This is a genomic window from Ructibacterium sp. SJQ-7, assembly GCF_054696575.1.
This window is the reverse complement of record NZ_CP195193.1, coordinates 2,249,186-2,479,871: the sequence shown is the minus strand read 5'-3', so window position 1 is coordinate 2,479,871 and position 230,686 is coordinate 2,249,186. Positions and strand designations below refer to the sequence as shown.

Annotated in this window: 177 protein-coding genes, 1 tRNA gene, 5 pseudogenes and 1 CRISPR repeat array (2 of these 184 cut by a window edge); of the genes and pseudogenes, 44 read left to right on the top strand and 139 right to left on the bottom strand. The window is 37.3% G+C overall.

The features are described 5' to 3' along the window. The 3 genes in view from ACSAMO_RS10705 to ACSAMO_RS10695 are tightly spaced (at most 22 nt apart) and all read left to right on the top strand, a layout consistent with a single transcriptional unit that may run on beyond the window. Positions 1–2,625 carry the 3' portion of a PD-(D/E)XK nuclease family protein gene (locus tag ACSAMO_RS10705; protein ID WP_499209298.1) on the top strand. 876 nt of this gene lie to the left of the window's left edge, so only the last 2,625 of its 3,501 coding nucleotides appear in the window; its start codon lies beyond the left edge, outside the window; it ends in the stop codon at positions 2,623–2,625. Next, positions 2,618–6,319, top strand: a complete 3,702-nt coding sequence (gene addA / locus ACSAMO_RS10700) for a helicase-exonuclease AddAB subunit AddA (RefSeq protein ID WP_499209297.1) — start codon at positions 2,618–2,620, stop codon at positions 6,317–6,319. The genes ACSAMO_RS10705 and addA overlap by 8 nt, the downstream gene beginning before the upstream one ends. 22 nt (positions 6,320–6,341) lie before the next feature. Next, the gene (locus tag ACSAMO_RS10695; protein WP_499209296.1) at positions 6,342–6,701 is read left to right on the top strand and encodes a hypothetical protein; all 360 of its coding nucleotides are present in this window, start codon (positions 6,342–6,344) and stop codon (positions 6,699–6,701) included. 55 nt (positions 6,702–6,756) lie between these two features. On the opposite strand, the gene ACSAMO_RS10690 is transcribed toward ACSAMO_RS10695, so the two are convergent. From ACSAMO_RS10690 to ACSAMO_RS10675, 4 genes are all read right to left on the bottom strand, one after another. Then, positions 6,757–7,128: a RidA family protein gene (locus ACSAMO_RS10690; protein WP_022229952.1), complete on the bottom strand. Its 372-nt coding sequence runs from the start codon at positions 7,126–7,128 to the stop codon at positions 6,757–6,759. A 28-nt stretch (positions 7,129–7,156) separates the two neighbouring features. Further along, positions 7,157–8,077 carry a hypothetical protein gene (locus ACSAMO_RS10685; protein WP_499209295.1) on the bottom strand — a complete coding sequence of 307 codons (921 nt, stop codon included), beginning with the start codon at positions 8,075–8,077 and terminating at the stop codon, positions 7,157–7,159. A gap of 119 nt (positions 8,078–8,196) precedes the next feature. Next, positions 8,197–9,843 carry a glycosyltransferase family protein gene (locus ACSAMO_RS10680; RefSeq protein WP_499209294.1) on the bottom strand — a complete coding sequence of 549 codons (1,647 nt, stop codon included), beginning with the start codon at positions 9,841–9,843 and terminating at the stop codon, positions 8,197–8,199. A gap of 18 nt (positions 9,844–9,861) precedes the next feature. Next, the gene (locus tag ACSAMO_RS10675) at positions 9,862–12,969 is read right to left on the bottom strand and encodes an SNF2-related protein (protein WP_499209293.1); all 3,108 of its coding nucleotides are present in this window, start codon (positions 12,967–12,969) and stop codon (positions 9,862–9,864) included. A gap of 168 nt (positions 12,970–13,137) precedes the next feature. Here ACSAMO_RS10675 and ACSAMO_RS10670 point away from each other — a divergent pair, with 168 nt between their 5' ends. Continuing rightward, positions 13,138–13,959 carry a Cof-type HAD-IIB family hydrolase gene (locus ACSAMO_RS10670; RefSeq protein ID WP_499209292.1) on the top strand — a complete coding sequence of 274 codons (822 nt, stop codon included), beginning with the start codon at positions 13,138–13,140 and terminating at the stop codon, positions 13,957–13,959. Between the two features lie 471 nt (positions 13,960–14,430). On the opposite strand, the gene ACSAMO_RS10665 is transcribed toward ACSAMO_RS10670, so the two are convergent. From ACSAMO_RS10665 to ACSAMO_RS10650, 4 genes are all read right to left on the bottom strand, one after another. Beyond that, complete coding sequence (locus tag ACSAMO_RS10665; protein WP_147514214.1) at positions 14,431–15,129, bottom strand: pseudouridine synthase; 699 nt, start codon at positions 15,127–15,129, stop codon at positions 14,431–14,433. A 62-nt stretch (positions 15,130–15,191) separates the two neighbouring features. Beyond that, positions 15,192–15,977, bottom strand: a complete 786-nt coding sequence (locus tag ACSAMO_RS10660) for a basic amino acid ABC transporter substrate-binding protein (protein WP_022229034.1) — start codon at positions 15,975–15,977, stop codon at positions 15,192–15,194. Between the two features lie 60 nt (positions 15,978–16,037). Then, complete coding sequence (locus tag ACSAMO_RS10655) at positions 16,038–16,763, bottom strand: amino acid ABC transporter ATP-binding protein (RefSeq protein WP_022229033.1); 726 nt, start codon at positions 16,761–16,763, stop codon at positions 16,038–16,040. Further along, the gene (locus ACSAMO_RS10650; RefSeq protein ID WP_022229032.1) at positions 16,760–17,449 is read right to left on the bottom strand and encodes an amino acid ABC transporter permease; all 690 of its coding nucleotides are present in this window, start codon (positions 17,447–17,449) and stop codon (positions 16,760–16,762) included. Before ACSAMO_RS10650 ends, ACSAMO_RS10655 begins: the two co-directional genes overlap by 4 nt. A 177-nt stretch (positions 17,450–17,626) precedes the next feature. Between ACSAMO_RS10650 and pduB the strand changes: the two genes are divergently transcribed. Then, positions 17,627–18,337, top strand: coding sequence for a microcompartment protein PduB (gene pduB / locus ACSAMO_RS10645; protein WP_499209291.1), 711 nt, complete (start codon positions 17,627–17,629; stop codon positions 18,335–18,337). A gap of 53 nt (positions 18,338–18,390) precedes the next feature. Here the strand turns inward: pduB and ACSAMO_RS10640 are convergent, their stop codons facing one another. The 8 genes and pseudogenes from ACSAMO_RS10640 to glgB all read right to left on the bottom strand — a co-directional run bounded on the left by ACSAMO_RS10640 (position 18,391) and on the right by glgB (position 32,015). Next, positions 18,391–19,989, bottom strand: coding sequence for a potassium/proton antiporter (locus ACSAMO_RS10640; protein WP_499209290.1), 1,599 nt, complete (start codon positions 19,987–19,989; stop codon positions 18,391–18,393). A 63-nt stretch (positions 19,990–20,052) separates the two neighbouring features. After that, positions 20,053–20,871: a Cof-type HAD-IIB family hydrolase gene (locus ACSAMO_RS10635; protein ID WP_022229029.1), complete on the bottom strand. Its 819-nt coding sequence runs from the start codon at positions 20,869–20,871 to the stop codon at positions 20,053–20,055. Next, entirely contained in the window at positions 20,871–22,805 is a 1,935-nt protein-coding gene (locus tag ACSAMO_RS10630; RefSeq protein WP_147514218.1) for a glycoside hydrolase family 13 protein, read from the bottom strand. Before ACSAMO_RS10630 ends, ACSAMO_RS10635 begins: the two co-directional genes overlap by 1 nt. 51 nt (positions 22,806–22,856) lie before the next feature. After that, the gene (locus ACSAMO_RS10625; protein ID WP_373367874.1) at positions 22,857–25,346 is read right to left on the bottom strand and encodes a glycogen/starch/alpha-glucan phosphorylase; all 2,490 of its coding nucleotides are present in this window, start codon (positions 25,344–25,346) and stop codon (positions 22,857–22,859) included. A gap of 624 nt (positions 25,347–25,970) precedes the next feature. Continuing rightward, a pseudogene (gene glgA, locus ACSAMO_RS10620) lies at positions 25,971–27,404 on the bottom strand (glycogen synthase GlgA); the annotation flags it as partial. Between the two features lie 145 nt (positions 27,405–27,549). After that, positions 27,550–28,668 carry a glucose-1-phosphate adenylyltransferase subunit GlgD gene (gene glgD / locus ACSAMO_RS10615; protein WP_412293796.1) on the bottom strand — a complete coding sequence of 373 codons (1,119 nt, stop codon included), beginning with the start codon at positions 28,666–28,668 and terminating at the stop codon, positions 27,550–27,552. Positions 28,669–28,685: 17 nt separating this feature from the next. Then, a complete protein-coding gene (locus tag ACSAMO_RS10610; protein WP_412293798.1) occupies positions 28,686–29,891 on the bottom strand; it encodes a glucose-1-phosphate adenylyltransferase in 1,206 nt (401 codons plus the stop codon). Positions 29,892–29,939: 48 nt separating this feature from the next. Continuing rightward, complete coding sequence (gene glgB / locus ACSAMO_RS10605) at positions 29,940–32,015, bottom strand: 1,4-alpha-glucan branching protein GlgB (RefSeq protein ID WP_499209289.1); 2,076 nt, start codon at positions 32,013–32,015, stop codon at positions 29,940–29,942. A 480-nt stretch (positions 32,016–32,495) separates the two neighbouring features. Here glgB and rny point away from each other — a divergent pair, with 480 nt between their 5' ends. From rny to ACSAMO_RS10590, 3 genes are all read left to right on the top strand, one after another. Further along, positions 32,496–34,073, top strand: a complete 1,578-nt coding sequence (gene rny, locus ACSAMO_RS10600) for a ribonuclease Y (RefSeq protein ID WP_308456358.1) — start codon at positions 32,496–32,498, stop codon at positions 34,071–34,073. Positions 34,074–34,315: 242 nt separating this feature from the next. Beyond that, a complete protein-coding gene (locus ACSAMO_RS10595; RefSeq protein WP_308456357.1) occupies positions 34,316–35,110 on the top strand; it encodes a TIGR00282 family metallophosphoesterase in 795 nt (264 codons plus the stop codon). A 148-nt stretch (positions 35,111–35,258) separates the two neighbouring features. Beyond that, positions 35,259–36,611 carry a L,D-transpeptidase family protein gene (locus ACSAMO_RS10590; RefSeq protein WP_499209288.1) on the top strand — a complete coding sequence of 451 codons (1,353 nt, stop codon included), beginning with the start codon at positions 35,259–35,261 and terminating at the stop codon, positions 36,609–36,611. A gap of 37 nt (positions 36,612–36,648) precedes the next feature. Here ACSAMO_RS10590 and ACSAMO_RS10585 read toward each other — a convergent pair whose 3' ends face one another. The 14 genes from ACSAMO_RS10585 to ACSAMO_RS10520 all read right to left on the bottom strand — a co-directional run bounded on the left by ACSAMO_RS10585 (position 36,649) and on the right by ACSAMO_RS10520 (position 54,023). Beyond that, on the bottom strand, positions 36,649–37,530 hold the full coding sequence (locus tag ACSAMO_RS10585; RefSeq protein ID WP_337599316.1) for an alpha/beta hydrolase fold domain-containing protein: 882 nt from the start codon (positions 37,528–37,530) through the stop codon (positions 36,649–36,651). Positions 37,531–38,148: 618 nt separating this feature from the next. After that, positions 38,149–38,646, bottom strand: coding sequence for a GNAT family N-acetyltransferase (locus tag ACSAMO_RS10580; protein WP_117968607.1), 498 nt, complete (start codon positions 38,644–38,646; stop codon positions 38,149–38,151). A gap of 15 nt (positions 38,647–38,661) precedes the next feature. After that, a complete protein-coding gene (gene argF / locus ACSAMO_RS10575) occupies positions 38,662–39,579 on the bottom strand; it encodes an ornithine carbamoyltransferase (protein WP_117968608.1) in 918 nt (305 codons plus the stop codon). Position 39,580: 1 nt separating this feature from the next. After that, the gene (locus ACSAMO_RS10570) at positions 39,581–40,774 is read right to left on the bottom strand and encodes an aspartate aminotransferase family protein (RefSeq protein WP_118446574.1); all 1,194 of its coding nucleotides are present in this window, start codon (positions 40,772–40,774) and stop codon (positions 39,581–39,583) included. A 162-nt stretch (positions 40,775–40,936) separates the two neighbouring features. Further along, positions 40,937–41,254, bottom strand: a complete 318-nt coding sequence (gene trxA / locus ACSAMO_RS10565) for a thioredoxin (RefSeq protein ID WP_412275152.1) — start codon at positions 41,252–41,254, stop codon at positions 40,937–40,939. 26 nt (positions 41,255–41,280) lie between these two features. After that, positions 41,281–41,898 carry a hypothetical protein gene (locus tag ACSAMO_RS10560; RefSeq protein ID WP_412275150.1) on the bottom strand — a complete coding sequence of 206 codons (618 nt, stop codon included), beginning with the start codon at positions 41,896–41,898 and terminating at the stop codon, positions 41,281–41,283. Further along, positions 41,895–42,539 carry a YigZ family protein gene (locus ACSAMO_RS10555; RefSeq protein WP_499209287.1) on the bottom strand — a complete coding sequence of 215 codons (645 nt, stop codon included), beginning with the start codon at positions 42,537–42,539 and terminating at the stop codon, positions 41,895–41,897. The genes ACSAMO_RS10560 and ACSAMO_RS10555 overlap by 4 nt, the downstream gene beginning before the upstream one ends. Position 42,540: 1 nt before the next feature. After that, entirely contained in the window at positions 42,541–43,800 is a 1,260-nt protein-coding gene (hflX, locus tag ACSAMO_RS10550; RefSeq protein ID WP_117968613.1) for a GTPase HflX, read from the bottom strand. Between the two features lie 436 nt (positions 43,801–44,236). Then, positions 44,237–44,821 (bottom strand): TetR/AcrR family transcriptional regulator, encoded by a 585-nt coding sequence (locus tag ACSAMO_RS10545; protein WP_147514227.1) that lies wholly within the window; start codon positions 44,819–44,821, stop codon positions 44,237–44,239. Next, a complete protein-coding gene (locus tag ACSAMO_RS10540; RefSeq protein ID WP_499209286.1) occupies positions 44,790–48,212 on the bottom strand; it encodes a hypothetical protein in 3,423 nt (1,140 codons plus the stop codon). The genes ACSAMO_RS10545 and ACSAMO_RS10540 overlap by 32 nt, the downstream gene beginning before the upstream one ends. Further along, positions 48,187–50,715: an efflux RND transporter permease subunit gene (locus ACSAMO_RS10535; protein ID WP_499209285.1), complete on the bottom strand. Its 2,529-nt coding sequence runs from the start codon at positions 50,713–50,715 to the stop codon at positions 48,187–48,189. Before ACSAMO_RS10535 ends, ACSAMO_RS10540 begins: the two co-directional genes overlap by 26 nt. 215 nt (positions 50,716–50,930) lie before the next feature. Further along, positions 50,931–52,094, bottom strand: a complete 1,164-nt coding sequence (locus ACSAMO_RS10530; protein WP_337869249.1) for an amidohydrolase — start codon at positions 52,092–52,094, stop codon at positions 50,931–50,933. 19 nt (positions 52,095–52,113) lie between these two features. After that, positions 52,114–53,049, bottom strand: a complete 936-nt coding sequence (gene trxB, locus ACSAMO_RS10525; RefSeq protein WP_412332230.1) for a thioredoxin-disulfide reductase — start codon at positions 53,047–53,049, stop codon at positions 52,114–52,116. Then, a complete protein-coding gene (locus tag ACSAMO_RS10520) occupies positions 53,049–54,023 on the bottom strand; it encodes a glycosyltransferase family 2 protein (protein WP_308456350.1) in 975 nt (324 codons plus the stop codon). The genes trxB and ACSAMO_RS10520 overlap by 1 nt, the downstream gene beginning before the upstream one ends. A gap of 183 nt (positions 54,024–54,206) precedes the next feature. Here ACSAMO_RS10520 and ACSAMO_RS10515 point away from each other — a divergent pair, with 183 nt between their 5' ends. From ACSAMO_RS10515 to ACSAMO_RS10495, 5 genes are all read left to right on the top strand, one after another. Further along, positions 54,207–54,893, top strand: a complete 687-nt coding sequence (locus ACSAMO_RS10515) for a DUF975 family protein (RefSeq protein WP_412332228.1) — start codon at positions 54,207–54,209, stop codon at positions 54,891–54,893. Positions 54,894–54,904: 11 nt separating this feature from the next. Next, positions 54,905–55,339 (top strand): GNAT family N-acetyltransferase, encoded by a 435-nt coding sequence (locus ACSAMO_RS10510; protein ID WP_022228996.1) that lies wholly within the window; start codon positions 54,905–54,907, stop codon positions 55,337–55,339. A gap of 155 nt (positions 55,340–55,494) precedes the next feature. Continuing rightward, complete coding sequence (locus ACSAMO_RS10505; protein ID WP_022228995.1) at positions 55,495–56,148, top strand: bifunctional 4-hydroxy-2-oxoglutarate aldolase/2-dehydro-3-deoxy-phosphogluconate aldolase; 654 nt, start codon at positions 55,495–55,497, stop codon at positions 56,146–56,148. 25 nt (positions 56,149–56,173) lie between these two features. After that, positions 56,174–57,205: a sugar kinase gene (locus ACSAMO_RS10500; RefSeq protein WP_022228994.1), complete on the top strand. Its 1,032-nt coding sequence runs from the start codon at positions 56,174–56,176 to the stop codon at positions 57,203–57,205. A gap of 231 nt (positions 57,206–57,436) precedes the next feature. Beyond that, on the top strand, positions 57,437–57,568 hold the full coding sequence (locus ACSAMO_RS10495; protein WP_308456349.1) for a hypothetical protein: 132 nt from the start codon (positions 57,437–57,439) through the stop codon (positions 57,566–57,568). A gap of 94 nt (positions 57,569–57,662) precedes the next feature. On the opposite strand, the gene ACSAMO_RS10490 is transcribed toward ACSAMO_RS10495, so the two are convergent. From ACSAMO_RS10490 to ACSAMO_RS10465, 6 genes are all read right to left on the bottom strand, one after another. Next, entirely contained in the window at positions 57,663–58,532 is an 870-nt protein-coding gene (locus ACSAMO_RS10490; protein WP_499209284.1) for an SPL family radical SAM protein, read from the bottom strand. Positions 58,533–58,650: 118 nt separating this feature from the next. Continuing rightward, positions 58,651–59,289, bottom strand: coding sequence for a phosphate signaling complex protein PhoU (gene phoU / locus ACSAMO_RS10485; protein WP_117968906.1), 639 nt, complete (start codon positions 59,287–59,289; stop codon positions 58,651–58,653). Further along, positions 59,289–60,035, bottom strand: coding sequence for a phosphate ABC transporter ATP-binding protein PstB (pstB, locus tag ACSAMO_RS10480; RefSeq protein WP_022228991.1), 747 nt, complete (start codon positions 60,033–60,035; stop codon positions 59,289–59,291). Before pstB ends, phoU begins: the two co-directional genes overlap by 1 nt. Before the next feature lie 27 nt (positions 60,036–60,062). Further along, a complete protein-coding gene (pstA, locus tag ACSAMO_RS10475) occupies positions 60,063–60,884 on the bottom strand; it encodes a phosphate ABC transporter permease PstA (RefSeq protein ID WP_499209283.1) in 822 nt (273 codons plus the stop codon). A 126-nt stretch (positions 60,885–61,010) separates the two neighbouring features. Next, positions 61,011–61,868, bottom strand: a complete 858-nt coding sequence (gene pstC / locus ACSAMO_RS10470) for a phosphate ABC transporter permease subunit PstC (RefSeq protein WP_499209282.1) — start codon at positions 61,866–61,868, stop codon at positions 61,011–61,013. After that, positions 61,865–62,776 (bottom strand): substrate-binding domain-containing protein, encoded by a 912-nt coding sequence (locus ACSAMO_RS10465; RefSeq protein WP_499209281.1) that lies wholly within the window; start codon positions 62,774–62,776, stop codon positions 61,865–61,867. Before ACSAMO_RS10465 ends, pstC begins: the two co-directional genes overlap by 4 nt. Positions 62,777–62,991: 215 nt before the next feature. Between ACSAMO_RS10465 and ACSAMO_RS10460 the strand changes: the two genes are divergently transcribed. Next, positions 62,992–63,399, top strand: coding sequence for a dipicolinate synthase subunit DpsA (locus ACSAMO_RS10460; RefSeq protein ID WP_337599607.1), 408 nt, complete (start codon positions 62,992–62,994; stop codon positions 63,397–63,399). Between the two features lie 83 nt (positions 63,400–63,482). Here the strand turns inward: ACSAMO_RS10460 and ACSAMO_RS10455 are convergent, their stop codons facing one another. The 12 genes from ACSAMO_RS10455 to ACSAMO_RS10400 form a co-directional block, all read right to left on the bottom strand. Next, complete coding sequence (locus tag ACSAMO_RS10455; RefSeq protein WP_412614921.1) at positions 63,483–65,069, bottom strand: recombinase family protein; 1,587 nt, start codon at positions 65,067–65,069, stop codon at positions 63,483–63,485. Between the two features lie 22 nt (positions 65,070–65,091). Then, positions 65,092–65,214, bottom strand: a complete 123-nt coding sequence (locus tag ACSAMO_RS10450; protein WP_308457218.1) for a hypothetical protein — start codon at positions 65,212–65,214, stop codon at positions 65,092–65,094. Between the two features lie 99 nt (positions 65,215–65,313). Then, the gene (locus ACSAMO_RS10445) at positions 65,314–66,144 is read right to left on the bottom strand and encodes a YARHG domain-containing protein (protein WP_499209280.1); all 831 of its coding nucleotides are present in this window, start codon (positions 66,142–66,144) and stop codon (positions 65,314–65,316) included. Between the two features lie 22 nt (positions 66,145–66,166). Beyond that, complete coding sequence (locus tag ACSAMO_RS10440; RefSeq protein WP_499209279.1) at positions 66,167–66,793, bottom strand: DUF975 family protein; 627 nt, start codon at positions 66,791–66,793, stop codon at positions 66,167–66,169. Between the two features lie 19 nt (positions 66,794–66,812). Then, complete coding sequence (locus tag ACSAMO_RS10435) at positions 66,813–67,454, bottom strand: hypothetical protein (protein WP_499209278.1); 642 nt, start codon at positions 67,452–67,454, stop codon at positions 66,813–66,815. Positions 67,455–67,475: 21 nt separating this feature from the next. After that, complete coding sequence (locus ACSAMO_RS10430; protein WP_482489260.1) at positions 67,476–68,417, bottom strand: TFIIB-type zinc ribbon-containing protein; 942 nt, start codon at positions 68,415–68,417, stop codon at positions 67,476–67,478. A gap of 12 nt (positions 68,418–68,429) precedes the next feature. Continuing rightward, the gene (locus ACSAMO_RS10425; protein ID WP_499209277.1) at positions 68,430–69,035 is read right to left on the bottom strand and encodes a hypothetical protein; all 606 of its coding nucleotides are present in this window, start codon (positions 69,033–69,035) and stop codon (positions 68,430–68,432) included. A 9-nt stretch (positions 69,036–69,044) separates the two neighbouring features. Then, a complete protein-coding gene (locus tag ACSAMO_RS10420) occupies positions 69,045–69,947 on the bottom strand; it encodes an IS3 family transposase (RefSeq protein ID WP_176813171.1) in 903 nt (300 codons plus the stop codon). Further along, on the bottom strand, positions 69,881–70,249 hold the full coding sequence (locus ACSAMO_RS10415) for a helix-turn-helix domain-containing protein (protein WP_176813169.1): 369 nt from the start codon (positions 70,247–70,249) through the stop codon (positions 69,881–69,883). Before ACSAMO_RS10415 ends, ACSAMO_RS10420 begins: the two co-directional genes overlap by 67 nt. A gap of 24 nt (positions 70,250–70,273) precedes the next feature. Beyond that, the gene (locus tag ACSAMO_RS10410; protein WP_499209276.1) at positions 70,274–70,945 is read right to left on the bottom strand and encodes a hypothetical protein; all 672 of its coding nucleotides are present in this window, start codon (positions 70,943–70,945) and stop codon (positions 70,274–70,276) included. A gap of 16 nt (positions 70,946–70,961) precedes the next feature. Beyond that, positions 70,962–72,140, bottom strand: a complete 1,179-nt coding sequence (locus ACSAMO_RS10405; RefSeq protein ID WP_482489263.1) for an SPFH domain-containing protein — start codon at positions 72,138–72,140, stop codon at positions 70,962–70,964. A 19-nt stretch (positions 72,141–72,159) separates the two neighbouring features. After that, positions 72,160–72,606 (bottom strand): helix-turn-helix domain-containing protein, encoded by a 447-nt coding sequence (locus ACSAMO_RS10400; protein WP_117968796.1) that lies wholly within the window; start codon positions 72,604–72,606, stop codon positions 72,160–72,162. Between the two features lie 245 nt (positions 72,607–72,851). Here ACSAMO_RS10400 and ACSAMO_RS10395 point away from each other — a divergent pair, with 245 nt between their 5' ends. After that, positions 72,852–74,012, top strand: a complete 1,161-nt coding sequence (locus tag ACSAMO_RS10395; RefSeq protein ID WP_499209275.1) for a protein kinase domain-containing protein — start codon at positions 72,852–72,854, stop codon at positions 74,010–74,012. Between the two features lie 79 nt (positions 74,013–74,091). Here ACSAMO_RS10395 and ACSAMO_RS10390 read toward each other — a convergent pair. From ACSAMO_RS10390 to ACSAMO_RS10330, 13 genes are all read right to left on the bottom strand, one after another. Beyond that, positions 74,092–75,512, bottom strand: a protein-coding gene (locus ACSAMO_RS10390) for an IS3 family transposase (protein ID WP_303693311.1) whose coding sequence is annotated in 2 segments (ribosomal slippage) — positions 74,092–74,990 and positions 74,990–75,512 — 1,422 coding nt in all. Because the reading frame shifts where the segments join, the coding sequence is not laid out codon by codon here. Positions 75,513–75,588: 76 nt separating this feature from the next. Further along, the gene (locus ACSAMO_RS10385) at positions 75,589–77,055 is read right to left on the bottom strand and encodes a DUF2828 family protein (protein WP_499209274.1); all 1,467 of its coding nucleotides are present in this window, start codon (positions 77,053–77,055) and stop codon (positions 75,589–75,591) included. 206 nt (positions 77,056–77,261) lie between these two features. Next, a tRNA-Ala gene (locus tag ACSAMO_RS10380) sits at positions 77,262–77,333 on the bottom strand. Positions 77,334–77,522: 189 nt separating this feature from the next. Beyond that, complete coding sequence (locus ACSAMO_RS10375) at positions 77,523–78,425, bottom strand: WYL domain-containing protein (protein WP_499209273.1); 903 nt, start codon at positions 78,423–78,425, stop codon at positions 77,523–77,525. Continuing rightward, the gene (locus ACSAMO_RS10370; RefSeq protein ID WP_499209272.1) at positions 78,425–79,651 is read right to left on the bottom strand and encodes a WYL domain-containing protein; all 1,227 of its coding nucleotides are present in this window, start codon (positions 79,649–79,651) and stop codon (positions 78,425–78,427) included. The genes ACSAMO_RS10375 and ACSAMO_RS10370 overlap by 1 nt, the downstream gene beginning before the upstream one ends. A gap of 10 nt (positions 79,652–79,661) precedes the next feature. Further along, the gene (locus tag ACSAMO_RS10365; protein WP_499209271.1) at positions 79,662–80,432 is read right to left on the bottom strand and encodes a nucleotidyltransferase domain-containing protein; all 771 of its coding nucleotides are present in this window, start codon (positions 80,430–80,432) and stop codon (positions 79,662–79,664) included. 193 nt (positions 80,433–80,625) lie between these two features. Then, the gene (locus ACSAMO_RS10360; RefSeq protein WP_337600093.1) at positions 80,626–81,288 is read right to left on the bottom strand and encodes a M48 family metallopeptidase; all 663 of its coding nucleotides are present in this window, start codon (positions 81,286–81,288) and stop codon (positions 80,626–80,628) included. A gap of 104 nt (positions 81,289–81,392) precedes the next feature. Then, positions 81,393–83,027, bottom strand: coding sequence for a class I adenylate-forming enzyme family protein (locus tag ACSAMO_RS10355; protein WP_147514247.1), 1,635 nt, complete (start codon positions 83,025–83,027; stop codon positions 81,393–81,395). Positions 83,028–83,045: 18 nt separating this feature from the next. Continuing rightward, on the bottom strand, positions 83,046–84,629 hold the full coding sequence (locus ACSAMO_RS10350) for a sodium:solute symporter family protein (RefSeq protein WP_499209270.1): 1,584 nt from the start codon (positions 84,627–84,629) through the stop codon (positions 83,046–83,048). A 252-nt stretch (positions 84,630–84,881) separates the two neighbouring features. Continuing rightward, positions 84,882–85,172: a hypothetical protein gene (locus ACSAMO_RS10345; RefSeq protein ID WP_022229774.1), complete on the bottom strand. Its 291-nt coding sequence runs from the start codon at positions 85,170–85,172 to the stop codon at positions 84,882–84,884. Positions 85,173–85,370: 198 nt separating this feature from the next. Then, positions 85,371–87,530 (bottom strand): ATP-binding protein, encoded by a 2,160-nt coding sequence (locus tag ACSAMO_RS10340; RefSeq protein ID WP_022229773.1) that lies wholly within the window; start codon positions 87,528–87,530, stop codon positions 85,371–85,373. Further along, complete coding sequence (locus ACSAMO_RS10335) at positions 87,523–88,341, bottom strand: substrate-binding periplasmic protein (RefSeq protein WP_022229772.1); 819 nt, start codon at positions 88,339–88,341, stop codon at positions 87,523–87,525. Before ACSAMO_RS10335 ends, ACSAMO_RS10340 begins: the two co-directional genes overlap by 8 nt. 85 nt (positions 88,342–88,426) lie before the next feature. Further along, complete coding sequence (locus tag ACSAMO_RS10330) at positions 88,427–88,885, bottom strand: hypothetical protein (RefSeq protein WP_022229771.1); 459 nt, start codon at positions 88,883–88,885, stop codon at positions 88,427–88,429. Positions 88,886–89,062: 177 nt separating this feature from the next. On the opposite strand from ACSAMO_RS10330, the gene ACSAMO_RS10325 reads away from it, so the two are divergent. Further along, the gene (locus ACSAMO_RS10325; RefSeq protein ID WP_022229770.1) at positions 89,063–89,566 is read left to right on the top strand and encodes a phosphatase PAP2 family protein; all 504 of its coding nucleotides are present in this window, start codon (positions 89,063–89,065) and stop codon (positions 89,564–89,566) included. On the opposite strand, the gene ACSAMO_RS10320 is transcribed toward ACSAMO_RS10325, so the two are convergent. The 7 genes from ACSAMO_RS10320 to ACSAMO_RS10290 form a co-directional block, all read right to left on the bottom strand. Beyond that, the gene (locus tag ACSAMO_RS10320; protein ID WP_499209269.1) at positions 89,561–90,823 is read right to left on the bottom strand and encodes a glycoside hydrolase family 27 protein; all 1,263 of its coding nucleotides are present in this window, start codon (positions 90,821–90,823) and stop codon (positions 89,561–89,563) included. The two genes, ACSAMO_RS10325 and ACSAMO_RS10320, sit on opposite strands and share 6 nt — an antisense overlap. Before the next feature lie 116 nt (positions 90,824–90,939). Then, on the bottom strand, positions 90,940–91,407 hold the full coding sequence (locus ACSAMO_RS10315; RefSeq protein WP_499209268.1) for a CFI-box-CTERM domain-containing protein: 468 nt from the start codon (positions 91,405–91,407) through the stop codon (positions 90,940–90,942). A gap of 147 nt (positions 91,408–91,554) precedes the next feature. After that, a complete protein-coding gene (locus tag ACSAMO_RS10310; protein WP_499209267.1) occupies positions 91,555–92,793 on the bottom strand; it encodes an IS256 family transposase in 1,239 nt (412 codons plus the stop codon). A 27-nt stretch (positions 92,794–92,820) separates the two neighbouring features. Then, positions 92,821–94,725 (bottom strand): hypothetical protein, encoded by a 1,905-nt coding sequence (locus tag ACSAMO_RS10305; RefSeq protein WP_499209266.1) that lies wholly within the window; start codon positions 94,723–94,725, stop codon positions 92,821–92,823. Between the two features lie 17 nt (positions 94,726–94,742). Continuing rightward, positions 94,743–96,002: a dynamin family protein gene (locus ACSAMO_RS10300; protein WP_499209265.1), complete on the bottom strand. Its 1,260-nt coding sequence runs from the start codon at positions 96,000–96,002 to the stop codon at positions 94,743–94,745. Between the two features lie 13 nt (positions 96,003–96,015). Then, positions 96,016–98,289: a dynamin family protein gene (locus ACSAMO_RS10295; RefSeq protein WP_499209264.1), complete on the bottom strand. Its 2,274-nt coding sequence runs from the start codon at positions 98,287–98,289 to the stop codon at positions 96,016–96,018. A gap of 13 nt (positions 98,290–98,302) precedes the next feature. Next, positions 98,303–99,964: a dynamin family protein gene (locus tag ACSAMO_RS10290; RefSeq protein WP_499209263.1), complete on the bottom strand. Its 1,662-nt coding sequence runs from the start codon at positions 99,962–99,964 to the stop codon at positions 98,303–98,305. 345 nt (positions 99,965–100,309) lie between these two features. Between ACSAMO_RS10290 and ACSAMO_RS10285 the strand changes: the two genes are divergently transcribed. From ACSAMO_RS10285 to ACSAMO_RS10275, 3 genes are read left to right on the top strand one after another with little or no spacing between them, the layout of a single operon-like run. After that, entirely contained in the window at positions 100,310–101,131 is an 822-nt protein-coding gene (locus tag ACSAMO_RS10285) for a helix-turn-helix domain-containing protein (protein ID WP_337599435.1), read from the top strand. 14 nt (positions 101,132–101,145) lie between these two features. After that, on the top strand, positions 101,146–103,104 hold the full coding sequence (locus ACSAMO_RS10280) for a beta-galactosidase (protein WP_499209262.1): 1,959 nt from the start codon (positions 101,146–101,148) through the stop codon (positions 103,102–103,104). A 12-nt stretch (positions 103,105–103,116) separates the two neighbouring features. Further along, positions 103,117–104,946 carry a hypothetical protein gene (locus ACSAMO_RS10275; protein ID WP_499209261.1) on the top strand — a complete coding sequence of 610 codons (1,830 nt, stop codon included), beginning with the start codon at positions 103,117–103,119 and terminating at the stop codon, positions 104,944–104,946. 31 nt (positions 104,947–104,977) lie between these two features. On the opposite strand, the gene ACSAMO_RS10270 is transcribed toward ACSAMO_RS10275, so the two are convergent. From ACSAMO_RS10270 to ACSAMO_RS10210, 13 genes are all read right to left on the bottom strand, one after another. Further along, a complete protein-coding gene (locus ACSAMO_RS10270) occupies positions 104,978–106,321 on the bottom strand; it encodes an MATE family efflux transporter (protein ID WP_337599439.1) in 1,344 nt (447 codons plus the stop codon). A gap of 2 nt (positions 106,322–106,323) precedes the next feature. After that, positions 106,324–106,758, bottom strand: a complete 435-nt coding sequence (locus ACSAMO_RS10265) for a MarR family winged helix-turn-helix transcriptional regulator (RefSeq protein ID WP_337599440.1) — start codon at positions 106,756–106,758, stop codon at positions 106,324–106,326. A 145-nt stretch (positions 106,759–106,903) separates the two neighbouring features. Continuing rightward, complete coding sequence (locus tag ACSAMO_RS10260; protein ID WP_176813171.1) at positions 106,904–107,806, bottom strand: IS3 family transposase; 903 nt, start codon at positions 107,804–107,806, stop codon at positions 106,904–106,906. Then, positions 107,740–108,108: a helix-turn-helix domain-containing protein gene (locus ACSAMO_RS10255; RefSeq protein WP_176813169.1), complete on the bottom strand. Its 369-nt coding sequence runs from the start codon at positions 108,106–108,108 to the stop codon at positions 107,740–107,742. Before ACSAMO_RS10255 ends, ACSAMO_RS10260 begins: the two co-directional genes overlap by 67 nt. A 759-nt stretch (positions 108,109–108,867) precedes the next feature. After that, positions 108,868–109,959 carry a type III-A CRISPR-associated RAMP protein Csm5 gene (csm5, locus tag ACSAMO_RS10250; RefSeq protein WP_482490620.1) on the bottom strand — a complete coding sequence of 364 codons (1,092 nt, stop codon included), beginning with the start codon at positions 109,957–109,959 and terminating at the stop codon, positions 108,868–108,870. Between the two features lie 10 nt (positions 109,960–109,969). Next, entirely contained in the window at positions 109,970–110,896 is a 927-nt protein-coding gene (gene csm4 / locus ACSAMO_RS10245; protein ID WP_499209260.1) for a type III-A CRISPR-associated RAMP protein Csm4, read from the bottom strand. A 3-nt stretch (positions 110,897–110,899) separates the two neighbouring features. After that, the gene (gene csm3 / locus ACSAMO_RS10240; protein WP_499209259.1) at positions 110,900–111,574 is read right to left on the bottom strand and encodes a type III-A CRISPR-associated RAMP protein Csm3; all 675 of its coding nucleotides are present in this window, start codon (positions 111,572–111,574) and stop codon (positions 110,900–110,902) included. 2 nt (positions 111,575–111,576) lie between these two features. Continuing rightward, positions 111,577–111,948 (bottom strand): type III-A CRISPR-associated protein Csm2, encoded by a 372-nt coding sequence (gene csm2, locus ACSAMO_RS10235; protein ID WP_412293840.1) that lies wholly within the window; start codon positions 111,946–111,948, stop codon positions 111,577–111,579. 6 nt (positions 111,949–111,954) lie between these two features. Then, the gene (gene cas10 / locus ACSAMO_RS10230) at positions 111,955–114,225 is read right to left on the bottom strand and encodes a type III-A CRISPR-associated protein Cas10/Csm1 (RefSeq protein ID WP_499209258.1); all 2,271 of its coding nucleotides are present in this window, start codon (positions 114,223–114,225) and stop codon (positions 111,955–111,957) included. Further along, the gene (cas6, locus tag ACSAMO_RS10225; RefSeq protein WP_499209257.1) at positions 114,212–114,967 is read right to left on the bottom strand and encodes a CRISPR system precrRNA processing endoribonuclease RAMP protein Cas6; all 756 of its coding nucleotides are present in this window, start codon (positions 114,965–114,967) and stop codon (positions 114,212–114,214) included. Before cas6 ends, cas10 begins: the two co-directional genes overlap by 14 nt. A gap of 157 nt (positions 114,968–115,124) precedes the next feature. Continuing rightward, a CRISPR array of direct repeats spans positions 115,125–115,847; the repeat unit is 36 nt; unit sequence GTTTCCGTCCCTTACAGGGATTATTCGTTTTTTAAT. A gap of 212 nt (positions 115,848–116,059) precedes the next feature. Further along, the gene (locus ACSAMO_RS10220) at positions 116,060–116,989 is read right to left on the bottom strand and encodes a WYL domain-containing protein (RefSeq protein WP_499209256.1); all 930 of its coding nucleotides are present in this window, start codon (positions 116,987–116,989) and stop codon (positions 116,060–116,062) included. 159 nt (positions 116,990–117,148) lie between these two features. Next, on the bottom strand, positions 117,149–118,480 hold the full coding sequence (gene csm6, locus ACSAMO_RS10215) for a type III-A CRISPR-associated CARF protein Csm6 (protein WP_499209255.1): 1,332 nt from the start codon (positions 118,478–118,480) through the stop codon (positions 117,149–117,151). A 479-nt stretch (positions 118,481–118,959) separates the two neighbouring features. Next, positions 118,960–119,121: a hypothetical protein gene (locus ACSAMO_RS10210; RefSeq protein WP_499209254.1), complete on the bottom strand. Its 162-nt coding sequence runs from the start codon at positions 119,119–119,121 to the stop codon at positions 118,960–118,962. Between the two features lie 226 nt (positions 119,122–119,347). On the opposite strand from ACSAMO_RS10210, the gene ACSAMO_RS10205 reads away from it, so the two are divergent. From ACSAMO_RS10205 to ACSAMO_RS10195, 3 genes are all read left to right on the top strand, one after another. Further along, a complete protein-coding gene (locus tag ACSAMO_RS10205; RefSeq protein WP_412275080.1) occupies positions 119,348–121,732 on the top strand; it encodes a phosphoketolase family protein in 2,385 nt (794 codons plus the stop codon). 238 nt (positions 121,733–121,970) lie between these two features. Beyond that, positions 121,971–123,986: a diguanylate cyclase gene (locus tag ACSAMO_RS10200; protein WP_499209253.1), complete on the top strand. Its 2,016-nt coding sequence runs from the start codon at positions 121,971–121,973 to the stop codon at positions 123,984–123,986. A 19-nt stretch (positions 123,987–124,005) separates the two neighbouring features. Further along, on the top strand, positions 124,006–124,353 hold the full coding sequence (locus tag ACSAMO_RS10195; RefSeq protein WP_499209252.1) for an Hpt domain-containing protein: 348 nt from the start codon (positions 124,006–124,008) through the stop codon (positions 124,351–124,353). A gap of 55 nt (positions 124,354–124,408) precedes the next feature. Here the strand turns inward: ACSAMO_RS10195 and ACSAMO_RS10190 are convergent, their stop codons facing one another. The 12 genes from ACSAMO_RS10190 to ACSAMO_RS10135 all read right to left on the bottom strand — a co-directional run bounded on the left by ACSAMO_RS10190 (position 124,409) and on the right by ACSAMO_RS10135 (position 132,986). Then, on the bottom strand, positions 124,409–124,990 hold the full coding sequence (locus ACSAMO_RS10190) for a dipicolinate synthase subunit B (protein WP_022229762.1): 582 nt from the start codon (positions 124,988–124,990) through the stop codon (positions 124,409–124,411). A 3-nt stretch (positions 124,991–124,993) separates the two neighbouring features. Next, positions 124,994–125,443 (bottom strand): NAD(P)-dependent oxidoreductase, encoded by a 450-nt coding sequence (locus tag ACSAMO_RS10185; protein ID WP_499210100.1) that lies wholly within the window; start codon positions 125,441–125,443, stop codon positions 124,994–124,996. A 421-nt stretch (positions 125,444–125,864) separates the two neighbouring features. Then, positions 125,865–126,080 (bottom strand): DUF3791 domain-containing protein, encoded by a 216-nt coding sequence (locus tag ACSAMO_RS10180; RefSeq protein ID WP_118446002.1) that lies wholly within the window; start codon positions 126,078–126,080, stop codon positions 125,865–125,867. After that, the gene (locus tag ACSAMO_RS10175; protein WP_118446001.1) at positions 126,077–126,547 is read right to left on the bottom strand and encodes a DUF3990 domain-containing protein; all 471 of its coding nucleotides are present in this window, start codon (positions 126,545–126,547) and stop codon (positions 126,077–126,079) included. Before ACSAMO_RS10175 ends, ACSAMO_RS10180 begins: the two co-directional genes overlap by 4 nt. Continuing rightward, positions 126,544–126,783, bottom strand: a complete 240-nt coding sequence (locus ACSAMO_RS10170; protein ID WP_499209251.1) for a DUF3791 domain-containing protein — start codon at positions 126,781–126,783, stop codon at positions 126,544–126,546. Before ACSAMO_RS10170 ends, ACSAMO_RS10175 begins: the two co-directional genes overlap by 4 nt. Before the next feature lie 139 nt (positions 126,784–126,922). Next, positions 126,923–127,726 carry an ATP-dependent sacrificial sulfur transferase LarE gene (gene larE / locus ACSAMO_RS10165; protein ID WP_499209250.1) on the bottom strand — a complete coding sequence of 268 codons (804 nt, stop codon included), beginning with the start codon at positions 127,724–127,726 and terminating at the stop codon, positions 126,923–126,925. Continuing rightward, a complete protein-coding gene (larC, locus tag ACSAMO_RS10160; RefSeq protein WP_499209249.1) occupies positions 127,719–128,924 on the bottom strand; it encodes a nickel pincer cofactor biosynthesis protein LarC in 1,206 nt (401 codons plus the stop codon). The genes larE and larC overlap by 8 nt, the downstream gene beginning before the upstream one ends. Then, positions 128,921–129,679, bottom strand: a complete 759-nt coding sequence (gene larB, locus ACSAMO_RS10155; protein ID WP_499209248.1) for a nickel pincer cofactor biosynthesis protein LarB — start codon at positions 129,677–129,679, stop codon at positions 128,921–128,923. The genes larC and larB overlap by 4 nt, the downstream gene beginning before the upstream one ends. Positions 129,680–129,834: 155 nt before the next feature. Then, positions 129,835–130,665, bottom strand: coding sequence for an SDR family oxidoreductase (locus ACSAMO_RS10150; RefSeq protein ID WP_499209247.1), 831 nt, complete (start codon positions 130,663–130,665; stop codon positions 129,835–129,837). A gap of 1 nt (position 130,666) precedes the next feature. Then, the gene (locus ACSAMO_RS10145) at positions 130,667–131,389 is read right to left on the bottom strand and encodes a carboxymuconolactone decarboxylase family protein (RefSeq protein ID WP_499210099.1); all 723 of its coding nucleotides are present in this window, start codon (positions 131,387–131,389) and stop codon (positions 130,667–130,669) included. A gap of 55 nt (positions 131,390–131,444) precedes the next feature. After that, positions 131,445–131,963: a flavodoxin gene (locus ACSAMO_RS10140; RefSeq protein ID WP_118445995.1), complete on the bottom strand. Its 519-nt coding sequence runs from the start codon at positions 131,961–131,963 to the stop codon at positions 131,445–131,447. Between the two features lie 285 nt (positions 131,964–132,248). Next, entirely contained in the window at positions 132,249–132,986 is a 738-nt protein-coding gene (locus ACSAMO_RS10135; RefSeq protein WP_499209246.1) for a LysR family transcriptional regulator, read from the bottom strand. Between the two features lie 204 nt (positions 132,987–133,190). On the opposite strand from ACSAMO_RS10135, the gene ACSAMO_RS10130 reads away from it, so the two are divergent. From ACSAMO_RS10130 to ACSAMO_RS10120, 3 genes are read left to right on the top strand one after another with little or no spacing between them, the layout of a single operon-like run. Beyond that, positions 133,191–134,831 carry a rhamnogalacturonan lyase family protein gene (locus ACSAMO_RS10130; protein WP_499209245.1) on the top strand — a complete coding sequence of 547 codons (1,641 nt, stop codon included), beginning with the start codon at positions 133,191–133,193 and terminating at the stop codon, positions 134,829–134,831. After that, positions 134,774–138,187, top strand: coding sequence for a bacterial Ig-like domain-containing protein (locus ACSAMO_RS10125; RefSeq protein ID WP_499209244.1), 3,414 nt, complete (start codon positions 134,774–134,776; stop codon positions 138,185–138,187). The genes ACSAMO_RS10130 and ACSAMO_RS10125 overlap by 58 nt, the downstream gene beginning before the upstream one ends. Before the next feature lie 27 nt (positions 138,188–138,214). Next, positions 138,215–139,315: an MBG domain-containing protein gene (locus ACSAMO_RS10120; RefSeq protein WP_118445990.1), complete on the top strand. Its 1,101-nt coding sequence runs from the start codon at positions 138,215–138,217 to the stop codon at positions 139,313–139,315. Between the two features lie 172 nt (positions 139,316–139,487). Here ACSAMO_RS10120 and ACSAMO_RS10115 read toward each other — a convergent pair whose 3' ends face one another. The 14 genes from ACSAMO_RS10115 to ACSAMO_RS10050 form a co-directional block, all read right to left on the bottom strand. Further along, on the bottom strand, positions 139,488–140,432 hold the full coding sequence (locus ACSAMO_RS10115; protein WP_117966549.1) for an ROK family protein: 945 nt from the start codon (positions 140,430–140,432) through the stop codon (positions 139,488–139,490). A gap of 37 nt (positions 140,433–140,469) precedes the next feature. Continuing rightward, positions 140,470–141,420 (bottom strand): type I phosphomannose isomerase catalytic subunit, encoded by a 951-nt coding sequence (locus ACSAMO_RS10110; protein WP_022230329.1) that lies wholly within the window; start codon positions 141,418–141,420, stop codon positions 140,470–140,472. A gap of 305 nt (positions 141,421–141,725) precedes the next feature. After that, the gene (locus ACSAMO_RS10105) at positions 141,726–148,157 is read right to left on the bottom strand and encodes an InlB B-repeat-containing protein (protein ID WP_499209243.1); all 6,432 of its coding nucleotides are present in this window, start codon (positions 148,155–148,157) and stop codon (positions 141,726–141,728) included. A 205-nt stretch (positions 148,158–148,362) separates the two neighbouring features. Beyond that, positions 148,363–151,215 carry an alpha-mannosidase gene (locus tag ACSAMO_RS10100; RefSeq protein ID WP_499209242.1) on the bottom strand — a complete coding sequence of 951 codons (2,853 nt, stop codon included), beginning with the start codon at positions 151,213–151,215 and terminating at the stop codon, positions 148,363–148,365. Further along, on the bottom strand, positions 151,216–152,205 hold the full coding sequence (locus ACSAMO_RS10095) for an HAD family hydrolase (protein ID WP_117966535.1): 990 nt from the start codon (positions 152,203–152,205) through the stop codon (positions 151,216–151,218). Then, positions 152,205–154,622: a glycoside hydrolase family 94 protein gene (locus tag ACSAMO_RS10090; RefSeq protein WP_412275058.1), complete on the bottom strand. Its 2,418-nt coding sequence runs from the start codon at positions 154,620–154,622 to the stop codon at positions 152,205–152,207. The genes ACSAMO_RS10095 and ACSAMO_RS10090 overlap by 1 nt, the downstream gene beginning before the upstream one ends. An 11-nt stretch (positions 154,623–154,633) precedes the next feature. Continuing rightward, positions 154,634–155,737, bottom strand: coding sequence for a glycoside hydrolase family 88 protein (locus tag ACSAMO_RS10085; protein ID WP_412275055.1), 1,104 nt, complete (start codon positions 155,735–155,737; stop codon positions 154,634–154,636). A gap of 196 nt (positions 155,738–155,933) precedes the next feature. Then, positions 155,934–158,948: a hypothetical protein gene (locus tag ACSAMO_RS10080; protein WP_118446236.1), complete on the bottom strand. Its 3,015-nt coding sequence runs from the start codon at positions 158,946–158,948 to the stop codon at positions 155,934–155,936. 13 nt (positions 158,949–158,961) lie between these two features. Then, complete coding sequence (locus ACSAMO_RS10075; RefSeq protein WP_499209241.1) at positions 158,962–164,622, bottom strand: S-layer homology domain-containing protein; 5,661 nt, start codon at positions 164,620–164,622, stop codon at positions 158,962–158,964. A 14-nt stretch (positions 164,623–164,636) separates the two neighbouring features. After that, positions 164,637–167,186, bottom strand: a complete 2,550-nt coding sequence (locus ACSAMO_RS10070; protein ID WP_499209240.1) for a cellulase family glycosylhydrolase — start codon at positions 167,184–167,186, stop codon at positions 164,637–164,639. 30 nt (positions 167,187–167,216) lie between these two features. After that, on the bottom strand, positions 167,217–168,170 hold the full coding sequence (locus ACSAMO_RS10065; RefSeq protein ID WP_022229584.1) for a carbohydrate ABC transporter permease: 954 nt from the start codon (positions 168,168–168,170) through the stop codon (positions 167,217–167,219). Positions 168,171–168,184: 14 nt separating this feature from the next. Then, a complete protein-coding gene (locus ACSAMO_RS10060; protein WP_117966605.1) occupies positions 168,185–169,060 on the bottom strand; it encodes an ABC transporter permease in 876 nt (291 codons plus the stop codon). Positions 169,061–169,247: 187 nt separating this feature from the next. After that, positions 169,248–171,464 carry a CIA30 family protein gene (locus ACSAMO_RS10055; RefSeq protein WP_118446233.1) on the bottom strand — a complete coding sequence of 739 codons (2,217 nt, stop codon included), beginning with the start codon at positions 171,462–171,464 and terminating at the stop codon, positions 169,248–169,250. A gap of 78 nt (positions 171,465–171,542) precedes the next feature. Then, positions 171,543–173,030, bottom strand: a complete 1,488-nt coding sequence (locus ACSAMO_RS10050) for an ABC transporter substrate-binding protein (RefSeq protein WP_308456438.1) — start codon at positions 173,028–173,030, stop codon at positions 171,543–171,545. A 248-nt stretch (positions 173,031–173,278) separates the two neighbouring features. Between ACSAMO_RS10050 and ACSAMO_RS10045 the strand changes: the two genes are divergently transcribed. Next, entirely contained in the window at positions 173,279–174,853 is a 1,575-nt protein-coding gene (locus ACSAMO_RS10045) for a response regulator (protein WP_117966498.1), read from the top strand. A 393-nt stretch (positions 174,854–175,246) separates the two neighbouring features. Here ACSAMO_RS10045 and ACSAMO_RS10040 read toward each other — a convergent pair whose 3' ends face one another. Beyond that, positions 175,247–176,404, bottom strand: a complete 1,158-nt coding sequence (locus ACSAMO_RS10040; protein WP_418756009.1) for an extracellular solute-binding protein — start codon at positions 176,402–176,404, stop codon at positions 175,247–175,249. Positions 176,405–176,696: 292 nt separating this feature from the next. Here ACSAMO_RS10040 and ACSAMO_RS10035 point away from each other — a divergent pair, with 292 nt between their 5' ends. After that, positions 176,697–178,463: a cache domain-containing sensor histidine kinase gene (locus tag ACSAMO_RS10035; protein ID WP_118446594.1), complete on the top strand. Its 1,767-nt coding sequence runs from the start codon at positions 176,697–176,699 to the stop codon at positions 178,461–178,463. Between the two features lie 202 nt (positions 178,464–178,665). On the opposite strand, the gene ACSAMO_RS10030 is transcribed toward ACSAMO_RS10035, so the two are convergent. The 6 genes from ACSAMO_RS10030 to ACSAMO_RS10005 all read right to left on the bottom strand — a co-directional run bounded on the left by ACSAMO_RS10030 (position 178,666) and on the right by ACSAMO_RS10005 (position 189,441). Beyond that, a complete protein-coding gene (locus tag ACSAMO_RS10030) occupies positions 178,666–180,018 on the bottom strand; it encodes an FAD-dependent oxidoreductase (RefSeq protein WP_499209239.1) in 1,353 nt (450 codons plus the stop codon). Further along, the gene (locus tag ACSAMO_RS10025; protein ID WP_418755657.1) at positions 180,011–182,155 is read right to left on the bottom strand and encodes a polysaccharide lyase 8 family protein; all 2,145 of its coding nucleotides are present in this window, start codon (positions 182,153–182,155) and stop codon (positions 180,011–180,013) included. The genes ACSAMO_RS10030 and ACSAMO_RS10025 overlap by 8 nt, the downstream gene beginning before the upstream one ends. A 213-nt stretch (positions 182,156–182,368) precedes the next feature. Further along, entirely contained in the window at positions 182,369–183,169 is an 801-nt protein-coding gene (locus tag ACSAMO_RS10020; RefSeq protein ID WP_022229469.1) for an alpha/beta hydrolase, read from the bottom strand. A gap of 74 nt (positions 183,170–183,243) precedes the next feature. Continuing rightward, positions 183,244–188,058 (bottom strand): sialate O-acetylesterase, encoded by a 4,815-nt coding sequence (locus tag ACSAMO_RS10015; protein WP_499209238.1) that lies wholly within the window; start codon positions 188,056–188,058, stop codon positions 183,244–183,246. A 315-nt stretch (positions 188,059–188,373) separates the two neighbouring features. Beyond that, positions 188,374–189,159, bottom strand: coding sequence for a Cof-type HAD-IIB family hydrolase (locus ACSAMO_RS10010; RefSeq protein WP_117968591.1), 786 nt, complete (start codon positions 189,157–189,159; stop codon positions 188,374–188,376). Between the two features lie 66 nt (positions 189,160–189,225). Further along, positions 189,226–189,441, bottom strand: a complete 216-nt coding sequence (locus ACSAMO_RS10005) for an ROK family protein (RefSeq protein WP_118446598.1) — start codon at positions 189,439–189,441, stop codon at positions 189,226–189,228. 20 nt (positions 189,442–189,461) lie between these two features. On the opposite strand from ACSAMO_RS10005, the gene ACSAMO_RS10000 reads away from it, so the two are divergent. The 5 genes and pseudogenes from ACSAMO_RS10000 (at position 189,462) to ACSAMO_RS09980 (ending at position 194,260) form a co-directional block, all read left to right on the top strand. Beyond that, complete coding sequence (locus ACSAMO_RS10000) at positions 189,462–189,920, top strand: glycine radical domain-containing protein (RefSeq protein WP_118446599.1); 459 nt, start codon at positions 189,462–189,464, stop codon at positions 189,918–189,920. A 19-nt stretch (positions 189,921–189,939) separates the two neighbouring features. Beyond that, positions 189,940–190,893 (top strand): aldo/keto reductase, encoded by a 954-nt coding sequence (locus ACSAMO_RS09995; RefSeq protein ID WP_118446600.1) that lies wholly within the window; start codon positions 189,940–189,942, stop codon positions 190,891–190,893. A gap of 78 nt (positions 190,894–190,971) precedes the next feature. After that, positions 190,972–191,709: pseudogene (locus ACSAMO_RS09990) on the top strand (glycyl-radical enzyme activating protein); the annotation flags it as partial. A gap of 265 nt (positions 191,710–191,974) precedes the next feature. Continuing rightward, positions 191,975–192,619 carry a hypothetical protein gene (locus ACSAMO_RS09985; RefSeq protein ID WP_118446944.1) on the top strand — a complete coding sequence of 215 codons (645 nt, stop codon included), beginning with the start codon at positions 191,975–191,977 and terminating at the stop codon, positions 192,617–192,619. Positions 192,620–192,847: 228 nt separating this feature from the next. Continuing rightward, a complete protein-coding gene (locus tag ACSAMO_RS09980) occupies positions 192,848–194,260 on the top strand; it encodes an IS3 family transposase (protein ID WP_118446733.1) in 1,413 nt (470 codons plus the stop codon). Positions 194,261–194,354: 94 nt separating this feature from the next. Here ACSAMO_RS09980 and ACSAMO_RS09975 read toward each other — a convergent pair whose 3' ends face one another. After that, the gene (locus ACSAMO_RS09975; RefSeq protein ID WP_118446943.1) at positions 194,355–194,924 is read right to left on the bottom strand and encodes a recombinase family protein; all 570 of its coding nucleotides are present in this window, start codon (positions 194,922–194,924) and stop codon (positions 194,355–194,357) included. Positions 194,925–195,019: 95 nt separating this feature from the next. Between ACSAMO_RS09975 and ACSAMO_RS09970 the strand changes: the two genes are divergently transcribed. Beyond that, positions 195,020–195,160 (top strand): hypothetical protein, encoded by a 141-nt coding sequence (locus ACSAMO_RS09970; protein WP_499209237.1) that lies wholly within the window; start codon positions 195,020–195,022, stop codon positions 195,158–195,160. Positions 195,161–195,295: 135 nt separating this feature from the next. On the opposite strand, the gene ACSAMO_RS09965 is transcribed toward ACSAMO_RS09970, so the two are convergent. From ACSAMO_RS09965 to ACSAMO_RS09950, 4 genes are all read right to left on the bottom strand, one after another. Next, a complete protein-coding gene (locus ACSAMO_RS09965; RefSeq protein ID WP_499209236.1) occupies positions 195,296–196,216 on the bottom strand; it encodes a class II glutamine amidotransferase in 921 nt (306 codons plus the stop codon). Further along, the gene (locus ACSAMO_RS09960) at positions 196,216–197,319 is read right to left on the bottom strand and encodes an amidoligase family protein (protein ID WP_499209235.1); all 1,104 of its coding nucleotides are present in this window, start codon (positions 197,317–197,319) and stop codon (positions 196,216–196,218) included. The genes ACSAMO_RS09965 and ACSAMO_RS09960 overlap by 1 nt, the downstream gene beginning before the upstream one ends. 14 nt (positions 197,320–197,333) lie before the next feature. Next, positions 197,334–197,627: a DUF960 domain-containing protein gene (locus ACSAMO_RS09955; protein WP_499209234.1), complete on the bottom strand. Its 294-nt coding sequence runs from the start codon at positions 197,625–197,627 to the stop codon at positions 197,334–197,336. Positions 197,628–197,921: 294 nt separating this feature from the next. Then, positions 197,922–198,110 carry a helix-turn-helix domain-containing protein gene (locus ACSAMO_RS09950; protein WP_022229289.1) on the bottom strand — a complete coding sequence of 63 codons (189 nt, stop codon included), beginning with the start codon at positions 198,108–198,110 and terminating at the stop codon, positions 197,922–197,924. Positions 198,111–198,382: 272 nt separating this feature from the next. Here ACSAMO_RS09950 and ACSAMO_RS09945 point away from each other — a divergent pair, with 272 nt between their 5' ends. Next, positions 198,383–199,447 (top strand): hypothetical protein, encoded by a 1,065-nt coding sequence (locus tag ACSAMO_RS09945; RefSeq protein WP_117968569.1) that lies wholly within the window; start codon positions 198,383–198,385, stop codon positions 199,445–199,447. Positions 199,448–199,559: 112 nt separating this feature from the next. Here ACSAMO_RS09945 and ACSAMO_RS09940 read toward each other — a convergent pair whose 3' ends face one another. The 3 genes from ACSAMO_RS09940 to ACSAMO_RS09930 all read right to left on the bottom strand — a co-directional run bounded on the left by ACSAMO_RS09940 (position 199,560) and on the right by ACSAMO_RS09930 (position 203,057). Continuing rightward, positions 199,560–199,868 (bottom strand): hypothetical protein, encoded by a 309-nt coding sequence (locus ACSAMO_RS09940; RefSeq protein WP_118446974.1) that lies wholly within the window; start codon positions 199,866–199,868, stop codon positions 199,560–199,562. A gap of 9 nt (positions 199,869–199,877) precedes the next feature. After that, positions 199,878–200,486 carry a protein adenylyltransferase Fic gene (fic, locus tag ACSAMO_RS09935; RefSeq protein WP_117968571.1) on the bottom strand — a complete coding sequence of 203 codons (609 nt, stop codon included), beginning with the start codon at positions 200,484–200,486 and terminating at the stop codon, positions 199,878–199,880. A gap of 114 nt (positions 200,487–200,600) precedes the next feature. After that, positions 200,601–203,057: a hypothetical protein gene (locus tag ACSAMO_RS09930; protein WP_499209233.1), complete on the bottom strand. Its 2,457-nt coding sequence runs from the start codon at positions 203,055–203,057 to the stop codon at positions 200,601–200,603. A 328-nt stretch (positions 203,058–203,385) separates the two neighbouring features. On the opposite strand from ACSAMO_RS09930, the gene ACSAMO_RS09925 reads away from it, so the two are divergent. The 5 genes from ACSAMO_RS09925 (at position 203,386) to ACSAMO_RS09905 (ending at position 208,302) form a co-directional block, all read left to right on the top strand. Beyond that, positions 203,386–205,053 carry a hypothetical protein gene (locus tag ACSAMO_RS09925; RefSeq protein WP_499209232.1) on the top strand — a complete coding sequence of 556 codons (1,668 nt, stop codon included), beginning with the start codon at positions 203,386–203,388 and terminating at the stop codon, positions 205,051–205,053. Next, positions 205,050–205,847 (top strand): hypothetical protein, encoded by a 798-nt coding sequence (locus tag ACSAMO_RS09920; RefSeq protein WP_499209231.1) that lies wholly within the window; start codon positions 205,050–205,052, stop codon positions 205,845–205,847. Before ACSAMO_RS09925 ends, ACSAMO_RS09920 begins: the two co-directional genes overlap by 4 nt. 67 nt (positions 205,848–205,914) lie before the next feature. Beyond that, on the top strand, positions 205,915–206,571 hold the full coding sequence (locus ACSAMO_RS09915) for a hypothetical protein (protein WP_499209230.1): 657 nt from the start codon (positions 205,915–205,917) through the stop codon (positions 206,569–206,571). A 47-nt stretch (positions 206,572–206,618) separates the two neighbouring features. Further along, positions 206,619–206,750 (top strand): hypothetical protein, encoded by a 132-nt coding sequence (locus tag ACSAMO_RS09910; RefSeq protein WP_022230532.1) that lies wholly within the window; start codon positions 206,619–206,621, stop codon positions 206,748–206,750. Positions 206,751–206,781: 31 nt separating this feature from the next. After that, on the top strand, positions 206,782–208,302 hold the full coding sequence (locus tag ACSAMO_RS09905; protein ID WP_499209229.1) for a recombinase family protein: 1,521 nt from the start codon (positions 206,782–206,784) through the stop codon (positions 208,300–208,302). Positions 208,303–208,344: 42 nt separating this feature from the next. Here the strand turns inward: ACSAMO_RS09905 and ACSAMO_RS09900 are convergent, their stop codons facing one another. Next, positions 208,345–210,822 carry an excinuclease ABC subunit UvrA gene (locus ACSAMO_RS09900; protein WP_499209228.1) on the bottom strand — a complete coding sequence of 826 codons (2,478 nt, stop codon included), beginning with the start codon at positions 210,820–210,822 and terminating at the stop codon, positions 208,345–208,347. Positions 210,823–211,012: 190 nt separating this feature from the next. Here ACSAMO_RS09900 and ACSAMO_RS09895 point away from each other — a divergent pair, with 190 nt between their 5' ends. Further along, positions 211,013–212,050: a HipA domain-containing protein gene (locus ACSAMO_RS09895; protein ID WP_499209227.1), complete on the top strand. Its 1,038-nt coding sequence runs from the start codon at positions 211,013–211,015 to the stop codon at positions 212,048–212,050. 36 nt (positions 212,051–212,086) lie between these two features. Here ACSAMO_RS09895 and ACSAMO_RS09890 read toward each other — a convergent pair. Together ACSAMO_RS09890 and ACSAMO_RS09885 are read right to left on the bottom strand one after the other, a co-directional pair. Continuing rightward, positions 212,087–212,238 (bottom strand): annotated as a pseudogene (locus ACSAMO_RS09890) (IS3 family transposase); the annotation flags it as partial. Positions 212,239–212,246: 8 nt separating this feature from the next. Continuing rightward, positions 212,247–213,119, bottom strand: a pseudogene (locus tag ACSAMO_RS09885) (IS30 family transposase); the annotation flags it as partial. Positions 213,120–213,280: 161 nt separating this feature from the next. On the opposite strand from ACSAMO_RS09885, the gene ACSAMO_RS09880 reads away from it, so the two are divergent. Continuing rightward, positions 213,281–214,192, top strand: coding sequence for a Fic family protein (locus ACSAMO_RS09880; RefSeq protein ID WP_499209226.1), 912 nt, complete (start codon positions 213,281–213,283; stop codon positions 214,190–214,192). After that, positions 214,170–214,617, top strand: a pseudogene (locus ACSAMO_RS09875) (transposase); the annotation flags it as partial. The gene ACSAMO_RS09880 and the pseudogene ACSAMO_RS09875, both read left to right, overlap by 23 nt. Positions 214,618–214,901: 284 nt before the next feature. On the opposite strand, the gene ACSAMO_RS09870 reads toward ACSAMO_RS09875, so the two are convergent. The 14 genes from ACSAMO_RS09870 to ACSAMO_RS09805 all read right to left on the bottom strand — a co-directional run bounded on the left by ACSAMO_RS09870 (position 214,902) and on the right by ACSAMO_RS09805 (position 229,342). Next, a complete protein-coding gene (locus ACSAMO_RS09870; protein WP_499209225.1) occupies positions 214,902–217,301 on the bottom strand; it encodes an InlB B-repeat-containing protein in 2,400 nt (799 codons plus the stop codon). A 17-nt stretch (positions 217,302–217,318) separates the two neighbouring features. Continuing rightward, positions 217,319–218,281 (bottom strand): stalk domain-containing protein, encoded by a 963-nt coding sequence (locus tag ACSAMO_RS09865; RefSeq protein WP_499209224.1) that lies wholly within the window; start codon positions 218,279–218,281, stop codon positions 217,319–217,321. 48 nt (positions 218,282–218,329) lie between these two features. Beyond that, positions 218,330–219,166, bottom strand: coding sequence for a PepSY domain-containing protein (locus ACSAMO_RS09860; RefSeq protein ID WP_499209223.1), 837 nt, complete (start codon positions 219,164–219,166; stop codon positions 218,330–218,332). Between the two features lie 21 nt (positions 219,167–219,187). After that, on the bottom strand, positions 219,188–219,394 hold the full coding sequence (locus ACSAMO_RS09855) for a PepSY domain-containing protein (RefSeq protein ID WP_499209222.1): 207 nt from the start codon (positions 219,392–219,394) through the stop codon (positions 219,188–219,190). Positions 219,395–219,536: 142 nt separating this feature from the next. Next, positions 219,537–221,084, bottom strand: a complete 1,548-nt coding sequence (locus tag ACSAMO_RS09850) for a lectin like domain-containing protein (RefSeq protein WP_499209221.1) — start codon at positions 221,082–221,084, stop codon at positions 219,537–219,539. 29 nt (positions 221,085–221,113) lie between these two features. Then, a complete protein-coding gene (locus ACSAMO_RS09845; RefSeq protein WP_499209220.1) occupies positions 221,114–221,641 on the bottom strand; it encodes a hypothetical protein in 528 nt (175 codons plus the stop codon). 111 nt (positions 221,642–221,752) lie between these two features. Beyond that, complete coding sequence (rd, locus tag ACSAMO_RS09840; protein WP_499209219.1) at positions 221,753–221,914, bottom strand: rubredoxin; 162 nt, start codon at positions 221,912–221,914, stop codon at positions 221,753–221,755. Between the two features lie 163 nt (positions 221,915–222,077). Further along, positions 222,078–226,445, bottom strand: a complete 4,368-nt coding sequence (locus ACSAMO_RS09835; RefSeq protein WP_499209218.1) for an S-layer homology domain-containing protein — start codon at positions 226,443–226,445, stop codon at positions 222,078–222,080. 195 nt (positions 226,446–226,640) lie between these two features. After that, positions 226,641–227,033 carry a hypothetical protein gene (locus ACSAMO_RS09830; protein ID WP_499209217.1) on the bottom strand — a complete coding sequence of 131 codons (393 nt, stop codon included), beginning with the start codon at positions 227,031–227,033 and terminating at the stop codon, positions 226,641–226,643. A gap of 94 nt (positions 227,034–227,127) precedes the next feature. Then, positions 227,128–227,748 carry a hypothetical protein gene (locus ACSAMO_RS09825; protein ID WP_499209216.1) on the bottom strand — a complete coding sequence of 207 codons (621 nt, stop codon included), beginning with the start codon at positions 227,746–227,748 and terminating at the stop codon, positions 227,128–227,130. A 215-nt stretch (positions 227,749–227,963) separates the two neighbouring features. Next, positions 227,964–228,137: a hypothetical protein gene (locus tag ACSAMO_RS09820; RefSeq protein WP_499209215.1), complete on the bottom strand. Its 174-nt coding sequence runs from the start codon at positions 228,135–228,137 to the stop codon at positions 227,964–227,966. Positions 228,138–228,237: 100 nt separating this feature from the next. Then, the gene (locus ACSAMO_RS09815; RefSeq protein ID WP_499209214.1) at positions 228,238–228,888 is read right to left on the bottom strand and encodes a manganese catalase family protein; all 651 of its coding nucleotides are present in this window, start codon (positions 228,886–228,888) and stop codon (positions 228,238–228,240) included. Then, on the bottom strand, positions 228,888–229,148 hold the full coding sequence (locus tag ACSAMO_RS09810; RefSeq protein ID WP_117968139.1) for a spore coat protein CotJB: 261 nt from the start codon (positions 229,146–229,148) through the stop codon (positions 228,888–228,890). Before ACSAMO_RS09810 ends, ACSAMO_RS09815 begins: the two co-directional genes overlap by 1 nt. Next, positions 229,148–229,342 carry a spore coat associated protein CotJA gene (locus ACSAMO_RS09805; protein WP_022228918.1) on the bottom strand — a complete coding sequence of 65 codons (195 nt, stop codon included), beginning with the start codon at positions 229,340–229,342 and terminating at the stop codon, positions 229,148–229,150. The genes ACSAMO_RS09810 and ACSAMO_RS09805 overlap by 1 nt, the downstream gene beginning before the upstream one ends. Before the next feature lie 133 nt (positions 229,343–229,475). Between ACSAMO_RS09805 and ACSAMO_RS09800 the strand changes: the two genes are divergently transcribed. Next, positions 229,476–229,988, top strand: coding sequence for a cysteine hydrolase family protein (locus ACSAMO_RS09800; RefSeq protein WP_482490573.1), 513 nt, complete (start codon positions 229,476–229,478; stop codon positions 229,986–229,988). Positions 229,989–230,102: 114 nt separating this feature from the next. Continuing rightward, positions 230,103–230,686 carry the 5' portion of an alpha-N-arabinofuranosidase gene (locus tag ACSAMO_RS09795; protein WP_147514363.1) on the top strand. It continues 886 nt past the right edge of the window, so 584 of the gene's 1,470 nt are visible here — the first part of the coding sequence; its start codon is at positions 230,103–230,105; the stop codon falls past the right edge of the window.

Here is a 230,686-nt window from a genome sequence, read left to right as displayed (position 1 = left end):
TATTGGACAGAGGACTTTGTATATCCCGACAAGCCTAAAAATACGGCACTTTTTCAAAGTCGTGACACCTACGGTGAAATCGAACGAATTGCCTGCAAAATCGTTGACCTTGTCCGCGATGACGGCTATCGTTTTAAAGATATTGCACTGTTATGCGGTGATGAAAATGATTACAGACATCTTATAGAGGCTGTTTTCTCCGAATACGAAATACCGTATTTCACCGACAGAACAATCATTTTGAGTGACCACCCTATCGCAATGCAGATTTTATCTTTATTCGGTATTCTTGAAGACGATTGGAGCTATGATTCTGTTTTTCGTTATCTTCGTGCCGGTTTTATTTACAGAAAAGAACAACACGGAAAGTTAAAATTTTTCAAGTCGATTAATCAAGAAGAAATAGATATACTTGAAAACTTCGTGTTGAAGCACGGCATAAGAGGCGGTTCAAAGTGGCTCGGTGAAAAAGAGTGGCTTGGCGAAAACAATATCGTAGACACTGCTTTTCAAACAGAGTCTGAAGAAGATGCAAATGAAGTTATAGAAAAACTCCGTCACGAAATAGCCGCACCGATTGCGTCATTCAAAGAAAAAACAAAAGGCAGAAAAACGGCCGTAGAATTTGCAACGGCATTGTTTGAATACCTTGAGGACATCAACCTGTATAGCGGATTAAAATCCGACATCACAAAATTCCAAAAAGACGGCAAACTGAACGAATCCGAACAATTTACAAAAATATGGAACCTTATTCTTGATATATTAAATCAAGTCACAATCGCACTTGACGGCGACAAAATTAACATTTCGGAATTTGCGGAATATATAACGGTAGGTCTGTCGCAATGCGAAATACGCACTATTCCATCGGGTATTGACCAAGTGTATGTAGGAAGTGTGGAAAGGAGCAGTCATACAAGCGTTAAGGTAATGTTTATTGTCGGCGCAAAAAGCGGTACTTTTCCTACGGGTATTGCATCCGAGGGTTTTCTTTCAAACCGCGACAGATGCACTTTGCAGGAAGAATACGGCGTAACTCTTGCACCCGATACTAAAAAGAAACTTGACGAACAGTATTTTAAGGTTTACAGAGCATTATGCGCGGTAAGCGAAAAATTGTATTTCAGCTATTCAATTCAAAATGAAGAAGGCAAGTCACAATCACCGTCGCATATGATAAATGACATAATGCGTAAATTTCCTAAAATGACCGTATCGGATAACCTTTTAAACGACCCATTGAAAGACGGAATTTACATTTCCACCCCGCAAGCAACAATACACAGAATGCTTATCAATATGTCCGACAGATTTAACGGCAGTAAAAATCAGTTATGGGAAATCGTATACGATTGGTACAAACACCAAACAAAATGGAAACCTATGCTTTCGCTTATGAAACGTGCCGATTATTACAGTGAACGCGGTGTAATGCTTGACAGCGATATATCAAATATGATGTATGACGGCAAAATCACATACAGTGCAACGCGTATCAACACCTATGCCGCTTGTCCGTTCCAATACTTTTTAAGATACGGACTTAACGCACAAGAGCGTGACGTGTGGGAAGTCAATTCTTCAAATATCGGAACATATGCTCACGAAGTTATCAGACAATTCTGCGATACCGTTGAGGACGGTGCAAATACAAACGAAGATAAAATAGACCGTTGGCGTAATTTGAGTGACGAAAAACGTGACGATATTATAGGCGGTATTATAAATGAATCGTGCAGCAATCTGCTGTCGTCAGACGTTCGCGACAAAGAACGTACTGCGAATATTTTCACCCGTATGGGCAAAACAATTTCAAATGCCGCAATACTTGTTCAAAAAACACTTTCTGCCGGCAACTTTGCAGAGAATGGCATGGAATACGAATTTGAAGAAGATATTTCCGATGCAGTCGCATTAAAAGGCAAAATCGACCGTATCGACATATGCCGTGACGGCGACAAATCATATTTGCGTATTATAGACTACAAAACAGGTAAAACGGTTTTCGATATAAAAAATATTTACAACGGCTATAATATGCAGATGGTTATATATGCCATTGCCGCAAAAATTAAACATGCCGACACTGATGTGGCAGGTATTTATTACACAGGTGTGCGTGATGAAATAAAGGAGCTTAACTCATCAACTACAGAGGACAATATAGTTGAGTCCAACAAAAGCGCACTAAAACTTGACGGTGTAACATTCACTGACGAAGACGAACAACTTCAAACAAAACTGCTTTACAATATGGATAACAAATTCCTTGAAAGCGGTCAAGTTTCATTCACAAACATAAAAACAGGTACAAAAACAGGTTTTAAAGAAGTTCACACCACAGATGAAATTAACGGTCTAATGAAATATGTGGCTGATACAATTATTGAAATGGACAGCAATATCAGAAACGGCAAAATAAGCCTTAGTCCGTACACCACATCAAATACAAGCGTGTGTGACTATTGTTCCTACTCCCCTGTCTGCAAATTTGATAAGGATAACTGTACACCGCGTATTGCGGATTCATCGGTCAAAAAAGAAGATATTTGGGAGATATTAAAAACAAAAGGTGCGGCGTTAAAAAACAACAAATCGAAAGGAGTTGACGAAGATGCCTAATTGGACAAAAGAACAAGAAAAAGCGATATATGAGCCGTCAGGCAAGAAAAACATACTTGTTTCCGCCGCCGCAGGCTCTGGTAAAACGGCGGTACTTGTCGAACGTATCGTAAATCTTATAACCAACTCCGAAAACCCTTTTCCGATAGACAGTATATTGGTAGCAACGTTTACGGAGGCGGCGGCTACCGAAATGAAAGAAAGAATTATAAACAGAATTAACAAATCATATCGTGAGGCACTTGAAAACGGTGATATTGCACAAAGCAAATATTTAAAAGAACAAATGCACCTTACAGCAGGTGCGGATATTAACACAATCGACGCATTTTGTTTACGTGTGGTCAAAAACAATTTTCACGTTTTAGGTATTGATCCGAATTTCAGCATTATGGACACCAACGAGGACAAAATGCTCATTGACGATACATTAACCGATTTATTCGCGGCACTTTACGAAACAGAAAACGAAGAAAACAAAAATCGTTTTCAACACCTTGTAACAACTTACGCATCAAACCGCGATGATGAGGGATTGAAAAAAGTTATACGCAAACTTTACAACTTTATACAGTCATTCCCCGATCCGATAAAATGGCTTTACGACAAAGCGGCTATGTATGACAATAATATGTCGCAAAGTGTATGGTTTAAGGAAATATTTTTATCAGTCCACAAAGAGAACATTTTAAAACATCACGGCGAATTTTGGGACAAGCTGATAAAAGAAATGATTGGGATTGTAAAGAAAGTATATCCCGATACAGATACTTCCGTACCGCCGGTTTGTATTCCTGAATGTGAGCAATATTGGGGAAAGATGTGGGAGTACATATGTATATGCGCCGACAGTGTAAAAGCATTAAAATCAGCTGAATCATTTGACGAAGTCGGCTCTGCATACGATACTTACATCGCCAAAACAAAGCTTGGAACAGCCGTAAGAGCATACAAAAAAGCTGAATCGCCGATTGAAGAGTGGCAGTATTACTCGAACAAATATAACTCTATGCGTGAAGATTTACTTAGCAGTACATCTTACTTGCCTAACGGCACTGCCGAGCAATTTAACAAGTATGTTCACTCGGAAGAATTGAAACAAACGATTGACGATATTGTTTGGATAACGGTTTTGTTCTCGGAACTTTATGAGAATGCAAAAGCAAAAAAGAACGTCAAAACATTCTCCGATATTGAACATCTTGCCTATCGTCTTTTCAGCGAAAATGAAAATATAAGAAACGAATATTCGCTGAAATATAACGAAATACTTATAGATGAATATCAAGATACAAACGGCTTGCAGGATTCGATTTTCACGCTTATTTCAAGAGATAATAAAAATATGTTTATGGTCGGCGACTTAAAGCAAAGTATATATCGTTTCCGCGGTGGTGACCCGACTATTTTCAAGAAAAAATACAGCCTTGACAGTGATGAAATCGAAATTATACACCTTTCACAGAACTTCAGAAGTCGTATGCAGGTTATCGACAGTATAAATGACGTGTTCAGATTTAATATGTCGCAGGATGTCGGTGACGTTGATTACAACGACATCGCCGCTTTGCAGCGTGAAGAAAGCCGCGAATGTTATATAAACACCGCCGAAAATGCCCGGAATGACTACAAATCCGAATTTTACTGTATCGGAAAATTGAAGGATTCAAAAGAATCTTCTTCCGATTATCTTGAGGCAGTTACCGTGGCAAACAGAATAAAAGAGCTTGTTGACAGTCATTTCAAGGTTTATGACGGCAACGGAAAATATCGTGATTTGAAGTACAGCGATATAGTCGTTCTTATGCGTTCGACAAAAGTAAACGGCGAACTTTTGCAGGAAATATTAGAATCAAACAACATACCGTCATTTTTGCAAAAGGAAGAATATTTTGAAAAACGTGAGATAAAGCTTATGCTTACACTTATTTCACTTATCAACAATCACATTCAGGATATTCCGCTTGTAAGCGTTATGCGTTCACCGATAGGTAATTTTACCGAAAACGAACTTTCAAAAATCAGACTTGAAAACAGAGCCTCATCTTTTTACAATGCCGTAAAATATTATAAATCGTCTTGCGATGATTTGACGAAAGAAGAACAGAAACTTTCAAAAAAATGCAAGAGCTTTCTAAAAGACCTTGACCGTTGGCGCGGATATGTTAAGATGAAGTCAATCGCCGCGTTGATTTGGACGTTGTATGAAGAAACGGGTTTTTACGACTTTATGGGTGCTCTCGAAGGCGGTGACGAGGCACAGGCAAATTTAAAACTTTTATATGAACGTGCAAGAAAGTATGAGGAATCGGGCTTTAAGGGTATATTCAACTTCATTCGATATATCGAAAGAATTGAAAAGAGAAACGAAGATTTAAGCGGTGCTCAGCTTATCAATGAAAACCACAATGTTGTACGAATTATGACAATACACAAAAGCAAAGGTCTTGAATTTCCTGTCGTATTTATTATGCGCACAACTAAAAATATGCTTGCCGCAAAACCTACGGAGGAACACAGAATACAACTTCACAAAGATTTGGGGATCGGCATTGATTATATAAATTATGAAAATTTATATTTAAAAAAGCTGATGTTTACAAAATATATAAAGCGACAAAATCAATCCGAAACTCTTTCGGAAGAATTGCGTCTTTTGTATGTCGCAATGACTCGTGCAAAAGAAAAATTAATTATTGTTTCGTCCGACAAATACAAAGATGAAAATGAGTTTAATCAAAAAATCCAAGAAGCAGTATATAATGCAAAGACAATGCCAAAGTACATCATCGCATCAAAAGCAAAAAAATATTCCGATTGGCTGATTCCGTCAATAGGCATATCGTTAAATCACTGGAATTTCATACCAAGATTTCTTGCCAAAACCACTGTATCGGACGTCATCAAAGAAAAACAAGAAACGATAAAGGTCAAAAACATTGATGAAATGCGTGAAAAAGTGCAAAAGCTCCTTGAATTTCATTATGAACGTCCGCAATCCGGCAACATTCCGACAAAAACATCCGTAACGGCAATAAAAGAAATGACGGAAGAAGAACTTACACGAAAAAGCGACATTGAATACGAGCCGATTTATATGATGCAAAAACCTGACTTTATGCGTACAGAAAAACTCGGTACACAAATCGGTACGGCGCACCATCAGCTTATGGCATTTTTCGATATTGAAAAGATTAAGACGCTTACCGAAAACAATTACGCCGACTTTGTCGCATCCGAGCTTGTCCGCGTCACAAATGACGGTCAGATTGACAGCAATGTTGTTTCGGATAAAAATATAGCCGATATGATATGCAAAAATGTCACAAGCTTTTGGAAAAGCGATATGGGTAAAGAAGTTTTAAGTGCCAAAAAAGTATATCGTGAAAGTCCTTTTGAAATATCAATTCCGGCATATGAATACGACAACACTTTACCGGACGAGTACAGAAACGAACAGATTATTTTACAAGGTATTATTGACTTATACTTTGAGGATAAAAACGGTGATATAATCCTTGTCGATTACAAAACCGACAAATGTACTTCCAAAGCAGAACAACTTGCAGTTGCAAAAAAATATGAAAAGCAATTAATTCTTTATGCACGTGCCATGGAAAAAATCTTAAAAAAATCTGTAAAAGATAAATATTTGTATTTATTTTCTCCGCAAAGTGTGGTAAAATTAGATTAGTAAATTTTTTTGAGGTGATATAATGTCAAACTACGGCAATTTGAATATAAACAGAAATAAGAACAGAAAAGGTAAAAAAATTATTATCGCCTTGATTTGTATTGCGGTTTTAATACTTGCATTTATATTTTATATAGGTATTACAGTCGGAAGCAACAACGACAAATCCAACCAAATAGCCGACGCAATTCAAGAAAATACGGAATTAAAGTTAAAGGTAAACGAACTTAACGACCAGATTGCACAACTGCAGGAAGAAATAGATTCACTTCACGCAGAACTTGAGGCTATGCCGACGATTGAACCGATACTGCCGTCAGGCTCACCTGCTCCGTCAGTATCTCCTACTTCACCTATTTCACCGAGAATCGGTGTTCAATAAAAATTAATACAAAAGGTCTGTGGCTTTACCACAGACCTTTTAATTTGTTGTTTTATTATAATTCTACAATAGTTTCAACTTCAAGAAGTACGTCCTTCGGAAGTCTTGCGACTTCCACGCATGAACGAGCCGGATAAGGCTCTGTAAAATATTTAGCGTATACTTCGTTAATCTTTGCAAAGTCATTCATATCCTTAATAAATACTGTTGTCTTTACAACATTTTCAATACTTCCGCCGGCAGCCTCAATAAGGTTCTTGACATTTGTAAGTGCCTGTTCTGCCTGTGCCTCAACGCCCTCAGGAATATCGCCTGTTGCAGGGTTAATCGGAATTTGTCCCGATGTGAACAGCATATTTCCGACAGTTATTGCCTGTGAATAAGGTCCGATTGCAGCCGGAGCATTGTTTGTCTTTGTTTCTTTCATTTGTACCATTCCTCTCGTTTTATAAAATTTATATGGTAATTAAATAGCATACAACAGTGAAGAATACGAAATATCCAAGCATCATTGCATACAATACCTGACTTGGTGATTTAGAAATCCATTCTGTGCGCAGTGCCTCATAGGTAAGCACAGCCACGCTGACCGCGCCGCACAAAATCAATATCATAAGCGTTACAGGTGACAACATACTGAGAATTACGCCGATTGCACATATTACCGTAAACGGTATCCACGTTGACGCAAGACGTATTGAAAATTCCCAATATGCCGTTTTAAGACGCATTACAAATCTATTGATAAGCCAAAATATTCCCGAATACAAGAAAAATAAAATCACTCCGCTTATCGCACCGGATACCATACAAAGTATGATTTGCAATACAAGACTGTAACCTGCACCGCCGTTAAAATTCATAAGTGACGTCAATATTTTAAGCGGTCCTACTCCGCCGCCTCTTAATATAAAGAACATACACAGCCACAATACAACGCCTTGAAGTGCCGAAATAGTCATTATTGCCGCTTTTCCGAGATGTGGCGGATTGGAAATTGTGTCAATCGGTGATTTTATAAATCTCACGATATATCTTCCCAACTCACCGAAAAATCCTTTCGGATTGATATTTGACGTTCTTGTTGCTTTAGCTTTCCTTGCCGCTTTTCTCGCCTTATGCTTTATCTTTGCTCTTTCAAACTTACTTTCCGTTCCGGCATAGCCTGTTTTGTAAGAAGTTTCGGTTTTATACGGATTACTGTAATTAGCCTGTGTTTTCTCTTGTTTTTTATCCGATTTTTTGTCTTCTGTTTTTGTTTCGTTTTTTCTTTCGGCAGATGATTGCTGTTTCCCCGCTCTGTGTGCAACACTCTGCGGACAATCGCAAACTTCGCCTTTTTCAAGTTCTCTGCCGCAATATATACAGCTTCTCATATATACACCCTTTCATAATTTAAGTATATATAAATTATAAACCTGTAATAAATGGTTGTCAATGTGCCAAGTGTAAACAAAATGTTAATTATTTCAGAATACTTTTGACGGCGCCCGTCTTATTTATACAGTCGTGCCTCAAATGTTTTAATATCCGCCTGATGTTCGTCACGGACACGGTGGAATAATTTTATCGTTATACCGTCTATAACGGTTTCACATTCGGGAACTTCCTCATATGCCGTTGCAATATCCGCATAATTCATAAAACTGTTTACAGCCTCCTCAACAACCGTCTGACTGCCCTCTGCCAAGTGCGTCTGTGCAGGAGATGCGACAAGGACATAATTTACGGTATACAACGGTGTCAAATCCCTGTCACGCGAATCTACCTGTGGCAATGACACGATATAATTATCACGTATCGACTTTACTCCGAGTGACGGTTCTGCATTTATAAGTATATCCTCATTAAGCGTAAACGATGACGCAAGTACGCCGAGCGTATCACCGTCATAAACGGTTGTGTCGAGTTTTTTCTTTAACGCAAGAATTTCGTCCGTATCGTCTCTTGATACAGGCAGCATCGAAAAATTCGGTATCAATGCCATATGCTTAATTTCCTGTATATTATGCGGTTGTGTGCGTGGAATATATACATTCACCGAATGTACCAACGCCAAAAGCGATATTCCGACCAAAGCCCATTCTTTTGTTATATGTCTTATTGATATAAGTGTAAGCATTATAAGTGACGGAATGTATAAAAGCAAATGTTGTTGTCCGTGTGTCTGAGTTGAAAGGAACATAAACAGGCACACTATCATCTGTACCCACATAAACAGCGTTCTTGTTTCTTTCTTTTTAACCGCCATAACCACTGACGAAACAGCAAGCACTCCAACGAATATTATACCGAAATATCTTGTTATAAGTTTCAAATCAGTTCCCACCGAAAACTTATATCCCGAATAAAGATTGCCGTAATCTTTCATCAATTTATACACAAGGAAATCTCTGAAAAATACAACGAGTATCAATCCGACAACTGCGATTGTTACAATCGGTTTGTACCATTTTTTCTTAAACAGTACGCAATCCGCAAGCATTGCGGTTATAAACGATACCGTGAAAAACGCGTACCATCTTCTCCAAAGCATAAGTGCGACAAGCAGTACGCCGATTACCGCATACCGCCATATCGCGTCATCATCTTTGTCTTTTACAAAATACAAATTAAAGCATACAAGACACCCTAAAAGTCCTCCTATATCAACAAATCCGTTAAATGTCAAAAACACCATAGACGGACATATCATAAGCGAAATCACCGCTGCAATTTTAGGTGCTTTACTGACTTTTTTCGCCAACACATACACCATTGCAAATGACGTCACTAAATATAAATTGACAAGTCCCAAAATATACGCAAGCCGTGACTCACCGAAAATTTTTACAATCAACGCCGACGGAAGTCCCGCTATATAGTTATAATCCTGCTCAGCAACGGAATTATAGACATTATGCCAAAAACCGCCTTCACTAAACGCTCCCGACGCAATTTTTCTTGCAATATCCCAATACGTCGAATCGTCCCAAAAATATATATAATTATTTTTTGTAATATAAATAATCGCCAAAATATTAAGCACCGCCCATACAACCGCAAAATAAATCAAAGTTTTATGATGTGGTCTTGCCGATTGTTTGCGTTGTGCAATTTCTTCAAGGTCATACTTATCGTTTAAAATCGCCCTGAATTTCACCTGACTCAGCCCTCCTGTTTAGCTAAATAATGAAAGTATTTCTTCGTTAGAAAGACTTTTAAATGTGTCCGTATTAACGCGGACTATATCGTCTGCAAGATTTTTCTTGTTTTCCTGCAATTTAAGTATTTTTTCTTCTATTGTACCCTTTGCGGCAAGACGTATAACCTGTACCGCTTTTGTTTGTCCTATTCTGTATGCACGGTCGGAAGCCTGTTCCATAACCGCAGGATTCCACCATGGGTCATAGTGAATTACGGTATCCGCACCCGTCAGGTTAAGACCTACACCGCCTGCTTTAAGCGATATAAGGAACACGTTGTTTTCACCGCCGTTAAATCTGTCGGAAAGCTCCGCTCTCTCGTAAGACGGAGTTTTTCCGTCAAGGTAGAACGAATCTATCCCCACATTTTTCAGACTCTCTCTTATAATTGAAAGCATTGACGTAAACTGTGAAAATACAAGTATTCTGTGTCCCGACTCAACCGCATTCGTGACAAGTTCCATAAGCAAATCAAGTTTACCGCTGTCCTTATCATAGTTTTCGTCAAACAATGTAGGGTGACAACAAATCTGTCTTAGTCGCATAAGCAGTGTCAAAATACGCATTTTACCTTGACCGCCCTCGCCAAGCAACGCAAGCGTCTGATTTTTCGCAAGTGCAAGATACGATGTGTACATTTTCTTTTGTTCACCCGTAAGCTCCGCATACATTGTGTTCTCGATTTTTTCCGGTAACTCGTTTAAAACATCGTTTTTCATACGTCTTAGCATAAACGGCTTTATCCTCGCTCTGAAACTGTCCGCCGTCATTTTGTCACCGTCTTTTACAAGCGGCATTTCATATCTGTTTCTGAATTCGTGTGCCGAATACAAATATCCCGGCATTACAAAATCAAATATTGACCACAATTCAAGCAACGAATTTTCTATCGGTGTACCGGTAAGGGCAAATTTATGCTCCGCATTTATTTTCTTGACGCTTCTTGCATTCATAGTTTTCGGATTTTTAATATGCTGTGCCTCGTCTATAAAGCAATACGAAAATTCAAATTCTTTATAATGTGCAATATCGCGTCTTAAAAGCGGATATGACGTGATTACAAATTCATACTCGCCGATAGTCTGTATAAGTTTTTCTCTGTCCTCTTTTGCACCGTCAACTATTATGGTTTTGGCATTCGGTGTAAATTTATTTATTTCGCTGAGCCAGTTATAAGTAAGTGCACTCGGTGCAACGATAAGCGTCGGTTTTTCGGGTTTTATTCCGTGAATATACGCAATAACCTGCAGCGTTTTACCAAGACCCATATCGTCCGCCAATATACCGCCGAAGCCAAGATAAGAAAGCTGGCTGAGCCATGCCATTCCGTCTTTTTGATAGCCACGCAAAATGTCGCTGACTTCACTCGGAATTACAGGCTCTATATTTTTTATTTCCTCAATATATTTTTTAAATTCTTCATTCTTTTCAACAGATGAAAGAGAATTTAAGTAAAGTGCATGATACTTTGGAATTACTTTTTTACCGTTTTTAATATCTTCAAAAGAAAAATCAAGTTGATCAAGCAAATTGAAAATATCCTTTTGCTTACTGTTTTCAAGGTCGATAAAACTGCCGTTTGATAATCTGTAAAATCTTTTTTTCAGTTTAACCGCACTTAAAATTCCGCTGATCTGTTCATATGACAGATTACTTTCAAAGTCAGCCTCAAGCAAATCAACACCGCTGTTATATGTTACAGACGCACTTATATCCACTCGGTCCATAATCTTCAAGCCGGCAAATCTGTCGGAATAATAGAGCTTTGCTTTTTCTTTAAGTACAGGAATTTCGTCCGATAGGAATAAATATATTTCTCTGTCCGATTTCAACATGAATGTACCATCTTGTAAATTGAACATCTTAAATGACGAAAGCAAATCGTTTTCAATCTCATAGTCACGCACAACGATTTTGCCGTTACCGTTTACATCGTTCGGCAAACGTAATCCTATACTTCCGTAATTCGCCTTAACAACGGCAGTTATACCGCCTTGTGCCGCGTCAAAATACACTTCAAATGTCGGTTTCGCATCGACAATCATATCTTCGATACCGCGTGTTATAACGCCGTGCTTACTGCGTATATCGGGTAAAACGTGAGTGGCAAACAAAATTGTATTGTCACCTTTAAAACTGATTTGCGTTCTGCCCTCCGTCGCAAGTGCATGGTATATCGGCATAAAATACTCACGCCATTCTTCGCTTGTGTGGTATATCGTGTTCTCGTAAAAGAACCACTCACCGTCATGCGTCAGTGCAAAACCTCTGTCACTGACAGACATATCAACTTCGCCGTCACCTGCGTCAACATCAATTATTATATCTGGATTGTCTTCTTCTATTCTTACATTGCCCAAAGAAAGCCCATCAAATACAACAGCAAAATCAACATATTGCAGCAGAGGGAATATTCTCTTTGCCGCAAGTGAGCCGAAAGCAGTTTGATATGCCGCTTTCATATACATCTGAACATCTGCCGCACGATTTTCGTATGTTTCCGCAAGTATTGCTATTATCTCGTCTTGATGTTTCGGAAATTCCGTTACTGCGGGATTATATGACGTGTATCTGTCAAATTTAAACTCCTTGCCTTTCAAATAACATTCCAAAAAATTTTCAATACCGTGTACTTTATTACCGCCGATTTCAACAGACATTGCATACGATACACCGTTTGTATTGTGCTTATTTATGTGCAGTGTAAACTTTGCATATAGTGGCTGTTTTTCGTATTTTCTTGATGCAAATTCACCGCAAAGCGTTTTTGCAATCTTATCGTTTTCATCAACATAATCCGCACCCTCGTCAAGTTCCTTTTGACGTTGCTTTAATGTTGAAACAATATGTTTACAAACAGAATTCATCGTTTCAAAATAAGGACAGGTACAAAAACAATCCTCTACACCTTTTTCAGACAATCTTACCTGCACATTGTAGAGTTCTTCCCCGTCAACTACGGCTGTTATTAAATTATCCTCACGTTTTCTTAAATGAACTCTGCCCTCTTTAAAGTATTCCAAGCCACGCTTGTAAATAGTCGCCGAGCAGGATTTTTTTATCATTGAATCTGTTATTTTCATACCTTACAGCCTTCCCGTTTTGAATATTGTACACCCATTCTGTATCTTATAATTATAGCACATTTTAACTTATGATACAATATTATTTTTATATAAAATACAAATGGATTAAATTCATATAATATGCTAAAATTATGCGTGTAGAAAAAAAACGAAAGGACGAACAGTATGGGAAAATTTGACGGAATACTTTTATGTACCGACCTTGACGATACACTTCTTACAACCGATAAACGTGTATCGGACGAAAACAGTAAAGCTATTGAATATTTCAAGTCAGAGGGCGGACTTTTCACATTTGCAACGGGACGTGTGCCGCAAGGCGCAAAGTTAATGCTAAACTACGTTCACCCAAATGCACCTATGGTTTGCTTTAACGGTGCGGCAATATATGATTTTAATGACGAAAAACTTTTATGGGCAAGCACACTTGATGAAGGTGCTTTGAAATGCGTTGAATATATGGATAAAATGTTTGACTTTGTGGGAATTGAAGTTTGTACTTCGGATAAAATTTATTTCTGTAAAGTTAATCAAAAAGTAAGAGAACATCAGGTTCTTGAAGATTTACCCGATAATTTTCTTGATTATCACGATATAAAGGAAGATTGGGTAAAAGTATTGTTTATGGTTGAAGAAAATGAAATTCAGCAGATAAGAGATGCGATTGCAAATTCACCGTTTGTTAATGATTATGAATTTGTGCAGTCCAGTCCTTGGTACTATGAGCTTTTGCCTAAAAACGCAAGTAAGGGTGAGGGGCTTATGCACCTTGCCGATTTGATGAATGTTGACAGAAGTAATACAATCGGTATCGGCGATAACGAAAACGACCTTGCACTTGTTAGAATGGCAAATATCGGTGTTGCGGTCAGTAACGCCGTTGATGAAGTAAAAGAAGTCGCTGATTTTATAACGGTTGATAATAATTCCAGTGCCGTTGCGGCTGTGATTTATGCACTTGATAACGGAAAAATTAAATTTGAATAACGTAATAAGGGCGGTCATCGACCGCCCTTATATTTTGTGGTTGCCACCCCTCAGTCAACTTCGTTGACAGCTCCCCTCTATGGGAGCCATACGGAAAGCCTCTCCTTGAGGAGAGGTGGCACGAAGTGACGGAGTGGTGGCTTTTTAGGGACGTCCCCTACTCTCATTATCCATTATAGGCTCCCCTCAATGGGAGCCTTACGGAAAGCCTCTCCTTGAGGAGAGGTGGCACGAAGTGACGGAGTGGTGGCTTTTTAGGAGCATCCCCTACTCTCATTATAGGCTCCCCTCAATGGGAGCTGGCGGCATTGCCGCCTGAGGGGTGGCTTTGCGGGACGTCGCGAGCGCCGTTATCTGCTCTCTTTATCTATTATCTTAGTCTACCAAAATGGGCGATCAATGATCGCCCCTACGGATGTGAACGGCTGTTATAACTTTCCTTAACGTCACCCTACGAATTATTGTTTGAAGCTATTTCTTATACAGCATATCAAGTTCATCTTTTGTCAATTCACGGACTTCGCCTTTTTCGAGTGATTTATCAAGTTTCAAATTGCCGATTGCGACACGTTTCAGATACGTCACCGTTTTACCGACTCGTTCGCACATACGTTTTACCTGATGAAATTTACCCTCTGCAATTTCGATATAAACCTCATTCGGATTTTCCGTTATTTCAAGCTTTGCGCTTTTTGCGGTAAACTCTTTAAATTCCATACCGCCTGCGAATATTTCAACATCTTTTTCTTCCATAGGTTTATCAAGCACCGCGAAATATCTTTTATACACATCTTTTTTCGGTGATGTCATTTCATGAGCGAATTGACCGTCATTTGTGAGGATCAAAAGGCCCTCAGTATCTATATCAAGTCTGCCTACGGGATATACCTCAAAATGTGCGTATTCCTCCGGAACAAATTCGGTTACAACGGGATACTTCTTATCATAAACAGCACTTACGCAGCCTTGCGGTTTATTTAGCATTAAATACACAAATTCACGATAAATCAATCTTTCGCCGTCAACCTCAACAATACTGTTTTCATCAGTCTGTTCCTCCGGCTTTTTACACACTTCACCGTCTATAAACACAAGACCTTGTTTTATTAGTTTTTTCACATCTTTTCTGCTTGCATATCCGCAGCCGGAAATATATTTATCTATACGCATATATAACTCCTTAAGCAAAAAGGACGGCATAATAAAGCCGTCCTTCAATTTTCAATTATCAATTACTGATTGTTTTCAGCAAGCTTTTCGTCGTATTCCATTGCAAGCTGTTCAATTTCGCCTGAAGCTTTCATTTCTGAAAGTGTTTCGTTAATCTTGTCAAGAAGTTCTGTGTTACCCTTCTTAACTGCGATTGCATATTCTTCTGTTTCAAATGCCTGTGGGTCTTCAACAATCTTTAGACCGTTCTTTTCAGCAAGAGCCTTACCTGTTGCAGAGTCGATAACTACTGCGTCAAGCTTACCATTCTTAACGTCTTGAACTATATCAATACCTCTGTTTGCTCTTGTAACCTTGTCTTCTGCAAGCTGTAAATCGTTTGTTACGATATTGTCGCCTGTGTAACCAAGAACAACGCCGACTGTCTTATCATTCTTCAAATCTTCTGCACTTGTAATATCTGTGTTGTCAGGTGCAACAACGATAACCTGTGATGCAACATAGTATGGATCAGAGAAATCAACACTTTGCTTTCTTTCGTCTGTAGCAGTCATACCTGCAACAACCATATCAACCTTACCTGTGCTTACAGATGCAACAAGTCCGTCAAATTCCATATCTTCAATTTGAAGTTCCTTACCTACATTTTCGGCAATCTTATTTGCAATAGCAACGTCAATACCGTCAAATTCTCCTACAAGACCTTGTGATGTTGTGTATTCAAACGGTGGGAATGCTGCGTTTGTACCCATAATCAACTTATCACTGCTTCCGCAACCTGCAAGTGCTGCCACTGCCATAACTGATGCAGCTGCCAAAGCTACTACTTTCATTAAACCCTTTTTCATTTTTTGTATCCTCCTAAAAAATCACTTATTTTTATATTTAACACATTCTGTGTTAGATAACTACTTTAAAACTTTGCTCAAAAATTCTTTTGTTCTTTCGTTTTTCGGATTGCTGAACACTTCGTCAGGAGTGCCTTCTTCAAGCACATATCCGCCGTCCATAAACAAAACTCTTGACGCAACTTCGCGTGCAAATCCCATTTCGTGAGTTACAACAACCATTGTCATACCACCGTCCGCAAGGTCTTTCATAACAGAAAGAACTTCACCGACCATTTCAGGGTCAAGTGCCGATGTAGGTTCATCGAACAACATTATATCCGGCTGCATTGCAAGTGCACGTGCTATTGCAATTCTCTGCTGTTGACCGCCCGAAAGCTGTGCGGGATATGAGTCCTCTTTGTCCGCAAGACCTACTTTATTCAAAAGCTCACGTGCAAGCTTTTCAGCCTCTGCTTTCGGCATTTTCTTAACCTTAATTGGTGCAAGAGTTATATTGTCAAGCACTGTAAGGTGTGGAAACAGATTAAACTGCTGAAATACCATACCCATTTTTTCACGAATTTTATTTACATTTGTTTTCGGAGCGGTAATGCTTTCGCCCTCAATGAGAATTTCACCCTCTGTCGGTACTTCAAGCAAATTAAGACATCTCAAAAATGTTGATTTACCCGAACCCGAAGGACCTATAACAACAACCTTTTCGCCTTGTTTTATGTGCTGGTCAATTCCCTTTAATACTTCTAAATCTCCAAAATGCTTTTTTAAACCGGTAACCTTTATCATCTCTTATCCGCCTTTCTCATACCTTTTTCAACTTTAGAAAGCAACGTACTTATAATCTTTATAACAACATAATATATAACTGCTATTGACAAAAGCGGTATAAGGTAATCATATGTAAGGCTCTGTACCTTTCTTGCCGCTCCGACAAGGTCGATATTCGCAATCATACCGATTACGGCTGTTTCTTTTATCAATACAACAAATTCATTACCAAGCGCCGGCAGAATATTTTTCATAGCCTGCGGCATAACAATGCTTGCCATAGTCTGTTTATGCGTCATACCAAGCGAACGTCCCGCCTCAGTCTGACCGATATTTACGGACAATATACCGCCTCTGACGATTTCCGCAATATACGCACCGCTGTTTATACCGAATGCAATAAATCCGACTACCCACTTATCAATATGCACATTTGCAAAAATAACAAAATAAATTATAAGCAGCTGCACCATTGTCGGCGTACCGCGGATAATATCAATATAAATTCCCGAAACGGCTCTTAAAATCTTACTTTTTGACAGACGCATAAGTGCCATCAGAATACCGATTACCAAACCCAACAATACCGAGAAAAGAGATATTAAAAGCGTATATCCCAATCCACTAACAAACCACTGCCAACGTCCGTCTACCACAAATGTAGAGTTCAAGCGGTTTAACAAATCAACAACCCAAGCAGGCATATCTTCAACTCCTAATGTATTTTTATTTCAATACTCTATATAATATCAAAAATTGCCCTAAATATCAATACTTATTTGAAATTTTCTACATTTTGATGTATAACAATTCATTTTAGGATTGCAAAAAGGTTAAAATAATGATATAATATATATAAGACTGGTTTAGGGAGGGATATTATGAATAACGATATGTTCGGAAAATGCGGTATGACACAGTTTGTCGGTGTCGGCGTTTGCGATACAATCGGTCTTTATATCGCCAATATTGATGACGATTTAAGAACACAAATGAATATCCCGAAAAAGTTCCACGCGGTCGGTCTTATCGGTTCCCGTACAGGTGCGGGAGCACAAATTCAAGCCGTTGACGATGCGGTTAAAGCTACTTCGACAGAGGTTATCTCTATCGAAATTCCGCGTGATACAAAAGGCTGGGGCGGTCACGGAAACTTTATCATAATCGGCGGTGAAACACCTGCCGATGTTAAGAGAGCCGTTGAATTAGCGCTTGAATACATAGACATAAATGCCGGCGAAATATACATAAGTGAAGCAGGTCACATGGAATTCCAGTACAGTGCAAGGTGCGGTGAGGCTATCAACAAGGCATTTGATGTGCCGATAGGCAGACCGTTCGGCTTTGTATGTGCGTCACCTGCTCCGATTGGTATGGTAATCGCAGATATTGCGTTAAAATCTGCCGGTGTCGAATTGATAAAAACACTTCGTCCGGACAGCGGTACAAGCCATTCAAATGAAGTGATTATAATTTTCACAGGTGAAGCGTCAGCGGTTAAAACCGCCGTCACAGACGCACGTTCCGCAGGAATGCAACTTCTGCGTTCACTCGGCTCTGAACCTTTGCCTGTAACAAAACCATATATTTAAGCTAACAAAAAAAATCACATCATATGATGTGATTTTTTGAATATTATGTTTTTTTATTTTGAAACCAGCACAAGCTCATCATTTTTTTCTATTATCGTACTTCCGACAGGAATAACGACATCATCACCGCGTTTTATCATAATCACAAGATAGCCGTCGGGAAATTCAATTTCAGCCATACTTTTTCCACGCCAATTTTTTCTGTCATTCGCCGAAATCTCCCTAAAACGAACATCACCGTTTATTCCGTGTGACGGTGCACCGAGAATTATCGTATCACCCTCATATATTACCGTTTCACCGTTCGGAATAATCGTTTCGTCATTTCTGTAAATCGCCGCAAAAAGCATTTGCGGCGGAAGTGAAATATCCTTTACCGCACGGTCAATCCATCTGTTACCGCTGTCAATATTCAAGCGAATAAAATTAATTTCCGTTTCGTCCGAATAGTCGTTAAACGTTTTCAGTACAGAACCGGTCTTGTCAATCATATTCGTTTTACTTGCGACAACCGGGAGAAGCGACCCTTGCAGCGTAATTGAAAACAATACAACGCAAAATGCAATATGGAAAATGTCCTGCTCCATTGTCACACCGCCTACCATAGCCATTATTGCGAACACGATTGACGCCGCACCTCTGAGACCTGCCCACGACACAACAAGATATTGTGAAATTTTTGTTTTAAACGGTGCAAGCACAGTCGCAACCGCCAACGGTCTTGCAACGAACGTGATAAACAGTGCTATAAATATTGACGGCAACAAAACAGTTAATATTTTTGACGGGAACGACAAAAGTCCCAAAAGGAAAAATATAAGCATTTGCATAAGTCCGGTCATTCCGTCAAAAAAATGTACAAGTGATTTTTTATTATGTATGTTCTGATTTCCCAAAACGATACCTACTATGTACGCACTGAGATAACCGTTTCCGCCGACCAATGTCGGCAATGCGTACGCAAGCACCGCCACTCCAAGCACAAACGCCGCGTCAAAACCCGATGTATTAAAAGTGAAATGTTTCATAAACCATACTGCACCGAGTGCAATAAGAAAGCCAATCAAAACGCCGAAAACAATTTGTGCGGCGATACTGTAAACCATCTGTCCGACACTGTTTTCACCCTTCATAAACGACAGAACTATAACGGTCAGCATATATGCAAACGGGTCATTACTTCCGCTTTCCATTTCAAGCATTGACGCAGTGTTATACTTCAAGTTAAGATTTTTTGAACGCAGTACCGAAAACACAGACGCCGCGTCAGTAGAACTCATAACCGCACCGATAAGCATACTTTCGAGCAATTTTATTTTTAAAACAAAAAAACAAAACACTGTTGTAAGAGCCGCCGTGAAAATAACTCCCACGCTCGACAACAACAGTGCCTTTACTGCCACAGGTTTAGCCTCGCTTAATTTAGTGCCGAAACCTCCGTAAAACATAATAAATACAAGCGCAACAGAACAAATCTGTTCTGCAAAGCTATAATTTTCAAAAGGAATTTTAAGTATTCCGTCCGAACCGAACACCATACCAAGTGCAATAAACGCAATAAGTACAGGCATTCCGATTTTGTTTGATAACTTATTTGCAAGTACGCAAATTATAATAACAGCCGCCGAAAGCAACAGTGATATGTTAAACATAAATACCTCCTTAAATACTTTTTATAGAGTTATGTTAACATAAAACTGCCGATATTTCAAGCCTTAATTCTGTGTTTTTACAATTTTTTCAAGTCTGTTTATGATATATGCGATAGCACCGCCGTTGTTAGACGGTGCTAAATTGTCCGCAATTTTTTTCACGCTTTCTTCTGCGTTCTCAACTGCATACGAAATTCCCGCTACTTCCAACATTGAAATATCATTCATATTGTCACCGACAGCTATAATTTTGTTCTGCTCAATACCGATTTTTTTCGCCATATCAAGCATTCCCTTACCCTTTGAAACTCCGTTCGCAACAACGTCAAGATACTTGTCACCGCTTCTGACCGCATAGCCGTTATCATATTCGGTTCTGTATATCGGCTCGTACTTGTCAAGCAATTCTCTTTCACCAATCAAAAGCACCTTTATCCAAGGTCTTTGCCAAATTTCATCGGGTAAACTATAAACAACCTCATAGCTGCGTGTCAAAAATCGCTTTGTTTCCTCACATTCTCTGTAAACGTACACAATTTCATCACTGTACACTTCCAAACCTATTTGCGGAAAATCATCATATACACGCTTTATTGCCTGTTTTCTGTTTTCCTCAATAAATCGTTCAAATACCGCACAATCTTTTTCATAGTCATATATCTTCGCACCGTTATGTAATACCGCCGGTGCATTTATGTGCAAATTCGGCATATATGCACGAACTGCCTCAACCATTCTTCCCGTTGCGACAGTAAACCGTCCGCCGTTTTTTATGAAATAATCTATCGCTTGTCTGTTTTCTTCAGATATGGTGTGATTGTCATCAAGCAACGTTGCGTCCATATCCGAAACAAGCAAATAATCCGAAAATTTACCTTGCATTATTTTTCCACCTTGTAAACCTTTATCCATAATCTCGGTATATCAATAAAATGAATACCGTCAGACGATTCAAGCAAGCTGTTATCGTCACTCGTTTGACATTTTAGTTTTCTCATACCGTATCTCGCAACATCTACACGTGCTCTTTCTTCTCTTGTACCCAGATTGGCAACAATAAGATATTTTTCATCATGATAACAACGTACAAAACCGTACACGTGTCCGACTTTATGAACACATTCAAAATCGCCGATTGAGAATGCCTTTGAACTGTTTCTCAATTTAATCATATTCTTATAGCGTTGTCTGATTCTTCCGTCCTTGTCAACTTCGTCAACATTATCCCATGGATATGTCTGACGGCAGAACGGATCGCCATATCCCTGCATACCGATTTCGTCACCGTAATATATACAAGGCACACCAGGAAGCATCATCTGCAGTCCGACTACTAAAGTTGCTTTTTCCTTAGCAAGTTCAAGTGCATAGCCGTCAAGTTTAAAGCTCGCCTGAAAATCTTTTGATATTTCGTGTCTTGACGGTGCATCACCCATACGGGTCATTATTCTTTCGACATCGTGACTTGTTATTATATTCAAAAGCGAATAATAAGCAGGTGCAGGGTAATTTTCTTTAATGCTCATAAGACGTGCGTCAAATTCTTCAACGTCAATTCTTCCGCTTACCGCGTCAATCAACGCTCTGCGCATTGGGTAATTCATAACGGAGTCAAGCTCCTTACCCAAGAAATATTCACGTCTTTCACCGTAAGCGGACTTATTTGACGCGTCTTCCCAAACTTCACCTATAATAACTGCATCTTTATCGGCTTTCTTTACGTTTTCTCTAAGTTCTTTAACGAAAAATCCCGGTAATTCATCGACAACATCAAGTCGCCAACCGGACGCACCGTTCTTTATCCATCTTTTAACGATTGCATCTTTGTCCGAAAGCAAATACTTACGACATTCTTCACTGTGTTCTTCAATCTGCGGAAGTGTCGTCATTCCCCACCATGATTCATACACATCAGGCCAATCCATAAATCTAAACCAAGTGTAATACGGTGATTCTTTCGACTGATAAGCGCCTACGCTGTCATATTCGCCGTATTTATTAAAATAACGGCTGTTACTTCCCGTATGGTTAAATACACCGTCAAGAATTATGCGTATTCCCATTTCTTTTGCTTTTGAGCAAAGCTCTTTAAATGTTTCCTCATCACCAAACATCGGATCGATTGTTTCATAATCGCCCGTATCATATTTATGGTTTGAGTATGCTTTGAATATCGGATTTAAGTAAATTACCGATATTCCCAAATCTTTTAAATACGGCAATTTTTTAATTACACCTTTCAAATTACCGCCGAAAAAGTCATTTGCTTTATACTCACCGCCAAATTGTTCGGCTTTATAAAACGGTTGTTCGCCCCAATTACGCTTTATTATATCTGTACGATTTCCTAAAAATTCTCCGTTTTCGTTGCCGTTGCAAAATCTGTCTACAAAAATTTGATACGCAATACCAGTTTTAAACCAATCCGGAGTTTTGTAATCTTCGTTATAAACAGTTATCTGATACGAATTACTCGGTGAATTAAAACACATTTCACCAATTCCGCCGAGTTGTTTTGAATTGTTGCCGTAATAAACCATACCTCTTTCGGTTTCAAGTTCAAAATAATACCAAACAAGTCCTGCTTTTTCAGGCATTTTCACGTTCACCGAATATATGCAGTGGTCACCGACATCAAAAATATACGGCATATCCTTTCGGACTTCGCCCTTGCCATCCTCCATATAGACAAGACGAACCGCCGACGGAATACCTGCGCCCGACACAGCCAAACGCAATCTGACTTCACCGCCGCAAGTCACCGCTCCGAAAGGAAATCTATAAAATTTTTTTCTGGAATTATGCTCTATATCCATATTTACCCCTTTATCGTAAAAGAAGTGACCTAAGTCACTTCTTTATTTTTATTATTTAATTGGTGTCAAGTGCCAAATGTTCTTATTGTAATCTTCAATAGTTCTGTCACTTGAGAAGAATCCTGCACTTGCAGTATTCAAGATTGCCTTTTCAATCCACTTATCTCTGTCTTGATAATCAGCAGACATCTTTTCTTGAGTCTTCATATATTCTTCAAAATCTCTGATTACCATATATGTGTCAGGGAATCCGTAGTCACCGAACAACAATGTTTGATACAAATCTCTGAACATTTGGTTGCTGCCCGGAACGATTGAACCGTCAACAAGCTGTTCAAGTGCGTGTCTTAGGCTTGCGTTTGATGAGTAGATATTCTTAACTTCATCAGTTCCCGCATACTTAACTCTTGCGGCAACTTCGTCAGCCTTTAGACCGAAGATATATATATTGTCTTCACCGACCTGTTCAAGCATTTCAACGTTTGCGCCGTCAAGTGTACCGATTGTAAGTGCACCGTTAAGCATAAACTTCATGTTACCTGTACCCGAAGCTTCCTTACCAGCTGTTGAAATTTGTTCTGAAATATCAGCCGCAATGATAAGTTTTTCAGCGATTGATACGCTGTAATTTTCAAGGAATACAACTTTAATCTTATCCTTAACTCTCGGATCGTTGTTAATCATATCTCCGACTGAGTTAATAAGCTTGATAATAAGCTTTGCTCTTTTATAACCCGGAGCAGCCTTTGCACCGAATATATATGTCTTTGGATAGTAATTTTCAGCATATACGTTATCTTCAAGAATTCTGTTGTATTCTGCAAGAATATGAAGTACGTTCATCATCTGACGCTTATATTCGTGCAATCTCTTACACTGTACGTCAAAGATAGAATCAGGATTTACAACTATATCGTTGTGTTCCTTAATATATTGTGCAAGTCTAACCTTGTTATTACGCTTAATTTCAGCAAATTGCTTCTTGAATGCAGGATCTTTAGCATATTTCTTTAGCTTTGAAAGTTCTGAAGCGTCCTTGATCCAATTCTTACCTATCTTTGAAGAAATAAGCTCAGTAAGTTCCGGGTTACAGTTAGCAATCCATCTTCTGAATGTAATACCGTTTGTGATTGCATAGAAGTGGTCGTTATTCATATTATAGTAATCAGCAAAAATATCCTGCTTTAGAATATCTGTATGCAACTTTGAAACACCGTTTACTGCGAAACAGCTTGCAAGACACATATTAGCCATAAATATCTGATTATCAGAAATAATTGCCATATACTTATGCTTAGCCGAATCGTTAGGATAAACTTCGTTAAGTCTGATCATAAGACGTCTGTTCATTTCTTCAACGATCATATATACACGCGGAAGAATCTTTCTGAACATATCAAGCGGCCACTTTTCAAGAGCCTCGCTCATTACTGTATGGTTTGTGTATGCGAATACATGAGTTACGATGTCCCATGCCTCATCCCAACCAAGACCTTTTTCGTCCATCAACAAACGCATCATTTCAGGAATAGCCATTGTAGGGTGTGTATCATTGATATGAATAACGACCTTATCAGGCAATTTTGACCAATCTTGACCGTTTCTGTTTTCAAATTCTTTCAAAATCCACTGCAATGTTGCAGAAACAAGGAAATATTGTTGCTTTAATCTAAGTTCCTTACCCTCTGTATGATTATCTTCCGGATAAAGTACCTTTGAAATAACTTCTGCAAGTTCCTTTTCTTCAACGGCACGAACATAGTTACCGCTGTTAAATTCCTGCATATTCATATGGTCAGGAGATTTTGAACTCCACAATCTTAATTTATTTACAATTTTTGAATCATAACCGCAAAGAGGTACATCATAAGGCATAGCCAAAATTGTATGTGAGTTGTTGTAACGGCAAGTAAATTTACCGTCTACCCAATCAGTATAAACTTCACCGCCAAATTTAACTTCAACAGTTTCTTCAGGTCTTGCGATTTCCCACGCATTACCGTTATCAAGCCATGAATCAGGAAGTTCTGTCTGATAACCGTCAACAATCTTTTGTCTGAATAAGCCGTATTCGTAACGGATTGTACAACCGTATGCAGGCAAATCCAATGTTGTAAGTGAGTCGATAAAGCAAGCTGCAAGACGTCCCAAACCGCCGTTACCAAGACCTGCGTCATTTTCAAGTTCGGCAATTTCAGGAAGTGAGTAACCCAAATCATTTAAAACGTGCTGATATTCTTCAGTCTGCATAAGGTTTAAAATGTTTGTGCAAAGAAGTCTGCCCATAAGGAACTCAAATGATAAATAATAAAGTTTTTTTGCACCCATCTTCTTTACAGTCTGATGAGATACGGCCCACTTTTCCATAATTCTGTCACGAACAGTAAGTGCGCATGCAGTATAAACCATATGAGGAGTTGCATCCTCCATAACTTTACCGAAATGTCTGTTTACCTTACCTACAATTTCCTTCTTCAATGCTTCTTCCGACGCCGTCAATTTTGTTGTTGCTGTTGTTTTTGTGTTTTTATTTTGTGCCATACTTTTAGCTTGTGCCATATTTATTTTACACCCCTTTAAAATTCTTCTTATTTCTTGCGAAGATTTCTTATCATTGGTTTATTTTACAGTCTTCTTTTGTGTCGTTTTCTTTGATGCCGTTGTCTTCGCCTTTGCACCTTCCTTAACCGTTTCGGCTTTAGTCGTTGTCTTTGCCGTCGACTTAGCCGATTCAGCCTTTTTAGGCTCTGCTTTAGTTGTTTCGGCTTTTACAGGTTTTGCAGACTCTGTTTTTTCTGTTTTTGCCGTCTTTGCAGGCTCTGCCTTTTCAGCTTTTACAGGTTCAGCCTTTGCAGGTTCTTCTTTTACCGCTTTCTTTGCAGTTGACTTAGCCGTTGTTTTTCTAGTTGTTGTTTTCTTAGCCGCTGTTTTTCTTGTTGTTGTTTTCTTCGTTGTTGTCTTTTTTGCCGCAGGGGCTTTTTTCTCCTCAAAAGGATTTTTAACTTCAACTATTTCAGGCTCTTTTGCACCGTCTGCCGCAGCCTTTGCAGCCACCTCGGCATCTGCCCTTATACTGTCCTCAAAAGTTTCCTTTTTTTCTTGTTTCTTTGTAGTTTTTGCGGCTGTCTTTCTGGCAGGCTTTTTCTTTTCAGGTAAATCATATATACCTGTAAGTTCTTGATACAAGTGAATATATTTATCAGCCGATACATTCCATGAGTAATCTACTGCCATACCGTTATCAACGATTTTCTTCCACTCGTCTTTTCTGTCATAGTAAATCTGCATTGCATACCAAATAATATTTATCATTTCGTCTGCATTGTAGTTTGCGAACGAGAAACCGGTTCCCTCGCCTGTATATTCATTATATGGAATAACAGTGTCTTTAAGTCCGCCTGTTTCACGAACAATCGGAACAGTACCGTATCTCATACTGATAAGTTGTGACAAACCGCAAGGCTCAAATCTTGACGGCATTAAAAATGCGTCACTTGCCGCATAAATTTTACGTGCCATATCATTTGAAAAGTAAATTTGTGCCGAGAATCTGTCAGGATACTTCCAAGCATAATGTCTGAAAAGATTTTCATATTTTTCGTCGCCTGTACCAAGTACAACTACTTGACAGCCACCGTTGCAAAGTTCCTCAATCTTGTAAGCTACAAGGTCAAAACCTTTTTGGTCTGTAAGACGTGATACAATACCAATCATCATCTTATCGGCATTCACTTCAAGACCTAATTCTTCCTGCAACTTTTTCTTGTTCTCAGCCTTTTTCTTGTGAACTGTTTTTGCTGTATAGTTTTGATAAATAGACTGATCTGTATTCGGATCCCAGTCAATATAAGAAATACCGTTTACTATACCCAAAAGGTCGTTCTGTCTTGCACGAAGAAGATTGTGAAGTCCCTCTCCGTATTCTTCTGTTGTGATTTCGTTTGCGTAAGTTGAACTTACCGTAGAAACCTTGTTTGCATAAACCATACCGCCCTTTAACAAGTTTGCATCCTTGTAGAATTCAAGCTTGTCGGAAGTGAAGTAATAATCGCTTATACCCATTGCGTCCTTAATCTTGTTGAAATCCCATCTTCCCTGGAACTTCAAGTTATGAATTGTCATAACAGTCTTGATACCCTGATAGAACGGATTATCCTGGAACGTATCAAGGAATACAGGTATCGGTCCTGTCTGCCAGTCGTTACAGTTAATAACGTCCGGTCTGAAATCTATTGTCGGCAAAATTGACAATACAGCCTTTGAAAAGAATATAAACTTTTCACAATCAAGGTGTATAAAGTCATAAGGCTTATCGCCGTTAAAGTAAAACTCGTTGTCTATAAAATAAAACTTACATCCGTTATACTCCAACTCGAAAACACCGACATACTGTTTTCTCCAAGCCATATCGATATAGATATGGTCAATATATTTCATCTTGTCCTTATATTCTTGCGGTATACAGTTGTACAGCGGTAAAATTACTCTTGCGTCAACGCCTTTTTCGTTAAGCGTTGCAGGCAAAGAACCCGCTACATCACCAAGACCTCCTGTTTTAACAAAAGGTGCCGCCTCCGAAGTAGCAAATAAAACTTTCATAACAAATTATTCCTTTCTATATGATTAAATCTTATCTCTATAAGAATTATTTGTCAATAAATATTCTTAAATTCCGTAAAACTTCAACAGAACTGCTCAAATTTTGAACAGTTCTATTATATATTTGTCATTAAAATCTTTATTATTAAATCTTCGTTCCTTTTGATATTGCAAGAGGATAGCTCTCTTGTCCTATAAGTTTTCTTCCTTTTGTTATATTAACTTCCTTATCAAATACAACATGACTAAGTTCAACGTCCTCTTCAATCACAGAATCCTGCATGATGATTGAATTTTTAATGACCGCACCCTTTGCGACTTTTACACCTCTTGAAAGTACACTGTTAATTACAGTACCCTCAATTACACAACCGTCTGAAATAAAGCTGTTCTGTACAGATGCGTCACTTCCGTATTTAGTCGGTGACTGGTCTTTTGTCTTTGTGTAGATAGGGTTTTTAGGATTAAACAATTCACGTCTTATATCCGAATTCAAGAAATTCATATTATTTCTGTAATATGCTTTAAGCGAATCAATCTTATCAGTATAACCCGTATACTCATATCCGTAAATTCTAAGGCCTGTCATTTTCTTGACAAGTGCGTCCTTTACGAAATCTCTGTCGCCTCTTGCACTGCATTCGTCAACAATACTTTCAAGCAAAGCCTTTTCCATAACGTAAACGTCCATACTTGCCATACTCGACTTTGGATAATACGGCTGAACCTCAATATCTGTAATACGATTTTCCTCGTCAAGCTCAAGCGTTGTAAATCTTGAAATTTCTCTTTCAGGCATACCTTTCATATCTTTATAAAGAATTGTAACGTCTGCCTGACTTTCGATATGATTTTTTACAACTTCTTCAAAGTCAATATTGTATATGCTGTTACCGAGCGACAATACTACATACGTCTGCTGACTTCTGTGAATAAAATCGCTTATACCTGCAAGTATATCTATATTACCCTTTATTGAACCGTATGATACCTTTTCCAGATTTGGAGGAAGTATATTAAGTCCCCAATTCTTTCTGTCAAGGTCCCAAGGCTTACCCGATTTAATGTGATCCATCAAAGATGAGTAATTCGCTTCTGTCGCAACACCGATATTTGTTATACCCGAGTTTGCCATACACGAAAGCACGAAATCTATTATTCTGTATCTTCCTGCGATAGGAAGTGCTGAATTTGCTCTTATATCTGTAATCGGAGGTATTCTGTCATTACTTGTCAGAATAATACCCATAGTATCTCTTCTCATTGGCTCTGTCCCCTTTCCTATGCTTCTACCATACTGCCCTTGCAAATATCTTCTTCAACGCCGACTTCGGCACCGCTTTCGATAAGAACAAGATCATTGGTACACAATTTTGATGCGTATTTGTTATCGTCCGAAGAATTAACTCCGACTTTCGCACCGTCACCTATAACAGCGTCTGCACCTATAACAGCTTTTTCAATTACAACATTCTTTCCGATTTTCGCACCCGGCATAATTACCGAATCACTGACAACGCTGCCTTCTCCGAGTTCAACGCCGCCGAAAATAACCGAATGCTTTATTTCGCCGTCAATAAAGCAGCCCTCTGTTACGGTTGAATTTGTTATTTTAGCATTTTGTCCGACATAATGAGGGGCAAGTGCCATATTTCTTGAATAGATACTCCAACTTCTGTCGTTTAGATCAAACTTAGGAGGTTGGTCAACAAGATCCATATTTGCCTCCCACAAGCTATGGATTGTGCCGACATCTTTCCAATAGCCCTCAAATCTGAATGATACCATCTTTTCGCCGTTTTCAAGCATTGCAGGAATTATATTCTTACCAAAGTCATTTGCAGAACTTGGGTCACGTTCGTCAGCCTCCAAATACTTTTTAAGCACTTCATATGTAAATATGTAAATACCCATTGACGCAAGATTGCTCTTAGGTTCTGCCGGTTTTTCTTCAAAGTCTGTGATAGTACCCTCTTCGTCAACGTTCATTATACCGAATCTGCTTGCCTCCTCCCAAGGTACAGGCATTACGGCAATAGTTACAGCCGCACCCGATTCCTTGTGTGCCTTCAGCATTTCGCCATAGTGCATTTTATAGATATGGTCGCCTGAAAGTATAAGAACGTTTTCAGGTTTAAAGCTTTCAAGAAAACTTAAGTTTTGATAAATGGCATTTGCCGTACCTTTATACCATTCACCCGCTTTTGCACTTTGGTATGGAGGAAGTACATAAACACCGCCATGACTTCTGTCCAAATCCCAAGGGTTTCCGTTACCGATATATCTATTTAGTTCCAACGGTTGGTACTGTGTAAGAACACCTACCGTATTAATTCCTGAATGTACACAATTTGAAAGCGGAAAATCTATGATTCTGTACTTTCCGCCGAAAGGCACTGCCGGCTTAGCAACATTTTTTGTCAACGCACCAAGTCTTGAGCCTTGACCGCCTGCAAGTATCATTGCAACGCAATCCTTTGATACCATAAAATCATCTCCCTATAATTTTTCTGATTAGATTTTTATTAAAACCGACTATTTAGCCGATTTATTTGTCCTTGTTGATGTTTTCTTCGCAGCGGTCTTTGTCGCGGTTGTTTTTTTAACCGCCGCTTTTTTCGCCGTTGCACTTTCGGTTTTATCTGTTGGTTTTTTAGCAGTTTTTGATGCAGTCGTTTTCTTTTTGCTTGCCGCAGTTTTGTCCGCCGGCTTTTTCTTTAGGAACATAACCGAATTGCCGTCGATAGCAACTTCAATAGTGTACATCATATCTGAAAACTGCATATTCTTTGTCTTGTATACTTTCTTTGTAATACGTTTGTTTCCGCCGTACTTGACAGCACTCGAATGGAATACTACTTCATATTCGCCCGCAAGCGGAACACCGATTTTATATATCGGTCTTTCGACAGGTGTGAAGTTTGCAACCACTACAACATTATCAGCTGCGTGTCTGCCGCGTCTTATATAGGAAAGAACACTGTTTTCACTGTCAGCCTCATTAACCCATCTGAAGCCGTCCCAACTTGTATCAAGTTCCCATAAAGCCTTGTTTTCCATATAGAAATGGTTAAGGTCTTTTACATACTGATGCAATCTCTTATGCTTATTTATTTCAAGTACGTTCCATTCAAGTTGGTCGTCATAACGCCACTCAAGCATTTGACCGAATTCACCGCCCATAAACAACATTTTCTTTCCCGGCATTGTCATATAATAGCCGAGTAATGTTCTGTATGCCGCAAATTTTTCGTCATACTCACCGAACATCTTGTTAAGCATAGAACCCTTGCCGTGTACCACTTCATCATGTGACAAAGGCAAAATATAATTTTCGGAATAAGCATACATCATCATAAATGTAAGCAAACTGTGATTGTCCTTACGGAAATACGGATCCATACCCATATAACGAAGTGTATCGTTCATCCAGCCCATATTCCACTTGTAATTAAAACCAAGTCCGTCATTTTCAGGCGGTGCGGTTACAAGCGGCCAAGCCGTAGATTCTTCCGCAACCATCATAAAGTTAGGGAATTCCGTCCCCATAATCTTGTTAAGCTTTTTAAGAAAATCAACTGCCTCAAGATTACCGTTTCCGCCGTATTCGTTCGGAACCCACTCACCGTCATTTCTCGAATAATCACGGTAAAGCATTGAAGATACCGCATCAACTCTTATTCCGTCAATGTGATACTGTTCTGCCCAAAAATACGCTGATGAAATAAGGAATGAAATAACTTCGCTCTTTGAATAGTCAAAAACCATTGTTCCCCAATCCTTATGCTCACCCAATCGCGGATCGGCATATTCATAAACAGGAGTTCCGTCAAACATTCTCAGTCCGTGTGCGTCACGCGGAAAATGAGCAGGTACCCAGTCCATTATAATTCCGATATGATTTTTGTGACACTTATCTATAAGATATTTCAAATCTTCACTTTCGCCGTATCTTGTCGTAGCTGAGAAAAATCCCGTTACCTGATACCCCCAGGAGCCGTCGAACGGATATTCGGTGATAGGCATAAGCTCTATATGCGTGTAACCCATCTTCTTAACATAAGGAACAAGCTCGTCCGCCAGTTCACGATACGTATAAAAACTTCCGTCATCATGTATTTTCCATGAGCCGATGTGGATTTCGTATATATTCATAGGCTCCGTCAAAGTGCTGTTTTTACCGCGTGCACTTATCCAAGCCTTATCGCCCCATTTGTAATTATTTGAAATATCCTTTGTTACGGACGCAGTACCCGGTCTCAGTTCACTCTTTACAGCATACGGATCGGCTTTGTAATAAGTTTCTCCGTTCTCAGCCTCAATAGCATACTTATACAGCATTCCTTCTTCTATATCTGTAAAAAAGCCATACCAAACTCCGCTTGTTTCTATTCTTTCAAGCATTTTGTCATAGCCGTTCCAATCGTTGAAATCGCCCACGACTCTAACACTTACGGCTTTAGGTGCCCAAACGGCAAATCTCCAACCGTCAACGCCGTCTATTTTGACTTTATGTGATCCAAGCATTTCATATGACTTAAAATTGTCACCGGAATTAAATAAGTACGTTTGAAAACGACTTATATTCGCCCAGGTCTTTTCTTCTGTCATATATTTCCCTCCCTTTTCAGTAAATTAAAATATACATATTTCCTTACTGATTTATCTTGTTGCAACTATTATATCACACTTATTTTTGTTAGTAAAGACCATAAGTGAATAAATTTTTTAAATTTTTTTGTGCTATTTTACATAAAATTTACGTTTACGACGTTTTTACGCAATTTCCAGTCTTATTTTACAGAAAAAAATACTTTCATATTAATAATACACCTTGACAGAATGCACAAAATAGTATAAAATATAATTGCTTAATATTCTTTAAAAATAAAATTTTTCTGTATACTATACTTTTATATGTAATCCCAATACTTAAAATGGAGCCGTCTTAAGGTAGACTGCTCTTGTATGATTACAAATCACTATGGTACTTTACCTGCATCTGTTTCATAGAGGTTTATGAAGTATTCAGTTGTATAGGACGCAGTCATTTTAAGAAGTCCCCCATTATTAAGCGTTGGTAAACTTTTTATGGGGGTGTTACTGATTAATACAGTATTATTAATTGTAATGATAATCGTTGCAATCGTATTATGTGTTATAGGCGTCATTGTTGGTTTCAACTTAGGCGTTGCACACAGAAAGAAAATTGCAGAGGCTGAATTCGGCAGTGCCGAAGAAAAAGCCAAGTCTATTGTTAAGGATGCCGAAAAGGCTGCCGATGCCAAAAAGCGTGAACTGTTGCTTGAGGCTAAAGAAGAAAATCAAAAACTTCGTGCAGACTTTGACGCAGAGGTTAAGGAACGCAGAAATGAACTTAATCGTCAGGAACGCAGAATTAACCAAAAAGAAGAAAACTTAGACAAGAAAACAGATAATTTAGAGAAAAAAGAACAGACTTTAAGTCAAAAACTAAAGTCACTTGAATCTAAAGAAAAAGAAATAGCAGAAATCAAAGAACAACAAATGGCTCTTATTGAAAAGATTTCAGGTCTTACCGCCGAAGAGGCTAAGACTATCTTATTAAAAGATGTTGAAAATCAAACAAAGCATGAGGCAGCCATGATGGTTAAAGAAATTGAGCAAGAGGCAAAGGAGAACGCGGAAAAGAAAGCAAAGAACATAGTTTCTTTGGCTATTCAAAAAGTTGCCGCCGATCACGTTGCCGAAACCACCGTTTCTGTTGTTAATCTTCCAAGTGATGAAATGAAAGGCCGTATAATCGGTCGTGAAGGACGAAACATCAGAACCATTGAAACTCTTACAGGCGTTGATTTAATCATCGACGATACTCCTGAGGCAGTTATTGTTTCAAGTTTCGATCCTATCAGACGTGAAGTTGCACGTCTTGCACTTGAGAAGCTTATCGTGGACGGACGTATTCATCCGGCACGCATTGAGGAAACAGTTGAAAAATCTCGTAAAGAGGTTGAATCAATCATCAAGCAAGAGGGCGAAAGTGCTACATTTGAAACAGGTGTACACGGTCTTCACCCTGAGCTTATCAAATTGCTTGGTAAACTTAAATTCAGAACAAGTTACGGTCAGAACGTCCTAAAGCATAGCATTGAGGTTTCGCATCTTGCGGGCGTTATGGCAGGTGAACTGGGCGTCGATGTCGCACTTGCAAAACGTGCAGGTTTACTTCACGACATCGGTAAAGCAGTTGACCATGAAGTCGAAGGCTCTCACGTTACTATCGGCGCAGATATTGCAAAGAAGTATCGTGAAAACAAGGATGTTGTACACGCTATTATGGCTCACCACGGTGACGTCGAGGCGCAGACAATCGTTGCCTCTTTAGTACAGGCAGCCGATGCAATATCCGCAGCACGTCCGGGAGCAAGACGTGAAAATCTTGAAACCTACATCAAGCGTTTACAAAACCTTGAAGAAATTGCAAACAGTTTCGACAGCGTTGAAAAGTCATTTGCTATTCAAGCCGGTCGTGAAATCAGAATTATGGTCAAACCTGAAAAGGTCAACGATGAAGGTATGATTCTTGTAGCAAAAGAAATTGTTAAACGTATTGAAAGCGAGCTTGAATATCCGGGTCAGATTAAAGTTAGTATGATTCGTGAAACAAGAGCGGTTGATTACGCTAAATAAGCTTGCATTACTTTGAAAAATTTGGGGTTATTACAGAGCGTAAATATTTATGACTTTGATACTTTGCGATAAAGGCACTGTATAAGCCGTTTATGTTTAGCTTCTACCCGTTCTGTAATACTCCTTTTTTTATTTATTTTGAACGAAAATTTATTTTAATTTTAGATATATTATACAGTTTTACACGTCCTGTCCGCCCACGATAAGACAGTGTTATAAATAAATCTGCGGGCAGAAAGGCTATGGATTTTATTATGAAAATTCTATGTATCGGAGATATTGTCAGCCGTATAGGACGCGATATGCTCTTTAAATATGTTGACGATATGAAATATCAGAAAGGTATTGACTTAGTTATCGCAAACGGTGAAAATGCCACCCACGGCAGAGGTCTTGCCCGCAACGCATATGACGAGCTTATTCGTGCAGGAATTGACGTTATCACTATGGGTAATCACACTTGGGACGCCAAAGAAGTTGTTGATATTATGCGTAACGAGGGAAACGTAATCCGTCCGGCGAATTACAATAAAAAGTGTCCGGGTGAGGGAAGTATCGTTTTTACCGCAAAAAACGGTGTTAAAGTCGGAGTCGTAAATCTTATCGGCAGAACGTATCTTGACCCCGCCGACTCCCCTTTCGACGCTGCCGAACGCGAGGTTGCAAAATTAAAGAAATCAACCAATATTATAATAGTAGATTTTCATGCAGAGGCAACAAGCGAAAAACTTGCTATGGCATATTTCCTTGACGGCAAAGTTTCAGCCGTATTCGGAACGCACACACACGTTCAAACAGCCGATGAAGTCATTCTTCCGAAAGGTACAGGAAATATAACCGACCTCGGAATGACAGGTCCTCAAATATCGATACTCGGCAGAGAGAATAATGCAATAATAAAAAAATTTATTACAGGTATGCCTCAAAAGTTTGAAATTGCGAACGGAAAAGGACAATTTTGCGGTTGTATTTTTGACATTGACGAACAAAGCGGTTTGTGTACGGACATTGAAAGAATTTTTATTCGTGAAAAATAAGTCAAGTAAAAAAAGCACATCATTTTAGTTAAAATTTGATGTGTTTTTTTAGTGATTAATCCGAATTTATGTTTAGCTTTTATTGTTTATTGACTTTGATAATTCGGTGTGATATGATTATTTTATAATAGTTTAAGGGGAGATAAATATGAAAAAATTTTTAGGAATGTTTCTTGCCGTATCAATCGTTTTGAGCGGAATAGGTGCATTCGCCGAAACAGCGTCACCTGCACCTACAGAAACACCGCAAGTAACAGAAGAACCTACCGTTTCACCGGAAACAACATTTGAGCCGACAGAAACAGCAACACCGACCGCAGAGCCGACAGTTAAGCCGACTTCAACGCCGACAATACCGGTGAACGAATTATCAACACAATTTGTTCTTAATATTGACATAACATCACATAAGTACATAATACCTAATGACGTAACTATCGAACTTTACAGCAGTTCCGATGAATTACTCGGCTCAATTACCGAAAATGTATCTCAAGATACTTCTTCGCTAAATCTTATATTCAACGTTCCGCAATATCGTATGGGCGAAAAATTCAAGGTAAAGCTTGTTTCGGGACTTCGTTCATTGAAATATTACGATAAAAAGATTGAGCCTGACGGCATTCTTGAAGTTCAGACGTACGGATATTTGAACGAAAACGGCGAATATGTACAAAATAACGGTTGTGCAATGAACGGTAATCCGAATTACGATAAAGAACTTTGTATGTATGTAAGCGGTAACTTTCTTCAAGATGTTTCACCTCGTGCAAGAATAGTTGACGGTATCGCAATGATGCCTGTTCGCGCAATCGGTGAGGCAATGGGATTAAAGGTTACATACGACCCTAAATATGACAGCGTAGTTTGCAGCGTCGGTTCAGACCAAGTTATTTTTAACGCAAACAGTGCATATACAACGATTTTCGGAAACGATACATACGCGCCTCACGCAACGGTTTATATCGAGGGTTCTCTATTTGTTCCTGTAAGAACGCTTGCCGAATCGTTTAATTCAAGTCTTGATGTTCTTGATTTCGACGACCACCTTGATATTATCATTGGTGAATCTCCTATGGTTAAAGAATATCGCAACAGAACACCTGTAAACAAGAACGGTATTACAAGCCGTACAAATTATCTTGTATGGGTTTCAAAGCACGAATATAAAGTAAGAGTATATCAAGGCTCACAATATAATTGGGAACTTCAAAAAGAATTTCCTTGTGCATTAGGTGCATGGAATACGCCTACCATCACAGGTCAATTTGAATATATTGAACGTACAGAATGGGATTATCCAAGCTACTATGTAGGCCCTGTACTTCGTTTCTATAACGGTTATGCACTTCATTCAACATTGCTTTACTATAACGGTACAGAATATGACGGACGTGTCGGAGTAAATATTTCTCACGGTTGTGTACGTCTTCACCCAAGCGATATTAACTGGATTGCAAATACAATTCCGTTCTATACAAGAATTTATATTACAGAATAATATCAAAAAAGCAAGCTGATTTCAGCTTGCTTTTTTATTAGCCGTTCACATAAAATTCTCCGACCATTTCAATCGCTTTAAATGCCTCAAGATAAAACGGTGTTGCCAAAATCCAGTCGTGTACCATTTTTTCACCCTCATAAAATTCCAACTCCGTACCGTATGCCGCCATCAACTTTGTTTTTAACTTTCTGCAATCGGGATTTAAAATTTCATGAGTTCCTGTCAACAAAAATATTTTACCGAGATTATCCATTCTTCCGAATATAGGTGAAAGCACAGCATTTTTAGCGTCACCATTTCCAATATATCTCTCCGCCGCGTGGTACAGGCAATCCATCGTCAAAAGCGGATCGCGTTCCGCCGCCTCCCCTATTTTCGGATTGCTCATAGTCAAGTCAACCCATGGTGACATTAAAACTGTCTTTTTCGGAAACGGTATTATTTTTTCATCACGCAATATCTGCAAAACTGCCAATGCCAATCCACCGCCTGCACTGTCACCGAACAAATAAAATTCATCACCGTAATTTTTAATTGTAATCTCTCTGTATGCTTTCATTACGATTTCGTGTGTTTTTTCATATGTATGCTCAGGTGCAAGCGGATAGTCTATAAAAGTCACTTTCAATCCGTACATCTTCACAAGTTCTTCAATAATTCTTCTGTGAGATGCTGTCGCCTCTGCGACATATCCTCCGCCATGCAAAAATATAACATGTCCCCCGTTTGTTTTTTTGCTGCTTACTGTTATAACATTAAAGCCGTCCACATTCCATTCATCTGTTATAAACCCTTTAAATTTATCTGCTCTCAATTCACCGTTGTTTCTTTCGGGATTGTCGAAATTCTTTTTTATGTTCTCCGACATTTTCATCGTTTCTGCACCGTTTAATATTAAGTCCGCCAATAATTTCATATAATATCTCCATAAGTGTTTTTGTTTAGTATACATTTTATAAGTGATTTTGTCAAGAGAATGTTTAGTGTCCCCGCAAAATCAAGGCGACCAATGGTCGCCCCTACGAATTTATTTTTTATCGCCACCACTCCGTCACTTCGTGACACCTCTCCTCAAGGAGAGGCTTTTCGGCTTCCATTGTGGGGTGCTGTCGGTAATGCCAACTGTGGTGTGGCTATGCTATTTTTATTATCGCCACCACTCCGTCACTTCGTGACACCTCTCCTCAAGGAGAGGCTCTTTGGCTCCCATTGCGGGGTGCTGTCGGTAATGCCAACTGTGGTGTGGCTATGCTATTTTTATTATCGCCACCACTCCGTCACTTCGTGACACCTCTCCTCAAGGAGAGGCTTTTCGGCTCCCATCGAGGGGAGATGTCAACACAGTTGACTGAGGTGTGGCTTTTACCGGAGGTCGTGTGCGCCGTCCCATACTACTTGGACAACCAACGGTCGCCCCTACGAATTTCAATAATTATCGACTACCTATTTGTAGGGGCGGTCATCGGCCGCCCACAAGGTTTATTTATATTTACTGCATATCAAAAGGGACACTAAATTTTAGTGTCCCTTTTACCTAACAATCTTTCTTTTGATATTCCTTAATCAGCAATGCACGAACATAACCTCGCGACTTATCTGTCGAATCAATATAAAATCCTCTGCCGTAATAAAAACGAATAAGCGATGTAATCTTTGAGCCTGTATGCAACTGAATTTGAGTTACACCCTTTTTAACCATAATTTTATCAACAAGATTCATTATTGATTTACCGATACCGTTATTTTGACTTGTAACCTTTACCGCAAAACGCGACAAATATGCCGTTTTATCCGGAAATACCTCTACTCTCACACTGCCGACAGGTTCGCCGTCCGACAATGCAAGCAATACAACTTTTGTATCTATATCTTTTTTCACATCATTATACGATTCTTCAAGTGCCGCAAGATTTTCAACGCCTGACATCTGCTGATATTTAACAAATGCCTCACGCGTGATATTCATAATTGCGGGTATATCGTCATAATTAGCCAAACGCACTTGAAATAATGACTGATAATCACTTTCCATTACTATAACCTCCGATTATCCCATCAATGTTGCCATAACTGCCTTTTGAGCGTGAAGTCTGTTTTCAGCCTCGTCAAAAATAACAGATTGAGGTCCGTCTATAACTTCTTCTGTAACTTCAAAACCGCGATATGCAGGCAAGCAGTGCATAAATACAGCGTCATCTGCGGCATTCTTGAACAATTCACCGTTTACTTGATATGGCATAAATATCTTTTGTCTTTCTGCCTTTTCAGCCTCTTGTCCCATTGATACCCATGTATCTGTATAAACTACATCTGCATTTTTAATTGCCTCAACCGGGTCTGTTGTCAAAATCAATTCTTTCCCCGACTTCTTGAAGTCGTCCTTTGCGTTTGCAACCACTTCCGCATCACACTGATAATTTTCAGGTGTTGCGATTGCACAGTCCATACCTGCCTTTGCACAGCCGTACATAAGCGAATGAGCCATATTATTACCGTCACCGATATATGCAAGTTTCAAGCCCTCAAGCTTACCCTTATGCTCATATGTTGTCATAAGGTCTGCAAGCACTTGACATGGGTGAAGCAAGTCTGTAAGTGCGTTGATTACAGGAATATTTGCATATTCTGCAAGGTCCAAAACATCTTGATGTGCGTAAGTACGAATCATAATACCGTCAAGCATTCTTTCCAAAACCTTTGCAGTATCGTAAATTGATTCGCCGCGTCCAAGCTGAATGTCGTTTGACGATAAGAACAACGGATAACCGCCAAGTTGAGTCATACCCACTTCAAATGATACTCTTGTTCTTGTTGATGATTTTGTGAATATCATACCAAGTGTTTTACCCTTTAAAATATGATGTTCAATTCCGCTTTTCTGTTCCTTTTTTAATTTTAAACCAAGCTCCAAAAGTCCTTTTACTTCTTCTGAAGTTAAATCGTGTAAACTGATTAAATCTTTCATTTTATAATTCCTCCAATATACTGCTTAATGTATTAATAAACAAGTCGATGTCTGTTTCTTTTATAATTAACGGCGGTGCAATTCTGATTGTGTTGCCGCCGCAAAGGCTTGTAAGCATTTTATTTTCAAACAACTTATTAAATACAGTCTTAGCTATGCTGTCCTCCAACTGAATACCAATCAAAAGACCTGCATTTCTGACATCTGTAATTTTATCCGAATATTTATTTTGAAGTTCTGTAAGTTTTTCTTTAAAATACTTACCCATCTTACCTGCATTTTCAACAAGATGTTCCTTTTCAAAAATATCAAACACAGCCAATCCTGCCGCCGTTGCGAACGGATTACCGCCGAATGTTGTTCCGTGGTCACCCGGTTCAAATGCAGACGCAACCTTTTTGCCCGCACATACCGCGCCAATCGGAATACCGCCGCCAAGTGCCTTTGCCGAAGTGAAAATATCCGGTTCAACGCCGTACATTTGATGTGCAAAAAGATAACCTGTTCTGCCCATACCGGTCTGTACTTCGTCAAAAATAAGAATAATATCTTTCTCGTCGCATAGCTTTCTAAGCTTTTCAACGTATTCCTTATCCATCGGATGAACTCCGCTTTCACCTTGAATAAGTTCAATCATAATTGCCGCAGTTTTATCAGTAACCGCGTCCTCAATCGCTTTAAAATTATTAGGCTCAACCTGCTTGAAACCCGGTGTCAACGGTCTGTACGGCTTTTGATATTTTTCCTGGCCTGTAGCCGCAACGGTTGCAAGAGTTCTGCCGTGGAATGACTTATCAAGCGTGATTATCTCATACTTATCCAAACCTTTTTTATAATAATAAATCTTTGCAAGTTTGAATGCACCCTCATTGGCCTCTGCACCGCTGTTTGCGAAAAACGCTTTTTCTGCACAAGTATTTTCAACAAGCTTTTGTGCAAGCTTTGCTTGATTTTCTATATAATAAAGACTTGATGTATGCACTACTTTATCAAGTTGATTTTTAAGTGCGTTTATAAAATCTTTGTGTCCGTGACCCAACGCATTTACGGCAATTCCGCCGAGAAAATCGTAATATGTATTACCCTTGTCGTCAAACAGTTTCATTCCCTCGCCCTTTTCAAAGCATACAGGAAGTCTGTCGCCGAAAGTATTCAAATAATATTTTTTATCTAATTGTATAACTTCATCAAGCATTACTAACCCTCCAAAATTTCAAATACGTTTATGATTATACTCCTTTTTGAATAAAAATGCAAGTCTTTTTGACAAAAAAGTTTAAATCATATAAAAACAGTGCATAAATATTCATTGCGTATGAATATTTATGCACTGTACTGAATAATTAATCAGTTTTAATCATATAAATTCATCTATTGCGTCCTCGTAATCGTCAAGAGAATGTGCGCCGACAATCTTCTTAACAGGTTTGCCGTCTATAAATAAAATTACAGTCGGTATTGAAACAATAGCATTTTGAGCGGCAAGCTCGCCTTGATTGTCAACATTAACCTTGCACACCTTAACTTTACCGTTGTATTCCTCTGCAATTTGTGAGATTATAGGCGCAACCATTTTGCAAGGTCCGCACCAAGAAGCCCAAAAGTCAACAAGCACAGGCATATTTGACTTTATAACTTCACCATCATAGTTTTCCTTTGTCAATTCGATTTCCATTTGTATTTCCTCCTCTATGAACTGTGTTATTTATATGACGGGATTGTTGTAAACACTCTGTTTACAGCACCGGATTCATACACGCTCTTTTCGGAAAATCCCGTTTCGGTGTGTGTATATTGCTTTATTGTTGTTCCCGCACCGGTGAAAACATATACATTTATATTTTTCGTACCGTTGTCGGTTTCGGCAACATCGTAATAAACACTTCCGTTACTTACATTTTGGTCAAACAATGTATAATATCCGCCGTTACCGTCCGATACTTCAAGCACCCACTTTTGACTGTCGTCCCAAATAAATTCATCACCGTCTTTTTGTGCGGAAGTGTATAATGTAAGTGCACCGTTATCGGTTGTGTTGCTCGATGATTCAACTGTACTCCACGTTGAATCAACTGCTGACTCATTCGATTTATTTATTATTCTTACATCCTCTTTCGGTTCAGGCACATCTTCCGAAGGCTTACTCTCAGGTTTAGCACTTTCCGAAGGCTCATTGCTCTCTTTCGGCATATCGAGAATATTTTTAGGCAGTGCCGATACGATACTGCTTTGTTTTGCTCTCTGACCTGCCACATATCCGCCACCGACAAGTATAACGGCAGCCAATATACAGCATATCGCTTTAATTACTTTCTTCATCCCTCTTCCTCCTTAACATCAACATATTTTTTATCAATCTTTTCACAAACCGCTCCTGCATTCGTCATATTGATTATTTCCGCAATAACTTTATCGGTCGTATCAATCGGACACGATATGATAAAAGTAACCTCATCTTCGTAAATAGTGTCCTCAAGCAAATATCCTTTAGTCATAATCTCATGTTGCATTTTTCCGAGCAGAGAATAATCAACTTTTACAGAAACTATATCGCAAAGCTTTCTTATAACTATTTTCGACTCAATCAGGCCCTGTTTTGCCGATGCTCCGTAAGTATGTACAAGTCCGCCCGTTCCGAGAAGTGTACCGCCGAAATAACGCGTAACCACCACAACCACATCAACTATCCCGGATTTACGGATTGCGTCAAGAACGGGCATTCCTGCCGTCCCCGACGGTTCGCCGTCATCACTGTAACGAAAAATATTATTTTCGTCAATCACATATGCGTAAACATTATGCGTTGCATCTGAATACTTTGAACGCATTTCATTCAAAAACGCAAGTGCGTCATCTTCATTGTCAACAGGTTTTACATTTGCAATAAATTTTGATTTTTTCTCTATAAGCAGTGACTGCGACTGCTTTTTTACCGTTTTGTATACGTCTTTTTTTGACATTTTACAAAATATACTCCCTTATTTTATCATACATTTGAGCGTCTACCATAAGCTCCATTACAGTGCCGTTTTCGCCGTATTCTTCTGATATTACTTTTTGATTTTCATGAAGTTCATTCACAAGCGAACCTGCACTGTACGGTATGCAAGCCTTAACTTTCTGCTTTTTACCGGGTGCGGTGTCGGCTATCGCTTCAATCAATTTATCAATATTTGTTCTGTGCTTGGCACTTATATATACGCACTTGTCACTCTTTAAATTCGTTATCGGATAATCTTCAAGTCTGTCACACTTATTAAACACCGCCACAACCGGCTTACCGACCGCACCGATATCAGACAAAACTTGTTCCACGACTGTGATTTGATTGTCCATTTCTTCCCCCGACGCATCAATAACGTGTAAAAGCACATCTGCCACAACCGCTTCTTCAAGTGTTGATTTAAAAGCCTCAATAAGATGGTGCGGAAGTTTTCTTATAAAACCAACAGTATCAACAAGTAATATTTTTCTGTTATCGTCAAGTGTTATCGCTCTTGATGTAGGGTCAAGCGTTGCGAAAAGTTTATCTTCCGCAAACACCTGTGCGTCTGTAAGCGTGTTTAAAAGCGTTGATTTGCCTGCATTCGTGTAACCCACAAGTGCCGCAGTTATAACACCGTCTTTCTTGCGTCTGTCCCGAATAAGTCCGCGATGTTTTTTCAGTTCCTTGATTTCTTCTTCAAGTGCCGAAATTCTTCGTCTTATATGACGTCTGTCACTTTCAAGACGCGTTTCACCCGGACCTCTTGTGCCTATTCCCGCCCCTGTACGGCTCATTTCCACACCGAAACCGCGAAGTCGCGGCAAGCGGTATTTAAGCTGTGCAAGTTCAACTTGAAGTTTACCCTCGCCGCTTTTTGCACGCATTGCGAAAATATCAAGTATAAGCATAGAACGGTCAAGCACTTTTATTTCAAGAAAATCACTTATATTTCTCATTTGTACAGGCGAAAGCTCATCATCAAACACAACCATATCGGCATTAAGCGTTTCTATGGCAATTTTGAGTTCATCAAGTTTACCCTCGCCCATATACGTTGCACTTTCCAAATCAGCCTTGTTTTGAATCATTTCACCCACAACAATACCGCCTGCCGTTTTTACCAATTCGCCAAGCTCATGTATTGATTCTTCAGTTGTATCCCAAAGTGCGTCACGCATACCGCGATGTACACCCGCTAAAATTACACGTTCCTGTTTTTGCTCGTTATACTCCATATTTACCTCGCTTTTTGTTTCTATATATTCAGTATAACAAAAAAATCGTTTTTAGTATACCCTTTTGGTGAAAAATTCAAAAAATTTTAATATTATAAATAAAAAATATCGGTATGATTTTTTCCATACCGATATTTTAAGTTATATCGTGTGTTTTATATTTGCCACCCCTCAGTCGGCTACGCCGACAGCTCCCCTCTATGGGAGCCGAAAGTCTCTCCTTGAGGAGAGGTGGCACATAGTGCCGGAGTGGTGGTTTTAATTTTATATTCACTCGGGCGACCAATGATCGCCCCTACGGATTTATTGTATACGCAAACAGACGATTTATGCTTTTTCATATTTGCCACCCCTCAGTCGGCTACGCCGACAGCCCCTCTATGGGAGCCTAACGCCTCTCCTTGAGGAGAGGTGGCACATAGTGCCGGAGTGGTGGCTATCTTTTCACATATTTTTGAATGCAAATTTTAATTGATTCGCTCATAATTTCGGTACACTTTTTAAGTGACATACCAATACTGCCTGCCGCCCAATCCTCAATAACCGAAACATAACCGCCGATAAACAATCTCAAATTCATTTCAAACGATTCTTTATCGCTGATATACGAAGCTTCTGACGCATCACTCATACACTTTTCAATAACTATATCGCGAAGTCTTTTAAGGAACTTATCCGCACCGTCTGTATTCAAGAGCATTTTATACATTTCCTCGTCGTCCTCAATAAATTCACGAACGTGATTCATAATATCATACGGATCTTCAAGAACACTCTTAATTGCGTTTTTATTTATCGAACCGAACAGTTCATTTATAACGTCCGTCTGGATTTTTTCGCGAACATCGTCAGCTGTTTTGAAATGTGCGTAAAATGTACTTCTGTTAAGATCAGCCGTATTGACAATATCGGTAACGGTTATCTTCTTATTCTTTTGCATAAGTTCGACATACGCATGGACAATCGCTTTTTCAGAACGTGTAAAATTCCTATACGTTTTCTTTTTCTTTACTTCTTCCATGTTTTTTTATCCTCCTAAGCACAATGAACACAGCCATCAGCAAAACAGCCGTTCCCCCACAAATCGCAATCGGTACAATCGGCGATATTTTCTTATAAAGCAATACATATTTACAAGGTTTTGCCGTTTCAAAAACCGCATAACTGCCGTCAATCGTACAATCAACCATACTCCATTTACCGTCAATCTGTACTGCAATCTTTGCAGCCTTTTTCTTATCATCACGAATATGTACTTTTATAACATCATAAGCATCTTTACTTAATGTAAATGAGTATGCCTTACCGTTTTTGTAGCCGTCAAAAACGTGGTCAACATCTTCCTCTTTGAGCGACAATGTTGTATTATCCGCAAATACGCTTTCGGCAAGCATTAACGGCGGTTCTTCGCCTGATGAAATAGTCGTTGTCGCCTTGTTGTATTCTGCCAAAAATGTAGTGTGACGTATGATAGGACTTTTCACGTCCTTATCCCACATCGGAACTTCACTGCCGTCAGCGGTAAGCTTCGGTATATCGCTGTCATTTAATACAGTACCGTAATCAACTGTCATTGACTTCAATTCTTTATCTTTATCCTTGAATATAACATTGAAATGAAATCTTGAAAGTTCTGTTGACTTTGACTGCAAAATCGCACCTATACTCTCGGCGTCATTTTGAGCCAAGCTCTTTATTTGCGGAAGGAATTTATCTCCGTCCGCCATATAGAAATTACCGTTATCCAAAAGCGGCATACGGCTCGGGAAACTGCCGTCAGACGTTGTCATATCGTCAGGCTTGACAGCCTCTGCTCTGCCCTCAAGGTTCATTCCGCTTATACCTGAAAGTCCCTCATCAATAAAATAACAACCCGTAACGTCACCGTCAACAAATCCCACTATCGCACCGGCATCATCTTTTTTACCGTCCAATCTCGGAAGCGAATATGACGTATTAATATTTTTAGCCGAGCCGGCAATACCGCCGATATGGTCGTTACCGTCAACATCATTTATCGCAATACAATTATCTATATTTCCGCTTGTATATCCTGCCGTACCACCGCTGTAACTGCCGTCATTTACAGTAATTTCGCCTGTTGTAAGCGAATTTTTTATATCGCCTATATCACTCTTACCGCAAATACCGCCCGCATATTTCGATTCTGCGGTTACATTACCGAAACTTATACAAGAATCAATTACAGCTTTCAAAACAGAATCGGAATTTACTTTAGTGCCGTCAGGCAAAGTAAAGTTTTCGCCGGAACGAACTATCGACTCAAAGCCGACACATCCGACTACACCGCCTGTCGATTCGGTTCCGTCTACGGTACCGTTATTTATACAATATTTCACAAGTGCCGTATCGGCATTTTCATCACCGATAAGTCTTGGCAATGAAATATCCGTACTTTTCAAATCACTTATTGCAGTTTTTTCATCATCTGTTTCCGCCGCTTTAGCCGTTGTGAACAACATATCCTTTAGCATACCGACAACAGACGGTTCAACGTCATAACTGCTGTCAAGCTCACCGTCAGGTGTTACGTTGTAGCCCGGATCAATATCGTCCTCAGATTTTACACTTTCCGAAGAAGTATCATTATTGCTGTCGCTTCCACCGCTGTTACCTCCGCTACTGTCACTACCGCCATTGCTTGGCGTTGCCGTAGGTCTTATCATAGGACCTAATGTAGGCAACGGCTTTAATGTAGGAAGTGTTGAACCCAACTTATCAAGTACGTCTTTAAATGATTTAATTGTATCTTTTAAGCCTTTCAATTCCTTGCTCATATTCAAAACAAGGTTGTCAAGATCCTCCATTGTATCACTGACCGAATCACCGACATCACCCGATACATATTTAAGCTGTCTTAAAAGTTTCTTCAATTCTTCATTTGTATCGTCAAGATTATCAATTACATCATCAATATCTTTTTCCATCTTGTCAAGACGATTTGAAAGTTTGTCTTTTGAATCGTCAACATCATCTTTGCCCTTATCAAGCGAATCGTTCAAATTGTCGATAAGGTCTGACAATTCATCACCCTTGCCGTCAAATTCGTCAAGGAAATCATCAAGCGATTCAAGAGAAGTATTAAGCGAATTACTTACATCTCTGATTGACTGCTTTGATTCGTCTGTAAACGAAGATATATCTCCTCTTGCTTGGTCAAGCGTATCTTTCAGCGAACCTGTCACATTACTGTCAGACGCCGAATTTACCGCATTTGTTATACTGTCCATCATATTGACGGCTGAATCCGTAAGAACGTCAAGCCTTGAACGTGTATTATTTTTTGCGTCACCCAAGCCTAAAAGCGACATAAGTCCCGACACATCATTTGAACCTGTCAACAGTTTCAAACCGTATTCAATCAACTTTGTTCTTGCACTTGAAACATCGTTTTGGAATGTATCTATATCTTTTTCTATTGCCGCTTTTGCACTCTGATAAGACAAGTCAATATCTGTATACGGTTCAAATCGACCGACTACACCGCCGACACTTCTTCTTCCCTGAACAGCGGCATTATTGATACATTCTCTTACTTCACCGCTTTGTGTACCGACTATACCGCCGATATTGTCGCCGAAGCTTTCGCCGCCGACAGCGCCGTTATTTGTACAAATAACAACCGCACCCTCGTTATTACCGCAGATACCGCCGGCGTTTACCGTATTTTCGTTTGCATCCGGGCATACCTTTCCGTCATTTCGACTTAGCTTTATTCTGCCCTCATTGTAACCGACTATACCGCCTGTTTCACTGTCACCAACAACTGTAGCCGAATTTGCGGAAGAATCAACAACACCGGTCATTGCATTGTAGCCGACAAGTCCTCCGACCTGTTTCTGACCTTTGATATTTCCGCCGTATGAACAGTTTACGATTTTACCCTCGTTATAGCCGACAAGTCCGCCTGCACCTTTTGAGCCTTTATCAAAATTTTGAGTATTTATATCAGTCTTACTCAAAATCGAGGTGGCTTTTTGTCTAAAAACCGATTCCGTATCGGTTCCGACTGTAACCTTTATATCTCCTGTTACGTTCAAATCTCTGATCTGACCTTCTTTTGTCACTGAACAGAAAAGTCCTTTATTTGAACCCTCAAATGAAAGCTTGACATTCTTTATACTGTGACCGCCTCCCTCGAAAGTTCCGCAGAATACCTCCGCACTTTTTATTTCCACACCGTTTAAATCAATATCATTTTGTAATACGAACTTCTTATTTTTTGAATACTCGTCATATACGCACTTTTCAAAAAATTCTTTAAGGTCGTTCACTGTCGATATTGCAACAGTGTCGTCTGCCTGTACAATGCACATAGGTAATATGTTTAGCATTATAACAAGTGCAGTCAGAAAAGATATGATTTTATTGTTCTTCTTCGTTGTTCTCATTATCCTCATCCTCCTGCTTTTCATCTATTTTTATATTATCTTCCTTACTCTCTGTAAGCAACAAATCCTGTTGATTTCCAAGTTCGACTTTCGCGTCTATATCACCCTTTACCAAGCCGTAGAATACACCGTCCATAAAGCCTGAAACGTGACCTCTGACACGACCGTTGACGAACATAATTCCGGACATTTCTCTCTTCGCCGCTTTGTCGTCATCTGTTGCCTTTTTACCGAATGCGGTCTTTTCAATAAACTTATCGCACAACAGTACAATTTGCGGAAGTACCATCATTACTATAACTATTGATATTAACGTTCCGCGTCCAAGTGCCGTACCGAGTGCCGATATAATAGCATTTGTCGAAATCATACCTATTAAAAATCCCGCAAGTGTAAGGATTGAACCTGATGTAAGAATTGTCGGGAACGATTGGTTAAGTGCGGTTGACGCCGCCTGTTTATTATCCATTGTTTCCTTTAATTCAAGGTATCTGTTCGTAAATACGATAGCATAGTCAATCGTAGCACCCATCTGAATTGAACTTACAACCAAGTATGCAAGGAAGTACAATCTCTGCCCTGTAAGGAACGGAATTGAGAAGTTAATCCACACACTTCCCTGTATCGCAAGTACCAAAAGCACCGGAACACCTGCCGAACGGAATGTGAACATCAATATCAAAAGCAATGCCAAGATTGTTATAAGATTAATCTTATTATTGTCTCCGCCGAACGAATCACCCAAGTCACGGCTGTTTACGCTGTCGCTGACAAGCAAACATTCGTCATAATACTTTTCAACGTCACTTCTGACGTCTTTAAGCATTTGATATGCCTCGTCACTTTCAATGTCACATTTATATGTAAAGATTATTCTTGAATAATTATCGCTTTCAAGCTGGTCTTTCGCGTCTGTCAGCTTGTCGTAAAGGTCGTTAATATCATTCGTTTGATCTTCGTCAAGATTGATTACACCCAAATCCATCTTCTCGTGTACATACATAAACAAGTCGATTATAGGCACTTCGTAATCATTTACATCACCGAATATTGCACTGTATTCATCGTGTTCCGCGCCGTATGCCTGGAACAAAAGGCAACACAAATCATAATCAATATTCATAAGCTTTGAAGTTTCTCTTGCGTTGATTTTTTCGGTAAGTATGTGGTCGTCGTCAAGCTCCGTATTTGCAAGCCCCAAAGCCGAATTTATGCTCGGATTTTCCTCGACAAGCGATATAACTTTCGCCTCTCTGTCATAGTCACCGGACGGAACAATTACAGCAAGCTGATGGTCCGTACCGAAAATTTCGTCAACCTTTCGTTTTGCGATTGAGTTTTCGGTCGGCTTTTTAAGCTGTTCGGCTGTGGCGTCAAAAGCATAGTTACTCATTGACGAAAGCACCGCACCGACTGCTATAATCGCAATAAATATGTAAGGTACAATGTTCTTTAATTTAATAACAACCTTACACCATTTCTCGATACTCGGCACAAAAGAACGGTGAGTTGTTTTATCAATCTTATCCGAAAATGCCAAAAGCAAGCCGGGCATAATAAAGAACACCGTAACAAGACTGCATATGATACCTTTACAAAGTACCAAACCCATATCCATACCGATTCTAAGCTGCATTACCATAAGTGCGGCAAGACCTGCAAGTGTTGTAAGACTTGATGAACTGATTTCAAGGATAGCCTTTGAAAGTGCGGTTACTATCGCGTCATACGCATTCTTTGTCTGCTTTTCCTCCGCAAATCTGTGCGAAAGGATAATCGCATAGTCAATCGCCAGAGCCAACTGCAACACCACCGCAACCGACTTTGTAATAAACGAAATTTCACCGAGCAGATAGTTCGTACCCATATTCAAAAGTGCCGCCACGCCGAATACTATAAGGAATATCGGCACTTCCATAAAGCTCTGTGACGTGAACAGCAAAACCGCTATAATTATCACAAGTGCTATACCCAAAATAACGGTCATTTCTTTTTCAAGCTGTTTAGAACTGTCGTCTATACTGTCGGAATAAGCATAGAAGTCATATCCGTCAAGCTGTGCTTTCAAATCATTGACAATTTCAAGTTCCCTGTCCAAATCGTCACGCACGCTAAGCGTAACCGTAAACAATGCCGCAGAATCTTTATAGTGGTCGTCGTCATTTTCAAACTCAACCTCTTTTACTCCGTCAACCTTTTCGAGTTTATCTTTCAGCTTTTCCGCTGTTTCGGTCGTTATGGTCGTAACCATTATTTTTTCCGTATCGTATGTAATAAACTCATCGTCCATTAAAGTAAGTCCGCGTCTTGTTTCCGTTTCTTCGGGAAGATATGAACTTATGTCGTTGTTTACCTGCACTTTCGGTATTGATATTACGCACAATACAAGTGCAAGTGCAAATATTAAATAGAATGCACGTCTTTTATCAACAATAAAAGTTGCTATTTTTACCATTAAATTATTGTCTTTTCGACTATCATTTTTCACATCATTTTTCTTCATATATTTACATCTCCGAAAACATTAATCTCATCAATACATATTATAAATTCCGTCACTTTGTACGTCAACAGTCAATTTTCATATCGGTGTTTATTTTCCGACACTTACAAATAACTTTGTGTCTATTTCTACAAATTTTGTCACTTTGCCCAAAACAAATTAATTCAAAACCATGTTTTTGTATAAAAGAAAAAGGACGTTTTATCGTCCCATTCTTACTTTATGTCTGTTACACATTTTCCGTCTATAAACGTCATAACACATTCAGACTCAAATCTTGTCGGCAAATCGGTAAACACTGCAATATCGGCATCTTTACCGACTTCAAGCGTACCTACTCTGTCGTCAATCCAACAGTTTTTTGCCGCTGTGGAGGTTATCGCTTTCAGTGCTTTTTCTTCGTCCATACCGTGCTTAACCGCCATAACCGCACAAAGCGACAGATTTTCAATCGTAATTTCGGGGTGGTCTGTTATTATCGCAACGTCAATACCTCTGTCCGAAAGATTTTTATATGTATCAAAGGTTAAGTTTTTAAGCTCCGGTTTACTTCTGTCCGAAAGTGTCGGACCAAGCATTACAGGTAATTTTTCACGTTCCAAAATCGGTGCTATTCTGTCACCGTCCGAGCAATGCTCAAGCGTAACGCAAATATCAAATTCTTTGCCCAATCTGATTGCACTGCAAATATCGTCTGCCCTGTGTGCGTGAATTTTAACAGGTATCTGTTTTTTGAGTACAGGTATCATTGCGTCAAGCTTTATGTCGAATTCAGGCTTGTCGTGTTCTTCGCTGTTTTCATTATATGCGTCAAGCTGATTCATATAATCTCTTGATTTTATAAGCAATTCGCGTATCAATGCCATTGTTCCCATACGCGTAACAGGTGCCTCGTCCTTTTCATTGTACACGCATTTTGGGTTTTCACCAAGTGCAAATTTCATTGCAACAGGTGTTTTAATAATCATATCATCTACGCATATTCCGTACGTCTTAACCGCCGCAAACTGTCCGCCCACAGGGTTTGCACTGCCGGGTCCTGTTACAACGGTTGTAACACCTGCGTTATATGCGTCTTTAAACCCACGGTCAAACGGATTTATTCCGTCAATCGCACGAAGGTGCGGCATTATCGGGTCGCTGTCCTCGTTACCGTCATCACCCTCAAATCCAAGCGAATCTTCAAACATTCCGACATGACAATGTGCGTCAATCAGTCCGGGCATAACGATTTTACCCTCTGCGTCAATAATCTTATCCGCCTCAAATGCTTTATCTTCACCTACATACTGTATTTTTTCATCAAACAATATACAGCCGTTCTTGTACTTTTCGCCTGTCATTGTTACTATTTCGGCATTTTTTATAAGTGTCTTCATAGTTTTATCCTTTTACCTTTTATATGCTTTTAATTCCAAGTTCATTCACATAATTAACCGCACTTGTCGCGGCGATTGCACCGTCTGCCGCCGCTGTTATAACCTGTCTTAACGGTGATACTCTTACGTCACCTGCCGCAAATATACCTGTTATGTTAGTCGCAAGGTACATATCCGTCTTGACAAATCCGTGCTGACAACATTCAACCCCGCAATCTTTTGCAAGATCGGACGACGGCTTTACACCTATTGCGACGATAGCGCCCGATACGTTCAAAATACTCTTTTCGCCTGTTACCGTGTTTCTAATATCAACACCCTCAAGCATATTTGAGCCTACGAATTTATCAACTACGGTATCTGTAAGCACGGTTATTTTGCCGTTTCTTTTTACGTTTTCAACCATTGTAGCCGCCGCTCTGAACTTCTTGCTTCTGTTTAGGACATAGACTTTACGGCAAAATCCCGCAAGATACAATGCGTCCTCCATAGCCGTATTTCCGCCGCCTACAACGCACACGTCCTTATCCTTAAAAAACGCACCGTCACAAGTCGCACAATACGAAACACCTGCACCGGCAAACTGTTCTTCACCGTCCGCACCGAGCGTTTTTGGTACTGCACCTGTTGCAAAAATTATTGACTTTACCATATAAGTATTTCTTCTTGTGTGAATAACCTTTATGCCGTATTCGGCATTTTCGATTGACTTAACATTTTCCGAAACAAATGTTGCGCCAAATTTTCTTGCGTGTTCTTCGATTGCTTTTGAAAGTTCTTCACCTGTCGGATTGTTTGCAAATCCCGGATAATTGTCTATTTCATATGTTTTTATTGCTTGACCGCCGTATGCGATTTTTTCGATTACAAGCGTTTTCATACCGCCTCTTGCGGCATATATGGCAGCTGACATTCCGGCAGGACCTCCGCCGATTATTGCAACATCATATATCATTATTTATCGTCCTCTTTCTCTTTTTCATTTACATATGCTTCAATAATATATCTTGGACGGCGTTTAACTTCTTTATACAATTTACCGATATACTCGCCTATAAGTCCGACAGACAAAAGCTGTACACCGCCTATAAACCATATCGAAACCATAAGTGACGCCCAGCCTGCACCTGTGTGACCTATAATTTTCTGCACAAGTGCGTATATCGCCATAATGAACGCAAACACGCACACAATCGCACCGAATGCCGAAATCATTCTGATTGGGCTTATGCTGAATGAAGTTATACCGTCAAACGCAAATGAAAGCATTTTCTTTAACGGATATTTTGACTCGCCCGCAAAGCGTTCGTTTCTGTCGTAATACACATTCGTTGAGCGATAGCCGACAAGCGGAACCATTCCTCTTAGGAACAGATTTCTCTCAGGGAATTGTGCCAATCCGTCAAGCGCACGTTTGCTCATCAATCTGTAATCCGCGTGATTGAATACAATATTAACGCCCATAAACTGCATTAATTTATAAAATCCTACCGCCGTTGTGCGTTTAAAGAATGTATCGGTATCACGTTTGTTTCTTACACCGTAAACAACGTCATATCCGTCAATGAAGTTTCTCACCATATCAGGTATTACGTGTATATCGTCCTGCAAGTCCGCATCAATGGATATTGCACAGTCGCAGTCATCTTTAACTGTCATAAGACCGCCGAAAAGTGCATTTTGATGTCCAGCATTCTTGGCAAGCTTTATTCCCGATATTTCTGTATGAGCCTTAGTCAGTTCATCTATTATGCTCCATGTTTTATCTTTAGAACCGTCATCTACAAAAACGATTCTGCTGTTGTCATTTATAAGTCCGTCATTTTTCATTTCACCGAATAATTCAAGCATTTGCTTGGATGTTTCGTGCAAAACAGCTTCTTCATTATAGCACGGTACCACTACATACAAATTGACACTCTTACTCATCGCTATATCTCCTTTGTAAATTACAATAATATATATACGCCTTTATTATATAACATTTTCTTTGTATAAACAAGTATATTTTATTAAGTTTACTTTACATTATGAATTTCCTACTACAAAAATTATTTTGCATATGATATACTTTATGCGATATATCTTAAATATAAAGGAGGTCTTGGCAATATGTATAAAACTACTTTTGCAGAACTAAAAACAAGAGCTAAAGACGTTTTAAAGTCAAACTACTGGTATTCATTCGGAGTATGTATATTGGTTTCACTTATCACATCACTCGGAACTTCGGTTGCTACAGTGACTAATATGGTTAATTCGGACGCCGGTTCGGCAGGTACATCAATATCAGCCGTACTTCAAATATTAATCACTCTTTTTGTCACATTCCCTCTAAGCGTGGGATCGTGCAGATTTTTTATAAAGGCAACTGTCAACGCACCTAATGTATACGATTTGTTTTTCCCTTATAAAAACAATCTCGGCAACGTAATCGGTATTAATGTGTTTGTTGCGATTTATACATTTTTGTGGTCGCTGTTGTTCATCATACCGGGAATTATCAAATCATTCCAATACTCAATGATTCCTTATATTCTTGCCGAAAATCCGGCTATGGACAGACGCAGAGCATTTGAAGTTACAAAATCGCTTACCGACGGAAACAAAGGCAGAATATTTTTATTCTCACTTTCGTTTATCGGTTGGATAATTCTAAGCTGTATTACATTCGGTATAGGATTTTTGTTCCTTGAGCCGTATATATCGGCATCATTTACTCAGCTTTACTTTGATTTAAAAGCTGAGGCAATCGCAAAAGGCACTGTAACGCCTGAAGAATTTACTTATAATATTTAGGACTTGATAATATGGAAAATATAGAACGAATGAAACCTTCTCAAACGTATGAAGTAATGGATTTATGGCTGCGAACAACAATTCATTCAAATTCATTTGTTGAAGAAAACTTTTGGGAAACACATTACGATTTTGTAAAAGAAAAATACATAAACGGCAAAGAAAATTTTGTTTACATCATTGACGGCAAGATTGTCGCTTTTACCGGTGTGACGGAGGATAACAGAATAACTGGGCTTTTCGTCGATCCAGAATATCAAAACAAAGGTATCGGAACGGCACTTATAAATTTCCTGAAATCGGAGTACAATATGCTCCACATACCTATTTACGCAAGAAACAGAAAGGCTCTTGCATTCGCAACCCGTACCGGCTTTATCATTGACGGTGCACTTCGCCACGAACATAACGGAGAAGTGATGTACACTATGCTGTGGAATATGTAAGAAAAATCGACTCAAAGTCAAAAAGTCTAAATCAATTTGCACTGTATCGGCAAAATTATCCGTTACAGTGTATTTTTTTATGTTGAGATATTGCAAATCGTAAAGGTTTGTGATAAAATTATATACAGTAAAATATTTTAGGAGGTTTTTTTCCAATGTTAAAAGAAGATGTGCTTAAAAAGCTAACTGACTGCGGTCTTGTTGCAGTTGTAAGAGCTAACAATGCTGAAGAAGCAATTAAAATTTCAGACGCTTGCCTTGCAGGCGGTTGTACAGGTATCGAACTTACATTTACAGTTCCGGGTGCCGACAAGGTTATTGCTGCTTTGGCTGAAAAATATTCAAACGGCGAAATGATGCTTGGTGCAGGTACTGTTCTTGATCCTGAAACAGCAAGAATGGCTATCTTGGCAGGTGCAAACTTTATCGTAAGCCCTGCTTTCAATGCAGAAACAGCTAAGCTTTGTAACCGTTACAGAGTACCTTATATGCCTGGTTGTGCTACAATTACAGAAGTTATCACAGCTATGGAGGCAGGTGCTGACATCGTTAAGATATTCCCTGCAGATCTATACGGTCCTAAGATTATAAAGGATATTAAGGGTCCTCTTCCTCAGGCTCAAATGATGCCTACAGGCGGCGTTGACAAGGATAACGTTGCTGATTGGATTAAGGCAGGCGTTGTTGCAGTAGGTGCAGGTTCATCACTTACAAAGGGTGCTAAGACAGGCGACTACAACGCAATTACCGAAACAGCTAAAGAATTTATTGCAAATATCAAGGCTGCAAGAGCAGAACTTAACAAGTAATTTATAATTAAAGGAGATTTATATAATGGCAAAAGTTGTTACAATGGGTGAAATCATGCTTAGACTTTCAACCCCTGGAAATCAAAAATATATTCAAGCTACACAGTTTGACATAAACTACGGCGGCGGCGAAGCAAACGTTGCAGTTTCACTTGCAAACTACGGTCACGACGCTGAATTTGTTACAAAAGTTCCTGAAAACCCAATCGGCGCTTGCGCAGTTGCGGCACTAAGAAAATACGGTGTTGAAACAAAGCACATTGCTAAGGGCGGCGACAGACTTGGTATCTACTTCCTTGAAACAGGTGCGTCAATGAGACCTTCAAACGTTACATATGACAGAGCTAACTCATCAATCGCAACAGCAAGCATTTCTGATTTCGATTTTGACGAAATCTTTGAAGGTGCTGACTGGTTCCACTTCACAGGTATTACACCTGCTGTTTCAGACGCTGCCGCTGAACTTACAGAGGCTGCTTGTAAAGCTGCTAAGGCTCACGGTGTAACAGTTTCTTGTGACCTTAACTTCAGAAAGAAGCTTTGGACAAGCGAAAAGGCTCAAAAGGTTATGTCAAACCTTATGCAATATGTTGATGTTTGTATCGGTAACGAAGAAGATGCAGATAAAGTTCTTGGTTTCAAGCCTGAAAACACAGACGTAACAAGCGGTGAACTTAACCTTGCAGGTTACGAAAGCATTTTCAAGCAGATGGTTGCTAAGTTCGGATTTAAGTATGTTATTTCATCACTTAGAGTTTCTAAGTCAGCTTCTGATAACGGTTGGTCAGCTTGCATTTACTCAAGTGAAGATGATGAATTCTATCATTCAAGAGAATACAGAATTCGTCCAATCGTTGACCGTGTAGGCGGCGGCGATAGCTTTGCCGGCGGTACAATCTGCGGTTTTGTTGACGGTAAGAACTTCAAGGACGCTCTTGAATTCGGTGTTGCGGCATCAGCTCTTAAGCACACAATCCCTGGTGACTTTAACCTTGTTACAAGAGAAGAAGTTGAAACTCTTGCAGGCGGCGACGGCTCAGGTCGTGTACAAAGATAAGTTTTTAAGTATACAAAAAACGGCATTCGATAATGCCGTTTTTTTGTGCGCTCATTTACATTTGTATTTCGTTTTGTATACTTTGTGGAATTTTGTATTTCTTTGTTATATAATATCACTGTCGGATCATTCCGATATAGGTAAGACCTCTTAACGGTGTTTTCACCGGCGGTTATACTCTCTTTTATATTCACAGGCTGTTATGCTGAGTTTATGAAAGGAGGAATGCTTATGAAAAGTAAGCATATTGCTACATATGGCGAAGAAATTGCTCACAGCAATTTTAGAAATTATCATATTTTTGATAATTTTCTCTATAAAAGCACAATAACCGCCCTCCTACCAAGATTGCGGTTATTGTAATAACTAATTTCAGGGTATAACCGTTTGAGGTCTTACCTTTTTTCTATATTTATTATATATCTATTCATTCATTTTGTCAACACTGCAAACAACTTTATATCAAGCTGATTTGTTCGCCACCATATTTATCTTCATACTTATTCAAATACTCAAAGCATTCATTCACATCACACATAATACCGTTTTTAATACATTCGCTTTTATAAATCATATTAAGTTGTCTGCTGTTCGGAGATGAAAGCTGATAGCTGTTTCCGTACATTCTGATATATTTTTCTTTCAGTCCCGGAAAATGTTCATCGAGTTTTTTATAGAAATACTCTCTATTACCGTCACGCAACGTAACACCCATATCAAAATTAATAATCCCCTTCACTTTTGCTCTGACACAATAATCAAGTATTCCCCTAATATTTTCTTCGGTATCATTTATAAAAGGCAATATCGGGCAAAGCCACACAACAGTCGGTATACCGTTATCATGCAATATTTCAAGTGCACGAAATCTCTCATATGTAGTTTCAACATTCGGCTCAACAATGCGGCACAAATCCTCATCATATGTGGTAAGCGTCATCTGTACGACACATTTTGATTTTTCATTTATCTTCTTTAACAAATCAAGATCACGAAGAACTTTTGTCGATTTAGTAATCATTGTCACACCGAAACCATACCTTTCAATCACTTCAAGACACTTTCGCATATTACCGAGTTTTTCTTCTATTGGCATATACGGATCAGACATTGCACCTGTTCCAATCATACACTTGTTTCTCTTTCTTCTGAGTGTATTTTCCAACAATCCCACCGCATTAGCCTTAACTTCAATATCTTCAAATTTATGATTCATCTGATAACACAAACTTCTTGAATCACAATAAATACACCCATGCAAACAACCTCTGTATATATTCATTCCGTTTTTCGCCGATAAAATCCCTTTAACATTTACTTCGTGCATACATTCCACTCCTTAGCATTATTATATCACTTTTAATATTTCCGCACAAGAAAAAAAGTCGGTTACCCGACTTTATATATAAACTGTAATCGGCGAGAATGGGAAAACCGAAAACAGATTATAGTCTTTTATGTTCGCCTGTAATAGAGAACTGCACCCATTCGGCGATATTAACCGCATGGTCGCCGATTCTTTCAAAATACTTTGCAACCATAAGCATATCAAGTACTTCAGACGTTCCCTCATCTTTTTTAATAATATCCACAAGGTCATTGACAATTTCTTCAAACAATGCGTCAACAACATCGTCATTATGAGAAACTTCTTCTGCGACAAGCAAATCCTTTTTAATAAACGCCTCAACGCTCTTATTGACCATATCAATAGTTGCCGCCGCCATACGTTGAATATGCTTTGATTTTTTCAACATCTTCTTTTTCGCGGTTGACGCAATTTCTGCTATATCCTCAGCCTGATCACCGATACGTTCCATATCGGTTATCATTTTAAGTGCGGCCGAAATAAGTCTTAAATCACTTGCAACAGGCTGTTGAGTCAAAAGTAATTTCAAACAAAGACTTTCAATCTCTCGTTCTTTATTATCTATCGATTTTTCATAGTCATATGCCTTATTTATCGAATGTTCGTCACCGTCAAGTGCCTTTACCGCATTTGCGATTGCACTTTCAATAAGTCCGCCCATTGTAGTAAGTTCTTCATTGAGAAGTGCCAACTGTCTTTCAAATTCATCTCTCATTATCCAAACCTCCCTGTTATGTAATCTTCGGTTCTTTTATCTTTTGGTTTTGAGAAAATCTTTTGTGTATCGTCAAATTCCACTGCCTCACCAAGCAAGAAAAATGCTGTTTTATCCGAAACTCTTGCGGCTTGCTGCATATTGTGCGTAACCATAATTATAGTGTACTTATCCTTAAGCTCCCACACCAAGTCCTCAATTTTAGATGTGGATATAGGGTCAAGTGCCGAAGTCGGTTCATCCATAAGCAATACTTCCGGTTCTACCGCAAGTGCTCTTGCAATACAAAGTCTTTGTTGCTGACCTCCCGACATACCAAGTGCACTTTTCTTTAATCTATCCTTTGTTTCGTCCCATATAGCCGCCTGTTTTAACGAACGCTCAACTATTTCGTCAAGCTTGCTTTTCGCCTTAATTCCGTGCGTTCTCGGACCGTATGCGATATTATCATATATACTCATAGGAAACGGATTAGGCTTTTGAAACACCATACCTACACGTCTGCGAAGTTCATTCACTTCAATATCGCCGTAAACATTTTTACCGTCAAGCAAAACCGTTCCGTCAATCTTACAACCCTCTACAAGGTCATTCATTCTGTTTAGCGTTTTTAAAAACGTAGACTTACCACACCCCGACGGGCCTATAAATGCCGTAACTTTATTTTCGGGAATCTGCATATCTATCCCTTTTAAAGCGTGGAAATCACCGTAATGCAAATGTAAATTCTTTATATCAAATTTCACTTTAAAATTCCATTCCTTTCTATATCATCAATTCTTTGCCGCAAACTTCTTTGCAACAAGTGATGACATAAAGTTAATTATCAACACAAATATCAACAGTACAACCGCCGTTGCATATGCTTGATTTGTGTACAAGCCCTCGCTTGACAGTACATACATATGTATTGCAAGTGTACGTCCCGATGACAGAAGTCCTTTTGAAACCTCCGCAACAGTACCTGCCGTATAAATAAGCGCCGCCGTTTCACCGACAATTCTACCTATTGCAAGGATAACGCCTGACAATATACCCGGCATTGCCGCCGGAAGAACAATTTTAAACACAGTTCTAAGCTTGCCTGCGCCGACTCCGAAACTTGCTTCACGATATGAATCGGATACTGCAAGAAGTGCCTCTTCTGTTGTTCTCATAATAAGCGGAAGTACCATTATTGCCAACGTTGCCGCACCGGCAAGTATTGAATATCCCCACTTTAAATATGTTACAAAGAACAACATTCCGAACAAACCATATACGATTGACGGTATTCCCGAAAGCGTTTCAGCGGTAAGCCTTATAATACCTACAACCTTGTTGCCCTTTTTCGCATATTCGACAAGGTATATAGCAGTACATATTCCGAGCGGTACTGCAACTATAAGCGAACAGAGCGTCATTTCAATCGTGTTGATTATTGCCGGTAACATTGATACGTTTTCGGTTGTGTAATGTAAGCTGAACAGTTTGGGGCTTAGATTAGGCACACCTTTTATCAATATGTACGCAATTAAAAACAGTAATACGCCGAACGTCAAACAGCTTGCAAGGATTACTGTTCCCTTTAATATTTTTGAGCCTAAATGTTTCATTGTTCTACTTCTTAACTCCTCTCCAAATTCAAAGCGTCAGCAAAATTGTTCACAGTGCTGCTTTGCAGTTCGTGGTGCTGTACGAGTGTACCGCTCCGAACAAAAAGTGGTGCTGCGGGCAATTTTTCAAGCTTTGTTCCTTCCTTTTATTATTGAAAATGATATGTTGATAAGAAGTATAAACACAAACAACACAACCCCCGTTGCAATAAGCACTTCACGGTGTAAATCTGCCGCATAACCCATTTCGATTACGATATTTGAAGTCAAAGTTCTGACACCTTTTAAAATGCTTGACGGCATTCTCGCCTGATTACCGGCAACCATAATTACCGCCATTGTTTCACCAATCGCACGGCCTATACCAAGAATAACTCCTGCAAGTATTCCCGATTTTGCCGCAGGTAATATAACTGTAAATATACTTCTTTCCTTTGTTGCACCGAGTGCCAACGCACCCTCATAATAGCTTTCGGGTACACTTCTTATCGCACTTTCCGATACACCGATAATTGTCGGCAAAATCATTATTCCAAGCAAAATTGAGGCTGTAAGCATACTGTTTCCGTTTCCGCCGAAAACCGTTTTCACAAACGGAACAAGTACCACAAGTCCGAAAAAGCCGTAAACTATCGAAGGAATACCTGCTAAAAGCTCCGTAGCAGGTTTGAGGATTTTATATAAGGGTTTTGGACAATATCTCGACATAAATATTGATGTCAGGATACCTACCGGTACACCAATAACGATTGCACCGGCGGTCACATATATACTTCCCAAAATCATCGGGAAGATTCCGAATGACGCAGGACTATCTGTCGGAGCCCAGTTAGTACCCGCAAGGAATTTGAAAAGTCCTACCTTACCCATTGCAGGTATTCCGTTTGCAAAAAGGAATACGCATATCAGCAATACGGCAAGTATTGAAGTAAGGGCAGCGGTGAAAAATACGCCGCCCATTATCTTCTCTTTGTATTTTCTCATGCTATTTCACTCCACATTGTCTTTGTACCTGTAAAGATGTCCTTTATATCCTCTGTTGACATATCGTCTGTCGGATTTTGAGGGTTTACGATTACCGCAATACCGTCAAGTGCAATCGGTGTTGCTGTCAATGTAGCACTTTCACTGTCTTTTAATTCTCTTGACGCCATACCGATGTCGCAAGTACCCTCCATTGCACCTGTCATACCGGCAGTTGAGTCACTTGTCTGAAGTTCGATTTCTGCATTTGTATTGACTTTTAGATAAGCCTCTTTAAGTTTTTCCATTACAGGTGATACCGAAGATGAACCTGCTACAACGATTTTGCCTGTCGGCTTTGAACCTGCATACGGTTGAGCATCATCGTTGATTTTAATATATCCGTCTGAAACTATTTCCTGTCCCTCACTTGATAGGATATAGTCGATAAAGTCTTGTGCAACATCTGAAATATCAGATTTTGTTGCTATATTAAAAGGTCTTGCAACCTTGTATGTACCGTTCTTTACGTTTTCGGCTGTTGCCTCTACTCCGTCAACTTTGACTGCCTTGACGCTTGAAGAAAGTGAGCCAAGCGATACATAACCGATACCGTATTCGTCACCGGCAACGTTTGTAAGCATAACGTCAGTCTTGTTTGCGATTACTGCCTCATTTGTTGTCTTGTCAGTCTTTGTGCCGTCTGCACCTTTTTCCTCTATTCCCATAAGCTCTATGAATGCGCCTCTTGTACCACTGCCGTTTTCTCTTGATACAACTGTGATGTCACTGTCTGCTTTAAAATCAGATGACGATGATGTTGTCGAAGTTGATGACTGCGGTGATTGTGTTGTTTCTCCGCAACCTGCAAGGGCTGTCATAGCCATAACGCCTACTAATATTCCTGCCAATAAATTTCTCTTTTTCATTTTTCTTATCTCCTTTTTACTTTATGACTTTATTATAGACCTCTTATGTAAAATCCACTATCTGAATATACTTAAATAAATGTAAAATAAAAAGTCGGTTTGTAAAATCCAACTTAAATGTGTAAGATAATTTTTAAATAGCACGCGTTAATAACAAAACAACTTCAACTTACATATTATATACAGCAGAGAAAACTATATAAGGAGGATACACTATGTTTGAAAATGTTTCTGTTATAGGCGGTGATTTAAGACAACTTACTGTTGCAAAGCTTTTGAAAGCTGAAGGGTATCACGTTTTTCTATACGGCTTTGATAAAGATATACAACTTGAAACACTTGAATGTGAAACGGATAAAGATTTGGTTTTGAGTGCAGATATAGTAATTTTGCCTGTACCCGTAACCTTTGACGGCAATACAATTAACTCGCCTTACGCAAAAGAACCGATGATTATTGATGATTTTCTGAGTGAAATAAACCCGTCCGCTTTGGTGTTCGGCGGACAAATACAACCTAATTTGCAAAAAGCACTCGAAGATAACCATATCGCATATCGCGACTACCTTAAACGCGAAGAACTTTCAATAAAAAATGCCGTCCCTACGGCATTGGTGATATAGGTATTGATTTTGGGGATATAAAAACAGGTCATATATTCAATTAACTCATTAATATTATTATCAATAAACATCATCTACCCTCCTCAAAAAGAAACAATCTCACAACTTTCAATAACTGTCGTGTACTTTTCCATATAACCGTGAGTTGAGTATTTAATTTTAAAAGCGAAATCTATGTATTTCAGTTTCACAAGCATATAATCATCATACACAATAATTTTATCGACAATCTCTCCATACACATTTTCGGAGCAAATCGCATTTATTATGAATTTCCGCAACTCATCTATATTGTTCTGTCTTCTCTGTATAGCGGTTTGGTTGTTCTGTTGTTTCTGCAAAATAGCATTGATTTTCTCAATCTCTTTATCATACTTATCTTTAAGAGCAGTCATTTCGTCTTTATTTATGTCACCGCTATAATAACTGTCAAGCATACGCATTTTTTTATTTTGTATATCCTGTATCTTAAGCATCAGATTTTGCGTATTATCCTCCGGCATATCAACCGAGTTATTAATCTCATTCAATATATCGTCAGCAATATTATTAATATCCACATCAAGTTGTTCGGTTATAAACTTCATACAAGTCAAAAGCGACTTGTTATTTACGGTACGCATATTGCAGCCAACCTGATTATTATTTTTATCAAGCTTTTTATTACCGTGCGCCGTTCTCTCATGACAAGCCCACATTATGTAGATACCGCTTTTCTTTTTTGATTTGCGTATCACAAACCTTGAACCACATTCGGAACAAATTATCTTACCACTGCACCAATATCTGTTGGAATACTTTTTCTTAGTGCTTTTATCCACACTTCGCCTTTGCAGTTCAGCCTGTGCCATATTCCACATTTTACGGCTGATTATCCCCGCATGATGATTTTCAATATATATTTTGTCCTCACTTTCATTTATGACCTTATGATGTGTAAGATAATCTTTCGTGACATACTTTTTTTGCAGTAAATCACCTACATACTTTTCATTACGCAATATATTTAAAATCATTGTACTGCTCCAAAAATCTTTACTTGATTTAGGCGGTTTTATACCTTCTTCGTAAAGTTCCCGTGCAACAATATGCGTACCTTTACCCTCATTTACGTACTTATGAAAAATCAATTTGACAACTTCCGCCTCACTTTCATTAATCGACAATACACCGTCATTAATATCAAACCCGACAATACTGTTATTTCCGAACACAACACCGTTTTCCATAGCACGTCTTTGTCCCCATTTCACACGTTCTGAAATTTTTCGGCTTTCTTCCTGTGCAACAGATGCCATAATCGCCAAACGAAACTCACCGTCATTTTGACGTGTATCAATATTATCGTTGATGAAAAATACACCTACATCATATTCCTTTAACATACGGGTGTAATTCAACGTGTCAACAGTATTTCTTGCAAAACGGCTGACTTCCTTTGTTAAAATCAAGTCTATTTTTCCGTTTTTACAGTCGTCAATCATACGGTTAAAACCTTTTCGTTTCTTGGTTTGAGTGCCTGTGATACCCTCGTCAAAATATACCTTGACAAACTCCCAATCGTCCTTTGATTTAATGTAGCTTTCAAAATACTCACGCTGATTTGTAAGTGAATTTATTTGGTCCTCCTTGTCAGTCGAAACACGCGCATATGCCGCCACTTTAAGCACCGCCGATACCTCCCCGCTGTCGCTATTTCATAAGCAATCTCTTGTACTGTTGCTCCGTTATCATTTTTCTTGAATACATCTCCTTTACAATTCCACGTCTGTAACTTGCTTTCAGTTCATAATTGATTTTAATTTTCCCTTTCACTTAAACCACCCCATTTATACAGTATATAAATAAGGATAAGCTGTATTGCCATCGCATACAAAAAAGAGCCAACCTTTACGGTTGACTCTACGGTGTTATTTATCTCCAGCCTTTTCTTGATTCATAAGCGGTTATGGTTTCTTTGTTCTTTCTTTCATAGTCGTTGAACATACTTTCACAATCTGACATTGATGTACCTCTTGAAGAATACCACGGTTTTGAACTAAAGAACTGTGCATATTTTTCGGTAGTGAATGTATAGCCGTAATGTGCGTACATTGCATTTAAAAGTGTTCTGACTTCGTCTTGACTAAGCTTATCAAGAATTGTGTCCGATATATAATATTCGTCCAAATTGTAATCATCGGTATCTATAATACCAATCTCGCCTATATCGCTGTTTTGACTGGTTGTATTAGATGTTTGTGCCGTACTGTTTTGAGGTGCGTTATTTTGTGCACCGCCGTCAATTTCGTCCGTAACATCATCCCAATTAACAGTCACTCCGGCATACTCATATGCTTTTCCGAGAAATGCCAATATGTTAGTCAACTCTTGATCAATATCGTTTAATGATAAAGAGTTGACTTCAAACGAATCGTCATCATTTACCACAAACTGAATTTTCGCCTCAACTTTTTTATCATTATACATGCAATTTCCCGTACATTGCACAACATCCATATTATCTTCACTTAAAAAGTATTTCCAAGTGTTTGTATGTAAAAAACTATCAATCGCCACACCTACCGGGACTTCATCAGAAAACGAATAAATATATCCGCCTTTCACCGCTATTATTTTGTTTGTTTCATCCATATTATTTGAGTCAATAAAAGATGATGACTTTGGTTCATCTTGTTCTGTTGCACAACCGCCTATTGAAAGTGCCATACAACCTACTAAAATTAATGTAATTATTTTTTTCATAATAAATTCCCCTTTCCGAAAATCAGAACATTTCATTCTTACCCTTGATAAAGTCATAAAATTCCGCATACGTTGTTTTCATAATCGGCAACGAATAAAAACCTGCAAAACCAAGTGTAACTGTATTTAATATATACCAACCGATGAATGACAAATCAAGTTTAAACCAAGCCATTTTATTGCCTTTCATCAATTTAATACTTTCAGCCATAACTTTTATAAACGACATTCCCGGTTTGTCCTTTGCTATGTAGAAAACAGGTCTGAACCAATATATCGGGAATATTATCGGAACAATTAAAAATATAGCAAATACATAGCACATAATACTTCTTATTATCGTAATTAAAAGCACCTTAATCGGCATTTTGGTAATGCCGTCAAAAACCGATTGAAAATCCGGCGTTTCTTCTCTTGCCACATTTAAAGTATACCATTCACTTCCCACAGGCAAAAATATCAAAAGCAACGTTGCAACACCCGATATGATATAGCCTCCTATTGACCCATTCTGCGTACTCAAAGATCCACACATAACAGCAATCACTCTCAACAACCATAACAGCGCCTCTATAAGTGCCGGTGTGTTACCGCATTGTTTTACCAAACTCTTTGCACGCAATTTCATTGCACTGATATCAAAATTCATTATTTTTTCTCCCCTTCCGCTAACACATTACATTTCTTTTTTCAATAAATAAATTCAATTTAGAAACAAGTTTTTTCGCCTCGACAACTTCATTGGATTCAACATATCTGCCGATTTCCTCAATAGTACCCTCAATCTTGTCCTCAAGCTCCATACTGTTTACACTGCTTTTTCGATTACCGTATTTAATATTGTCAACTGCCTTTTTTAATTCAGTTTTTAAACTGTCGTCATTGACGCTTACCAAAATCAAATTTATATGACGTTGACTTTCGGTATAGAAACTATATTCTCCGCTTGTCTGATTTTTTTCTATACTGCCAAACGCACCGTACAATATAAGTTGAGCAATACCCATCAAGCACAAAAGAACAACACTCATTGTAAGCATTGGCGTCATTCTGATAACCATCTTAAACAATATAAACTGAATAATTAGATATACTCCGTAAACAATGATATAAGGCACTCTTAAAAATTCCAAATTGTTTTTAAATTTCAAAACTCCCCAAGGAATTATCTGCAATACAATCGCAATGTCCAAAAATATGTACCCTATAATAAACGCCGGTGTTTTTATAGTACGCGTAAACAATGTCAATGTAGATAAAATAAGCATTATAAATACTATACCGGAAGATATAATCAAATTTTTCTTCATATTATTAACATCCTTCCTTACTTAAACTTTTATACCGTTTATAATTAATCGTTGTATATCGGCAAGTAGGTCAGCCATTACAGACATTTCTTCCGACCAAATCGAAAATTTGTGTTTACCAAGTCTTAAAAGACCATTTTCAGCACTGATTGATGACAACAACAGCTCTAACCAACTCATATACACCTTTCCGTAATCCGAGCTTATATATAATCCGTTATCGCAAATTGCTATACCTCTTTTACCTCTCCGTATAGACATTTCAATAATCATATAAGTTTCTACACCCTCTGGTATACCAAGCCCTTTTTTATATTTTATACCATGCTCCAAAGCCATAACATTTGACGGTACTTTAATCATCCAAGGTTTGACAAGCTTTCTGCGTTCGCACATATTTTTAGCCGCTTGCTTGCATATTTCTCTGTTTATTGCCTCATTAAATGATTCTTTTATTATAGGCGCATTTCCAATTATCAGTCTTGCCTCCGAAAATTCCGAATCTCCTATTGCAATTCTACATAAATACTCACCGGTTTTAAAATGATCCACAGGTTTCATATATATATGACTTTGCTCGCCTTTTTTAAATGTAGATTTCACAGAATCTCTTGATACGATTTTTTGTTCGGTATACGAGTAGAAATCAATTTTAACCTCTTCTGTTACTGTTTCAGGTATTTCATCATAAAATATTACAATATTCAATTTTCTTTTTTCACCCGTTTGAACAGCAACGCATCTGGAACGATTTTTATAATCGCTGTTTGTTAAATATGTGTCAATCCATGTGATTTTATATGTTCTGCCCGAACCTCTTTGTTGTCTGTTCCCACTGTTTGACGGAGGAGTTGGTCTTTTCTCTCCCTTTACTTCACTTCCGCAGTATTCGCAAATTGTATCATCATAAATTGACACGCCCTCTAACGGTGCTCCGCAGTGTGGGCAAACTCTTTCACTCATTTAAAATCACCCCTATTTGAAAATCTTACTTTTTATAAATGCTTTTTTTGAATTTTTCATAAGTTTGTCAACGTAGTCCGCATTTATGTCCAGCTTATAATCATTAATGCTCAAGTCACCCGTATAAACATAAGAAATATTTAGCTTACCGTTATCCGGCAAAAACATAATCGGTCTGTTTCCGAAATCAACAATATCGCCTTGTGCATTAAATTTCACAGTCATTGATTGATCACAATATAATGCATTATTACTTGCCGCCTCACGAAAACCGATTAGATACATCATTTTTGAAACAACACGCAATGCAACAATAATTTTTTCACCATTTGCATTGTTGGTTGTAAAATATCCGCCGTCAACTTTATCATAATTTTTACCTGCAAGTTCAACATATAATTGAGGATTTAACACAGCGATTTGCTTTGTCCCCTCTTCTTTTTGTTTTTCTTTTTGTTTTTCTTCTTGCTCTTTCTTTTGCTTTTCTTCCTCCGCCTTTTTCTTTTCCGCCTCGGCTTTTTCGACTTTCTCTTTCTCTAATCGCTCTTTCTCCGCCTTTTCTTTTTCGGCTTTCTCTTTCTCTAATCGTTCCTGAAGTGAACCCCAAAATTTAGACAAAATTAAATATTAACTTGCTTGTGAATGAGTTCGGTATTGTACCGGACTCATTCCTTTTAGCTTTAAAGAAATTCTTTCATTGTTGTAATAATCAATATATCTTTTTAATTCATCTATGAAAGCTTTGACACTTTCAAATTTTTCACCATAAAACATTTCAACTTTCAATCTTCCGAAGAAGTTTTCCATCGCACCGTTGTCCATACAATTTCCTTTTCTAGACATACTTTGTACAATATTGTGTTCTGACAGTAAACGTTGATATTCCGAATGTTGGTATTGCCAACCTTGGTCAGAATGGAATAATGGTTTCGCATTAGCGGGCAGCTTTTTGAATAAACCATCAAGCATTTCTCTAATTTGCTGCAAATTTGGACTTAATGAAATTGAGTATGACACAATTTCTCGATTATACAAATCCATTACAGGTGACAAATATACTTTATCATTACACACTTTAAATTCAGTTACATCAGTTGCTAGTTTTTCAAAAGGTTTTGTAGCTGTAAATTCTCTTTTAAGTAAGTTGTCGGCTATTTTGCCGATTTCTCCTTTGTATGAACGATATTTACTGTTTTTGCGTTGTTTTCCTTTGAGATTAAGTTCTTTCATCAGTTTCAACACAGTTTTATGGTTAATTGTATATCCTTTTTGTCTTAATACAATTAAGATTCTGCGGTAGCCGTATCTGCCTTTATTAGCTAAAAATATATATAGTATTTCTTGTTTCTCTTTCTTGTATTTATCTTTGATTGGATGTTGTATATAGTAATAAAAGGTACTACGGGCTAAACCTGATAATTGCAGCAAGTCTTTTAACGGATATTTTTGCCTTAATTCATTGACTATTGCTGCTTTTTCTCTTCTTTTAACATTCTTTTCCGAACTAAGGCACTGAGTTTTTTTAAGTATTCATTCTCCATTCTTAATCGCTGATTTTCGGCAATTAAATCTTCTTCAATTTTCTTATCAAGTTTGGGTGGACGACCTTTTGCTATTCCATCTACTTTACTGGCTCTACCTCGTCTTTCTTTCATCAGACCTTCGGCTCCTTCTTCCAAGAATATGCGTTCCCATTTCGATATTACATCATGTTTAACATCGTATTTTCTCTCTGTTTCCATTATACCCAAATGGTTTTCTCGCATATCCATTATAACAGATAGTTTGAATTCTGGCGAGTGTTTTCTATATTTTTGCCCTTTCTTTGCCATAAAAATATGCACCTCCAAAAGTGTCTAACTTTTGGGGTGCATATCATCCTTTTCAGCCTTTTCTTTTTCGGCTTTCTCTTTTTCTAATCGTTCCTTTTCAGCTTTTTCTTTTTCAATTCGTTCTTGTTCTTCCGCTTTTCTTTTTTCAGCCTGCTCATCAAACTTTTTGAAAAACTTTTCTTTTCGTTCTTTATATTCATCACCGAGTTTTATAAGCTCTTTCTTCTGTTCAATCGGTGCATAGTCAACCGCTCTTTGAAAATACATATCATTTACCGTATACGGACGGCACTCCTCCGTAAATTCCGTACACTTGTAATCAATCGGCTTTGATACTTCCCACCATATACGCCAATCTGTTTCAAATTCCGTAGACAAGTCAATAAGTAAATCCTGTGCTTTCAAATAATATGTAGGTTGATTTTCCGTATCTGCATATTCCTTTTTATTAAAACTTGTATCGTAATAAAATTCAACCTCTTCCAAAGCACTGTCAACCTTACTTTTCGGTTCATTCTTCGGTGTTTCACTTTTTACTTCCGGTTGTTCTGTCGGTTTTACCTTTTGTACTTCCGGTTGAATTTCTTCATATTTCGGCACTTCTATTTTAGTACCGCATTTTAAACAAAAACAAAAATCTCTTGATTTATCAAGCGGAAACTGAAAACCGCAATTTGGACAAATTACATTTTCCATTATATCATTTCATCTCCTACTGTACCTTTTCACCGCATTCAAGGCAGAATTTTGCTCCCGGTTGAATTACAGCGCCACATTTTAAACAAGTCTTTTCAAGTTTTTCACCGCACACAAAACAGAACTTTGCCTCTTCGGGCAATTCGGCATTGCACGATGGGCAGATTTTTTTACCTTTCGGAACTATCTTCTGACCGCAACCTAAACAGAATTTTGCTCCCTCCGGCAACTTTGCACCGCAGTTTTCACAAACAATACCGTTATCCTCATGCGGTTGTTCTGGTTTTTCCTGCTCATTATTTTGAGGTTTTATATTGTCGTTGATTGCCTCATTCATTGCTCCGCCTACTGCATTTCCGACGTTCAAACCCATTCCGAGTCCCATCCCGGCACCCATCACGGCTGACGAAGTACCCTCGTTTGACGCAGCTCTGTCAAGAACGTTGAACATTCTTTCCTGCTGATAATTGTATCCGAGTATATCCATTTTTGCTCTTTCGGACTTCGCCTTACGAAGTTCCAAATACGCGGGGTCGTTTTCGGGAACGGATATTTCATTTACGTTGAAATTGACAAGTTCCAATCCGTATTCCGTAAATTCCGCTCTCAAATCATCGGCTATTGTGTTTGATATTTCTTTCAAATATGATTGTATTTCAAGAATTGAAATTTCTTTCTGCACAAACATTTTGGCAACATAATCTCTTATGTTTGTAAGCAAAATCCCCTTAAAACAATCGGATAAAGTTTTCTGATTAAATTCACGAGTCGTTCCTACTAATTTAATCAGCAGCTTTTTACTCTCCGCAACCTGTATTGCAAATTGTCCGAACATTCTTACAGGTATCATAATACGATATTTTGCGTCTTCAATTTGAAGTGGCGTCGGTGTACCCCAACGAATATTCATTGATACGGTTTTATTTATAAAATATACTTCACAATGGAACGGCGATTCACCGTTAAACGGTAAATTAACCAATCTGCGAATGAGCGGTATATTCTGCGAATGTAATGTATATCTTCCCGGTCCGAACGTATCAAGCGCTTGTCCGTCTTTAAAAAATATTGCCTCTTGTGACTCATGTACAATCAGTTGTGATAGTGTATTAAAATCCTCACCCGGAAATTTCCACACAAACACGTCGTTTCCGCAATCTTTACCGTCACATTTAATTACTTTAAAAATGTCCATATAATTTCACCCCATATAATTACTTCTCATTAATAATTGACAGTTCCTTGTATTTTTCAAGCAATTCTTCACACTTTAAAATGCTGTGTTTTTTCTCCAAGCAAAACATAATAATGCTGTCGCGTGCAATTTTTGAATAAAGCACACCTACGCCCGCTAATTTCAAAAGTTCATTACTTTCATCTATATCCAGTCCAAGTCCGAAACAAATCTGCAAGGCTTTATTTCGCGTCGGTGACTTACGTTTCCCCTCACCCAATTTATATAAATATGACGAACTCATATGTGCCTTTCTTGCAACATCCGCAATTTTAGTCTTTTTTTCTTCCACAAGTTCATTAATATATTCTGCTAAAGATACATTTGGAAGTAACTCATTGTCATCTAAAAAAACATCTATATCTGTTGTTTGTTTTAATATTTCAGTTAATTCCTCTGTTTTCAATTCTGACATTTTTTTTGCCACACTTTTCACACTCCTACCAGATTATATTATTCTATATTTTATCAAAATGCGACACAAATGTATCGGACTGTCAGTGTTAATCTTAAAGTTTGACACTCCCCGTATCAATTTGATAATTTCATTATAATCTCTTACAATCGCTTTTGCAGTTCCTGGCAGGGTTAATTTGTTTGTGTGTTTTGTACAAATATCTTGTTGATATATGAAGAAATTAATGGTATACTTAGTATATAGGGGGAATATTTATGATAAAATACAGAATTATATATCCGTTAAACGACAATCTTACTACATTCAGAGTAAAATGTACAGAAGATGACAAATTATACATTAAGAAAATACTTGACAGACCACAATTTGAAATATACAAAATAATTCAAGAAAAGGATTATGACGGTGTACCTAAAATCAAAGAATTGTTTTACAGTCCCGAAAACGATAAATACATATTATATGAAGAATGTGTACAGGGCTACACGATAGATGAGCTGTTTAAAAAAGGCACTCAATTCAGCAAAAAGTTTGTTATCAAAATGGCAACCGCACTATGCAATATCTTAAAACCGATTCACAACGACAACTTAATTCACAGAGATATTTCTCCGAATAACGTGATGTATTCGCAAATAGAGGACAAATTTTATCTTATTGACTTCGGCAATTCGAGATTGAACAAAATCAACACACCGAAAGATACTGTTTTTGCCGGTACGCCGATTTTTATGGCACCCGAACAAGGCGGTGTCGGAACTCAATCCGACAATCGAACGGATATTTACGCAATCGGTATGCTTATGAAATTTATGCTTACCAAAAATACCACCGATAAAAAATCAAAAATTCGCGGAAGGCTTGGCAAAATAATAAAGAAATGCACGCAAAGTGAAATAGCATCAAGATACAAAAATGTTGATAAACTAAAATTTAAACTTTCAATGATTAAAGTTGATGATTTTCTGTTCCCTTTCAAAATATATCTGTACATACTGATTGGTGTAATATTTATCCTTCCAACTATAATTACTGTTTTCTTTGACCTTAACAATATGATACATATGTATACAGATATAAGACGTTACAATCTGGTTAATCCGATACAAGAATCTACCGGCTATGTCCGTAGCAACCGTGAGCAAGAGCATATATGCGACCTTATCGCCGACCGAAATATTGACGGGGCAAGAAAAATACTTGATTCTCACACAGAGAAAAGCTCTACCGATATTGTGCTTTATTCACAAATTTACGAGATTGAAGGTGATTATGACAAAGCCGCCACCGTCATTCTTGATTATCTGAAAGATAACGATTCCGGCACTGCCGTCAGAATGTATGACCGACTAAAACATTTAAAACCACACTGTTCATCTGATATTTCCGAACAAATCACACCATACGAAAATTAAGGCGAGACAGCAAAATGATGTGACCCCCAAAAGTTAGACTTTTTATAGCGTAGTAGTTTTAACGACTGCTACGCTATTTTTATGCAGCCAAGGTGTTGAGCCGATACTCAACCGGACTCATCCACCCAAGTTTTTCTTTTATTCTTTTCTCGTTGTAATATTTTATATATCTTTCAATAGCATCTTTAAGCTCTTCAAAGCTGTAATATGTAGTTCCATAATACATTTCCTGCTTTAATATTCCAAAGAAATTTTCCATCACAGAGTTATCATAACAATTTCCTTTCCGAGACATACTTTGAAATATTTTGTTTTCTTTAAGAACAGAGGAATATGCACCCATTTGATATGCCCAACCTCTGTCTGAATGGAATGTTCTTCTGTATGGGCAATCAGATGTTATTTCTATTGCTTGTTTCTGTGCCGATAAAACACTTGCCGCTGATGGAGTTTTGCTTATACCATAGCTTAACACTTCACCATTAAACATATCAAGAAATGGGTCTAAATACAATTTCTTAATTACCATTCGGCCTTTGTTGTCAATCTCATAATACTTAAATTCGGTCGTGTCAGTAGTTATCTTTTGATGCGGTACAGATGTATTAAATCGCCTGTTAATTCTGTTTGGTGCTATTTTACCAACATTGCCTTTGTACGAATTATATCTGCGACTTTTTCGAGTAAATGATGTGACCTGGAAACATAATTTTTGCATGATTCTTTGAACTTTCTTTTTATTCACAAAAATCTTTCTGTTTCGTAATTCTCTATATACCCGTCTGTAACCGTAATCCTTGTTTTCTATATGGATTTTAGTGATTTCATCCTCCAACTGTTTATCAGGATTTTCTCTGTCAAATCGTTTTTGCCAATACATATATGTTGCCTTTGGAAAACCGACTACTGCGAGAATGTCTTTTAATTTGAACTGTCCTCGGAGACTGTGGACAATTCTCGCTGTTTTTTCAGAAGAGTTTCCTCCTCTAAACGCAGTCTCCTCAATTCTTTTAAATATGCATTTTCTATTCTAAGTTTAAGTAGTTCGTCTTCAAGTTCTTTGACATGCTCGGCACTTGTATCCACGGGTTTTTCTCCGTCATATTTAGAAGGCTTTTTACATTCTCTTATATCCAATGTTTTCTTACGACCTTTCTTTTTAGGTCTCAAAGCATCAGGTCCGGCAATTCTGAAATCATTGACCCATTTTACAATCAATGATGGATTACTAATTCCTTGTGATAGTGCTAATTCCTGATATGAGACCTCACTTGATAGATACAATTCTACCATAGAAAGCTTAAATTGAAAAGTATATTTCTTATTTTGTCTCGAACGCATTAACCCTTCTTCACCAAATTCTCTGTATGCGTGTACCCATTCTTCAATTCTCCTCTTTGCAGGAATGTTATATTTACTTGCTAAATATCTATACCCACCTTCAGCATTTAGATATGCCTGCACAACCTCCATTTTAAATTCAAAACTATATTTTGCCATGAAAAAACCGACCTCCCAATAGTTAGATTTTTGGTCTAACTTTTGGGGGTCGGTTCAAAAACTATCTCGCCTTTTTTTATGCCTTAATATCAGCATATCTCTCTTGATTAAGCACATCAAGCATATACTCATACGGAGTACACTTATCTTCCGTAACCATTGAAAAAATTCTCGGATTGCAACCGGAAACAAGCGTCACACCTTGCTCATTCATTTCTACAGGTGATTGCATATTGCGGCTTGCAACATTCCAAAACACCACCTTAGGCAAAGTATATCCGTTCTGTTCAAACTTTTCCTTTGCGTATTCAAAATTTGTAACATCAGAATTTTCCGCACAATAATCAAATTCCATATCCGATATTATATACAATTTTGACGGCATATCTTCAGGCAATGTTTTATTTTTCACCGCCGTACTTAAAACAAGGTCGAACACCGCTTGAATATCAGTATTGGCACATTCCGCAAAAGTTTCGCTATACTTCACTTTTTCATAAATATCCTTACCCTTAATTTCAATAAGCTGCGGATTACACGAAAAAGTAATAAAGTGATTTTTAAAATCACCGCTGTTTCTTTCCGCAAAATATATTGCGAGTGAAAACGCTACCGAAATCGGTTTCGGAGTTGCACTGCACCAATACATTGAACCCGACGTATCAGCTACAACAACAGCATTCTCATCATTTGTGTAATCAGCTTGATTATCCCACGTCACATCAAGACTTTTTCTTTCCTCATCACTTATTTCTGTATCTTCATTGATAATAGGAGCAATAATATCGTATGGCGTAAGAGTTTCCGTATTGATTTTCGCATTTCCAGATTGTACATCTTGCAAAAACTCGCTATACCTGTCTTTATCGTTTCGTATAAATGCCTTTCGATATTTCATCAATGCTTTGGACGGTTGATATGAATAATCGAATGTATAGTCTTTTTCTCTAAGATTATTTTCGATTATTTTAATATAGTTTCTCAAACGTGAAAGCATTTTTCGATACTCACAGTTATCCATTTCGAGTGCTTTGGCTATTTTTCGGGCATTGTATTTAGTCGCTTTATTTGACGCATTTACTGACGGCAACCACTTTGCCAAAAGCGATATATTCTTACCTTCTGCCATTAAATCAATGTCTTGTTCAAGCTGTTCTTTTATAAATTTTATAACATATTCTTTGCAATCGGTATACAGCAGTACAAGCAAATCGTCAAACCGTCCGTATTCGCCGACATATTTTATATTTTTAATAAGCGACTGCTTGTTATATAATGCAAGGAATTTAAGTATTATACGAAACACACGTCTTTCGCCAATTCCGCCGCGAACATCTCTTGCATAAAACAAAATTTTCATTGCCATATCGGGATTTTCGTTATATGCTCTGATAAATCGCTTTACAATTTCTGTTTCATCGGCACTTCTTAACGCACCGATTGTTGAAAACAAATCAAGGCAATATGATTTTGTTCCCTTGTATGTAACCGCTCCGTTTTCGGTATATGTTTTGTTAGATTTCTCTTTTAATAATTCAAGCATTGAAAATCCCTCCTGATAATTAAAATAAAAAAACAAGGCACATTTTGAATATATGAATCGCTCAAAAAATCATTGCTGTATGTGCCTTTATGCCAAGGTGCTTTTTGTTAAATAGAGTTCCGACTTTCATCGTAGCTCATTCTGCATCTAAAAAAATTGCTGTTAGCACCTTTAATTGTTCATGTAGATACAAGGTGCTCTTCTAATAAACAATGCGGGAGTCGAACCCGCTAACCCCCTGTCTGCAAAACAGGTGTTCTCCTGTAGAACTAATCGTTAGGTTTTCGTTTGCTGTAAGCACCTTTAGAAACAAGGTGCTTTTTAGTAAACAGTGCGGAAATCAAACCCGCTAAACCTGTCAGCAAAAACAGTTAATCTTCTGTAGAACCGATTGCTGTTAGCACCTTTATTGATTTTAATTATACACATATGAGTTGTTCTTTTCACGGAAAAAAAGTTGCGAAATACTATTTGTTTAAATTATTTTGCATTCTAAGTCTTTGTTTTATCTGCTCAATAAACGATTCCGGCTCCGTGACTTTCATTACAGGTCCGAACGCCAAAACTCTTATTAAAAGCTCCGTTTCATCATCTTTATCATAATACAAAGTAATCTTATACCTGTCGTTTGAAACTTTTTCTGTTTTCTTTTCAAGATGAGAAAAATGCAGCATTGTTCTTTCAAGTGCATTTCTTTCATCGATGAGTTCAATTACCAATTTTTCCTTTTTTACTTTATACGAAACTGTCTTTTCAAATTTTTCGTCAAGCCTGCAATCTTCAATTCGTGCAATATTAATCGTCCACAAAGTATGTCTTTCATATGCCTGTAATCTGAATTTGTCGTCCTGCGGTGAATATTCTATGTTGTACGGTATCACCGATTTATTATGCACTTTACCTGTTCTGCCTCTGAATTTAACGACTGCTTTACGTTTTTCACGCAAGGCTTTTAAAACAGTTTTAAAATTCCTTATATATCGTTCGTCATTATACGGATCACCGTCATTATACCTGTCAAAATACACAAACATATCCTGACTGTATAACGGCTCTGCATTCTCCAAACCTTTTATGTCCACATCAAACAACTTCACTCTCGAATCGTTCAAAACCGCTCTGAGCCATCTTTTTTCCATATCGGTCAACGGCATCTGCGGTTTGTTTTTTATCGGAGTTTTCAAATCGGACGTTAACAGTCCCCACTTCTCATTTTTTATTTTTTGCGGCAGACTAAGTATACTTTCACCGAATGCACTTTTGCCGACAATGCTGATTATATCATTTTCATTTAACTCACCACGCACTGCTGTATCCAGAATTTTTGCCACTGCATTAAAATATTCTCCGTAAATTTCACTGAATATCATTACCGCACCTCGTATATCCTCTTCATCATTTCAAAATCTTCTTTTATTTGCTTTTCAACACGTTCATTACTGCACTTTATTTCAACTATTCTGCCTGTAAATGTTTTTATCCACGGTACCATTTCCGATGCGTCATATACTTCCGTCATAAACTTGTAATCACCGTTTGCAAGTTTTTGGATAGTTCCGTTTCTTTTTTCTCTTTCAAGCCGTTTTAAAATATATTCCTCTCCCTTTGCTATGCGGACAGTCATTTCAAGTTTTTCGATGTAGTTTTCTTTTCCGAACGACACTCCCCATAATTTTTGCACAGCAGTATCGGCTCTCATCATCATTTCATTTTTATTTGTACATTCATTTGACTTACAAACCTCTTTTATTCTGTCAAGCCTGTAAAATGCAAAGCGTTTAAAAATATAATTCCACATCAAAACATACCGTCTGCCGTAATATGTACTGACATAAATTTTAAGCGGTAAAACTTTATATGTTTTTATTTTTTGCATATTGTTTGAAAATAATTTTATTTCCGCATTACAGTTGCCGTTCATTATATCAAGCAAATCATACAGCACTTCACTTTCAAGTGCGTTGAATATATAGTGATGTTTAAATCTGAACGAATTTTCTTCATTGTCAAATTTGTCAAGCAAATACGAGCCGATAACTCCGATAGGATTAACCTCCGTAAAAAATGACAACGCATCTCTCCACTTATCCAAATCAACATCACATTCGTTTAAACTGTATATTCTTTTTCTGCCCTGCTTTTCACTTTTTATAAGCCCCAATTTTTCATATTCGTTTAACTTTTTTCTTATGGTTGACTCGTCACATTCCTTGACACTCTCAAACATTGAGAAATATTCATTCGCTATTTCATCGGCAATTTCACTTGACGAAAGACTTTTGTTTTTCAAAATATCGAGTATGTAAAAATGCAGCATTATATCCTTATCGGTAAAGCTTTTCGCCTTAAATGCCTTGTATAGCGGATTATGCAAAACAGTTCTGCTGTCAAGTGACAAAAAGGTACTTTTACCGTCCGACTCATTTGTGAAACACATATATTCCCCAAGCCAACTTTCAATTCTTCGACGTTCATTATCATAACTCCTGCTGCTTTTTTTGTCATAATCTTTACGTCTTTTAAATCCGTACACATAAAATTGACTCATATAATCACGAATATTTTCAAAATTCTTTATAAGCTCACTGTATGCCATATTTCCACCCCTACTGCTCTAATATTTCTAAAAATATTTTATTTAAAATCTCCCAATCGTTATATTTATTTTCAATTATATCGGCTTTCTTTTCTATTTCCGCAAGTTCTTTTTCGATATAGTCGTTTATAACATCAATTCTTTTTCCTTTTCCGAGTTCGGAAGTTTGTTTTTTTATTTCAAGCAAGCGATTTATTTCCGGTTTCAATTCATCGTCAAGGCACTCATTCATCAATTCCGAAAATAACATAGGCGGTGCGGTTTTCTTATCCAAAATCCACTTACATGCAAGAATAGGTCTTATAACATAAAAATATTTTTTTAATTTCACTTCATCGGTTTTCAAATATTCTCTGTAATTCCCTTTTGCCATACTCAAATAGTGATACACACCTGTTTTTTCAAGAAAATACTGACTTACAATTCCCGAAATCTTTTCCCATTGCGGTGTTGTCTTGTATACTATCGGCGACATACTCCATTCAATCAAAGTCGGGTTGGACTTGTACAACAGCCTAAGCGCTTTTTGTATATCCCAGCCGTTTATGTCAAGAACATCATCAAGTCGCCACTCTATAACATCACGATTTTTATTCAATTTCAAATAATCCTCTTTATTGCGTACATATATAAATCTCACATCATAATCACTGTCCGGTGACGCAAATCCCCACGCACGACTTCCCGATTCAACACAATAAATTATCTTCACATTTTCTTTTTCTTCAATTTCCTTTAATTGTTCTTCTATCACATTTTGCATTTTGCTTGATATATCCATACTTTTCACCCCACTTAAACTTTTACTTGATTAAATTATATCACAACCTAAGTCCAATATATAGGATAATAAGTTGCGAAAACAAAAAAATGCCGAAAAAGTTCGGCATTTTTTACTTTTTTGAGGTCCTCATATATAAAACAAACGGTCAAAGGAAAACGTTGCATTTTTAAAAAATTTTTTGTAAAAAATTTTATATCCAGTTATCTTGCTGTATTCTTACCGATAAATTTCTTAAATACACTCTTGCAGATTTATAATTCGGATAATATTTACCGACCAAGTTCCAAAAATTCTTACCGTGATTTTTTTCTTTTATATGTGCGATTTCGTGCACGACAACGTAATCTATCACATCAATATCCGCCATAACAAGTTTCCAAGTGAAGTTGATACTGTTCTTTCCGCTGCACGAACCCCATCTTGTATTTGCGGACGTTATACCGAATTTGGTTGAATACAAGCCCATAATCTGCTCATATTTGTGCAGTCGTTCGGCTATTATTTCTTTTGCTTTTTGTTTATAAAACTTCTCTAAAACGGTATAAACGTATCTTTCGTCACTGCTCGGATGTACAAAAAATTTATCATCACACATACCCTCTTTACTTTCGGAAACAACAATTTCGTATTCTTTACCCAAGTACAAAATCTTACTTCCGTTGCCGAGTAACACACTTTTTCGACTGCGCATTAATTCAAGTTTTTCGTTTATCCACTTTTCTTTTTCACAGATAAACCGTTCAATATCCGCTTTGCGTACACGCTTGTTACAACGCACTTCCACTCTTGCGTCTTTAGTTATGTATATCGCAAGTGTTTTTCGATTTGTATATTTAATTTCATAATTCACCATTATAACTCACATCTTTTTCACATATTATTTACAGACAGTATAATACAAACTCAAAAATTTTGCAACAAAAAAGGTGTCATAGCGACACCTTCCTTTAATTAATCTTAATTTTCAATTTGTTTTGCGACAACGCTTTCACCGCAATAAATTTCACGAAGTTTCGGTTTCTCTATTTTACCCGTAGGATTTCTCGGAACGTCTGCAAAAATAAACTTATGCGGTCTTTTATATCTCGGTAATTCCTTGCAGAAATCTTCGATTTCTGCCTCCGTACAGACGTGGTCAGGCTTTAATTCAATAATTGCCGCCGCAATCTCGCCCAATCTCGTATCAGGCAAACCGATAACGGCTACGTCCTTAATTGCATCATGTTTTCTTAAAAAGTCCTCAATCTGTACCGGATACAAGTTTTCACCGCCCGAAATGATAACGTCTTTCGCTCTGTCAACAAGATAAATAAATCCGTCCTCGTCCTCTTTCGCAACATCACCTGTCAAAAGCCAACCGTCCTTTAACACTTCATCGGTAGCCTTTTTATCATTATAATAGCAACGCATTACGCCCGGACCTTTTACGCAAAGTTCGCCGACTTCGCCTTGCTTAACGGTATTGCCGTCTTTATCGACAATCTTAACTTCCCAACCGTAACCGGCTTTACCGATTGCACCGACTTTATGTATATTCTCAACACCAAGATGTACACAACCGGGTCCGATTGATTCGCTAAGACCGTAGTTTGTATCATACTGATGATTAGGAAAATACTTCTTCCATCTCTTGATAAGACTCGGCGGAACAGGTTGCGCACCTATGTGCATTAATCGCCATTGGTCAAGTTTGTATTTGTCAAGTTTTACTTCACCGCTTTCAATCGCATCAAGTATATCCTGTGCCCACGGCACTAAAAGCCATACTATTGTACATTCTTCTTCCGACACCGCCTGTAAAATCCATTCGGGCTTTATACCCTTTAGAAGTACGGCTTTACCGCCCGAAATAAGACTTCCGAACCAGTGCATTTTTGCACCCGTATGGTAAAGCGGAGGTATGCACAAGAATACATCATCATGAGTTTGTCCGTGATGTTTTTGTTCAACATTTGCGGAATGAACAAGGCTTCTGTGTGCGTGTAAAATCGCTTTCGGAAAACCTGTTGTTCCCGATGAAAAATATATTGCGGCATTATCGTCATCAGTTATTTCAACATCAGGCTTAATACTACGCATAAATTTAACAAGATAGTCATAGCTCTCCGCAAATGTAGGACATTCCGCACCCACATAAAACGTCTGCTTTACGCCCGGTATTCTGTCGCTTATTTCCTCAACTCTGCCGATAAATTCAGGACCGAATACAAGCACGTCAGCCTCTGCAAGTTCAAGACAATACTTAATCTCGTCAGCCGTATATCTGTAATTTAACGGCACTGCGATTGCTCCGGCTTTCAATATACCGAAGTATATCGGCAGCCATTCAAGACAGTTCATAAGAAGTATAGCAACCTTGTCGCCTTTTTTAATACCACGGCTTAGAAGCAAATTCGCAAATCGGTTTGACCTTTTGTCAAACTCTTTCCAAGTTATCTCGGTACGACCTGCCTCCATAGGGTTTGTTTCGATAAGAGAGTATTCTCTCCATGTAACCTTTGCGTGTTCCATAGCCTTTGGATTAATCTCCACAAGGCTTACCTCATCACCGTACATTTGTGCGTTTTTTTCAAGTAGTTCAGTAATTGGCATTTTTATAATATCTCCTTTTTAATCCTCGTCGGCTGTCTTTGCAAACACTCCGTCAAGGAATTTATCATCATATTTTTTTGTAAACATTGATACAACAGGCACTGCTGAAAGTGACACAGCCATTGCGGCAACACCCATTTCAGGTGCTTTCTTTGCGGCAAGCTTGAATGCTTCGTATACAGTATCACAGCTTGCGGTATTCATTGATGTAAGCACGATTGTTGTAACCGCAACAGTCAAAAATCCAAGAATCATACCTGCCCAGGCACCTGCTTTTGTTGTTTTCTTTGAATAAATACCCCATATGTAAGGACCGATAAAACAGCCCGATACTATGCCCCAACTGAATGACATAATATTTACTATAATCGTAATGTTGCCCGTTGCGAATATGTATGAAAGTGCAACGAACAAAAGACAGAGTGCTCTTGTTAAAATCATTTGATTTTTTCCGCTGTAATTCTTATTCACTGCCGGAATTAAGTCAACCGAAATAGCCGATGCAGATGACAAAACGATTGATGAAAGCGTTGACATTGACGCCGACAACAAAAGAATAAGTATTACCGCAAGAATGATTGTTGTTACGATATTAGGGTCACCGAGTGCTGTAAGCAATGTGTTCGGAATAACCGCGTCAACTCCGCCTTCAGGCAGTTGGTTATTCAAAACAAGTCTTGAAAGCGAGCCGACAAAGTATGCACCCGCACCGATTATAAGTGCAAATACTGTTGAAATAACAGTCGCTTTATGAATTGATTTAATATCTTTAACCGCATAATATTTGCTAACCATTTGAGGAAGTCCCCATGTACCGAAACTTGTAAGCAAAATATTTACGCATAGGAATTTCCAATTTGCTCCGCCGTACCAGCTTGTAAGCTGAGCGCCCGTTATCTTGTCACCGTTATCGGCAACAGACGCAAGATTTGAGAAGAAGTGTGAAAAACCGCCTACGTTCGGATTTTTAACAATAGCAACTACCATTGCAAATACTCCGACAATCATAATTATGCCTTGTACAAAGTCGGTGTATGCCGTTGCGACATATCCGCCGAGAACAAGATAAATCGCCGTCAAAACTGCTATAACAAGCATCCATGTATTAACCGATACCGTTGGGAAAATCGTTGTGAACATTGAGCCGAGTCCTTTATAAACCGCCGCACTGTACGGTACAAGGAATACGAATATAATAATCGCGGCAAAGACTTTCATCTTTGTTGAATTAAATCGCCCTTCAAAAAATTCAGGCATAGTTTTTGATTTTAAAGTATGTGTCATCGTTCGTGTGCGTTTTGCCAAAAGCATCCACGCAAGCAGACAGCCGAATATCGCATTACCTATGCCTATCCAAATACTGCCCAAACCGATGTTCCAGCCATGCTGTCCCGCATAGCCTACAAAAATAACTGCCGAAAAATATGACGTACCGTATGCAAAAGCACTTACCCATGCACCGATTTTTCTGCCGCCAAGCAGAAATCCGTCCATTGTTTTCGTCTTTCTTGCACTGAATATACCTATTGCAATCATTATTAATGCAAAGATTATAAGTGCAATAACTGTAACAGTTTGCGTTTGATGTAAATTTTGTTCCATTTTTCTCCGTCCTTCCGTTTTACATAAAAATTTTGTTCTGTTTTTTACAGACTACTGTTCTACAACGCTACAAGGAATATTTTACTACATTTTAGACAAAAAATAAAGTCCTTTCGGCAAATTTGTTAATTGTGTGCAAAAATCTTAATCATATTTTGTACATTAAAGCATATATCAAATTGTAGATAAAACAGTTATGGCTTTATCTGCAATCAAAAATGCCACATCTTTCGATGTGGCATTTATTTTGTTTTAATCTTTAATATGTCCGCAAACAGTACACATTTGAACCCACGAAATTGACCATGTATCCGGATTTTCATATTCAACCCACTCGTATGTACAATCGTATGTTCCTACCAATGTAAACGGATCATCGCAATTCGGATTACTGCAGCGGTATGCTACCTGGTGCTTGTCATTTCCGATGTATGGATACTCATAAGTTTTTTTGTACTCCGATCCGCAATCACAGGCAAATGCCGATACACTCGCCAACATCATTCCCGCTGCCAACATTCCTGAAACAATTTTCTTTAACATAGTAAACACACTCCTTTGTAAATTAAATAATTTAAGTATTTTTTGGATAACTTTACCTGTTATCTGTATATATAATAGCATATATTACTTAATTTGTAAATACTCATTTGTTAATTTTTACCTTTTATACAGTTTTTATTGGAATTATTTGTATATAATGTACAAAAAAGCAGATACAACACAGTATCTGCTTTTTTATTATTCTTCTTTCAAATATTTCGCAATCGTTTTAATAATAACAGTCGATTCAAGCGGTTTTGCAAGATGTTCATTCATACCTGCCTCAACAGCTCTGAGACGATCCTCCGAAAACGCATTTGCAGTCATTGCGATAATCGGTATTGTCTTTGCGTCCTCTCTGCTCATTGAGCGTATAATTCGTGTTGCAGCCAATCCGTCAACGCCCGGCATCATAACGTCCATCAATATAATGTCAATTTCTCCGACTTCAGATTTTTCAAAAATCTCTATTGCCTCTTGACCGTTTGACGCTTTTATTACCACCGCGCCGACTGATGAAAGCACAAATTCCGTAATCTCCATATTAAGGTCATTATCTTCCGCAACAAGCACGCGTACTCCCTCTATGGAAACATTATGTTCTTCCTCTGTCGGTTCTTCGATATGAACGCAATCATCAATCTTAAACGGAATTTTCAATCTGAAAGTAGTTCCGACATTTTTTTCACTTTCAAATTCAATATTGCCACCCATTGTTTCAACAAGGCTTTTCGCAATCGGCATACCAAGACCGGTACCGCCGAACGAACTTCTTGCACTGTTAAATTCCTGTGCGAACGGCTCAAAAATATGTTCCTGAAATTCCTTACTCATTCCGATACCTGTATCCTTACAAATAAATTCAATCAGCGCCACATTACCGATACAACTCACCTCTCGGCAATCAAGTATAATCTTGCCATTGTACCTGTTATACTTAACGGCATTGCTCAATATGTTCATAAGCATACGCTTTATATGTATAGGACTTCCGATCAAGTTCCAATGTTCAATCTGATAATCGCATTGAACAATTTCAAGCTGATGTTCTTTCGACTGTTTCTCGACCACATTAACAATGTCACCAAGCAACTTTTTTAAATTAAATTCACGTTCTTCAAGAAGAATTTCGCCGGATTCAAGTTTACCCATATCAAGTACTTCATTAATCAATTCAAGCAACAATCCGGACGCGTCCCATATCTTTTTACGACATTCCTCCTGTTTTTGCAAATCATCACTGTAATAATCCGCAAGCTCTATCATACCGCGTATACCGTTTATCGGCGTGCGAATATCGTGGCTCATTCGCTGTAAAAATTCCGTCTTTGCAGTGTTTGCCTGTTCTGCCTTTTTCGCTGATTCCATAAGCTTTTCCTTGTATTCCTTCTCACGTTTATTCTGTTCAACAAGGTACTTTCTTTCCGAACTCTGCTTGATAAGTTGGATAATAATAAGCAATGTTATATACATTGCAAGCGCATAGAGTATATTTCTCGGTACAATTTCAAAAACCGTACATTCCGGCAGATACACATATATATAGTAATCTCTGCTCTTATCCATACTGCCGTAATAGCCTTCAAACTTATTCTGTACTCTAACCAATTTGCCGATTTTACCGTTATTTCTCAGTTTTCTGACAACCTCGTTTTCTTTAACGTTTTTACCTACCATACTTTCATCGTTAGACGCCACTATTTTGTGTCCGTCTGTTATTGCGATTATTCCGTCACGATATGTATCATATCCCGAAAGTAAGCTTTGCACAGTAAGGTTATAATTTTTTGCATACTCAGCGTTAGTATGATGAAATCCAACTATCACACCTGTTTTATCAATTCTTCCCTGTGACGCTAAGTTGACATACGAACCGTCAGCAAAATCAATATGTGCCGTATAAGTCTTTTTCGGATATTTTGCAACGTCAAGCACTGCAGTTTTTTGTATATATTTTTTCAAGCTTTCGGAATTTAATCCGTCACTGCTGCACTCTTCTTCGACTTTGCCGTTTTCGTCCATTACTATAATACCTGTCAGACGTTGTTCAGACGCATATTTTTTCAACGCTTCCACATCAAGCTCCGAACCGCAAAACTCTATATCTCGATTTACCTGTTGCGTATTTACTATAACTCTCATAAGCGTTTTTGTTTCCGTTGCGTCATTGTATCTTGCATATATTGAGCATTGAGTTTTAACATAGCTTATAGTAGAATTGACTTGAGATTTAGCTGCTTTTTTGTCGACCTGTGCAGAACCGACAAATACAATTATCAAAAAAATAATTCCGAATATAATTTCTTTATACCAAAAACTTTTACCGCTGCGGACATTTTCAAACTTTTTATCATTCAAGGCTGTCCACCTCCAAATACTTATAGGCATTGGAAAGATATTTGCTTACGATAATCTCCATTGTGCCGTCTTTCTGCATTTCATCAAACTTTTCGGATAATTTTTCTTCAATTCCTCTATCGTCATTTATAGCAAATGCCGCACCGATTCCCGTAACAAATATGCTCTCGTCTAAAATTCTGTAATCCATATCATAATCCTGCATATATTGTCTTATCGCCGTTTCGTGTGCCGAAATCGCGTCAACATACCCTTTTCCCAAGTATGTGTATATCTGCTCCCTGTCCTCTAAACTGAACACCTCTTTTACTTCGGGAATTTTACTGTCGGTACGGTTTAGAAAAATTTCCTCAGGCTTTGTAGTGGATTGAACCGCAATAATTTTACCTTCAAGGTCACTCAAAGAATATATATTACTGCTTTTATTGACCGCCACCACTTGTCGGCTGACCATATACGGTTTTGTCCACTTATAATCGTTCTCACGTCCTTTGATTGAAAAACAGCCCCAAATACAATCTATATCGCCGTTTTCAACTAAATTCTTTTTATCTTCCCATTCAATATTTACAAATTCGACACGGTAGCCCAATCTTTTAAAAGCCTCGGTAGCAATATCAACATCAATACCTGTCGGATTTCCGTTCTCGTCCATATAATTGAAAGGAGGATAATTGTCGCTGCCTACCACAATTTTAGGTGCATTTTTGCCGATTTCTTTTTCTGTATCCTGCTTTTTATCGCAGCCGCATAACATACAACCTATAAGACAGACGATTATTAATGATATGATTGACCTTTTGCCCCCCATTTTTACCTCCCTTAATCGCATAGAATATCCAAATAGTTTTAGTTAATTAATATTATACCTGTTTTGACATAAAAAGTCAATATCTTCATTCTTCTGTAACCACTCCATCTACACCGTTTTCAATTAAATAGTCATTACATTCCCAAATACTCTTGTTTGCTCTTATACACGTCATAATTATATAATCCCGTTTAAATCTCGGATACAATGCACAAAGTCCTGCCAAACGTAATAGCAGTTGAGTTTCGTCTTCGGTAAACGATAATCCGAACGCAAGTTGCAAAAGTTTATCTCGTGACGGTTTCTTTATCTGCCCGATACGCAGTTTGTTTATGTAATTAGGCTCTAAATTACTTAAATCCGCAATCTGTGCCGTTGTTATGCGTTTTTCATTTATCATTTTCACAATAAAATCCGTTAATGTGTAATCAACAAAATACGGCTTGGTATCTTCGTCAAATTCAAAAAGTTCACTTTCACCGTTTGACATTTTCCTCGTATCCACCGATACCCGCTCGCCTAATTTTGTTGTCCTAAACCCCATTTTTCTCGCTCCTTTCGCTGTTTATTTTCATTATATATTAGTTAAATTTTGCTGTCAAGAATAACGCACTTTATAAAAATTTTAAAAATTCTTTAGATTTATATGCTATCAGATTTTACATTTGTATGATAAAATCATCTTATAAAACAAATGAATTTTAGAAAGAAGTGTGATTTTATGATACAGACAGTTGATTTTCTGATTTTGGACTTAATTCAAAATAAATTACGTTGTAAATTCTTAGATTCGTTAATGATAAAATGCTCATCACTCGGTGACGGAGGTATAATCTGGATAGCAATATCATTTCTATTAATCTGTTATAAAAAATACCGACAAGCAGGTGTTCTCATACTTGTCGGTCTTATTATGGGCGTGTTAATCGGCAACTGTTTACTTAAAAACATTATCTGCCGTCCTCGTCCTTGTTGGATAAACCGTGCGGTATCGCTTTTAATTCCGATACCGTACGACTATTCATTTCCGTCTTGCCATACTATGTCATCATTCATTGCCGCAGCCGTTTTGTTGCACACTGATATAATGTTTGCGTATCCCGCATTTTTGTTGGCAAGTGTCATTGCGTTTTCAAGATTATATCTATACATTCACTATCCGTCCGATATTATCGGCGGAATTGCGTTAGGTACAATTATCGCACACTTCGTATGCTCATTATAGCACGATTTCAAACAATTTCACACCGTGCGGCGGAACAGTTGAAATGATTGTATTATCGTTTAGTTCTGCCTTTTTATTTTCCCATACTTCGGTTATTTTTACATTCTCGTTCGGCATAATACCCACGAACGCCAAATCGGTTTTTGCGGTAATTTCTTCTTCACCGATATTGAATTGAGCAACGTAATATTTACCGTCTTTTCCGTTTGCCGCCCAAACGATTTCATTGCCTTTTCTGTAAACCTCTCTGCCGGCATAACCGTTTTGGTCGATTTCGATAATCGTTTTGTTTGTAATAAGTGACAGCGTAAATTCATCGTTATACACCATATCGCCGCCAAACATCAACGGTGAACGGAACATACTCCAAAGAGTCATCATCATTCGTTGTTCGTCACGCGTGAAATTAGTCATTCTGTCACCGCCATGCGAACGAATACCTATTCTGCCGAGCGGCAGCATATCGCAGTCGGGATAACCGCCGTCACACACATACGGAAACCAATTACGGCAATAGTCAAACATCTTTTTAAGCTGTTCCCAACCGTCCCAAAAATCATCGGTCATTCGCCACATATGTGCATATTCATTAAGGTGTTTCGCCTCTTTAAGCGGTGCTTCACCGGGTGAAAGCGATAAAATTATATCACGGCCGCTTGCCTGTATCGCATTTTGTACACCCTCAATTTCCGACTTGTGATACGGTCTTGCAATATCGTCTACCTTTATAAAATCAACACCCCATTCGGCGTACATTTTGATTATCGAATTATAATATTCCTGTGCACCGTCACGGCTCATATCAACACCGCACATATCGCTGTTCCAATCACATACACTTCCGAAATCGGCTATTTCCGCCGCCGTATGAGTTGTACCCAAAATCTTTGTGTTCTGTCTTACCGCCTGTTTCGGAATACCTCTTAAAATATGTATACCGAATTTCAATCCAAGACTGTGTATATAATCGGCAAGCGGTTTAAAGCCCTTTCCGCCCTCTGCCGATGGAAAACGATTTACCGCAGGCATAAGACGTGAATACTCATCCATTATAAGCGATGCGTCTTTGTTGTAATCCGCACTTTTTGCGTTCGGCTCAAACCACTGTATGTCAACAACCACATACTCCCAACCGAACTCCTTTAAATTTTTCGCCATATACTCCGCATTACGTATTACTTCCTCCTCCGTAACGCTCGCACCGTAACAATCCCAACTGTTCCACCCCATAGGCGGCTTTGTCAATTTTGCTTTCATAATACCATAATCCTTTCCGAATAAATAATTAATTTAATTATACCATTTATTTAAAGTAAATCAAGAATTGTTTCACAAAAAAATTCCTATGATGTTAAACATCATAGGAAACTTTCTTATACTTCCGTCTGAATATCAAATAAATTGCATAAATGTAATACCATATTTATGTATGTTTCTTTTGCCTTTGCAAGATTATTTTCTTGAAGATATTTATATCCAACAATAATATATTGATCCCACAAATTCTGATAAAATTCAAGCGATTTTTCCATACCGTCAATAATTCTTACTATGCCGGGTGCTATTCGATAATATTCTCGTATAAGCTTTCTGCCGTCAGGTTCATAAACAAGGTGATTATCTCTGTATGCCTTAAAAGCTAACAATTCTTCACAATCATCAGGCTTATTCAAAGCCGTACAAGTAGCCGTGGTTATAAAGCAACCGCCGCTGTATGATGAATTGCTTGTTGTGGAATATGAAGAATAATCTTTTTGAGCATCGAATTTTTCCTTTTCCTCTCTCTCGGCAATTTTACCTTTAAGTTTTTCATAATCGACCATGCCTTTATTATAATCCATATCCGCCGCTTTTTTCAAATACTTCAATGCCGAATTTTCGAGTATTCTTCAAGTTTTGTGTAAATACAAAATAGTGCAGAAAAATTTATTTAAGTGGACGGAATTAAATTCCGTCCGCTTTTACATTATCAGAAAAATCAGCACTTGTCAATAGCTGATTCTATCAGCGAAGAATATCTCCAACTGAGAATGAATCTCGCCCCAATCACGACGTCGACCTGTCCATTTTTTCGTGATGTCCATCATTGCAAGGTACAGCATCTTAAACAAGCTATCATCTGTAGGAAAAACCCCCTTGTTTTTAGTCACTTTTCTAAGTTGACGATTGAATCCTTCTATCGTATTGGTTGTGTAGATAAGTGTACGCACTGCTTGGGGATACTTGAAATATGTGGATAAATGAACCCATTTATCTCGCCAGTTATCAGCGATTTTTGGGTATTTTCCTCCCCATATTTCATCAAATCGGTCTAATTCTTGTAATGCGGTATCCTCATCTATCGCTGCATAAACACGCTTTAAATCTGCCATAAGTGCTTTAATATCTTTGTATGACACATATTTTGTTGTATTACGGATTTGATGGATTATGCATTGCTGTATTTCTGTTTGCGGAAAGACTGCTTCAATCGCATTGGTAAATCCGCTTAGTCCGTCAATACAAGCAATTAAAATATCATTTACTCCTCGATTTTTTAATCCGTTTAAGACAGAAAGCCAGAATTTTGCACTCTCGTTTTCACCAACCCACATGCCAAGAACATCTTTTCTGCCATCTAAATTTATACCTATTGCTATGTATACAGCCTTTTTTACTATACGTCCTTCGTATCGCACATGATAATGTATTGCATCCATAAATACAACTGCATATACTTCTTCCAAAGGACGTGATTGCCATTCCTTAGCTATTGGCAAAATTTTATCTGTAACACGGCTTATGGTACTGTCAGACACATCAAGTCCATATATTTCTTCAATGTGTGCTGCTATATCATTTTCTGTCATTCCTTTGGCGTACATTGATATGATTTTTTCTTCAATATCTCCCGACAATGTTGTTTGATGTTTTTGAATAAGCTTAGGTTCAAAATCACCATTGCGGTCTCGTGGAATATCTATATCCATGTCTCCAAAACTGGTTTTCATGGTCTTTTTACTGTAACCATTGCGACTGTTATTGGTTTCTTTGTTGCGATAATCGTACTTGGAATAGCCTAATTCTTCGTCAAGCTCTGCTTCAAGACCGCCCTCTAAGGCAGCCGCAACAAAAGATTTGAACAAATCTTGAATATCGTCCATATCTTTGATGTTCAATTCTTTCATAAGTGCTTTTGTGCGTTCTTTTCGTGCAATTTCTTCCGGTGTTCTTTTTCTTCGTGGCATAATTAAAAACCTCCATTTAGTGTATTTCTATTCTACACCATAATGAAGGTTTACACAATACTTGAAATTGACTCGAATTTCGTTTTGAGCAGTACCCTTGCCGTCTCTGTACATACACCCCACTATATACATAGCTTTACCTTTACCTGTACAGGTTTTGTAAGTATCAAGTGCCATTTTGTAATTACCTATTTCATAATAGATTGTACCAAGTTCAAAATATACATCTTCTTCGGTATAACCCATATCAATTATTTTTTCGTACATATTTATAAGTTCAGGACCGAATGTTTTTTTCTCGTCCTTCTTCATTTTATTAAATTCGGAATATTGTCTATGCGTAACCGCCTTTATTGCCTTAGGATACCCCAAAGCCGCACTCATATTAAGGAAGATTTTCGATTCAGACTCATATTTATCTTTCTGACTGATTATATAACAAGCCTGTCCGTTCATTTGCATTGCAAGAGTGTACATATCATCGTCTGACAAATCATATGTTGAGAAAAGTATTTCACCCGCCACTTGACTGCCCATTCCGACGGCTGTCATCAAATACTGTTTTTTATCTTTTTCCGATGTAGTTCCGTAACTCATCGCCAAATATTCGTTAGCCGTCTGCAATTCATCAATGCACAATGCAGCTTTATACATTTCATCCTCGGAAAGTTTCAATTCATCCTTTAATTCCAATTTAATCTTATTCAGTCGTTTATTTGTTCTGCCGTCCGACTTTAATTGCATCAGAATTTTTTTGGAAAGTTCTGTACTGTTAATCATTTCTTTTTTCATAAAGAACAATGGGAATATGTAACTGTATGACGAATTTATCGCCTTTGATTTTTCTTGATATTCTTTTGCAACATCAATATGTTTTTCAGATATGGCAAGCATAAACAATTCCGCATATATTTCGTCTAAATCAAAATGTGTGTGTGTAAAATTCGCCCGGCTTATGCTTATTGTTTCCTCATACTCTAAGAAATCACCGCTTATCTCATTTACAACACTGTTGATTTGTTTAAGCAATTCTTCATATCTCTTTTGTTCTGCACCAATCTCGCTTTTAATATTCTGCAACACATCTTCACTGTCAGTCGTACCTTTAAAAATCATATCGGTATTAATTTTACCAATCAAATCCTTATTGTATTTGATTTTTTCCGTCAACTTAAAAATCGTACTTGCAGTTACATATTTAAAATATTCCGAAACGTGAATATTATCAACGGCATAATCGTATTTATCGTACGAATTTGCATCTGCTTTTATAACCGTCTTATCTTTCAACCCGTCATCATTAATAAGATTTTCGTCAACGGCATAAATATCAACAAGCATATCCAAATACGATAATCTTTCATTGTTAATATCTTTATTGACAGGATATATTATATACGCAATATTTTTACTTCTCAATTTTGTACCGACGCAGTACATATCGATTATCTTTTCTTCCGCAATATTTGCACCTTTAAGACTTTGATTTGCGCTGACAATATTATCGATAGAAAACTCAAATTTATTGCCGTTAATATTTATGGCATATGCCTCGTCAGTTTCACTTCCGTATAAAATTATAGGCACATTTCCGTTGTAATAAGGACCGTTCAGCTTATCGGTAATCTTACTCAATTCATCTTTATAGATTTTTTTATCACTGCATTTTATACCTATAATATTTTTATATTTAAGTTTTGGGAACTTCAATAACAGTTCCATACACTTCAAAAGATTTTTTACATTGTCGATGATTTTATAATTTTCTTTACTCGGCATTTTTGTCAATGCGGCATAATACTCTCCGTTTATTTTTCCGTATATGTCGTCATATATCTTTTCTGCCTTATGGTTTTCATCTTCTGAATCTTTTGTATCTATCATCATCTTTGATAATGTATCTAAGACTCTTTCTGATTCTATCTCGTTCATTTTATTCATTCCTCAACTTATTTAGATTTCATACGATATAATATTGACTTTATTTCGCGTTCTACTTTTTTTACTTCGCTTACAGACTTTTTGAATTTTTGCATCTTCATATAAGAGTCCGAAAGAATTGTCATAACAGAAGTTATATTATGTGCCTGTTCTTTGGCAACATCTTTACAATCGGCTATGATTTTCTCATGCTTTGACATATCTTCGTCATATGTAGTTTTAATATTTTTGAATATAGCATTTAGTTGAGCCGTTGTATTTTCTTTATTGTTTGTGTAACCGTTTGCAAATTCCAAAAATGCTTTCAGTCCTTTATTGTTTATATTGAAATATTCTTTTTCCTCAAAACTCGAATATGCGATTATATCAAAATATTCAATTCCTCTGTCGTCCAAAGTTTCCTTTGCCTTTTCCAATATCTGTTTCAAATCGTTTTCAGTACGTTTGTCAGCCTTGTTGAACACGAATAATATAGGCGTGTTTATACCTATTTTACCAAAGAATTTTATATCATCTTCTTTTATTGTTCCGCCCTCGCTGTCAACAAGCCAAATCAAAAAATCCGCAACAGAAATTTGCTCCATAGTCTTTTTTTCGTCGGTAAGTTTCTCCTGCTTTTTATCCATATCTGCCTTGTTATATCCGGGAGTATCAAGTATCGCAATATTCGGATACTCAAACTCAGGAACGGTAATAACCATATTTTTGATTATACTCGCAAATCCAATATTGTAATTTTCATAAAACTTGTGCGTAATAGCTTGCATAGCGTCTTTATCTAATGCTGTAACATAATTTTCATATGTACAAGCCTCGATTTCTCTGTTGTCGCCATGCAATACAAAAGTAGGAATTGACGTCGTCGGATTTTGTGCGTCAGGCAATATATCTTCTTTCAAGATATTATCAATAAACTTTGATTTTCCGGCACTGAATTGTCCTCCGACACCGATAACGGTTTTCTCAATCAATTTTGTCAGTGCACTTTGTTCTTTGATTTTACTGCATATCTTTTGAAATTCGATATAATCGGCAGTTTCTGTGGTGCTGTCCTGATAAGCAATATGTTCAAGCAACTTTTCGTTCACAATATGATCAAACTTCTTCATACTTCTTTTTTCATTAACTTTTTTTATCGGCATTAACCTTGATATAAGCTCAATACCCTTATCTTTTTCCATAAGATAAGGGTTCTCATCATCCATAACAGGTTTTTCGGGTGGCTTGTCAAAATCAAAGAAATCCTCAAAATTCCCTTCACTGCTCATTTGTTTATCTCCTTTATTCAGAAATTGTCTGTTTACATTCCGCAATTACAGATATACATTCTTTATACAGAACGATATATTTATCTTTATTTTCGATTTGTTCAGACAACATTTTATTTTGCTTTTCTAATTTTGATAATATATTATCGATAAAGCCTGACGCATTTGCGTCCAACTGATTAGCCAATCTTGTAGTCATTAAATCAATCTGACTTATAATTTCGTTCTTCAAATCGTTTATAACATCTGCCTGTGCTCTGTTCAGTTTCGGAACGTTTTCGTCTTTTACCACGTCATTTTCTGCTATACCTGTCATTTTACCGTCAAGACTTTCTCTGAACTTTTTAGGGTCAATAGAAATATCTTCAAGCTGTAAGCTTTTTAATGCGATTGTGACCGGTCCTAAAATTTCTTCTTTATCAAATTTGTCATCCGAAATATCAAATATATTTATAATAATCTGCTTAATTCTTTCTTCGATACTTTTTATGTTGATACTGAATTTAATACGTTCATTAATTAATTTTTCACATTGCAGTCTGTATTTGTCCAAGTTTCTTATTACACTTGTCACTGTTGATTCCGTATGATGAATAGTTTCATCCCAATGATAAGTCTTTTTCCAAAAAAGATGACCGGTTGTATCTGAACGATGTTTTATTTCTGTTTTCTGTTCGACGCTTAACTCGTCATAGTTACGCATTTCGTATTCTATATCACTCTTTAAATCTTTCATACTGATTTTTGTATCGGCAGCCGCCTCTGCAAAAACATTCTTAACCTTTCCTCGAATAGAATTCATTTGTTGATTTATAAATTCAAGTTCTTCTTTCAGGCTCTGACGGTCTTCGCTTTCAAGCTTTCTCTGATTACTGTATAATTGAGCGTTTATGTCTTCCAAAAGGTTAGCAAATTTATTTTTTTGACTATGTATAAAATTCTCGGTATTTTGCTGAATAATAACGTCTTTCTTTTCTTTTGTTTCCTTAAATGTCTTATTTCTGACTTTATCAATGCTTGAAAATGCTTTTATAAAATCAGCATTGTCATATTGGAAATCACTGAAACGTTTTTTGTATTGTGCGATTATATTAGCCTCTGCATCATCAAGACTTTCATTTGCCTTCATTTTTTTCGCTATGTTATACATCATAGCCGATACAAACATCGGTTCTTTTTGAGCCAACTCTCTGAGCAACTCGGAATTTTTAGAATTGGCTATAGATTTTTCAAAATTGGTTTTCGCCTGCTTTTTATAATTTTCAAGGCTGTAATAATATGCCTGTTTGAATGTTGCGTTCTTAGCATTAAAGTCCAAAATACCAGAATCCACTTTACTTCCTATAACTACAACTTCATTTATACCTTCGTCCGGAATACTTCTGTTTATAAGCTCCATATCGTCTTTTGTTATAAATTGACCTGTGTAGCTGAGCAAATACACAACGTCACATTTTCCCAAAAAGTCCTGAGTTATAGTACCTCTTGAAATAATCGGGTCATTAAGTCCCGGAGTATCTACGATTTCAATATCTTTAAGTGCCTCATTCTCAAGAGAAATTTCTGTGTATTTTACAAGCGGCGTCATTTTACCGTCTGCTCCGACATATTCATTAAGAATATTAAAATATTCGTTCTTGTTTCCCGAAAGATTTACTGTTTCGGTTGTACCCAAATATTGTTGTATATCCAAAACTCTTTGCGCCATATTTACCAATTCTTTACTTCCGGCATAATTTTTATTGAACGAAGATTTATTCGCCTTTTCAAATTCTTCTTTTGTTTTCATTTTCGGCATAGGCTTTTTAGACTTTTCTTCAGTTAATATACCGCCTAATATGCCACCGCCACCGGCATTTCTCTTCTTATCTTTCTTATATGTTTCAACATATTTGTCATACGCCTTTTGGACTTCTTCGTCATACGACTTAGCCATTCTGCATATACCGTCCCAGTCGTCTTTGGTATAGTAATGTATTTTAGAAATAGGATTTTCACTGTAATTAATTTTTGTAAGTGCGGCTGTCATAGGTGTAGCGGCTTTCGGCAATACCTGATCACCGTCAAATATAAGTGAATTTAAGAATGACGATTTACCCGCCTTAACTTCACCTACAATACCGATTCTTAACATTCTTCCTTCTTTTAGCTTTTCTTCAATACTTTCTTTGTACTGTTTTATGTAAGTCTCAAAATTAGAAAGATATTCGCTGTTAATTACTTCTTTATACTTTTGTATTTGTTCATTAACTTTGCTTACTTTTTCTTCAAAGCCTTTGTAATCCATTATGTATGTCCTCCTATGCTATATACTTTCTTCTTATATCTTCGACTGTCTTTATGTCATTTGCAATCTCTTGCATTTCATTGTCATAAGTATTTTGCTTTTCATTTCTGTCTTGAACAAGTTTTTCAAGTGCCTCTGTTTCAACATCCAACAATTCTTTGACATTGTTTTCAATTTGTATCATCATTTCATTTTGAATATTACCAAGTTCTTTTCGGATTTCAGGCTCTAACTTGCTCATAATTTGCGGTATAGCCTCACTTTGAATTTTATTTCTGATTTGCTCCAACTTCTTTTCTTCCGAATTGCCGAATGCACTGAATATCTTAAATATATCCGGCAAGAATACAACTGCAAGCTCCAATATCGGTGATACAAAATTAGTAACTATAGCAAGCACAGACGCTATGCTCTTAAATACCGTACCGAATTTATCTTTATCCATACCTTCCATATTTTCTTTTATATTGTTCAATGAGTCGTTGACAACGTTTATATTATCAAAATCGATTGTGTTGCCCATCATCGAATTTATATCCAATTCATCGATAAATTCACTGTAATTTTGTTCAACCGCACCCTGAATACTTGTCATCAAAATAGGTCTGATTATCGAATTAACTTTACTGTTAAACACATCTCCGCCGCTTTGTGCCGCAACTGCAAGGTCATTAAGATTGCTGTTCAACGCATTCTGCACATTTTGATATATTTCCATACGGCTGTTGTCCATTTTATTGTTCAATCTTCCGGTTTCAGTCTGCAATTTGTGTTCAAGTTTTTCTTTTGCCTGTTTCTTTGCATTTATAGCCTTTTCTATTTCATCATTGTCAAGTTGCAAACCCGATTTTTTTATTTTCAAAGCCGACAAGCACTTGTCAATCATTGACACAACGTCAACTGCCACTGTTTGATTGAATATACTTTGAGTATCAAAGTTATTTATTACCTCAACCATTTCCGCCGTTGTTTCTTCTGGATTCATCTTCGATACTTTTGCGATATTAACTTCGTTGAAGAATAAATTTTGAACGGTTTCCTGAATTTTATCGGCAATTTCGGAAATTTCGCTTTCTGTTCTCTTATCGCACTTAGAAATAGCAATCGCCAAATTATTGTCGTAATTTTTGATTTCCGATATAAAGTCAGATATACTGCCCTTTATTTCGCCGTCATCGGAATCTATAACCAATACATACGCATTACCTTTACCGGCATATCTTAAAATAGCTTTGTTATGACGTTCTATTCCCGAATTAAATCCCGGCATATCAACAAAAACAAAATCTTTAAACATCTTAAGTTTTTCATTATTTATGTGGCATACAACATAATCATACTTATCAGGGTCGTATTGTTCTATTTCGTTTAAATTTATCTTCGTGCAAACATTGTCTTTAAAAAGTTCCGCATACTCTCTGTCACTGTACTTCAATTCCGTTGCAATAGCGGTTTGCGGCAACTGTCCCTCGACCAACAAATCTCTGCCTAAAATCGTATTTATCAACGCACTCTTTCCTGCACTGAATCCTCCGACAAACATTAGCTTTACATTAAAATCACTGATATTTTGTCTGCATGTTTGAATGTCATTTTCGATTGTCGCAATAGAATATTTATTAGACATATTGTCCAATACCTGTATATCCTCATTGAATTTTTCTTTGTTTAACATTAGTACCACTCCTTTTGTTTTTTATAAATATTATATATTATCAATATGGTCAAAAACTGTCCTTGCTCAGCAAGCAAGGCTTATTTTACTGCATACAGCGTTTTTCGTCATAAACAGTTAATATTTTATGTATTTTAATTGTGTTTTTTGTTTTAAATTAGTAAAAATAATAACTATAGTTTATTATACAAAAAGATACCTGTTTTGTCAACCAAACTCAACCATTTTAAAAATGAAACTATTTTGATATTTATTGCTCTGAAATGTGATATTGCTATTGAAAATTTGATTATCATAATATACAATCAAAATATCGAAAAACATCTTGAAAGGAGCGGAAAATTTATGGAGGTATTACAATCCAACACTGCCGACAACATTTATTTTTGGATTGAGGACAGAGAGCATGGCAACGTCAATCCGATATACGAATCGCACGGCGCTTATGAAATTTATATTGTCTGCAACGGCGAACGGCGTATGTATTTAGGCAACGTGCTTTACAAAGTCGGCACTGGTGACGCACTTATGATTCCTGCTTCAACTCCGCACAGAAGTTTCGGGGATGGTGCTTTTTCGGGAATATGTATAGAATTTTCGGACGCATACATAAAAGAGCATTTTACTAAATCGCAATACGACAAAATAACGGAATGTTTCAAAACACCGCTTATATCACTCCCTCCCGACTTACTTCCGATTATCCGCACATATTCGCTCACTGCTTACAACAACGTTGATATGCGTAACGACTGTATGCTTGCAATAGTTGACATATTGTACAAGCACATTCCTTTCAGCAATCCGAATGCCAAACGCACATTCGATTCCGATTTATCAACAATCGGAAATTACATACAGAAAAACTACCTTGAAATCAAAGGACTTGACGCTCTTTCGGAGCATTTCGGCATAACAAAAAGTCATCTTTGCCGTGTATTCAAAGAACACACAGGCATTACGATTACTCACTATATAAATGCACTCAAAATTCAACGTGCCTGTCTGCTTTTATGCGAGTCAAAAATTCCGATACACGACATTTATAAAATGTGCGGTTACGATAACAGTCAGTATTTTAACCGCGTATTTAAGAATATGAAGGAAGTCACTCCTAATCAATTCAGGCAACAAAGCCGCAAAGTACAGATGTGGAAATACGAATAAACGGAGGTATTGCAATGAGATATGATGAAATAACCGAATTTTTACACGGCGGCGATTACAACGCCGAGCAATGGATTGACCGCCCTGATATTTTAGCCGAGGATATACGACTTATGAAAAAGGCACACGTCAATGTTGTTACGCTCGGCGTGTTTTCGTGGAGTATGTATGAGCCGAAAGAAAACGAATTTCATTTTGAATGGCTCGACAAAATTATGGACGATTTATATGCCAACGGTATTTATGTCATACTTGCCACTCCGAGTGGTGGCAAACCGCCTTGGATGATTAAAAAGTATCCCGAAATAATGCGTACAAATGCTGACAGAACACGTCTTTTATACGGTGACCGTGAAAATCAATGCAACAGCAATTTAATATTTCGTGAAAAAGTACATCAAATCGATTTGCTCCTTGCCGAACGTTATTCGCACCACCCTGCGCTTATTATGTGGCACATATCAAACGAAATGTACGGCGAATGTCACTGTAACGACTGTCAGGAAAATTTCCGCAAATGGCTCAAAAACAAGTACGGCACTATTGAGAACCTAAACAAACAATATTGGAGCACATTTTGGAGTCACAAATATACCGACTTTTCAGAAATCGAGTCACCGTCACCGCACGGCGAAAAATCTGTACATGCACTTGCACTTGACTATAAGCGTTTTTACTCCGATTTGAGCATAGATTTTCTGCAAGCCGAAATTGACACGGTGAAAAAACACAATCCGAATATTCCCGTCACGACAAATATGTTCCACTTCAACTGCGGAATAAATCTTACACGTCTTGCGGATATTGTAGACGTGATTTCGTGGGACAATTATCCGCGATGGCACTGCGGAAGTGATTGGAATAATGCAGTTAAAGCCGCTTTCGGCTTCGAAATTTGCCGTTCACAGAAGAATAAACCGTTTCTGCTTATGGAAAGCACACCGTCTACAACAAACAGTTTTGAAACGTGCAAACTAAAACGTCCGGGCGTTCATATGCTTAGTTCAATACAAGCAGTTGCGTGCGGCTCAAATTCAGTGCAGTATTTTCAGTGGCGAAAAAGTCGCGGTGCGTATGAGAAATTTCATGGTGCGGTAATTTCCCACAACGGCAGCAGTGACACGCGCGTTTTTCGTGACGTTACCGAAGTCGGCGAGAGATTGCAAAATATCAAACACATAAAAATTTCAAACACGCAAAGCCATGTTGCCGTAATTTACGATTGGGACAATATGCGTGCATTGGAGGAACAGAAAAGTTTGCACAGTAAGTATAAGCCGTTTGACGATATTGTACTTGAACATTACGAATCGCTGATAAAAAACTATGTTTCGGTTGATATAATCGACTGCAATGACGATTTTTCAAAATACGATTTGATAGTCGCGCCAATTCTTTATATGACAAGCGAAGAAACCGTTGCAAAAATACATAAATTCATTTCCGACGGCGGTACATTTGTAAACACGTTTTACAGTGGACTTGTGAACGAAAATGACCTTGCGTATGAGTCATGGTCACCGTACAAGTTAAATGACGTATTCGGCATACGCGTTGAAGAAACCGACGCACTTTGTGACGGTGAATACAACGAATTCACATATAACGGCAAAACCTACAAAGCTACATATGCCTGCGACCTTTTACACGCCGATACGGCAGAAGTTGTATCTACATACGAAAAAGATTTTTACCGCGGTATGCCGATTGTTACAAAACACAACTTCAAAAACGGCACTGCCGTATATATCGCCTCACGCACAGACAACGATTTTCTTTACGATTTCTACGGCGATATTATAGATGATTGCAAAATAAGCAGAATTGTTGACAGTAAATATGTTGAAGGTGTGATGATAAAAGAACGCACAGACGGCGATAAAAGCTATAAATTTGTAATGAATTTTAATAATACGAAAACCGAGATTTCAAATATCAAACTTGACGGTTACGAAGTAAAAATTATTGAGTAAGGGGCTGATTTTATGAAAGAATTGATAAACGCAAACGATAAATACAAAATGAATTGGATTGAGGGAAACACCGAATGGGGTACGGTTAAATGCCCTAAAGGCATTTCCGTAAAAAAGACTTCCTCTCAATCAGGCGATATAATCACAGAGCGATACACGTTCATGAACACCACCGACAAGGACATTTTTACGTCACTGAAAGATATTTCGATATACACACCTTTTAATGATGATTACACCTGCGGTGCTAAAGCGTGTATGACGACAAAATGTCACACACATATTTGGTGTGGCGAAAATATTTCGTATGTTATGTGTCTTAGAATGGGTGGCGAAGCTCCACACCTCGGACTTGTACTGACAGAGGGAAGTCTTTCAGGTTACAGTGTCGAGCGTGATTTTGAAAAAATCAGCAACGACAGAGGTGATTTTATCCTTCACCCGTCACCTGTCGCACTTGTGCCGAATGAAAGTTTTACGATTGAATGGAAATTATTTTGGCATAACGGCAAGAACGATTTTTACAGCAAAGTTAATCAACTATGCAATCGCTTTATCAATGTTTCGGCTGAAAATTTCGTACTGTTCAGCGGTGAAAATATCAATATAACCGTTTCACCTAACTTTGATTTTTCTGAGGTGCAAATCAAAGAAAATAACAAATCTGTTGACTACAAAATCGAAAACAATGAAATTGTCATTTCAACAAAAGCCGATACACCGAGAAAGTATTCATATTCGATAAATATTGACGATGTTGTTACTCACTGCAACATTTTGGTCTTGCCTTGTCTTGATGAACTTGCTAAAAACAGATGTCATTTTATCGCTGAAAATCAGCAATACAACAATCCGAAAAGCAAGCTTGACGGTGCATATCTTATCTATGACAATGAGGAAAAGCATATATATTATAATCGTGAATACGACTTTAACGGAGGTCGTGAGCGTGTCGGTATGGGAGTGCTTATTGCAAAATATCTGCAAAATCACGATGACGAAGTGCTTTTAAATAGTCTTAAAAAGTACATAAAATACGTACAAAACAACCTTGTTTGCATCGAAACAGGCGAGGTGTTCAATGACTACAATTACGATAATTCCTTTACCCGCCTTTACAATTATCCGTGGTTCAGCTTGTTTTATATTGAACTTTACAAATTGTTTGGGGACAAAAATATGCTTGAAATTGCGTATAAGATTATGTTGTTTTTTTACAATCAAGGCGGTGAGCATTTTTATGCTATTGAAGTGCCGATTGTAAAACTTGTTGAGTGTTTAAGAGAAAGCGGTATGACTGATATGGCGGATAATATGATTGCATGGTTTAAAAAACATGCCGATTATATCGCCGAAACAGCACTTGATTATCCCGCACACGAAGTAAATTATGAGCAGAGCATAGTCGCACCGGCGACGAATATTTTACTTCAAACATATATTGTTACAAATGAGAATAAGTATCTTGACGCTGCAAAAATTCAACTTGATGTACTCGAACTTTTTAACGGCTTACAGCCTGACTGTCATTTGTATGAAACCGCCATACGTCATTGGGACGGTTATTGGTTCGGCAAATGTCGACTGTACGGCGATACTTTCCCACATTATTGGAGTGCGCTTACAGGTAATGCGTATAGTGATTACGGCGATATTATAGGCTCAAACGAGTATAAAAAAAGAGCGGATTATTCTCACCGCTCCGTGCTTAGTCTGCTGAACTCCGACGGCACCGCCACTTGTGCATACGTCTACCCTACCTCGATAAACGGTATATCCGCAAACTACGCCGACCCATATGCAAGCGATCAAGATTGGGGATTGTATTTTAACATAAAATAGTAAAAAGCTATGGCTTAGCCATAGCTTTTTATCATGCTTTTACTTTTCTGAAATACAATTTTCTAAAATAGTACACGCTCATTGCAAACGACAGCAATTCACCTATCGGCATTGACCACCATACACCGTCCAAGCCGATTATCATAGGAAGTACAAGCACAGGCACTACCAAGAAAACAACAGTTCTACAAAATGACAATATTGCGGACGTTTTGCCGTCATTCAATGCGGTAAACAGTGATGATGAATACACATTAATTCCGACAAACAAACAGCTTATCGCAAAAATTCTGAATCCATGCACTGCCATTTCAAGAACGGATTGATTATCACCAGCAAAGAATTCAACCAAAGTCGGTGCAAGCACAATACACACACCCGTCAGCACAAACGACGCAAGCAATATAATCTTTGTACTGATTGAGTGAATTTTCTTCAGCCTCACCGAATCGTCACGGCCGAAATTATAGCTGATGACAGGTGCAATACCTGTTGCATATCCACGATACACCGCGTTAAAAAGCTCCTGCACATAAAGCATAATCGTGATTGACGCAACACCGTCCGATCCTGCCATACGCATTAGAATATTATTAAACAAAATTGCAACGATACTTCCTGCGAACACTCCAATCATTTCAGACGAGCCGTTTGTACAGCTTTTAATAATCGTGTGCCATCTCAATTTTGGTTTAACTATATACAGTTCGTGTTTTCTGTTCACAAAGAAGTACACAAGTCCGATAATCGACGTTGTAACATAACCTATTGAAGTGGCAATAGCCGCACCGGCAATACCCCACTTGAATATCGCTATAAACAACCAATCAAGCACGATATTCAGCACACCGCCAAGTATCGACATCCACAGTCCGAAATGTGCTTTTCCGACCGTTATATACGACATTGACAACATCATACCGAATACCGTAAACGGCATTGCTATCAAAATCGGATACATATACTCTATACAATATGTCATTAAATTATCGTCAGAGCCAAGCAACCTCAAAAGCGGTTTTAAAAATACAAAGCACAAAACCGATATAACCAAACTCACTACAAACGACGTAAAAAGCAACAGTGAAAAATCTTCTCGCGCCTCTTGTTTTTTGCCCTCACCTATTTTCTTCGCCACCAACGCATTACCGCCGCTGCCGAACATTGTTCCTATTCCCGTTGCGATAAACACCATCGGCATTACGATATTAACCGCCGACAGTGCGTCTGTATTAACAAGCCTTGCCACGAACAGTCCGTCAACAGTCGTGTAAATACTCATAAATACCATCGACAAAATCGTCGGCAATGAAAATCCGATTAACATTTTTAAATGTATCGGACGATTTAAAACATCTTGATTATTTTTACTCATTTTTATCCTTTCAACATAGCATCTTTAAAACAGGTAACATACTTTTTTGTAAGCGACATCAATGTTTCTCGCTCTGATTCGCTTAACTGTTCCATGGCTTTGTTTTCGTTTTCTTTGACTTTTTCTAATATTTCTTCAGTGTCTTTTCTGCCCTTTTCGGTTAGGTGAATCGTCTTGTTTCGCCTGTCCTGCGGCATTTCCTCTAAAGTAATCCAACCTTTTTTGTAGAAAGACGTTACCACCGCATTAACAGTCTGCTTTGGAATAAAACAATACTCACCCAATTTCTTTTGCGTGCAGTTTTCAATTTCATAAATCTCATACAGAACAATCAACCCCGTATATGACAGTCCCACTGACTTCGCATATTCCTCATATACCGCGTCCCATTCATGTATGTATGAACAGTATTGATTGGTGTAATTCTGAACCGACATAGTCCGCCTCCGTTTAGTACAATTTCAGATAGTCCTATTTTGTACTATTGTAGCACAATATTTTTGCCATTGTCAAGTGAAAGATAATAAAAAAATTCAGCTCCGTTAATTGAAGTGAACCCCAAAATTTAGACAAAATTAAATATTAACTTGCTTGTGAATGAGTTCGGTATTGTACCGGACTCATTCCTTTTAGCTTTAAAGAAATTCTTTCATTGTTGTAATAATCAATATATCTTTTTAATTCATCTATGAAAGCTTTGACACTTTCAAATTTTTCACCATAAAACATTTCAACTTTCAATCTTCCGAAGAAGTTTTCCATCGCACCGTTGTCCATACAATTTCCTTTTCTAGACATACTTTGTACAATATTGTGTTCTGACAGTAAACGTTGATATTCCGAATGTTGGTATTGCCAACCTTGGTCAGAATGGAATAATGGTTTCGCATTAGCGGGCAGCTTTTTGAATAAACCATCAAGCATTTCTCTAATTTGCTGCAAATTTGGACTTAATGAAATTGAGTATGACACAATTTCTCGATTATACAAATCCATTACAGGTGACAAATATACTTTATCATTACACACTTTAAATTCAGTTACATCAGTTGCTAGTTTTTCAAAAGGTTTTGTAGCTGTAAATTCTCTTTTAAGTAAGTTGTCGGCTATTTTGCCGATTTCTCCTTTGTATGAACGATATTTACTGTTTTTGCGTTGTTTTCCTTTGAGATTAAGTTCTTTCATCAGTTTCAACACAGTTTTATGGTTAATTGTATATCCTTTTTGTCTTAATACAATTAAGATTCTGCGGTAGCCGTATCTGCCTTTATTAGCTAAAAATATATATAGTATTTCTTGTTTCTCTTTCTTGTATTTATCTTTGATTGGATGTTGTATATAGTAATAAAAGGTACTACGGGCTAAACCTGATAATTGCAGCAAGTCTTTTAACGGATATTTTTGCCTTAATTCATTGACTATTGCTGCTTTTTCTCTTCTTTTAACATTCTTTTCCGAACTAAGGCACTGAGTTTTTTTAAGTATTCATTCTCCATTCTTAATCGCTGATTTTCGGCAATTAAATCTTCTTCAATTTTCTTATCAAGTTTGGGTGGACGACCTTTTGCTATTCCATCTACTTTACTGGCTCTACCTCGTCTTTCTTTCATCAGACCTTCGGCTCCTTCTTCCAAGAATATGCGTTCCCATTTCGATATTACATCATGTTTAACATCGTATTTTCTCTCTGTTTCCATTATACCCAAATGGTTTTCTCGCATATCCATTATAACAGATAGTTTGAATTCTGGCGAGTGTTTTCTATATTTTTGCCCTTTCTTTGCCATAAAAATATGCACCTCCAAAAGTGTCTAACTTTTGGGGTGCATATCAAATACGGAGCTGAATTTTTTATTTTCAAATTTTACATTCTGTTGATATCTATTACGACTATTATAACCGTAACTATCATCGCCAATAACTTTACCATTATCTGTTCTCCATGTCCCGTCCCTTACAGGGGTCATTCGTTTTTTAATTTGCACTTGCAAAGGTCACAAATGAAAAAGTTGAGCAATTAAGTTTCCGTCCCTTACAGGGGTTATTCGTTTTTTAATGCACGAAAAAGAGATACGAAAGAATGGGAAGCTGATAGTTTCCGTCCCTTACAGGGGTTATTCGTTTTTTAATAAATGTTGACAAAAAAATTAAAAATTTTGAGCTGATGAAAGTTTCCGTCCCTTACAGGGGTTATTCGTTTTTTAATGAATTCCAACCGGACAAAATCAAAATAGCTGTTAAGTTTCCGTCCCTTACAGGGGTTATTCGTTTTTTAATCCTACCCTCGAAAGCCCGCATGGCTACTGGGCTCAAAATACGTTTTGCGGGGCAAAATTATTTTTGATTGGAAACTACTGATTTACATTATTCACACCTGCGAAAAACGTAGGTTTTACCTTGCTTTTCAGCTTTGCGGCTGAAAATATACATTAAATGGTTAAAGTTATGAATAACATATTAATATTATAGCATAATTTTAATATATTTTCAAGTATTTTATAGTTACTTCAACTTCATAATGTTCCTTTCCGGCATAACAGAAAAGTCTATGCCAATTCAATCTGACACTTACCCATTTCATACATTTTACCGTTACATCTTGTACACTTTTGCATATGCGGTGAAATATCTCTGTCTTTTTCGTGTTTGTGTTTATACGAAGTTGTCTTTTTCAACAAATCACGGGTAAAATCAACGCCGTTATACTCATTTTCTTCGTCAAAAAGAATATAAGACACCGTTTTTGAAAAATACCCTGCTCCGCCGCCCAAAAACATAGAATTGTCAATTTCCTCAACATTTTTAAACGGATACATCATTAGATCATAATAATCTTTTGAATAGTTTTCTATATATTTTAACAGTGTTTCAATATCAAATCCAAGTACACTGCTGTCGATTGTCAAATCAAATTCAATATCAACATTTGGGCGTATGCACTCACGCATTGTATTTATTGTCTTTTCTTTTCCGTTCGGACTTACATCGATTTTTTGACACAGCACAATATTGTCAAGCGAAACAGGTTTACTGTCCCCAACAATCAATCCACGCATTATACTTACGTCTTTTTCTTCGATATTTTTAGTCAAATAATTCTTTTCCAAAATATCCGATATTCTCCCCAAATTTCTTTTGATACTTCTTCCGTCCGACGTTTTCGCCTCGTGCTTTGCGTCTTTTTTTATTCCTTGCAGTTTTCTGTTATTTTCCGGTGTATCATAAATCATATTCCACAAAATCACCGTTCTGAGCATACCTTTGATACTGCTGCCCGGAATATACGGCTCGTTATACGCATTTTTAATGCACAACGACACATTTTTCAAGCTACGTTTATTATCAATATTTTCTACACCTTTTAATACATAAGCCGTAATATCATCATAATTTCGTATACCGTATTTTTCGAGAAAATCCTTAAGTTTAATTCTCGGATCATCATTTTGTAAAAAAGTCATATACTTGTCCGTCAAATTTTTATCCGCGATAAATTTTAAGAATTTCGGTACATCAATCACATATATCTTATTATTCGCAAATATGTATTGTTTCTTTGTAACCTCTTTACCGGAGCCTATATAAAGAGGTGCTAAAGTTTTGAGTTTCATTCTATAATGTTTTAAATAACTTTCCATTTTTCCTCTCCTATAATCCCAACAAAATCGGTTTACCGTATTTATATATCGGATGTGCTTTTAGTATTGCCACATCAAACACATCACCGTCAAATTTCTTTTTAAAAACTGCCCCCGACGCAAACATATAAAAATCACGTTTTTTCAGTTGCGTATCGGAATATGTGCTTGACTGCACAAATCCACCGCGTTTTGTCAGTTTATACACCGCACCGTCAAGCACACTGCTAAGTTCGTCATCAGACGGCATACACATTGATATAGTCATATAATTTTCGCAGTTATCAGCTTCAAGCATTTTTTCCAGACTTGACGGAATATCTGCTATTCTGCATTCAAACCGACCGTATCCCGCTGTTCTTTTACCGCCTATTCCAGAATACTGCAACGAATCCATTATATCAAAAACCAAATCTTCTGCGTCCTCGGTTTCTGTTGCAAAAACAACATACAATCCGCAATTTTCATTAAACTTATACACTCTTACAGAATACAGGTCATTGTCCTCATCATTATTTTTCAATGCAACCTTTTGATAAAGGGTATCTTCTCCGAAACTTGAAAAATCGTTATTTAAGCTTGTCGGTTCGGCATTTCCGGAAAGATACGTTTCCATATACTGAACAGGAATATATGCAAGTTTTTTAAATTCTTTTTTCAATGCCGAATCCTTGTCCGTTCCCTCAATCCTTATCATCGGTTTCGGCAAATACATTGTATCTCCGATATACGGCATTGCGTCCGAAATTCTTAATTGATTATCCTTAGCCATTTGCACAAACCGGTTAAGTTTTTCTTCTCCGCCTATATTGAGTGCCTCAATGCACATAGCCGAGAACAGTGTATCGGAATGAATAACTTTTTCCGTACTTGATAAATTTCCTGTTCCGATATGTATACCGTTAGGGAACGACAATTTATAAATTGTGTACCTCATATACTATTCCTCCAAAATCCCCTTGCACGTCTTCATCACATCATCGTCTACATCACCGAAAACATCGTTTACTTCAACATTATTAAATTTAACTTTTCCGTATCCTCTTGTACCGTGACCGCCTATATAATCATATTCAAGCAATTTTAAACCGTTTTTTATTGCCTTGAAATCTTCCTCAATCTGCATTTCATCAAGTTGTGCGTCACTGTTGATATTATAGATAATCGAAATATTGAATTTGCACCCCGGAATAACTCTTTCGATTTGTCTTGGATTTGCTTCAGACGTCAAACGCTTGATTGTATTTTCAAACTTAACTTCAGTCGGTCTGCTGACACCTCTGCTCTTTACTTCATCGATGTTACTTAAAAGACTGTCCGAAAATTGTAATCTCGCATTTCTGTATTCTTTTTTATCAGCCGAACCGAATAATCTCTGTACAATCTCGGGATCATTTTTAACTTCTACCGGCATATAATTTTCGCTGTACTGACGTGACATAAGAGTTCTCATTTTACCTTTCAATGTAGAACCCGGAATCATCGGCAAACGGCTTATTACGTCACGAACAACAGGCGAATCTATTGCACCGATTGCGGCAAATTCATTTGTACCGCCGATGTGCATACCTGTCAACACTTCCAATTCTGATGTTATTTCTATTTTACTAATCATTTTTATTCATCCTTTCCGCCGTAAAATCTGTGATAAGCCACCAATGCTTCCATATATCGTTCCATCTCAATAAATTTCTTCTTACTCGTTCCGATTTGGTCGATTTTATTTAGAATTTTGGATTCATTTATAAATCTTCTTACCGGTCCGTCTTTTTTATCATCTCTGCCATATTCATATACAAACTGTACTTTCAAATACTGAATACGGTCAACAATATCTTGAGGCAACTCCTCGCCTTCCACTCTGACAACATCATTATATATATCAGACATTCCGGATAATAATCCTCTTATTTTTGAAGTTGTTATTTTTTTATCTCTTGTCGAATACCAGTCTTTAAATACCTTTTCCGCATCTTCTACATATCCCATTATCTATCACTCCTCGCTTTTCTCTCTCGTTTCATATACATACAGATAAATTGCCATAATAAGCTGTAATCTGTCCTCTTTATTTATCGCCCAATTATACATTTGTCTTGAAAATGCTTTATATTTTTCTTTTATACGTTCATCAGCGTCACGTTCAGGCTCTATCCTTGCCAACAAATACGCATATCGTGCAATATTTATTTTGTCGGTTGTATTTCTCAAATAATTCAGTAAATTGTACAACAGATTTTTACCATGCTCCGCTTGACCGACGAAATACTCCTCAAGACATTTTTTCTTTTCACCGATAACTTTATTTTTAAGTTCATCCCATTCAAATGTATACTTTTCATTCTCGGTGTTATTTACACTGAGAAGTGTTATTTTATTTCTGCCGCTTGACTTTGATTTACTTTCAAGGTCACCGCTTTCATACGCCATTGACGCAACGGGATATGACGGATTGTATATTCCGATACCTACCGAAATTGTAAGCGTATTTTGCGTGAATTTATGCAATGCCTCATTCAAAATCATTGCCGCCTTAATAGCGTCCGACCATGCACAAACAAGGAATATATCGTCACCGCCCGAATATACAATCAGACCGTTTATATCATTTTCTTCTAACAATTTATTGATGTGTTTCTTGAAGAATATTGATAGTTTTCTTGAAAACACTGCAGTTCTTGACAATGATACACGTTCTTTATCAAAACCGCTTACAAATGCTTTACCCAAATTATCCACGTCACCTCTGATTATTCCTACTCGTTCAATGCCTTCCGACTTTTGAGCAAGTTTCTTAAATTCCTTATCTGTATGATAGTCACCTACCCATAATTTCGTTGATAAATTACGTCCTGTATACATCTTATTTTTGCTGTAACTGCGTTCGTATAATTCATCTGTTATCCACTTTGTTTTTAACGTATCCGCACTTGTTGCAATAAGAGATTGTCCGAACGGCAACGGCAAACCGCTGTCGGTATTTAAAACAACAAAAAAATCCTTTTCCAAAATATCATCAGACATATCAATAAGTTTCTGACACATTCCGCAAACATCATTTTCAATATAGGTATCGGAACGCTTGCATATTCTGCACTCTCTTTCACCGTCTTGATGATGATTATTGTTCATAGTCAAAATCTGCTCGGCTGTGTATCTGTTTCCCTTTTTGTCCGATAAAATTTTAGACACATTTCGGAAAATATCTTCATATGTACCGTTACTGTTCATTAAATCATCTGCACTGCATTCTGTATATGCGTCTGCAACATACAAAGCTGTTTTAAAATTATCGATAAACCAATGATTTATTTCGTTGTTAATTTCATCTAAAGCAGATTTATTTTTACTTGTATTTGCAAGCAAAACATATCCGTGACCGCCGCCCGAATATATCAGATTTGCTCTTGAATATTCAAGTCGTTTTAAAATCGTATCAATCAAATGTTCGCATAACATTTCAAGATAAAAAGACCTTGAACGCAATAATTTCAAAGACCCCTTTGCACTTATCGTGTAAATAAAATCCTGAATACCCGATATATCAAACGAATACATCAAAAACGCTTTTTTAGAATAGAACTGTTTGCTGTTGTTGTATAACTCATCTTTATAATTTGTTATACCCTCTTGTTCCAAATAATCTATAATACAACTGCCGACTGCCGCTGTGATTTTGCAATGGTCGTATAATGAAATATCTGCGATTTCGTTTTTGCTCGTTGATGACGGAACAAACGAACAATCCGCTTCCATCACTTCAAGCAATGAATTTATATATTCCGAATTATTTTCATCTATCCCCTTTAAACAATCCGCAATATCATCACATATTTTTTTATATATCTCTTTTGAAAAAGAGATTTCATTTTCAATCGGATAATTAATTCCGTTTTCCATAGTTTGCGGTTTGTATTTGTAATGCTGATTATTTCCGTTCAAAATATTGAATACGGATTCCAACTGCATATCCATATCAAAGCCTTGATTTTCGTCCACTTTTCTTCTGTCCGCACCCGACGCAATATTGTCCGCAATGTATGTTATATAAGCAAGAGAATTATCGGCAATCGAAGAATTTTGTATCATATTCTTGTGATGATACTTTACTTGTTCCAAAATTTCCGTATCTTTTATTCCGACGGTATCATTCAAAAATTCATATCCCGAAATACTGTGATTTTTACTTTTATCTCCGCGATATGCCGGTTTTCCTATATCGTGTAATAAAGCGCCTGCGATAACTTTCAATTTACTTTCTTGCAATTTTTCTCACCTCATCTGTCTTAACCGCACCCATTCCCAAGGCGGTTTTTATTCCTGTTCCCGAATACTCCGCAAATGTCAGTAACAGCTTAACTATTTGCGTCATTTGCTGTGTTCCGTGTATTTTGATACAAATATTTCCGATATATGACGGAATTTTTATTGACTCCAAATGATATACCGTACTTCTTAAATTGTAACCGATAATTTCCGTATTATCTATAAGACTTTCTAACATATCTTCATCATATATACTGAACTCGGTCGAAAACGAATCGAATTTTCTGATTAAATTCTTATATATCGCCTCAATGTTTGGGAACAATGTATATTTTTCATCAATTTTGAAACTTGTGGGTGATAAAAAATTCACCTTAAATATTCTTGCACTGTCCGAGAAATATGTACTGTCTATCAAATTTTTGTACGTTATGGTCTGCATATTTTTCGATATGACTTCAAATGTCTTGTTTTTGTTTTTTATCTCCACTTTGTCAAGCCGATTCATCAGAATATCGTTAAATATCTCACTGCTCTCCCTGTCCAGGCAATTTACAATCCACTTAAATTCATCGTCACGTTTAAATATGCTTTGCGAAAACGGTTTTAAATGATTTTCGTGTAAATAATCGCCGTAATCTCTGCTCATCATTTCCATTAACGCACCGTGAAAAAGTGACCCCATATTTCTGTTTATGTCATTTTCGCTGTCCTTTAAGGCTATTTCAAACTTTGATAACATTCATTTCACCGTACCCTTTTACTGTTTGTAAATTTAATCACCATTTTATATATACCACTTTTTTCTACTTTTAAACATTTTTCTGCATTTTATTTCTAATTTTTTATAAAAAAAATTACCTTGAACGCAAATTCGTTCAAGGTATTTGTGAAATTGCCTTGTCGTCCCTTACAGGGATTATTCGTTTTTTAATTCGTGTCAGGTCATATTATAGTGGTTTCAAAACTGAAAAGTTTCCGTCCCTTACAGGGATTATTCGTTTTTTAATCAAAAATAAATGTTATATATCACAAAAAGAGATAGCTAAAGCGGTTTCCGTCCCTTACAGGGATTATTCGTTTTTTAATAACAACATTGAAAGTGCATTGTACTTGACTGAATCGTTTCCGTCCCTTACAGGGATTATTCGTTTTTTAATTACGTGGTATACCATACCCAAAAAAAGATTTTAGTTATAAGTTTCCGTCCCTTACAGGGATTATTCGTTTTTTAATTAGTAGAAAATACATTGACCGTTACGGTATAATTCCCGGCGGTTGTTTCCGTCCCTTACAGGGATTATTCGTTTTTTAATCATAGGTAAAAAAGTTGAGTTTATCATAAACAATGATGAGTTTCCGTCCCTTACAGGGATTATTCGTTTTTTAATCATTATATAGTAGTACAGTAGTTATTGACGGTATAAACCATAGAGTTTCCGTCCCTTACAGGGGTTATTCATTTTTTAATTTATGGATTTTCGCAGGTTTAAAGATGTTAATATTAACATCAAGTTTCCGTCCCTTACAGGGGTTATTCATTTTTTAATAAAGATGTAAATATAAACATAAAAAAGGTTAATATAGTTTCCGTCCCTTACAGGGGTTATTCATTTTTTAATCCTACCCTCCAAAACCCGCATGATTACTTAGCTCAAAATGCGTTTTGCGGGGCAAAATTATTTTTGATTGGAAACCGCTGATTTACATTCTCCGCACAAGCCAAAAACGTAGGTTTTACCTTGTTTTTCGGCTTTGCGGCTGAAAATATACAGTTATTGTATTTTTTCTTTGTATCTCATTAAAATCATTATACTATACATAAACAAATTTTTCAAGTATTTTTATTCAAATATTCTTCATACATTTCTATAACCTTATCATTAGATTCAATCATCATCTGTTTTAATTTTTCCGGCTTATTAACCTTGCACGAGCGTCCGAATCCTCTTAAATACCTTGCAACATCACTGAGTCCGCGAACCGTATCTCTATACACAATTTTATCTTCCGATATATCAAGCTTAGCAAATTTTCTGTTTGACACCATTTTTTCAAGTCGTTCTTTGATATTAAAACAATCTTTAAACTCAACCTCAATATTCTCCGCATTATCGACAGACACAATAAACATTTCATCTATAATCTTTTGCACTTCATCGCTTTGATATATATAATTTATATCCTCACTTTCCGTTGCACTTTCAATACTTTCCATATCTATGACGGTCATATTATCGGCTCCGTTATATTCCTCCGACGCTATTATATACATTTTGTCACGCTCACACGCAAAAATAATTGTACCGACACTGACTTTTCTTTTGATTACTTCACCTCGTCTTGTTCTGTAATCAATCTCTATCTTTTTGTTGGCATAATCTATATTCATAATTGACGACAACACATCATAATGCCGCTTATTATTCTTACTCTCATACAAAAGCATTTCCGTATTATCATTCTCTACAGTACCCTCTAATTTGTATGTATAATCGGCAATCATTTTCTTTATAATATTTTCTAATATTAATTGATACGCTTCACCTTGGCATTTTGCTCTGATTTTGTATATCGTTCTTAATAATATATCATTCTTTATTTTACGAGTTACGGGAACATCTAATGACAAATGAAAAACACCGTTGCTGTCTATACTTAAAATCTTTTTTCTTACAAGTTTATTGATGTCCTCCTGCAACATTTTTCTTCTTTTATCAGTTTCGCTGTTTTTTGCTTCCTTATACACCCATTCATTAAACAACCTCTTTTTCGTTATACCTTTGTTGTTTTGGATATACCTGTTTCAACTTCTTTAAGCAAATTTACAATATTAAAAATGCGTTCATAAACATTCATTATGTATCCTTTCACTCAATGACAAAAAGCACAGCTTTAAAATCATAGCTGTGCTTTTGTGTTGTTATTTTACTTCACGAACTTTTTCTATCAGCAGTTTATTCATTTCATCATATGAATTCCAAGTGCTTTTTTTCATCAATCTGACACTTTCAGCTACTTTTTTTATTACGTCATTATATAATTCTTCTGCCGTTATGCCGATTCTGTTCTTAATCATTCCGTTATCCACCGCAACAATCGTATGTGCAATAGGATTTCTTAATTCGGTTTCGGTTTTTCTTATAATTTTCAAATAATGTGATTTTATTTTATCATCTGAGCAAAATCCCTTAATTATAAGTTCCAAATGTGCTGTTGTATAGATGCAGTCAGTAAATTTGCCGTATCTTTTGTCTAACACAGCTAAAACTTCCTTACCGATTTTACTCTGTTCAAGTTTATCACGAGTAAGCCAATAAGCGTCTTTTCTTTTTTCGCAATACTTTTTTATGTCACCGACTTCGGTCAAAGTTTCCATAATCTTTTCAAGCAATATCATTGCCGCCGGAGTGATACCCCTGATAAAACTCAAATAATCTCTTTTGCCCAAGATTATTCCGAGCCATAATAAATATTCTGTTATTTCTCTTTCTTCTTTTTTCTTAACGGGTATTATATCATAATCGGCGTCTTTTAATACATTGGCGACACAGTTATAATCCAATCTCCATCTGCCTTCCGCCGCAGTAAGAAGTTTCATTGCGTCATCTGTCAGATAATCCTTGATTTCGTTCGCAAGAAGTTTTGCCGCCGGATAATCATAAGAAGATATCAGCTTTATAACGTTCTGTCTTTTTATATTTGCCAAAAATTGTTCATTGTCAACTAACAATGTGCGATTTCTGAAAGAATCGCCATTGTCCATATCGCATTCCCATTGTTCTTTTTTATCATATGTTTCGTCCTTATCTCTGTCGTGCATAGGACCCGCTTCACCGCTTGAAACTTGAAGTGCTTTAATACGTTTTTCTGATAATGCCGCCAAATCTACAATAGCACTTTTCATTGCCGGAGTACCCGATGATGTGTTCACATAAAATTCTGCGTCGGGATATTTTTCTTCTATTTCCTCGAATATTTTTCCGAAATCGTTATAAAAAATATAAAACTTATGTACATCAACTAAATCTTCTCGTTCAATTTTAATAATCTCAAATTTGTGATTTAGTTTTTCGCCCAATTTTTCCAATGCCCAAGTATATCGCTGATCTCTGTTTTCATATTCAAGCATACTCTGCGTGAAATACAAACACACAATATCAGGCTTATATACACGACAGCAATGTAACATAGGTCCGTCCAGCATACGCTTAATCGGATCACTTCCACCTACCGGTGAAAATAATATTCTCATTTTTACCCCTCTTTCTTATGTAAATTTTATTCCTTGACGTTTTTTACTTTTCATACTTATATTATACAAATATTATACAAAAAATTAATGAATATGTCAAATATTTTATCATTTTTTTAATTTATTTATTAAAATAGCACAGCATTTCTACACTATGCCGTTTTATCCCTTATCTCATTGTTCCCTCTTATTATAACGGGACATATCGACTGTACAAATAGTTTAGATTTTGCCTTTGCATATAAACCCGAGTTGTGTTCACCTTGCAATAAAAAAGCTACGCTAAAAACGCCCCGTATGACGCATACGACGTTCGGATGATACTGAAAAAATTTAAAATGATTAATGAGCTTGTCAAGGATATTTTATTCTCGACCTTTCGTTTATAAATAAAATTCTGTTCTTCTAAGTGATGTATAAGTTTTACTTTTTCTAATCTTTCTGACCATTTCAATATCCACATCTGCCTAGACAATCTGCTATGTATCATCAGTCTTGACAATAACGCGTCCGTTAGCGTCAACCGCCAAAGACTCACCTGCAAAATCCATTTTGCCCTCGCTTCCAACTCTGTTGCACATTGCAACCGCAACACAATTTTGAAACACTTGTGCACATATTTTCTTTTCAAATATATACATAGACTCTTGCTTTGTAGTCACTATCGGTATTAAAATCAAATCCACACCCATAAGAGTTTCTGTTATATCAAAAAAATAAAGGCTAATCTTGTCAAAATAAACATTGACAAATATTTAACACAGGCGTATAATTTAATCTTGGAGAGTAGTATGACAATTTTTAGACATTTAATTTTACGGCTTGGGAATAAAATTGCCATGTAAAAAAAACGGAGGGAGAATTTTTATGAATTCAAATGATTGTTTGGAAAAACAGCCATTATGCGACGAAATGCTTACAAAAATGAACGCATGGTGGAGAGCTGCGAACTATCTTGCGGCAGGTCAACTTTACTTACTTGACAACCCTCTTTTGAGAGAGCCTCTTAAAAGAGAACACGTAAAGCACAAAATAGTAGGTCACTGGGGTACAGTGCCGGGTCAAAACTTTGTTTACACTCACTTAAACAGAGTTATTAAGCGTTACGACCTTGATATGATTTACATTTCAGGTCCGGGACACGGCGGTAACTTTATGGTGGCAAATACATATATGGAAGGCTCTTATTCGGAAGTATATCCGAACGTAAGCCAAGATACAGAGGGTATGAAAAAACTGTTTAAGCAGTTCTCATTCCCGGGCGGTATTTCAAGCCACGTTGCACCCGAAACACCTGGTTCAATCAACGAAGGCGGTGAACTTGGTTACTCACTTGCACACGCATTCGGTTCGGTATTTGATAATCCCGATCTTATCACTGCTTGTGTTGTCGGTGACGGTGAGGCCGAAACAGGTCCTCTTGCAACAGCATGGCAATCAAACAAATTCCTAAACCCAATAAATGACGGTGCGGTATTACCTATACTTCACTTAAACGGATACAAAATTTCAAACCCAACAATTTTCTCGCGTATATCACACGAAGAAATCGAATCATTCTTCAAGGGATGTGGTTGGGAACCGTACTTTGTTGAGGGCGATGACCCTATGACAATGCACAAACTAATGGCAGAAACTATGGATACAGTAATCGAAAAGATTAAGGCAATCCAAAAGAATGCACGCGAAAACAATGACGCGTCACGTCCAAAGTGGCCTATGATCGTTCTTCGTACACCAAAGGGCTGGACAGGTCCAAAGGTTGTTGACGGAAATCAAATCGAAGGTACATTCAGAGCACACCAAGTACCTATGGATATGTCAAAGCCGGAACATCTTGACCAACTAAAAGAATGGATGTTAAGCTACAAACCCGAAGAATTATTCGACGAAAACGGCAGACTTGTTCCTGAAATCGCCGCACTTGCTCCTGAGGGCAATCACAGAATGGGCGCTAACCCACACGCAAATGGCGGTTTGCTTTTAAGAGATTTACGTATGCCTGATTTCAGAGATTATGCATTTGACGTACCGTTCCCTGGTTCTGTCGAGGGACAGGATATGATTGAACTTGGCGGATTTGTTCGTGACATATTCAAGTTAAACAAGGAAAGCAAAAACTTCCGTATATTTGGTCCTGACGAAACTATGTCAAACAGACTTGGCAAAGTATTTGAAGAAACAAACCGTGACTGGAACGGTGAAAAATACGATAATGACGAATTTCTTGCAACAGACGGCAGAGTTATGGACTCAATGCTTTCGGAACATATGTGTGAAGGTTGGCTTGAGGGCTATATTTTGACAGGTCGTCACGGTTTCTTTGCAAGTTACGAAGCATTTATCAGAATAATCGATTCAATGGCTGCACAGCATGCTAAATGGTTAAAGGTTACATCGGAACTTCCATGGCGTCAAAAGATTGCATCGCTAAATCTTATCTTGTCATCAAACGTATGGCAGCAAGACCATAACGGTTTTACACACCAGGACCCGGGATTCCTTGACCATATTTCAAATAAGAAAGCAGACGTTGCAAGAATTTATCTTCCGCCGGATGCCAACTGCTTGCTATCATGCTTTGACCACTGTATCAGAAGTAAGAACTATGTAAACGTTCTTGTAACATCAAAGCACCCACGTCCGCAATGGCTTACAATGGAACAGGCTGTTAAGCACTGTACACAAGGTATCGGTATTTGGGATTGGGCATCAAACGATAAGGGTTGTGAACCTGATGTTGTACTTGCTTGCTGCGGTGATACACCGACACTTGAAATTCTTGCGGCAGCTACAATTCTTCATAAGAATATGCCTGATTTAAAGATTCGTGTCGTAAACGTAGTTGACCTTATGAAGCTTCAGCCACAGTCTGAACACCCTCATGGTCTTAGCGACGTTGAATACGATTCAATCTTTACAAAAGATAAGCCGATTATATTCGCGTTCCACGGTTACAGAAAACTTGTACACGAACTTACATATAACAGACATAACAGAAATCTTCACGTTTTCGGTTATATGGAAGAGGGTACAATCACTACTCCGTTCGATATGCGTGTTCAAAACGAAATCGACCGTTTCCACCTTGTTAAGGCAACTGTTGAAAGCTTGCCTCAGCTTGGCAATAAGGGTGCATACCTAAATCAACTTATGTGCGATAAACTTGTTGAACATAAGCAATACATTGCCGAATACGGTCAGGACTTGCCTGAAGTTCGTAATTGGAAATGGGAATCAATTAACGACTAATATTATCAAAAAGCGATTACTTTGGTAGTCGCTTTTTTTATGCAAAATCGCATAAAAGTTCAAAAGACGGCGATAAATGCAGTTATAAATGTTGACTTTTTTCGTATATTATTATACAATAAAGTAGTAAAAGAAATTTTAAATTCCATAAAAAAGGATTAATTTTACAAAAACATTTAGCCTAAATTGGTATATTTTGTTATTGTTTAGTTTGATATTATAACGAGGAGGTAAATTAATGGATTCAAATATAAAATTGACAACTAAACAGGCTGAAGAAAAAATGAAAATTTACAGAGAAGTTTTTGATGTTGTACGAATTATAAAATCCACAGATATTCGCAGAATGCAATGCGGTCAAGAGCCGGAACTTGATGAGAATATGTGCAGATGTTATGATTTTTGGAACAAGGACAAGCAATGTGAAAACTGTGTGTCCGAAAAAGCTTTGACCCAAAAAAAGCAATATACAAAGCTTGAATGTTTGGAAAATAACATATATCAAATAATCGCGAAATATTTTGAGATTGACGGAGTACCTTGCGTTATGGAAATGGTGCACCGTCTTGACAATGAAAATCTTATAGATAACGATGGCAGAAGAATTCTAATGGATAACCTAACCGGTTACAAAAACGAGCTTTATCGTGACCCTCTGACAGGTGTTTACAACAGACGTTATTACGAAGATAATATTAAAGATTTGAATGAAAATGCCGGTGTGGCAATGATTGATTTAGACGATTTCAAACTTTATAATGATTCCTACGGTCACAATGCAGGAGATATGGCGCTTGAAACAATCGTCAGTGCAATCAAAAAATGTATAAGAAGTTCAGATAAGATTATTCGTTTTGGCGGAGATGAATTTTTACTTGTACTCCCTGGTATACACAACAATATCTTTAATAAAAAACTTCAACAGATACGAACAAGAATCAAAGAGGTTAAGGTTGACGGATATTCAAAAATACGTTTGTCTGTCAGCATAGGCGGAGTTATGACTCACAACGAAACGATTGAATCGGCTATGCATCGTGCCGACAAATTGATGTTGCAGGTGAAAAGCCATCAAAAAGGTATGGTTGTAACCGAAGAAAATGAGTTTGGCGTCATTGACAATGAATCAGAAGTAAAAGACAGACAACGCGTGCTTGTGGTTGACGATTCATATATGAACAGAATGATTTTGACTGAAATACTGAAATCGGATTATGAGATCATCAACGCGTCAAGCGGCGAAGAATGTCTTGAAATAATCGAAAAGTATGGCACCGGTATAGATATTATTTTGCTTGATATTGTTATGCCGGGTATGGACGGCTTTGAAGTGCTTAATTATATGAATAACAATAATTGGATTGAAGATATTCCTGTAATTCTGATTTCAAGCGAAGATTCCAATCAATATATAAGACGCGCATATGAAATGGGCGTGTCGGATTATATAAGCAGACCGTTTGACGCAAAGGTCGTTTATCAGCGTGTTTTAAACACAATAAAATTGTACGCTAAGCAAAGACGGCTTATAAATTTGATAACCGATCAAGTTTATGAAAAAGAGAAAAACAATAAAATGATGATAGACATACTGAGCCAAATCGTTGAATTCAGAAACAACGAGAGCGGTATGCACGTCAGAAATATAAGCACACTGACAGGAATGCTTTTGGAAAAAATTGTCCAAAAGACGGATAAGTATTATCTTTCATGGTCGAAACGTTTTTATATAACAAACGGTTCGGCACTTCATGATATAGGAAAAATAGGTATCCCCGAAGAAATATTGAATAAACCCGGCAAGCTTACAAAAGAAGAATATGAAATTATGAAAGAACATACCGTGATAGGTGAAAAAATGTTGAAAAGTCTTGAATTGTATCAAGACGAACCGTTGGTAAAAACGGCTTGTGAGATAGGCCGTTGGCATCACGAACGATATGACGGTAATGGTTATCCCGACGGCTTGAAGGGTGATGAAATTCCTATATCGGCTCAAATTGTTTCAATAGCAGATGTATATGACGCACTTGTGAGTGAGCGTGTATATAAGAAAGCATTTTCACACGAAAAGGCTATGGAAATGATTTTAAACGGCGAATGCGGTGCATTTAATCCATTGCTTTTGGAATGTTTGGTTGAAATTCAAGACAGAATAAAAACCGAACTTGACAGCAGCGTTTCTGTGAAAAAGGAAACATATAAGAAAACCATTCAGGAAATAGAACGAGATATGAACATAAATACACTGTAAAACAAAGGAGAAAAACAGAATGACATTAAAAGAGTTTTATGAGCAAATTGATTCAGATTATAAAGACGTTATCAAAAGACTTTGTGATGAAAATATGATTAAAAAGTTTGTTTTTAAGTTTCCTGAAGATCCATCTTTTAATAATTTGAAAGACGGCTTAAAAGAAAATGACGCCGAAAAGGCTTTTTGTGCAGTACATACGCTAAAAGGTGTTTGCTCAAATTTGGGTTTTGAAAGACTGTATGAGGCAAGCTATGAACTTACAGAAAAACTCAGAAACAGAGTCATTGATAATTGTGACGAATTGTATAATGCAGTTGAAAGACTGTATACGGATTTGATTGCAAAAATCAAAGAAATTGATTAATTTAAAATACCGACTTCAAACAGAAGTCGGTATTTTTTGTCATACGGAATCTATATTAAAAGCCCAGCACAGGCTGGAGCTGTCTGCCCTCAAAGGCGGCGATTGCCGCATCGGGTAATTTTTCAAAGTCGGCTACAAGTGAGTTAGGCTTTTTTATGTAGTCATCTTGTGAGAAAGGCAGAAAATATAGATTTTTGCAGTTTAGAAGTGTTCCTATATTTTTAGCGGCAGTACCGAGTCCGTCGTTGGTGGATACGGCTAAAAGTACAGGCTTTTGGTTTCTTAAATGAGCTTTTACTGCCATGGTAACAGATGTGTCGGCAATTCCGTTTGCAATTTTTGCAAGAGTGTTGCCCGTGCATGGCAGTACGACAAGTAGGTCGAGTAAGTTTTTCGGTCCAATCGGCTCTGCGTCTTTAACACAGCATATAATGTTGTTGCCGGTTAGATTTGTTATGTTGGTACGAAAATCTTCTGCTTTGCCAAATCGCGTGTCGGTGTTGTAAGACATCTCACTCATAATAGGTATAACATTCGCACCGGTTTGCGTGAGCTTTTCAAGTACCCCCATTGCTTTTTTGAAAGTGCAGAATGAACCGCACATTGCAAAACCAATGGTTTTATTTTCCCAATCCATTTATTACACCCCCAATTCTTTGATAATATTCATAATCGTGTCTTTGATAATTGCTCCGGACGAAACGGGAGCAATTTTACCCGGTAACGACAATGCCCAAATTACTTTTAAGCCGTATGATTTTGCGGCATCAAAATCAATCCCCCCGGGTTTGGAGGCAAGGTCGATAATAAGAGCGTCTTTTTTGACTTTTGTTAAAATTTCATCGTCCAAAATCAGTGAAGGTATGGTGTTAAAAATTATATCAAACTCATGTATGTGGTCTTTTAAGTTATCAAGCGGCAACGGCTCATATCCATGTCCCTCAATCATAGCAAGATCGGCATATTTTCGTGCCTCCACATATGTTTGAGCACCCAGAGCATATAAATCCTTTGATAATATTTTTCCGATTTTACCATAACCTAAAACAAGGCTTTTACTTCCGTGAATTGTAAAAGGTGTTTCCGCAATCGCTATTTCAATCGCTCCCTCTGCCGTAGGAACGGCATTAGGGATATGGCTATTGATTTCCTCCCCTAATGATTTGTTTAAATGCTCAGAAAGTCATACGCAAAATAAAATGATATATTGTAATCTAATATAACAATAAATAAAGACAAGCTCTATTGAACCGCCCCCAAAAGTCAGACCAAAAATCTAACTAATTGGAGGCGGTTCATCAGCTTGCCTGTTTTAACCCTACTTGCAGTCACACTCTTTCTTTATCCCGTTCACATAAATCTTTTTGTGCTGTAAATTCGCCTGCATTTTATCTAACGCTTCACCGTTTTTTCTGTTTCAAACAAATGCACCAAAACAGCTTAACAGTGCGGTTTGTTGGGATTTTGTATTGTAAAATATAAATTGCGACTTGATAACATTTTTATTTTCTTCAACCATTCACTCCTTCTTGTTCATTAATCAATTCCTGTACAAGATATTCATCGCTCATACAATGCATATCAGATACACCGTTACTCATTAATTCATACAACTGTGAATGATAAAAAATATCCAACGCATTTTCAATAGTGATTGCATTTTCCTTTGCAAAAAGCTCAACCACACGAGCATATTTCTTTTGCAACAAAATCGGATTAGCATTCATAGTTGTTCACTCCCTTCAAAGTGCAAATAGGTTAATGCTTTATCTGTACGAAAAGCTATTTGTAAATTCGGTTTCTCATATCGTAGTCTGCCTATTGCTTCTGTTTTATCTATCAATCCGTCAAAGAACAACTCAACCGTGTTGAATACCTTATCATTGGCAACACCGCCAATAACCATATCATAATCTGTATTGTCTTTTCCCCTGCGACAATTCAAAATAAAATCAAGCCATTCTTCAGAATAGGAATCGAATTTCAAAATTTTAAGTGCTTTATTATCGTTTTCATCAAATTCATAACGTGTAACAATACCATTCTTCCCACGTTTCTTAAATTTACTGCACCACTTTACCGCTTGTTCGTATATTGGAGTAGTATAAAAACCTTTTCCAAAATCAACATTAGGTCTGGAATGTTTTAAATCCGGCTTGTTAATCTCTATAAACGAACCATGATATAAAATCATATTTCCACACCTCTTTCTTTCATAACTTCAATTATATCATCAACGATATAATCTTTACTCTGCGTGTGTAAAATCTCATACTCAGGAATAATATATTCATTCAAAATATTTGTTTGTTCTGTTAGCATTGAATAAACTTTTGGGGCATCAATATTTAACTTATCTGCAACATTTTCGATACAAAAAATAGCAAACTCCAATTCTTTATTGCCGAATTTCTTCTCATTATAATTCACATCAATCACCCCTTTACTGTTCAAGTATAGCATATTTTTACGAGCTTATCAATCTCATAAATTTTTTTACACGGAATATTAAACTTTGTAATATTCCAAACAATTTTATCTTTCCTTATTTTGTCGACAGGCTCATTTATTATTTATCAGTCGCAATTACTTCATTCATACTACCCGTACGATAGCCTTGTAAGTCCATAGTCACATAAGAAAATCCAAGAGCCTTTATACTTGCATATAATTCTTCTCTCATTTTAAGCATTTTTTCAAAGTCCTCCGGCAGTAATTCTATTCGTGCAATATCGCCGTGAATACGAACTCTAAACTGTTTAAAGCCCGAATTTCTCAATATTTGTTCCGCTTTTCCTACTCTTTCAAGCTTTTCGGCGGTGATTTTTTCGCCGTACACAAATCGTGACGAAAGGCAAGCGAAAGACGGTTTATTCCAAGTAGGAAGTCCGAGTTCTTCGGACATATCTCGAATTTCCTGTTTTGTAAACCCTGCCGTTTGCAGAGGGCTTAATACTCCCAACTCATGAATTGCTTTCATACCCGGTCGATAGTCACCGTTATCATCAAGGTTTGAGCCTTCCGCAACCACATTTACACCGTTTTCCGCGACAACTTGCTTTATAAGGCTGAATATTTCTTTTTTACAGATATAACAACGATTTGTCGGATTATCCGCAAAACCGTTTATATCAAGCGGGTTAACATCACATATAATATGACGGATATTTTCACTTTTGCAAAATTCCTCCGCTTCGCAAATTTCATTACTCGAAATTATACATGAGCGTACCGTAACGGCAAGAGCATTATTTCCAAGTGCTTCCTTCGCCGCCTTTAACAAAAATGTAGAATCTACACCGCCCGAAAACGCTACTGCAACACTGCCTAATGATTTCAAATTCTCTATCATTTTCTCGTACTTACTATTCATTTTTCTCTAATTCCTCTCCTATCAATCTGCGTGTTTCGCTTATGGAAATACCAAGTTTATCCGCAATTCTTGCAACGTCGTCATATTCGGCTTTTACACGTTTTACACCATACCCCTCCGACTGTTTAACACGAACATCTCCGTACTTTGTTTTTACTGTGTTTTCTGTTCTGTCAAGTATGTAACGCTCATAAATATTTTGTCTTATACCTATAGTCGAAGTGTATCTGAATATTGCATTTACCATTGTTTCCTTGTCCGAAGTTTTACATATACACGAAAGCAAAGTTCCCGGGCGGTTCTTTTTCATACCGATTGGCACAGTAAACACGTCAACCGCTCCCAATTTCAGAAGTTGCTCTGTCGCATATCCGATTTCCTCTGCGGTCATATCATCAATATTACATTTTAACTCTAAAACTTGTTGTGTTTCGCTTTCCGTTTCACCGAGCATAACACGAATACAATTTGCCGTATCAAAGTCCTTTGTACCCATTCCGTAACCGATTTTTGAAACACGCATAACAGGCATATTGCCGAACTCGTCTACAAAACGTGCCAAAAGTGCCGCACCTGTCGGCGTACACAATTCACCTTGAACGTTTCCTCCATAAATCGGAATATCCTTTAATATATATGCCGTTGCCGGTGCAGGAATGGGCAATATTCCGTGTGCACACTGCACTTGACCGCAACCGACATGAATTGGCGAAGCGATGATTTTATCAATACCCAACTCGTGTATCAGCATACAGACACCTGTAATATCCGCTACGGCGTCCATTTGTCCAACTTCGTGAAAATGTATTTGTTCAATTTCACAGCCATGTGCGTGGCTTTCAGCCTCCGCAATCAAATGATACACCGCCAATATATCTGTGCGTACCTTTTCGGGAATATCAAAATGTTCTATGATATGTTCGATTTCGTGCATACCGGTATGGTGATGGTGGTGATGATGGTCGTGGTGATGGTCGTGCATATGCTCGTCCTCATGTTCACCATTTACGCTTACATCTATATGCGTTCCCGTTATGCCACACTTTACACTTGCCGTCTTACTTACGGTTACATTCGGAATACCAAGTTTATTTAACCTATTCAAAAATTCATCTGCATTCGGGTGCAACTCCAACAATGCAGACATCAACATATCACCTGCCGCACCCATATTACATTCAATATATAAAGTTTTCATTCATTAAGTCCTCCCATATGATTTATCATACTTGCTTGAAATGCCGCTCCGAAACCATTATCGATATTTACAACGCTTACACCGCTTGCACATGAATTAAGCATCGACAAAAGTGCCGCTATACCTCCGAAAGACGCATCGTAACCCACACTTGTCGGAACGGCTATAACAGGACAATCCGCAAGTCCGCCGATAACACTTGCAAGTGCCCCCTCCATTCCCGCAATCGCAATAACAACACGAGCGGTCATTATTTCTTCCGTATGCGTAAGTAATCTGTGAATACCGGCAACGCCTACATCATATAAACGTGCGGTATTGTTACCAAGCATTTCAGCTGTAATTGCCGCCTCCTCCGCAACAGGTATATCACTTGTCCCGCCTGTTGCGATAACAATTTTCCCGACACGTTCTTTCGGCATAGAGCCTATAATGCCGATATTTGCCATATCGTAATAATCAAGCGGAATTTCTTTGTTGATTTTCTCTGCCTTTGCTTTGTCAAGTCTTGTGATTAAAATATCTTTTTGTCCATGTTCCGCAAAAGATTTTGAAATGCCTATTATTTGTTCGGCGGTTTTCCCTGCACCGTAAATCACTTCCGATACACCTTGACGCGATTTTCTATGAAAATCCGGTTTTGCATATCCCAAATCTTCAAACGGCTCATTTTTTATATGAAGCAATGCGTCATCAACTGAAATATCTCCGTTTGCAACATTTTGCAATAATTTTTTGATTTCGTTCTGTTCCATAAATTCACCTTCAACGCACAAAAGGCGGCTTGCCGCATTCTGCGGCAAAGTCGCTTAATTTTGCTGATTATTCACTTTTATTATATCATTATTTATTTAATCCTTCAACCCAAGAATTAACCTCATCTCGCACATTTGAACCGACTAATGTTTAACTACTTTCCTTTTATATCTGTTGAAGCGGCAAGCTCCGTTTGTGTTTCATAGTCCGCAATTCTTTCTTTTAATCTTTCAATCGTTGCTGATAGTGCTTGTGAACCGAGCACCATTCTAAGCGGTGCTTTTTCCATATCAACGCTTTCAATTATACGTTGTGCCATTTTTGCCGGATCTCCCGGTGCAAGTCCCTTTGACGCGTCAAGCATATTCAAAAATCCATGACAGCTTTCATACTCGTCCATAAGGTTTGCGACCTTTGCACTGCCGTAACGGAACTCTGTTCTCGCGCCTCTCGGCTCTACAATGGTTACTCCGATATTAAACTGTGCCACTTCCTGTGCAACTGCTTCGCAAAATCCCTCAATACCGAATTTTGTGGCATGGTACATTGAATTTGCAGGATATGCAACCTGACCGCCGTATGATGATAATTGAATAATTCTTCCACCGCCTTGTTTTCTTAAATAAGGAAGTGAAGTTTTTATAAGCTGAATTGAACCTGTCAAATTAGTTGCAATAATGTGATTGATTTCATCATCTGATAATTCCTCCGCACAGCCAAACAAGCCGTATCCTGCATTACTTACAACAACGTCGATTTTTCTGTGTTTTTCAAATGATTCTTTTACTGTCTGTTGCACTGCCGCTACATCTGTCACATCAAGAATACGACAATCAAAATTTACCGGATATTTTTGTATTAAATCCTCAACTTTTGCAGTATTCCTAACCGTTCCGATTACGACATCACCTTTTTCAAGCAACTGTTTTGTCATTTCATATCCAAAACCGCTTGACACTCCTGTAATTAACCATGTTCTACTCATTTTAAAAATCCTCCTTTTCCGCTGCACTGTTTACACATCTAAGTGCGTTTAATGAACGTGGATAGCCAATGTATGGCAGACACTGCGATATAATTTTTATTAAAAATATTTTGTCGTTTCCTATACGCATATTTGCCGCCGCATGACTTGTAAGCTGAGGTTCACAGCCGCCTTGTGCCGCAAGGAAACAAAATGTAATCATTTCTCGTTGTTTGTAGTTAAGACCTTTTCGAGTGTAATAATCGCCAAAACAATTATCGGCAAGCAATAAATTTATATGTCGGCTTTCTTCCGGTCCGGACTTCCAAAAGTCACGCATACCCTCGCCAAAAATTTCAACCTGTGCCTTTGTTCCTTCTTCACGGCGATTTTCAGTTGTTGTAGTGGCTTGATTTTCAAGCGGGAGTTTTATTCCTTTTTCAGTAAAGACTTTGTTCATCACCTTTAAAAACGGAAAAACTCTGCCTATTCCCAAATATGCCGTTGCTTGATATACAATCTCTCGTATCTCAACGGGTGTAACGCCAAAGTTCATTGCCGCACCAAGCATTACCGAAAATTCATCTACACCCTGACAACCTAAAAGTGAGGCTAAAATTGCGATAAATCTTGTTTTATCGTCAAGGTCATCACTGTTTACAACTTCGTCAAACGCAAAGTTGTCAAATCGCTCAATAAATTCGGGATCTGTTTCCAAAAAAGCAGAATGGTATTTCGGAAACATTTTTTCATGATAATTTCTTGAAAATTTCGTTATTGCCACTTTCTTACTCCTTTTATTATTTCACTATTTGTTTTGCCTGGTCCGCAACAAGCTTTTCTGACTTTGAAGCGTCTGCACCGTGAACGGCAAAACCTTTTTCAAAAATTGCTCCTGTGCATATTTTCTTTAAATCTCGCTCACCACTGCCAAGACCGCTACCCTCATGCGTCATTACGGCAATTACCTTTTTACCGTTCCAATCAAGTCTTTCAAGCTGTGTAAATACCGCCATAGGATAAGTACCCCACCAACATGGACCGCATATAAATATATTTTCATACTCATCAATGCTGTAAAGATATTTTTTAAGTTCAGGTCTTGCGCCGCTGTTAAGCTCTTGCTTTGCATCATCGATACATTCATAATAATCGGCGGAATATTCCTTTACCGTTTCAATCTCAAATAAATCTCCGCCGACAGATTTTTGAATAAACTCTGCTACAATCTCTGTGTTGCCTTTATCCAAATTTTTAATACTTCCGTTCCAATAATTCTGACCTTTTCTTGAATAATAAATAATTAAATTCTTTGACATTTCGTACACCTCATTTACTTTCAATTTATGATTTAATTTTAATACAACAAACCATTATTATCAAATCAATATTTTAATCATTTTCATAAGTTAAACTTATGTGAAACAAAAAACACGCACAAATATGTGCGCATTTTAGTTTTTATTTAGTTGTACTTTTAATTCGTTTGCAAATTCCTCTATGTAATAATTTGAATTTTTAACTTTCCAAAAGGCGCAGTAATTACGTTGTATCTGTTTTCCGGCTCGTAACAGCGGTAAACGCTTTGCGGCGGGATTTATATTTCAAAATGTGCCGATACGTTCAACAGGCATAAATCCACGATTACCCGCAACCATAAGTTGTCCCTCATCAAGAGTTTGAGCATAAATAAAATTACCGCCAAATCCAAGTACCTGCTGATAAAATTCACGTTCTGATTTTTGTTGTTCCTTTGACGTTATCAAAATACACGGCATATTTTTCAAATCATCAACGTTTACACTTTCTTTTTTGCTTAAATCGTTTCTTAAACAAACCTCTGCATAACAACGTGCTTTTCCAAGTTCAAAATTTACAAATTCGTCCGAAAATGCACGTCTTTGGTCATTTGCGATGTCTATATCATCAGAACGTAACAAGTCATATATTTCCTCATGTGTTCCCGTAATAACACTTATAGACACTTCAGGATACTTTTCCGAAAATAATGCGATTGCGTTATTCAATTCTATACTGCTGTAATGTTTCGGATAAGCAATTTTTAATATCAACTCGTCATCTCGACCTATACGCTGTACTTCTTTGCATATACGTTCAGTTTCTAAAAGAAGCGACGTTCCGTGCCTATACATATATTCACCTGCATGCGTAAGAGAAAATCGACGATTTTCTCTTTTTATAAGTTTAACACCTAACTCTTTTTCAAGAGATTGTATCTGCTGTGAAATTGCCGATTGCGATATAAAACACTTCTCCGCCGCTTCCGTAAAACTGCCCTCCTCGACAATCGTACAAAAATATTTTATTTGCCGCAATAACATATCCCCACCTACCGCTCTAACGTTTATTTTCTTCTATACTGATTATATCATAATCAAGAGTTAAAGTCACTAATAAAATATATTTTATACTTTTGATATATTACTCTTAAAATATTGATATTACTAATATTTATCTTGATTTTAACATAAATCAGATTTATAATTATGCAGTGAATGAATTTTTTCAAATACGGAGGTAAACTAATGAAAAAACTTACTGCAAAAGCATTAGCCGTTCTAATGGCGTGTACAATGATTCCGGCAACATTACCGATTGTTTCAAATGCCGAAGTCAACGATGTCATAGACGGTACAAGTGCTGTACTATACAGCCACGATGCATCTGACAGACCTATGGAATCATTAAACAGAGGTCTTGTCGTTCAAGCATTGAACGGCGGTAACTACTTATCTTGGCGACTTATGGTTGACGAGGACGAGGTATACGGAACGGCTCAAAATAACGTACCATTTAATATATACAAAAACGGTACATTTCTTGCAACCGAAACATATTCGACAAACTATATCGACCCTAACGGTACGAGTAGCGACACATATCAAGTAGCACCGATTGTAAACGGTGTTGAGGGAGAGAAAAGTGATTCTGTCGCTCCGTTTGCAATCGGTTCGAATTACTTTGACATTCCCGTTGACAGACCGAAGACAACGCTTACCACAACAACTATAATAACCACTGATGAGAATGGGAACGAATTACCCGAAAATCAGTGGAAAGAGGAAACCAAGGTAAATGAATACACTATCGGTGATACCTCATGCGGTGACCTTGACGGTGACGGAGAATATGAACTCGTTGTAAAATGGGACTGTGCTCCACGTGATAATTCACAGGCGGGATTGACGGGAAATGTTTATCTTGACGCATACAAGCTTAACGGCAAAAAATTATGGCGTATTGATTTAGGTAAAAACATCCGTGCGGGTGCACACTATACCCAATTCCTTGTTTATGATTTCGATATGGACGGTAAAGCGGAAGTTGCCTGCAAAACAGCTCCGGGTTCAATCGACGGTGCGGGCAAATACGTTTCGGAAACAAGCAGCGTTGAAGAAATCAGAAATGCCAATGACAATACCGTCAGCTATGTAAATCAAAACGGCTACATATTGGACGGTAACGAATACTTTACCGCATTTGACGGCGAAACAGTTAAAACAATCGATACAATATACTACCCTATCCCACGTCTTGACTACGAAAGTTGGGGTGATACAAACGGAAACCGCTGTGACAGATACGTTGCAAGCGTCGCATGGCTTGACGGTCAACGTCCTTATGCGGTTTACTGGAGAGGTTACTACATGGGCAGAAACGGCAGACAGCGTCACGGTGCATGCGGTATCAGTCTTGAAAACGGCGTTCTAAACCCTAAATACAAATTCGATACATACAGCAAAGATACCGACGCATACACTCCGGGTAACGAAAAATATGTCGGCGAGGGTAACCATAATATGACGGTTGCAGACGTTGACGACGACGGTAATAATGAATTTATGAGTGCAACGCTTTGCTATGAGGTAAACGACGAGGACAAGCTTATGCCGAAGTGGTACGGCGGCAGACAACACGGTGATGCACTTCATATCGGCAACTACGACCCTACAAACAATAATTTCGAATACTTTTCCGTTCATGAGCACGGCGACTTCGGTATGACACTTATGGACGCAAAAACGGGTGAAGAAGCATTCCACGTTTCCGACAGTCACGACACCGGACGCGGTCTTATGGCAAACATGGCATGGGCGGATATTATCAGATGTCCTCTAATGCAGGTACATATGTTGCATACGGCAACAACGTATTTAAACAGGTAAATGCAAGCATGGGGCAGAATTTTAGAGTTTTCTGGGACGGTGACCTTTATGACGAGGAACTTAGCGGTACAAGCATTGCTTCATGGAACGGTGCGGGAAGAAGCACAATCTTCACGGCAGACGGCTGTACAAGCATAAACGGCTCAAAAGCAAACCCGGCACTTCAAGCCGACATCTTCTGTGACTGGCGTGAGGAAGTTATCTACCCTCTTACGACAAACGATGCACTTCGAGTATATACAACAAATATTCCAAGTGAATATAAAATTAAGAGCCTTATGTTTGACAGCGTGTACAGAAGCGGTGTTGCTTCGGAACAGTCAGCATATAACCAGCCTCCTCATGTAAGTATGTACATGAGTGAAGCGGTAATGAGAGGTAATGTCACAAATATCCGAATTGAACACGAGCCTGTCAAGAAGAATTACATAAAAGGTGAACAGCTTGATACAACGGGCTTAAAGCTTATAGCAACATACGAAAACGGCAGAGTCAGCGAACTTACCGATTACGAAACAACCGGCTATGACCCGAGCAAGCTCGGCGAACAGACTGTTACGGTTTCATCGGGCAACGCAAGTGCTTCCTTTAAGGTAAACGTCACAAACGGCACAACATATTACAGTGACAATTTTCAAGACAACGACCTTTCAGATATAACAATTTCACGTCAAGATACAGTCAGTCAATCGCAAAAGCTTGACGGTCTTGATTTAATTGTCGGTTCTCGCGATGGCGGCGGTGATAAAACAAGCGGTTACTTCATCGGAAACAGAAACGGCAAAAGCTTTTTGGCATGCTTCGGTGGTAGTACTGCCACTGTAGACCGTGGTGCGTCATTTAGATTCAACGAAGAAAGCTATGTACCTAACTTCACGGAATTATCCGATAACGAAAAAATCGTACTTAACTTTGACGCATACTATCATTCAGAAAAAGATACAATGCAAATTTACGGCGTAACCAATTCCTCCAAAGTCACAAGCAGCCAACCTATTTACGACCCTTACCTTTCATATAAGAATAACAATAGTATTCCACTTAACGAATGGTTTAACGTAAATATCGAAATATCAAAATATGACGGCAAGAATAACAACGCAACAATCACAATGACCGACCTTGACGGAAATCAGCTTTATACAAATTCATTTATGACGGTTGGCAAATATATTGATAAATTTGAGTTCTACTCATACGGCATACAAATTGATATCGGCTATATGTCACTTTCGACAACAACTCTTTTCGACTCAATCGACATAACAACCGAACCTACTAAAACATCATACACCTACGGCGATAATCTTGACCTAAGCGGTATGGTTGTAAAAGCATACTATTCGGACAAGACCTCAAAAACTATTACCGATTACACGGTAAGCGGTTATGACCCGACAAAGGTCGGTAAGCAGACCGTAACCGTTCATTACCTTGATATGACGGATACATTTGACGTTACGGTATCAGCGGGCGAGCTTTCCTCAATCGAAATAGCCTCAAAGCCAAACAAAACAACCTACTTTACAGGCGAACCGCTTGATAAAAGTGGCTTATCCGTAAAACTAAACTATGCGAACGGCTCATCAAAAACAATAACGGACGGCTTTGACGTAAGCGGTTTTGATAATCAGACAGTCGGTACAACCCCCTTAACAGTTTCATACGAGGGAAAAACGGCAACATTCACCGTTACAATAGTAAGCAGTGAACTTACGACCTATGTAAATGATGACTTTGAAAGCTATGACGATTCTCAAATAACAATTAAGAGTCAAACATTAACTGAACAAAATCAAGACTTAGGACCGTTTAAATTAAAATTGGGCACAAACAAACAAAAATTAGACTCATACCCGCACTTTGCAATACTTACGGATAACGGCAACAAATCACTTGAAATAGCAACCGGCGGCTCGGCAAATCCGGAAAGAGGTCCGAGCATTACGCTTGGCGACAGCGTAGCTTTGCCGGAATTTGCGAACATTCCCGCAAACAAATACCTTGTATTTGACTTTGACGCATTGTATCAAAACGATACGTCAAATGTACAGCTTTACGGAATGACCGATTCATATTTATCAAACTCATCTGCAGCTGGTAAGCTTACATACGACCAATATTTATCCGTAAACAAAAACGCAAATATACCCGTTGGCAAATGGGTCAATATTCATCTTGCGGTGAACAACAAAAAGGACTTGTTCTTAACAATAAGCGACAAGTCGGGAAATGACCTTGACTCAAGAAAAGTCACAACATCGGGCGATAAATTTGGAAAATTCGTATTCTACGGCGGTAAGGGTAATATACAACTTGACAATCTGAAAATATATGAAGATAAAATTTCATCACTGACTCTTACTCCTCCGACAAAGACATCATATGCACTCGGCGAAGAACTTAACCTTGAAGGAATGGTCGCAAAATTGAATTATTCCGACAAGTCTGTCGGAACAACGGCTTATACGGTAAGCGGTTATGACAAAACAACAGTCGGTAAGCAGACTGTAACCGTTTCATACGGTGATTATTCGGCGAACTTTGACGTTACCGTAAACGGTATATCGTCTATTGAGGTAACACCTCCTACAAAGACAACATACCTTGAAGGTCAAGACCTTAACACTGACGGCATGGTTGTTACAGCCGTAACCTCCGATAATCAAAGAATTACCGTTCCCGACGGTTACTCTGTAAGAGGTTTTAACAAGACAAAATTAGGAAAACAGACAATCACAGTTACATATCAAGGTCTGTCGACAGAATTTGAAGTCAATGTAATTTCCGTAAAGGGCATTGAACTTACAAAGTCTACAAAACTTGAATACAAATACGGCGAAAGCCTTGATACATCTGGCATGAGCGTAAAAGCTACATATGACGATAATCAAAGCGAAGTAATAAAATCGGGTTATTCCGTAACCGGCTACGACAAGACAAAATCGGGCACGCAGACAATAACCGTTACATACAGAAATCAAACGGCTACATTTGACGTTACGGTTGCAGAACCTCAAATTACGAAAATCGAAATCACTACCCCACCGACAACTACGGAATATTATGTCGGACAAGATTTGAAAACAGTCGGCATGGTTGTTACCGTAACATTTGAGGACGAATCAACTCAAACCACTATGGCTTATACACTTAGCGGCTACGACAAAAACACGGTCGGCACACAAACTGTAACGGTTAGCTACAAAGGTTTTTCCGCTACTTTTGATGTAACAGTCAAAGAAGCGGAAGCTGTTTCGATAAGCGGCGTAACAGTTGAAGGTAAGACATATGACGGCAAGCCGATTGAATACAGCGGCACACCGACAAGCGATAACTACAGCGGTGACTATTAATATATTTGGGAAACAGCAGACGGAACAGTGCTTAACAGTACACCGATAAACGCAGGCAGCTACAAGCTTGTCGTAAAGGTATCGGATGAAACTTTCGCACACACAGGCTCGGTTAAAATTCCGTTCACGATAAACAAAGCGACTCTTACAGTTACGGCTGAAAATAAATCTATTGCTTTCGGCATGAACGCTCCGGAATTTACATACAAAGCTGACGGACTTGTTGACGGAGATACACTGTCAGCTACATACTCATGTGACTACACTGTCGAAAGTCCGATTGGCGATTATGCTATTATTCCGACCGATTGTACATTTACATCGGGCAGCAAGGATAACTATGACATCACATATGTAAACGGCACTCTTACCGTAAAAGAAGCACAAAAGATTGATATAAGCGGTGTAACCGTTGAAAGCAAGACATATGACGGTGTTGCAGTTCAGTATAGCGGCACTGCAGAAAGTACAGACTATGACAGTGAATTTGATTACATCTGGCAGACTGACAGTGGTACGGCACTTGACTCTGCTCCGATAAACGCAGGCGAAAACGCAGGCGACTACAAACTTGTTGTAAAAGTACCGAGTGACAACTTAGAATATGTTGGTTCGACAGAAGTTCCTTTTACTATAAATAAAGCAAATCTTACGATTGCCGCTGAAAATATGAATACAAACGTAAATTCAGTCGTGCCTGCATACAAATTTACTTCATTGGGTCTTGTCGGTGATGACACACTTGATACAATATTCTCATGTGAGTACACAAAAGACAGTGATGTCGGCACATACGTTATCACTCCAACAGATTGTACATTTACATCGGGTGTTAAAAATAATTATAACATTGAATATGTAAACGGTACTCTTTCGGTATACGGTTCAAGTTATAACAAAGCATCAAAAACGGTAAAAATATATTCTAACCATGATACAGATGTAGACTGTTATGTAGTATCATACGCAGAAAACGGAACTCTTGACGGTATCAAAAAAGAGCATTGTTCTCTTAAAGCTGACGAAATTTCAACCATTGATATTTCATCATTAAACATAGCAGAAAACGATAGTATAAAAATATTCCTTTGGGATAACAACCTAACACCGGTTGAAATAACAAATTAATACAATAGCATTATTGCAATATAAAAGAACCGACCTTCATAGTTGAAAGGTCGGTTCTTTTGTATTTAACTGTCTATCTGCACTTTCTTTAATACAAAATACACTACATTTATCTACATTTATCTATATTTTATGTACAAATATTAATATTTGCTTCTATACTATATATTATTTATCTATTCGCACTTAAGGCAGCACCTATAATTCCTGCATCATTATTCAAAGATGCAATTTCAATTTTTGTCTTTGGTCTATATTTATTGAATTCATTTATTTCAACAAATTTTCTGATTGGATTCAAAAGATATTCCCCTTCTTTGCTTATTCCGCCACCAATAACCAAAATCTCAGGTTCAAAAATATTTATGACACTTGTTATACCGTCAGCAACATATTCTGTATATTTCTCAACCACTTCCAACCCTGCCTTATCACCTGCTTTTGCCGCCTCAAAAGCCACTCTGCCATTTACTTCACCGAATTTCCCCGAAATTTTATGCATTAAGCTGTCCGGATTGTCAGTCATTTTTAATTTAGTCTGATTTATGAGAGCAGTTACAGAACCATATGTTTCCCAGCAGCCGTGTTTCCCACAAGTACACCTTTCACCACCGTTTATAAGTGTCATATGTCCCGGTTCTATTCCTACACCGTTAAATCCTCTATAAATTTTACTGTTAATAACTGCACCACCGCCTATACCTGTACCAAGTGTTATTAGAATATAGCTTGAAGCATTATGTCCATTTGCCGTATATTCGCCCAAGGCAGCTGCATTTGCGTCATTTTCAAGATTCACTGAAATATTAAGTTGTTTCTCCATAAATTTACGCATTGGCACATTCTTCATCGGGATATTATTTGAATACGATATTATACCATTTTTATTGTCCACCGTTCCCGGACACCCAATGCCCACTGCTTCAATCTTATTAATGTCCATCTGCGACTTATCTAAAAGTGTTTTACACAATTTAGTCATATCAAGCATTATCGCTTCTATCGGACGTGTATTCAAAGTAGGAACACTATCCTTTGCAATAATTTTTCCTGTTTTATCAACAATTCCTGCAGCGATGTTAGTTCCACCTAAATCTATTCCTATATAATACTTCATCTATAAATCACTCCATTCCTTAAGTTTGTTTAAAATTTTATAAAAATGATAATATAATTTCACAAGGTCCGCTAACAGTATATTCATTATTTTGAGCGGGGATAAATATACTATCTCCCTTATTCAGTTTAAGAATCTCTCCACCCATATACAATTCCCCGCTTCCGTCTGTAATTATAAGTGAATGAAAGCTTGTTTTATCAATTCTAAGCTGCACTCTATTTTGTACTTTCAGTCGACGAACGGTGAAATAATCACATTGAGTCAAAATAATATCATCACCATCAAGCACAGAATTTGAATAAGTAGATTTTTTCAAATTTGAAGATTCAAGAGCTTCTCTAATATGTAATTCTCTTTTATTCCCGTCCTTATCGCGTCTATCATAATCATATACACGATAAGTCGTATTGGAATTCTGTTGTATTTCACATATAAGAATTCCCGCTCCTATCGCATGTACAGTTCCCGCAGGTATGAAAAATACATCTCCTTTGTGAACAGGCACCTTATTAAGTACATCTGTTATTGTATTGCTTCTGATTGCATCTTGATATTCCTGCTTTGTAATATCTTTTTTAAATCCGTAATACAGATATGCACCAACATTGCAATCGAGTATGTACCACATTTCTGTCTTAGCATTTGCACCGTCATGGCAAGTGGCATACTCGTCATCGGGATGAACCTGCACAGACAAATTCTTTTTTGCATCTATAAACTTTATAAGTATTGGAAAATCGTCAAGGGCAAGACCTTTTGTACCTACAATTTCCTTTCCAACTATATCTATGTACTCTTTCAAGCCATATCCTTGATATTTACCATTGGCTATTATACTTTGACCGTCCTTATTAGCCGATAGTTCCCAACTTTCTGCCAGTATATTCAGTTCTGATTTTTTATTAAACACAGTTTTTAATTTTGTTCCACCCCAGAGATAATCCTTAAAAACAGGAATAAGGCGAACAGGATAAAGTTCTGACACTATTTTCACTCCTTTGATATTTATAATAGCCATGTGCAAAACACTGAAAAACATAGAGTTTATACACTTTTACGGATATGGCTAATCCGTTTTGTCACTATAAATTATATTGGGTATATAGAAAAACCACTCTGATTTGGTATAATATTTGCACGTTTTTAATTTATTTTATAATAAATAACAAACAGAACATACAAACGACACAAAATTCCATTTAGTTTGACATGGGTAACGTTTTTTAAGATAAGAATTTACAGTCGGTTATATGTTCTGTTTATAAATTAATATTTAGATGTTTTGTTATATTATTTATCCATCTTCGGCGAATTACAACGTGGCATCATTCCATTTAAGTCATTCCACATAAATACTTTTGCATAAGAATAGTCCTCCGGTTCTTCCACTGTCTTTGATATATCATCACCTTTTTCAATAGCTCCTATTTCGGCTATTGACGTCTTAATCAAGACAGAATTATTGTTTAATGTTTTATAAAATGCAACTATTACAACGCTTGAGCTATCATCTGTGTCTGTACGCTTTCTTACGCTTACATTTCCTTTTTCATAGTTGTTTATCTTATATACAGCCATATCTTTTTCCGACCATTTTGCATATAAAACCATATCACCAACGGAACCCTTGGCAATAGCTGCAACTGCATTTTCAAATGCAGCATCTGTATACCATCCCTCGAAGTTATAGCCATCCTTTGTCGGAACTGGCAATGTTATCGTATCTGTTTCAATAGTATACGATACAGGAGCATTTTCGGCATTTATTCCGCCATTGAGCTCATATGTAATCTCATATTCATTTATTGACCATTGTGCAATAAATGTAATAGCACCGTTTATATCATTTGGGACTGTATATGTGTCATTCTGTGTACCATATTTATAAACCGTGTCATCAGTGCCTGTCTTCCAGCCTTCAAATGTATATCCTAATTTTTTTGGTTCTTGATTAGGAATTTTAATTATCGATGTTTCCGCAATATTATATTGGGTGTTATCAGTAGGAATTGTTTCCTCATCCGCTCCTACCGCAGAGTATATAACTACAAAATTACCCACTTCTGTATACTGAGCATAAATTGTAAGCTCTGTATTATTTCCGAACAGTGCAAGCATATTTGAAGCGGTATTAAGATTATCCATCGTAATTACAGTTCCTTTTGTCGGTGCATCAAACCAGCCCTTGAAGTTATATCCTTGTTTTTCCGGATTGTCATTCGGTAAAACGGGTAAATTTTCAACACTGCCGTATATAGTCGTTGTTGTACCTGTACCCTCTTGCAAATCCAGATTAATTGTATACTGTATCGGACGTACATTCACTGTTATCGTAACATTTTTACCTGGCATTATGAATGTATAGCTGCCATTTTCTTCTGTAATAGTGTTTAAATTTTCTCCGTCAGCAGTACACAAAACATTTTCCAACGTATATCCCTTAGGAAGCGTAACCATAAATGAAACTTCATCATTTTCATATGCCTTTTCTGTCACATTTATCGTACCTTGTACTATATCTGACGGAATTGTTCCCGTTGATACAAAGCTTGCGGTAATACTTCCTGACGCTATTTCATCCCATTTTGCATATAATATTTTATTTCCCGTCGTGCCTTGTTCGATTATTTCTATCTTGTTTTGGTATTCAACATCAGTGTACCAACCGCCAAATGTATATCCCTTTCTTGTACCGGGAGCGGCAAGAGTTATTGCCTCAGTTTCAACCGTATAGTTTGACGGATTGGTGTTTGTTGCATCATTAAGTCCCTCGTAAGTTATCGTATAATTTAACAGAGTCCAGTGTGCATATAATGTGACTGTTGCTTCGTTTCTAAAGATGTCAGACAGATTGTCTTTTGTTATCCCATTAACCTGACTGCCATTGTTTTCTTCAGTGTACCAGCCGTCAAATTTGTATCCGGCTTTTGTTGCTATAGGAAGTTCAATACCATTATCAGGGATATTTTCTTCCTTAAAATCCTCAACCATTACTTCACTTCCGCCGCACGCATTAAGTGTGACAGAATACACCTGTGAATTCGGAGCTACTTTGTATGTACCATCGCCGTTATCAATAACTCTGTATGTTTCCGTGTCGGTAACATAGCTTGTCGGGTCAAATGAATATGTTCCGCCGGAAATAGTGATGACCGTTGTTGTGTTAGCGGGCTTTGTCGCACCAATAGTAGATTTAAACGTTCCGCCCGTGATATTTATTACCGGCACTGTTTCTGTAGTGGCTTCATCACCATCAAGAATACTGTAACCGTTATTCTCTGCGGTATTTTCAAAAGTGCCTCCGTTTATTGTAAGAGTTCCGGAAAAGCCCTTTACAGTGTTAATCGCACCTCTTTTACTAACAGAATTCTTAAAAGTTCCGCCGTTTATTGTAATTTCGCTTGAACCCGAGAAGGTAATACTGCTCATATTCCCGTTATAATTGAATATTCCACTATTTATCACCGCGGTACCATTGGCAACTGACAGAGCATAGCCCTTATATTCAGAATCATCATTTATAACGGTATTTTCAATATTTATAATACCGTTTGAAAGGTTTACCGCATAGCTATTTCCGTTAATTACAGAATCTTTTAAATGAAGTATTGAACCCGTACCGCTTAACATTATCGCTTGACTCATTGCCTCAACTTTTGCTCCGTCAATGGTAAGAACTGCATCTTTTACTGCAAATTTTATACCATAAGAAGTTGATGTATTAACATTCTTGATTGTGCCTTTTGTTGTACCTGTATCAACAACTGTAAGGTTATACATTGCTTCTATGACCGTTGAGCCGCCTCCACTCAATGTATGTCCATTAAGGTCAAGACGCATTGCACACTTTGTCTTTATACTTGATGTTCCCAAATCAATATCTGCACCCAACTTTACATAATCATCAGACGCTGTAAGAGTGTTAATTTCCTCAATACTCGATACAATTTTTGCTACCGGCTCCGGTGTCGGTTCCGGTGTTGGTTCCACCCCTTTTTTCGTCACAACATACTTGCCTTCGGCAACCTTTGTGATACTATATATATCTGTATCTATACAATTTGGATACAGCACAGTCGGGTCTGCGGCAAACTGCCCACCTTTTATAGATATTTCAGTTGCTGATGAGTTTGTTGACTTTGTTTTTCCTATTGCCGATTTGAATGTTCCATCATTAATATTTATTACCGGTGACGCTATAATCTCACTTGTTTCTGCGTCTATAGACTGATAGCCCTCATTGCTATCGAGGATACTGTACCCTCCGGCATTTGTATTCTCAAAAACACCTCCATTAATCGTAACAGTACCTACAAATTGTTTATCTGTAACTATAGCACCTCTTCCACTGTTTGGATTTGTGAATGTGCCGCCATTAATTGTCAACTCACTTGAACGTGCTACAAGAAGAGTGTTTGTGGTTCCGTTATAGCCAAATGTTCCGTCATCTATAATGGCAATACCGCCCTGCAAATAAAGTGCGTAGCCTTTATAATCCGCTTTATTATTTATAAGAGCATTATCAATATTAATCTCACCGCCGTTCGTTCCTACGTTTATGGCATAGCTGCCCCCGTTAATTACTGCGTCCTTTATATTGCACTTTCGTCCTGCAACATTAATCAATATCGCTTGACCTCCCGCATCAATTTCTGCACCGTCAATATTTATTGTCGCTGCTTCTGTTGTACCTCTTATTCCATAAGAGGTTTGCGTTGTACCTGTATTTATAATGGCACCTTTGGTGCTTCCTGTGTCAACAATCGTTATTTCGTGTCTTGGGTCCACTACGAACGGTCCCGAAGATGTCAATGTATGACCGTTAAGGTCAAGATGTGTCACACTTTTTGTCGTAAAGCCTGTTGTGCCAAGGTCTATATCTGCTCCAAGAATTATATTTCCCTCAGTGCTTGTAATCGCTGCAAGCTGCTCTGCCGTTGTAACAGTTACAGGGTCCGGTAGCGGAGTAGGCGTCGGTTCAGGAGTAGGAGTTGGTAAGCCCCATTCTATATCACCTTTTATGCTTGTATGAGTTATATTATCAATCATGAATGAACCTTCCCCACTGTTTTCAGCAGAAGAAAATATAAAACCTCTTACGCGTGCACAATCAAGATTGCTTCCTCCATCAAGTATCTTAAACTCATCAAACGGAACTCGAAATTGTTTCCACTCCGTCGTCAAAGTGAATTCCTTAGTGTCTGTATAAGTAGTCATCGCACTTGCTGTGTCAATCACCCCAACATTTATCTTTTCATTCTTGCCGCTTGTAGATTTTCCATAAAACACAAAGTCTGTCATATATTCCATATCAGCTTTTAAAGTAGCACGGTTAGCAGTACGCTCATCGTCATTTACATTTCCTTTAAAGAAATCATTCGGTGAATAAACCACCTTTGCCTTTGACGGTGTGTTTCCGTTTCTTGAATATTTCACCTCAAGTGCTTTTGAATCAAATCCAAGCCCGCCTTCTTCTTTAGTCGCAACGATTGTATCTCCCTCACTTCCGGATTCTGTGGATATTGCTGCCTCATATTTTGTGGTGTTCTTATTATAAGTAGCAAAATCATAAACAAATGTCTTTTCCGGATACGGAATCAGACGTTCCGGCTTTGTGTTTGAGAAGCCAATATTATCAATGTAAAATTCGGCAGTTGTTCGCGTGTCTGCTGAAATCTGAACATATGTTATATCTTCAGGGTATTCAACATTACCTTCTAAACTGTATATATATTGATGCCAATCGGTATCGCCCTCTGCCATATTTACAGTAATATATGCCAGTCCGCTTAAACTTACTGTCAGCTTCTGTGCAATACCATTACCTTTGATATCGATAGTAAAATACTTGGCATCCATAGACGGAACAGTATTAAGGTCAAATTTTGCTCTGCAACCCTCAGTATCAGTTGCATCTCTTGTATATGTCACACATTTTGTTTTTGTTGTCTCACCATTTATGTTTAAGACATTCGCATCCGTAATTTGCATTGTTGTTCCCGTAAATTTGGAATTCCACGCCGTAGTCTGTTTTTTAAAGCCAGTCGTATCTATATCAATATAGCTTTCCTCTCCCATATCCTTATGAGGATATGTATTGGCAGTATAAACAGGTGTAGCGAGTTTTACAATTTTTACATTATCAATAGTTATAGATCCCGTATCTGCCGTAGCGGCTCCAAAATATATGCCGGAAAGAGCGGCGTCAAGCTTACCGTCAGTCTGCGGATTACCCTGTTTCACAAGTTCATTTATGCCTATTGTTACTGTTTGAACTTCAGTGTTTACATCTACAGCTTTAGTCCATACTTCCATATCAGAACCATAAAGACCTATATTTACACTTCCAGCAGTTGCTGCGGAAATATCCATTGTTATTGTCTGAATTCCATTTAAATCCCAATCAAACGGGAAATTCAGTGTTGCATACCAATTCGCCGCCGCAGGTGTTATCGCTACATTTCCGCTTTCATCAGAATATTTAATCGAAGCCTTACCCGATGGAGCAGTATAGCTTCTGAATACATCGTCTGTGCTGAAATCTGTTGAATATACACCGTCAAGCTTTTCCGGTGCAGTGTTGTATGAAAGTAAGCGATTCTTTATATGAGTACCGTTATATGCCGTAGTCTTATAATCCCATGAATAGAGCATTTTCGGCGATGAACTCATATGCAGATTCCATGCTGTCCAGTTTACAGGAATTCCGTCATACTGATTGTCAGTATCGTCCATCCAGTTCATAATCTGATTCATCCATATATCGCTTGTGCAGTCTCCGCCCGATATGTTCTTGTCGGATGAGTCCCATCCCCATTCACCTATAATCACCGGTGCAACACGTCTTACCGGACCTATTATCGTATCCCATGCGGTTTTTGCACCCTTAACCGGATATGCGTGAGAGTCATACATAACGCCATGGCCTTCCGCCGTATCTATTAGTCTATATCCATTTGGGCGTTCATTATAGCCATCAGCAAAACCGCTTATATCAAATGCCCAGTTCAGACCGCCGGCTATACAGATATTATTTGCACCTTGTTTGCGAATTTCGTTTAGAAGTTGTTGATGACCTATAGCAGTTACTTCTTCACCGCCAACTATAATTTGTCCGCCATTATACCACACGTCCCATTTTTCCACTGTAGTTGGTTTTTCAACTCCTACCGGTTTTATATCATGTGGTTCATTCAAAAGACCGAAAAGTACCGCACTGTTATTGCCGTACTTAACAGCAAGTTCTTTCCACATATCAAGATCGTCTTGTTGTGGCATAACATATCTGTGACAATCAAGAATTATATACTTACCTCTCGCCTGTGCAGCTTTAACCATATCATCAATATATTTCTGATATTGTTCCTTTGTTAAGTTTTTTTCGTCCCATATGCTGCCGTTTTTCCAATATTTAGGATTTATTGGCAAACGTATCAGATTAGCTCCCCAGCTATCATAGACCATTGTCATAGACTCAAATAGATGTTCTGCCATACCCCAGTCCATACTCGGAACATTTACACCACGAAGAACTACCATTTCATCTGTTCCCTGCTTAACTATTTTATTTCCCTTGACCACAAGAGGCACAGAACGATTATAGTTAATTTCCGCATTTTGAGCGTCTGCTGCAGCTTCCTCATATGTCTGTGCATAAACAGGCATAATGCAAAGCGACACTGTCATTACAATAGCCGTTACAAGACTTAAGAATTTTTTCATGAATATCACCCTTTCGATTTAATTATATAAAAAGGACTGTTTTTTTGTAGGGAGAAAGAGAGAGAATATTGGAAGGTATCCATTGTCCAATAAATAACACCTATTCTAAACAGTCCTTTACTATATTAACATTATAAAAGAAAAGTTCACCTCAAAAAACGAGGTAAACTTTTTCTCACTACCGATTAATTATGTTTTCGGCACATTATTCATATTTTAATGTATAAATTTGTTTTGGAGTAACTTCAACATCGCACCAGCCATTTGTATCCACTGAAAGCTCTGTCTCTGAAAGTTCCTCAAGCGTGACTTTTTTAACACTTGCCCACTTCCTATTTTCCGTACACGGAAGTTCAAACGAGTGTACCTGTCTTTCTATTGGCGATTGTTTATCTGATATCTCCGCTATGCCACCATTAAATCTAATTCTATTTTTAACTGTTTCACTTGACGGATTAAATAATCTCACCACACACCCTAAGCCGTCCTCACTGCGTTTTACGGCACTTATGTGTAGATTTTCATTTTCAAGTTCAATAAACGACTTTTCAAGAGGGTTCTTGCCATGTTCTGTTGGTGCTGTCTGTCCAATTAGTATTTCCATATTAAAATCTTCAGCAGCTTTCCATACTTGAGCATCTTCCCAATCACCCTTATGAGGCATAAAAGCATATCGGAAAGTATGTTCACCAAAAGACTGTGAACCGTTCTCTATTCTCGAATAGTTCTGCTCCTCGGGAGTTACATATATGCGAAGCTCAAAGCAGCGCAATAATGACAAATACACAGTATGGTTATAATCATCATCCGATTCATACGCTTTAAGTCCCGTATTCAAAATCGCCGCACCTTCATTTTCATTGCATATATCAACAAACGAGTTCATCGGCTGCTCTGTCATCGGAATTTCGTCATACTTCGAATAATCCGGTTTCGCAATCGGACGCTTTACCACATCAAACTGTCCCTGAGCGTATACAAACTCTGCATCCACGTCTGTGGGGAAAGCAGCCTGAAGATAGTGATTAGGAACATTGTTATTAATTTTCGTTTCAAATTCAACCCATCTTGCGCCTTTTCTGAGTGTTACAAGCGTTTCTATTCTGTAAGGCGCGAGGCGGGAACTTCTTTTCTTGCCGCCGTCAACTATATTTTCGGGAATTGCCCAATTAAGAACTATTCTGTACTTAGTTTCAAGCTCACCGCTGTATACAAGGCTTACAATCGCCCGTTCATTAACAGTTGTATATTCCTCATCAAGCTCCGGTGTCTTGTGTTCCCACGGGCTGCCATTTTCACCGGTGTCCTTAAAATATCCGATATTATCGTATTCCCTGCCGGTTTCCTTTTCAGTAATCTTAAGCGTACCGTTTGAATTTATCTTAACCTTCAGATATTCATTCTCCATAGTATTTATGCCGCAAAGCATATTAACCGGCGTTGTAGCCCGTGTATGATACTTAGGTACAACCTTGAGTGTTTTATAGCCCATCGACGGAATATCCTTAACAAATATTCTTATTGTATGTCTTGACACAGGAAGAACATCGACCGCGTCTGCCAAATCCTGAACAATTTGATACATAGGATTAATTGACGATATGTTCTGGTGTGGGCATACATTACCTTCAGCATCGACAATCTCAAAGCTGTCACACTCCCACTCAAGAGGAATTTCAAGCTCACACGGAACCGTCAGACTTCTTTTAAACGGAGCCGGATTAAACATTACAAGCGCCATATCATTCTTATCCCAGCCCGCAAAGTCAATGTCGCCAGACAAATCCATAAGAGCTCTTTCAAGCACGCAGGTTGCAATCTCTCTTGACTGCCTGAACCGATATTCTACGTCCTTATATACAACATCTCTGCCGCACGCGCCAATCGAATCATGCCCGTGGTTTTGAAGCATATAGTTATAGGCTTTATTAATAAACGCCTGCGGATATACAGCTCCGCATACAGACGCAAAAACCGCCATCGGCTCAGCATATGATGTGAGCAATCGTTCTGTTTCAAAGTTCTCCTGCTTAACCTTAATTCTTGCAGAAAGAACCCAGCCAAACAGCGCACTTACGCTGCCTTTTGTAAACGGATAGCGCATTTCGCCCTTTAAAACAGGTGAATTTTTATCAAAATCTCTGATCACGCTCTGCTCAAAGTCATAAACTGTACTGTGAAAAACATCAACACCTTCATAAACAGCATTAGCATCCTTGATAAGCCTTGATTCTCTCATATCCGGTATTGATGAATCATGACCGTTCGACCAGAAGCGGTTAGGCGTTGTCCACTCATCGTCCTGTTCAGAGAGTGCCTGCTCCGTCTTTTCAGCTATATATTCGTCATGATACTCATATTTTCTATGCGAATACTGATATTCATATTCACATCTTGCCGGATCCGCAAAACGGAATATTCCATCTCCAGCTCCCCATGAAACACGACGATTGTCACCGTCACGCTTGCCATAAAACACAGGGCGCTGCATTATATACCACATATTATATCTCGGTCTCTGCCCCAGTCTTGAAGCATAAATTGTTGTACCGTCGGCGCCCTCCCAGTAGAACTCCGATTTCGGTGCCATATATGTATTAATCCCTCTGTAAAAGGACGCAAAATCTATTCCGAAGCCATGATATAGCTGTGGCATTTGTGATATTTGTCCCCAGCCAAAGGGCGAATAGCCTGTCTTTGAAACTTTGCCAAATTCATTTGCAATTTTATGTCCCAGGAGAAGATTTCTTATAAGAGACTCTCCACCCACGCAAAACTCATCCGGCAAACAAAACCACGGACCCACAGCAAGCTTTCCCTCACTGATATACTTTTTCAGAATTTCCTTCTTTTCAGGGTTTATTTCGAGATAATCCTGAATGGGAAGTGTCTGCGAGTCAAGATGAAAATGTTTGTAATCCGGCTCTTTCTCAAAAATATCGAGCAGCATATCAATCGCAGTCACAAGCATATGTCTTGTTCTTTGAGCGCTGAATTTCCACTCCCTGTCCCAGTGGGTATTGGATATAAAATGACATTTTATATTTTTTCGCTCCATTTACGCTTCCTCCTCTATGTAATCAAGTATTTCCGCAAGATTATTGCAGTAGCGGCTACACATAGGCATCGTTCCGCTTTCTTTTATATTGCCTCCCGCAAGTCCTATTGTTGTATATCCGGCAATCCTTGCCGAGCATACTCCTGCGCCGCTGTCCTCAATAGCGATTACGCTACCGCGCTCATCAAAACCAACTCCGAGTCCAACCGCGCAGGTTTCAGCATAAAGCCACGGATGAGGTTTCGGCGATAGCTCACCGAGCGTTCCAACGCTACCCTTGCGGAGCGGGTATCCTGCTGAAATTATTGCGTCGTAAAAATCCGTAGGCTCGCCCATATCAAGAGCTCTGAACGCCGAAAGTATTTCCGGCATCGCCTTTTCATATAATCCCGATGTTACAAGTCCTATCTTAATCCCTTTGGCTTTTAGTGCGAGCAAAAATTCTTTTAATCCCTCCTGCGGAACAAAAGCATTTTTTCTGCCTCTGCCCTCCATAATTTCTTTCATTTCACGATTAACGTGGTCAAAATAGAAATTCCGCGCTTTGTCAAGCGATTCACCTGGACAGTATTTATCTATACAATACTGTAAATGCTCCGATACGCTATGACCTGATACAAACGGTATATCGCTCTCTTCAAGCTTGAAGCTTTCATCATCAAGCATACTGGCGGTTGTTTTTTCGATTATCCAAATCCAGAACTCCTCGCTTCTTACCGATGTTCCATCCAAATCCATAAGCACAGCCTTGATTTTACCGTTTCTGTTCACAGGATGAAGCGGATAGTACGCACCATAGCCAAGAGCTGAATTAACATAGGCAAGAGTCTGATTTTCAAAAGCCACAAATTCAACCTTTCCGTCTCCTGTGCATACTATATGTTTTACTCCGTCCTCACCGGAGGTAAATCTTCCGTCTGTAGTGGAGGGAAGGTTGCGAAATCCTGAGCTGCCGTCTATAATTCCCAAATCGGGTATATTGAAATTCATTACATTACCACCTCTACATTGCATATTTCCGCATCCGATGAAACGGTTGTACCGTTTACCGTTCCGTTGTCGGCTGTTATTTTAACAGTTCCCTCTCCTGTGTTCTTTACTAAAATATTATATGTTTTTCCTCTGAATTTTCTTGTTACCTTAAATTCAGATATATCTTTTGAAATACACGGCTCTATTACAAGTCCGTCAAAATCAGGACGTATACCCAAAAGATATTGTGACACCGTATAATAATTCCACGCCGCCGTGCCTGTAAGCCATGAATTCTTCGCTTCTCCCGCTCTTACCGCATCACGTCCAGCAATCATCTGTGAATATACATACGGCTCGGTTTTGTGAATTTCACTTATCTCCTCTAAATATGCCGGCGCAATCTTTTTATATAGTTCAAACGCTCTTTCGCCGTTACCCATTACCGTTTCACCGATTATTACCCATGGGTTATTATGGCAGAACACTCCCGCATTTTCCTTATACCCCGGCGGATACGACGAGATTTCGCCAAGCTCAAGTCGGTATCCCGAATACGGCGGATAATTGAGTACAATGCCATATTCACATTCAAGATATTTTTTAACGCTGTCAAGCGCTTTTTGCGCCCTGCCGTCCTCCTTGCCTATCCCAGCCATTACACAGAAGCCGTTCGATTCAATAAAGATTTTACCCTCGTCACATTCGTCAGAGCCAACCTTATTGCCGTTAGCGTCGTAAGCTCTTATGAACCACTCACCGTCATAGCCATACTCTAAAACTGCTTCGGTCATTTTTTCAACCTCATCCGAAATATATTTATACATTTCATCATTGTTGAGCGTCTTATAAAGCCTTGCAAATTCTCTGCCAATATACACGAACATTCCTGCAATAAGCACAGACTCTGCTACTCTGCCGTCATCGTCTCCCGTAGTCTGGAAAGATTCGTCAGGAATTTCGGAAAAGCAGTTCAAATTCAAGCAATCGTTCCAGTCCGCACGTCCGATAAGCGGAAGCCCGTGAGGGCCAAGGTTGTTTGTAACGTGTCCGAATGAGCGATTAAGATGTTCTAAAAGCGTTGCCGTATTGTTTTTGTCACAGTCAAACGGCACCTGCTCGTCTAAAATACCGTAGTCGCCTGTTTCCTTGATGTACGCAACCGTGCCTAAAATCAGCCACAGCGGATCATCATTAAATCCGCCTCCGATTTCATTATTGCCCTGCTTTGTAAGCGGCTGATACTGATGATACGCGCTTCCGTCCTCAAACTGCGTTGAGGCAACGTCAATAATCCTCTCTCTCGCCCTTTCGGGTATTTGATGTACAAAGCCAAGCAAATCCTGATTTGAATCGCGAAATCCCATTCCCCGGCCGATACCGCTTTCGTAATATGATGCACTTCTTGACATATTAAAGGTCACCATACACTGATACGGATTCCATATGTTTACCATGCGGTTAAGCTTTTCATCGTTTGACTCAAGAGTAAACACCGAAAGGAGATTATCCCAGTACAATTTAAGTTTATCAAGCTCCGCGTCGCATTGTGCTGATGATTCATATCTTGCAATCATTTCCTTTGCCTTTGTCTTATTGATTACATTAAGGCTTTCAAATTTCTCGTCCTTTTCATTCTCAATATATCCAAGAACAAATATGTATTCGCGGCTTTCTCCCGCGTCAAGTGACACGTCAATCTGATGAGATGCGATAGGATACCAGCCCGAAGCTACTGAATTGCCGCTCTTGCCATTTATTACTTTGTCAGGAGTGTCAAGACCGTTAAAGGCTCCAAGGAAAGTGTCTCTGTCTGTGTCAAAACCACTTATTTCGGTATTTACTGAATAGAAAGCGTAATGGTTTCTTCTCTCACGGTATTCTGTTTTATGGTATATAGCGCTGCCGTCAATTTCCACCTCGCCCGTATTGAGGTTACGCTGATAGTTAAGCATATCGTCCTGAGCGTTCCAAAGACAGAATTCAACGAATGAAAACAGATTTATGTTTTTAGCCTCACCGCTTGTATTTGTCACCTTAATTCTATGTATTTCGCAGTTATCGTCCACAGGAACAAAAGCTGTCTGCTCAACGCGGACGCCGTTTCGCTCGCCGGTGATTTTTGTGTAACCCATACCGTGACGACACTCATAAAAATCAAGCTCTTTTTTCATCGGCATATACGAGGGTGTCCAGCAATCGCCATTATCGTTTATGTAAAAATAGCGTCCACCGTTATCCGCAGGGATATTGTTGTATCGGTATCTCAGAATTCTTCTGTGCTTTGCGTCCTTGTAGAAGCAATAGCCGCCGGAGGTGTTTGAAATTAATGAGAAAAATCCGTTTGTTCCAAGATAATTTATCCATGGAAGCGGCGTTCTCGGAGTCTCTATTACATATTCCTTATTCAAATCGTCAAAATATCCATATTTCATATTTGTTCTCCTTACCAATAAATTTTCCAATCGCTTTTTTTCATGCGCATTAATGCTTCAAGATAGAAGTAGTCTCCCCAACTTGTACATTCCGGCTCATGACCGTGTTTTCTGCTGTACATACCGTCTTTTATAATTCCGTTGCTTTGAGGATAATCTACTGTCGTGTACTTTTCCGAAAGACTTGTCATCATCTTTTCCGCCGCATCAAGGAATTCCTGATTGTGATAATATTTTTCCATTTCAAGAATTCCGCACACCGCAACCACTGCTGCGGAGGTATCCCGTGGTTCATCGCTACCATCGGAGAAAATCAAATCCCAATACGGAACAGAATCCTCCGGAAGATGGTCAATAAAATAATGCGTAACCCGTTCAAACAACGGCAAAATCGACTTCTCTTTAGTATAGTGGTAACATAGAGCAAGACCATATACTGCCCATGATTGTCCTCTCGCCCAACTGCTGTCATCGGAAAATCCCTGATGAGTTTCTCCCCGAAGCGGCTTATTGGTTACAGGATCAAAGAAAAAGGTGTGATATGAAGACGCATCAGGACGGATAATATTTGCGATTGATGTCTGCATATGATTATAGGCGGCGTCATAATACTTTTTGTAGCCTGTCACTTCGCTCGCCCAGAATAGAAGCGGAATATTTAACATACAGTCAACAATAAATCTATAACTTTGCGAATCATCCATAGCACCCCACGCCTGAATAAATTTACCTTTTGGCTGATAACGCTTCAAAAGCCATTCTGCCGCCTCAATTCCATCCTGCTTCGCCTGTTCATCTCCTGTTATTCGATAATCGGCGACGCTTGAAAGTGTAAACAAAAAGCCCATATCATGATGCTCCAGTTCAACTCGATCAACCAACCTCTTATGAAACATTTCACTGTGATGCTTTGCCGAATTATAAAAAGCTTTATCACCTGTAAGCTCATACATAAGCCATAATATCCCCTCATAAAATCCGGTAGTCCATGAAACGTTCTCAAATTTTTTGAACACAAGATTTTCACTTTGTTCTGTAGGAAAACAATCATAGAAATAATTTAAGCTTTTTCTTACGATGCTCTCCGCATATGTAATCGCTTTATCAATATTCACTTTTTATCACTCCTCCTACTATAATAAATTTATGCGTAAATCACACGACAGTCATTCGTGTATATATCCATCTTGTTGCTTAAACTGATATAATGAAAGTGCAATTTCTGACGTATCACGCCTCAGATTTTCTGTCTGTAGATAAGTCAGTCTCTCATTTGTTGTGTTCGATTTATGCAGTAGATAAAAGGAGCTTTTATCCAGCCCTTTTTATTATAATTAGTTGACGCTGTTTACCGCCTTCGGTATGAAGGATTACCTTTGATGCTGCCTCTCCTGCACTCTGCTCTGCGAGCAAATCATCCTCTGTGGGAACATATATTCTATTTGTAGTCTCATCAATAAACAACACATTATATCCCGAGAAATCAGCTATTTCAATTTTGTCTGTCTGTCCCAGAGCAGTATCAACCTTTGTTTTCAGAACAAGATTTGTTCCGTTTCTGTAAAGCAACGTACCATATACCAATCTATACATTGCACCGTAATTATAGCTACCAATGGCATTGTATATATGTGATGTATTATGGCCATTTTCAGCATACTTTCCGTCTGACACAGCAATCATTGTTTTATTTAGTGTTGACGTCTCAACAGTTTTTCCTTCTTCATTCCCTGTTTTTACATAATCAGGATTGTCTTCATCCTTCAAAGAGAATACCTTAACATAATCCACAAGCTCGCCTTTACTGTTTGTAACATAACGAATTATATCACCATGCTTTACTTCCGACATAATTTTTGAACCGTTAGGTCCATTATAGTAACGTTTCAGATAGACATCTTCTGCAAGGTCAACCTGCATTTGAGCATTACCCTGCCAGCCGATTATTCGAGTTACACTCTCATCATTATCATTAACTGCCTTTACTACTTCGTCCACTACTGTAAGGGGTACTTTTTTATCTATCTCAGGTATTACGTCACTTGTATAATATACTATTACACCTGCTGTCCGAGATTCATCCACGTTATATGCTTCAATGCGATTTTCGGTTGTGTATTGTGTCCCGGTCTGCGGATAATATACCCAATCATCGAAATAGGTTAAATTTGTCTTAATATACTGTGATGCATCTCCGATATCCCCTCTATCGTTTGAAACGGGAACTACAAAAACCTTTGTCTTTGAATTTATCGCCACATTATTTCCGTTATCACTATTAAATGCAAGTGTATTTCTAAGATACATGCCTCCCGGTTTTATGGAAGATGTCCTTTTAGAAAAATCGTTATACATTGTCATAGAATTGTCATGGAATACATCATTCCACTCCGGATTTTCATTGTCGCTATGATATGGAGTATCGATATATTTAATCTCTCCCTCATCGTTGAGCTTATACATAATTGGGACTCTTACATACACATAACTGTCATCACTATAATCAGCCATTATCTTATATGACGAATCCAGTGTTGCAAGCGTAGACCTCTGATAATCCGCTGCTATTTTTAATGCAGTTATTATTTTTTCTGCACCTTTGCAGGTTAAACCATCAATTTTTGTACTTCTTGCAAGTTTGAATTCATTCATATCACCAGTATAAGGAAGTAGTTTGGCTATCACATCGCTCCTGTTATCCTCAATCCAAGCCTGTATTAAGAATCCATATTGTATATCGTCAGTTTTAAGCAAATCATAACCGGCTATCCTACCTCGGTAATCAAGATACACCGTATATTTATTTCCATTTTTAATTGCTTTTGCGTCTTTATAGTATTCAGCATTTGTTGAATACTTATATGTCCTGTCCTCAAATTTAATTTTAGTGCCATTAGTGCTCTTTACTACACCGGTATACATCAAATTGCTTACTATAATCTTTGTCTTGTTTGTTTCAATATCTTTAGCAACTGATAGAATTGAATCCTCTGTTATATAATAAGCATCAACAGGATTGCCCATACGGTCAGTCATGTCGCAGTCAGCAAAATTTACCTTTAATGACCCGTTTGGGTCATCATTGTACAGACCATAAATCATTCCCTGCGACTCTACAATACGTTTTACAACCATTATGTCATATTTGTATACAAAAACAACATCGTACTTACCATTGTTATCGTTATCCACTAATCTGATATAATCGCAGTTATAAAAATCTTCCTCGTCTAACAATTTTGGCGAAAATCCGTTAAGTATCTCTTTCGCTGATGAATTAAGAGATACTTTTTTTGTTTTATTGTCGCTATAGTATCGTATCATGTTATTTTCAACACTTTTAATATCTTCGCCGTCTATCGTTATTATGCTGTTATTTTTGTGATAAGAGATATATAAAAGAGTATTTCCTCCGGAATCTTCCTTTCGATAATATGCCTCCACCTTACACGCAAGGTAATCATATAAATCACTGCGGTCACTGGCAAGAAGATAATCTCCTATTCTAATACCTTTATATATTGTATCACCACTCGTTATTGCATGCTCTGAAACAGATTCTACAACTCCGGTGATTTTATAAGCATCCTTGAAATACTCTAAAGTATTAATGCTTTTATGACCGTTATTTCCATATGAAATGTATACATCGGCCTTTATAGAATCATTAAGAAGAGATGCCGCATCAGTTCTTCTGATAGAAGCACTTCGGTTATCCAGAAAGTTCTTTGTTATATCATAATTTGCGGCAATTTGTATATACGCATTATCATTGCCTCCATACATATAAGCAATCTGCTTATACCCCAAAGCATTTACAAGTGTTCTGAGTGCATTATCAAAACTTATTTCATCCGTACAATCTATATTGAAATCTACATATCCCATACTTTTAAGCATATCATGGGCTTTTTCCCACATGTCTTCTTTGTTTGCATCTTCGTCATAAAATGAGTCACAGTTTATGTAGCGGCACACTGACAGAAAAAATTCACCTGCCTTGATTGGCTGAAGATATGAACCATCATCAATAGGAACCCACATTTCAAAAGCTGTAAGCTTTTTTACTGTTTCATCATATTCATTCTTACCCATAATGTACGTATCATATTCAATATCCTCTATGTATGCGTCATCGGGGTTATCCAGTTCATGCTTAGGGTGCGAGTCTTGAATGAGAACATTTTGTTCCTCATCGCTTAGTCCCGCATCATTATCTCTGTTGCCGTCATCATCAAAGTTTTCAGCTGAAAACACTGATATTGCCGCTGTAAATATTACACTCAGAGAAAGCATCAACGCAATTATTTTTCTTAATTTATTCATGTTACTTCCCCCTTTATCGTATTACTATTGCCGCAATCGATGGCACATCGTTATGTCTTGAAATAATCACTCTCGAAGCTTTTGCCTCTCCTGCAAGATTAGATGGAATTATATCATCAAGACTTCCCAAATGAACTCCTTCGCGACTGTCCTCCAAAATATATACACGATTATTTTTAAGATTGAAGTATCTTTCGCATTTCAGACTGTTGCTTCCTGCTGTTCCCGGATATGTCTGTATAATCATTGATGAACCTGTTATTGATTTTACAATGCCAAATTCCGTTGAATATTGAACACCGGTGAACCAGTATGGATTTTTGCCTTGCCATATACGTCCCGATACAACATCGGTATCAGGATTAGCAGCCATGTCATCAAATGCGATAAGTGTCTTTGCAGAACCGATATATGACTTTGTTTCTCCGTATTCATTGCCTCTGATTACCACATCGGGATTATCATTGTTATCAAAATCAAATATTTTATGATAGTCAACAATTTCATTATTAGCATTCGTTGCAATCCTTATAAGGTCTCCCTCGTCAATGGTTGATGTAACAGGTCCTTCGCTGCTATTATACTGTCTTTCAAGTTCTACTCCCTCAGCGGTCACAAATTCCTGTTCTGTACCATTGTATAAAAGAGTTAGTAAATAACGCTCGTCATCATCAACAGAAGTGAGCGAAACATTCTTAACCGCCGCCATAACAGAACTGTAAGTGAGCTCATTTCCTCCTGCATTATCCGAACGTATTACGGCAATTCCCGCTACCATGTCCTTAGACATATTATATAGTTCCACCGTACCAAAAGTTGCAGACTTCAAATCTTTAAATTGCTTTATCTCATAATATTGGGAGTCGTCCATTAATGATTTGCTCGCCGGAACATACATTATTTTTGTCTTCTCCGAAAGTCTTGCATAACCCGGGAAACTCCTATAGTTTGCATTATAGTATGTGTCAGAAAGGTCTGTGCTGCGGGTGAATACACTTGCCGTTGTATAAAGCTCGTCAGCATCTACATATTGTGCAGTTTTTACTGACTGAATTTCACCATTATTATTCAGCTTGTATCTTATAAGCTGATTAACTGAATCCGGGTCTGTATTTACATCCTTGAATAGCTTTTCAATGTCTGTATATTCATTTACTTTTTTGTTATTTACCTTTGCATTCCGTGCGAACTCTAATGTTTCCATATTTCCGGATGTAGTATATACTTTTAGGTATGGTCCATCGCTATGCTCTGCCGGAAAAGCTTGTGCAAGATATGCAAAGTTATTTACCTCATCATTGTCATCAAATTCGGCATATGCTATTCTGCCACGATGGTCAAGCAATACACTGACAGCATTTCCTACTGACAATAATGAATATGTTGTATTTTGTGCCGCAAGAATATCTGTCAAGTCATACTCCGCATCATCAATACTAACTGTTAAATTCCCGTTGTTTCGAGCAGTCCTCTTAACAACTCCGTCAGCTTCTTCCCTCGATATGTAAATTACAGCATTTTCTTTTTGTTTATCCTCGATAACTGAAAGAATATCATAAATCTTTAAATTTCCTATCGATGTAAACTTTTCGTCAGTGTCATATACAATTACAGTTTCCAAATCATTAAGTTTTATCGACGACTGATTATAATAATCATATAATGTATTTTCATACGGTGTAAGCTGATTTATACAGTATATTGCTTCTCTGATTACATTTACTGTATCATACATTCCATCATTGTTACTGTCTATCAGAATAACCTCATCAGCGTTTTTAATGTCTTCTGTATCATATTCAGCAACATAATTGTAATTATACAAGCGATTTATTGTCTTCGGAAGTGTTTCTTTCTTCTCCGAGTTTGTTGTTTCATTTTTATAATATTTCAATACAGAACCATCAAAGTCTGAAATCAAGTCCTGCTCTAATGAAAGGACATTATTTTTCTGGTTCGGCTCAATAAATTTTAGAGTTTCATCATCTTCAACGTAAAAAGCGTTTACTCTGTAACCAAGGTATCTGTATACATCTTTTATATCCGTACTGAAACTATAAGAACCTATTCTCACTTCATCTGCACTAAGACCTCCACTTCCGTCTAATGTGCGAGTTCCACATACATATACTATATCATCAAGAGTAAGTATTCTATGATAATAATACAAAGGTGTTATATCAGAAATAGAGTATATTGACGATTTATCCAAATCATCCACAACCATATATGCCTTGGACGCCGAATCAAATATCTCCAATATATCCATAAAAGAAAGCGTATCATCAATAGTCTTTCTCAAATTCGGAATAATATCGTTGCTTACCGCTACACTGTAGTATGAACTGATATTACCGCCGTTCTCGATAGCATAAACATCATATCCCAGTACACGGCACATGATAATAGCAACCTCACCCAGAGTTATCGGATTGTCAGCCCCAAATACTGAGTTGTTCTTATCAATATAACCGTTATCATAAAGAAATCGAATTTCATTGTAATATGTACTTCCGGGCACCACATCACTGAATATGGTCTTGTCATCGCTTTTCTCATAATTTTTAGCATTCACAAAACCTGCCAGATATTTTGCAAACTGACCTTTCGTTACAATACCGTTTTCCTCGTTAGGAAAAGGAATTATATCCAGTGCCATAAACTTTCCGGCAAGAAGCATATATCTGTCACTGCCTGTCAAATTCGTATACGATATGTTTCTTGATTTCATAAACAGAGATACAGAGTAAAGTATCTGAGCAGTCTGTGCTCTTGTTGCATTTGCCCTCGGCATAAAGCTTCCATCACCCATACCGTTTATAAGTCCAAGATTTTTTAGTGCATACACGCTATCTTTAGCATAATCAGAAATATCACCATCATCTGTAAAGCTATCTATCGCAGCACCGTTCAATTCACAGTTTTCTTGCTTAAGATATCGTACTATAAGAACTGACATATCTTGACGTGTAATTTTTTCTCCCACACCGAATATATCTTCCTCAATTCCACTTACGATACCCATATCGGCAGCAGTATTTACATATGGAGCATACCACTTATTCTCATCCACATCACTGAACTTATTATCAACATTTTCCGTTTCCTTTCCGAAAATTCCAAGAAGCATCTTAACAAACTCCTCACGGGTTACGGAATTATCTGTGCCAAAGCTTCCGTCTCCGCGTCCGCTGATAACTCCAAGATTTTTTAATGAATTTATCGCAGTATACGCCCAATGGTCCGTATTTACATCTGTAAATATTTTATTGTCTTTTTCAGATGACACAGTATCATTTCCGGTCACTTGCGAAACTATCATAGATGTACTGCCTTTTCCCGAACCGTTTCCTGATACTGAGCCTATCCCGTTCGTTTTATTTGGATTTTTACTGATAGAATTCATGTACTCATCAAGCAATGTCCCTAAAGATGACAACGACTCCACTCTTTTTTCAGTTACATATTTATAATATCCTGTACGATTACTGGCACTAAGTCCCTCAAGGCTGCTATAACTGATATAAGGTGCAAGTATATTCTTATTTTCTGAAATAAGATTGCCAATCTCACCATAACCATTTACGCATCCAAAAGCCACAAGCAGAGCATTTTCATTAAATGCACTTCTCAACGATTCTATAGAATCATAATCATTTTTTGCCGTAGCCGAAAGAACATTGCTGAGTAAACTATCAGATGTTATATACTTTTTAAAATAATCGGTTCCTCCATCAAGTTCAGCCAAGTCATTATATGAGGAATATATCTCTTTTAAAGTTTGAATTGAATTTGTTTTGTTTAAAAGCTTAACTACAAGTTCTTCACCGATGTTTTTTCGTATATCGCTTACTGCTGATACGTTTCTGTCGGCAACCGACACGGCTTTTGCAATTTCAGACAATGTTAATTCCTGTGACAAATAATTGTCAAGATTTATTATTGCCTTATATTTTTCAAAATAATTTGCACAATCAGATTCGGTAGTGCCGAGAGTTTTATACTCGCTTATACATGAGTTTATTTCTGTCTGCGAGGCATTATAAAATTTTCTCGATACTGTATTTCCATACGATAAAACCGCATATATTTGTCCATATGCCATTCCACCGGTATGAATAGCACTGTTTATTGTATTATTTTCAGAATTAATAGTATACGCACCTATATACTTATCATCTTTTTTAAACACAACAAATGCAGTTCCATCTCCTGTGACGGTTCCGTTTATGTTTATAGTTTCACCACCGTCAGAAGCTATTATATGACTTTCAAAAATCGTTCCGGAAGGTGCAGTGTATTGCATTACTCCGCTTCCCACTTCTATAGGCGGGCATAAGAGTTTATAATCGGTTTCATTATTAAAAATGTATATCTCTACCGAACTATCACTTTCTTTTTTGATGTTAAAATTAAATGTTGTTGTATCACCCGCACCAATACTGCGTTGCTCAGCAAAAGACGCACTTGTACATACTCCATCGTTGTTTTTTACAACTGCGAGAGCACATGCTTCAACGGAAACACTCGATGATTCATTTGTCACCGGTACACTTATATTATTTCCGTTTTCTTCAATATCGCTCACTTCCGGTTGTATACCGCTTCTGGCAGTGAAGTTTACATTATATGTGTTCTTTACTTTTCTGCTGCCTGAAGTGATTGTAATCATTCCGTTTCCGGGAACAGACTCAGGAGCGGTTATTTCATATGATGCACCCGTAAGTTCTTGGCGTGTATTGGTCTTTGGAATAGTAGGTGTCTCAACATCTACGGTTACATTTTTCTTAATATCCTCCGCAGTATATGACGCCGGCACAGGAATATTATTTGATGACGCGTTTTTGTCAAAGTCCTCGACTTTTACTCCCTTTACAAAAACTTCTGAAATATTTGCATTTTCAAAATACGCTTCTTCTCCGGTTGACGGCGGGGTTATTGCCTTTACTTCATCTGTAGAACGGTCAAAAAGTATTTCGTCAATCTTCAATGGTTCTTCCCACGGTGTTTCAAGTGTATCTGAAGTCGGATTAGCACCAAAATAATCTTTATACGGGAAAATTATTGTCATTTGATTAAGTGCCGTATAAATATCGCTCTGTATTCCTTGGTCCATCGTTACTGACCCGGACTTAAACGCAGATGTCGGTATTGTTATGTATTCCCATTCGCCGTTGTTTGGAAGTTGGAACTTTTTTGAATACTTCTTGTTCCCCTCTGTACTTGAATACTCCATGGCGATTTCAAGAACACGATGCTCTGCTGCACCATTCCCGTGGTCAACTGTCTGAGGTGTATGTACCCACATGGAAATATTTTTTGTATCTCTCATAAGGTCAAGCATTGAAATACTTTCATTAGCAAGTTCTATCGGCTCGCTCTTAAACTGCATTACAAAGCCATTGTATCTTTTTGACGGGTCGGAAATCTCATGTCCCGGATATGTTATCTGCATAGCATTTCCATACTTACCTGATACATAGCTTTTTTTAGTGCTTATAGTACCTCCGTTATAACTGTAGACCATACGAAAGTCAGAGTCACTTTCCATTGAAAGCTTATAGTTATATTTGATTTGTGATTCTGTATCCTGTGCGGTTACAACAATGTTTACACCACCAAGAGCAATTACAGCGGCACATATAACCGAACAGATTTTTTTAATCATCCTCATTCTCTGCCTCCATTCTATTTTACTATCAGTTTATAGGTCTGCGGCTCAATACCGTTATTCGATACATCCGATACGGTTATTGTATATTCTCCCTTTTTATCCTTAGGAATGGTAAATTTAAAGTTACTATACGAATAATTTCTCCACGGCCAATGCGGATATGAAACCCATTTCGGATAAACCTTGTAAAGTGCATTATCAACATTGTCAACAGGCAATCCCTCAACCTTTAGTTCACCATTTAGCTCATGCTCCGTTTTATTCATAATATGAATTGAAATATGTTCTTCAATTCCTGCCTCAACCTCAAATGTCTTTGGAATTTGAATTGCTTTGTTTGCAGGATATTTTGTAACCAGTTCACCTATCGGTTCCGATTTGACCGGCGTTGCATGGCTTACTGATTGTCCTGTGAGTTTATCACCAATATTCGTAAAAGCAAAATCGTCAATCCAAAGTCGTCCCGAAGAGTTTAGTGTCATATTAAAAAGACTGATATATCTTACCTTGTTAAGATGAAGCATATCGCTCATACCGAGGTCGCTTATCCTAAATTTATACTGTTTCCATTCCGTGCTGTTGACATCGAATGCGATACAAAATCTTTCAAACTCACGTTTCTTGAAATTTGAACGCTGTTCATTTTGATTTGTACCTTTTTCCTGTTCAAAACGCAGTATAAAGCGTTGCTTAGAACCATCGCCCTTTGCCCAAAATGTAAAATATTCAGCATCGCCTATATCCCAAGACTTAGGGATTGTTGCCCTCGCCTGCCCTCCATACGAACCTTCAGGGCAATTATAGCTAAACATAACAGGATTCGAGCCTTGTCCCCTGCTTTCTTCAACTGCATTAGTAACAGTAAACGAGTCTGTTTCTGTGTTTTCATCGTCTTCCCATGCCTTCCATGTCATACTTTCCTTTTGGGTAACGCTCGATACCGTAAAAGGCTTTATTTCTTCGTATGGCAGTCCTCCCACTTTTATATTATCAATTATAAAACTGCCGGGACCGTCATCAAGAGATGTAAAGAGTACAGACTTAATTTGTGTTGTATCAAGTATCCCTTGCTCATTCTTAAACAAGCTTAATGGAAAAAACCAGTCCTTCCAGTTATCATGTAAATCCATCTGCATATAAGTTGTAAATAATCTACCATCTTTCAACTCAAGTCCAATTCCGATTTTACGCATATCACCGTCGCCTTTTATTCTCACGGCCAGCCATTTTGCACCGCTCAAATCAGTATCTTTATCAAAATCAGCAATCGCAGCACTGTCCCAACTATCAACACAGCTTCTGTCAAAATCAATAAGCTGACCTCTGCCTTCATAACCACTATCTGTTCGTTCTGTCCTTATTTCTTTGCCATACACTTTAAAGTCCACGGTATTATCGTCAAAATCAATAATATGTTCCCAAGTCGAAAGTGGTGATGGGTCGACATACTGTCTATCTTTTTCCTCCGGACGTGTTTCAGGCTCTTGAAGCATTTTATATTTCATATATATACCCGAATAATTTGATGGTGTAAATGTGTCATAGTCCATAAACATATTTGGATTTGCACCCGTGTGAAAAGACCATGCCGTATAGTTAAGTTCATTACGGTCAATAAAATCATGGATTTCGTTCATCCATACATGTGGATATTCGCAAAGATAATTGTCATACCAATCAAAAAGTCTTTCTCCCCAGTGTCCATATTCACCCACAAGTATAGGAGCTTCATCTACAAGACACTCTACGGCTTTTTCAACCGGATTATATTCCGGCTTCATTGGATAAATGTGTGTGTCATAGATTACACCGTTACCCGTTTTATCCTCTAATTTATAGCCATGTTCCATGCCGTTATATCCATCGCACAGACCGTCAAAATAGTATGACCAATCAAGACCGCCCGCAATTACAATATTTTTTGCACCCTTGTTGCGTATCATATCCAGAATTTCTTGATGACCATATACACGCTGTGTTTTCTTTCCATAGCTGTCGGTAGTTTCAAGCATACCGCCGTTACGCCACATTTCCCAGTCAATATCATGAGGTTCATTGAGCAAACCGAATATAACTCCCGGATTATTTCCATAAACCTCTACTGCATCATTCCAGAAATCCTTCTGCTGTTCTGTAATAGCATAAAATTCATGCAGATTAAGTATTACATACTTTCCGCGTGATGTAATTTGATTAATTACATTATCAACCATTTTGCGGTAATCACCATAACTCTTACCCTGATACCATTCTTGTCCAAACCAAAATTTAGAATGAACGCACAAACGAACACAATTTGCATTCCAACTGTCACAAAGAAGTCCTACTCTCTTCATAAGGTCATTATCTCCGCCTGTGGCCCACTGCAAATCCGGAATATTCGCTCCGGTAAGCCTAACCTTTTCGCCTTCAGCATTATATATGTATCTGCCTTCAACATGAAGCTCCGAGGGTAATATCTTTTGTACCGTTCCAATTTTAGCTTGTGCTGATTCCTGTACAAGCAACAATGACATGCTAAAAACTGCAACAAGTAAGCAACTGATAACTCTTTTTATTTTCATAGTAAACTCCTTATCCGAATAAATATAAAATTATTCTTTTACTGAACCTACCGTCAATCCTTGAATAAAATATTTCTGGAAAAACGGATAAACAAACAATATAGGTAAAGTCGCTATTATACAAAGTGCCATTCTCGCACCTTCCTTAGGAACATTAGCGAGAAGATTTGCCGAACCCATCTGAGCTGAATTTTCGGTCAAATTCTGAATATTTGAAATCATACTTTGTAGAAGATACTGGAGATTATATTTTTGAGGCTCTGTTATATAAAGAAGCGGAAGCCACCAGTCATTCCAGTAAGTAAGTGTTGCAAACAGTGCAATCGTTGCCAATCCAGGTAAAGATATGTGCAGAACAATCTTAAAATATATCTGATACTCATTTGCCCCGTCTATCTTCGCCGCCTCTATTATTGCAGTCGGTATTGACATTGAATAGAATGACCTCATTACAATTACGTGCCATGCATTCATAACATAAGGAAAAATAAGTACCCATATACTGTTCTTCAGATTAAGAATGCCTGTTGTCACCATATATCCTGCCACTGTTCCACCACTGAAAAGCATTGTAAAAAACGCTATAAATGTAAACAGTTTTCTGTATTTAAAATCCTTTCTGGAAAGCGGATATGCATATAGTGCAACCACCAATGTACTCATAAGAGTTCCTACAATCGTAACAAAAATAGTTACACCATATGCTCTTAAAATCGTTTCTTTAGATGTAATTATATATCTATAAGCATCAAGACTCCATTCTTTAGGAATAGCATGAAAACCAAACTCTGAAATTGCCGATTCACTTGTAAACGATGCTCCAAGAACCACGAGCAAAGGATAAACACAAGCTACTACAATAAGAAAAAATATAAAATAAAGAATAATGTCCGAAACTTTGATTTTACGTCTTTTTTTCTTAGCCGGAGCTTTAACTTCCGGCTGTTTGATACTATCTATGATATTAATTTCTTGTTTCTTCACTGTTATACCTCCTTTTAGAATAATGCGTTTTCGGGGCTTATTTTCTTCACAATAAAATTAGTTGTCATAACAAGTATAAATCCAACAATTGATTGATAAAAAGCTGCCGCTGAAGCCATTCCTACACTTCCCGTACCCGCTGACATCAACATATTATATACGTATGTACTGATAACATTTGTAGCCGGATAAAGGGCACCGGTATTTAACGGCACTTGATAGAATAAACCAAAATCGGAATTGAATATCTTTCCGACATTTAAAATTGTAAGAACTACCATAAGAGGAACAAGTGCCGGCAATGTTATGTATCGTATTTGCTGCCATCGAGATGCTCCGTCAACCTTAGCGGCTTCATAAAGCGAGGTGTCAATTCCTGCTATACCTGCAAGATATACAACACTGCCATATCCCGTTGTTTTCCAAAAGTTTACTATAACAAGAATCCATGGCCAGTATTTCGGATTTGAGTACCAGTCTACACCTTCTAATCCAAGTGCCGGAATAAGACTTCTATTTATCAGACCGTTCTCAACGTGAAGAAATGCCAGCACAAGAAAGCTTACAATTACGTATGATAAGAAATGCGGCATAATTACTACTGTCTGGCACAGCTTTGAAACTGCTTTATTCCTCAATTCAGAAAGTCCGATTGCCATTGCCACATTAAATACAAGACCGCCGAAAATAAACAACAAATTATATGCTATCGTATTTCTCGTAATAACCCATGCGTCCGGACTGCTAAACATGAACTCAAAATTTTTGAGTCCATTCCACGGGCTTGCCCATATTCCAAGATCATAACGATACTGCTTAAACGCAATTATAATACCAAACATTGGCAAATAATTAAACAGTATAAAAAATATTAATCCTGGAATGCACATTGAGAGCAAGGAACCATTTTCTTTTAAATCTCTTATAAGGCTTTTCTTTTTTTTCACGTCTCATCCACTCCTTAAAAACTTAATAATTGCAAGATAAAGAGATATATAAATCTCTTTATCTTGCAATTATTATAACATGTACTATTTTTCATTAAAATGAGGTAAACTTTAAGCTAGGTGGTTTAATTTATAAAAAGTTTGTCACATTGATTATCGGGTGAAGATTTGTAAAATCATCAAATATAAACACTTTCATAGTTTGATGCTCAGCATCTGTAACATTCAAGTCAAGCATCAATTCACCGTCTCCGATTATTTTCTGCCCAGCCATACGAACTGTATCAATCACACCGTTTTCTTTATACACAGCTACAATCATTACCATATTTGTATCTTTTTCAATATCAGATGCTATCGCTTTTATTTTTATATCTCCATTTGTAAGATTAGTGATTTCCTTTCCGTCAATTTCCGCTGTTACTTTAACAGATGAAAACAGAGTTGTTTTTCCTTCTGTTTCCGACAGTGTCATATTATCAAAGATAATCTCACCAGTTCTCGCTATCTCTTTGAGTTCATCTGCACTCATTGCCTTTGTGTCGTCTGAATTATTATCAAGATTGGCATTCTCAGCCGCTTGAAATGTAACAGTGCCTATCTCCGTCATATTAACAATATTTTCACCATTTACAAACTCCGAAAGCGGAACACTGATTTTCGCCCAATCGCCATGAGAATCAAGTTCAAATCTCCTCGTATAACGTGTACCACTTGTAAGCGTTCCATCGACAGTGTTGCCCGTTGAAAAACTTATTTTTACAGCTCCTTTACCCTTATAATCAAAGTTTAGGTACTCAGCCCCCTTTGCACCATTATTTGTCCACACTGCAGGAGCCGGCACAAAAATTTCGCCGGCATAATAAGTTGCCGATTGATAGTAAACACAGAAAGCCGTACTTCCATCAACTCCGCCGTCCTGCAGCCATTTTGCTTTTATATAGTCTTGATAATCATTCGACTTATTTTTGAATCCTCCCCATGTCTTACCGCTTGCGAACTTAGTATCCGCTGTTTCAAAATCCGCAACATACGATATTTCTGTCGGTTGAGTTGTCGCTTCCGGAGCAGCTGTCGGGGAAGTTGTATCCTGTTCCGCAAGCGTGATGTTATCTATTACTACACATCCTGTTACAGCTTTTTCTTCAAGTTCATCTGCACTCATCATCTTTGTTTCTTCAGCATTGTTATCGAGGTTTCCACTTTCTGCCGCAGAAAAAGCCATTCCTACCACATCTGTCAACGGCACTTCATTACCGTTATTTACAAATTCAGAAAGTGGCACACTGATTTTTTGCCATTCATCATTTGTGTTTATAGTCACTGTATGACCATATCGTATTCCGTTTACAACCTCGCCCGTTTCAAGAGATATTTTTATTTTTCCTTGTCCCTTAGCATCAAATTCAAGACACTCTGAATTTTTATTTATTGCCCATTCCTTTGGTATTGACATAAATATCTCTCCGGCATACCATGTGGCAGCTTTGTAAGTCAGTTCAAGAGCACAACCCTCTTTACCGTTTTCAGTTATTTCTGACTTTATACTGTCACTGTAGGTCTTATCATTGTTATTAAATCCTGCCCAGGTCTGCTTATGACTGAGAGTATAAGTATCAAAATCTATGGTTCTTGTTGTATTATCCGGTTTCTCTGTAGGTTCCGGTGTTGCATTTGGATTAAGAACATTCTCTCCGACATTGGACAACTCCATATTGTCAAAGATTATACTTCCGTTTCTCGCTTTCGCTTCAAGCTCCGCTGCCGTCATTGCTTTCGTTTCAGAGGCACTGTTACTCAAACCGCCGTTTTCGCCCGCTTGGAATGTCACGCAGCCTATATTGGCTATTGTTACAGGATTTCCGTTATTTTTAAATTCCGAAAGTGGAATACTTATACTTTGCCATTCACCGTTTGTATCGGCATTAAGTTTATAACTGTACTTTGTACCTTTCGTAAGAGTGTCTGTTGCGGCACTTCCTGTTGACAGGCTGATATTTACAATACCTTTGCCATTGTAATCAAAATTAAGGTACTCAGCATCCGCACCGTTTTGCCAAGCTACAGGAATTGGGAAGAAAACCTCGCCTGCATACCATGTCGCAGCTTTGTAGGTTATGCGAAGTCCTGTTGAATTTTCCTTTCCACCATCGGCTACCCATTCTGGTTTGACAAAATCACTATAATCGCCGGCTGTGTTTTTAGTTCCGCTATATGTTGTGCTATTACCAAATTTCGCATCTGCAGACTCAAAATCAGCCATATATGACACGTTTGTCGCAAAGATAGCACAGTTTATTGAAAAAAATATTGACATTGCGATAATTAATGAAACTAATTTCTTCATAACTAAATCTCCTAAATATCCCTCATATAAGTATAGCGGTCAAAGACCGCTATACTTATACCTAATTATTTGTTCTTGTTATTGCTTGTTCTTGTTCGCAAGAAATTCATCATACTGTTTCTGTGCTTCTTCAATAATTTTGTCAATGCCGGCAGCCTTAAGTTTAGCGGCATATTCTTTCATAATCGGCTCAGGGTCCATTGAACCCATAATTACCTGTTTACGATACTCGCTCTTAACTGTCTGACATGCCGCTATTTCCGCTTCTACCGCAGTATTATCGAATTTAAAGCCATAATCGATAGGTTTCTTAGCCTCTGCGTTAAATGCTTTCAGAGCCTCAACCTTATCAGGGCTTTCTCCTTCTGTAAGATAATTTAGGAATACATTTCCCTGCATCCACTGATAACCTTGTAACGTATACGATGTATCATCCGGAATTGTTATAGTATTATCATCAATCTTGGTGTAATGTTTTCCTTCAATACCATAGTTGATAAGGTTGCTGAGAGTTGCATCAGTGTTAAGTAGTTCAAGGAAACGAAGAACTCTTTCCGGATTCTTTGATGTTCTTGAAACAGCAAGCATCGAACCTGTTCCGGCTCCATTATCCTGCCATATATCCGATACTGTTGATTGGTCAAGTTCAAAATCAAACTTAGCGGAAGTTTCCTTGGCCTTACCTGGTTTTAAGAAGTCCACATAACAGAAAGTTTTTCCGTCCTTTAATCTCTGCTCAAAATCCGTAGCAGTCATAATGTCTTTCTTTACAAGACCTTCGTTATAAAGCTTATTAGCCCATTTGCATGCTTCAAGATATTCCGGAGTTTCTACAAGATTTACAACCTTGCCGTCATATTTGTCTGTATCGTAGAAAATAACGGCTGTTCCTGCGATTTCCTCGTACTTCATAAGAGCTTCAGGTGTTCTGTCACTGCCCCAGTCAATCGGATATTGCATATTTGGTTCATTTTCCTTAATCATTTTAAGCACCGGTAACAGTTCGTCAAATGTCTTAATATTATCCATATTGATATTGTATTTTTCGGCAATATCTTTGCGATATGTCCAGCCTCTTGAATCTGCCATTTCCTTATATGTCGGTATCGCATAAAGCTTGCCGTCCACTCTTGCATTGTCGGCTATTTCTCCAAGCTGCTCAATTGTCTTTGGAATATATGTGTCAATGTAATCATCAAGTGCAAGCCATGCACCGTTTCTCGCATTTGCCGTATAAGTAAGAACTCCGGGTGTTGTCCATGCAATATCAAAATATTCACCCGCCGCTATCATTGTGTTTAGCTGCTTGCTGTACTGATTTGATTCCAGTCTGTGCATTTTCAGTGTAGCGTTAATTTTATCCTTAAGATAATCATTAACAGCAGCCTCTACGGAAGCAACATCCTCCTGTGGCATACCTTGCATATACCAGTTGATTTCATATGTATCCTCCGGTACAACATTAGGATCTTCACCGCCTGTTGCAACCTTGTTTCCTCCGCCACAGCCTGTAAGCACACCTCCAAGCATTAGCATGGCCAATAATGCCGCAATTTTCTTTCTCATAATTTTATCTCCTTTCTTTTTTGATAACGGTTCAGACGTTTCGTCCTTTCCCATTATCAGAACATTTTATATTGGTCTTTCTTTATATTTAACATTATACACCATAGTATTTCAAATATAAATAGCGATAAACTTTAAAATGTGCATATTTTTTTAATAAAATTTATATCATTTCCTACTTGAAATAATATAAAAATATGTTAAAATGTTATATAGTTTAATATAAAGATAAGATAGGATGGAGAATTATGAATGTAAAGTTGTTAATTTGTGACGATGAGAAGATAATACGTGAAGGACTTGCTTCACTGGATTGGAATACCAGAGGTATTGAGGTAGTAGGAACAGCAAAAAATGGTGAGGTAGCATTTGAGCTTTTTCAGAAAATGCTTCCCGATATTGTTATATCAGATATAAAAATGCCAACAAAAGACGGCATATGGCTTTCAGAACAAATTCATAAAATTTCACCTAATACAAAAATTATATTTCTTACAGGATACAATGATTTTGAATATGCACAAAGTGCTATTAATAACGGCGTATGTCAATATCTTTTAAAACCGATAGATGAATTTGAACTTTATGAAATAGTTGACAAATTAACAAAAGAAATACACCTTGAGCAACAAAAAGCAGAAAAAGAAATTGAATTACGCAAAACGCTTAGAAATAGCCGTTATTTTCTATTGAATTATTTATTTAATCGTGCACAGTACGGTATTCTTGATTTTGAACTATTTGAGATATCTAAAAAAGCTGCGGCAATGACGACATTTGTAATACGTCTTGATACAGACAGTACCAACTACGGAATGAATTTTATGATTTTTGAGGCACTAATCGAACATCTTCCTAAAACAATAAACTTTATTCCCTTTTTTAGTAATTCGGACCTCGTATTTATTTGCTGCTTTAACGAACCGGAAGGAGAATCCGAGCAAAAACTTTTCTCTTGTTGTGAGAATTTGGGAGACTTTATTGATACTGAATTTAACGTTAATTATAATATAGGAATAGGTATCTTTACTTCGGAAATATCCGAACTTGAGGCAAGCTATACCTCTGCATTGCAAGCACTCGATTACAGTGACAGACTTGGACAAGGAAACATTATTTATATTAATGATATTGAACCAAAATCACAGCTTTCGGCATATCAGTCAAAACTGATAGAAACCTACATAAAAGCACTTAAAAACAACGACGAAAAGCAAAGCAAAAAAAGCGTCAAGGAACTTTTCGACGTTATGGAACGTTCTGATATGAATCTTTATAATCAGCAGCGACGCTGTATGTCACTTATTCTTTCAATTTCAGATGCACTCTATGATATTGACTGCGATCCAACAATCCTCTTTAAAAATACGGATGCGTGGTCATTAATCAGAAAAACTCAATCTCCTGCAGAACTTAAAACCTTTGTTGAAAATATTACAGATGTTGTAATATCATATATTGAAAGTGTTCAAAAACAAAAGGCTGCAAATATAATCACTCAAGTAAAGGCTCTGGTCGAAAAAAATTATGCAAGGGATGCCTCGCTTGAAACGGTTGCTTCGCAAGTGTTTATTTCACCTTGCTATTTAAGCGTTATATTTAAAAAAGAAACTAATATAACTTTCAAAAATTATCTCATACAGACAAGAATTGAAAAGGCCAAAGAACTTCTTGAAAAAACTGATTTAAAAATATATGATATTGCCGAAAAAGTAGGATACAACAACACCCGCTATTTCAGCGAGTTATTTCAGCGTATCTGTGGTAAAACTCCATCGCAGTATAGAGCGAGTCACAATCCATCTATGCCTCAAGACATATAGGAAAAACACCAACTACGTTCAATGTCATTAATTTAAGTCAAACAAAAAGAATTAAGTTTAGAAATATACTTGAATTTAAAATAATTAAAAAAGTGCTTGACTGAGGTGAACTCGAATCAATGGTGTGGTCGAACTATTTTATTATGATAATCTAAGACTGTAACCACAATCACTATTTAAGTATCCGTACAACTTTTAACTTAAATTCATAACTATATTTTGCAACAAAAAAACCGACCTCCAAAAGTTAGATTTGTGGTCTAACTTTTGGAAATCGGTTCAATACCTACATGTTTCCAAACCATTTTCTCATTTTGTGCCAAGCAATATCATATTAACTAATGACATTGCGGCTATGGTGGTTTTCCTGTTAAATATCACATTAGTTTATTCTTATTGCATCAAATCCTCAAATATTTTTCCTGTATTCATTGACGTTTCTTCATTATTAAAGAATTTAATAAGTGCTTCCTCCAGCTTTTTTAGATTCTCTCCATTAATACTTACTGTTGCAAAAGAGCTTGAATTTTGTACACTTTGCTTTATTCCCTTCACATGTGGATTTGCATCTAATATCATTTCATCGTCATAAAGTTCTCTTATTATCGGGATAAGCGATGTATCTCTTGATAGTCTTCTCTGCTGCTCTTTTCCATTCATAAAATCAAGAAACCTTATTGCTGCCTCTTGATTTTTTGAATTTGAGTTTATTGCAAGGGCATAACTTCTTACAAATTGATTTTTATTAGGCAGACTTGCTACCATTATATTTCCCTTAACTGCCGAAGTATCACCATTAAGCTTTTTCCATAAAGAGCTGTTTCCCATCAACATCGCTGCACTGCCAATTTTAAAGGCGGCTATTGTATCAGTGTAATTTTCAATATCTTTGTATTCTTCAATAAATTCATTATATAGATTAAGCGTTTCTGCATAGCTTATGCCCATCGCCTCTTTTATTTCTATAATATTATACATCATATCTTGAATATCTGAGGTAGTCAGTCCCAGTTTAATAGGTAGTCCGAAATCAGAATTACGGCAAAGATTTATAATTCCATCCCATGTTTCAGGAACGTTATGAATCTTATCGCTCCTATAAAATATAACATCAGTATCCATTCCCACAGGCATAGCATAAAAAGAATCATTAACAGAAAATCTTTCCTGTGCGTCAATTATATATCTGCTATTATCTAATAAAATCTCTCCATCAAGAGCCTTTATGTATTTCTGCTCAACAAACTCCTTAGTCCACTCATCATTAATCCAGTATATATCGATCGAACTGTCTTTACCACTTAACGCCGAAACATATAGCTGATGCCTCTTTTCTGTTGAAGTGGGTGCATCAATAAATTTTACTTGAATATCTGGGTTTGCTTCATTAAATTCAGCTATATTTTGCGTGAAATCTGAGATATAGTTTGGTTTTATTACTTTTAAAACAGTAACAGCCTGTGCGGATTCCACTGTTTTCTCCACTGTGCATCCTGAACACATTGATAACATCACAGAAGCAAGCAAAAACAAAATAAGTAATTTTTTCATTAAAAACACTTCCTTTATAAGTCTTGCTAATAATATTATACCCTAAATACTTTATTTAGTAAATAGCGGAAAACTTTAAATAGTGCATATTTTTTTGTATTACTCTGCCAAATATTTTTATGACTTGAAATTTAATATGGTTATGGTATAATTATATCATAGAAGTGTTTTTATATATACCAATTTAACTTTATAATGATAAAACGGATTAGCTATATCCATAAAAATTCATAAACTTTATATTTTCAGTATTTTGTAATGGCTATTATATTATAAAAAGGAGGTGTTTGTCATGTCTGAAAAGTTCAATAATATGTCATTTCGTACAAAATTGTTGCTTTCATATATTGCGGTTATTATATTATGTATCATTATTTTTGGTTTAACCGTATTTTCGAGCATTTCAAGAAGATTTGAAAATGAAATAACTGACAATAACGCACAGATAACAGGCCTCGCTGTCAATAATATGACAAATACCATGAATAATATTGAGCAAATTCTGTATAGTGTTCAAGCCAATTCGACAATTGAAAAAATGCTGACTGCGTCCAATCCTCCGTCTCCTTATGAAGAAATTGCCGCCATAGAACAAGAACTTTCAAAAATAGACCCCTTAAAAGCAACAGTATCACGTCTTAGTCTATATATTGAAAACCGTACATCATACCCATCTCCGTTTGATTCGAATGTGACCGCTTCCGTTTATTCCAAAAATGAGGTATGGTATAAAAACACAAAGGAACTGAACGGAAGCACATACTGGTGCGTTATGGATTCCTCTGATGCCAATGGCTTGTTGTGCGTTGCTCGTGCGTTTATAGATACGAGAACCCATAAAATACTCGGAATAATCCGTGCAGATGTTAATCTTTCGCAATTTACAAATGATATTGCACATATAAGTATGAACAATACAGGTAAGCTTTTTTTGGTATATGAAAATCACATAATAAACACGTGGAATGATAGCTACATAAACAACTTTGTAAACGAAAATGAATTTTTTAAAGCAATAAGTGCTGATTCCGATAAGCCTCAGCTTGTTCAGATAAACAAAGAAAAACATATTATAAACCATAGCCGGCTCAAGGACAGCTCTCTTATCCTTGTACGTGCTTCAAAACTTGATGATTTTAACAGTGATATACATATAATCGAAAAATCAATGATAACTACAGGAATTATAGCATTACTTGTCGCTCTAATATTCATTTTTATTTTTACACGTTGGCTTACAGCTCCTATAACAAAGCTTATAAAGCATATGGAACGCTTTGAAAATAACTATGAGCGTATACCGATAGAAATAACCTCTCATGACGAGATGGGCAAACTGGGTGAGTCCTACAACTCTATGCTCAACACCATAGATTCTCTCATAACCGATGTTGAAGATTTATATAAAAAACAAAAGATATTTGAACTTAAGGCTTTGCAAGCTCAAATTAACCCTCACTTTTTATACAATACCCTTGACTCAATTCATTGGATGGCACGTGCTCATCATGCACCGGATATAAGTAAAATGGTGTCCGCATTGGGAACTTTTTTCCGCCATTCTCTTAATAAAGGCAACGAATATACTACAATAGAAAACGAATTAAATCAAATATCAAGCTATGTATCTATACAAAAGATACGCTTTGAGGATAAATTTGACGTTGTATATGACATTGACGAAAATCTTCTGCACTGTACAATCGTAAAATTAACAATTCAGCCTCTTGTTGAAAATTCTATCATCCATGGTTTTGATGAAATTGAAGAAGGCGGTATGATAACAATTCGTATCTATCCCGAAGATGATTATATATTTATTGATGTTATTGATAATGGTAGCGGCACAGACACTAATGAGTTAAATAAAGCTATTACTCATGAATTGGACTACAACGAACCAATCGAAAAATATGGACTTACAAATGTAAATCTGAGAATTCAGTTATATTTTGATAAAACCTGCGGCTTATCATTTAAAACCAATGAAACCGGCGGTGTAACAGCCACAATAAAAATAAAGCGAAAAGAACCGGAATATAAAACTATTGATTTATAATTTTGTATATGAGGATTGACTGCAATTCAAATACCGAAAATAATATAACTCAATACTGCCGCAAACTTAATGCTTATTCAGCTTTGCACACTGTTATGAAGAATCTTTCATAACAGTGCTATCTTTGCCATGTTCCGGCAATACCGAGATTATATTCAACAGAATGTAACGAATGTCAAAAATAATTGACCGTTCATTATATTTATATAAAAGCACCTTGCTTTTTAAGTTCTTTTCTTAATTCTTCAATGTCAATGTCTTGCACGTTTATATTATTTACAGCACATATTCCGGCGGCAACACCTCCGCCATGACCTATAGCTCCTGCAATAGGTGATACACGTATTGCCGCTTGTGCCTCGAAATTTGCACTGATGCAGCGTCCGACTGTAATCAAATTTTTCACATTGTCAGAAATAAGCGAACGGTACGGAATATGATATATATCCCCATATTCTAACGAAAGTTTTGTTTTTTCATACATTTGGGTATCATTTCCCTCCGGAGCGTGAATATCTATTGGATAACCGCCGCAAGCAATGGTATCATCAAAATCTACACAGGATATAATATCCTCAGCTGTAAGCACATAGCTACCTTTCAGCTGACGTGAACCTCGTATGCCTATAAATGGACCCGTAAACTCAAGCTCTGCATTTTCAAAGCCCTGTACCTCTGTTTTAAGCAATTCAAGCACTTCCCAAGCCTGCTTTCTTCCGAGAATTTCAGCACGAGTTAAATCCTTCGGTTCGGTGGGGTCTGCATTAATTATGCGTGTGGTATTTACAATAAACTCTCCTACCCTGTCTGTTTCAAAAAACAGAATATCCTCCCTCTGAAATGAAATCTTGCCTGTCTTTTGTGCTTTTTTCAATGTATTTACATACCCGCCTATAGATAGCTTTGGAGCACGGGTAACTTTGCTTAAATCACTCTTAAGCCGAGGAAATTCATCATTATTATTCATTATATATTCCTTGACTCTATCCGTATCAACATTAATAACCTTAAAATTCATTGTCATAGGCTGGCATTTTCCATCTGCCTCACGACCTTTGTTTGTTTCAAGCCCTGCAAGAAAAGCAAGGTCACAATCTCCGCTTGCATCAACAAACATTCTAGACTCTATACATCGTTTACCGTTTTTCCCATATACCTCAACAGAGTTTATTACGGCATTTTCGTATTCAACATCACAGACCACACTATGATAGAGAAGTTCAACACCGGCTTCTGCCATCATATCCTCAAGTTCAAGTTTCATTCCTTCAGCCGAAAACGGAGTAACTGTATATGTATAGCCCGTAGTATCAAAAATATGCCCCGGAGAGAACCCTTTATTCATTAATCTTTCTATAAGTTCATTCGTTACACCCCGAACAACTTGAACATCACCAGCATGAAACGTCATCATAGGTCCCGTACCACATGCTGTAAGTGTACCGCCTAAAAAGCCATATTTCTCAATCAATATAACACTTGCTCCATATCTTGCAGCTGCTATTGCTGCCATACAACCGGATATTCCACCTCCGATTACCGCTACATCATACATTTTTTACACCTCCAAATTTTATATGTTGTTCCTCGCCCCTTGCAGCACAAGTATCAATCTCCATACATACATACGGTACAAGTTGTATTATATTAATTCGTTCGCTCTTACTTATTATTTCTTGTGCACTGTAGTCAAGCTCTATATAAATTTTATCTTGTTTCTGTGTAATATCAGATATAGAAAGTTCAAGCGTTCCACAAGTCTGCGTGGTCATCACAATACAACGCCTATCACAACTTATCCCCCCTGCACTGTGCGTCTTATCTTTCAAAAACACCACTCCGGTTGTTCCATTCTTTTTTACACACTGTATTGAATCAGAATTCTCAATTATCCTTATTCCACTTTTTCTGTAATAATCATTTATTTCTTCTTCATGGCATTTTGGAATAACTATATATTCGTAAGAAACGTCTTTTACCTTTCTTCCGTGTTTAATCCACATTGTAAGATACCTTCCCTTGTAACTCTTACCATCTGATTTTATGCTCATATTATTCCAATCTCCGCTTCGTATCTCTCGAAAAATATTTACCTCCTGTTCCTCCGGGAAACAGTAGCCCACATCATGACTACCATCAAGATAAGCTCCTTTTATAATATAACCTTCACTTTCTTCATTACCATGTACTGTAAATCTCGAATTATCTGTTACAAGTCGATTTTCAATTATCGTTTCTACTTCACTTTCTTCTTCACTGTTTATACAACTTCCAAGACAAACCACTTCTTTATCGAAGAAAAACCACGATTTATTCGCTTTCAGACTATTTTCATTTGAAATCAACTTCATTGTGCATACACCGTTTTCCCCTATGCCGCATCCTCCTGTAAAATCACCTGCGGCATTAATATTAGGTTTTACTGTCGAGCCTCGTAAAACAGTTGTCCCTGGTAGGCGTTGTAAATCTATTGTTTGCCAAAAAAAGTCCGACTTTGGCTCATTTTTTTTATAAATGTACATCATACCGTCCGAGGTATGATGAGCATTTTGATTTTCATCGTTAATTGATTCATATGCTGCAGTCCGTTCTGAATGCATGGCAAGACCTATCGTATAACCATTTCCGTGTTTAACAACTCTATCCATACTGTTAAATGCCATAAAATATGGCTTGATTTCTTTCGGTTTAATATTATTATCTTCTTGTAAATGTTCCGCAAGTTCTGCCGTAAATACTGAAGCATATTCAAAAAAATTATCTGTAATCTGTGTCTTGATCGTACCCTTCAATTCATTAAACTCAGGCATTTCACTTAATATAAGCATTGCCGAAAGTATGTGCGTACAAGCAAGGTCACTCTGCTCATAATAACGTGAAATTTCTCTGCCACGTACCATATCCATAGCTCTGCCATTATATATGAAAGGAAGATAGGATTTTTCAATCCATGTATTAATTATATCTGTATTTTTATTTTCAAATTCTGTATCTTTAAAAATATATAACATCGGTGCAAGTTCTTGTATAAGCGAGCGTCCGTAACCACAATTATATGGTATATTATCATGTTGAATAAATGAACCATCCTTATAAAAACCGTCACCGCTGTCTGTTATAACCATTACATCCTGTATACCGGATATAGCATTCTTTATACTATCGTTGTCTGAAAGTAATATTCCACGAACAGCAAAAATAACTGACTCCCAAATTCTGTTAGCACCGGTAAGCTTTATCCTATCATTAAAATGTTTTTCCGCCGCCATATATCGTTTGAGTTGTGATTTGTCAGTATAATCATACATCAAGGTAAAAATACTGTTGATACTAAGAGGGATACCTATTTCCCAGTACCACCAGTTACCTTTAGGCACAGTAGTGTCATTATATACTTTTTCTAAAGTATTTAGTGCATTAAATATTTCATTTTTTATATTTTTATTATGATAGAATTGTGAGTTATTTTGAGAAAACGATATAGAAATGTCCAGTATTCCTTTCAGTGTTGCATTTATAACTCCCGGCTCATTTGATGTAATTGCCTTTTCTATACGCCCACCAAGCTGTACAAGCCTTTGTTCTGTGCGTTCATCTGATTGTAGTATGCAATCAGCCGTTTTTTTGCCGTTGTATCCTCTACCGCATAAAACATCAGAATATCGCTTTCTTAGTATGTTAAAATCCGTCATAATCATTCCTCCCATTTTTATATGTATCAATAATATCATATATGTCTATGCATATTAAATGGGAGAATCTTTAATTAATGCGTTAAATTTTTTATATTTCAATTTAAAAGGACGCTTTAAAATAGAGCGTCCCTTTAAATTTTATAACAGTTCCCATTCTTTTATTCATTCTCTTTTTATAGGCTCATCTCTTGCCTAATCAATATACACGTTTTAAAACAACTGATTTAGCCAATCAACTGACAGACTCAACCACGGATACTCTCTTTCAAACTTTCGTTTGGACCATATTAACTCATCACTCACCCTTGACAAACCATGCTCGCCTTTCTCAAATATATGTAATTCAAACGGTACTCCAACCCTCCTCAAGCCAGCTGCATACATCAGTGTATTTTCAACAGGAACACATATATCCTCATATGTATGCCATAAAAACGTTGGTGGAATTATATCCGTAATACGCCTCTCAAGCGACAGACTGCTCCATAGATGATTTGACTCGTCATCTGTACCTGTAAGATTTTTAAATGAATCTTTATGAGCAAATTCACCCGATGTTATTACCGGATAACTTAAAATTTGAGCATTTGGCTTATGCATTGCTAACTCAATCTCGCGCTCGCTGAATATTTCAGAATCATTCCACAAGGCACTTAGTGATGCTGCAAGATGTCCACCGGCAGAAAATCCGCATACAATTACCTTATCCGTATCTATATTCCATTTTTCTGCATTTTCTCTAAGCATGGCAACTGCATTAGCTGCATTTTGTATAGGAAGCGGATGTGTGTGCGGTTCAACACAATAATACACTACTGCCGCATGGAATCCTGCTGCGTTATATGCCATAGCAATACGCTCTGCCTCACGCTCAGATACCATTCCATATCCACCTCCGGGAAATATCACAACTATTGGACGTTTCTTACCGTCCAGAATATACGTTTCCATATACGGCATAAATCCATATTCTGTCGCTTCTTTCAACAAGTTAAATTTCTTATTAAACATAACATTCACTCCGTCTTAATTTTTGTCAGTTAAACGGGCATATCCTATCACAGAATATGCCCGATATGCTCATCTTAATTCAATGTAAATACTTTATTAAATAATGGTTTCATATCATTTTTCCATATAAAGACCTTCACCTTACTCTTATTTACGCAAGTAAATGGAATAATTACACTGTCTGAAATTTCATCTGATTTTATCGAAAGCAATGTACCATTCTCATTATATTCTGCAACATAAACCATGCCTTCTTCTGTTATATTGGTAAATATAGCATTAACATTTCCATTTTTATCATCATACGTTATATTCACTGTCGGTTCTGTAGGCTCATCCTTTGCTGCCGCATTAATTGTCACACTCATAACTTCACTGGCAAAGGATTCATCTGCAACTGCCGCCACACGAACAATGTAAGACCCCGGTGCAAGATTTGTGATTTCCGTGCCTGCACACTGCATCCATGTGAATGTAGGTTCTGACAATGATTTATATTCCATTGTAGTGTCAACACCTGTGATTTTGCCGTCATTGCCTTGATAAGTCTGTTCTTCAACCGCTGCTACATTTGGTGCGGATGAACGTTTAGGAATAGAAAGTTCAAACGCTTCACTGTTGCTTGTTTTTATGCCATCACCTTTTTTTACGATTTTTAGGGTATGACCGAAATATGTGTTGTCAATGTCGATATCCTCTGTTACATTATCTTTATCCGTCGCTACGCCATCATCTATTTTTATTATATAGTCACAGCCTTCCGTAAAGCCTGTTAGCTTTTCGTTTACATAGTTAATCGAGATTGTAGGCTGCGTTTCCGGCATTGCATCATACGCAATAATTGTAACCGAATATTCTGCACTCTTAAACTGCCTTTCGGCTTCCTCGTCTGCACTTACAGCTTTATAACGGATTTTATATGTGGTTCCAGGCTCAATATCACCTATATCATCTCCATCGCCCGTAGTCCAATTAATACCATTATTCGTACTATATTCCATAGTGTCTGCGATACCTGCAATAGTACCTTTGCCGCCAATCACACTCGGTTGTGTTACTATGATTTCCGATTTTGTCGGTGCTGCAGGACGTGCCTTAACTATTAGAGTCTGTGCTTCACTCGCAACCGTTGTCACATTATTACCCTTCTTTACTATCGAAAGCGTTATCTGTTCATTTGTTATATAATTAGCTAATGATAACTTGTTATCTGTTAATGTAACATCTAAACCATTAATTGTATATGTTCCATCCTCAACAAAGTTTATAAGTTCCTCTGTTGTATAATCAATTGCAATTTCAGGCGTCATTTCCTTTTCAGCTATAAACGTTTCAACTGTAATTGTTGTCTTCTCACTTGCAAAGTCTGTATCTGTTGCAGCTTTGCGGACATTGTATTCGCCTGCATCAACCTCAACTGTATCAACCAACTGCGTACTACTCCATTCATCTGTTCTCTTGAGTTTGTACTGCATGCCATTCATACCTGTGAGTTTACCTTTGCCGCCTATTTCCGTAGCATTTACACCTTGAACGGTTGTAGGTGCCTTAGGACGTGCTTTAACTGTCAACTGTTGCACGTCACTGTCGGTATATATTTCGGTATTGCGTGCTTTTTTTACAATTTCAATAGACAATAATTTGCCGGCATAACCAATTTTTTCATCATCAAGCGATATTGTCGTCACGCCCTCGCCAAGCGTTATATCTTTAGCATTACCTTCACCCACCTTTATCGTATACGGTTCCTGTGACTCAAAGCCGGTAAGTGTTTCATTTATATAATCAATGCTTATCTGTGGAGTTGCTTCCTGTATTTTTGCCGGTGGTATAATTTCCTCCTCCGAATATGATACTTCTGTTACTTTAACGTTATCTATATACGTCGCATTTTCAATATTATTTGAAGCTGTATGATAGAATCGCAAGTCTGTTATTCCTTCCTTTAAAGTGTCAAAGGCTCCTTTACATGTATCAAATGAACTTCCTTCTTTTACAAAACTCACATTATCTTGAAGCATTGTTCCATCTAGCCATATTGAAAATATTCCTGTGTTTGGATGAAGTTCAAGTTTTATATGGTGCCATTGGTTATTCTTTATAGACATTGCTTGTTCATAGCACCAGTTTCCTCCCGTATTAGTAATAGCTGTTCTGAGTGACGATGCGGTGAAATATGTAAGCCATAGTTCATTTCCTTCCTTTGTTTTAGCATACATACCTCTTGATGCACCAATCGCATCATCAGCACTTTCAAACATCGTGTCGTATTCTATTGTTAATGTTTTCTGCGGATTATCTGCCTTACTTATAGGAATAGTTGCATTAGCCGTTGCCTTATTGCCGGTGGCAGACAACTTCAACGACTTTGTTGTTTCTCCTGTAGGTATTGCCGACGTTACCGTCGTTGTTGTCCCATTAACGTCATTCGTTGCCTTTGCCAGCATATCATCGCCGTTGTTATACTCAACAGATGATGGACTTTCTGTATATCCCTTCACATAATCATATCTTGTAGGTCTTATAATATTATAAGTTGTATAGTCAACACAGGTAAGACTGTTAATGTTATCATTGTCTGTTGCAATTGCATAAACACTGTGCACACCCGATGTAACATCAGGTGTAAATACCCATTTACCGTCGTCACGTTGTTTAGCATCACCCGCCTTGATTTCTCCCTCGTCAATATATACCTCAACTTTACTGACAACACCATCTGTGTCATAAGCACTTATTACAATGTCGTCGCCTGACTGCTCTACTTTTGATATATACGGTGCATAATTATAGAACTCTGTCGTTGACAACTCTTTATTTACAGCTTTAGAAGCATATTTCTCTGTCAAATCAGTCATAAACGGTGCTATAGGTCTGCCTGCAGCATTAAATGTATTAATCACGGCTGGGGTGTCAGTTTGTGCTTCAACTAAATCCTTTGCAATACCCGGAGTATCTGACCATGCATACTTAACCTGTGGATTTGTTATATCTGTTACATCTATTTCTATAGTATCGCCGTTAATTGTCGGTGTAATATCTTTGTATATTCCGTCATCATCTTTAAGTTCAAAGCCCAACGGCACACCTCCATCATCGGTTGAAAGAGAGCCGTATGTATTCTTGAAATGAAGAATAAGTTTATCGCCACTGCGTTCCATATAATCAAAAGATGGGCTTTCAACATTTGATTGTGTATTGTTAATAAAATCTTCTATATAAGCAACTGCTCTGTCAGCAATAGGTCCTTTATCATTTGGGTGAACATTATTTGTAGTTCCTGTATCATTGCTCACAACTGTTTTTACGTTATCCATTCTTTGTGATACATTCCATTGTCCCGCTCTTACTCCGGTGCCAATGCGTATTGTCGAATAAATTTTTGCAAAATTCGCAGTAGGAAGTTGAATGACTACAAATGGTAAGTCCTCATCATTAAATGTTTTTCTCCAGTTGTTAATAAGCGAAGTCAATGCTTGCTCATACACTGTGCCGCTTTCAAAGGTAGTATTTGCCTCTCCTTGATACCATACAACAGCAGATGCTTTCAAATTCTTTAGCGGCAGAAGTCTTTGTGTATATAGTCCGCCTTTTGAGCTTGCTCCCGCCATCATTCTCTTTGCTTGTGAATCCCAATTTACTGAATATGTCGGAATCCACTGCATTATTGACGACCCACCCAAACTTGAACTTATAAGACCTATAGGAACATCAGAATCTTTTTTTATCATCCTCTTGCCTATCAAGAATCCAAGTGCAGAAAATTGCTTTGAATTTTCCATAGTAGCAACCTTCCACTCTGAAATCTCGTCAAATGAATTCATATATCTCACGTCTTCGTAAGCTTCACTTAATTCTTCGTTCATCAACGTTGGAAAAGTCTCAAGGCGATTAAACATATTTGATTGTCCCGTACAGAATATAACATCACCGACAGCCACATTATCGAGAGTAATCATGTTATCACCGCTTGATACTGTCATAGTTGCTGATTTTACAGCTTCCATAGCAGGAAGGGTTATCTCCCATAAACCATGTTCTATTGTTGTTTGCTCATCAGCCCCATTAAAATTTACTGAAACCGTATTCCCCGATTTTCCTGTACCTGTAATAGTAATAGGTTCTTTTCTCTGGAGTACCATGTTTGAGGAGTACACCGCATCCAAAGTTAACTCCGGTTCAAGAGTAGGCGTTGGGGTTGGACTTGCCGTTGGGGTTGGCGTTGGTGTCACATCCGGATTGATTGTTGTGGTTGGCGTTGGTGTTGTATCCGGCTCTGTTTCGCCACCTCCATCACTGTCTATATTCACATCAAATGAGTCAATAGACCACTGTATTTTCTTAGTGACTTGAGTTTTATCCTCACTTAAATCTCCACAGCCTATATATAAATATACGAATCCATCCTTTGATGCCGTAATTCCGTTAGGCAGGGAATACTTCATATTTGATTTGTTTGTTGACCAGTTTTTTATATTACTTTCATCTGTATGCTTTTCAAGTTCCTCTTTTACCAAATCCTGCGAGTGTGATGTAAGTGTTATTTCGCTATCAGAAACAAAAAGACAATATTCCAATTCCATTGTTGCAGTATCAAGATATGTAAAATTAATATCGACATTAATCTTGTCGCCGGTATTTACTTGTGCCAACTTAAACATTGTCGCTCTTGGTGTATTGTTTGCTTGTATATAATAAGTGACACTTTCTTTACTGCTTACAGTATTTTTTAATATTTTACTATTACTTTTGTCTGAACTTGGCAGTGTATACGCTGATACTCCGTCCGCTTCCGCTTCTACTGTAGTTGTAGTAGCCGCAAATGCCGTCAAACCGATAGATGCACATATCATCGTCACAGCTAACATCAATGAAATAATTTTTTTCATTTTTTTCCCCTCTTTCCGTTTTTATATACTTTTACTCATAATAACTATATCTTGTTATTAATCTTACCACGGGAATTTTTTTATTAAAATGCGGTAAACTTTAAGCTGTGCGGTTAAATTTATTAAAACCAACCATGTTTTTCGGTACAAAAGTCATATAAATCGTAAAATATGCTGTTAAAAGCTTGACTTGCCATAACATTATCCATAACCCTATTGACGCAAAAAAACAGTGCCATTAGAGTTGATTTTCAAACCAACCTAACGACACTGTTTTATTATAAAGTATAAATAATTTCTTCTAAAATTTAATCGCTATATCATTCCAAAATGTTTGAGTGCGTATTCTATGCCATTATCGAGCAAATCTTTTGTCACAAAAGATGCCGACTTTTTAAGTTCTTCACTGCCATTACCCATAACGATACTGTTAGGCACTGCCGTAAGCATAGGCAAATCATTCATACTGTCGCCTATTGCATACGCATTATCAATCGGAATATTATGGTATTCAAGAACTTTTTTTATTCCTGTACCCTTTGAAAATCCTTTTACCGTCATCTCACAAAAGCCGTCACCACGCACAATAAAATCAAAATCTTTTTCGATTTCTCTTTTAAATCGTTCTATATTGCTTTTTTCATCATACCAAGCCAAGAATTTGTCAAAAGCAAAACCATCGTCGCTGACATCAGGTGACAAATCTTTACCTTGCATTTCAAAACGTCTTTTCAGTTTTACAAAACCGTCTAAATTTCTACTGCGTTTATCACAATAAAATGACTTAGAATGTTCATACATTGGTGTCATATTACATTCAAACACAAGTTTAGCAACATTTTTGCAAAGCTCCGATGACAATGTATGCTGATATATCACTTTGCCATCACATTCTATATACATTCCGCAACCACATATATATCCGTCAAAGCCTATATCTCTTATTCTCTGTTCAACGTTCATAACGGTTCTGCCCGTATCAACATACATCAAATGTCCGTTTTTCTGTGCCTTATGTATTGCATTTACCGCACTGTCGGGTATTATATATGCCTCGTCATCAGATATAAGTGTACCGTCCAAATCAAAAAATACTATCATAAAAATCACTCCAATAAGTATATTATATATGGTGCAAAAAGATTTTTCAAGTCGGACATAATAAATTTATATTGCAAGCATTGCAGCACCGATAATTCCCGCATCATTGAAAAGCTGTGCCGCTACAATCTTTGTCTTTGTCATATGTTTATTAAAACCTGTATTATACACATATTCTCGTATCGGCTCAATGAGATAGTCGCCCTCTTTACTTATACCTCCGCCGATAGCAATTATTTCGGGCTGAAAAATATTTTCTATACTGACAATTCCGTCTGCCAAATATCTCTAAACACACAAGTATGTACGGAGGAAAAATAAACCTTGGTTATCTTACATATACAAAAATTCGTTTCTGGGGAGAACAAACACTTGCAACGCCTAACGAAAGATATAATGGAGATTATATAGCTCAAGTTCTTACACCTTCAAGGCTAAAAAAAATACCATATGTAACCAGCGTTGTAAACTCACTTGCATCACTTGATAAAACTGAAATGGCAGGAAACAGTGTTGTAAATATTATTTTACCCGGTACAACCTCATTATCTACCTGCGAAGCATTTTTACGCACCTCTGCTGATACTGCTATGGAAGCACTTCAGCTTAATTGCGTATCAAGAGATACACTGCTTGATGCACAAAAACATCCTGATAAATATCCTGATTTAATTGTGAGGGTATGTGGATTTTCAGCTAAATTTACAAGCTTGTCCCCTGAATGGCAAGAAGAAGTTTTAACAAGAAATTTTTATAAATAATTATAAAGAGGAAACTGTTATGATACAAAAATCAGAAATTATTACAGATGGGAAAACATTAAGTAAAATTGCACTCGGAACACATACATTTCATATTGAGACCGAGAAAACAAATTTTGAAATACTTGATATGTATGTTGCAGGCGGCGGCAATATAATAGATACTGCACGTTGTTATGGAGAAGATGTTACACACCCCAACAGACCTGAAAGTGAAATGTGTATAGGTCATTGGTTACAGTCAACTGGCATGCGTGATAAGATTATTCTCATCACCAAAGGCGGAAATCCCGAATACGAAAACGGAGAGCATGTTAGAAACAGAGTCACTGCAGACGATATTGAAGCAGATATTACAAAAAGCTTGGAAGCATTAAAAACTGACTATATTGACATCTACTTTTTCCATAAAGATGATCCAACAATTGATCCCGGTGTATTAATCGAGATACTCAATAAGTATGTAAAATCCGGAATGGTCAAGCATATAGGTGCATCAAATTGGACTGCCGAAAGAATTAAGGAAGCAAATAAATATGCCAAGAATCATGGGCTTGCCAAATTTGAATTCAGCGAAATTGCTTTTTCACTGAAAGATAGAGTAACAAAGGGTTGGGGCGAAAAAGAATTGATACACGAGATGAATCTTGAAGATTATAAATATTACAGTGAAAGCGGAATACCTGTTATTGGATTCGGAGCACAAGCTTACGGTTTTTTCTACGGTGATAGTGTGCCCACTGATTCTTCTGAAAAAAACAAAGAAATTTTCAACAGGCTGAAGAATATTTGCAACGTAAAACACATCAACGCTCATCAAGCATTGTTTGGATTTTATTTTGGCTGCGATTTGAAAAGTATACCTCTTATCTCTGCAAGAAATGTATCACGTCTTAAAGAAGTTATAGATAACTGCAATACTATTCTTGACAAGCAAGATATAGAATATTTGCTCAAAGAAAGGTTTCATTGATATGAATAAAGCAATAATATTTGACATACAGCACGGTTCCGTTGTAGATGGTCCCGGTATGAGAACAACGTTTTTTTCAAAGGTTGTAATCTTAGGTGTAGCTGGTGTCACAATCCCGAAAGTCAGTCTTTCGAAAAACAAGTAATGTTATATAAAGAAAAATGCGTCGGTTGTGGAAGATGTAAAAACGTTGACAGAAACGATACAGATTTCATATGTTATCATGACGCGCGAGAAATTTGCGGAGAAGAATACTCTGTTGATGAAATTTTTGAAAAAATCATATGCGATAAACGTTTTTATGAAACTTCTGGTGGCGGAGTAACATTTTCCGGCGGTGAATGTATGTTGCAATCAGATTTTCTTTGCGATATTTTAAAGAAATGCAAGGAGTCCGGTGTACATACTGCCATAGATACAGCCGGACATATAAGCTGGAAAGTGTTTGAAAAGATTTTGTGCTATACAGATTTATTTTTGTATGATATAAAAGCTTTTAATAACGATATTCATCGTAAATATACAGGAGTTTCAAATGAACTTATTTTAGAAAATTTACAGAAGTTGTTTGAACGCGGTGCAAATGTATGTATAAGAATCCCTGTAATATCCGGGGTAAATGACACCGTTGAAGAAATGCAAAAAATCAAAAACTTTCTTGCTCCATATAAACCATCAAAAATAGAACTTCTTCCATATCACGGTATGGGAGAACACAAATATGAAGCTTTGGGAATGAAAAATATAAAATTTAACGCTCCCAATCAAAATATTATGACAAAATTAAATAAAGTAATAAAAATCAATTTTTTATAAAAAAAACTGATGATCTCAACGCATTTTATACTATTAATCATATAAAAGGGGAATACGGACATATTATCGAGTATTCTTCAAGATGTAATCCCCAAATTGATATAATAAAAATATCAGTTTGGGTATTTTAGCATTTTGGGGAGTATCATGTCGAATTTGATGTACCAATAAGTAGGAATAGGGATAATTTTGAATTAATTGTAATTTTGTAATTGATTATTCTTGCATTATATGTTATAATAATGTATAAAAGGAGGTAATTTGTATGAAAATTGATAAAAATAATATTATTTGCTTTGTAAGTGGAGCTTTGCTATTTGGTACTGTTGGTGCTTTTGCATCGTATTATACTGCGACAGAAAATACTTTCCCAGTTCAATTAAATGGAGAAAATGTTTCTATTGACGGATATAATATTGATGGAAGCACATATTTTAAACTTCGTGATGTTGCAAATGTTGTTGGCGGATTTGATGTGGATTTCTTTAATAATACTATTCAGCTTTCTAAAGATAACTATAAATATGATAATAAAGCAAATAAAATTGATTACAGTAAATATCAAGGAACATATGCTGTTTTAAACGGCAGCAGCAAAATATATAATGATTTATGTGATGTTTTAACTATTAAATCAATATCAGCAGATGGAGTTGATTTTGAATTTGAATATCAAAAGACAGGAAGAGGAGTTGTATTTTCACCGGAGAAAGCTACTTTTGTTGAGCCATATCATGCAATAGCCGGTGGAACATATAGTTATGGTGGAATGGAAATAGGTAAAATAATTAATGCTAATTATGATTTAAAGTTTGATGAAAATAATATTAGAATTATTATTTATTTTGATTCACAGGACGAACCAATAAAAGATGTAACTTACAATATTATGACGGATAGAAAAAACTAATTTCTTATAAGATGGTACGAATATATTTTACCATAGTACAAAAAAGGATTTGGAGTAGTCAGATATAATATTTGTTTGTATTGAACTCTCAAAACAGGTCATACCCCAAGGGTGTGACCTGTTTTGGTATCCGCAAAATCAATAGGAGTAGGGGGTGCGGACATATTCTTGGACTATTTGAGAGGGAGGTGCGGACATATTCTTGGACTCCGAAAGGGGTAAAGATAAATGTATACCAAAGAACAGAAAGAGCGAGCACTAAAGGAATTTGAACGATTAGGTTCAGTACAGGCAGTAGTAACTCTTCTTGGTTACCCATCAAGACATACCTTGTATGACTGGTACAGAAATAAAATAGCAGATATTGCTGATTATCACGGTTCGCTTGATAAAGAATATCAAATTAAACAAAAATATATCAATGCACCCAATCACCCTCGTAATCCTGATGCGAATTTGAAGTTAGATGCAATTAAACGTTGCTTTTCTCTTGGGGAAGGTGTAGAATATGTATCAAGAGATATTGGTTACAGCCGTGCCAGTATATATTCATGGTACCGCAAATATCAGAAATTTGGAGTTGCAGGGCTTATGTCATCTAAGAAACAAATAAAAAGAGAAAATATAGATTTTAATACAGAACCTTCAAAACAACAGGAAATTTCAGAATTGCAGGAGCAAATCAAGCAGTTACAAATGGAAGTTGATGTATTAAAAGAAGCATTAAATCTGCTAAAAAAAGACCCCGGCATCAATATAACGGAGCTGAAAAATCGCGAAAAAGCAGTGATTATTGATGCCGTAGAAGATAAGTATTCACTGCATCAGCTGTTGAAATGCCTGTGCATGGCAAAAAGCAGCTACTACTATCAGAGAGCTGTAATGAAGCAGTCTGATAAATATGCCGAAATCCGTATACGAATAAAAATAATCTTTCAAGAAAACAGGAATTGTTATGGATACAGGCGTATCCATGGCGAACTCAAAAAAATAGGAATTACTGTTTCAGAAAAAATTGTACGTCGAATTATGAAAGAGGAACATTTAACAGTACCGACAAAACGTATGAAAAAATACAGCTCATATAAAGGTGAAATCACACCGGAGGTAGACAATATAATCAACAGGGATTTTCACGCAGAACAACCAAACACAAAATGGCTAACGGACATAACCGAATTTGCTATTCCGGCAGGAAAGGTATATCTTTCACCTGTTATTGATTGTTTTGACGGTATGGTTGTCAAATGGAATATCGGAACAACACCGGATTCTATCTTAGTCAACAAAATGCTTGAAGATGCTATTGGTACATTATTACCGTCAGAACATCCTCTTGTACATACAGACAGAGGATGTCATTATCGATGGACGGGATGGATAGAACGTATGCAAGCTGCCGGGTTAACACGTTCTATGTCAAAAAAAGGATGTTCACCGGACAATGCAGCTTGCGAAGGATTTTTCGGGAGATTAAAGAACGAAATGTTTTATGGGCGCTCGTGGGTAGGTGTATCAATGGACGATTTCATAAATGAAATTAACAGCTATATCGAGTGGTATAATACAAAACGAATCAAGCAGTCACTGGGCTATATGAGTCCGGCAGAGTACAGACATAGTCTTGGATTAACAGCATAAAATAGTCCAAGAATATGTCCGCACCTCCCTATGTCCCCTTTTTTCTGTTACGATAGATTTATTTCAATCCACAACAAATTTTAACGATGAGCTTTTACCATTCAATTTTTTTAACTGTCCTATCTCCCACTCTCCTATAAAACGTACTTTTGCTCATACCCAATTCTCTCATTGCTTGTGCGGCGGTAATGTTTTTATCACGCCAATTTTGCACCACTGCATCAAAATCGGTATATTCCTTTTTCTTTCTGCCTTTATACTTACCTTGTGTCTTTGCAATTTCTATCCCCTCACGTTGTCTTTGCAATATATATTCACGTTCAAGTTCTGCTACTGCACCGAATATTGTAAGCATAAATTTACCTGTTGGGGTTGTTGTATCAATAGCTTCTTTTTTACTTACGAATTCTACTTCTTTAATATGAAGTTTCTCAACCAACTCCAAAAGGTCCTTGGTATTTCTTGCAAATCTTGAAATTTCACTTACAATAACGGTATCGCCTTTTCGCACATAATCAAGCATTGCATTAAGCTGCGGACGATTTGTATTTTTACCGCTCATTTTATCAATATATATTGCATCTACGCCAAGTTCTTTCATCATCACTTCTTGCCTTAACGTATTCTGCTCACTTGTAGATACTCTTACATATCCTATTTTCACCGGTAATCACTTCTTTCTTTTTTATTTAGTTTCATGTTGATTTTCACTTCAATTTAGAGTATGATATTTGTATGTTAATCATGGAGGTGCCCATTTTGAATAAAAAGACGAATATAACAACTTCTGTTGAAAATACGAATAAAACACAAATAATTACATCAACTGATGATGTTTTGAATATTTCAAAAAAGTTAATTCATCAAAACAAAGTGGTTTATGAAAAACTTGCAAAATAATATTCTATTCCTTAAACACCATATCCCAATAGGGCATACCCTATTGACACATAAAAAAATAGTGCCATTAGAGTTGGTTTTCGGCTTTTGGAACGTCCCAAAAGTTTTACCCACTCTAACGGCACTGTTTTAGTATCAAGTGTAAATCATTTCTTCTAATTCTTCAAGTGTGTATCCGGTGTTGTATAATTCCTGTATCACTTCCGGATCCTCACCGTGCATTGCGGCAACTGTCTTTATATCTTCAAGATATTCTTCCGCATAGTAATCATCATACCCCGTATCAATATAGCAGCCGCAACCGTAATCGTACCAATGTCTACCGTATGATTCGGTATAATTGAAGTGACCTCTTTCGCGTTTGCCGTTACTCTTGATTTTCAGAATGTCACCCTCATTGAGAACAATATGTTCATACTTACCATTCTCCAAATCTTGAAACAATTCCGAGTCGATCAATGCTTTCCACAATATCTGTTTTGTCGAGGCGAACACATACACACCCTTTTCTTTAAAATGAATAAGTGATATTGGGCTATCGCCTTTTACGAGATACAGGTTGTTATGATTATCAAGTATATTAAAGCTAAAACTTCCCTCTATACTTTCAGCCATAAATTTTATCGACTTAAAATTAAGTGCATTTTTATATTTTAACAGTTGCACTGCAACGAATGAATCTGTTTCAATTTTGCTTTTAAAGTTATACTTCTTCTGAAGTTCTTTATCATTGAACAGTACACCATTATGAGCAAGTGCAAATTGACAGTTCTTCACCATTTCACTCCAAGGGTGATTGTTGTAGTTTTTATTCTTGTCCCCTTGTGTACTGTGTCTTGTGTGACCGATTACTGCATTTACGAATTTTGGTATATTCGGATTAAACTTATATGCACTTACCGCACTTTTGTTTATCTTCATATTACCCAAAATCGAATATGCAACACCTGTTGCATCTGTGCCACGTTCCGCACTCTCCATGCCGAGCAAATCCACAAGTTCATTCATATCTTTTAACTTATCCTTGTAACTTAATACTCCATATATTCCGCACATTATATTTCCACCTCATTTCTTATCGGTTCATTGACGTAAAGTCTTTTTTCTTTCAGATAATTAATCAGCTCTTGTTTGTCATCTGCTATTCCTTTTACGAAATCAAGCCAAGTCAAACTCTGCATAAATTCATCGGACAAAGAAATAGCAACCTTACAGATTTCATCTACCATCTGTAAGGTTGCTATAAATGTGCTGTACTTTAAAGTACCTCTGAATATTCTCATTTCTATTGTCGCTTCATTTTCAAGATTGACCGCCGCGTATCGTCCCATATGTGAATTCTTAGCGTGCTTTAGTGTTTCTTTCGGATTGATAATTCCGCCGCCGTAACGTCTTGCCCAATGTTCTGCTTGTGATTCCGTTCTTCTGCTAAATGTTAAGATTTCATTCCAGAACTTCTCGTAGAAGTAGAGAATCTTTGCTATTGTTGCCTCTTGTTCTTCGTAATTCACTCCAAGTGCATTTCGGCTTATATGTACATGAAGTCCGCAAGTTCCGGCTTGGTGACTTAAGTATCCTTTTGCTACCGCTTTGTTAAGAATCGCTCTCCAAGGCATTTGATTTATGTGATAGTCAAGCGTCATCGGATGTGTTACACATTCAAAGCCATCATCAAGTGAGCCGTCATGTTTGATGTACATACGCTCACATCCATTGTTAGCTATTTCAAGCAGCTTGCTCGCACAAAACTCATTTTCACCGCCGTCATCAAGTTCAAGTTCCACACCCAAATATCTCGGACCGTCACCGTAGAATATCGGTTCAGGCTTGTAGTAATAGTCGTGGATTATCTCGTCCATGTCAAAACAATCTCTGCAATATGGATGGTCATGATATTCTTCATCTTCATGATAACAAGCGTCATCATAATGAATTACCGCATCACATCTTTCACATCTGACGTAATCTTCATCGTAACAAGTTTGGCACAAATCACCATCCGCCGAATCATCATTCCAATGTCTGTCACCACAATCACGACAAATGAATGTTTCACGTCTTAAACAATCTTCACACAAATACGACTCATCAAAATATGTTAGTTCTGATAAATCACGTTCTTCGTGACATATGTCACAAGTATGTTTTTCCTCTTTCATCTTTCGTCCTCCTCTTAATACTCCTCTGCTTTCAGCATTGTCGAATGTGTTTTATCGTCAATCACATAAACTTTACCCACAAAAATAGGAGCACCTTGTAATTTAATAAGATACTCCATTTTATACTCCGGCATTTCTTGTGAATGCACGATTTTCTGCATACCTTCATACTCTGACAGTTCAAATACTTGCAAGTAATCCTTTGATTCAACCTCCATTGTATCAACCATATTCCACATCATACATTGTAATACAATAGGGACTTCCTCATTTACTCCGCAAGTACGAAATCGTTCGTTTTGGAACATATAAATTTCACCTCCGTGTATTTTATTACACAGAGATATTATATAAATCATAACTTTCATAATACGGTTTTTATCGTATATTATCAAATTCCATTTATACATTATCTACTTGAATAATCGAAAGGAGGTTTTCTGTATGATACGAACGATACTAAAAGGAATTAAAAAAGTATTGCTTATGCTTTGGTGAGGAGGTGTTTTTAATGGGTAAATGGATACTGATTTCTCTGTTGCCGATTACTGCTTTGATGTATCTTTTCGGCAAAAAAGAATAACGTTATAGGGCTTGTTTTGTCAAGCCCTATCTGTATTCATAAATTCCAACAAGTCTTCTTTTTTTATTCTCCAACGATTCCCCACTTTGAATCCCTTTATAGTTCCGTTATGCAATAACTTCAATAATGTATTGCGACCGATATATAAATACTCAACCGCTTCCGCAAATGTTAATATTGCCGGAAGCTCATTCTCATTATAGTACATTAAAATCATCCTCTCATTAAAATTCTTAAATAAATGTTAGCTCAAAATAAATGGTTATAAACTATTTTAACGAAAATTCACATCTCCGTTTATCACAGTGTAAATCACTCCAAATCTGTCTATATAGTCATATAAAATAGAATAAATGTAGAATTTTATTTTCCTTTAAAACATTAAATTAAGCGGAGAATAAACGTATAGATAAAAGAATTCAAAGATTTCTATTCGTATACGATTTTTCGCAAATAATTTTTAGAGAGGAGATACTTATTATGACATTTCATACATTTGAATGTGAGTATCCATTAAGTGGTAGTGATTTTGCTACCTTACATAGGGAATTAAAAAAATTAGGCAGTTCCTATTTTGAAAGTAAGCCTAAGATGGCAGATAAAATAAAAAAATATGTCTGTACTGCATTATCACAATATGGGATTATAATTTACATCATATTAAGAGAAACAACACCATCAACATTTGTACCCATGCTAATTTATAGAATAAATCCTACACGAATGATTGAGGGAAACAAAGACAATTATGTGGACGTATTTCATTGCAACAATGCGTTAGATATTCCACAAATGGCTAATCGACTTTTAAATAAAATATCGCCGAATTTGCCTAATATTGAGACATGCTCTCTATCTCGCTTTGACTATTGCGTCAACATAAAACTTGAAAGTCAACAACAGGTGACGGATTCGATAAAACTAATAAATCAAGCATTTGATCCAACTTCAGGTTATACGCAGAAAATGATGTTTCATACGAAATCATACAAACCAAAATACCCAAAAACAGAAGCGACCTTTTTCAAATCCAAAAGAGTTGAAATCAGTTTCTACAATAAAAGACTGCAACTGCAACAAGAGAATTTGAACGACGAATGGCATGAAGATATACTTAGAGCCGAATTCAGATGTTTCAAGTCTTATCTTAACGACTTATATAAGAAATTTGATATAGACAACATCACTGATTTTTTTGAAAAGTCTATCGAAATTGGGAACTACGTCATAGCATATCAGCTAAAGAAATTAAAACTTGATGTTATGTTTCGTTCGTCAAAATCCATTGAAAGTATTATAAAAAATGGAACTTTTAAAGCTAAAACCAAGTTGGACATGCTACTGCTCGTCGAATGGGTTTCAAGTCATAAATCATTAAAACGAGTAATCGATACATGCAGCAAAAGCATTGTAAATAAAAAATTACTAAAGAAATTTCACAAGCTTGGTATATCGGTAAAGCCTCTGCCTTGCAGAAGTTCATTACCTGAGCCGTTCAATTTGTCGGAGTTAATTTATAAATTTGCTGATGCTAAAAAAGTGTGAGAGTAAAAAGTATAGTCTTGGATTACCTTTAAAACTAGTCCAAGACTATACTTTTATTTTACATATGATTTAGAATATTTTGTCATTTGTTCTAGTTAATTACATCGGCAATTCATTCATTAAGCTCATTGAACTGCCTTCCGGAAAGATATGCTTTAACCTTGTCTAAATCTATTGATTTAAGTTTTTGAGCAATGTCCTTATGATTGACTATAAAATGTTCGCAAAGGTCATCTAACGGGATAGATGCAGAATTACCCATTGTTGTTCTTGACAACCCTAAAAATCCTTCTTGAAATGCAACATTGTGATCGTAACACGGTGATACAGACTTAAATTCAAATTTTTCACTATCGTACAGAAGTCCATAATTATCATCATGCAAATCAGAGTTTGCAATAATATAATTAAATATATCCATACTCTGCACCTACTTTAAATCTTCCGTTTTAAAAGTTGTGTAACCCTCATAATAATAACTCGTGTCAATGCCTTTCATATACACTTCACGGTCATTGATTTTGTTTGTCAAAGCATTTTTGAGAACATATTTAATCTCAATATCACGAATAGGACTACGCTCCATCGCAAGCAGGTAATCTTCCTTGTCAACCTTGCTCCAGTCAACAACCTTTCCGATTTCTTTTTTCAAAATCAAATTCAACCAAATACGAGTTGCTCTGCCGTTGCCCTCACGGAACGGATGAGCGATGTTCATTTCAACATATTTTTCGATAATTTCATCAAATGAGGATTGAGGCATTTTATCAATATTCTCAAGTGCCGAACACAAATACATCAACGGAGCAAAACGAAAGTTCCCCTTTGCAATATTTACTTCTCTGATTTTTCCCGCAAAGTCGTAAATATCTTCAAATAAATATTTATGAATAGCACAAAGCGTTTCAGACGTACCGGGTGTCAATGTATCAAGAATACCTATTTCAAACAGTTTCAGTGCCTTTTGCTTGCTTATTTTTTCTTCTGTCCGTGCAAGTTCAGCAGAATCTGTTATACCTAATCTATTTTCAAGTGCCATTTTCACCCCTCCGTATTCTGAACAATTCAACTGATGATTCAATTATATATTTTATTATATCACATATCTTGCTACATTCCAATAATATTTGTATAAAAACTATTTCACTAAATCTTATATCAATTCTTCTTCCTCTTGTCTTCTTTCATTTTTCAACGAAGAGAAATATTTTTCAAAATATTCATTACGCACTTTGGTTATTGCAATTTTATTTTCTATGGCATAATTATAGACGCTATTCCAAATACCATACAGATGTTCGGAAAGCTTATTTATATCATCTTCTTTTTTACATTCCTCAACAACATTTCTGCTCCAAGCAATAATATCTTCTTTTTCGCAAATCTGTTCCAAATATTCAGACATTTCTTTCATTATATTTTCGAAAAATTCACCCAAGCAAATACACTCATTTATCCACTCAGTATTTACATCATTGAACTTCTCTAACCACTTATCTCTATTGTATTTTATAAATGCATCCTTCACTCTCACGGATAATCTAATATTTTTATCTATATCTTTATATCTAAACGTTTCGGATAACATAGCTTCCATATAATTATTCTCTATATTCATCATGCCGTAACTATTTTGATGAAATATATCTTTTATTTCATCAGCAAATGCATCTAATTCTTGTGCTTGTTCCTCTTCTGTTTCTTCATCTTTATAAGAAAATTCCTGTGTCTGTTCATCTTCTTCATCTTTATAGGAAAATTCCGATGTTTGTTCATCTTCTGTTTCTTTATCTTTTAAAAGGAATTCCACCGTCTGGTCCACGTATTTTTTATCATATTCACAAGAAAATTCCAATGTTTGTTCATCTTCTTCATCTTCTTCATCTTCATAAGAATTATAAATGTCACAAAAACACTCTCGATAATTCTTTATATAATAAAATACCCATTTATCAACGTTTATCTCAGTTTCAAGATACATACGTTTCAAATACGTCCCCAAAAATACAGGGTATGTACTGTAATTTGTTACATTAACTATATACTTATATTTGTCATTCACATTATTATAGTGGCGTATATTTTTAATCCTATTTTTCAAATTCTTATCTTCATCCATTTTAATACTTATCATCGAATCCAATATAAAGTTGATAGGTTGAAATAATCTTTCAAATTCATATCCGCCAATACTATTGATCATGTTGTTATAGCCCTCATTGTTACTGAACTGAGAACATTTATCGGTCAACATATTATCAACAAACAATCGTAATCCGCTTATTAGTTCCCCTTTGCCACCATCAACTTTGGTTATTGCTGTACGCTCCGTTTTCGGTACTTTGCATTTTATACCGTAATTATTTGCTTCTTTCGTTAATATACTGAATATAGATAATATATCAAGCATGATCTTTTCAGACTCTTCTTCCCAAAAGAATTCGGGATCTATAAGGTTTTCTTCATTTTTATAGTTATAATTTTCCCCATAGTAAACGTTTCGAACGATTTTACTAAAAGCATTTTTCATATCATCAATAATAATCTTCGCACAGTTTATGTATTTCGTTTCGCAATGATTTTTCTCATATACCCAAACAGCAATATCCTTGATTAGTTCATCAACAAAATCAGAAAATTTATTATTTATTATTAAGAATTTCATATACGGAAGTCTGTTGAATGAAATATTGCATTTTTTATTTGGTTGAAAAAACTTTTCAATAATATATTTACGCATTTGTTGTTCTATGTCTTTTTGTGGATTTTCAACATGTATATTTTTTTTATTATTCATATTTTCTTCACCTGTACCCCATGCTCCATACATGTCTTTATTTATTATGAACATAATGTCTTTTAAATCTTCAATTCGAACGCTGTCTTCTTTTTTTGTAAATCTTCCAAATAACCATCCTTGTTCACCAATGTAAAAACAAAATATAATGTTTAGAAAATATAGAAGTATTATTGAAAATATTGTATATCTGTCTTTAAATTTATATTTCTTTATATATCCGCCCTTTATATTTTCCTTACGATAATACTTACCTAAATAATTATCATCTATGCCTTCTATTATCCCTTCAAAGTATTGTTTCATATCATTTATGGGATTATATTCTGTGTCGTTCATTGTTTCAGTGGAATTATCTTCATCGTTCTCATTTAGCATCTTATCCCACACGCTATCAACCGCTTCAAATTTAGTTATAAATACTATAATCGAATTATTTTCTTTAATCGACTCTTCAGATATATCAGTCATAGGTTCTTTATCCAACTTAAATTTAACAGGATTCTCCACCAAATAATTAAACAAAGTTTCCCCCTTAGTTCTCCACTTTGATATTGGCTTTTCTTTTTCTATCGCATATAAATAATCTCCAATATACTTATATGGTATATTCGAAGTTGCACACATATAGCCAAATAAATATTTTCCTAATCGGGTTAAACTTATTGCGTGTTGTTTGTCAAACAACTCTTTTTTAAACAATCCTTCTTCATTCGTTATATTCCATCTCAGTAGATAACGAAATCTACGTTCATATTTCATACGCAGTTTGTTTTCTTCATTCGTATCCTGCTCACAAAATTTCTTCCACATCACAATCCACCTTTTTTGCCAATTAATTTTTCAAATTACAATATCCTCATTCATTCCAAACTTATTTTATAAAATTATATCATTTTGGCACAGATTATGCAATATTTTTTTGTAAAATATTTTTATATTGCGTATTTTATTATTTATTTGCAGATTATTTAAGTGTATTATTATATACATCAGCTGATAGCTTGAAAGATTAATCTAAAAAATCATTAATATGCGAAGCTTTTGCGAAACTTTTTAGGCGTAATTTCGCAGGCACAAACGGCATGACAAAGCGCTTTTTGAAACGAGATAAACAATCTAGAAATATAGGAGGAAACAAATGAATTTATCAAATTATTCACAAACTAACAATATCCAGGATATTATTGATAATATTGAGGAGCAGACCAATTTGACCGTTCCTTCAGCTGTAATTATACCATTGAAACAACACAGAACCGTCAACCTTAATGCAAATGATACATTTGAAATTGATGTAAAGCTGATGACAAGAAAGAGAATATTTAAAAAAATTTCAATTCAGCCGGCTGAAATTGAAAATCCTAATCTTGTTTACAAGTTTGGTACAAAAGGTGTAAGTCGCCTATCAGAAGATGAATGGGACATTTGCAAGAAAATTTACCATAAGCTATCGGAGAATATTGACGAGGAATGTGTTTACGGTTTTGTTGGTGAATTTGATAACAAATACATTTTTGGTGATAACATCATCTCGCCAACTTCAACAAACACTATTAAAAATGTATTTTTTAGAAGTCCTTGTACAATCGAACATGCGAGTGCAAACTTCTTTTTTGAAAAGTATCTTCCATGCTTCAAAAGTCAGACAGAGGGTCTCATCTTTTTGTTTACCCTGCTTTTAAGCACTTGTATATCACGATTGGGTAACTTAGGCACTGATCGACCGTCATTTATTTTGGCTGTTATAGGTCGCACAGGTAGCTATAAAACTTCTACGGTTCAAGCTACACTCAATCCATATAATAATGAAAATTTTAGTGTTTGTTCTTTTGAAGACACAGTTGCCAGTATTGTAGCAACCTTAAAACAGTCGCGTGATATGATCACAATTGTTGATGATTTTTATACAAATACTGACAGAGAAATAACTGCCAAGCTTGAAAAAATTATACGCCTTAACGGTGACAAATCATCAGTTGCTAAAAAAATGAGTGGTAAAAAAATCGTATCCGAATCGTCTGATACAATCACGGTTGTCACAGGTGAACAGATCCCAAAAGTACGATTTTCGTCGATTCCGCGTATGCTCATTATCGACTTTCAAGAGGCAGTCAATTTGCAGGCATTAACGGAGTTACAGGCCTCACAAGCTGAGTTCAGAGGTGCATTGGCTGATTTTATTCAATACACATTAGATATTGACTTTTGTATTAAATTGAGGCAAACATTCTTGGATCATCGAGATAGCATTATGCATCACGAAGCTCCGAAATGGCACGCACGTTATACATCAATGTGTTGTTGGTTTTTGGCAATTTACGATATGTTTTGCGAATATTGCACTGCAAAAAATATATTTTTCGCCAACATCAGTGATTTTCCATCAAACATTCGTCACTACATCGCCGAGCAAAGCAAGCGTTATCTTGAAAACGACAGCATCTTCATATTTTTCAAGACACTTGAATCATTACGTGTCGAAAACAAGTTACATACAATAAATACATCAAAAATCACCAATGACACACCAAAAACAGATATTTTATACGATGATAACTATGTTTGGATTGAAAGCGTTAATGTTTTTGCTAAAATCAAACTTGCATGCCAAAATGAAGGCATTTCGTTTGATTTATCTCGGCAAGAACTTTACCAAAAATTAGAAAGTGAAAAATTACTTATAACAAAGGATAACCGTCGTTCATACGAATATCGAAAAGGACAATTTAGGCAATCCGTTATATGTTTACCAAGAAATAATATCAACCGTTATTTGACTTATGATAAGGAGGACATCAAACTATGAGTACTGAAAGCGAAAATCTATACACAAAGAATGATCAACTAATAGCACAAATTTATGATAACCTTTCGGGAGAGAATAAATCAGAAGAAGCAATTTCGCTTCTTCTAAATCCTAACCATATCTCACCAACAGAACAGGTAAAAATTCTTGGACTATTAGGTGAAAAGGATGAAATATTTCATTCTCTGCTCATCAAAACAGTATTAAATAATATTAATATTTTAGACAATAACGAGTCGTTTGAAATAATTGATAATCATTTTAAACAACTGGTAAATCAAGCTTATTTACTTGATGATAACGCAATAATTAAGATTTGTCAAGACTTATTTTATCTTATAAGTCAAGGTGTAGCTGCATTTTATCCATATATTTGGATACTGCTAAAAAACCATGGTCATATCACAACATACACCGACAAGAAATTAAGAATCATCAGCCATTATGCAGTCGTTTTCAGTTTCGATGGGTACAATGCTAAATCTATTCGAGAAATACTCAAAAGCAACTGTATATTATGCTCAGAACAAGCACTCAGTGCATTTAAAACAGTAAAAACAAAGAAAGAACAAGCATATTCACAATGTGCAAAAGCATTGCTATATATCATGGTTCAAGCTTTTAAGAAACAACATCTGGACTATGATAAATTTGACGAATACCTATCTGATATTCCAAATAAGTATTGCGAAGAACTTCGTTGCGATTCATTATCAAGAAATTCCGAAAGGCTATATGCTAATTTGTATAGTTTCTTTGAGAATGGCAGTCACAAACAAGTTTATAACTTGTAATTGCTGAAACCGATATGTAACTGCCCTTATTTCATTTATTTAGTATTTTCATAAGGAGGAAAACACAATGCAGAAAAGTATTTTACATTTAGACAAAAAACAAGGGCAGACATATCATGCCATATTCAAAAATAATCATGGGAGGCGGTTATACATACAACTACAAATTAATAATAACGAAATTTTCATTTCAGATTGTTTTTACACCGACAGACATGCAAGGAACGGACATAATGCCGTTCCCTGCAAATTTCATACTTCACACTGTACTTGTGATAGTTTAATTGATGTATTCAAAAATGAGCTTGACAAAACATTTTTCGGAATTGAATTTTCCGATACCGAAAACAAGTTGTCAACAGAAGAATATATCAAATTAAAAACACAAGTCAAAACAAAATATAAATTTTTAATTCTTGTAAACGATAATAATACATATAAAACAAGACTAAAAAATCGTATTCACAGGTCGATTTTGCTTGAAATCGTTCGTAACGGCAACAAAGGAACAATTACAGATTGTCACTACAGCGACAGAACATACAATCGAAACAACGCATACATAACACCGTCAGGACTGACAAGTATTACTTTTGATTTTAGTCTTTACAACATATTAAAAATAGTCAATTCTGAGCTTAATTGTGATTTTACCGATGTTATCATCACGCAGGACAGTTTTGGCTTTAACGATTCTCCCCTACCGATTTGCGGGAGTATTTAGACAAACAGTACACAGCATAAAATAGACTAAAAACGGAGGTAATCATAATGTCGGAATACACGGATATAAGAAACAATACATATCAAATACATCAGCGTTCGCTTGTGAATACTTCTCAAGCGGAGCAGCAAAAGCAAGAAATAATAGAAGAATTATATCGTATCTTTGATAAGAAATAATATCAATAAAATCTGAAAGGAGGAAGCAAAGATGGCGATTGCGTTATACGCAAGAAAATCAATAGAACGTGAAAACAGTATTTCATGCGAAACACAGATAGAATACTGCAAATCGGTAATCAAACCCGACGAGCGCAATGAGAAAACCGTTGAATTTATCGACAACGGATATTCGGGCGGCAATGTTGACCGTGACGGATTTCAGAAAATGATGCGTCAAATTGAACGCGATAAAATCAGCAAGGTTATTGTGTACCGTCTTGACCGTATCAGCCGAAGTCTTTCGGATTTTGTAGGCATTTTGGAAACGCTCAAAAAGCACAATGTTCAGTTTGTTTCCTCTCAAGAATCGTTCGACACGTCAAGTCCGTACGGTGAAATGATTGTGAAAATACTTATGGTATTCGCCGAATTTGAACGCAAAAGCATTATTGAACGCGTCAAGCACGCATACGCTTACAGAAGTGAAATGGGACTGTATATGGGCGGTCGCCGTCCGTACGGTTTTAATTTAAAAGATACTGTTATAAACAACGTCAAAACAAAAATGTTTGAGCCTGTTACAAACGAAATTGAGCAGATAAAATATATTTTTGAAAATTATTCAGTACCGAATGTAACACTGCGGCGGCTTATGGATAATTTGATTGACAACAACATTTCAGCCACCACAGGAAGCTGGTCTACTGCAAAGCTGTCAAATATCATAAAAAATCCAATCTACGTAAAGGCTGATAACGCCATATACGAATACTACTCAAAACGCAATGCCAACATCATGAGCGACATCAATCAATTTGACGGCTTGCACGGAATACAAACCTACGGCAAATCAAAGCATACTGCGGATGATATGTCGGATATTAAAATAGTGGTTATGCCGCATGATGGTATTATAAATTCTGACCTATGGCTAAAATGTCAGAAGAAAATTGAGAAAAATAAAAAGCTCGGCAATTCCATCAACAACTCTACAAGTTGGCTCGGCGGTAAAATTGCTTGTAAGCAATGCGGCAGAACAATGACCGTAACAAAAGGCGGTAAGAAAAAAGACGGCACACAAACACGTTATTTCAGTTGTACAGGCAAGTCGCATAATCGCATATGCAACGGTCCTAAAGTGACGCTGTATGCCGACAGCTTAGAAGATATGGTATATAACCTTATCGCCGAAAAACTCCAGTCACTGAAAGGCTCTCGCAAAAAGATTTCAACCGATAATTCAAACAAGATTAATCTGCTGAAAAATCAGCTTAGCGAAATTAAACAGTCACAAGAAAAGATTGTTAATATGCTTCTGGACGACAGTTTTAAATCGGATATGAAATCACTTCTGAATGAAAAAGCCAAAAAGTTGTCCGAAGAAAGCAAGGCGATTACAGAAAAAATCGAAGATCTTGAAAGTGAAGAAAATGAAATAATCAGTGTTATAAACCTATCACAAAAGTGGAAAAACGCAAACGCAGACGAACGCAAAGCCGTTTGCAATGTACTTATACATAAAATATTCATATGCGAAGACGGCACTTGTGAAGTAGTATGGAATATATAATAAAAAGCACCTATTTTCGATTATGAAAATAGGTGCTTAATTTTATAAATATCTGCCTGTTATACTTTTTTTATTCAATTTTATTTCCTGCGGTGTTCCGCTTGCAATGATTTTACCGCCATTTTCACCGCCTCCCGGTCCCATATCTATAACATAATCGGCATTGCGAATTACGTCAAGGTCGTGTTCAATGACAATTACGGTTGCACCGTTATCCAAAAGTGCCTGAAAAACTTTGAGCAATACCTGTACATCTAACGGATGCAAACCGATTGACGGCTCATCAAACACGAAAACAGAATCACTCTGTATCTTTCCAATCTCACTTGCCAGTTTCAATCGTTGTGCTTCACCTCCGGATAGGCTCGGTGTTTCCTCGCCAATTGTCAGATAACCAAGTCCCAACTGTTTTAGCGTATTCAGCTTTTGGCTGACGGTTTTCATATCCTTGCAAAATTCAACAGCTGTGTTTATATCCATATCCATAAGTTCAGGAAGAGAAACACTTTCACCCGCTTTATTTGTAAGCTTCACATCATAAGCAATTCTTGAGTAACGTGAGCCATGACAATCAGGACATTGAATATTTACATCGGGAAGAAATTGCACGTCAAGACTGACAACGCCTGTACCGTCGCACCCCGAACAACGTAATGAGCCTGTATTGTACGAAAAATCTCTTGCCTTATAGCCTTTATTTTTTGCGTCCTCGGATTTTGCGTAAAGTTTTCGTAATTCATCGTGAACACCTGCATAGGTAGCCACCGTAGAACGAACATTAATTCCGATAGGTGTTGCGTCAATCAGCTTGATACGTCGTATATCCTCAGCGCTAACATCTCTGATATGCTCCGGCAACGCATGACCGCTGATATTCGCGTCAAGTGCGGGAATTAAACTTTCCAACACCAAAGTCGTCTTGCCCGAACCCGACACTCCTGTAACAACGGTAAGTCTGCCTTTGGGAATGTCAACTTCCAACGGCTTGACCGTATGTATTTGAGATGTGGACAAATGAATATTTCCGTTTACGAACATTTCTTCCTTTGCGGCACATGACCTTAGTTTTGTTTCGGCTTTACCGGATATAAAAGGTCCTATTTGAGAAGCAGGGTTTGCTTCCACATCTGCGATTGTACCTTGTGCAATCACATGACCTCCATTTGCCCCCGCTTCCGGTCCCATTTCCACAATCCAGTCTGCCTCTTTCAAAATCTGCGTGTCATGGTCTACCAAAATAACCGAATTGCCATCCGATACAAGATCGTGCATAACACCTGTAAGTCCGACAATATTAGATGGGTGCAGACCGATTGACGGCTCATCCAACACATAAAGAACGCCTGTGGTACGGTTACGCACAGCACGAGCAAGCTGCATACGCTGACGTTCGCCTGTCGAAAGTGTGGCTGCCGAACGGTCAAGAGTCAGATAGCCAAGACCTAAATCAATTAACCTCTTCGCCATACTTTCAAAAGTTTCACAGATACTTTCAGCCATAGGTTTCATCTCATCAGGCAGGCTTGTCGGAACACCACGCACCCAATCCACAAGTTCGGAAAGTGTCATATTGCAAACTTCATCAAGCGATATTCCTCTTAATTTTGGTGCACGGGCGGCGGCGGAAAGACGTGTTCCGTGACATTCGGGACAAATATCCTCTTTTAAAAATTTCTCTACTCGCTTCATGCCTTTTTCATCTTTGACTTTTGCAAGAGCATTCTCCACCGTGTAAACGGCATTAAAATATGTAAAATCCAATTCACCTGCATTTTCCGTATTTTTAGATTTGTAAAAAAGGTGTTTTTTTACCGCCGGACCGTGATAGACAATATCTTTTTCCTGTTCCGTCAAGTCACGGAACGGTACATCTGTACGCACCCCCATCTCACGGCAAACGTCCGTCATTAATGACCACATCAAGCTGTTCCACGGAGCAACTGCACCATCATCAATCGTAAGAGAGTCATCAGGCACAAGTGATGCCATATCAACGGTGTGAACAATTCCTGTACCACCACATTTTTGACAAGCACCTTGCGAATTGAATGCCAACTCCTCTGCCGACGGTGCATAAAAGTGAACGCCACATTCCGAGCAGACTAATTCCTTCCCTGCGGCAACCGCCAGTGACGGTTTTAAGTAATGTCCGTTTGGGCAACGGTGGTTTGATAAACGTGAATACATAAGTCGCAAACTGTTTAGCAACTCCGTTCCCGTTCCGAATGTACTGCGTATTCCTGGTATACCGGGACGCTGATGTAATGCAAGTGCGGCGGGTACATAAAGCACCTCATCTACACTTGCTTTCGATGCCTGTGTCATTCGGCGGCGAGTGTAAGTAGACAGCGCTTCCAAATAGCGCCGAGAACCCTCTGCATATAATACACCCATTGCAAGAGAGGACTTACCCGAACCCGACACTCCTGCAATACCTACAATTTTCCCCAACGGAATATCTACATCTATATTTTTAAGATTGTGGACTTTTGCTCCACGAATAAGTATTTTTTCTATCATTGGTTTTACTCCTAAATATCTTTTCCAAAAACACACTGAAAAAGCATATCACAAGTATATCTATTTTGTCAATATTCCGCTAAAAATCGGAAAGAAGAAAACAAAGTAAGCGAATGGGATATATAGGTATTTTTATATATTGCGTTTGTGTTGTCGATATGCTATAATATTTTCAAAAGAGGTGAGATTCATGGACTTTTTAATAATGAATAGAGATACCGTTGTAGCAGAATGGATAGATAACAAATTAAATCTGATTAAGCCGTCACTTACTCCAATGTATTTGGAACTTACAAGCAATGTTCCGAAGTGGCTTGAAACAAGAGCTATCGACTCACACAGAGCAAATTCAAGACTTCTTAAAAAGGCTTTGCGTCTTACCGAACGTGACGATATAGGCTCTGTTTTATCGGTAAATGCAGTCACCATTACGGATAATTATTGGATAAAACCGATTAACAGCGACCTTTGCTATGCCGATGTTCGTTTTGACAACGACTATTTTGCCACACTTGCTTTAACTGGCAGTTACGACAGTTTTAATCGAGTGGCGCATAGCAAAAGAACAAAAACTCCCGAACTTACCAATATAGGTAGCTTTGAAAAGTGTTGGAAACTGATTAACGGCGAATGGTGGATGTACAAAAAGGCTAATCACGATGAAATGTTTTCAGAATTTTTCATATATCAACTCGGAATGGAATTAGGCTTTAATATGGCTACATACAAACGTGGCAATGGTGTTATTAAAACAAAGGATTTTACCGATAATGCCATGGTTAATTTTGAGCCTGCATTTAATTTTATGAATGACTGCGAGGACTATATACAAACTCTTGAGACATTAAAAGACCTTTGCCCTAATTGCATAGGCGATTATGTGAAAATGTTGTTTCTTGATACAATATGTGCAAATCCTGATAGACATACATTTAATTTTGGTATTCTGCGTGATATTGATACAGGTGATGTTTTGGGTTTAGCACCGAATTTTGATAATAATATGGCACTTATATCAAGAGGTTATCCTAAAAATATTAAGAGAAAAAATGATATATTGGTAAGTTTATTTAATGAACTGCTTGAATTTGATAACAGATTGAAAAAATATATTCCGCCTCTGACAGAAGAAATTATTTTAAAAGTTATAAAATCAGTCGGGATGCGTGTCAGAAGTAAGGAAATAACTGAATTTATTATGAACGGATATAATCAGATAGAGCAATAAATAGAAGTACGGACATATTTGATTATCAGCATAAAATAGTACAAGGCTATGTCTGTACTCTACCCGGCTCATATATCCGAGAGATTTTTATTCGTTTTGTGTTAATAGCTGTTAAGCTCATTTATGAAATCTTCCATCGTGACGCCTATCCATGAGCGTCCATAAAACATTTCATTTTTTAATCTGCCTTGAATTGTCAAGTCAAATGCAACGATATATTAAAATAAACTTCAAAAGGCGATTTCCAGTTCAAGCATTTGCGTGGACGCTGATTTAAAATAAGCGCTTTATCTCTAATTAATGATGGTTTAATTTCTGTTAAATCCTGTTTTTTAGGAAAATATTCGCGTAGAAGTCCATTAGTATTCTCATTAGTACCTCTTTGCCATGGTTGATGTGGTTCAGGAAAATAGAATTGCACATCATTTAGAGCTTTGTTGATTTCTTCATGTCGTGAAAATTCTTTGCCCCTATCAGGTGTAATTGTTTTTTGTTGACTATCTTTTAACATATGAATTATCGCTTGTTTTACACTGATAGAATCTTTTTTTGCTACTTTTTCGCACAACAAATAACGACTCTTTCGGTCAACAAGCGTTACTAAACACGCTTTTCCTGTTACGCCTGCAACAGTATCAGCTTCCCAATCGCCTATTCTCTCTCGTTGATTTGCTTGTTCTGGTCGTTCTGAAATGTGATGACTAATTTTAATTTTACCTCTCGTTTCAATACTACCATTTTTATGTCTGGTTTTTCCTTTATGTCTTAACTTTCTTGCAACTCCACGTTGCCCGGGGGATAATTTCCCTTCTTCTAAAAATCCTCGATATATTCCACGATAAATTGTAGCATAACTAATTTGTATAAGGTTTTTCTCATGTTTTAAACGAAATGAAATTTGCTCCGAAGACCATTGATTTTGAAGAAACAAGAATTGAACAGTTTTATGAATATCAGCATTTAATAACAATGGTTTTCTACCACATTTGCGTCTGCGAATTTCATATTGCTTATGTGCGTATGATGGCGAGTAAATGCCTTCAGTATCAGTATTACGCTTAATTTCACGAGATACAGATGATTTATCTCTATGCCATTCTTTGGCTTCATAATGGTTTTATTAATTGCAAATATGCCGTTATCGGCACAAATGTATTGAAAATAATTTTAAATTTATTGATTTTGTTCCTGTAATGTGGTATAATATAAATAGATGTTAGGAGTGATTTTATGAACTATTTATCTGTATCGCAAATGGCGAAAAAATGGAATATGTCCGAGCGTGGTGTTAGAAAATACTGTGCCGAGGATAAAATACCTGGTGCATTCCTAACGGGTAAGACTTGGAATATTCCCGAAAACGCAGAAAAACCCAAAAGAAAAAATAAAAAAAGCAATGAGCATCAAACATTGCTTGAACGATTGAAATCAGAGAAAGCATCTTATATTTCCGGCGGAATATATCATAAAATACAGATTGAACTTACCTATAATTCAAATCACATTGAGGGAAGCAAACTTACCCACGACCAAACGAGATATATTTTTGAAACCAATACAATCGGAGTGGAAAATGATGCACTTAATGTCGATGACATTATTGAAACGGCAAATCATTTCAAATGTATCGATATGATAATTGATAATGCAAAATATAAGCTCACAGAAAAGTTTATAAAACAGTTACATTATACTTTAAAATCCGGTACATCTGATTCAAGAAAAGATTGGTTTAATGTGGGCGAATATAAAAAGTTCCCCAATGAAGTCGGCGGAAAAGAAACCGCAAAACCAGAAGATGTTGCAACTAAGATTAAAGCACTTTTAAAAGACTATAATCAAAAAGAAGATCATACGCTTGAAGAAATCATAGACTTTCATTATACTTTTGAAACAATACATCCGTTTCAAGACGGCAACGGCAGAGTAGGAAGACTTATTATGTTTAAAGAATGCCTGAAAAATAATATTGTTCCGTTTATAATTGATGAAGATTTGAAGATGTTCTATTACAGAGGTCTGTCCGAATGGAACAATGAAAAAGGTTATTTGACCGATACCTGCTTTACGGCACAGGATAAGTTCAAAAAGTATTTGGATTATTTTAAGATACCGTATATGCATAATCCATCAAATCCGTAATACAACAAAATATGTGTCATACAAGGATATTAAAGCACTTATGGCAGATTTAAAGCGTGTTTATGCAGCGATTGATGAGGATACAGCACTACAAGAATTAGACCGATTTGATGAAATATGGGGAGGAAAATACCCTAAAATTGCCGATAACTGGCGAGATAAATGGGTTCATTTATCCACATATTTCAAGTATCCTCAAGCAGTACGTACACTTATCTACACAACTAATACGATAGAAGGATTCAATCGCCAGCTCCGAAAAGTGACTAAAAACAAGGGGATTTTTCCTACAGATGATAGCCTGTTTAAGATGCTGTACCTTGCAATGATGGACATCACAAAAAAATGGACCGGTCGCCGTCGTGATTTGGGGTGAGATTCATTCTCAGTTGGAGGTATTCTTCGCTGATAGAATCATCTATTGACAATTGCTGATTTTTTTGATAATGTAAAAGCGGACGGAATTTAATTCCGTCCACTTAAATAAATTTTTCTACACTATTTTGTATTTACACAAAACTTGAAGAATACTATTATCAGCATAAAATAGTCCAAGAATATGTCCGCACCCCCGACTCAAATCTTGAATTTTCACAATGGACACAGCTTTTTGAAAACGAAATGCTGCTTGCTGCACTCATCATAGTCATTTACTCCCACATATTTTATATCTTTTGTTATTTCCATCTTAATATACTCAATCCTTTTTTTATTGATTTATAATCGCATTTATTGTAGGCGCATTTTTTTTATCCCAAAGCATTATCTTTGATGATTCACCGTCTTTAAGTGTCAAAGGTGCAAATATGAATACGCTGTTTCCACCTACCATGTTAGGTTTCATTTCCTCCAATGTTCCAAGTAGTTTATTGCCCTTGTATATTGCACGATAAAGTTTTAATTCAGGCATTGTAACATTTTCTTTTGCCATGACTGTAACTGTTGTATTGCCTTGTTCATCAATAAGTTTTGTGACATCTACCTTATTTTTGAATGCGTCCAAAACCTCAAGGTTTTCTACAATACTTTCTTTACGCCACTTAGCATAGAAAACTTTATCTCCTATTGCTCTATCCGAAATTTCAGTGAGAGCTGTACCTGTAAATTTAGCATTATCATACCAACCTTCAAACTTATAGCCATTCTTTGTCGGCACTGGTAATGTTGCGGTTGTTCCATATATGTAACTTGAAATAGGTGTTTCTACAAATGCTCCACCATCTGTATTAAATGTAATGGTATATTGCTCTGCTACCCATTTTGCATAGTATGTTTTATCTCCTGTTGCCGCCGCAGAAATTTCAGTAACCGTAACACCTGTAAATTCAGCGTTATCATACCAACCTTCAAATTTATATCCTTTCTTCGTCGGCACTGGTAATGTTACAGCAGTTCCATATGTGTAGTCTGTTACATTTTCTCCGATAGTACCGTCATTCACATTCAGTGTTACTCGATATACTCTTGAAGTCGAAGTATATGTCGCTTTATATGTTGCCGGACCTGTTACACTTGTCAATTCTGGAACCCATTTATCAAACACATATGTGTACCTGTCGTCTTCTTCCTTTGTCGGAGTTGCTCCTGCATACACTGGCATTGTATCCTTTTCCACGTCTCCACTTTGCAATACTGTTCCGTCTGCATTTTCAAATGTAACCATATACTTATCCGGCTCATTTTTAGTCCATTTCGCATAGAATATCATGCTATTGCCTGTTTCAGGAACTTCTTTTATAGTAATTTCTGTTATTGGCGTTCCTGTAAATTCAGCATCATCATACCAACCATTAAAATGATAATCTGCCTTTGTTATATCTTCACTAGTTGGGAGCTTGACAGTAGTTCCATATTCATAACTTGTTATATTTTTATCATCTGCAATGGTTCCACCTTGTGTATTCAATGTCACTTTGTATGTATCCGCTATCCACTTTGCATAATATGTCTTAGCACCGATTTCATTAGTTCGTATTGTTTTCACTGATTCACCGCTAAAATCAGATTTTTCATACCAACCGCCAAATTTGTAGTGAGCTTTTGTTGGTGTTGGTAGTGTAGCACCAACTCCATATGTGTAGCTAGTCACATTTTCTCCATCTGCAATAATTCCATCATTAAGCTCATAACTGATTGCATATGTTTCAGCTATCCATTTCGCATAATATACCTTATCACCTTCTGAATCAGCCGTAATCATTGTAACTTTATTGCCGGTAAAATCTTTATTTTCATACCAGCCTTCAAATTTATAACCCACTTTAGTTGGTGTTGGAAGTGTTACGACTGTTCCATGTGTATAATTAGTTATATTATCACTCTCGTTTGCCAAAACGCCTCCATTTGTATTTAATGTCACATTATATACAGCATCTAATATTGTGATTTCACCACTTGCATCCATATATCCGTTATGTTTTACTGTTACCTTTATTTTGTCCCCTGATACCTTATTAGCAAACTTTTCGTGTTTTATTGTAAGTATCAGTTCATTTTCAACCTTCTCGATTTTATATTTATCTGTTGCCAATGCCGTCGAACTGTCATCAATATAAACACTAAATCCAGTATAATCTTCTCCTGTAAAACTTGTAGGTGTAACAACAAATGTAGCATCCGCTATTTCGTTAGCTTTTATGATATTATTCTTTCCAGTCAATGTCATTGTCTTGTCTTCTTCTTTGACCATATAATTGAATGTTGCCGCTTTTTCTGCGCCTGTCGCACCTGATTTTGCAATAAAAGATCCTTGTCCTACTGACTTTCTCGGTCTGAACTTGAATGTTGCAGTATTATCTTCACCTATTGCTTTTTGTGCGACATATTGCACCGTCGCATTACTAATATCTTTATTATTTGAATTAGATAAAAACGAAGCATATACCGATTCCATTTCGTCGCCCTTTACCGAAACTGTTACTTGTAGCATTTGTTCAGGAGTAAGCTGTATATTTCCGTCTGTCGGCTCAAAAGTTGCAACAACCTTATCATTTTCCAATACAGATATTCCCTTAATCTCTACGTTATTCGCCGCCAAAACATTGAATGAACTGCTCAACATTGAACAAATTATCATTCCTGTCAATAATTTTTTAACACTCTTTTTCATAAAATTACACATCTTCCTTATGGCACATATATTGATATTTCATTTTCCAATGCATTAGTTGATACGTTTGGATAAAGTTCTTGAACTAAAGATAGTGGTATATATATTCTGCCATTCATTTCAATGGCATGCTCCTTTCCATTCCACAATGCTGAATTTATATATATTTTATCACCTTTAATAGAAACTTTAAGATTTTTGTTTTCACCATAAGCACAAGCAGTGGCTTTTTCTGCATTCCACTCTACCTTCATGTTTGTCGCCTCTGCAAAGTATCTCATCGGTAACATCCACATTCCATCAACAACAAATGGTACAGCATCAGTTGATATAACTTCACCATTCACCTGAACATCTGACTTCCTGAGCGAAAATACCATACTCTTATTGACTGATACCTGTTCCAACACAGGAGGTTTATTATATGCTCCAACTTTACCATCTATCCCCTCAATATTATAACACTGTTCTGTTGTTTCGTTGTATGTATTTACAGAAATAGAATCTTCCACAAATCGTATTGGATAATAGTCAAATGAATTCCATAATGCATTAACATTGTTTGCAATTAGTATAAACCGGCATAAAGTACCATCATATTTAATTAAATCTTTATCATCGTTGTAACTTATATGTATTACACCATTTTCAACTGTTGCATGAATTTTAGAACTGTCCTTGATTAATGTATTTTCATCAGTAATTATAACAACCTCTCCGTTATTGTTAGTAAGCACATTAAATACATTATCATCATATTCAAAATCAAAATTCAATCCACATATACTACCTTTATCTTCTGGAATTGCTAAATCAACATTTTTTAAGTTTATGCCTGTTAATACATCTCCTGTTATGTCATCCATAATAGCCGGTTGAAAAAACAGTTGCAATTTGTATTCTGATGTTTTTGCAAGAGCAACTGTTGAAAGCAACAACAAACTCACTACAATGCTTAATATGATTCTTTTTATTTTCATTATATCTCCTTATCATAGATTTATTTTTCAAAAGTTATATTTTGCTACTCAATTCCATTTCTGCACTGCACCGGTCATTGCATCAAGCTCTACATCATATTCAAAGCCATCAACATAGATTTCAACACCAATAACTGTTTTGCCTCTTTCATAATCGTAACTTGCTTTTTTCGCTAAAATCTTGTTTGTATCTATATTTTTTTCAGCAACAACAATTTCTATTGCCTTGTCTAAAGAAATTACTCCGTTTAAATTAATATATGAATTTACTCTTTCATTCTTCGAATTCCATTCAAGCACATTTCCACTCACTGCATCTATTTTTGCATCATATTCTGTGCTTTTTGTATCTATTTCCACTTCAACGATATATTGTCCATGATCATAATCATAATTTGCATTTTTTGAATACAAGTCGTTTTCCGAAACTCCAGCTTTGTTTACCACAATTTCTATTGCTTTATCAAGTGTTATTTTCGTGCTATTTGTAATGTCATATCCTCCTTGTGACGGTTGTGATGTCTGTCTTGGTACCGGTGTTTGTTTACTAATATCACCATTTACGATTTTATCAGCATCTGTTACTGTAGAATTTGCTTTATCCACAATATCTATAGTTTTTGTGTCTTCATACCATACAACTTCTTTGTTGTTCAGTTCAGCAATAGCTCTAATCGGAAGATATGTTGTTCCTTCATAAAGCATAGGATATACAGTTTCACCATCTACACTTTTTAATGTTTGAATCTGTCCATTTGTCTTTATTACAAAATCACCTCTAATTTCCGATTGTACTTTTTGTACAATCCCATTTGCCGATACTCCTATAGCAATACCTATTGTTATTGCCCCTAATGTAGTTAATAAAGTTACCTTCTTAATCATAATAATACATCTCCATTTCTATTAATCTCTATCAATTTCCCATTTGTAGAATACACCTGTTCGAGCATCTATTTCTGCCTCATATTCTATATAGTCTTTTACAAATTCAATCTCATATTCCCATCTTCTATCTTCAAAATCCAACTTTGCTTCTTTAAAATATACTTGCTCAGATACACCTGCCTTCTGTAACGCTATATCTTTTGCCTGTTCAAGTGTTATATTCAATTCTTTATTTTCATCAGTTTGTTTTTGTTGAATATGGTCTTAACTATTCTGCGTCGAATCTTGTTTTCCAGGTTCTCCTATCGTATTTGTAACTGTCGGAATATTTATGCGATGAAATATCATATTGCCACCTTTCTTTTTTCTACCATTCTATCTCTGAACACTCAGGAGATATATTCTCAAAATTATCCCATAGAAATGCTTTATAGCGTATATTTTCTATCCTTATCCATCCTGATGGCAATGTCACTATTTTTTCTTTATTCTCATCAAAATTTATAGATTCAACATAAAAATCTTTTAATTCTTCATTTTCGGACATGGTGATAATTAACTGCTTTATACCACCATTTCCTCTTACCTTAACTTGTCCTTCATCCATAAACTCAATAGAATTCTGATTTTTTTCATCGTTTTTGGTAAATACCTTTATTCTCACTGCCTGTGATGGTGTCCAACCTCCGCGGTATACATAAGATTCCCCCTCATTTTCACTTAGCGTTATGTACGCGTTATTGACTTTAACAACAACTGCAAATGTACTGCCTTTTTTTACTTCTACAGGTTTATCAAGTTCAATGCAATTAAATCCACCATATTCAAGATAAACTGTCTTTGTTGTTTCAAGCTTTGCATTTTGAGGATTAAAACTTCCGTCTTGTACATCGCTATAAACTTCAACCGTACAATCAGTATTTTCTCCAACAATACCTACACTTACTGCCTTAATCCATTCATTTTCAGTATCTCCTTTGACTTTAAATACATTGGCTGCCTGTTTAATTTTCAAAAGACTTCCTATGCCACTATCAGTTGCTGACGCATCATAAAAATAGTTATTATCATACTTATCATTCATTACATAATCAAAAGCATATATCTGTTCACAGGTTACTTCATAAGACAGATAAAAGTAAGGCAACGAAGAATAGCTGTTCTTGACCAACCATCCTCCGTCAGTTGTTGTTTTGCTCGGATAAAAATTTTCTGCCGGAATGGTATCATCCCATCCGATTATAGTACAAGCATGCGGTGAACTTCCGCTTTCTTTGCTTGGATTATAATAATATGCTTCTCTCACATTATTATACGAAAATGTAACTGCACCATATTTGACTATAGCTCGTTTCATTTTTTCTCTTGCCGCCGCATCCTTATTAAGATTCTTACCATCAACAGATATTGCACTTTCCAACTTATAGGCGGCATTACTCCAACCATTCACATTATACGCCTTATCGGATTTAACAGGCCCACACCATGTAGAAAGCAAAGCCGCGGCATATTTAGTGCCTCCACCTGCATAGCTCCAATTTCCTGAACTGCTTGTTATTTCACCAGTTGTATTATTAAGAGGGTCACTTCCTCGATTATGTCTTGCATATCCAATCTGTTGCGGGGAAAGTGATAGAGAACTCTTATCTACACTTTTATCAATACCACTTCTAAGTATTGATGTCTCTGATGCACTTGCTGTAGAATACGCCCAGCAAAGCGAAGTATCCCCTTGATCTCTAACCGGAGTAACAATGCCATAATCCCTCGAGTCAAATTTTGATTGTTTCACTAGTTTTGATATGTCACTATTTCGCAAATCCTCCGCTGTTTGTGTTGCATCAGCAGCTGTTGATGACATTAAAAACAAGGAAATGCTTATGGCACAGGTTAAAATATTTTTTATTTTTAACATCACTATTTCCTTCTTTCTATTTCATAATGTTAAATCTCTTCTGGCTTGCATAATGGCTTTACATTTTCTAAATTTTCAAATATAAATGCTTTTATCCTAACTCCATTTGATACTTTATTTTCAGAAACTGAAATACTATCTGTTTCTTTTACTGTATAATTTTCATTTGTTATTACATTTGCGCTGTATATTCTTATCTTCTTCAACTCATCACCATTGTATTTTGCAATCATAACAGTTGATTTATTTGTTTTGGTTGGAATCACTGCTTTAGCCGAAAAACTGCCGGCATTTATCATTGTTACAGAATTTCCAGTACTATCCGTTATAGCAATTAACGAACCGTTTCCTTCTTCAGAATTTTCATTAGAATTAGGAGCTGTTATATATGTATGCCCTGCTTGTGCAATTCCAGACTCGCCTCCGAATCCTCCTGCTGTTTCAAATGCAGTTGTTCCTGTCACACTTCCTGTAATAGTCAACATATCAGAATTTGAAATTACGATTGTTCCGCCACCATTAAAATCAGATACGACAGGTCTATATATATTTTTCAAATTTAGCTTAGCACCATTATGAACATTTAGCTTGAATCCGTTTTTCGCAGCTGTAAGTGATTGTAATTCTATTGTTCCACTTTCAACTGTCAGTTCAGAAATATTACTTAGTTATTCAACTTCCCGAAACTGCTCTTTTCCGACTGCACATAATGGGCAAACCCAATCTTCCGGCAAATCTTCCCACGCTGTACCTGGTGCAATGCCACCATCAGGATCACCCAGTTCCGGGTCATATACGTATGCACATACTTCACATTCATACTTTTTCATCAATCTACGCCCATTTCTTTATTTATTATGTTATATATTGAAAAATCATATATCGTATTAAGTATTTAACAACTATATCTACTGCAATTCCAACATATTATCGAAAGATATGAGTCATTTCTTCCACATCTTTCGAATATAAATGAAAAGCAAATTAGCAAAATTATCGTTGGGTACGATATAGCATTGCTACAATTTGAGCACGATTGCAGTCCATATCCGGCTCGAATTTTCCATTGCCTGTACCGACTGTGATACCGTTCTTCGTCGCCCATGATACAGCCTTAAAGTAATAATCATTACTATTTACATCATTGAAAACGTCTTCTCCGGTTTCAAACGGTGATCCTGCCTCACGATATAGGAACGCAACCGTCTGTCCTCGAGTTACATTTTCATTTGGTGAGAATGTTGTATCGCTTGTACCGACTGTGACACCTTTTTCAACAGCCCAAAGAACTGCTTTATAATAATATGCACTGTTATCCACATCTCTGAAATCACACTTCGTAATCTTTGGTTCCGGACTACCTGCTACTCGCCATAGGAAAGTCACCATCTGTGTGCGTGTGCAAATCACATCAGGACTGAAAGTATCTTTTCCACTACCTTCTGTTATGTTATTCTTAACTGCCCACTGAACGGCATCAAAGTACCAGTCACCCTTCTTTACATCTTTAAACTCGATTGATTTTTCAATTTCTGTTACAACATCTTTCGCTAGCTCAGTGTCAAACTTAGCCGAAACCGTTACATTGCTAGATGGCATAATGAAAGTATAAGTGCCATCAGACTGCTTTGTAACTGCAAATTCCTTATCATTACTATCTTTGACTATTACAGAATTCAATACATAACCATTGTTAGGCTTTACAATGACTGACACTTTCTTACCATTTGAAGCACGGCTTGGATTGACTGAAAGAGAACCATTTGTAATCTCTGGTGACACTTTGATATTATATGTAGAACTACCAGAGCTCCCCGAACCGCCTGAACTTGGCTTTCTGGTTACTACAGGTATGGCATTCTCTGTAAATGTCCATACACCAGTAAACTTTACCGTTGTTCCTTCTACCGCTGTAGTCCATCCACTGAATGACCATTTGCCACTCTTGCTGTTCTTCTCAGCTGTTGATGTTGAGTTCTCATCATATTTCTGATTTTTTACCGCCTCTTTGGCTTTTTCTATGTTTTCGTACTTTGTATCATCTTTAGGCACTGTTACATCTGTTGGATAATCGCTTCCCCAATCATAAACTACGGTGTATTTGACAGATTCCTTAACATTGATAATTGCCATAGAGCTTGTGACACTGGCAGTTTTTTTACCTGTTGCATCTGCCTTGGTGTTAGTAGCAATTACATAATAGTAATAGGTTCCCTCTTTGCTCGTATCCGGCACAAATGTCTCGCTGTTTTGTCCGGTAATAGCTGTTCCATTGAAATTGCCTACAGCGTCAGATTTATACCACTGATAAGATAGCACACCATTATCGCTGACCGTAGTCTTTCCGTTCAACGCGTTAGCTTTATAACCCGTCTCATATTCTGCACTCACCAATTTGATGTCAGCAGGAATAGCTGCATCCACAAATACAGTAAAAGTCCACTTACCTGTGAATTTCACCACAGCATCCTCCACTTTTGCAGTCCAACCGCTGAATGTCCACTCACCTTTTTTGCCATCTTTTTGAGCGGTAATTGTTGACTGATCGGTGTATGTAGTATCCTTATCAGCTAAGGCTTTAGCCTCGCTCTGATAAGTTTTGTCGTTTTTAGGCAAAACCACACTATCTGGATAATCTGTTCCCCAGTCATACTCCACTTTATATTCAACAGGTAGTTTGACAGATGGATCCTCATAATAGCAAATAATGTTCAGACCATCATCACCAACAATCTTTCCCAAACCTTCTGCCTTAACAAATTTGTATCCATACATTTCCTCAGGCGGTTCAATATCCATCTTTGTACCAATCGGAACAGGGATTACAGCAGTCTGTGTATTTGGAACTGCGTTGCTATCCTCAAGCTGATAGCTAATTGTAACATTTGCATAATTCTGTGTCTCTGTGTTATCATCAGCCAAAGTTTTACCCATTTTGTCTATTACTGAAAACTTAATAGTGTCCCCATCCTTCAAGTCTGCATTTTCCGGAATCTTATATATAAGAGAGCAATTCATAAGACCTGAATCAAATTCCGTACCACTATAGTTTCTCATCCCCTTGATGTAGAAGTTTTCCTTTTCATCCCAGACAGGAACGGTAAAAGTTTGCTCCTTTAAAATTTCCTCACCATTTTCTGTGACGGCCCTTGTCCCATCCTCATGTTCCACCCACAGTTGTAGTGTAATCTCTTGTTCTTCAATACCCGAGAGATTCTGAGCGATTGTCCTTAGTTCAACCTCCTGACCTTTCATATCTTTGGTAAACTTATTTTTGCTTGTTCCACTCAAAAGACGTTGTGCCCGATCGCTCGCATAGGCCAAATATCCATAATATTCAGCTTCAGTATAAGCTGAATAATCCTCAAAAGGATTTTTGTAATTGCCGGTATACAACTTAACCTCCGGGATTGCTATATAGATGTCATCCGTATCTTTAATCAACTGGCTCATGACTTTAAATCCCTGCAACTGGCACACATCACACAGTTCCTGATTTTGCGTCCTCATCATACACTGCCAGCTAGAATTAACCATGTTACTTGAGTTCGAAGTATTACTATCGCGGCAGGTATATGTTTTTCGAAAGCCTAGCATATCTTTCCATTTTATTGTTATAGGACTTTCCCTTAGCCCTGCTATATTTAACGACTGTTTATCTTGCTGTTCTGGCATTGTATATGCTCCACCATATGCATTATACTCATCGCCAAGATGTAGCAGACCATGGCCCAATTCGTGAGCCAAAGTATATTCAGATTGTATATTATCTACCGTTGCAGTAACATAATGTAGACCAACATCAAGATTATTCATTGATGCTCCTCCATATTGTCCACTGTTTAACAGTACAACGAACTGACTGATGTATTCATTGACATAATAATAAGGAGCATATTCGTCGCCTATTGTTATTTCATTAGGATTTGTTTTTTCTTTGATATGTGCATCGTGAATTTTTTCAATAAATGCAGGTCCAATACAACGTGTGAGAATCTGGTTTTTCAGCACACTCTTATAAAGTGATATCATTGGGCTTCTACTAGTTGTTGACATTGTTATATCAAAGAATGTGTTTTCACTGGCAAACCCACTGGTCTTTGATGCCGTGCAGAGAGCATAAACATTGAATCTATCTGCCATACTACGGTAAGGCTCATGTTTCAAAACACCTGCCCATATTCGCTTAACATCATTTATAAACTTCTGCTGCTGATCTTTAGTGTAGCCCTCACCACAAATGACGATAACCATGTTTTCCAAATCGCTACGTGTCTTTTGAATCACTTGCACTGGTATGGTCGAGTTTGCATACTCGCCATCCGATGAGTACCATGGGCCAAGATTTAGTTGAATACTCTGATCTGTATCAATATCCCAGTCTCCATCTCCACCTTCCTCATCAGGTCCTGAAATACTAATGTCATCTCCGGGTTTATCTGCAGCATCACCGACATAGGGTGAATTCACTTCGCCATTTCCTTCCGAAACGATATAATAATCTGTATCGAGATAGAATGCAGGACGAACACCGATATGTCCAAAGTACGGTGCAACACGATAAATATTTCCATTAGTTTCTACATACCTCATATCATGATTACAATTCGTAATCGGAGTACGTAGCCAATATGTCCAACTGATCCCATCCTTATTCTTCGCAAGATAGTAATTTCCTAGTATGTTACTGTTATTATAAATTGTGTTTAGTTGTTTAACATCAGGCAAAAACACCTTGTCTATAATATTTTCATAATACGCCTTCTCAAAGCCATATGCTACTGACGCAATATCTGTATTATACGGAAGATCAGATCCCGGTCCTGCTATATAACCAGCACTATACTCCGGATGAGACACAATAGAACGCTGTGTCACAGTTTTGATAGCGGCTATTTCAGCTTTACTGAAACCATTTAAAAATCCGGCTTTTTCGTCATATTCACTTCCATATTCAACGTAATCACTCTTCGGTGGATTGCCACAAAGCCAATCTACCTTGCCTGCATCAGCATCTGAGTTAAGCCACGAACGCATATTGCTATCCCTCCAGTGGTTGGAACCGTAACTACTTCTAAAACTATTACGGCTATGGGATCTTGTCGCACTGTTCTCGCTGGTTTTGGCATCATATGGCATACTTCCCAACACCTTATCCATAAGCATTAGCGGACCGTTGTCATCTATGTCCACACAACGCCACAAAATTGGTTCATTCTCATATGTACCTAGTTTAATATAATCTCCAATTTTGATATTCGGTTTTGTTCCCTCCACCTTAGCAATTAAAGGGCATAAGCTCAATACCATAACAACAGAAAGCAGCAAAGACAGAGTTCTGTTAATTTGTTTATTTTTCATTTTTACGCCTTCTTTCGTATAATATATTTGTAATAAAATCATATAAAATCCTTGTTGTATAATAAATCATTTATATTTCAGCCGCTTTGCAAAGTGGTGAAATATCCTCTAAGTTATTCCATAAAAGTGCTTGAATTTTATTTGATCCAATATTCAGTGTTGACACTGTATTCCATTTATTATTTGAATATTTTTTCAGTTCGCATTTTCCTTTGAAATCGACAAGAGTACATATACTTCATTGTTAAATATCACTATTGCTCCATTTCCGGCAGACGTTGAACACTTACCAAGATTCGTCCACTTATCTCCACTATACTTTACTACAGTTGATGATGAAAAGTCCTGCGCAAGTACATACATGTTATTTTTATCCGCTGTTGTTTTTACTTCCGATGCCATAATGTTTGACAATAGATTACTTCCGTCTGAATTTGAAACTGATTGCCATATATCCATATTGTCATAATCCGGAAATTCAATACTAAATTTAATTGAATCCGCCGTCTGCTCTGTTACTTTAATATGTATACCGGAATTTCGACCGTCTGAATAACAGATAGCATTATCTGTTATTGTTTTATCCAAATCAAGACTTCCTATTTCTTGCCTTGTTGCAAGATATTGCGACAATCCTACCTGTGCATTTCTAATTTAACCTGCTGATGCTGTAATACTTGTATCATTTGGACGATTCATGTGCCGCTGTATGAATATTAAATCCATAATAACCTGATGTATCACTAAATGTTGTTTCTATCAAATTATATGGTCCTATTCCTTTTCCTGCGAGTTTCGTATCATTTCCTGCATTTGTCGCATGTGCTACAAAATGTCCATAAGACTGTACCGATGCTATAATCATAAGATTATCTACAACACCGTCATTATCTTTATCTATCATCTTTCCGTCAAGATTCGGATACTTTGTGTTCAACTGATTTGCAATTTCTTTAATAAGCTGTATTTCCTGTACAGAACCTTTGTATTCATCAACCGTTTTATCCATAGTTAAATAATACACTGTACCATCATTACTATTTGTCTGAGGAAATACAGACTCTACCATATGTTGTCCACCGGACATATCTCTCAAATATTCTTTAAATGAACCCCCAGCAAATGTGTCATTTACACCGTTAAACTTACGTATTAAACTTTCCCAATATGTTCTCGGTGCATTTGTTATGGTGCTATTATACGGTTCATTAAACCCAGTGCCGTTATCACCTTGTGTATCACCATTAAACCTTACTAATACTACTACATTTGCAAATTCACCAATAGCACTTGCAGCATGCATTGGTCCTGTAATAAATGAACTACCTATAATTCCTACGGTGGTTGCAGTACATATTTTTCGATACCATGAATATATACTGGTACGGCTGTAACCAATATCTCTTGATACATATTCTACACCTTCGCCAAGAGAAAAGCAATGCTTAATTGCATCTAATTTTAAACTTGTATCAGGAATACGAGGATGATTAGGTGCATTAATGATTTTTTCCTTAATTACATATGGTTATCAAGCGAACCATGATAATTTGTTTTTTCTACAAGTTTTCTTTCATACCATCGGTACAGGGTACTACTTGATGGATATTCCAATAAATTTATGACCGCTTGAACAGAACCTAAGCGTTCATATTCTTTTAATGCAATTTCTATCTGTTCTTTTGTATACATTTATTTTACTCCTTTAGGAGTCCAAGAATATGTCCGCACCCCCTACTCGGGTGCGATATAGCCTTGGATTATCAGCATAAAATAGTCCAAGAATATGTCCTCACCTCCTACTCACATTTATCAATAATAATATTTCAAGCAAAAATTTATAATTTTCAATGTCTATAAATTGCATTTTCACACACGCTATATATCCCCCAAATCTGTTTGAATGAGTCAAAATTGCTTCACCGAATCTTTGGAAATGTACTATTTCACGCTGGCGCAAGAATTTAATTACTTCATTAACGTCAGGGTCATCTGACAATTTAAGTATGTTATCATATACGGCACGTGCTTTTTGTTCCGCAGCCAAGTCTTCATAGAGATTTGTAAGCGGGTCACCGGTTACGGCGATGCTTGCGGCGTTAAAAGGTGAGCCTTGCGAGCTTTGTGGGAACACTGACGCACCGTTATCCGAATAATACTCCCACGAGCCCATTTCGCTCCACTCTTTAGGCGGAGCATTTTTTGAAAGCTGTGCAACGAGTGAGCCGACAATTTCCAAATGAGCAAGCTCCTCAGTGCCTATATCCGTAAGCAACCCCTTTGAAACTTCATCGGGCATAGTATATCTTTGCGACAAATATCTAAGTGACGCGCCGAGTTCACCGTTTGGACCGCCGTATTGAGTTATAACCACATTTGCAAGACGTGGATTTGGTTTTGAAACCTTTACCGGAAATTCGAGAAATTTATTATAACTAAACATTACTTATTAGCCTCCTTTTCCCACGGCCACGGATTATCAAGCCAGTTAAATTCATCCTGCATAGCGGTTGAAAACTGGTTTAGCGGACCGAATTTTTCTTCATATTCACATTTCAATTCCTTGGTTTTCTTAACAAGCGCCTGAAACATTCTGAATGCCTTTTTATCGTCCGAATGGGTATCAAGATACAAAAGCATATCATAAGCGGCAAAATTACTGCACTGAATTTTTTTCAGCATTTCAACTCTTGAACATTCCATCACATACCGCCTCCCCACTGTTTACAAACCTTACCGTATTCACACATATTCAAATCAAGTTCAGGGAATATCGTACCTTGCATAAGCCCTGTACAATCATCATAAACTTCTTCCATTTCCTGCACGGGAACATAACCGTAGCCGACACAACCGCACTTCGGATAAGGGCAGCTCGGTTTATTTGATTCTGACATTTATAACAACTCCTTTTTTCAAATTCGGATTTACATATCCGTAATATATAGTATGATTTTATACCAATAAAGGTGAAATTTATTTACATATACCTTGATTTAAGTTATAATAATGAAAAAGGAGTGAATGAATATGAAACGATTACTTATAGTAGTAGATTACCAAAACGATTTTGTATGCGGAAGTCTTGGTTTTGACAAGGCAAAAGAGCTTGAAAAAGGCATTTTAGAAAAAATCGCCGAATACCAAAATGACGAAATAATATATACTTTAGACACTCATTTTGACGACTATCTCACCACAGCAGAGGGTAAAAGTCTGCCTGTTCCCCATTGCATTAAAGGAACCGTCGGTCACAAGCTTTACGGCGGATTAGCCGACGCTTTAAAAGGCAAGCTATGTTTTGAAAAAAATACATTCCCGTCGCTTGAAATGGCAAAGTATCTTGAGGGCAAAGACTTCGATACAATAGAGCTTTGCGGACTTGTGAGCAACATATGCGTACTTTCAAATGCCGTTATGGCAAAATCGGCTTGTCCGAATTCCGAAATAATTGTCGACTCATCTCTTACCGCCGCGGCAGACGAAGAAATACATCAAAAATCGCTTGACGTTATGAAAGGTTTATTCATAAAAGTACTTTAAAAATCAGAAAAAAACATTAAATATCAGAGTATTTTTTCTAACATATTGCATTTGAAATTCGGTCATAGTATAATCAAAACGGATATTTTTTGTATGTGAAAGAGAGGAAATGAAATGGCAAAAGCAATAATAAATACAGCAAGAAATCAAGGAAAGATAAGCAAATATATTTACGGTCAATTTGCCGAACATCTTGGCAGATGTATATATGAAGGATTATATGTTGATGAAAATTCGGACATACCTAACAAAAACGGTATGCGTTGTGATGTTGTAAACGCTTTAAAGGAGCTTGAAATACCGGTATTGCGTTGGCCGGGCGGTTGTTTTGCGGACGACTATCACTGGCGTGACGGTATCGGCGAAAAATCACAGCGTCCTTATATGGTTAATACAAATTGGGGCGGTGTTGTCGAAAACAACCACTTCGGTACACACGAATTTTTTGAGCTTTGCGAACAGCTCGGAACAGAGCCGTACATATGCGGAAATGTCGGCAGCGGTACTGTACAGGAAATGCGTGACTGGGTTGAATATATGACATTTGACGGTGATTCACCGCTTGCAAACGAACGCCGTAAAAACGGTCGCGAAAAGCCTTGGAAGTTAAAATTCTTCGGTGTCGGCAATGAAAACTGGGGTTGCGGCGGTAATATGCGTCCCGAATATTACGCCGACCTATACAAGAGATATGCAAC

Bases quoted from the DNA above. Each gene is read 5' to 3' on its own strand.
- ACSAMO_RS10530 (WP_337869249.1), bottom strand. From the start codon at position 52,094: ATGAAGACACTTATAAAAAATGCCGAAATAGTAACAATGACAGGCGAA.
- ACSAMO_RS10595 (WP_308456357.1), top strand. From the start codon at position 34,316: ATGGATTTTATTATGAAAATTCTATGTATCGGAGATATTGTCAGCCGT.
- ACSAMO_RS10295 (WP_499209264.1), bottom strand. From the start codon at position 98,289: ATGGATTACAAAGGCTTTGAAGAAAAAGTAAGCAAAGTTAATGAACAA.
- ACSAMO_RS09860 (WP_499209223.1), bottom strand. From the start codon at position 219,166: ATGATTAAGAAGGTAACTTTATTAACTACATTAGGGGCAATAACAATA.
- ACSAMO_RS10335 (WP_022229772.1), bottom strand. From the start codon at position 88,341: ATGGGGGGCAAAAGGTCAATCATATCATTAATAATCGTCTGTCTTATA.
- csm4 (WP_499209260.1), bottom strand. From the start codon at position 110,896: ATGAGGTACACAATTTATAAATTGTCGTTCCCTAACGGTATACATATC.
- ACSAMO_RS09905 (WP_499209229.1), top strand. From the start codon at position 206,782: ATGGCGATTGCGTTATACGCAAGAAAATCAATAGAACGTGAAAACAGT.
- ACSAMO_RS10050 (WP_308456438.1), bottom strand. From the start codon at position 173,030: ATGAGAAAGAAAATTGCGGCATTATTGGCCATGCTAATGCTTGGAGGT.
- ACSAMO_RS09965 (WP_499209236.1), bottom strand. From the start codon at position 196,216: ATGTGCGGAATATATGGAGTATTAAGTTACAAGGATAAGTTAAAAGAT.
- ACSAMO_RS10560 (WP_412275150.1), bottom strand. From the start codon at position 41,898: ATGAAGAAAGTAATTAAAGCGATATGCTGTATATTGGCTGCCGTTATA.
- trxB (WP_412332230.1), bottom strand. From the start codon at position 53,049: ATGATATATGATGTTGCAATAATCGGCGGAGGTCCTGCCGGAATGTCA.
- ACSAMO_RS10520 (WP_308456350.1), bottom strand. From the start codon at position 54,023: ATGAGTAAGAGTGTCAATTTGTATGTAGTGGTACCGTGCTATAATGAA.
- ACSAMO_RS10640 (WP_499209290.1), bottom strand. From the start codon at position 19,989: ATGTTTAACATATCACTGTTGCTTTCGGCGGCTGTTATTATAATTTGC.
- csm5 (WP_482490620.1), bottom strand. From the start codon at position 109,959: ATGGAAAGTTATTTAAAACATTATAGAATGAAACTCAAAACTTTAGCA.
- ACSAMO_RS10000 (WP_118446599.1), top strand. From the start codon at position 189,462: ATGTACGGAGGAAAAATAAACCTTGGTTATCTTACATATACAAAAATT.
- ACSAMO_RS10460 (WP_337599607.1), top strand. From the start codon at position 62,992: ATGTTTGAAAATGTTTCTGTTATAGGCGGTGATTTAAGACAACTTACT.
- fic (WP_117968571.1), bottom strand. From the start codon at position 200,486: ATGGCACTTGAAAATAGATTAGGTATAACAGATTCTGCTGAACTTGCA.
- ACSAMO_RS10075 (WP_499209241.1), bottom strand. From the start codon at position 164,622: ATGAGGATGATTAAAAAAATCTGTTCGGTTATATGTGCCGCTGTAATT.
- ACSAMO_RS10070 (WP_499209240.1), bottom strand. From the start codon at position 167,186: ATGAAAATAAAAAGAGTTATCAGTTGCTTACTTGTTGCAGTTTTTAGC.
- ACSAMO_RS09895 (WP_499209227.1), top strand. From the start codon at position 211,013: ATGGACTTTTTAATAATGAATAGAGATACCGTTGTAGCAGAATGGATA.
- ACSAMO_RS10095 (WP_117966535.1), bottom strand. From the start codon at position 152,205: ATGAATTTCAATATACCCGATTTGGGAATTATAGACGGCAGCTCAGGA.
- ACSAMO_RS09900 (WP_499209228.1), bottom strand. From the start codon at position 210,822: ATGATAGAAAAAATACTTATTCGTGGAGCAAAAGTCCACAATCTTAAA.
- ACSAMO_RS10655 (WP_022229033.1), bottom strand. From the start codon at position 16,763: ATGATAAAGGTTACCGGTTTAAAAAAGCATTTTGGAGATTTAGAAGTA.
- ACSAMO_RS10105 (WP_499209243.1), bottom strand. From the start codon at position 148,157: ATGAAAAAATTCTTAAGTCTTGTAACGGCTATTGTAATGACAGTGTCG.
- ACSAMO_RS10690 (WP_022229952.1), bottom strand. From the start codon at position 7,128: ATGAAAGAAACAAAGACAAACAATGCTCCGGCTGCAATCGGACCTTAT.
- ACSAMO_RS10300 (WP_499209265.1), bottom strand. From the start codon at position 96,002: ATGAGCAGTGAAGGGAATTTTGAGGATTTCTTTGATTTTGACAAGCCA.
- ACSAMO_RS10205 (WP_412275080.1), top strand. From the start codon at position 119,348: ATGAATTCAAATGATTGTTTGGAAAAACAGCCATTATGCGACGAAATG.
- ACSAMO_RS10325 (WP_022229770.1), top strand. From the start codon at position 89,063: ATGATACAGACAGTTGATTTTCTGATTTTGGACTTAATTCAAAATAAA.
- ACSAMO_RS09930 (WP_499209233.1), bottom strand. From the start codon at position 203,057: ATGTGGAAGAAATTTTGTGAGCAGGATACGAATGAAGAAAACAAACTG.
- rny (WP_308456358.1), top strand. From the start codon at position 32,496: ATGGGGGTGTTACTGATTAATACAGTATTATTAATTGTAATGATAATC.
- ACSAMO_RS10290 (WP_499209263.1), bottom strand. From the start codon at position 99,964: ATGTTAAACAAAGAAAAATTCAATGAGGATATACAGGTATTGGACAAT.
- ACSAMO_RS09985 (WP_118446944.1), top strand. From the start codon at position 191,975: ATGAAAATTGATAAAAATAATATTATTTGCTTTGTAAGTGGAGCTTTG.
- ACSAMO_RS10130 (WP_499209245.1), top strand. From the start codon at position 133,191: ATGAAAAAACTTACTGCAAAAGCATTAGCCGTTCTAATGGCGTGTACA.
- ACSAMO_RS10010 (WP_117968591.1), bottom strand. From the start codon at position 189,159: ATGATAGTATTTTTTGATTTGGACGGTACACTTATATCTGATGACGAG.
- ACSAMO_RS10315 (WP_499209268.1), bottom strand. From the start codon at position 91,407: ATGGATTATAATAAAGGCATGGTCGATTATGAAAAACTTAAAGGTAAA.
- larC (WP_499209249.1), bottom strand. From the start codon at position 128,924: ATGAAAACTTTATATATTGAATGTAATATGGGTGCGGCAGGTGATATG.
- ACSAMO_RS10515 (WP_412332228.1), top strand. From the start codon at position 54,207: ATGTATAAAACTACTTTTGCAGAACTAAAAACAAGAGCTAAAGACGTT.
- ACSAMO_RS10370 (WP_499209272.1), bottom strand. From the start codon at position 79,651: ATGGCATACAGTGAGCTTATAAAGAATTTTGAAAATATTCGTGATTAT.
- ACSAMO_RS09810 (WP_117968139.1), bottom strand. From the start codon at position 229,148: ATGGAATGTTCAAGAGTTGAAATGCTGAAAAAAATTCAGTGCAGTAAT.
- ACSAMO_RS10360 (WP_337600093.1), bottom strand. From the start codon at position 81,288: ATGGTGAATTATGAAATTAAATATACAAATCGAAAAACACTTGCGATA.
- ACSAMO_RS10320 (WP_499209269.1), bottom strand. From the start codon at position 90,823: ATGAAAGCAAAATTGACAAAGCCGCCTATGGGGTGGAACAGTTGGGAT.
- ACSAMO_RS10675 (WP_499209293.1), bottom strand. From the start codon at position 12,969: ATGAAAATAACAGATTCAATGATAAAAAAATCCTGCTCGGCGACTATT.
- ACSAMO_RS10490 (WP_499209284.1), bottom strand. From the start codon at position 58,532: ATGCACGAAGTAAATGTTAAAGGGATTTTATCGGCGAAAAACGGAATG.
- ACSAMO_RS10535 (WP_499209285.1), bottom strand. From the start codon at position 50,715: ATGAAGAAAAATGATGTGAAAAATGATAGTCGAAAAGACAATAATTTA.
- ACSAMO_RS10625 (WP_373367874.1), bottom strand. From the start codon at position 25,346: ATGGCACAAAATAAAAACACAAAAACAACAGCAACAACAAAATTGACG.
- ACSAMO_RS10585 (WP_337599316.1), bottom strand. From the start codon at position 37,530: ATGAAATTATTGGCGGACTTAATATTAAACGGTGCAGAAACGATGAAA.
- ACSAMO_RS10355 (WP_147514247.1), bottom strand. From the start codon at position 83,027: ATGCCAATTACTGAACTACTTGAAAAAAACGCACAAATGTACGGTGAT.
- ACSAMO_RS10630 (WP_147514218.1), bottom strand. From the start codon at position 22,805: ATGGATATAGAGCATAATTCCAGAAAAAAATTTTATAGATTTCCTTTC.
- ACSAMO_RS09835 (WP_499209218.1), bottom strand. From the start codon at position 226,445: ATGAAAAATAAACAAATTAACAGAACTCTGTCTTTGCTGCTTTCTGTT.
- pstC (WP_499209282.1), bottom strand. From the start codon at position 61,868: ATGAGAAAATACAAAGAGAAGATAATGGGCGGCGTATTTTTCACCGCT.
- ACSAMO_RS10540 (WP_499209286.1), bottom strand. From the start codon at position 48,212: ATGAGAACAACGAAGAAGAACAATAAAATCATATCTTTTCTGACTGCA.
- ACSAMO_RS09955 (WP_499209234.1), bottom strand. From the start codon at position 197,627: ATGTTCCAAAACGAACGATTTCGTACTTGCGGAGTAAATGAGGAAGTC.
- ACSAMO_RS10580 (WP_117968607.1), bottom strand. From the start codon at position 38,646: ATGGAAAGTGATTATCAGTCATTATTTCAAGTGCGTTTGGCTAATTAT.
- ACSAMO_RS09815 (WP_499209214.1), bottom strand. From the start codon at position 228,888: ATGTTTAGTTATAATAAATTTCTCGAATTTCCGGTAAAGGTTTCAAAA.
- ACSAMO_RS10665 (WP_147514214.1), bottom strand. From the start codon at position 15,129: ATGCGTATAGATAAATATATTTCCGGCTGCGGATATGCAAGCAGAAAA.
- ACSAMO_RS09820 (WP_499209215.1), bottom strand. From the start codon at position 228,137: ATGTATACAAAAGAACAGATAGAAATTGCATTAAAAGAATATGAACGC.
- ACSAMO_RS10505 (WP_022228995.1), top strand. From the start codon at position 55,495: ATGTTAAAAGAAGATGTGCTTAAAAAGCTAACTGACTGCGGTCTTGTT.
- ACSAMO_RS09950 (WP_022229289.1), bottom strand. From the start codon at position 198,110: ATGTACTATAATGAGAATGAGCTTCCGGCAATATTAACATTTGCGGAA.
- ACSAMO_RS10440 (WP_499209279.1), bottom strand. From the start codon at position 66,793: ATGAATTTTGATATCAGTGCAATGAAATTGCGTGCAAAGAGTTTGGTA.
- ACSAMO_RS09940 (WP_118446974.1), bottom strand. From the start codon at position 199,868: ATGGATATATTTAATTATATTATTGCAAACTCTGATTTGCATGATGAT.
- ACSAMO_RS10350 (WP_499209270.1), bottom strand. From the start codon at position 84,629: ATGGAACAAAATTTACATCAAACGCAAACTGTTACAGTTATTGCACTT.
- ACSAMO_RS10090 (WP_412275058.1), bottom strand. From the start codon at position 154,622: ATGAAATATGGATATTTTGACGATTTGAATAAGGAATATGTAATAGAG.
- ACSAMO_RS10025 (WP_418755657.1), bottom strand. From the start codon at position 182,155: ATGACGGATTTTAACATACTAAGAAAGCGATATTCTGATGTTTTATGC.
- addA (WP_499209297.1), top strand. From the start codon at position 2,618: ATGCCTAATTGGACAAAAGAACAAGAAAAAGCGATATATGAGCCGTCA.
- ACSAMO_RS10345 (WP_022229774.1), bottom strand. From the start codon at position 85,172: ATGTTAAAGAAAATTGTTTCAGGAATGTTGGCAGCGGGAATGATGTTG.
- ACSAMO_RS09805 (WP_022228918.1), bottom strand. From the start codon at position 229,342: ATGTCAGAATCAAATAAACCGAGCTGCCCTTATCCGAAGTGCGGTTGT.
- csm6 (WP_499209255.1), bottom strand. From the start codon at position 118,480: ATGAGAATATTATTTTCACCGGTAGGTGGAAGTGATCCGATTAAGCGT.
- ACSAMO_RS10060 (WP_117966605.1), bottom strand. From the start codon at position 169,060: ATGTGCATTCCAGGATTAATATTTTTTATACTGTTTAATTATTTGCCA.
- ACSAMO_RS10650 (WP_022229032.1), bottom strand. From the start codon at position 17,449: ATGCCTGCTTGGGTTGTTGATTTGTTAAACCGCTTGAACTCTACATTT.
- csm3 (WP_499209259.1), bottom strand. From the start codon at position 111,574: ATGATTAGTAAAATAGAAATAACATCAGAATTGGAAGTGTTGACAGGT.
- hflX (WP_117968613.1), bottom strand. From the start codon at position 43,800: ATGGAGTATAACGAGCAAAAACAGGAACGTGTAATTTTAGCGGGTGTA.
- ACSAMO_RS10330 (WP_022229771.1), bottom strand. From the start codon at position 88,885: ATGGGGTTTAGGACAACAAAATTAGGCGAGCGGGTATCGGTGGATACG.
- ACSAMO_RS10385 (WP_499209274.1), bottom strand. From the start codon at position 77,055: ATGCTTGAATTATTAAAAGAGAAATCTAACAAAACATATACCGAAAAC.
- glgD (WP_412293796.1), bottom strand. From the start codon at position 28,668: ATGAGAAGAGATACTATGGGTATTATTCTGACAAGTAATGACAGAATA.
- ACSAMO_RS10180 (WP_118446002.1), bottom strand. From the start codon at position 126,080: ATGAATGCTAATCCGATTTTGTTGCAAAAGAAATATGCTCGTGTGGTT.
- ACSAMO_RS10115 (WP_117966549.1), bottom strand. From the start codon at position 140,432: ATGAAGTATTATATAGGAATAGATTTAGGTGGAACTAACATCGCTGCA.
- ACSAMO_RS10275 (WP_499209261.1), top strand. From the start codon at position 103,117: ATGAAAGAATTGATAAACGCAAACGATAAATACAAAATGAATTGGATT.
- ACSAMO_RS10695 (WP_499209296.1), top strand. From the start codon at position 6,342: ATGTCAAACTACGGCAATTTGAATATAAACAGAAATAAGAACAGAAAA.
- ACSAMO_RS10285 (WP_337599435.1), top strand. From the start codon at position 100,310: ATGGAGGTATTACAATCCAACACTGCCGACAACATTTATTTTTGGATT.
- ACSAMO_RS10610 (WP_412293798.1), bottom strand. From the start codon at position 29,891: ATGGTATCAAAGGATTGCGTTGCAATGATACTTGCAGGCGGTCAAGGC.
- ACSAMO_RS09800 (WP_482490573.1), top strand. From the start codon at position 229,476: ATGAAACGATTACTTATAGTAGTAGATTACCAAAACGATTTTGTATGC.
- ACSAMO_RS10685 (WP_499209295.1), bottom strand. From the start codon at position 8,077: ATGAGAAGCTGTATATATTGCGGCAGAGAACTTGAAAAAGGCGAAGTT.
- ACSAMO_RS10395 (WP_499209275.1), top strand. From the start codon at position 72,852: ATGATAAAATACAGAATTATATATCCGTTAAACGACAATCTTACTACA.
- ACSAMO_RS10055 (WP_118446233.1), bottom strand. From the start codon at position 171,464: ATGAAGAAATTAGTTTCATTAATTATCGCAATGTCAATATTTTTTTCA.
- ACSAMO_RS10465 (WP_499209281.1), bottom strand. From the start codon at position 62,776: ATGAAAAAGAGAAATTTATTGGCAGGAATATTAGTAGGCGTTATGGCT.
- ACSAMO_RS10635 (WP_022229029.1), bottom strand. From the start codon at position 20,871: ATGCAAGGTAAATTTTCGGATTATTTGCTTGTTTCGGATATGGACGCA.
- ACSAMO_RS10125 (WP_499209244.1), top strand. From the start codon at position 134,774: ATGTCCTCTAATGCAGGTACATATGTTGCATACGGCAACAACGTATTT.
- ACSAMO_RS10545 (WP_147514227.1), bottom strand. From the start codon at position 44,821: ATGGAAGAAGTAAAGAAAAAGAAAACGTATAGGAATTTTACACGTTCT.
- argF (WP_117968608.1), bottom strand. From the start codon at position 39,579: ATGAAAGATTTAATCAGTTTACACGATTTAACTTCAGAAGAAGTAAAA.
- ACSAMO_RS10510 (WP_022228996.1), top strand. From the start codon at position 54,905: ATGGAAAATATAGAACGAATGAAACCTTCTCAAACGTATGAAGTAATG.
- ACSAMO_RS10135 (WP_499209246.1), bottom strand. From the start codon at position 132,986: ATGTTATTGCGGCAAATAAAATATTTTTGTACGATTGTCGAGGAGGGC.
- ACSAMO_RS09915 (WP_499209230.1), top strand. From the start codon at position 205,915: ATGCAGAAAAGTATTTTACATTTAGACAAAAAACAAGGGCAGACATAT.
- ACSAMO_RS10255 (WP_176813169.1), bottom strand. From the start codon at position 108,108: ATGGCAAAGAAAGGGCAAAAATATAGAAAACACTCGCCAGAATTCAAA.
- ACSAMO_RS10200 (WP_499209253.1), top strand. From the start codon at position 121,971: ATGGATTCAAATATAAAATTGACAACTAAACAGGCTGAAGAAAAAATG.
- ACSAMO_RS09870 (WP_499209225.1), bottom strand. From the start codon at position 217,301: ATGAAAAAGAGTGTTAAAAAATTATTGACAGGAATGATAATTTGTTCA.
- ACSAMO_RS09980 (WP_118446733.1), top strand. From the start codon at position 192,848: ATGTATACCAAAGAACAGAAAGAGCGAGCACTAAAGGAATTTGAACGA.
- ACSAMO_RS10570 (WP_118446574.1), bottom strand. From the start codon at position 40,774: ATGCTTGATGAAGTTATACAATTAGATAAAAAATATTATTTGAATACT.
- ACSAMO_RS10030 (WP_499209239.1), bottom strand. From the start codon at position 180,018: ATGTATGATGTAGCGGTAATCGGAGGTGGAATATCCGGTTGTATGGCA.
- ACSAMO_RS10015 (WP_499209238.1), bottom strand. From the start codon at position 188,058: ATGAAAAAAATTATTTCATTGATGTTAGCTGTGACGATGATATGTGCA.
- ACSAMO_RS09850 (WP_499209221.1), bottom strand. From the start codon at position 221,084: ATGTTAAAAATAAAAAATATTTTAACCTGTGCCATAAGCATTTCCTTG.
- ACSAMO_RS10195 (WP_499209252.1), top strand. From the start codon at position 124,006: ATGACATTAAAAGAGTTTTATGAGCAAATTGATTCAGATTATAAAGAC.
- glgB (WP_499209289.1), bottom strand. From the start codon at position 32,015: ATGACAGAAGAAAAGACCTGGGCGAATATAAGTCGTTTTCAAACGTAC.
- ACSAMO_RS10375 (WP_499209273.1), bottom strand. From the start codon at position 78,425: ATGATATTCAGTGAAATTTACGGAGAATATTTTAATGCAGTGGCAAAA.
- ACSAMO_RS10430 (WP_482489260.1), bottom strand. From the start codon at position 68,417: ATGAGTGAAAGAGTTTGCCCACACTGCGGAGCACCGTTAGAGGGCGTG.
- phoU (WP_117968906.1), bottom strand. From the start codon at position 59,289: ATGAGAGATGAATTTGAAAGACAGTTGGCACTTCTCAATGAAGAACTT.
- ACSAMO_RS10100 (WP_499209242.1), bottom strand. From the start codon at position 151,215: ATGGAGCGAAAAAATATAAAATGTCATTTTATATCCAATACCCACTGG.
- ACSAMO_RS10500 (WP_022228994.1), top strand. From the start codon at position 56,174: ATGGCAAAAGTTGTTACAATGGGTGAAATCATGCTTAGACTTTCAACC.
- ACSAMO_RS10590 (WP_499209288.1), top strand. From the start codon at position 35,259: ATGAAAAAATTTTTAGGAATGTTTCTTGCCGTATCAATCGTTTTGAGC.
- ACSAMO_RS10310 (WP_499209267.1), bottom strand. From the start codon at position 92,793: ATGCCACGAAGAAAAAGAACACCGGAAGAAATTGCACGAAAAGAACGC.
- ACSAMO_RS10365 (WP_499209271.1), bottom strand. From the start codon at position 80,432: ATGGATATATCAAGCAAAATGCAAAATGTGATAGAAGAACAATTAAAG.
- ACSAMO_RS09910 (WP_022230532.1), top strand. From the start codon at position 206,619: ATGTCGGAATACACGGATATAAGAAACAATACATATCAAATACATCAG.
- ACSAMO_RS10150 (WP_499209247.1), bottom strand. From the start codon at position 130,665: ATGAGTAGAACATGGTTAATTACAGGAGTGTCAAGCGGTTTTGGATAT.
- larE (WP_499209250.1), bottom strand. From the start codon at position 127,726: ATGAATAGTAAGTACGAGAAAATGATAGAGAATTTGAAATCATTAGGC.
- ACSAMO_RS10270 (WP_337599439.1), bottom strand. From the start codon at position 106,321: ATGAGTAAAAATAATCAAGATGTTTTAAATCGTCCGATACATTTAAAA.
- rd (WP_499209219.1), bottom strand. From the start codon at position 221,914: ATGAAAAAGTATGAATGTGAAGTATGTGCATACGTATATGACCCGGAA.
- ACSAMO_RS10670 (WP_499209292.1), top strand. From the start codon at position 13,138: ATGGGAAAATTTGACGGAATACTTTTATGTACCGACCTTGACGATACA.
- ACSAMO_RS10265 (WP_337599440.1), bottom strand. From the start codon at position 106,758: ATGTCGGTTCAGAATTACACCAATCAATACTGTTCATACATACATGAA.
- ACSAMO_RS09945 (WP_117968569.1), top strand. From the start codon at position 198,383: ATGACATTTCATACATTTGAATGTGAGTATCCATTAAGTGGTAGTGAT.
- pduB (WP_499209291.1), top strand. From the start codon at position 17,627: ATGAATAACGATATGTTCGGAAAATGCGGTATGACACAGTTTGTCGGT.
- ACSAMO_RS10035 (WP_118446594.1), top strand. From the start codon at position 176,697: ATGTCTGAAAAGTTCAATAATATGTCATTTCGTACAAAATTGTTGCTT.
- ACSAMO_RS10020 (WP_022229469.1), bottom strand. From the start codon at position 183,169: ATGTTTAATAAGAAATTTAACTTGTTGAAAGAAGCGACAGAATATGGA.
- ACSAMO_RS10080 (WP_118446236.1), bottom strand. From the start codon at position 158,948: ATGAATAAATTAAGAAAAATAATTGCGTTGATGCTTTCTCTGAGTGTA.
- ACSAMO_RS10140 (WP_118445995.1), bottom strand. From the start codon at position 131,963: ATGTCAAAGAATTTAATTATTTATTATTCAAGAAAAGGTCAGAATTAT.
- ACSAMO_RS09960 (WP_499209235.1), bottom strand. From the start codon at position 197,319: ATGAAAGAGGAAAAACATACTTGTGACATATGTCACGAAGAACGTGAT.
- ACSAMO_RS10405 (WP_482489263.1), bottom strand. From the start codon at position 72,140: ATGGACATTTTTAAAGTAATTAAATGTGACGGTAAAGATTGCGGAAAC.
- ACSAMO_RS10410 (WP_499209276.1), bottom strand. From the start codon at position 70,945: ATGGAAAATGTAATTTGTCCAAATTGCGGTTTTCAGTTTCCGCTTGAT.
- csm2 (WP_412293840.1), bottom strand. From the start codon at position 111,948: ATGGGATATGTAGAAGATGCGGAAAAGGTATTTAAAGACTGGTATTCG.
- ACSAMO_RS10175 (WP_118446001.1), bottom strand. From the start codon at position 126,547: ATGATTTTATATCATGGTTCGTTTATAGAGATTAACAAGCCGGATTTA.
- ACSAMO_RS10190 (WP_022229762.1), bottom strand. From the start codon at position 124,990: ATGGATTGGGAAAATAAAACCATTGGTTTTGCAATGTGCGGTTCATTC.
- ACSAMO_RS10210 (WP_499209254.1), bottom strand. From the start codon at position 119,121: ATGTATATATTTGAAAAGAAAATATGTGCACAAGTGTTTCAAAATTGT.
- larB (WP_499209248.1), bottom strand. From the start codon at position 129,679: ATGGAACAGAACGAAATCAAAAAATTATTGCAAAATGTTGCAAACGGA.
- ACSAMO_RS10145 (WP_499210099.1), bottom strand. From the start codon at position 131,389: ATGTTTCCGAAATACCATTCTGCTTTTTTGGAAACAGATCCCGAATTT.
- cas6 (WP_499209257.1), bottom strand. From the start codon at position 114,967: ATGTTATCAAAGTTTGAAATAGCCTTAAAGGACAGCGAAAATGACATA.
- ACSAMO_RS09925 (WP_499209232.1), top strand. From the start codon at position 203,386: ATGAATTTATCAAATTATTCACAAACTAACAATATCCAGGATATTATT.
- trxA (WP_412275152.1), bottom strand. From the start codon at position 41,254: ATGGAAATCGAATTGACAAAGGAAAACTATGATGGTGAAGTTATAAAG.
- ACSAMO_RS10280 (WP_499209262.1), top strand. From the start codon at position 101,146: ATGAGATATGATGAAATAACCGAATTTTTACACGGCGGCGATTACAAC.
- ACSAMO_RS09880 (WP_499209226.1), top strand. From the start codon at position 213,281: ATGAACTATTTATCTGTATCGCAAATGGCGAAAAAATGGAATATGTCC.
- ACSAMO_RS10415 (WP_176813169.1), bottom strand. From the start codon at position 70,249: ATGGCAAAGAAAGGGCAAAAATATAGAAAACACTCGCCAGAATTCAAA.
- ACSAMO_RS10435 (WP_499209278.1), bottom strand. From the start codon at position 67,454: ATGAAGAAAAATTTGATTATATCTTCCGGTATAGTATTTATAATGCTT.
- ACSAMO_RS09920 (WP_499209231.1), top strand. From the start codon at position 205,050: ATGAGTACTGAAAGCGAAAATCTATACACAAAGAATGATCAACTAATA.
- ACSAMO_RS09995 (WP_118446600.1), top strand. From the start codon at position 189,940: ATGATACAAAAATCAGAAATTATTACAGATGGGAAAACATTAAGTAAA.
- ACSAMO_RS10445 (WP_499209280.1), bottom strand. From the start codon at position 66,144: ATGAAAAAAATAATTACATTAATTTTAGTAGGTTGTATGGCACTTTCA.
- ACSAMO_RS10045 (WP_117966498.1), top strand. From the start codon at position 173,279: ATGAATGTAAAGTTGTTAATTTGTGACGATGAGAAGATAATACGTGAA.
- ACSAMO_RS09825 (WP_499209216.1), bottom strand. From the start codon at position 227,748: ATGCATGCTGCAAGTGCTATTGGTGAATTTGCAAATGTAGTAGTATTA.
- ACSAMO_RS10555 (WP_499209287.1), bottom strand. From the start codon at position 42,539: ATGTCAAAAAAAGACGTATACAAAACGGTAAAAAAGCAGTCGCAGTCA.
- ACSAMO_RS10305 (WP_499209266.1), bottom strand. From the start codon at position 94,725: ATGAACGAGATAGAATCAGAAAGAGTCTTAGATACATTATCAAAGATG.
- ACSAMO_RS09865 (WP_499209224.1), bottom strand. From the start codon at position 218,281: ATGAAAATAAAAAGAATCATATTAAGCATTGTAGTGAGTTTGTTGTTG.
- ACSAMO_RS10040 (WP_418756009.1), bottom strand. From the start codon at position 176,404: ATGAAAAAATTACTTATTTTGTTTTTGCTTGCTTCTGTGATGTTATCA.
- ACSAMO_RS10660 (WP_022229034.1), bottom strand. From the start codon at position 15,977: ATGAAAAAGGGTTTAATGAAAGTAGTAGCTTTGGCAGCTGCATCAGTT.
- pstA (WP_499209283.1), bottom strand. From the start codon at position 60,884: ATGAAACATTTAGGCTCAAAAATATTAAAGGGAACAGTAATCCTTGCA.
- ACSAMO_RS10495 (WP_308456349.1), top strand. From the start codon at position 57,437: ATGAAAAGTAAGCATATTGCTACATATGGCGAAGAAATTGCTCACAGC.